General features: G+C 62.3%; 207 protein-coding genes, 4 tRNA genes, 1 pseudogene and 1 riboswitch (2 of these 213 running past the window's edge). Of the genes and pseudogenes, 117 read left to right on the forward strand and 95 right to left on the reverse strand.

The genetic code is table 11. The annotated features are described in order from the left end of the window. Positions 1-104 carry the 3' portion of an EamA family transporter RarD gene (gene rarD / locus V7S54_RS18030; protein WP_065376978.1) on the forward strand. Its footprint begins 832 nt before the window's first position, so 104 of the gene's 936 nt are visible here — the last part of the coding sequence; its start codon lies beyond the left edge, outside the window; the stop codon is at positions 102-104. A gap of 71 nt (positions 105-175) precedes the next feature. On the opposite strand, the gene V7S54_RS18035 is transcribed toward rarD, so the two are convergent. After that, entirely contained in the window at positions 176-796 is a 621-nt protein-coding gene (locus tag V7S54_RS18035; protein WP_058320243.1) for a TIGR00730 family Rossman fold protein, read from the reverse strand. A gap of 244 nt (positions 797-1040) precedes the next feature. Between V7S54_RS18035 and V7S54_RS18040 the strand changes: the two genes are divergently transcribed. From V7S54_RS18040 to pssA, 4 genes are all read left to right on the forward strand, one after another. Then, positions 1041-2834 (forward strand): LysM peptidoglycan-binding domain-containing protein, encoded by a 1794-nt coding sequence (locus V7S54_RS18040; protein ID WP_336408660.1) that lies wholly within the window; start codon positions 1041-1043, stop codon positions 2832-2834. A 181-nt stretch (positions 2835-3015) separates the two neighbouring features. Continuing rightward, entirely contained in the window at positions 3016-4902 is a 1887-nt protein-coding gene (locus V7S54_RS18045) for an ABCB family ABC transporter ATP-binding protein/permease (RefSeq protein WP_336408661.1), read from the forward strand. Between the two features lie 115 nt (positions 4903-5017). Further along, on the forward strand, positions 5018-5716 hold the full coding sequence (locus V7S54_RS18050; RefSeq protein WP_065374474.1) for a phosphatidylserine decarboxylase: 699 nt from the start codon (positions 5018-5020) through the stop codon (positions 5714-5716). A gap of 9 nt (positions 5717-5725) precedes the next feature. Next, positions 5726-6601 carry a CDP-diacylglycerol--serine O-phosphatidyltransferase gene (gene pssA / locus V7S54_RS18055; RefSeq protein ID WP_057252733.1) on the forward strand — a complete coding sequence of 292 codons (876 nt, stop codon included), beginning with the start codon at positions 5726-5728 and terminating at the stop codon, positions 6599-6601. 75 nt (positions 6602-6676) lie between these two features. On the opposite strand, the gene V7S54_RS18060 is transcribed toward pssA, so the two are convergent. The 5 genes from V7S54_RS18060 to alr all read right to left on the reverse strand — a co-directional run bounded on the left by V7S54_RS18060 (position 6677) and on the right by alr (position 12621). Next, on the reverse strand, positions 6677-7417 hold the full coding sequence (locus V7S54_RS18060) for an SDR family NAD(P)-dependent oxidoreductase (protein WP_065374475.1): 741 nt from the start codon (positions 7415-7417) through the stop codon (positions 6677-6679). Positions 7418-7429: 12 nt separating this feature from the next. Further along, entirely contained in the window at positions 7430-8920 is a 1491-nt protein-coding gene (gene purF / locus V7S54_RS18065; protein ID WP_065374476.1) for an amidophosphoribosyltransferase, read from the reverse strand. Between the two features lie 145 nt (positions 8921-9065). Then, positions 9066-9689 carry a CvpA family protein gene (locus V7S54_RS18070; RefSeq protein ID WP_057252728.1) on the reverse strand — a complete coding sequence of 208 codons (624 nt, stop codon included), beginning with the start codon at positions 9687-9689 and terminating at the stop codon, positions 9066-9068. A gap of 231 nt (positions 9690-9920) precedes the next feature. Next, positions 9921-11324, reverse strand: coding sequence for a DNA repair protein RadA (gene radA, locus V7S54_RS18075; protein WP_065374477.1), 1404 nt, complete (start codon positions 11322-11324; stop codon positions 9921-9923). 157 nt (positions 11325-11481) lie between these two features. Next, positions 11482-12621: an alanine racemase gene (gene alr / locus V7S54_RS18080; protein WP_065374478.1), complete on the reverse strand. Its 1140-nt coding sequence runs from the start codon at positions 12619-12621 to the stop codon at positions 11482-11484. A gap of 153 nt (positions 12622-12774) precedes the next feature. Here alr and V7S54_RS18085 point away from each other — a divergent pair, with 153 nt between their 5' ends. The 3 genes from V7S54_RS18085 (at position 12775) to V7S54_RS18095 (ending at position 14714) form a co-directional block, all read left to right on the forward strand. Beyond that, positions 12775-13632, forward strand: a complete 858-nt coding sequence (locus tag V7S54_RS18085) for an AraC family transcriptional regulator (protein WP_065374479.1) — start codon at positions 12775-12777, stop codon at positions 13630-13632. A gap of 120 nt (positions 13633-13752) precedes the next feature. After that, on the forward strand, positions 13753-14406 hold the full coding sequence (locus V7S54_RS18090; protein WP_065374645.1) for an AzlC family ABC transporter permease: 654 nt from the start codon (positions 13753-13755) through the stop codon (positions 14404-14406). Continuing rightward, positions 14403-14714: an AzlD family protein gene (locus V7S54_RS18095; RefSeq protein WP_065374480.1), complete on the forward strand. Its 312-nt coding sequence runs from the start codon at positions 14403-14405 to the stop codon at positions 14712-14714. The genes V7S54_RS18090 and V7S54_RS18095 overlap by 4 nt, the downstream gene beginning before the upstream one ends. Before the next feature lie 110 nt (positions 14715-14824). Here V7S54_RS18095 and V7S54_RS18100 read toward each other — a convergent pair whose 3' ends face one another. After that, the gene (locus V7S54_RS18100) at positions 14825-16327 is read right to left on the reverse strand and encodes a replicative DNA helicase (protein WP_065374481.1); all 1503 of its coding nucleotides are present in this window, start codon (positions 16325-16327) and stop codon (positions 14825-14827) included. 334 nt (positions 16328-16661) lie between these two features. On the opposite strand from V7S54_RS18100, the gene V7S54_RS18105 reads away from it, so the two are divergent. The 3 genes from V7S54_RS18105 (at position 16662) to V7S54_RS18115 (ending at position 19930) form a co-directional block, all read left to right on the forward strand. After that, a complete protein-coding gene (locus V7S54_RS18105) occupies positions 16662-17105 on the forward strand; it encodes a MarR family winged helix-turn-helix transcriptional regulator (RefSeq protein WP_065374482.1) in 444 nt (147 codons plus the stop codon). Between the two features lie 128 nt (positions 17106-17233). Next, complete coding sequence (locus V7S54_RS18110; protein WP_141679407.1) at positions 17234-18814, forward strand: MFS transporter; 1581 nt, start codon at positions 17234-17236, stop codon at positions 18812-18814. A gap of 18 nt (positions 18815-18832) precedes the next feature. Then, positions 18833-19930: an HlyD family secretion protein gene (locus V7S54_RS18115; protein WP_065374647.1), complete on the forward strand. Its 1098-nt coding sequence runs from the start codon at positions 18833-18835 to the stop codon at positions 19928-19930. Positions 19931-20032: 102 nt separating this feature from the next. Here V7S54_RS18115 and rplI read toward each other — a convergent pair whose 3' ends face one another. From rplI to V7S54_RS18145, 6 genes are all read right to left on the reverse strand, one after another. After that, positions 20033-20608 (reverse strand): 50S ribosomal protein L9, encoded by a 576-nt coding sequence (gene rplI / locus V7S54_RS18120; protein WP_057252717.1) that lies wholly within the window; start codon positions 20606-20608, stop codon positions 20033-20035. A gap of 33 nt (positions 20609-20641) precedes the next feature. Further along, a complete protein-coding gene (locus V7S54_RS18125; protein ID WP_065374483.1) occupies positions 20642-21595 on the reverse strand; it encodes a DUF2232 domain-containing protein in 954 nt (317 codons plus the stop codon). A gap of 191 nt (positions 21596-21786) precedes the next feature. After that, on the reverse strand, positions 21787-22035 hold the full coding sequence (gene rpsR / locus V7S54_RS18130) for a 30S ribosomal protein S18 (protein WP_025426448.1): 249 nt from the start codon (positions 22033-22035) through the stop codon (positions 21787-21789). 26 nt (positions 22036-22061) lie between these two features. After that, positions 22062-22508 (reverse strand): 30S ribosomal protein S6, encoded by a 447-nt coding sequence (rpsF, locus tag V7S54_RS18135; RefSeq protein ID WP_057252714.1) that lies wholly within the window; start codon positions 22506-22508, stop codon positions 22062-22064. 275 nt (positions 22509-22783) lie between these two features. Beyond that, complete coding sequence (locus V7S54_RS18140; protein ID WP_065374484.1) at positions 22784-23296, reverse strand: ClbS/DfsB family four-helix bundle protein; 513 nt, start codon at positions 23294-23296, stop codon at positions 22784-22786. Positions 23297-23315: 19 nt separating this feature from the next. After that, positions 23316-24359: an aldo/keto reductase gene (locus V7S54_RS18145; RefSeq protein WP_065374648.1), complete on the reverse strand. Its 1044-nt coding sequence runs from the start codon at positions 24357-24359 to the stop codon at positions 23316-23318. Positions 24360-24715: 356 nt separating this feature from the next. Here V7S54_RS18145 and fabD point away from each other — a divergent pair, with 356 nt between their 5' ends. From fabD to gmk, 7 genes are all read left to right on the forward strand, one after another. After that, entirely contained in the window at positions 24716-25660 is a 945-nt protein-coding gene (fabD, locus tag V7S54_RS18150) for an ACP S-malonyltransferase (protein WP_058329421.1), read from the forward strand. Positions 25661-25699: 39 nt separating this feature from the next. Next, positions 25700-26437, forward strand: coding sequence for a 3-oxoacyl-[acyl-carrier-protein] reductase (gene fabG / locus V7S54_RS18155; protein WP_065374485.1), 738 nt, complete (start codon positions 25700-25702; stop codon positions 26435-26437). Between the two features lie 333 nt (positions 26438-26770). Next, a complete protein-coding gene (locus V7S54_RS18160; RefSeq protein ID WP_003531676.1) occupies positions 26771-27007 on the forward strand; it encodes an acyl carrier protein in 237 nt (78 codons plus the stop codon). A 216-nt stretch (positions 27008-27223) separates the two neighbouring features. Further along, positions 27224-28489 carry a beta-ketoacyl-ACP synthase II gene (gene fabF, locus V7S54_RS18165; RefSeq protein WP_065374486.1) on the forward strand — a complete coding sequence of 422 codons (1266 nt, stop codon included), beginning with the start codon at positions 27224-27226 and terminating at the stop codon, positions 28487-28489. A 549-nt stretch (positions 28490-29038) separates the two neighbouring features. Further along, positions 29039-30244, forward strand: coding sequence for an endolytic transglycosylase MltG (mltG, locus tag V7S54_RS18170; RefSeq protein ID WP_065374487.1), 1206 nt, complete (start codon positions 29039-29041; stop codon positions 30242-30244). A 99-nt stretch (positions 30245-30343) separates the two neighbouring features. Next, positions 30344-31231, forward strand: coding sequence for a YicC/YloC family endoribonuclease (locus tag V7S54_RS18175; protein WP_065374488.1), 888 nt, complete (start codon positions 30344-30346; stop codon positions 31229-31231). Positions 31232-31234: 3 nt separating this feature from the next. After that, positions 31235-31894 carry a guanylate kinase gene (gmk, locus tag V7S54_RS18180; RefSeq protein ID WP_057252701.1) on the forward strand — a complete coding sequence of 220 codons (660 nt, stop codon included), beginning with the start codon at positions 31235-31237 and terminating at the stop codon, positions 31892-31894. A gap of 87 nt (positions 31895-31981) precedes the next feature. Here the strand turns inward: gmk and rsmA are convergent, their stop codons facing one another. The 6 genes from rsmA to lptF all read right to left on the reverse strand — a co-directional run bounded on the left by rsmA (position 31982) and on the right by lptF (position 39573). Then, positions 31982-32809 (reverse strand): 16S rRNA (adenine(1518)-N(6)/adenine(1519)-N(6))-dimethyltransferase RsmA, encoded by an 828-nt coding sequence (rsmA, locus tag V7S54_RS18185; RefSeq protein ID WP_065374489.1) that lies wholly within the window; start codon positions 32807-32809, stop codon positions 31982-31984. Continuing rightward, a complete protein-coding gene (gene pdxA, locus V7S54_RS18190; protein ID WP_336408662.1) occupies positions 32809-33837 on the reverse strand; it encodes a 4-hydroxythreonine-4-phosphate dehydrogenase PdxA in 1029 nt (342 codons plus the stop codon). Before pdxA ends, rsmA begins: the two co-directional genes overlap by 1 nt. A gap of 13 nt (positions 33838-33850) precedes the next feature. After that, on the reverse strand, positions 33851-34789 hold the full coding sequence (locus V7S54_RS18195; RefSeq protein ID WP_065374491.1) for a peptidylprolyl isomerase: 939 nt from the start codon (positions 34787-34789) through the stop codon (positions 33851-33853). 187 nt (positions 34790-34976) lie between these two features. After that, a complete protein-coding gene (locus V7S54_RS18200) occupies positions 34977-37328 on the reverse strand; it encodes an LPS-assembly protein LptD (protein WP_065374492.1) in 2352 nt (783 codons plus the stop codon). Next, a complete protein-coding gene (gene lptG, locus V7S54_RS18205; protein ID WP_065374493.1) occupies positions 37328-38407 on the reverse strand; it encodes an LPS export ABC transporter permease LptG in 1080 nt (359 codons plus the stop codon). Before lptG ends, V7S54_RS18200 begins: the two co-directional genes overlap by 1 nt. Continuing rightward, positions 38404-39573, reverse strand: a complete 1170-nt coding sequence (lptF, locus tag V7S54_RS18210; protein WP_065374649.1) for an LPS export ABC transporter permease LptF — start codon at positions 39571-39573, stop codon at positions 38404-38406. Before lptF ends, lptG begins: the two co-directional genes overlap by 4 nt. 416 nt (positions 39574-39989) lie before the next feature. Here lptF and V7S54_RS18215 point away from each other — a divergent pair, with 416 nt between their 5' ends. Continuing rightward, positions 39990-41483, forward strand: coding sequence for a leucyl aminopeptidase (locus tag V7S54_RS18215; RefSeq protein ID WP_065374495.1), 1494 nt, complete (start codon positions 39990-39992; stop codon positions 41481-41483). Between the two features lie 41 nt (positions 41484-41524). Further along, entirely contained in the window at positions 41525-41974 is a 450-nt protein-coding gene (locus tag V7S54_RS18220; RefSeq protein WP_065374496.1) for a DNA polymerase III subunit chi, read from the forward strand. Positions 41975-42039: 65 nt separating this feature from the next. Here the strand turns inward: V7S54_RS18220 and V7S54_RS18225 are convergent, their stop codons facing one another. Beyond that, positions 42040-42966 carry a Gfo/Idh/MocA family protein gene (locus V7S54_RS18225; protein WP_065374497.1) on the reverse strand — a complete coding sequence of 309 codons (927 nt, stop codon included), beginning with the start codon at positions 42964-42966 and terminating at the stop codon, positions 42040-42042. Positions 42967-43193: 227 nt separating this feature from the next. Here V7S54_RS18225 and V7S54_RS18230 point away from each other — a divergent pair, with 227 nt between their 5' ends. After that, a complete protein-coding gene (locus V7S54_RS18230) occupies positions 43194-44036 on the forward strand; it encodes a GNAT family N-acetyltransferase (protein WP_065374498.1) in 843 nt (280 codons plus the stop codon). Between the two features lie 18 nt (positions 44037-44054). On the opposite strand, the gene V7S54_RS18235 is transcribed toward V7S54_RS18230, so the two are convergent. Beyond that, positions 44055-45944 (reverse strand): ABC-F family ATP-binding cassette domain-containing protein, encoded by a 1890-nt coding sequence (locus tag V7S54_RS18235; protein ID WP_065374499.1) that lies wholly within the window; start codon positions 45942-45944, stop codon positions 44055-44057. Between the two features lie 325 nt (positions 45945-46269). Between V7S54_RS18235 and V7S54_RS18240 the strand changes: the two genes are divergently transcribed. The 3 genes from V7S54_RS18240 to V7S54_RS18250 all read left to right on the forward strand — a co-directional run bounded on the left by V7S54_RS18240 (position 46270) and on the right by V7S54_RS18250 (position 47523). Further along, positions 46270-46557 carry a hypothetical protein gene (locus V7S54_RS18240; RefSeq protein ID WP_057252679.1) on the forward strand — a complete coding sequence of 96 codons (288 nt, stop codon included), beginning with the start codon at positions 46270-46272 and terminating at the stop codon, positions 46555-46557. A 146-nt stretch (positions 46558-46703) separates the two neighbouring features. Continuing rightward, the gene (locus V7S54_RS18245) at positions 46704-46982 is read left to right on the forward strand and encodes a hypothetical protein (protein ID WP_065374500.1); all 279 of its coding nucleotides are present in this window, start codon (positions 46704-46706) and stop codon (positions 46980-46982) included. 88 nt (positions 46983-47070) lie between these two features. Next, the gene (locus V7S54_RS18250; protein ID WP_065374501.1) at positions 47071-47523 is read left to right on the forward strand and encodes a MarR family winged helix-turn-helix transcriptional regulator; all 453 of its coding nucleotides are present in this window, start codon (positions 47071-47073) and stop codon (positions 47521-47523) included. A gap of 10 nt (positions 47524-47533) precedes the next feature. Here the strand turns inward: V7S54_RS18250 and V7S54_RS18255 are convergent, their stop codons facing one another. Next, entirely contained in the window at positions 47534-48613 is a 1080-nt protein-coding gene (locus tag V7S54_RS18255; RefSeq protein WP_065374502.1) for a GGDEF domain-containing protein, read from the reverse strand. Positions 48614-48860: 247 nt separating this feature from the next. Between V7S54_RS18255 and V7S54_RS18260 the strand changes: the two genes are divergently transcribed. Next, positions 48861-51497, forward strand: a complete 2637-nt coding sequence (locus V7S54_RS18260) for a non-ribosomal peptide synthetase (RefSeq protein ID WP_065374503.1) — start codon at positions 48861-48863, stop codon at positions 51495-51497. Here V7S54_RS18260 and V7S54_RS18265 read toward each other — a convergent pair. Beyond that, entirely contained in the window at positions 51483-51992 is a 510-nt protein-coding gene (locus V7S54_RS18265) for a DinB family protein (protein WP_065374504.1), read from the reverse strand. The genes V7S54_RS18260 and V7S54_RS18265 overlap by 15 nt on opposite strands. A 136-nt stretch (positions 51993-52128) precedes the next feature. Between V7S54_RS18265 and V7S54_RS18270 the strand changes: the two genes are divergently transcribed. Together V7S54_RS18270 and ndk are read left to right on the forward strand one after the other, a co-directional pair. Beyond that, a complete protein-coding gene (locus V7S54_RS18270) occupies positions 52129-52818 on the forward strand; it encodes a glutathione S-transferase family protein (protein WP_065374505.1) in 690 nt (229 codons plus the stop codon). A gap of 102 nt (positions 52819-52920) precedes the next feature. After that, positions 52921-53343 carry a nucleoside-diphosphate kinase gene (gene ndk, locus V7S54_RS18275; RefSeq protein ID WP_034803877.1) on the forward strand — a complete coding sequence of 141 codons (423 nt, stop codon included), beginning with the start codon at positions 52921-52923 and terminating at the stop codon, positions 53341-53343. 77 nt (positions 53344-53420) lie between these two features. On the opposite strand, the gene V7S54_RS18280 is transcribed toward ndk, so the two are convergent. Together V7S54_RS18280 and V7S54_RS18285 are read right to left on the reverse strand one after the other, a co-directional pair. Then, positions 53421-53930, reverse strand: a complete 510-nt coding sequence (locus tag V7S54_RS18280) for a hypothetical protein (protein ID WP_058329408.1) — start codon at positions 53928-53930, stop codon at positions 53421-53423. After that, positions 53927-54487 carry a CGNR zinc finger domain-containing protein gene (locus V7S54_RS18285; RefSeq protein ID WP_065374506.1) on the reverse strand — a complete coding sequence of 187 codons (561 nt, stop codon included), beginning with the start codon at positions 54485-54487 and terminating at the stop codon, positions 53927-53929. The genes V7S54_RS18280 and V7S54_RS18285 overlap by 4 nt, the downstream gene beginning before the upstream one ends. A gap of 67 nt (positions 54488-54554) precedes the next feature. Between V7S54_RS18285 and V7S54_RS18290 the strand changes: the two genes are divergently transcribed. After that, positions 54555-55451 carry a branched-chain amino acid ABC transporter permease gene (locus tag V7S54_RS18290; protein WP_065374507.1) on the forward strand — a complete coding sequence of 299 codons (897 nt, stop codon included), beginning with the start codon at positions 54555-54557 and terminating at the stop codon, positions 55449-55451. Between the two features lie 32 nt (positions 55452-55483). Here the strand turns inward: V7S54_RS18290 and V7S54_RS18295 are convergent, their stop codons facing one another. From V7S54_RS18295 to V7S54_RS18315, 5 genes are all read right to left on the reverse strand, one after another. Then, entirely contained in the window at positions 55484-55951 is a 468-nt protein-coding gene (locus tag V7S54_RS18295) for a molybdenum cofactor biosynthesis protein MoaE (RefSeq protein ID WP_065374508.1), read from the reverse strand. Positions 55952-55955: 4 nt separating this feature from the next. After that, a complete protein-coding gene (gene moaD / locus V7S54_RS18300) occupies positions 55956-56216 on the reverse strand; it encodes a molybdopterin converting factor subunit 1 (RefSeq protein WP_065374509.1) in 261 nt (86 codons plus the stop codon). Further along, entirely contained in the window at positions 56213-56800 is a 588-nt protein-coding gene (gene pgsA / locus V7S54_RS18305) for a CDP-diacylglycerol--glycerol-3-phosphate 3-phosphatidyltransferase (protein WP_057252657.1), read from the reverse strand. The genes moaD and pgsA overlap by 4 nt, the downstream gene beginning before the upstream one ends. Before the next feature lie 129 nt (positions 56801-56929). Then, entirely contained in the window at positions 56930-58951 is a 2022-nt protein-coding gene (gene uvrC, locus V7S54_RS18310; protein ID WP_065374510.1) for an excinuclease ABC subunit UvrC, read from the reverse strand. Continuing rightward, positions 58948-59712 carry an SDR family oxidoreductase gene (locus tag V7S54_RS18315; protein ID WP_065374511.1) on the reverse strand — a complete coding sequence of 255 codons (765 nt, stop codon included), beginning with the start codon at positions 59710-59712 and terminating at the stop codon, positions 58948-58950. The genes uvrC and V7S54_RS18315 overlap by 4 nt, the downstream gene beginning before the upstream one ends. Before the next feature lie 367 nt (positions 59713-60079). On the opposite strand from V7S54_RS18315, the gene V7S54_RS18320 reads away from it, so the two are divergent. Next, a complete protein-coding gene (locus V7S54_RS18320) occupies positions 60080-60718 on the forward strand; it encodes an outer membrane protein (RefSeq protein WP_057252653.1) in 639 nt (212 codons plus the stop codon). A gap of 62 nt (positions 60719-60780) precedes the next feature. Here V7S54_RS18320 and V7S54_RS18325 read toward each other — a convergent pair whose 3' ends face one another. From V7S54_RS18325 to V7S54_RS18340, 4 genes are all read right to left on the reverse strand, one after another. Further along, the gene (locus V7S54_RS18325; RefSeq protein WP_336408663.1) at positions 60781-61371 is read right to left on the reverse strand and encodes a glutathione S-transferase; all 591 of its coding nucleotides are present in this window, start codon (positions 61369-61371) and stop codon (positions 60781-60783) included. 82 nt (positions 61372-61453) lie between these two features. Further along, positions 61454-62005, reverse strand: coding sequence for a ribonuclease T2 family protein (locus V7S54_RS18330; protein WP_419178163.1), 552 nt, complete (start codon positions 62003-62005; stop codon positions 61454-61456). 167 nt (positions 62006-62172) lie between these two features. Next, on the reverse strand, positions 62173-62613 hold the full coding sequence (locus V7S54_RS18335) for a hypothetical protein (protein WP_065374513.1): 441 nt from the start codon (positions 62611-62613) through the stop codon (positions 62173-62175). A gap of 51 nt (positions 62614-62664) precedes the next feature. Next, entirely contained in the window at positions 62665-63534 is an 870-nt protein-coding gene (locus V7S54_RS18340; protein WP_065374514.1) for a 23S rRNA (adenine(2030)-N(6))-methyltransferase RlmJ, read from the reverse strand. Between the two features lie 69 nt (positions 63535-63603). Here V7S54_RS18340 and V7S54_RS18345 point away from each other — a divergent pair, with 69 nt between their 5' ends. The 5 genes from V7S54_RS18345 (at position 63604) to V7S54_RS18365 (ending at position 71399) form a co-directional block, all read left to right on the forward strand. Beyond that, positions 63604-65739: a molybdopterin-containing oxidoreductase family protein gene (locus V7S54_RS18345; RefSeq protein ID WP_065374515.1), complete on the forward strand. Its 2136-nt coding sequence runs from the start codon at positions 63604-63606 to the stop codon at positions 65737-65739. Positions 65740-65771: 32 nt separating this feature from the next. After that, complete coding sequence (locus tag V7S54_RS18350; RefSeq protein WP_065374516.1) at positions 65772-66665, forward strand: cation diffusion facilitator family transporter; 894 nt, start codon at positions 65772-65774, stop codon at positions 66663-66665. 42 nt (positions 66666-66707) lie between these two features. Beyond that, entirely contained in the window at positions 66708-67304 is a 597-nt protein-coding gene (locus V7S54_RS18355) for an NUDIX domain-containing protein (protein ID WP_065374517.1), read from the forward strand. Between the two features lie 103 nt (positions 67305-67407). After that, complete coding sequence (gene mprF, locus V7S54_RS18360) at positions 67408-70017, forward strand: bifunctional lysylphosphatidylglycerol flippase/synthetase MprF (RefSeq protein WP_065374518.1); 2610 nt, start codon at positions 67408-67410, stop codon at positions 70015-70017. Further along, positions 70014-71399 (forward strand): virulence factor family protein, encoded by a 1386-nt coding sequence (locus tag V7S54_RS18365; RefSeq protein ID WP_065374519.1) that lies wholly within the window; start codon positions 70014-70016, stop codon positions 71397-71399. Before mprF ends, V7S54_RS18365 begins: the two co-directional genes overlap by 4 nt. Positions 71400-71453: 54 nt before the next feature. On the opposite strand, the gene purN is transcribed toward V7S54_RS18365, so the two are convergent. Together purN and purM are read right to left on the reverse strand one after the other, a co-directional pair. Further along, entirely contained in the window at positions 71454-72122 is a 669-nt protein-coding gene (purN, locus tag V7S54_RS18370; RefSeq protein ID WP_065374520.1) for a phosphoribosylglycinamide formyltransferase, read from the reverse strand. After that, positions 72119-73189, reverse strand: a complete 1071-nt coding sequence (purM, locus tag V7S54_RS18375; RefSeq protein WP_065374521.1) for a phosphoribosylformylglycinamidine cyclo-ligase — start codon at positions 73187-73189, stop codon at positions 72119-72121. The genes purN and purM overlap by 4 nt, the downstream gene beginning before the upstream one ends. Before the next feature lie 373 nt (positions 73190-73562). Here purM and V7S54_RS18380 point away from each other — a divergent pair, with 373 nt between their 5' ends. The 4 genes from V7S54_RS18380 to ppx all read left to right on the forward strand — a co-directional run bounded on the left by V7S54_RS18380 (position 73563) and on the right by ppx (position 79186). Next, entirely contained in the window at positions 73563-74684 is a 1122-nt protein-coding gene (locus tag V7S54_RS18380) for an AI-2E family transporter (protein ID WP_065374522.1), read from the forward strand. Between the two features lie 26 nt (positions 74685-74710). Further along, on the forward strand, positions 74711-75400 hold the full coding sequence (gene hdaA / locus V7S54_RS18385; protein ID WP_065374523.1) for a DnaA regulatory inactivator HdaA: 690 nt from the start codon (positions 74711-74713) through the stop codon (positions 75398-75400). Between the two features lie 64 nt (positions 75401-75464). Continuing rightward, the gene (locus V7S54_RS18390; RefSeq protein ID WP_065374650.1) at positions 75465-77651 is read left to right on the forward strand and encodes an RNA degradosome polyphosphate kinase; all 2187 of its coding nucleotides are present in this window, start codon (positions 75465-75467) and stop codon (positions 77649-77651) included. 11 nt (positions 77652-77662) lie between these two features. Continuing rightward, positions 77663-79186: an exopolyphosphatase gene (gene ppx / locus V7S54_RS18395; protein ID WP_065374524.1), complete on the forward strand. Its 1524-nt coding sequence runs from the start codon at positions 77663-77665 to the stop codon at positions 79184-79186. A gap of 65 nt (positions 79187-79251) precedes the next feature. Here the strand turns inward: ppx and V7S54_RS18400 are convergent, their stop codons facing one another. Then, positions 79252-80610 carry an esterase-like activity of phytase family protein gene (locus V7S54_RS18400; RefSeq protein WP_065374651.1) on the reverse strand — a complete coding sequence of 453 codons (1359 nt, stop codon included), beginning with the start codon at positions 80608-80610 and terminating at the stop codon, positions 79252-79254. Between the two features lie 125 nt (positions 80611-80735). After that, positions 80736-81632 carry an AraC family transcriptional regulator gene (locus V7S54_RS18405; protein WP_083203641.1) on the reverse strand — a complete coding sequence of 299 codons (897 nt, stop codon included), beginning with the start codon at positions 81630-81632 and terminating at the stop codon, positions 80736-80738. On the opposite strand from V7S54_RS18405, the gene V7S54_RS18410 reads away from it, so the two are divergent. Beyond that, complete coding sequence (locus V7S54_RS18410; protein ID WP_065374653.1) at positions 81631-82038, forward strand: DUF2000 family protein; 408 nt, start codon at positions 81631-81633, stop codon at positions 82036-82038. The genes V7S54_RS18405 and V7S54_RS18410 overlap by 2 nt on opposite strands. A 22-nt stretch (positions 82039-82060) precedes the next feature. Here the strand turns inward: V7S54_RS18410 and V7S54_RS18415 are convergent, their stop codons facing one another. The 4 genes from V7S54_RS18415 to V7S54_RS18430 all read right to left on the reverse strand — a co-directional run bounded on the left by V7S54_RS18415 (position 82061) and on the right by V7S54_RS18430 (position 87263). Next, positions 82061-83110, reverse strand: coding sequence for an adenylate/guanylate cyclase domain-containing protein (locus tag V7S54_RS18415; RefSeq protein ID WP_065374525.1), 1050 nt, complete (start codon positions 83108-83110; stop codon positions 82061-82063). 185 nt (positions 83111-83295) lie between these two features. Then, positions 83296-84447, reverse strand: a complete 1152-nt coding sequence (gene rnd, locus V7S54_RS18420; protein WP_065374526.1) for a ribonuclease D — start codon at positions 84445-84447, stop codon at positions 83296-83298. Positions 84448-84525: 78 nt separating this feature from the next. Further along, on the reverse strand, positions 84526-85926 hold the full coding sequence (locus tag V7S54_RS18425; RefSeq protein ID WP_065374527.1) for a multicopper oxidase family protein: 1401 nt from the start codon (positions 85924-85926) through the stop codon (positions 84526-84528). Between the two features lie 95 nt (positions 85927-86021). After that, on the reverse strand, positions 86022-87263 hold the full coding sequence (locus V7S54_RS18430) for an MFS transporter (RefSeq protein ID WP_065374528.1): 1242 nt from the start codon (positions 87261-87263) through the stop codon (positions 86022-86024). A gap of 323 nt (positions 87264-87586) precedes the next feature. Here V7S54_RS18430 and aspS point away from each other — a divergent pair, with 323 nt between their 5' ends. Next, entirely contained in the window at positions 87587-89374 is a 1788-nt protein-coding gene (aspS, locus tag V7S54_RS18435; RefSeq protein ID WP_065374529.1) for an aspartate--tRNA ligase, read from the forward strand. A 169-nt stretch (positions 89375-89543) separates the two neighbouring features. Here aspS and groL read toward each other — a convergent pair whose 3' ends face one another. The 4 genes from groL to V7S54_RS18455 all read right to left on the reverse strand — a co-directional run bounded on the left by groL (position 89544) and on the right by V7S54_RS18455 (position 94076). Further along, positions 89544-91169 (reverse strand): chaperonin GroEL, encoded by a 1626-nt coding sequence (groL, locus tag V7S54_RS18440; RefSeq protein WP_065374530.1) that lies wholly within the window; start codon positions 91167-91169, stop codon positions 89544-89546. Positions 91170-91280: 111 nt separating this feature from the next. Then, complete coding sequence (locus V7S54_RS18445) at positions 91281-91514, reverse strand: hypothetical protein (protein ID WP_057252607.1); 234 nt, start codon at positions 91512-91514, stop codon at positions 91281-91283. A 134-nt stretch (positions 91515-91648) separates the two neighbouring features. Further along, on the reverse strand, positions 91649-92656 hold the full coding sequence (locus V7S54_RS18450) for a lysophospholipid acyltransferase family protein (protein ID WP_065374531.1): 1008 nt from the start codon (positions 92654-92656) through the stop codon (positions 91649-91651). Further along, positions 92643-94076: a cytochrome P450 gene (locus V7S54_RS18455; protein ID WP_065374532.1), complete on the reverse strand. Its 1434-nt coding sequence runs from the start codon at positions 94074-94076 to the stop codon at positions 92643-92645. Before V7S54_RS18455 ends, V7S54_RS18450 begins: the two co-directional genes overlap by 14 nt. Positions 94077-94216: 140 nt before the next feature. Here V7S54_RS18455 and V7S54_RS18460 point away from each other — a divergent pair, with 140 nt between their 5' ends. Further along, complete coding sequence (locus tag V7S54_RS18460; RefSeq protein WP_336408664.1) at positions 94217-94363, forward strand: hypothetical protein; 147 nt, start codon at positions 94217-94219, stop codon at positions 94361-94363. Between the two features lie 208 nt (positions 94364-94571). On the opposite strand, the gene V7S54_RS18465 is transcribed toward V7S54_RS18460, so the two are convergent. Continuing rightward, the gene (locus V7S54_RS18465; protein ID WP_065374533.1) at positions 94572-95771 is read right to left on the reverse strand and encodes a hypothetical protein; all 1200 of its coding nucleotides are present in this window, start codon (positions 95769-95771) and stop codon (positions 94572-94574) included. A 425-nt stretch (positions 95772-96196) separates the two neighbouring features. Between V7S54_RS18465 and parC the strand changes: the two genes are divergently transcribed. Further along, positions 96197-98473 (forward strand): DNA topoisomerase IV subunit A, encoded by a 2277-nt coding sequence (parC, locus tag V7S54_RS18470; RefSeq protein ID WP_065374534.1) that lies wholly within the window; start codon positions 96197-96199, stop codon positions 98471-98473. A gap of 168 nt (positions 98474-98641) precedes the next feature. Continuing rightward, positions 98642-98968: pseudogene (locus V7S54_RS18475) on the forward strand (helix-turn-helix domain-containing protein); the annotation flags it as partial. 105 nt (positions 98969-99073) lie between these two features. On the opposite strand, the gene V7S54_RS18480 reads toward V7S54_RS18475, so the two are convergent. The 4 genes from V7S54_RS18480 to hemB form a co-directional block, all read right to left on the reverse strand. After that, positions 99074-99970, reverse strand: coding sequence for a DMT family transporter (locus V7S54_RS18480; RefSeq protein ID WP_065374536.1), 897 nt, complete (start codon positions 99968-99970; stop codon positions 99074-99076). A gap of 3 nt (positions 99971-99973) precedes the next feature. Beyond that, entirely contained in the window at positions 99974-100762 is a 789-nt protein-coding gene (locus tag V7S54_RS18485; RefSeq protein WP_065374537.1) for an arginyltransferase, read from the reverse strand. A gap of 140 nt (positions 100763-100902) precedes the next feature. Beyond that, entirely contained in the window at positions 100903-101367 is a 465-nt protein-coding gene (locus tag V7S54_RS18490; RefSeq protein WP_065374538.1) for an RDD family protein, read from the reverse strand. A 147-nt stretch (positions 101368-101514) separates the two neighbouring features. Beyond that, positions 101515-102531 carry a porphobilinogen synthase gene (gene hemB, locus V7S54_RS18495; protein WP_065374539.1) on the reverse strand — a complete coding sequence of 339 codons (1017 nt, stop codon included), beginning with the start codon at positions 102529-102531 and terminating at the stop codon, positions 101515-101517. 186 nt (positions 102532-102717) lie between these two features. Between hemB and V7S54_RS18500 the strand changes: the two genes are divergently transcribed. The 7 genes from V7S54_RS18500 to V7S54_RS18530 all read left to right on the forward strand — a co-directional run bounded on the left by V7S54_RS18500 (position 102718) and on the right by V7S54_RS18530 (position 109332). Then, positions 102718-103155, forward strand: coding sequence for a DUF6163 family protein (locus V7S54_RS18500; protein WP_065374540.1), 438 nt, complete (start codon positions 102718-102720; stop codon positions 103153-103155). 130 nt (positions 103156-103285) lie between these two features. Then, positions 103286-103798 carry a transcriptional regulator LdtR gene (ldtR, locus tag V7S54_RS18505; protein WP_065374541.1) on the forward strand — a complete coding sequence of 171 codons (513 nt, stop codon included), beginning with the start codon at positions 103286-103288 and terminating at the stop codon, positions 103796-103798. Between the two features lie 495 nt (positions 103799-104293). Continuing rightward, positions 104294-105619 (forward strand): L,D-transpeptidase family protein, encoded by a 1326-nt coding sequence (locus V7S54_RS18510; RefSeq protein WP_065374542.1) that lies wholly within the window; start codon positions 104294-104296, stop codon positions 105617-105619. 184 nt (positions 105620-105803) lie between these two features. Then, positions 105804-107099 carry a serine hydroxymethyltransferase gene (gene glyA / locus V7S54_RS18515; RefSeq protein WP_065374543.1) on the forward strand — a complete coding sequence of 432 codons (1296 nt, stop codon included), beginning with the start codon at positions 105804-105806 and terminating at the stop codon, positions 107097-107099. Between the two features lie 10 nt (positions 107100-107109). Continuing rightward, the gene (nrdR, locus tag V7S54_RS18520; RefSeq protein ID WP_034803756.1) at positions 107110-107583 is read left to right on the forward strand and encodes a transcriptional regulator NrdR; all 474 of its coding nucleotides are present in this window, start codon (positions 107110-107112) and stop codon (positions 107581-107583) included. Between the two features lie 19 nt (positions 107584-107602). Continuing rightward, the gene (ribD, locus tag V7S54_RS18525; protein WP_065374544.1) at positions 107603-108712 is read left to right on the forward strand and encodes a bifunctional diaminohydroxyphosphoribosylaminopyrimidine deaminase/5-amino-6-(5-phosphoribosylamino)uracil reductase RibD; all 1110 of its coding nucleotides are present in this window, start codon (positions 107603-107605) and stop codon (positions 108710-108712) included. Continuing rightward, positions 108712-109332 carry a riboflavin synthase gene (locus V7S54_RS18530; RefSeq protein WP_065374545.1) on the forward strand — a complete coding sequence of 207 codons (621 nt, stop codon included), beginning with the start codon at positions 108712-108714 and terminating at the stop codon, positions 109330-109332. The genes ribD and V7S54_RS18530 overlap by 1 nt, the downstream gene beginning before the upstream one ends. A gap of 91 nt (positions 109333-109423) precedes the next feature. Here the strand turns inward: V7S54_RS18530 and V7S54_RS18535 are convergent, their stop codons facing one another. The 4 genes from V7S54_RS18535 to V7S54_RS18550 form a co-directional block, all read right to left on the reverse strand. Continuing rightward, positions 109424-109774, reverse strand: a complete 351-nt coding sequence (locus tag V7S54_RS18535; RefSeq protein ID WP_065374546.1) for a hypothetical protein — start codon at positions 109772-109774, stop codon at positions 109424-109426. A 285-nt stretch (positions 109775-110059) separates the two neighbouring features. After that, a complete protein-coding gene (locus V7S54_RS18540; RefSeq protein ID WP_065374547.1) occupies positions 110060-110626 on the reverse strand; it encodes a GNAT family N-acetyltransferase in 567 nt (188 codons plus the stop codon). 24 nt (positions 110627-110650) lie between these two features. Then, positions 110651-111151 (reverse strand): cupin domain-containing protein, encoded by a 501-nt coding sequence (locus V7S54_RS18545; RefSeq protein WP_065374548.1) that lies wholly within the window; start codon positions 111149-111151, stop codon positions 110651-110653. Between the two features lie 170 nt (positions 111152-111321). Then, positions 111322-112029: an HAD family hydrolase gene (locus tag V7S54_RS18550; protein WP_336408665.1), complete on the reverse strand. Its 708-nt coding sequence runs from the start codon at positions 112027-112029 to the stop codon at positions 111322-111324. A gap of 248 nt (positions 112030-112277) precedes the next feature. Here V7S54_RS18550 and ribH point away from each other — a divergent pair, with 248 nt between their 5' ends. The 4 genes from ribH to V7S54_RS18570 all read left to right on the forward strand — a co-directional run bounded on the left by ribH (position 112278) and on the right by V7S54_RS18570 (position 116784). Continuing rightward, positions 112278-112739 (forward strand): 6,7-dimethyl-8-ribityllumazine synthase, encoded by a 462-nt coding sequence (ribH, locus tag V7S54_RS18555; protein WP_065374550.1) that lies wholly within the window; start codon positions 112278-112280, stop codon positions 112737-112739. Continuing rightward, positions 112736-113218 carry a transcription antitermination factor NusB gene (gene nusB / locus V7S54_RS18560; RefSeq protein ID WP_065374551.1) on the forward strand — a complete coding sequence of 161 codons (483 nt, stop codon included), beginning with the start codon at positions 112736-112738 and terminating at the stop codon, positions 113216-113218. Before ribH ends, nusB begins: the two co-directional genes overlap by 4 nt. 5 nt (positions 113219-113223) lie before the next feature. Continuing rightward, positions 113224-114453, forward strand: a complete 1230-nt coding sequence (locus V7S54_RS18565) for an MFS transporter (protein WP_065374552.1) — start codon at positions 113224-113226, stop codon at positions 114451-114453. A gap of 195 nt (positions 114454-114648) precedes the next feature. Further along, the gene (locus V7S54_RS18570) at positions 114649-116784 is read left to right on the forward strand and encodes a sodium-translocating pyrophosphatase (RefSeq protein WP_065374553.1); all 2136 of its coding nucleotides are present in this window, start codon (positions 114649-114651) and stop codon (positions 116782-116784) included. Positions 116785-116853: 69 nt separating this feature from the next. Here V7S54_RS18570 and V7S54_RS18575 read toward each other — a convergent pair whose 3' ends face one another. After that, positions 116854-117363, reverse strand: a complete 510-nt coding sequence (locus V7S54_RS18575; protein ID WP_057252891.1) for an outer membrane protein assembly factor BamE — start codon at positions 117361-117363, stop codon at positions 116854-116856. A 138-nt stretch (positions 117364-117501) separates the two neighbouring features. Between V7S54_RS18575 and V7S54_RS18580 the strand changes: the two genes are divergently transcribed. The 6 genes from V7S54_RS18580 to V7S54_RS18605 all read left to right on the forward strand — a co-directional run bounded on the left by V7S54_RS18580 (position 117502) and on the right by V7S54_RS18605 (position 122040). Then, positions 117502-118041 (forward strand): ubiquinol-cytochrome C chaperone family protein, encoded by a 540-nt coding sequence (locus V7S54_RS18580; protein WP_065374554.1) that lies wholly within the window; start codon positions 117502-117504, stop codon positions 118039-118041. Positions 118042-118145: 104 nt separating this feature from the next. Further along, the gene (locus tag V7S54_RS18585; RefSeq protein WP_065374555.1) at positions 118146-118697 is read left to right on the forward strand and encodes a YceD family protein; all 552 of its coding nucleotides are present in this window, start codon (positions 118146-118148) and stop codon (positions 118695-118697) included. Positions 118698-118898: 201 nt separating this feature from the next. Further along, on the forward strand, positions 118899-119957 hold the full coding sequence (gene plsX / locus V7S54_RS18590; RefSeq protein ID WP_065374654.1) for a phosphate acyltransferase PlsX: 1059 nt from the start codon (positions 118899-118901) through the stop codon (positions 119955-119957). A 4-nt stretch (positions 119958-119961) separates the two neighbouring features. Beyond that, the gene (locus V7S54_RS18595) at positions 119962-120933 is read left to right on the forward strand and encodes a beta-ketoacyl-ACP synthase III (protein WP_065374556.1); all 972 of its coding nucleotides are present in this window, start codon (positions 119962-119964) and stop codon (positions 120931-120933) included. Between the two features lie 92 nt (positions 120934-121025). Next, entirely contained in the window at positions 121026-121364 is a 339-nt protein-coding gene (locus V7S54_RS18600; RefSeq protein ID WP_057252557.1) for an integration host factor subunit alpha, read from the forward strand. A 139-nt stretch (positions 121365-121503) separates the two neighbouring features. Next, on the forward strand, positions 121504-122040 hold the full coding sequence (locus V7S54_RS18605; RefSeq protein WP_057252555.1) for a MerR family transcriptional regulator: 537 nt from the start codon (positions 121504-121506) through the stop codon (positions 122038-122040). Between the two features lie 305 nt (positions 122041-122345). Here the strand turns inward: V7S54_RS18605 and V7S54_RS18610 are convergent, their stop codons facing one another. Beyond that, the gene (locus tag V7S54_RS18610; protein ID WP_093232207.1) at positions 122346-122510 is read right to left on the reverse strand and encodes a hypothetical protein; all 165 of its coding nucleotides are present in this window, start codon (positions 122508-122510) and stop codon (positions 122346-122348) included. A gap of 412 nt (positions 122511-122922) precedes the next feature. On the opposite strand from V7S54_RS18610, the gene V7S54_RS18615 reads away from it, so the two are divergent. Continuing rightward, positions 122923-122999: transfer RNA gene (locus V7S54_RS18615), tRNA-Pro, on the forward strand. A gap of 63 nt (positions 123000-123062) precedes the next feature. On the opposite strand, the gene V7S54_RS18620 is transcribed toward V7S54_RS18615, so the two are convergent. Genes V7S54_RS18620 through V7S54_RS18640 form a run of 5 tightly spaced genes read right to left on the reverse strand, consistent with a single transcriptional unit; the run spans position 123063 to position 128875 of the window. Continuing rightward, positions 123063-124256 carry a glycosyltransferase gene (locus tag V7S54_RS18620; protein WP_065374557.1) on the reverse strand — a complete coding sequence of 398 codons (1194 nt, stop codon included), beginning with the start codon at positions 124254-124256 and terminating at the stop codon, positions 123063-123065. Between the two features lie 2 nt (positions 124257-124258). Beyond that, the gene (locus tag V7S54_RS18625) at positions 124259-125503 is read right to left on the reverse strand and encodes an O-antigen ligase family protein (RefSeq protein WP_065374558.1); all 1245 of its coding nucleotides are present in this window, start codon (positions 125501-125503) and stop codon (positions 124259-124261) included. Then, positions 125500-127062, reverse strand: coding sequence for an undecaprenyl-phosphate glucose phosphotransferase (locus V7S54_RS18630; RefSeq protein WP_065374559.1), 1563 nt, complete (start codon positions 127060-127062; stop codon positions 125500-125502). The genes V7S54_RS18625 and V7S54_RS18630 overlap by 4 nt, the downstream gene beginning before the upstream one ends. A gap of 59 nt (positions 127063-127121) precedes the next feature. Beyond that, complete coding sequence (locus V7S54_RS18635; RefSeq protein WP_065374560.1) at positions 127122-128294, reverse strand: glycosyltransferase family 4 protein; 1173 nt, start codon at positions 128292-128294, stop codon at positions 127122-127124. A 5-nt stretch (positions 128295-128299) separates the two neighbouring features. Further along, positions 128300-128875: a polysaccharide biosynthesis/export family protein gene (locus V7S54_RS18640; protein WP_057252881.1), complete on the reverse strand. Its 576-nt coding sequence runs from the start codon at positions 128873-128875 to the stop codon at positions 128300-128302. A 204-nt stretch (positions 128876-129079) separates the two neighbouring features. On the opposite strand from V7S54_RS18640, the gene V7S54_RS18645 reads away from it, so the two are divergent. Continuing rightward, a complete protein-coding gene (locus V7S54_RS18645; protein ID WP_065374561.1) occupies positions 129080-131272 on the forward strand; it encodes a GumC family protein in 2193 nt (730 codons plus the stop codon). Between the two features lie 51 nt (positions 131273-131323). On the opposite strand, the gene V7S54_RS18650 is transcribed toward V7S54_RS18645, so the two are convergent. From V7S54_RS18650 to V7S54_RS18660, 3 genes are all read right to left on the reverse strand, one after another. Then, entirely contained in the window at positions 131324-132514 is a 1191-nt protein-coding gene (locus tag V7S54_RS18650) for a GNAT family N-acetyltransferase (protein WP_327078028.1), read from the reverse strand. Between the two features lie 210 nt (positions 132515-132724). Beyond that, on the reverse strand, positions 132725-133465 hold the full coding sequence (locus tag V7S54_RS18655; RefSeq protein ID WP_065374562.1) for a metallophosphoesterase family protein: 741 nt from the start codon (positions 133463-133465) through the stop codon (positions 132725-132727). 35 nt (positions 133466-133500) lie between these two features. Next, on the reverse strand, positions 133501-133713 hold the full coding sequence (locus V7S54_RS18660; RefSeq protein ID WP_336408666.1) for a DUF2842 domain-containing protein: 213 nt from the start codon (positions 133711-133713) through the stop codon (positions 133501-133503). A 174-nt stretch (positions 133714-133887) separates the two neighbouring features. On the opposite strand from V7S54_RS18660, the gene V7S54_RS18665 reads away from it, so the two are divergent. Continuing rightward, positions 133888-134991, forward strand: coding sequence for a COX15/CtaA family protein (locus V7S54_RS18665; RefSeq protein ID WP_065374563.1), 1104 nt, complete (start codon positions 133888-133890; stop codon positions 134989-134991). Between the two features lie 78 nt (positions 134992-135069). Here the strand turns inward: V7S54_RS18665 and argC are convergent, their stop codons facing one another. From argC to V7S54_RS18680, 3 genes are all read right to left on the reverse strand, one after another. Next, positions 135070-136002 carry an N-acetyl-gamma-glutamyl-phosphate reductase gene (gene argC, locus V7S54_RS18670; RefSeq protein WP_065374564.1) on the reverse strand — a complete coding sequence of 311 codons (933 nt, stop codon included), beginning with the start codon at positions 136000-136002 and terminating at the stop codon, positions 135070-135072. Between the two features lie 151 nt (positions 136003-136153). Further along, positions 136154-137116: an agmatinase gene (gene speB, locus V7S54_RS18675; RefSeq protein ID WP_336408667.1), complete on the reverse strand. Its 963-nt coding sequence runs from the start codon at positions 137114-137116 to the stop codon at positions 136154-136156. 125 nt (positions 137117-137241) lie between these two features. Next, the gene (locus V7S54_RS18680; RefSeq protein ID WP_065374566.1) at positions 137242-138033 is read right to left on the reverse strand and encodes a phenylalanine 4-monooxygenase; all 792 of its coding nucleotides are present in this window, start codon (positions 138031-138033) and stop codon (positions 137242-137244) included. Positions 138034-138148: 115 nt separating this feature from the next. Between V7S54_RS18680 and V7S54_RS18685 the strand changes: the two genes are divergently transcribed. Further along, positions 138149-138622, forward strand: a complete 474-nt coding sequence (locus tag V7S54_RS18685) for an Lrp/AsnC family transcriptional regulator (RefSeq protein ID WP_065374567.1) — start codon at positions 138149-138151, stop codon at positions 138620-138622. Between the two features lie 29 nt (positions 138623-138651). Here V7S54_RS18685 and V7S54_RS18690 read toward each other — a convergent pair whose 3' ends face one another. From V7S54_RS18690 to V7S54_RS18705, 4 genes are all read right to left on the reverse strand, one after another. Beyond that, positions 138652-138990, reverse strand: a complete 339-nt coding sequence (locus V7S54_RS18690; RefSeq protein WP_065374568.1) for an antibiotic biosynthesis monooxygenase family protein — start codon at positions 138988-138990, stop codon at positions 138652-138654. Between the two features lie 102 nt (positions 138991-139092). Beyond that, complete coding sequence (gene rpsI / locus V7S54_RS18695) at positions 139093-139560, reverse strand: 30S ribosomal protein S9 (RefSeq protein ID WP_065374569.1); 468 nt, start codon at positions 139558-139560, stop codon at positions 139093-139095. Positions 139561-139562: 2 nt separating this feature from the next. Then, positions 139563-140027 carry a 50S ribosomal protein L13 gene (gene rplM / locus V7S54_RS18700; RefSeq protein WP_057252379.1) on the reverse strand — a complete coding sequence of 155 codons (465 nt, stop codon included), beginning with the start codon at positions 140025-140027 and terminating at the stop codon, positions 139563-139565. Positions 140028-140252: 225 nt separating this feature from the next. Continuing rightward, on the reverse strand, positions 140253-140684 hold the full coding sequence (locus tag V7S54_RS18705) for a PaaI family thioesterase (RefSeq protein ID WP_065374570.1): 432 nt from the start codon (positions 140682-140684) through the stop codon (positions 140253-140255). A gap of 169 nt (positions 140685-140853) precedes the next feature. Here V7S54_RS18705 and V7S54_RS18710 point away from each other — a divergent pair, with 169 nt between their 5' ends. Then, positions 140854-141675: an enoyl-CoA hydratase gene (locus V7S54_RS18710; RefSeq protein ID WP_065374571.1), complete on the forward strand. Its 822-nt coding sequence runs from the start codon at positions 140854-140856 to the stop codon at positions 141673-141675. A 12-nt stretch (positions 141676-141687) separates the two neighbouring features. Here V7S54_RS18710 and V7S54_RS18715 read toward each other — a convergent pair whose 3' ends face one another. Next, positions 141688-142524, reverse strand: a complete 837-nt coding sequence (locus tag V7S54_RS18715; RefSeq protein ID WP_065374572.1) for a DMT family transporter — start codon at positions 142522-142524, stop codon at positions 141688-141690. Between the two features lie 191 nt (positions 142525-142715). On the opposite strand from V7S54_RS18715, the gene V7S54_RS18720 reads away from it, so the two are divergent. From V7S54_RS18720 to V7S54_RS18750, 7 genes are all read left to right on the forward strand, one after another. Next, a complete protein-coding gene (locus V7S54_RS18720) occupies positions 142716-143144 on the forward strand; it encodes a CoA-binding protein (RefSeq protein ID WP_336408668.1) in 429 nt (142 codons plus the stop codon). Positions 143145-143346: 202 nt separating this feature from the next. Then, positions 143347-144630, forward strand: a complete 1284-nt coding sequence (locus V7S54_RS18725; protein ID WP_336408669.1) for an O-acetylhomoserine aminocarboxypropyltransferase — start codon at positions 143347-143349, stop codon at positions 144628-144630. A 58-nt stretch (positions 144631-144688) separates the two neighbouring features. Beyond that, positions 144689-145084: a hypothetical protein gene (locus V7S54_RS18730; protein ID WP_141679401.1), complete on the forward strand. Its 396-nt coding sequence runs from the start codon at positions 144689-144691 to the stop codon at positions 145082-145084. A gap of 110 nt (positions 145085-145194) precedes the next feature. Next, the gene (locus V7S54_RS18735) at positions 145195-145599 is read left to right on the forward strand and encodes a FixH family protein (protein ID WP_065374576.1); all 405 of its coding nucleotides are present in this window, start codon (positions 145195-145197) and stop codon (positions 145597-145599) included. Further along, positions 145596-147026 carry an efflux RND transporter periplasmic adaptor subunit gene (locus V7S54_RS18740; protein ID WP_336408670.1) on the forward strand — a complete coding sequence of 477 codons (1431 nt, stop codon included), beginning with the start codon at positions 145596-145598 and terminating at the stop codon, positions 147024-147026. Before V7S54_RS18735 ends, V7S54_RS18740 begins: the two co-directional genes overlap by 4 nt. After that, on the forward strand, positions 147023-150211 hold the full coding sequence (locus V7S54_RS18745) for an efflux RND transporter permease subunit (protein ID WP_065374578.1): 3189 nt from the start codon (positions 147023-147025) through the stop codon (positions 150209-150211). Before V7S54_RS18740 ends, V7S54_RS18745 begins: the two co-directional genes overlap by 4 nt. A 214-nt stretch (positions 150212-150425) precedes the next feature. Continuing rightward, positions 150426-150770, forward strand: a complete 345-nt coding sequence (locus V7S54_RS18750) for a cupin domain-containing protein (protein ID WP_057252366.1) — start codon at positions 150426-150428, stop codon at positions 150768-150770. Between the two features lie 41 nt (positions 150771-150811). Here the strand turns inward: V7S54_RS18750 and V7S54_RS18755 are convergent, their stop codons facing one another. Then, positions 150812-152050, reverse strand: coding sequence for a cytochrome P450 (locus V7S54_RS18755; protein ID WP_065374579.1), 1239 nt, complete (start codon positions 152048-152050; stop codon positions 150812-150814). A gap of 205 nt (positions 152051-152255) precedes the next feature. Between V7S54_RS18755 and V7S54_RS18760 the strand changes: the two genes are divergently transcribed. The 9 genes from V7S54_RS18760 to V7S54_RS18800 all read left to right on the forward strand — a co-directional run bounded on the left by V7S54_RS18760 (position 152256) and on the right by V7S54_RS18800 (position 164836). Then, on the forward strand, positions 152256-152903 hold the full coding sequence (locus V7S54_RS18760) for a VOC family protein (RefSeq protein ID WP_065374580.1): 648 nt from the start codon (positions 152256-152258) through the stop codon (positions 152901-152903). A gap of 162 nt (positions 152904-153065) precedes the next feature. Then, positions 153066-153923 carry an endonuclease/exonuclease/phosphatase family protein gene (locus tag V7S54_RS18765; RefSeq protein ID WP_065374581.1) on the forward strand — a complete coding sequence of 286 codons (858 nt, stop codon included), beginning with the start codon at positions 153066-153068 and terminating at the stop codon, positions 153921-153923. An 18-nt stretch (positions 153924-153941) separates the two neighbouring features. Further along, positions 153942-155501, forward strand: a complete 1560-nt coding sequence (locus V7S54_RS18770) for a phospholipase D family protein (RefSeq protein ID WP_065374582.1) — start codon at positions 153942-153944, stop codon at positions 155499-155501. A 291-nt stretch (positions 155502-155792) separates the two neighbouring features. Further along, a complete protein-coding gene (locus V7S54_RS18775) occupies positions 155793-156425 on the forward strand; it encodes an ATP-dependent Clp protease proteolytic subunit (protein WP_057252356.1) in 633 nt (210 codons plus the stop codon). A gap of 283 nt (positions 156426-156708) precedes the next feature. Continuing rightward, entirely contained in the window at positions 156709-157986 is a 1278-nt protein-coding gene (clpX, locus tag V7S54_RS18780) for an ATP-dependent Clp protease ATP-binding subunit ClpX (protein ID WP_034803621.1), read from the forward strand. Between the two features lie 374 nt (positions 157987-158360). Continuing rightward, on the forward strand, positions 158361-160781 hold the full coding sequence (gene lon, locus V7S54_RS18785; protein WP_065374583.1) for an endopeptidase La: 2421 nt from the start codon (positions 158361-158363) through the stop codon (positions 160779-160781). Between the two features lie 220 nt (positions 160782-161001). Next, positions 161002-161277 carry a DNA-binding protein HupB gene (gene hupB / locus V7S54_RS18790; RefSeq protein WP_057252351.1) on the forward strand — a complete coding sequence of 92 codons (276 nt, stop codon included), beginning with the start codon at positions 161002-161004 and terminating at the stop codon, positions 161275-161277. Between the two features lie 124 nt (positions 161278-161401). After that, positions 161402-161567, forward strand: a riboswitch (FMN riboswitch). 70 nt (positions 161568-161637) lie between these two features. Then, on the forward strand, positions 161638-162552 hold the full coding sequence (locus tag V7S54_RS18795) for a DMT family transporter (RefSeq protein ID WP_176707565.1): 915 nt from the start codon (positions 161638-161640) through the stop codon (positions 162550-162552). A gap of 88 nt (positions 162553-162640) precedes the next feature. Continuing rightward, entirely contained in the window at positions 162641-164836 is a 2196-nt protein-coding gene (locus V7S54_RS18800) for an esterase-like activity of phytase family protein (RefSeq protein ID WP_336408671.1), read from the forward strand. A 108-nt stretch (positions 164837-164944) separates the two neighbouring features. Here the strand turns inward: V7S54_RS18800 and V7S54_RS18805 are convergent, their stop codons facing one another. Continuing rightward, a complete protein-coding gene (locus tag V7S54_RS18805; RefSeq protein WP_057252345.1) occupies positions 164945-165421 on the reverse strand; it encodes a MarR family winged helix-turn-helix transcriptional regulator in 477 nt (158 codons plus the stop codon). Positions 165422-165693: 272 nt separating this feature from the next. Next, positions 165694-167532, reverse strand: coding sequence for a methyl-accepting chemotaxis protein (locus V7S54_RS18810; RefSeq protein ID WP_065374586.1), 1839 nt, complete (start codon positions 167530-167532; stop codon positions 165694-165696). A gap of 382 nt (positions 167533-167914) precedes the next feature. On the opposite strand from V7S54_RS18810, the gene V7S54_RS18815 reads away from it, so the two are divergent. From V7S54_RS18815 to V7S54_RS18825, 3 genes are all read left to right on the forward strand, one after another. Further along, positions 167915-169195: a metallophosphoesterase family protein gene (locus tag V7S54_RS18815; RefSeq protein WP_336408678.1), complete on the forward strand. Its 1281-nt coding sequence runs from the start codon at positions 167915-167917 to the stop codon at positions 169193-169195. Next, positions 169195-172653, forward strand: coding sequence for an AAA family ATPase (locus tag V7S54_RS18820; RefSeq protein ID WP_065374587.1), 3459 nt, complete (start codon positions 169195-169197; stop codon positions 172651-172653). Before V7S54_RS18815 ends, V7S54_RS18820 begins: the two co-directional genes overlap by 1 nt. Before the next feature lie 88 nt (positions 172654-172741). Then, positions 172742-173140, forward strand: coding sequence for a (R)-mandelonitrile lyase (locus V7S54_RS18825; protein WP_065374588.1), 399 nt, complete (start codon positions 172742-172744; stop codon positions 173138-173140). A 253-nt stretch (positions 173141-173393) separates the two neighbouring features. Here the strand turns inward: V7S54_RS18825 and V7S54_RS18830 are convergent. Beyond that, a tRNA-Val gene (locus tag V7S54_RS18830) sits at positions 173394-173469 on the reverse strand. A gap of 450 nt (positions 173470-173919) precedes the next feature. On the opposite strand from V7S54_RS18830, the gene V7S54_RS18835 reads away from it, so the two are divergent. The 25 genes from V7S54_RS18835 to V7S54_RS18955 all read left to right on the forward strand — a co-directional run bounded on the left by V7S54_RS18835 (position 173920) and on the right by V7S54_RS18955 (position 197943). Further along, a tRNA-Asp gene (locus V7S54_RS18835) sits at positions 173920-173996 on the forward strand. A 76-nt stretch (positions 173997-174072) separates the two neighbouring features. Beyond that, positions 174073-174149: transfer RNA gene (locus V7S54_RS18840), tRNA-Asp, on the forward strand. A gap of 298 nt (positions 174150-174447) precedes the next feature. Continuing rightward, complete coding sequence (locus tag V7S54_RS18845; protein ID WP_034803593.1) at positions 174448-174813, forward strand: NADH-quinone oxidoreductase subunit A; 366 nt, start codon at positions 174448-174450, stop codon at positions 174811-174813. After that, entirely contained in the window at positions 174804-175385 is a 582-nt protein-coding gene (locus V7S54_RS18850) for a NuoB/complex I 20 kDa subunit family protein (RefSeq protein WP_057252335.1), read from the forward strand. Before V7S54_RS18845 ends, V7S54_RS18850 begins: the two co-directional genes overlap by 10 nt. 18 nt (positions 175386-175403) lie before the next feature. Next, positions 175404-176009: an NADH-quinone oxidoreductase subunit C gene (locus V7S54_RS18855; RefSeq protein ID WP_057252333.1), complete on the forward strand. Its 606-nt coding sequence runs from the start codon at positions 175404-175406 to the stop codon at positions 176007-176009. Between the two features lie 57 nt (positions 176010-176066). After that, a complete protein-coding gene (locus V7S54_RS18860; RefSeq protein ID WP_065374589.1) occupies positions 176067-177257 on the forward strand; it encodes an NADH-quinone oxidoreductase subunit D in 1191 nt (396 codons plus the stop codon). Beyond that, entirely contained in the window at positions 177257-177514 is a 258-nt protein-coding gene (locus tag V7S54_RS18865) for a hypothetical protein (RefSeq protein ID WP_065374590.1), read from the forward strand. Before V7S54_RS18860 ends, V7S54_RS18865 begins: the two co-directional genes overlap by 1 nt. A 16-nt stretch (positions 177515-177530) precedes the next feature. Further along, positions 177531-178661, forward strand: a complete 1131-nt coding sequence (locus V7S54_RS18870; protein WP_065374591.1) for an NADH-quinone oxidoreductase subunit E — start codon at positions 177531-177533, stop codon at positions 178659-178661. An 11-nt stretch (positions 178662-178672) separates the two neighbouring features. Further along, positions 178673-179977: an NADH-quinone oxidoreductase subunit NuoF gene (gene nuoF, locus V7S54_RS18875; RefSeq protein WP_058321494.1), complete on the forward strand. Its 1305-nt coding sequence runs from the start codon at positions 178673-178675 to the stop codon at positions 179975-179977. Between the two features lie 6 nt (positions 179978-179983). Continuing rightward, entirely contained in the window at positions 179984-180634 is a 651-nt protein-coding gene (locus V7S54_RS18880; protein WP_065374592.1) for an NADH:ubiquinone oxidoreductase, read from the forward strand. A gap of 110 nt (positions 180635-180744) precedes the next feature. After that, on the forward strand, positions 180745-182826 hold the full coding sequence (gene nuoG / locus V7S54_RS18885; RefSeq protein WP_065374593.1) for an NADH-quinone oxidoreductase subunit NuoG: 2082 nt from the start codon (positions 180745-180747) through the stop codon (positions 182824-182826). A gap of 20 nt (positions 182827-182846) precedes the next feature. Further along, positions 182847-183890: an NADH-quinone oxidoreductase subunit NuoH gene (gene nuoH, locus V7S54_RS18890; protein ID WP_065374594.1), complete on the forward strand. Its 1044-nt coding sequence runs from the start codon at positions 182847-182849 to the stop codon at positions 183888-183890. A gap of 64 nt (positions 183891-183954) precedes the next feature. Further along, positions 183955-184446, forward strand: coding sequence for an NADH-quinone oxidoreductase subunit NuoI (nuoI, locus tag V7S54_RS18895; protein ID WP_025426590.1), 492 nt, complete (start codon positions 183955-183957; stop codon positions 184444-184446). A 138-nt stretch (positions 184447-184584) separates the two neighbouring features. Then, entirely contained in the window at positions 184585-185199 is a 615-nt protein-coding gene (locus tag V7S54_RS18900; RefSeq protein ID WP_065374657.1) for an NADH-quinone oxidoreductase subunit J, read from the forward strand. Between the two features lie 27 nt (positions 185200-185226). Then, entirely contained in the window at positions 185227-185535 is a 309-nt protein-coding gene (nuoK, locus tag V7S54_RS18905; RefSeq protein WP_034803568.1) for an NADH-quinone oxidoreductase subunit NuoK, read from the forward strand. A gap of 7 nt (positions 185536-185542) precedes the next feature. Further along, the gene (gene nuoL / locus V7S54_RS18910; RefSeq protein WP_065374595.1) at positions 185543-187537 is read left to right on the forward strand and encodes an NADH-quinone oxidoreductase subunit L; all 1995 of its coding nucleotides are present in this window, start codon (positions 185543-185545) and stop codon (positions 187535-187537) included. Further along, positions 187537-189048, forward strand: a complete 1512-nt coding sequence (locus tag V7S54_RS18915) for an NADH-quinone oxidoreductase subunit M (protein ID WP_065374596.1) — start codon at positions 187537-187539, stop codon at positions 189046-189048. Before nuoL ends, V7S54_RS18915 begins: the two co-directional genes overlap by 1 nt. Positions 189049-189067: 19 nt before the next feature. Then, on the forward strand, positions 189068-190510 hold the full coding sequence (gene nuoN, locus V7S54_RS18920; RefSeq protein WP_065374597.1) for an NADH-quinone oxidoreductase subunit NuoN: 1443 nt from the start codon (positions 189068-189070) through the stop codon (positions 190508-190510). Further along, positions 190510-191274: a biotin--[acetyl-CoA-carboxylase] ligase gene (locus V7S54_RS18925; protein ID WP_065374658.1), complete on the forward strand. Its 765-nt coding sequence runs from the start codon at positions 190510-190512 to the stop codon at positions 191272-191274. The genes nuoN and V7S54_RS18925 overlap by 1 nt, the downstream gene beginning before the upstream one ends. Before the next feature lie 26 nt (positions 191275-191300). Beyond that, complete coding sequence (locus tag V7S54_RS18930) at positions 191301-192968, forward strand: ribonuclease J (protein ID WP_057252310.1); 1668 nt, start codon at positions 191301-191303, stop codon at positions 192966-192968. A gap of 58 nt (positions 192969-193026) precedes the next feature. Continuing rightward, positions 193027-193431 (forward strand): methylmalonyl-CoA epimerase, encoded by a 405-nt coding sequence (mce, locus tag V7S54_RS18935; RefSeq protein ID WP_065374598.1) that lies wholly within the window; start codon positions 193027-193029, stop codon positions 193429-193431. Positions 193432-193558: 127 nt separating this feature from the next. Then, positions 193559-193828, forward strand: coding sequence for a DUF1467 family protein (locus V7S54_RS18940; protein ID WP_065374599.1), 270 nt, complete (start codon positions 193559-193561; stop codon positions 193826-193828). Positions 193829-194581: 753 nt separating this feature from the next. After that, positions 194582-195910: a proline--tRNA ligase gene (gene proS, locus V7S54_RS18945; protein WP_065374600.1), complete on the forward strand. Its 1329-nt coding sequence runs from the start codon at positions 194582-194584 to the stop codon at positions 195908-195910. A gap of 19 nt (positions 195911-195929) precedes the next feature. Then, entirely contained in the window at positions 195930-197240 is a 1311-nt protein-coding gene (locus tag V7S54_RS18950; protein ID WP_065374601.1) for a lipoprotein-releasing ABC transporter permease subunit, read from the forward strand. 16 nt (positions 197241-197256) lie between these two features. After that, positions 197257-197943 carry an ABC transporter ATP-binding protein gene (locus tag V7S54_RS18955; protein WP_057252300.1) on the forward strand — a complete coding sequence of 229 codons (687 nt, stop codon included), beginning with the start codon at positions 197257-197259 and terminating at the stop codon, positions 197941-197943. 135 nt (positions 197944-198078) lie between these two features. On the opposite strand, the gene V7S54_RS18960 is transcribed toward V7S54_RS18955, so the two are convergent. Both V7S54_RS18960 and V7S54_RS18965 read right to left on the reverse strand, forming a co-directional pair. After that, positions 198079-198546, reverse strand: coding sequence for a DUF5680 domain-containing protein (locus tag V7S54_RS18960; RefSeq protein WP_065374602.1), 468 nt, complete (start codon positions 198544-198546; stop codon positions 198079-198081). An 80-nt stretch (positions 198547-198626) separates the two neighbouring features. After that, positions 198627-199199 (reverse strand): FG-GAP repeat protein, encoded by a 573-nt coding sequence (locus V7S54_RS18965; RefSeq protein WP_065374659.1) that lies wholly within the window; start codon positions 199197-199199, stop codon positions 198627-198629. A 415-nt stretch (positions 199200-199614) separates the two neighbouring features. Here V7S54_RS18965 and dnaE point away from each other — a divergent pair, with 415 nt between their 5' ends. Further along, the gene (gene dnaE / locus V7S54_RS18970) at positions 199615-203112 is read left to right on the forward strand and encodes a DNA polymerase III subunit alpha (RefSeq protein WP_065374603.1); all 3498 of its coding nucleotides are present in this window, start codon (positions 199615-199617) and stop codon (positions 203110-203112) included. A gap of 108 nt (positions 203113-203220) precedes the next feature. Here the strand turns inward: dnaE and V7S54_RS18975 are convergent, their stop codons facing one another. After that, a complete protein-coding gene (locus tag V7S54_RS18975; protein WP_065374604.1) occupies positions 203221-204450 on the reverse strand; it encodes a L,D-transpeptidase family protein in 1230 nt (409 codons plus the stop codon). 113 nt (positions 204451-204563) lie between these two features. After that, positions 204564-205856 (reverse strand): DNA polymerase IV, encoded by a 1293-nt coding sequence (locus V7S54_RS18980; RefSeq protein WP_336408672.1) that lies wholly within the window; start codon positions 205854-205856, stop codon positions 204564-204566. A gap of 66 nt (positions 205857-205922) precedes the next feature. Here V7S54_RS18980 and V7S54_RS18985 point away from each other — a divergent pair, with 66 nt between their 5' ends. Beyond that, positions 205923-206507 (forward strand): GNAT family N-acetyltransferase, encoded by a 585-nt coding sequence (locus V7S54_RS18985; RefSeq protein WP_065374606.1) that lies wholly within the window; start codon positions 205923-205925, stop codon positions 206505-206507. A 17-nt stretch (positions 206508-206524) separates the two neighbouring features. Here the strand turns inward: V7S54_RS18985 and V7S54_RS18990 are convergent, their stop codons facing one another. Further along, positions 206525-207172, reverse strand: coding sequence for a hypothetical protein (locus V7S54_RS18990; protein ID WP_065374607.1), 648 nt, complete (start codon positions 207170-207172; stop codon positions 206525-206527). Continuing rightward, positions 207169-207438 carry a DUF3572 domain-containing protein gene (locus V7S54_RS18995; RefSeq protein ID WP_065374608.1) on the reverse strand — a complete coding sequence of 90 codons (270 nt, stop codon included), beginning with the start codon at positions 207436-207438 and terminating at the stop codon, positions 207169-207171. Before V7S54_RS18995 ends, V7S54_RS18990 begins: the two co-directional genes overlap by 4 nt. A 156-nt stretch (positions 207439-207594) precedes the next feature. Here V7S54_RS18995 and V7S54_RS19000 point away from each other — a divergent pair, with 156 nt between their 5' ends. Both V7S54_RS19000 and V7S54_RS19005 read left to right on the forward strand, forming a co-directional pair. Then, the gene (locus V7S54_RS19000) at positions 207595-207966 is read left to right on the forward strand and encodes a response regulator (protein ID WP_003537642.1); all 372 of its coding nucleotides are present in this window, start codon (positions 207595-207597) and stop codon (positions 207964-207966) included. A gap of 17 nt (positions 207967-207983) precedes the next feature. After that, positions 207984-209351: a PleD family two-component system response regulator gene (locus V7S54_RS19005; RefSeq protein ID WP_065374609.1), complete on the forward strand. Its 1368-nt coding sequence runs from the start codon at positions 207984-207986 to the stop codon at positions 209349-209351. Between the two features lie 580 nt (positions 209352-209931). Here the strand turns inward: V7S54_RS19005 and rpmG are convergent. The 10 genes from rpmG to V7S54_RS19055 form a co-directional block, all read right to left on the reverse strand. Further along, positions 209932-210099 carry a 50S ribosomal protein L33 gene (rpmG, locus tag V7S54_RS19010; RefSeq protein ID WP_034795357.1) on the reverse strand — a complete coding sequence of 56 codons (168 nt, stop codon included), beginning with the start codon at positions 210097-210099 and terminating at the stop codon, positions 209932-209934. Positions 210100-210192: 93 nt separating this feature from the next. After that, positions 210193-211377, reverse strand: a complete 1185-nt coding sequence (locus V7S54_RS19015) for an MFS transporter (protein WP_065374610.1) — start codon at positions 211375-211377, stop codon at positions 210193-210195. Between the two features lie 13 nt (positions 211378-211390). Next, entirely contained in the window at positions 211391-212095 is a 705-nt protein-coding gene (locus V7S54_RS19020; protein WP_065374611.1) for an NUDIX hydrolase, read from the reverse strand. Next, a complete protein-coding gene (locus V7S54_RS19025) occupies positions 212092-212547 on the reverse strand; it encodes a DUF983 domain-containing protein (protein WP_065374612.1) in 456 nt (151 codons plus the stop codon). Before V7S54_RS19025 ends, V7S54_RS19020 begins: the two co-directional genes overlap by 4 nt. A 26-nt stretch (positions 212548-212573) precedes the next feature. Next, on the reverse strand, positions 212574-214946 hold the full coding sequence (rnr, locus tag V7S54_RS19030; protein WP_065374613.1) for a ribonuclease R: 2373 nt from the start codon (positions 214944-214946) through the stop codon (positions 212574-212576). Between the two features lie 2 nt (positions 214947-214948). Then, positions 214949-217615 (reverse strand): type I DNA topoisomerase, encoded by a 2667-nt coding sequence (gene topA / locus V7S54_RS19035; protein ID WP_065374614.1) that lies wholly within the window; start codon positions 217613-217615, stop codon positions 214949-214951. 230 nt (positions 217616-217845) lie between these two features. Then, positions 217846-218994 (reverse strand): DNA-processing protein DprA, encoded by a 1149-nt coding sequence (dprA, locus tag V7S54_RS19040; RefSeq protein ID WP_065374615.1) that lies wholly within the window; start codon positions 218992-218994, stop codon positions 217846-217848. Next, positions 218994-219605: a glycerol-3-phosphate 1-O-acyltransferase PlsY gene (plsY, locus tag V7S54_RS19045; RefSeq protein ID WP_065374616.1), complete on the reverse strand. Its 612-nt coding sequence runs from the start codon at positions 219603-219605 to the stop codon at positions 218994-218996. The genes dprA and plsY overlap by 1 nt, the downstream gene beginning before the upstream one ends. Before the next feature lie 30 nt (positions 219606-219635). Further along, positions 219636-220928: a dihydroorotase gene (locus V7S54_RS19050; protein WP_065374617.1), complete on the reverse strand. Its 1293-nt coding sequence runs from the start codon at positions 220926-220928 to the stop codon at positions 219636-219638. Beyond that, positions 220925-221866 (reverse strand): aspartate carbamoyltransferase catalytic subunit, encoded by a 942-nt coding sequence (locus V7S54_RS19055; RefSeq protein ID WP_065374618.1) that lies wholly within the window; start codon positions 221864-221866, stop codon positions 220925-220927. Before V7S54_RS19055 ends, V7S54_RS19050 begins: the two co-directional genes overlap by 4 nt. 157 nt (positions 221867-222023) lie before the next feature. Here V7S54_RS19055 and V7S54_RS19060 point away from each other — a divergent pair, with 157 nt between their 5' ends. Then, complete coding sequence (locus V7S54_RS19060; protein WP_065374619.1) at positions 222024-223676, forward strand: acyl-CoA dehydrogenase family protein; 1653 nt, start codon at positions 222024-222026, stop codon at positions 223674-223676. On the opposite strand, the gene V7S54_RS19065 is transcribed toward V7S54_RS19060, so the two are convergent. Further along, a complete protein-coding gene (locus tag V7S54_RS19065; RefSeq protein WP_065374620.1) occupies positions 223658-224593 on the reverse strand; it encodes an AEC family transporter in 936 nt (311 codons plus the stop codon). The genes V7S54_RS19060 and V7S54_RS19065 overlap by 19 nt on opposite strands. A 373-nt stretch (positions 224594-224966) precedes the next feature. Between V7S54_RS19065 and V7S54_RS19070 the strand changes: the two genes are divergently transcribed. Continuing rightward, positions 224967-225308, forward strand: coding sequence for a DUF6105 family protein (locus tag V7S54_RS19070; protein ID WP_065374621.1), 342 nt, complete (start codon positions 224967-224969; stop codon positions 225306-225308). On the opposite strand, the gene ruvX is transcribed toward V7S54_RS19070, so the two are convergent. After that, on the reverse strand, positions 225254-225739 hold the full coding sequence (gene ruvX / locus V7S54_RS19075) for a Holliday junction resolvase RuvX (protein ID WP_065374622.1): 486 nt from the start codon (positions 225737-225739) through the stop codon (positions 225254-225256). The genes V7S54_RS19070 and ruvX overlap by 55 nt on opposite strands. Before the next feature lie 81 nt (positions 225740-225820). Between ruvX and V7S54_RS19080 the strand changes: the two genes are divergently transcribed. After that, entirely contained in the window at positions 225821-226525 is a 705-nt protein-coding gene (locus V7S54_RS19080; RefSeq protein WP_065374623.1) for a metal-dependent hydrolase, read from the forward strand. A 109-nt stretch (positions 226526-226634) separates the two neighbouring features. Beyond that, positions 226635-226752 carry the beginning of an Asp-tRNA(Asn)/Glu-tRNA(Gln) amidotransferase subunit GatC gene (gene gatC, locus V7S54_RS19085; protein ID WP_065374624.1) on the forward strand. Its footprint extends 170 nt past the window's final position, so only the first 118 of its 288 coding nucleotides appear in the window; its start codon is at positions 226635-226637; its stop codon lies off the right edge, out of view.

Here is a 226752-nt window from a genome sequence, read left to right on the forward strand (position 1 = left end):
TTGCCTTCGGCCTGATCTGGGCGGCGCTGGTGATCTACTCCGGCGCCATGCTGGCTGAAACCCGTGCGCGCCGCGCAGCATTGCAGGCAAGCCCGGCCGAGTAACGCAAGCGAATGGGACAAAAATGAAAAAGGCGCGCCGGTGAGCGCGCCTTTTTGTTGTCCGGGATCAAAGATCAAAGCCGGGAAATGATCTCAGCCTCGCCCTCGCGCCCGTTGCCACCACTGGCGGCAGCAAGAATGGTCGGGACGATGTCGACCGCATCATTGACGACGAGCGGCTGCACAAGGTGCGCCGTGTGTACGAAACCCTCCTCGCGCATGTGCTGCAGCAGGTCCAGCATCGGTCGCCAGAAATTGTTGATGTTGCCGAAGACCATCGGCTTGCGGTGACGACCAAGCTGCGCCCAGGTCATGATCTCGACGATCTCTTCCAGAGTGCCGATGCCGCCTGGCAACGCCACGAAAGCGTCGGCCCGTTCGAACATCGTGTGCTTGCGCTCGTGCATGTCGGCAGTGACGATCAGCTCGTTCAGCTGGCCAAGCGAATGGCGGGTGGCTTCCTTGTCCATTAGGAACTCCGGGATGATCCCGGTGACTTCGCCGCCGTTGGAAAGGACGCCGCTGGCGACGGCTCCCATGATGCCGCGCGTGCCGCCGCCATAGACGAGGCGAAGGCCGTGATCGGCAATCGAGCGGCCAAGTGCGCGGCCGGCTTCCATGTAGGCGTTGTCGCGTCCCGGCTGTGAACCGCAATAGACGCAGATGGATCGAATCGTGCTGTTCTCGGTGCTCATCCCCCCAAAAAACATTGCAGCGCAGCATGGGTCAAGAAAAATGAGGGGAAAGCCGGCTTTCTGAGGGTTGCGGCGTCGTCGACTGCTTGTATGCGGAATCGCGAATCGCTAGCAATTTCAGGGATTGATTGAAGAAATCGGACGAGTTGCTCGCTGTTGCGCTATAATGACTAGTGCAAGCCCGCACCGCAGGCCGATGAGAGGGCATGCGCGGAGCGTTGCTCCGCTCCGTGTGGAGAGTGGCATGATCAAAAATAAGGCCGGCTGGGTGGCCATTACTGTCCTCGTGGCAGCGACAGCGTTGATGGTATTCGTGGTGCAACCGAACCTGCGTGGTGACGGCAAGAAGCCGGCGGACGAACCGGCCGCAGGCAACGCGAGCCAATCAAACGAGACTGCTGCTGCCACCGGTGGCCCGCAGGCGACCGAAGGAGCCGCGAAGCCGCTGGACACCAAGGCCGGTGAGGCCGCCGGTACGGCGGCTCAGGCCGAACAGACAGCCAATGCTGCGCCGACGAACGCACCCGCCGACAATCCGGACGTGCCCGGGTTCGATGTGCTGCGCGTGGAGCCTGACGGATCGACCGTGATCGCTGGGCACGCGCAGCCCGGTTCGAAGCTCGAGATCCTGAGCGGCGACACCGTTGTCGGTACCGCCGACGTCGGCGCGACGGGTGACTTTGCCGCAGTCTTCGACAAGCCTCTGCCGGCCGGCGACTATCAGTTGACGCTGCGCAGCACCGGTGAAGACGGCTCGGTGAAGAGTTCCGAGGAAGTTGCGACCGTTTCGGTTCCCAAGGACCCCTCCGGGCAACTGCTCGCCATGGTTTCGAAGCCAGGTGAAGCAAGCCGACTGATCGCGACGCCGGAAGCTGCCAAGGCCGAAAGCGAGCAGGGGACCGACAACAAGCCGGCTGAGGTCGCATCGACGACGCAGACGCCGCTGGCGACCGGCGACGCGTCCTCGGCCCCGGCAAAGGCGGCCGGCGTTCCCGGCTTGCAGGTGAGTGCCGTCGAGATCGAGGGGAGCAAGATGTTCGTCGCGGGCAGCGCCAGGCCGCGTGCGCTGGTGCGCGTCTATGCGGATGACAAGCTGCTCGGAGAAATGAAGGCCGACGACAAGGGCAATTTCGTCGTCGACGGCGAGATCGAGTTGAGCGTGGGCAGCCACATCATCCGCGCCGATATGCTGAACGAGGATGGCACCAAGGTCGCCATGCGCGCTTCGGTTCCCTTCGACCGCCCCGCAGGCTCGCAGGTCGCCGCCGTGGCGCCGTCGGGTACGCCTTCGGCGACAGCCGGTCTTGATGGCGTACGCGCCGAGGCAGGAAAGGCGCTGGCTCTGCTGAAGGGACTCTATGCCAACGGCAAGGTCCCGACAGGCGAGCAGCTCGCCGCGGCGCGTTCCGCAACGGAAATCGCTCTGAAGTCGCTGGCCGACTTCCGGCTCGCCGACAGTTCCGATCAGGCGCTGGCAGCGGCCTCGGCACGGGCCTCCAAGGCGGCAGCCGATGCGCTGGCAGCCTTGAAGGCCGCGCCGCAGGATGCGCCGAGCGTTGCTTCGGCGCTTGCCAAGGTCGACGCGAGCGTCGGTCCGGTTCTGGCCGAGCGCGGCAGCGCGACGCCGGCGTCGGACGCGCGGGCCCAGCCGAAGGGCAATGCCCCGGCCCAGGGTGAGCTGGCGAAGGCGATGGGTGCAGGCAGCGCAGTGGCGAGCGACGCCACGACGACGCCGGCGCCAAGCACTGAAACCGCCGCGGCTGCTCCCCAGCAGGAAGAGCCTCAGACGGTGCAGCAGGAGCCGCTCAAGGAGAGCAAGTCCTCCGTGATCATTCGTCGCGGCGACACGCTGTGGCAGATTTCGCGTCGCGTCTACGGCGCCGGCTTGCGCTACACCACGATCTACCTGGCCAACCAGGACCAGATCGAAGACCCGGACCGCATTCGCCCGGGACAGATTTTCGGCGTGCCGGATAAGGCGTTGCCGGATGATGAATCGCGCGAGATTCACAGAAAGCACATGAAACACGAGCAATAGACGGTCGATCGCCCGCCAACAACATTGCGGCGGCGGCGATGGATGCCTATCTCTCGATCAAGGGCGGCGCCTTCAACGAGGCGCCGCTTTTCATTGAACGGTGATGGAAAGCACGGTGCGGCAAGGCTCGTGGGGCTTCCTAAGCCGTCAAGCAGCGCGAAACGTAAGAGCGGATCAGAACGTGGCACCCGAGAAAAAAACTGTTTCGGCCGATACGAGCAATCCGTTGCAGACGATCGCCAATCTCTGGCCCTACATGTGGCCGACGGACAGGGCCGACCTCAAGCTCCGGGTCATCTGGGCGACGGTCATTCTGATCATCGCCAAGGTCGTTCTGATCCTCGTTCCCTATTCCTTCAAGTGGGCAACCGATGCGCTGAACGGCAAGCCGGATGCCTTGGGCTTCCTGCCTCAGTTCCTCACCGGCGCGGTGATGCTGGTGCTCGCCTACAATCTCGCGCGCTTGCTTCAGGCCGGCTTGAACCAGCTTCGCGACGCGCTGTTTGCAAGCGTTGGCCAGCACGCGGTTCGCCAACTTGCCTACAGGACCTTCGTCCACATGCACCAGCTCTCGTTGCGCTTCCATCTGGAGCGGCGCACCGGCGGTCTTTCGCGCGTCATCGAGCGCGGCACCAAAGGCATCGAGACGATCGTCCGCTTTACGATCCTCAACAGCGTGCCGACCCTGATCGAGTTTCTGCTGACGGCGGTGATCTTCTGGTGGGGCTACGGTTTCAGTTATCTGTTCGTGACGGCCGTCACCGTCTGGCTGTACATCTGGTTCACGGTCAAGGCGAGCGACTGGCGTATCGCCATCCGCCGGTCGATGAACGACAGCGACACCGACGCCAACACCAAGGCGATCGACTCGCTGCTGAACTTCGAGACGGTCAAGTATTTCGGCAACGAGGAGATGGAGGCGCGCCGCTTCGACAAGTCGATGGAGCGTTACGAGGCAGCGGCGACTCAGGTCTGGACGTCGCTCGGCTGGCTCAACTTCGGCCAGGCGCTGATCTTCGGCGCCGGCACGGCTGTCATGATGGTCATGTCGGCGCTCGCCGTTCAGCGCGGTGAGCAGACGCTCGGTGATTTCGTCTTCATCAACGCAATGCTGATCCAGCTTGCAATTCCGCTCAATTTCATCGGCTTCGTCTACCGCGAAATCCGCCAGGGCCTGACCGATATCGAGCATATGTTCGACCTGCTTGATGTCCGGGCCGAGGTGGTGGACCGCCCCGATGCCACCGAACTCGCGATCGGCAAGGGGGCCATCGCCTTCAAGGACGTGCATTTCGCCTATGATCCGGCGCGACCGATCCTCAAGGGCATCAGTTTCGAAGTGCCCGCCGGCAAGACGGTCGCGGTCGTCGGTCCGTCGGGCGCCGGCAAGTCGACGCTCTCCCGGCTGCTTTATCGCTTCTACGACGTGCAGGAAGGGACAATCACCATCGACGGGCAGGACGTGCGGACGGTCACGCAAAAGAGCCTGCGCTCGGTCATCGGCATGGTGCCTCAGGATACCGTGCTCTTCAACGACACCATTGCCTATAACATCCGGTACGGCCGGGTCTCTGCCAGCGAGGCCGAGGTCGAAGCGGCCGCTGAGGCGGCACAAATCGCCGGCTTCATCCGGACGCTGCCGGAAGGCTTCCAGGCCACGGTCGGCGAGCGTGGCCTGAAGCTCTCCGGCGGCGAGAAGCAGCGCGTCGCGATCGCCCGCACCATCCTCAAGGCGCCGCCGATCCTGATCCTCGACGAGGCGACATCGGCGCTCGACACGCGCACGGAACAGGAAATCCAGTCGGCGCTCGACGTGGTCTCGCGCAACCGCACCACGCTCGTGATCGCCCACCGGCTTTCGACCGTGATCAACGCCGACGAGATCATCGTGCTGAAGGATGGTGTCATCGCCGAGCGCGGCACCCATGGCGAGCTGATCGACCGCGACGGCCTCTATGCGTCGATGTGGAGCCGCCAGCGCGAAGCAACGCAGGCCGAGGAGCAGCTGAAGCGCGTGCGCGAGAACGACGATCTCGGCATCGTCACGCGCGGCGAGCCGGCGATCTGATGGTGTTTCTTTCTTTGCTGAGCGCGACGCGTTTTGTCGCTGTCTGGCGGGTGACGTTGCCCGCCAGGGCATTTCGCGCTAGTTCACGTTCCACGGAAAATCTGGAGTAGAGTTTATGAGCCTGGTCAATACGATCCGCAACACGCTCGTACCGGTGCACAAGGAAGGATATCGCTTTGTCGCGATCTTCTTTGTCGTGTCGCTGGTGCTTGGCTTCCTGTGGGAGCCGTTGATGTGGATCGGCTTCGTGCTGACCGCCTGGTGCGCCTATTTCTTCCGCGACCCTGAGCGCATGACGCCGATCGACGACGATCTGGTGATCAGCCCGGCCGATGGTCGCGTCTCGTCGATCGCAACCGTGATGCCGCCCGAGGAACTGAACCTCGGCTCCGAGCCGATGCTGCGCATTTCGGTATTCATGAATGTCTTCAACTGCCACGTGAACCGCGCGCCGATGGCAGGTACCATCACCCGTGTCGCCTATCGCGCCGGCCAGTTCGTCAACGCCGAACTCGACAAGGCGAGCCACGAGAACGAGCGCAACGGCCTGGTGATCGAGACCAAGCACGGCGCCATCGGCGTCGTCCAGATCGCTGGTCTCGTTGCTCGCCGCATCCTCTGCTGGAAGTATGAGAACGGCTCGCTGGACGCAGGCGAGCGCTTCGGCCTGATCCGCTTCGGCTCGCGCCTCGACGTCTTCCTGCCCGCAGGAGCCGAGCCGCGCGTCAGCGTCGGCCAGACTGCCGTTGCCGGCGAGACCGTGCTTGCCGAGTTCGGCTCGGCCAAGGGCCCGGTCCTCAGCCGTCGCGCATAAGGAGTGTACATGGAAGGCTCTGAACAGGAAAACCCAGCCGAACCGCCGAAAGCTACCGGCGACGCGAGCGGTTCAAACGACACCGGTCGTGGTCCTCGGCTGCGCGAGATACCGCTGCGCCTGATGATCCCGAACCTGATCACGGTGCTGGCGATCTGTGCCGGTCTCTCGGGCATTCGGCTCGCCTTCGAAAACCGCATCGAGCTTGCCGTTGCCATGGTCTTGCTCGCGGCCTTCCTCGATGGCATCGACGGCCGCGTTGCACGCCTGCTGAAGGCGACGTCGAATTTTGGCGGCCAGATGGACTCGCTCGCCGATATCATCAATTTCGGCGTAGCACCGGCGCTCGTGCTCTACGTCTTCATCCTGGATCAGGCCCGCTCGATCGGCTGGATCGCGGCTCTGATCTACGCGATCGCCTGTGGCCTGCGGCTTGCGCGCTTCAACGTCATGGCCGAGCGCCAGTCCAAGGCGCCGTGGCAGTCGGAGTATTTCGTTGGCGTGCCGGCACCGGCGGGCGCCATGCTGGTCCTGCTTCCGGTCTATCTCGGCCTCTTGGGCTTGGCGCCTGAGCGCACCTTTGCGCTGATTGCATCGGGCTACACCGTGCTCATCGCCTTCCTGCTGGTCAGCCGTCTGCCGGTCTGGTCCGGCAAGTCGGAAAACAGCCGTGTGCGCCGCGATCTCGTCCTGCCGGCCATTCTCGGTGTCGTCTTCTATGTCGCGACGCTGATGACCTACACCTGGGAGACGATGGCAGTGACGGCCCTTGGCTACCTGATCACGCTGCCCTTCGGCGCGCGCTCCTGGCAGCGCAAGTACGGCGGCGACTGGCCGGCGCATCCGTCGACGGGTGGGGACGGCCTGCCGGGTGACAAGGACTGACTGAGGTTCAGCAAGGTACAAAAAAGGCCACCGTGGTGACACGGTGGCCTTTTTGTTTGGGAAGCGCCTCGAAACTTACTCCGGCATCCGGTAATCGACGATCTTGTCTTCGCGGACGATGTAGAGCTTGCCGGTCTCGGTCTGCTGCGGACCGACGAGCGGCAGAATCTTGGCGGCAACTTCGGAGGGATGCGGCACGGTCTCCGGATCCTCGCCGGGCATCGCCTGCGCGCGCATTGCCGTGCGGGTGGCGCCGGGATCGACACAGAGGATACGCAGCGGCAGGCGCTGCGTTTCGCCGGCCCAGGTGCGGGCCAGAGCCTCGACGGCGGCCTTCGACGCGGAATAGGGCCCCCAGAAGGGCCTGCACTTGTGGGCAGCGCTCGAAGACAGGATCAGCGCACGGCCGGCATCCGACTTGATCAGCAGCGGCTCCAGCGAGCGGATCAGCCGCCAGGTGGCGTTGACGTTGATGGTCATCACCTTGTCGAACACCTTGGCCTCGACATGACCAATCGGCGAGATCGTGCCGAGCACGCCGGCATTGGCGACCATGATATCGAGTTTGCCCCAGCGCTCGTTGATGGCGCCGCCGAGTTTGTCGATCGCTGCCATGTCGGCGAGGTCGAAGGGCACCAGCGTCGCCGAACCGCCCGCCGCCTTGATCGCGTCGTCGAGTTCTTCAAGCCCGCCGACGGTGCGCGCACAGGCGACGACATGGGCACCGGCCTTCGCCAGTTCGAGAGCGGTGAAATAGCCGATACCGCGTGATGCGCCGGTGACCACGGCCACCCGGCCTTTGAGATCGATCGTCATTTTATTGTCTGATTATCCGTTGCTGGCGAGAACCGAGAGTTTGCGGACATTGCTGGCGCCTTCCTGGTCGAGAAGGCGGGTCGGATAGTCCCCGGTGAAATAGTGGTCGGTGAACTGCGGTGCCTTCGGATCGCGCTTTTCGCCGCCGACCGCCTCATAGAGGCCGTCGATCGACAGGAACTCGAGCGAATCCGCGCCGATGTAGCGGCACATGGAAGCGAGGTCTGCATGCTGGTTGGCCAGCAGCTTGTCGCGATCCGGCGTGTCGATGCCGTAGAAGTCCGGATGGAAGATCATCGGGCTCGCGACCCGCACATGCACTTCGCGCGCACCGGCCTCCCGCATCATCTGCACGATCTTCACCGACGTCGTGCCGCGCACGATCGAATCGTCGACGAGGATGATGCGCTTGCCTTCGATCATCGCACGGTTGGCCGAATGCTTGAGCTTGACGCCGAAGGCACGGATCTGCTGAGTCGGCTCGATGAACGTGCGACCGACATAGTGGTTGCGGATGATGCCGTATTCGAAGGGAATGCCGCTTTCCTGGGCATAGCCAAGCGCTGCCGGCGTGCCGCCGTCCGGCACTGGAACCACCACGTCAGCCTCGACGGGCGCCTCCTTGGCGAGGTTGATGCCCATGTTCTTGCGCGACACGTAGATGCTGCGACCGCCGACGACCGAATCCGGGCGGGCGAAATAGACATATTCGAACAGGCAGAGGCGTTCCGGCTGCGATACCTCCGGCTTGCGAGAATCGATCGAGATCGAACCGTCGGGCTGGATCTCGCAGATGATCACCTCGCCGTTCTCGACATCGCGGACGTAAGTTGCGCCGATGATGTCGAGCGCGCAGGTCTCGGAGCAGAAGATCGGCTTGCCGTCGAGTTCGCCCATGACGAGCGGTCGGATGCCGATCGGATCACGCGCGGCGATCAGCTTGGTGCGCGTCATCGCCAGCATCGAGTAGCCGCCTTCCATCTGTCGGATGGCGTCGATGAAGCGGTCGGACGAGGAGGCCTGCTTGGAACGGGCGATCAGATGCAGCACGACTTCGGTGTCGGAGGTCGACTGACAGATGGCGCCATCGGCGATCAACTGACGGCGAACGGTGAGGCCGTTGGTGAAGTTGCCGTTGTGGGCGATCGCGATGCCGCCGACTTCAAGTTCGGCAAAGAGCGGCTGAACGTTGCGCAGCGCCACTTCGCCCGTTGTCGAGTAGCGGGTGTGGCCGATCGACATGAAGCCCGGGAGCTTCGCCAGCGTCGCCGGGTCGGTGTAGTGATCGCCGACGAGGCCCATGCGCTTTTCGGTGCAGAACTGCTTGCCGTCGAAGGTGACGATGCCGGCGGCTTCCTGGCCGCGATGCTGGAGCGCATGCAGGCCGAGCGCCGTCAGCGCCGCCGCGTCCGAGTGCCCCAATATGCCGAAGACGCCGCACTCTTCGTGCAATTCATCGCCTTCGAGTTCATCGTGGATTTCCATGGATCTCAGATCGGTCATCACTGTCGCCTTTGCTCCGTACCGGTGCGCATATCGTGATCAGGCCCGCCATCTTCAAGCGATCTTAGCTGAAAACGGCTGCAAGCGTTATTCCCCAAAAGGACAAAGCCCGCGGGGCGGGCTTTGTCGGCAAATCGTTCCTGTCTCAACCGTTGGTGGCCGGTGCGTCGTCGGCGGGCGCTTGCTCCGGCGTCGTCGACGGTGTCTGGCCGGGGGTCGCCGCCGGCGCTTCGCCTTCACCTTCGCCGGTGGTGTCCTTGCCGCGCAGGCGGTCGAGAATGGTGGCATCGGCTTCTTCAGGCAAAAGCGCGATCAGCTTGTTGCCGAGATTGTCGAGCAGCGGCTTCGATTTCGCCTGGGTTACCCAGGTCGGCTGCTGCTGCGGAGCGACGAGCCAGTTGAAGAACAGCATGGCGACGACGACCAGCAGGATGCCGCGGGCGGCACCGAACAGGAAGCCGAGGGTGCGGTCGAGCGCGCCGATGCGGCTGTCGATGATGAAATCGGCAATCCGCATGGTGATGAAGGAAATGATGATCAGCGCGACCAGGAAGATCACCGCCGCCGATCCGATCAGCGCGACGGTGTCGCTATTGGTGTACTGTTTGGCATAGGGCAGAAGCTGCGGGTAGAGGAAATAGGCAGCTGCGGCCGCACCCACCCAGCTCGCGACCGAGAGCACCTCGCGCGAGAAGCCTCGAACCATGGCCAGGATTGCGGAAAACAGAGCGACGCCGAGAACGATACCGTCGAGAATTGTAATGGGCATTTTGTCCTTACTCCGGACCCGGTTCGTCCGGGTCTCCTCAAGCCTATCCGCCATCGGCCCTGCTTGACGTTCAGGGCATTTTCAGCCTCTTCGCGGCCCCTACAGCGCCGCGCGTCCTTTCGGGCGCGCAAAGGTCGCTGTAGCGCTCAGACCTGCTGCATGATTTTGTCCTTAAATCGATCCCGATCTAAGGAATTATGCAGTAGTGGACGGTCTGCGACACCCGCATCCTCAATCTTCGTCCTCCACCGGTCTCAGCGCGTTTCGCGATCCCGCGATGCGCGCCACCAGATCCGGCAGGCTTTCCATTTCGCTCCATCGGCCATTGCCGTTTTTTGGCAATTCGGTGGACGCGGACGGCAAGACCGCCTGCGAGAACCCGAGTTTCTCGGCTTCCTTAAGGCGTTGTGCGGTATGCGCAACCGGCCGGATGGCGCCGGACAAGCTGACTTCGCCGAAATAGACGCAATCGGCAGGAAGGGCAAGCCCGGCAAGCGATGAAACCAGTGCGGAAGCCACAGCTAGATCGGCAGCAGGCTCCGAAATGCGATAGCCGCCGGCGATATTGAGATAGACGTCGTGCTGGCCGAGCCGTACGCCGCAATGGGCCTCGAGCACCGCAAGGATCATCGACAGGCGGGCCGAGTCCCAGCCGACGATAGCGCGCCGCGGCGTACCGAGTGAGGTCGGCGCGACGAGCGCCTGCACTTCGACAAGAATGGGGCGGGTGCCTTCCATGCCGGCAAAGACCGCGGCGCCCGGCGATTTTTCGTTGCGTTCTCCGAGGAACAGTTCCGACGGGTTGGCCACTTCGCGCAGACCCTTGTCCGACATTTCGAAAACGCCGATCTCGTCGGTCGGGCCGAAGCGGTTCTTGACGGTGCGCAGGATGCGGTAGTGGTGGCCGCGGTCGCCTTCGAAGTAAAGCACCGCATCGACCATGTGTTCGACAACGCGAGGGCCGGCGATCTGGCCCTCCTTGGTGACGTGGCCGACGAGCACGACGGCGGTGCCTGTCTGTTTGGCGAAGCGGATCATCGCCTGCACGCCGGTCCGAACCTGCGTCACCGTGCCGGGCGCCGAATCGACGAGGTCGCTCCAGAGCGTCTGGATCGAATCGATGATCACCAGATCGGGACGCTTGCCTTCCGAAAGCGTCGCCAGAATGTCCTCGACATTGGTTTCGGCGGCCAGTAGCACGTCGCTGTCGGCAGCACCCAGGCGCTGCGCACGCAGACGCACCTGCGCCACGGCCTCCTCGCCCGAGACATAGATGACGCGGTGCTTGCGGCGCGACAGCGCTGCGGCCGCCTGCATCAGCACGGTCGATTTGCCGATGCCGGGATCGCCGCCGACGAGCAGCGCGGAGCCCCTCACGAAGCCACCGCCGGTCACCCGGTCGAGTTCCGAAATCCCGGTCTGGATACGCGGCGCATCCTCGATCTCGCCGGAAAGCGTGGTGAGCGCCACCGGGCGACCCTTCTTCGGCGCGCGCGTCGGACCACCGCCGATACCGGCGGTCGGGTCGTCCTCGATGATCGTGTTCCACTCGCCGCAGCCTTCGCATTTGCCCGCCCAGCGGGTGTGGACGGTGCCGCAGTTCTGGCAGATGAATTGGGTACGGGCTTTCGCCATCAGGATCGGACTTTCGAAATCTGGGAGCCGCCGGCACACATGCGAGGCGGTGCCGCCGACGACAGGAGAATCACCTTTGTCGTCACATAATGCCGCGGAATGCGGAACAAAAGGTGAATTTTAGCGAAGGCCGCAAGGAAAATGCAGGAAAGCCACGTCAGACGGCGCCGACATAGTTCCTGATGTAACGATGCCCGAGGCTGGTCAGCAGCTCATAGCCGATGGTTCCGCCGGCGCGCGCCACGTCGTCAATGGCGATGTTTCGGCCGAAAAGCTCGATGTAATCGCCCGGCCGCGCTGCACCTGCCGGCAGGTCAGTGACGTCGAACAGGCTGAGGTCCATGGTGACGCGCCCCACATGCGGAACGCGCTTGCCGTGCAGGAAGCCGAACGCCCCTGACGGGGTTGCCTGCCGTAGAGTCACGCCGCCGCCGGAGACCGAACGATGGTAGCCATCGGCGTATCCGACAGCGACGGTGGCGATGCGGCTGTCCCTGTCGAAGCGGGCGGAGGCGCCGTAGCTCGCCGTGCCTCCGGCCGCGACCTCGCGGATCTGGATGATCCTGGCCTCGGCGGTTACCACTGGGGTCATCGGGTTGATGGCATCGTTGACCGCCTCGCCGCCATAGACGGCGATGCCCGGCCGGGTGAGCTCGAAATGATAGTCGGCGCCCAGGAACACACCGCCGGAATTGGCAAGGCTTGCATCAACGCCGTGATAGGCGGCTGTGGCTTCGCGGAAGCGCCCGAGCTGGTAGGCGTTCAACGGATGCTGCGGTTCGTCGGCACAGGCGAGGTGGCTCATGATCAGCACCGGCGAGAAGCTGGCGGGTCGCGCCGGGTCATTGGCAAGCGCCACGGCGGCCTCGACCGAGAGGCCCAACCGGTTCATGCCGGTATCGATATGCAGCACGCAGGGGTGGTCGCCGCGCTCGGAAAGAGCCGCCATGAACACCGCAAGCTGCTCGTCGGAATTGATGATCGGCACCAGGTCATTGTCGAAGAAGAGCTCTTCGTTGCCCGGCCACATGCCCGCGAGAATGTAGATGCGGCCCTCCGGAACGAGGGGGCGCAGTTCCGCACCTTCCTCGGCATTGGCGACGAAGAAGTCGCGCGCGCCGGCGGCATAGAGGGCAGGGGCTGCATCATCGATGCCGAGGCCATAGGCGTCCGCTTTCAGGACCGCTGCCGCCCGCGCCTTGCCGGAGCGGGCATTCATCGACCGCCAATTGTCGGCAAGCGCACCGAGATTGATCGTGAGGCGGTTGGAGGCGGAAAGAAATTCTGGGGGGAGCATGCCGGACACTCTTCGTGGACGATACGAAGAGCAATACAGCCAACGGCCCATGGTCGCAAATGCTCGCCGGTCGCATCGCGGTCACGCGGCCCTGAAGGAAGGATGAGCACTTTTGTGCAAGACGGGATCGCCTCGGGTCACTATGGTTGTCCAATGCAGACGATTTCGCAGGAAGAAGCCATAGAGGTCATGCCGATTGAGGGCGCCGAGCGCACGCGCTTCTGGCGCGATCCTCGGTTCATGGGCATGGAATGTCTGACGGCGACCTTCATTACCCATGAATTCGCGCCGCACGCGCATGAGACGTTCAGCATCGGCGCGATCGAGGCCGGCTCGCAGATCAGCAAGATCAAGGGCGAGCGCTCTGAAGCAGGCCCTGGGTTCTTCTACCTGATCAACCCTGACGAAATCCACGACGGCCACCCCGGCGGCAGCGGCTACCGCTATCGCATGGTCTATCCGAGCGCCGATCTGCTGGTGAACATCATCGAGGACGTGACCGGTCGCGCTTTCAAGGGAACGCCGTCCTTCTCGAGGCGGGTGCTGCAGGATCCGGACCTCGCCTTGTCCTTTCATCAAGCGCACCGAACGCTTGAGCTGGCAGGTGGCACGCTCGAGGCCGAGGAAAGAATGTTCGGCGTGCTTGCGGCGATGTTCGAGAGGCACGGCAGTACGATCATCACCCCGATCGAGACGCGCGAGCAGTCCGCCGTGCATCGGGCGCGGGACTATCTGATCGAGAATTATGCTGAAGAAGTCGGGCTCGAGGAACTCGCCAAGGTCGCAGGGCTCAGCCGCGCGCACCTGATCCGCGCCTTCCGCAAGGAATTCCATATCACTCCGCATGCCTTTCTGACCGACAAGCGCGTGCGCGCCGCCAAGACCTTGCTCAGGCATGGCTGGTCGGCGGTGGATGCGGCCTATCAGTGCGGCTTCGCCGATCAGGCGCATTTCAGCCGCCACTTCAAGGCGCGCACCGGCGTGACACCCGGCGCCTTCCGCGCCGGCTGATCACTTTCGTTCAATACAGGACCTGCTTCCGCCTATAGACGTTCTCCGTACGTGTGAATGGAGACAGGGACGTTGCAGGTAAGAGATGCGTTGCAGGAATTTCGGGCCGCGGCGATCGCGATGACGCCGCTGATCGTAGCCGTCATGCCGATCGGCCTGGTGTTCGGTGCAGTGGCGGCGGCCAAGGGGCTGACGCCGGCGGAGGTGACGCTGATGAGCGCACTGGTCTTTGCCGGTGGGTCGCAATTCGTCGCCATGGATATCTGGACGCATCCGGTGTCCTGGGCCGCACTCGGCTTCTCGGCCCTGCTCGTCAACATCCGCCATGTGCTGATGAGCGCCTCGATCGGCAGCAAGCTTGACGGGTTCTCCGGACCGGCGCGCTACGCGTCGATGCTGCTTCTCGCCGATGAAATCTGGGCCATGGCCGAGATGCGCGCGAGCAATGGCAAACTCACGCCCGCCTGGTATGCCGGCCTCGCCGTGCCCTTCTACTGCGCTTGGGTCCTGACGAGCCTGACGGGCGCGATGGTTGGCGCCCTGCTGGGCGATCCCAAGGTCATCGGCCTCGACTTCGCATTCCCTGCCGTTTTCATCATCCTGGTCATGGGTTTCTGGAAGGGGCGCGAAACGGGTGCCGTTCTCGCCGCGAGCGCTTGTGCGGCCGTGGTCACGCATCAATTGCTGCCGGGCGTCTGGTACATTGCGGCGGGTGCTGCAGCCGGCGTCGTCGTGGCTATGCTTTCAGGCGGACACAAGGAGGCCCACGCATGAGCGTCGATCTCAACACTTTGCTTGCGATCCTGGCCATGGCCGTCGCGACGATCGCGACCCGCATCGGCGGTCTCGTGCTGATCCGCTATGTGACGATCGGAGAAAACCAGAAGCGCGCCCTCGAGGCCATTCCGCCGGCGGTTCTGATGGCGGTCATCGCTCCGACGGCACTGGTCACCGGCCCGGCCGAAACGATTGCGGCTGCGGCGACTGCCGTTGCTGCAACCCGGCTGCCGCTCTTGGCATCCGTTGCCGTCGGCGTGATTTCGGTGGCGCTGTTACGTCAGGTTCTAGGCGCCGCCTGGTAAAAGGCGGTGCCGGTTGAGCCCATCACGCTTGGGCGGCTCGTTGTGAAGTAGAGCGGGATGGGAAACCGCAAACATTTTTCCCATCCCGCTCCGGCCGCCCCCACGGAACTCTAGTGTTCTTCGTACTGGGTGAAGGAGGGATCGGCGAGATCGGTGAAGCGCGTGAATTCCGACTGGAAGGCGAGCTTCACGGTGCCGGTCGGTCCGTGGCGCTGCTTGGCGATGATCACGTCGGCCGTGCCTTTCACCTGTTCCATCTTCATCTTCCACTCTTCGTACTTCGGGTCGAACTCGTCGCGCGGCTCCAGGTTCTTCACGTAGTATTCCTCACGGAACACGAAGAGCACGACGTCGGCGTCCTGCTCGATCGAGCCCGATTCACGAAGGTCGGAGAGCTGCGGGCGCTTGTCTTCGCGGCTCTCCACCTGACGGGAGAGCTGTGACAGGGCGATGATCGGAACGTTCAGTTCCTTGCCGAGCGCCTTCAGGCCCGTGGTGATCTGGGTGATTTCCTGAACGCGGTTGTCGCTCGATTTGCCCGAGCCGGTCATCAGCTGGATATAGTCCACCACCAGGCAATCGAGGCCACGCTGGCGCTTCAGGCGCCGGGCGCGGGCGGAAAGCTGGGCGATCGAGATACCACCGGTCTGGTCGATGTAGAGCGGCACCTTCTGCATCATCTGCGAGCAGGCGACGAGCTTCTCGAAATCGGCCTCGGAAATGTCACCGCGGCGGATCTTCGACGAGGAGACTTCGGTCTGCTCGGAGATGATACGGGTGGCGAGCTGTTCGGACGACATTTCGAGCGAATAGAAGCCGACGACGCCGCCGTTCCTGGCCTTGAACGAACCATCCGCCTGGACTTCCGGCTCGTAGGCGGCGGCGATGTTGTAGGCGATGTTGGTGGCAAGCGAGGTCTTGCCCATGCCGGGACGCCCTGCAAGCACGATCAAGTCCGAACGCTGCAGGCCGCCCATGCGGCCATCCAGCGACAGGATGCCGGTGGAAATGCCGGAGAGGCTGCCGTCGCGCTCGAAGGCCGCCCCCGCCATGTCGATCGCGAGTGCAACGGCATCGTTGAACGACTGGAAGCCGCCGTCGTAGCGGCCGGTCTCGGCGAGTTCGAACAGGCGGCGTTCGGCATCCTCGATCTGGCCCTGGGGCGGCATATCGAGCGGCGCGTCATAGGCGATGTTGACCATGTCCTCGCCGATCGTGATCAGCGAGCGGCGAAGCGCGAGGTCGTAGATCGCGCGGCCGTAGTCTTCCGCATTGATGATCGACACGGCTTCGGCGGCGAGACGCGCGAGGTACTGCGCGACGGTCAGGTCACCGACCTTCTCGTCTGCCTTGAGAAAGGTCTTGATGGTGACGGGGTTCGCGGTCTTGCCCATGCGGATGATGTCACCGGCAACCTCGAAGATCTTGCGGTGCAGCGGTTCGTGCAGGTGCACCGGCTTCAGGAAGTCGGAGACGCGGTAGAAGGCGTCGTTGTTGACGAGGATCGCGCCGAGCAAAGCCTGTTCGGCTTCAAGGTTGTTCGGCGCCTCGCGATAGTGCTGGTCCACCTGATCCTTGCCGATAGGGGATAGCTTTCGCGCCGCGTCATTCATGTCGTTTTATCTCTGCCTTTGTCTGGTGTGGCACCGGTTTGCGATCTACCGCGAGCCGGGTCAAGTGCAGGGGGGACACACTCGCAAAGCGTCTCATCGCAGCCTCGCGCTTTTCCCGTTGTTCGACTGATCCACAGGCCAGGTTCACAAAAGCGTAGAATCTCGCCTTGCCACAAAATTGGCCGTTGACGCGACGAATCACCCGAGCCTTCCGGGCATGGCGAAGTGTAGCGCCGTCCTCCCCCGCCTCAAAATCCTGATCTTGAAAATCCCCCGCATTTGGATTAGATAGAGCCAAAATAATTAGCATGCTAGTAATATGGAAAAGATATCAATGTATCAGCCCACCGTGAACCGCGAATTGTTCGATGCCCTGTCGCTGGTCAATCGCAAGCTGCGGGCCGTGTTCGACGCTCGGGTGAAGGAGAGGGGCCTGACGCTGTCGCGGGCCCGAGCGCTCTTCGCCTTGACCCGGAAGGATGGTTTGAACCAGCGCGAGCTGGCCGACGAGCTCGATATTGAAACGCCGACACTGGTGCGTCTGCTCGATGGCATGGAGAAGCAAGGTTTCATCGAGCGGCGGGTCGAGGCCTCCGACCGGCGCGCCAAGCAGATCCACATGACTGAGTTCGGTCGCTCGGTCGCTGACGAAATCCTGCGGCTTGCCGACCAGATCCGGGCGGAAGTGCTGCAAGGTATCGATGCCGCCGAGCTTGCGGTGACGCAGCGGGTGGTGTGGGCGATCGCCGACAATGTTCAGTCGCTGGCGCGGGAGTGACGGCGATGAGCGCAGTCGCGACTGCTGCTGCAAACGACAATCGCAATGCCGCTCCGCTGGAGACAGCCGCGGCCGGCGACGACCAGGAGGAAATGTCTCCTGCTACACCGGTCCCGGCGCCCGCCCCAATGCCGGCCGACAAAAGCCTGGCACTATCGGCGGTCTATGTCGTCGGGTCGGTTCTCCTGTTCCTGACGCAGGGCCTGGGCATGAACCTGGCGCTTGCCAATCTGACGCAGATCCAGGGTTCGCTCTCGGCGACCTCGGTCGAGGCCGGCTGGCTGTCGGCGGCCTACATGGCGCCCAATGTCAGCCTGTCGATCGCGCTGGTGAAGATTCGCGCTCAATACGGGCTGCGCCGCTTTGCCGAAATCAGCATCGTCGGCTTCGTCATCGTATCGCTGATGAACGTCTTCGTTTCCGACCTGCATTCGGCCATCGTCGTCCGCTTCATCAGCGGCATTGCTGCTGCACCGATGTCGACGCTCGGCTTCCTCTACATGCTCGAAGCCTTTCCGCCGGCGCGCAAGCTGACGGTCGGTCTGGCACTGGCGCTCACCTGCACGACGATTTCCGCGCCGATCACCCGGCTGATCTCGCCGACCCTGATCGAATATGGCCAGTGGCATGCGCTCTACACGCTCGAAATGGCGTTGGCACTGATCGCGCTGCCGATCATCTATCTGCTGCCGCTAACGCCGGTGCCGCATGCCAAGGTCATCCAGCGCATGGATATCCTGAGCTATCTGCTCGTCGCCGTTGCCTTCGGCTGCCTAGCCATCGTGTTGACCATGGGGCGTCTCTACTGGTGGTTCGAGGCACCCTGGCTCGGCGTTCTCCTGGTCGTTTCAATCGCAACACTGACGACCGTGGTGCTGATCGAGCTCCATCGCAAGGTGCCGTTGATCGACATACGCTGGATCGCCTCGAAGGAGATCGTGCACTTTGCTGCCGTTCTGCTCGTCTTCCGCCTGGTTGCCTCCGAGCAGTCCACGATCGCGACGAATTTTTATCAACAGCTCGGCCTCCAGTTCGAACAGGTCGCGACGCTCTATTCGATCATCCTCGTCGCGGCGATAGCCGGCGGCCTGCTCTGTGCCGTGCTGATGAATCCGCAGCATGCAGAGCGTGTGCACGTCCTGGCGCTCGGCCTGCTGGCGACCGGCGCCTACATGGACAGCCAGGCGACGAGCCTGACACGGCCCGAGCAGATGTATCTGAGCCAGGCGATGATTGCCTCGGGCACTGCGCTCTTCCTGCCGCCGGCCATGGCGTGCGGCTTCAAGGCTGCGCTTGCGAAGGGGCCGAGCTACATCTTGAGCTTCATCGTGATCTTCCTCTTCACCCAGAGCATCGGCAGCCTGATCGGCTCCGCAGCCTTCGGCACCTTCGTAACGATCCGTGAAAAATTCCATTCCAATATTCTCGCCGAACAGATCGTCTTGTCGAACCCACTGGTTGCCCAGCGCGTCAACCAGCTCTCCGCCGCCTACAGCAAAGTGATGGGCGACAAGACCTTGTTGGGCGGCGAGGGCACCGTGCTCCTGTCGCAGCAGGTCACCCGCGAAGCCTACATCCTCGCCTACAATGACGCATTCCTGCTTGCCGCCGTGCTCGCGCTTTTCGCGCTCGCCGGCCTGCTCCTGCACATGTCCTACAAATGGCTCACCCAGCGGCTGGCTGGCCCCGCGCCGGCGCCGGCCGCCTGAATAATCGAGTTGATGACCATGCTGAAGTTCCTACGTTCCCCGACCACCATCATTGTGCTTCTCGCCGGCATCGCCGGCGTGACTCTCGTGCTCTATGCCTGGCGGCTGCCACCGTTCCACAGCTCCGTGGAGATGACGGAGAATGCCTATGTGCGCGGCTACGTCACGATCATGAGCCCGCAGCTTTCGGGCTATGTCGCCGATGTTCCCGTGCACGACTACGAGGCGGTCAAGGCCGGGCAGTTGCTGGTGAAGATCGACGATCGCATCTACGCCCAGAAGTTGGCGCAGGCCGAAGCGACGCTTGCCGGGCAGAAGGCGGCGCTCGCCAACTCCCATCAGCAGGAACTGTCGGCCAAGGCCGGTATCGCCGCCAGCGAGGCACAGCTCGATAGCGCCAAGGCGGCATTCAATCGGGCGCGCGCCACCTGGGATCGCATTCGCCCGCTTGCCGAAAAGGGCGTGTCGACGCGCAGCGATGCCGATCAGGCGCGTGCCGGCTTCGAACAGGCGGACGCGGCTGTGAGCCAGGCCGAAGCCGGGCTGGAAGTGTCGAAGCAGGCATTGGCGACCACGCTTGGTGCGCGCGCCGGATTGGAAGCTGCCGTGACCGGTGCCGAGGCGGCCGTCGAACTGGCGCGCATCGATCTCGAAAATACCCGTATTGTTGCGCCGCGTGACGGCAGGCTGGGCGAGATCGGCGCACGGATCGGTCAATATGTGACGGCGGGATCGCAACTGCTCGCGCTGGTGCCGAACGAAGTGTGGGTCGTCGCCAATTTCAAGGAGACGCAACTCGACGGCATGAAGGCCGGCCAGCCCGTCACCATTGCGGTCGACGCCCTGCAGAAGAGCGAACTTACGGGACATATCGAGCGCTTCTCGCCGGCAGCCGGTTCGGAATTCAGCGTGATCCGCGCGGACAACGCCACCGGCAATTTCACCAAGGTGGCCCAGCGCGTCGGCGTGCGGATCGTGGTCGATCCCGGTCAGCCGCTGGCTGAGATGCTCTCGCCCGGCCTCTCGGTCGTCGTGCGCGTCGACAAGGACGCTCCGGCGCGGGCTGCAGCGGACCAGGTGAGCAGCGACGCCGCGCCCGTCGCTGCGCAGGGGTAATCTGCCGCCCCGCGACTTGCGATCTTAGTTCTACCCCCTGGGGCCAACAAAAAAGCCCGGATCGATGATCCGGGCTTTCGTATTTGGGATGGCCGCTAAGGCTTATTCTTCTTCGCCTTCGAATTCAGCTTCCGGGTTGAAGAAGTCTTCCGGCTTCAGAGCGTCTTCGTCAACGCCGTAGATGGCGTCGGCCGAGGTCAGGCTTTCGCCCTTGGACTGGCGCTCGGCTTCTTCAGCCGAACGGGCAACGTTGACTTCAACCGAGATCTCGACTTCCGAGTGCAGGTGCAGCGTGACCTTGTGCAGGCCGATCGACTTGATCGGGTGGTTGAGGTCGACCTGGTTGCGGCCGACGTTGAAGCCTTCGGCAGCGAGCACTTCGATGATGTCGCGAGCAGCAACCGAACCGTAGAGCTGGCCGGTTTCGCCAGCGGAGCGGACGATGACGAAGGTCTTGCCGTCGAGCTTTTCGGCAACCGACTGGGCTTCCGACTTGCGCTCGAGGTTGCGGGCTTCGAGCGTCGAACGCTCAGCTTCGAAACGGGCCTTGTTGGCGGCGTTGGCGCGCAGCGCCTTGCCGAGCGGCAGCAGATAGTTGCGAGCAAAGCCGTCGCGAACCTTTACGGTTTCGCCCATCTGGCCGAGCTTGGCGATACGTTCGAGAAGAATGACTTGCATGTTGGTTTTCCTTTCAGTGTTCCAATTCGTTGGTCAGTTTTTTCCAACCGGCGTGACCGCGATGGTGCGTCGCGTATCGATCAGGCCGGACAGGAGGAAGAAGAATGCCGGGATCGTGAACACGAGCACCGACAGGTATGCGATCCACAGCACGGGAAGCCGCCAGGACTTGCCGCGCGTGCGGAAATGGAAGGAGGCGAAGCCGGCGAGCAGAAAGCCTGCGCCGAAGGTTCCGCAGATCAACGCGCCGATCGTGGCAGGCGCGCCGCCGAGGAAGGTGAGGACCAGGCCGCCGAGGAAGATGAAGATCGCGTTGCGGTGCATGCGCAGCGTCGAGGGGATATCCTCGCGCGGGCGCAGCGACCGGCCCGACATCTGCACGATGCGGGTCGCGACATAATAGGCGGTAAAGAGCATCAGCACCCAGATCGCACCCTGGACGAGCGGCAAAGCGAGCGTGAAGAGCGACTTGATCTGGGCAACGGCAGTAACGTCCGGATTATAGCCCGGGTCCTGCGCCTTCACCGCCTGGATGACGATATCGACCATGCGGTCGGAGATGTCGGCGCCATAGCCGACGATGAAGCCGACGATGATCATGCCGATGGTCACGAGGCCGGCGAGGTGGCTGAGAATATCGGAGAGCGGATACCAGGCGAGCGCTTCATCCGGACCGCCGAGTTCCGAGGCCGGGCGGGCAAGATTGGCGAGGTGGCTGAGCCAACCGGCCGGGATCAGCGTGACGACGAGGATCAGCAGCGCGAAATAGGGCGAGATGAGCGCGGCAGCGGTGGCGCCTGCGCTGACGATCGCGGTGATCGCCGCTGCATTGCCCCAGCCAAGGCCGGCAATCAGGATCGGCAGTGCGGAGGCGGCATAGAGGACGATCGCAAGAGACGACTGCGTGTTCGCGCCCATCGACAAGAGGGCGGCGGTAAAGCCGGCGAGAACGCCGGTCAGCAGCGATGTCCTGTTCACATTCGTCACGTTCGCTGTCCTGCTTCGTGCAGTTAGGGGATGGCAAAGCCCGGCCCCAGCATGGGATTTTGGTGCTTTCGCACCGGTTCCGATCCGCGCCCACCGCGGAAGGGAGGGAAAGAGGCGCTCACCTAAGGGGAGCGCCTCTCCCTAGAGTCAATTTCCGTCGAGTCAGTCGACCAACGGAGAGTCAGCCGTTCTTAGGAAACGACGTAGGGCAGCAGGCCGAGGAAGCGTGCACGCTTGATCGCCTGGGCGAGCTCGCGCTGCTTCTTCTGGGAAACGGCCGTGATGCGGGAAGGAACGATCTTGCCGCGCTCGGAAATGTAGCGCTGCAGCAGACGGATGTCCTTGTAGTCGATCCGCGGAGCGTTTGCGCCCGAGAAGGGGCAGGTCTTGCGGCGACGGTGGAACGGGCGACGAACCGGAGCGGAAGAAACTTCAGCCATTGTCTTTATCTCCTAAAGCTTCTTGATTACGCGCGGTCTTCGCGCGGACGACGCGGGCGGTCTTCGCGGTCGCCACGGTCCGGACGCGGACCACGGTCGCCGAAGCTGCGCTCCGGACGGTCGCCATCGCGGCGCGGACGGTCGTCGCGGTCGCGCTTCTGCATCATGGCAGACGGGCCTTCCTCGTGCTTCTCGACGGCGATCGTCATGTAGCGCAGGACGTCTTCGTTGATGCGCATCTGACGCTCGATTTCGTGAACAGCCGCTGCCGGAGCGTCGATGTCCATCAGAACGTAGTGAGCCTTGCGGTTCTTCTTGATGCGGTAGGTGAGGGACTTCAGGCCCCAGTTCTCGACGCGACCGACCTTGCCGCCGTTTGCTTCGAGCACGCCCTTGTACTGCTCGACGAGACCGTCGACCTGCTGCGGCGTGATGTCCTGGCGGGCCAGGAATACGTGTTCATAAAGAGCCATTGTGGCTTGCCTTTCTTGCGTTAATCAGCCCGGACCTCGGCGGCTAAGCCTCAACGACTGTTCTTAGTGGCTGACAGGCAGCCGGCAAGAAAGTGTTGTATCGAGACGGTCGAGAGCGGAGACACGGGAGGCCGGAAAGACTTGCAATCCTAACGGCTCCCCTCGAGGAAGCCGGCCCTCCGTTCAGCCACCAGCCAGAAGACCGGGCATTTCGAACAGCGCGCTTATACGCATTTTTCGCCGGAAGGCAAGGCTTGGCGTGTCTTTTAGATAATCTAGCTCAGCTCTTTGGTCTTCTTCCACTTGCGCAAACGCCCTGAGGCGTTGGCGTAGGGAGAGGAGGTATTGAACTGAATCATGCGACCAAGCGTCCACTTGCCGTACCACGGCTTCCCGTAGAGCGCCTGGTCGTCCCGCGCATTGATCAGTGCTTCCAGCGTTTCCTTGCTGCGTCTCAGGCGGGCGATGAGTTCGGCCGGCGAAAGAGCCCGGAAGTCGGCATAGAACTTCTGTGCGAGCCTGCCGAGCTCGTTCCATTTATATCCGGTCTCGGGGAAGTCGACCGGTTCGCCGCGCTGATCGCGGTCGATCCACTTGATGACGAGTTCGCCCCAGCCGATGAGGTAGGCGACGAGATCGCCGACGCTCATCGTGGTGCCCTTGGCGTGCCCTTCGAGCGAATGCTCGCGAAATTGGTCGTCGGAGACCTGTTCCAGTTCGCGCATCAGCTTGGCGAACTGGACGTCGATCGCCTTGAGCAACTCCGCTTTTGTCTGAGGCACGGCCATCGGCGATCGATTCTCGCCTTTAGATCGGCATGGGGTAGAGACGGTGCAGCCGCCGAATGCCATTCACGACGTCCTGCGACAGGGTGAGGTCGACGGCGCCGAGATTGGTCTTCAACTGTACCATCGAGGTCGCGCCGATGATGACGGACGCCATGAACGGCCGCGTCAGGCAGAAGGCGATAGCCATCTGAGCGGGATCGAGGCCGTGCTCGCGTGCAAGCTGCACATACCCGGCAACCGCCGGCTCCTGGTGCGGCGTGAAGCGGCCGCCGAGGTCGCCGTTGATCGAGAGGCGGGAGCCCGTCGGCTTGGCGCCGTCCAAATACTTGCCGCTGAGCAGTCCGGCTGCGAGCGGCGAATAGGCAAGCAGGCCCACGTCCTCGTGATGCGATAGCTCGGAAAGGTCGAGATCATAGGCGCGGTAAAGCAGATTGTATTCGTTCTGGACCGAGGCGACTCGCGGCAGGCCGTGACGTTCGGCCATGTCGATGAACTTCATCGTTCCCCAGGCCGTTTCGTTGGAGAGACCGATGGCGCGGACCTTGCCGGCCTTCACGAGATCGCCGAGCTTGTCGAGGATCGCCCTGAGATCGCTGGCGACATGCGCCTTGTCCTGCTTGGCCGGGTCGTAGGACCAGGCATTGCGGAAATGGTAGTGACCGCGGTTCGGCCAATGGATCTGGTAGAGATCGATATAGTCGGTCTTCAAACGTTGAAGGCTGGCGTCGATTGCCAGTTCGATGCCTTCCGGCGTGGTGGGACCGCCATTGCGAATATAGGGCCGGCCGGGGCCGGCGACCTTGGTCGCGAGCACGACGTCGTCGCGGCGGCCGCGCTTTGCCAGCCACTCGCCGATGAAGCGCTCGGTATCGCCGTAGGTCTCGGACGAGAGCGGCGTCGTCGGGTAGAGTTCTGCCGTATCGATGAAATTCACGCCCTTGTCGAAGGCGTGGTCCAGCTGTTCATGCGCTTCGGCGACGGAATTCTGCGAGCCCCATGTCATCGTGCCCAGGCAGATTTCCGAGACCCTGATGTCGGTGCGGCCAAGCGTGTTGTAACGCATTGAATGGAGATCCTTGTGAAAGACGTGCATCGGCCCCGTGGGACAAGGGGTGCGCGCGCCGGAAATGGAGTGATAGCCTTCGCCCTTGGGAGTGTTGAAGGCAGGTCGACTTTGGGCGGCAAATTTACGCCTTGATTGGTGAAGATCAAGGGCAAAAGGCGGCTGCGGCCCGGTTCGGCGGGCCTTGCGCGCTTGACTCGCCGTTCAGGAATGTGAATGGAGAGGAACCAGAGCGGGGTAAGAAAAAGCGTGTGCAGTTATCCGCCCGCGTCCCGCTCTAACTCATAAGAACCGATCACTATGATTTTGTGTCGATTCGACCCAAAATCATAGTGATCTAGGGAAGGGACTATCCCATGAGCATTGCATTCACGTTTCCAGGCCAGGGCAGCCAGGCTGTCGGCATGGGCAAGGATCTGGCGGACGCTTTTCCGGAGGCCGCTGCCGTCTTCGCCGAGGTTGACGAGGCGCTCGGAGAGAAGCTGTCCGAGATCATGTGGAACGGCCCCGAGGAAACGCTGACGCTGACGGCGAACGCGCAGCCGGCGCTGATGGCCGTATCGATGGCCGTCATCCGGGTGCTCGAGGCCAAGGGCCTCGACATCAAGTCCAAGGTCTCCTTCGTCGCCGGCCATTCGCTGGGCGAATATTCGGCGCTCTGTGCTGCCGGCACCTTCTCGATCGCCGACACGGCGCGTCTCCTGCGCATTCGCGGCAACGCGATGCAGGCGGCCGTACCGGTCGGCAAGGGTGCGATGGCCGCGATCATCGGGTTGGAGCATGCCGATGTCGAAGCCGTCTGCCGCGAAGCTTCGGCACTCGGCTCCTGCCAGATCGCCAACGACAATGGCGGCGGCCAGCTGGTCATTTCCGGCGAGAAGTCTGCCGTCGAGAAGGCTGCCGCATTGGCATCCGAAAAGGGCGCGAAGCGCGCATTGATGCTGCCGGTCTCCGCACCCTTCCATTCGAGCCTGATGGCGCCGGCCGCCGACGCCATGCGCGAGGCCCTCGCCAAGGTCGAGAAGCACAATCCCGTCGTACCCGTGGTCGCCAACGTGCTCGCCGCACCGGTCAGCGATGCCGACGAAATCGCCCGATTGCTCGTCGAGCAGGTCACCGGCCAGGTCCGCTGGCGCGAGACAGTCGAATGGTTTGCCGCCAACAATGTCACGACGCTTTATGAACTCGGTTCCGGCAAGGTCCTGACGGGGCTTGCCCGCCGGATCGACAAGACTGTCAACGGTATCGCCGTCAATACGCCTGCCGATATCGACACGGCTCTTGCAGCACTGCTCGCGTAAGCCGTCGAACAAGCGCACCAGTTACAAGGAATCAATCAGATGTTCGATCTTTCCGGCCGCAAGGCTCTCGTCACCGGTGCATCCGGTGGTATCGGCGAAGAAATCGCCCGCATGCTGCACGCACAGGGCGCGACCGTCGGCCTGCACGGCACACGCGTCGAAAAGCTGGAAGCGCTCGCCAATGAACTCGGCGATCGCGTGCAGCTCTTCCCGGCGAACCTTTCGGACCGTGCCGAAGTCAAGGCGCTCGGCGAAAAGGCCGAATCCGAGCTTGGCGGCGTCGATATTCTCGTCAACAACGCCGGCATCACGAAGGACGGCCTCTTCGTGCGCATGAGCGACGAGGACTGGGATGCCGTTCTCGAGGTGAACCTGACCGCCGTCTTCCGCCTGACGCGCGAGCTGACCCACCCGATGATGCGCCGCCGTTTCGGCCGCATCGTCAATATCACCTCGATCGTCGGCGTCACCGGCAATCCCGGCCAGGCCAACTACTGTGCCTCCAAGGCCGGCATGATCGGCTTCTCCAAGTCGCTGGCCCAGGAGATCGCGACGCGCAACGTCACCGTCAACTGCGTCGCTCCGGGCTTCATCGAAAGTGCGATGACCGGCAAGCTCAACGACAAGCAGAAGGACGCGATCATGGGCGCGATCCCGATGAAGCGCATGGGCACCGGCGCGGAGATTGCGTCGGCCGTCGTCTATCTCGCGTCGAACGAGGCTGGCTACGTCACCGGCCAGACGATTCACGTCAACGGCGGCATGGCCATGATCTGATCCGGTTTCCGGGATGTGCCGCCCGTCGAGATTGTGCGACGGGTGATATTCAACGTCCCGGGACACCGCCTGCCAAATGCCTGAAATTCAATGTTGAGCAAGCGAATGTCAGGCATTTTCGGACTTTGCGACAGACTTAAACCGTGTTAATCGGGCCATGACTGTTAGCAGTCGACCGGTCCCGCCAGGTGTCCGGCAGCCTTGGCTGCCCTGGGTTTGCCGCAGTTCCGGTTGGATGGATTGCCGGGTAGGCCGTCTTGGTCTATCAGGCTTACATAAGAGTACCGGTGCCGGAATAGGCGCCTACAGAAACGAAGGTCGAGGAACTCCGACATGAGCGATATCGCAGAACGCGTAAAGAAAATTGTTATTGATCATCTTGGCGTCGACGCCGAAAAGGTCAGCGAAGGCGCAAGCTTCATCGATGACCTCGGCGCGGACTCGCTCGACACCGTCGAACTGGTCATGGCTTTCGAAGAAGAATTCGGCGTTGAAATCCCGGACGACGCTGCTGACTCGATCCTGACTGTCGGCGACGCCGTCAAGTTCATCGAAAAGGCTCAGGCCTAATATCTGAGCGGCTACGGCCGCAGACGGGCCGCCGAAAGCGGCCCGTTTCAGCCCAGGGAAGTGGGCTGTCCCGCAAGCGCGGGTGCCGATCAGCAAGCGTTCTCCGCTTTTCCCTCTGATCGTGAATGAGAACCTTAAAATGGATGCCCGGATCGGGTTCGTCACACGTGGTCCGATCCGGCTCTGAAATTGAAAAGTCAGGGTGGGTCGCGGACTATGAGACGTGTCGTTATCACCGGTACCGGCATGGTATCTCCCTTGGGTTGCGGAACTGAGGCGACGTGGGCGCGCCTTCTTGCCGGGCAGAATGCTGCACGCAAGGTAACCGAATTCGAGGTCGAGGACCTTCCTGCCAAGATTGCCTGCCGCATTCCCTTCGGTGACGGCACCGACGCAACCTTCAACGCCGACGACTGGATGGAGCCGAAGGAGCAGCGCAAGGTCGATCCGTTCATCGTCTACGCGATGGCGGCCGCCGACATGGCGCTTGCCGACGCCGGCTGGAAGCCGGAGACCGACGAAGATCAGATCGCGACCGGCGTTCTGATCGGATCGGGCATCGGCGGTCTCGAAGGCATCGTCGAAGGCGGCTATACGCTGCGCGACAAGGGCCCCCGCCGCATTTCGCCGTTCTTCATTCCCGGCCGGCTCATCAACCTTGCCTCCGGCCAGGTGTCGATCCGCCACAAGCTGCGCGGCCCGAACCACTCGGTCGTCACCGCCTGTTCGACCGGTGCGCATGCGATCGGCGACGCCAGCCGCCTGATCGCGCTCGGCGATGCCGACGTCATGGTCGCCGGCGGCGCGGAATCGCCGATCTGCCGGATTTCGCTCGCGGGCTTTGCCGCCTGCAAGGCGCTGTCCACCCAGCACAACGACAATCCGGAAAAGGCATCGCGCCCCTACGATGTCGACCGTGACGGCTTCGTCATGGGCGAGGGCGCCGGCGTCGTCATCCTCGAAGAGCTCGAGCACGCCAAGGCGCGCGGCGCGAAGATCTATGCGGAAGTGGTCGGTTACGGCCTTTCCGGCGATGCCTTCCACATCACCGCCCCGTCGGAAGATGGTGACGGCGCCTATCGCTGCATGCAGATGGCGCTGAAGCGCGCCGGCCTGACGGCGGCCGATATCGACTACATCAACGCCCACGGCACCTCGACCATGGCGGACACGATCGAGCTTGGCGCCGTCGAGCGCCTTGTCGGCGAGCATGCGTCGAAGATCTCCATGTCCTCGACCAAGTCGGCGATCGGTCACCTGCTCGGCGCTGCCGGTGCCGTCGAAGCGATCTTTTCGGTGCTCGCGATTCGCGACAACATTGCGCCGCCGACGCTCAACCTCGACAATCCGTCTGTGGAAACCAAGATCGACCTCGTGCCGCATGTCGCGCGCAAGCGCGAGATCAACGTGGCGCTGTCGAACTCCTTCGGCTTTGGCGGCACGAACGCCTCTCTGGTCCTGCGCCGTTACACGGGCGCCTGATCGGGGCCCACCACTCATCGGATCGATCCAACAAGTCGGTCCGATGATCCTGCTTTTGCCGCATTGCTCGCTACAAGCATGTTTTGGGAGGATGCGCCGCCATCGCGGCGGCGTTGCCGACCGCTATGTTCGCGCAAGGCATATCTGTCAGTTTGCCATTTAGCTATTGTCGGGAACATGTCGTTCGCCCCAGGGATAACCGAAGGCGGCGCGTTCCGAACGACTGCATGTCTCCTGTCCGGTTTAAGGATGAAGCAGGCAGCCATTTAGAGTGTTACAGCGACCTTAACGCGTCCTATAAGACGTGCGGTTCTGTAAAGTGTCAGGTCCCCGTTGCGTTCTCTTGAATGGACGGTGAACCGACACATTTCTGTGGTTCTTGGGTGCCAATGCACCGCGCCGCAGGTCTATTGTGTTGAAGACTGCGGAATGCCGCCCGCCAGGTCGGCGCCGTTTATGAAATTGACTTAAGCCTGCCATGGTCCAGTCCGAAATTCGCACCGGGGCAGGAAAGAGAATGAGGCTGCGAATTTCGGGTTCGGGATAATCGTGAGCGACTCAAACGATAACGGCGCGGCGCAATTCGGCCGCAATGAAAACGCGAGCAACGGGCCGATCATTCCGAAATCGGCAAACGAGGCACTGCGCCCGGAAAAAGTGCCGCAGCCCCCGAAACGGTCGCGCAAGGCGCGCAGCCAGGTGGTGATCTTCCTGAACTTCGTGATGACCATCATCGTCTTCGCGGCGCTCGCTGCGGCCGGCACGGTCTACTATGCGATGCATCAGTACGAGAGGCCGGGTCCGCTGCAGGCAAACCAGAACTTCATCGTCAGGGGCGGCGCCGGCATGAGCGAAATCGCCAGCGGCCTCGAGCGCAGCAACATCATCACCGATGCGCGCGTTTTCCGTTTCGTCTCGGAGGCCTATCTCGACAACGAGACGCTGAAGGCCGGCGAATACGAGATCAAGGCCGGCTCGTCGATGCAGGACGTGATGCAGCTTCTGAAGTCGGGCAAGTCGATCCTCTATTCGGTTTCTCTGCCCGAGGGCCTGACCGTCAAGCAGATGTTCCACAAGCTGTCCGACGATCCGGTTCTGGTTGGCGATCTGCCGGCCGAGCTTCCGCCGGAAGGTTCGCTGATGCCCGACACCTACAAGTTCACACGCGGTACCAAGCGCGGCGAGATCGTTCAGCAGATGGTTGCCGCCCAGAAGGTTCTGGTCGATCAGATCTGGGAGAAGCGTGATCCGAAGCTGCCGGTCTCGACGGTCGAGGAACTCGTCACGCTGGCTTCGATCGTGGAGAAGGAAACCGGCCGCGCTGACGAACGGCCACGGGTCGCCTCCGTTTTCATCAACCGGCTCGACAAGGGCATGCGGCTGCAGTCCGACCCGACGATCATCTATGGCATTTTCGGCGGCGACGGAAAGCCGGCGGACCGGCCGATCCTGAAGTCCGACATCGACAAGCAGACGCCCTACAACACCTATCTCATCAAGGGACTGCCGCCGACGCCGATCGCCAATCCGGGCCGTGCGGCGCTGGAGGCGGTCGCCAATCCTTCGCGCACGCCGGAGCTCTACTTCGTGGCCGACGGTACGGGCGGCCATGTCTTCGCCGAGACCCTGGACGAACACAACGCGAATGTAAGGCGTTGGCGCAAGGTGGAAGCCGAGAAGGCTGCGGAAGCCGCGAAGGCGGCCTCCGACGCTGGAGCGGCCGAACCGGCGGCGACAGCAGCGCAGCCGCAATAAACGCCTGCATTGTGGACGGATAGATCACGGCGCGGATATCCCTTGCGGGATGCCGCGCCGTCGCCTTATTGCTTCTGCTGAAACACAACGGAGGTGACGATGCCGCTCCAATCGATGACCGGCTTTGCCCGGAGGGAAGGCAGCAGTGGCCGCCGCCGTTGGGCCTGGGAACTGCGTTCCGTCAACGGCAAGGGTCTTGATCTCAGGTTGCGCCTGCCGCAGGGGCTCGAGCGCTTCGAGCCCGAAGTGCGCAGGCTCGCGGCCGATTATTTTTCGCGCGGCAATCTCCAGATCGGACTTTCCGTCAGCGGCGCGGAAGCGACCGTCGAGGCCGTGGTCAATCAGGGTGCGCTGACGGCGGTCTTGAACCTGCGCGAACAGCTCGGTGATCTCGTCGACCCGGCGCCGTTGAAATTCGACACGTTGCTTTCAATCCGCGGCATCGTCGATTTTCGCGAACCGGAAGAAAGCGAAGAGGAGCGCGCCGCCCTTGATACGGACATCCTCGACGGACTGAGACTGGCGCTTTCCGATCTGCGCGTCATGCGCGAGGACGAGGGAGCCGCGCTCTGTCAGATCCTGCTGGCGCAGGTTGAAGGCATCGAGACACTTACGGCAACGGTAGAGGCTGATCCATCGCGCAGCGCCGCGGCGATTGCCGATCGGCTCGCGCAGCAGGTGGCCCTGGTCATGGACAATGGCTCCTCGCTCGACCGGGAGCGCCTCTACGCCGAAGTGGCGCTGCTTGCCACCAAGGCGGATCTTCGGGAAGAAATCGATCGGCTCGGCTCGCACATCGTTGCTGCGCGCGATTTGCTGTCGAAGGGCGGCCCCGTTGGCCGCAAGCTTGATTTCCTGGCACAGGAATTTAACCGAGAATCGAATACGATCTGTTCCAAGTCGAATGCGGCCGCCGTATCGGCTGCCGGCATCGAACTCAAGGTCGTCATCGACCAGTTCCGCGAACAGGTCCAGAATCTGGAGTAAAGCATGACCCCGGCGACGCCTTCGCCCATCAAGATTGCCCGTCGTGGGCTGATGCTCGTCATTTCCTCACCGTCCGGTGCTGGAAAATCGACGATTGCGCGCAACCTCCTGGAAGCCGATCCGGAGATGAGCATCTCCGTAAGCGTGACGACGCGCCAGCGCCGCCCGAGCGAAATCGACGGACGGCATTATCATTTCAAGACGATTCGTGAATTCGAGGCGCTCAGGGCAACCGACTCGCTGCTCGAATGGGCCGAGGTGCACGGCAACTTCTACGGAACGCCGCGCGACGCCGTCGAAGCGGCGATGGCCGCCGGCCGCGACATGCTCTTCGATATCGATTGGCAGGGCGCTCAGCAGCTTCAGGAAAAGATGGCCGGCGACGTCGTGTCGATCTTCATTCTGCCGCCGTCGATGGCCGAACTGCAGTCACGCCTGCATCGCCGGGCGGAAGACAGCGAAGAGGTGATTGCCACGCGGCTTGCCAATTCGCGCGCCGAGATCGAGCACTGGCGGGAATACGACTACATCGTCCTCAACGACGACCTTGACCGCGCCTTTTCGGCTGTACGGGCGATCGTCGAGGCTGAGCGGCTTCGTCGCGACCGGCGCCCTGGTCTGTTTGACTTCGTCAACGGGCTCCTGACGGAGAACCCGTTCTGACAGCTGCAAAAGAATGGCTCCTTCGGGAGCCATTTTCGAATCGCGCCATATCCCCGATCGGCTGACCGGTCGCGATTGGTTGCTCGCCTAGAGGCAGTTGGCCAATCGGCAGAACTCTTCCACCGAAAGCGTCTCGGCCCGCCGTTGCGGATCGATATCGACCTTTGCCAACAGGGCCTCGCCGCCGAGCGGCTTCAGGCTCTGTCTCAGCATCTTGCGACGTTGGCCGAAGGCAGCGTGCGTTACCTTCTCCAATGCTGAAACGGAGCAGGGGATCGGATTTTCCACGGGCTCCAGATGGACCACCGATGACGTCACCTTGGGCGGCGGCGTGAAAGCTTGCGGCGGCACGTCGAAGGCCATCCTTGCCTCTGTACGCCAGCCGCAGAGCACGCCGAGGCGCCCGTAGTGATCGTCATCCGCCTCGGCGACGATCCTGAGGCCCACTTCACGCTGGAACATCAGCGTCAGCGATTGCCAGAAAGGCGGCCAGCGTTCGGGCAGCAGCCAGTTGACCAGCAATTGCGTGCCGACATTGTAGGGCAGGTTGGCGATGATCTTGACCGGCCCACCGTCGGCAAGCGTCTCGAACGGCGTCTTCAGGGCGTCGCCTTCGATCACCTGCAACCGGTCGGGATAATGCGCACCGATTTCGGCAAGCGCCGGCAGGCAGCGGGAGTCGCGTTCGATCGCGATGACCTTCTTGGCGCCGAGAGCCAGGATGGCGCGCGTCAGGCCGCCGGGACCAGGGCCGACCTCGATCACCGTCACGCCTTCGAGCGAACCGGCGGTCCGCGCGATCTTCTGTGTCAGGTTGAGGTCGAGCAGGAAATTCTGGCCGAGCGCCTTCTTGGCGTCGAGGCCGTGGCGCTGGATCACGTCGCGTAAGGGGGGGAGACCGTCGAGCGCGGCCATCAGCGGGTATCTCCTGGCATATTGGCCGCAAGCGTTGCGGCAAGGTCGAGCGCAGCTCTCAAGCTGTCGTCGCGGGCGACGCCCTTGCCAGCCAGACTGAAGGCCGTGCCGTGGTCGGGCGATGTGCGGATGAAGGGAAGGCCGAGCGTGACGTTGACGCTGTCGTCGAAGCCGAGGGCCTTCGCCGGGATCAGCGCCTGATCGTGATACATGCAGATCGCAACGTCGTAGGTCGCGCGCGCCCGATCGTGGAACATGGTATCCGCGGGCAGCGGTCCCACGGCATCGATGCCTTCAGCGCGCAACCGGTCGATGACGGGGCGGATGATCGCGTCATCCTCAAGGCCGAGCGCGCCGTTTTCGCCGGCGTGTGGATTGAGCCCGGCGATCGCGAGGCGCGGGCGCACAAGCCCGAAGCGGTTGCGCAGATCCGCCGCCGTTATCGCGCAGGTGCGATAGATGAGATCCGGCGTCAACTGGTCCGGCACATCCTTCAGCGGGATGTGGATCGTGACGGGGACAGCACGCAGCTTCGGCCCGGCAAGCATCATGACAGGCAGGACGGGTTGCCCTGTCGCTTTCTCCGCGAGATACGCCAGGTACTCGGTATGGCCCGGAAAGCGGAAGCCGGCATCGTAAAGGACCGCCTTGGCAATCGGGTTGGTTACGACTGCGGAGGCTTCGCCGGCGATGACGAGCCGCACTGCCGTGTCGATCGCATCAATGACGGTGCTGGCATTGGCAGTGTCGGGATCGCCTGCAGTGACCGGGGCAGGGCAGGCAAGCGGCAGCACCGGCAGTGCTGCATCGAACGCGGACACGGCGCCGGCACAATCGGTCTCCCGAAGGGGAACCGAATAGCCAAGCGTCGCCGCACGCGCGGCAAGCACCGAAGGATCGCCGATGAACAGGAAGGGTGCCGTCGCGTGTTCGCGGCGGCCAAGCCAGGCCGAAAGGCTGATGTCCGGCCCGATACCGGCCGGGTCGCCCATGGTCAGGGCGAGTGGTCCGCCGGTTGGTTCGCGCATGTTGCCGTTGTGCTTACTTGTTGACGATCTGCGCTTTCTTGCGCAGTTCCTCGAGGTATTTTTCGCTGTTCGGGTCTTCCCCGCCGTCCTTCTTCTTGCCGATGTCCTCGGCACGGAAGACGATTTCTGCGGCCGTGTCGTCGTTGACTTCACGCTTCTTGCAGATCGCCAGGTACTCTACGCCCTTTTCGGTGACGCGGGTTCCGGTCGTGCCGTTCTCCCCGGCCTTCTCGACCAACGGCTTCCACTCGTCCGGCAACTGCTGGGCAAGCATCCGGCCGAGACTGCGGATCGAAACGTCGCGATAGTTGGCGGCAAAGGTCTTCGACGTCTCGCAGCCCGGGAACTGTGAACGGGAGGCGTTCGCCTCGGCCTGCCGTTTTGCGGTGATGGCGCCGCGCTTCTTCTCGGGAATGACGAAGATCACCTGCTGCAGGAAGTATTCTGTCGTCACCGGCTTGTTGCCGCCGCCTTCCATCATCCGCTTGACGAGATCGGCACCCTGCAGCCGGTTCGAATTGCCAAAACGGAAGTTGACCGCGCGCGGCCAGCTCATCTGTACGGCGATGAATTGCTTGAAGTGATCGGCGCCGACACCGGCCTGGTCCAGGATCTTGCCGAGCTGTTCCGTCGAAAGCTTGTTGCCGGAAGCAAAACGGGCATAGGCGGCATCGACGTCCTGCGTGCTGACGGATTGACCGATACGAACGATTTCCGCGCGCTTCAGGACCTCGTCCACCAGTTGCTTCTTCGCTTCCTCGGGGCCGCCCTTCTGGCGCTGAAGACGCAGGAAGGCAACTCGTTTGGCAATATCGCCCGAGGTGATCACGGTGTTGTTGACCGTTACCTTGACCTGGCTTGCAGCCTGCGCACCGGCACATGCCGCGATGCTCAGGGCTCCGGCCACAGCCAATACCGAAAGCGTCCTCGAGATCGACATTTTCCCGCCCATTACCTTTTCCTGTTTGCCGAACGATCACCGCCGTCGGGCCTTGTCCGCCTACCGGCTTTGCGCCGTTGCCTTATCTTGTCGGAGGAAATGCATAATACATGCGGCCAAACGATGACAAGACCGTTTGAGCAGCCCAAAATAGCGCGAGGGGGCGAACTTCGCGTTCCGCCCCCTCGTTTCAATGATCTTAATAGTAATCCAGCTCTTCGAACTTGGTGTCGCCGACATTCACGTCACCGAGCGTACGGAAGCTGATTCTGGCGCCGATCGACCAATCGTTCGCCAGCGTGCTGCCGGTATCGCGTTCCTGCTTGTAGACAAGCGAGAACAGGGTGTCCTGATCGTCGTAGGTGATGCCGAAGCCGTTGCGCGTGATGACGTCCTGGTTGATGTCGTAAGTGATGGCACCAAAGACCGACCAGTAGTCATGGAACTTGTAGGCGGCCGCCGTCTGGATTTCGTCCTGGTCCACCTGCGAGCCATAAAGCGGCTGCGCTTCGATGCGCGTATAGGTCATCGCCGCCTGCCACGTCGTGCCGAGATACCCGACGGTCGCATCGGCACGGCGCAGTGCCAGATCCTTTTCGTCGAGGCGGCCCGAGAGGCTCGCCATCAGGCCGGACGGTGCGTCGATACCGAACATCGCAACATAGTCCGAGCTCTTGGTTTCCAGACCGGAATTCGCGCCGGCCTTCACCAGGTCGTCGGTTGCAAAGGAGTTCAGGCCTCCGAGATGGAAGGATTGGCCGACGATGCTGCGCAGGCCGTAGCCACTGTCGAAGGTACCGGTATAGCGGAAGCCGACATTGGCGCGCGTACCACCTTCGACCCGGTCGAAGCCAGAGAACTTGTCGCGGTCGAAAAGGTTGGTCGCATCGAACACAAAGCTCTGGGCGTCTTCGTTCGGCAGGCCACCGGCATCCTGTTCATCAGGGCGCGCGTACAGCTGAGCGATCGGCTCAAGCACGTGGCTGCTGTTTTCGCCGACGAACAGGATCGGGTAACGGGCTTCGAGACCGGCGGTCAACATGCGTCGCGTCGCCGCGTCGCTGTTGTCGTAGTCGCCGGTGTAGAGCGGTCCCGGCGCGTCCATGTTGAGGCCGAGGGCATCGCCGCGCGCCGCAAGGAGCGGCGTGAGCACGAGACCGCCGGGAGCAATGAACATGCGCTTCCATTCAAGCTCGCCGGTCAGGCGGTGGGTCGTGCCCTCAAGGCCGCGGAAACGATTGACGACACCGGGGACGGTTTCGAGGTCCAGCCGGTTTCGTTTGACGTTCGTGAAGTTGACAGTTGCCGAAAGCTCGCCGCCCAAGATGGGTTGCGGCGCCTTGTAGGAGTAATCGAGCACCTGAGCCGTAGGCTGCTGATTTTCCTTGATGCTGTTCGGGTCCGCGTCCTGAATGTCGAAGTAGAAGGCGCGCAGATCGAAGAAGTTTCGCTTGCCGAGCCCGGTCAGATAGGCCTGGTTGACGTAGGTCGTGCCATCGAAGTCCGACAGTTCGTAGGTCTTGGCGAAGTTGGCGTCCGACTGGACGAGGACGTTCCAGCCGAACGTCCAGCGCGGGTTGATCTCGAATTCAGCCCTCGACGCGATCATGCCGCGATTGGTCTTCATCGCGTCGACCGTGCCGGGCGTGAACTTTTCCTTGTCGAGCTGGCTGATGCCGGCAAAGTTCAGCGTATGGAAGCCGTTGTGGAACCGCTGACGGAACTCGCCCTCCAGCAGGAAGCCCTGCCGGGTCAGGCCCGTCACGGTTGCCGTTGCATCCATGTAGGGCGAGATCGCCCAATAGTAGGGGACGCCGACGCCGACGCCGAGCTTCTGGGCCGAGCGGAACGTCGGGAACAGAAAGCCGCTCTTGCGCTTGACCGTATGGTCGGGCAGCTCCATCACCGGGATATAGGCGATAGGCTTGCCGAAGAGCTCGAAGCGGGCGTTCTCAAGCCGAATCGTCCGCGTGCGCCCGTTCTGAATGACGCGCTGTGCCTTGATATGCCAAAGCGAGCGATGCTCCGGCTTGGTCGAGCAGGGCGTGCAGGCCGTGTAGACGGCCTCGTTCAGGATGAACTCTTCACCGTTCCGGCGCTCGCCGCTCGTTGCGGCAAGACGGGTCAGATCGGTGGTTTCGATGCGCATCTGTTCAAGGAAACCGTCGCCGAAATCGTCGGTGATGTCCATCTTGTCGGCATAGACGACATTGCCGCCCGGCTCGACGAACTGGATTTCCCCGGATGCATAGATGCGGCCATTCTTCTGGTCGTATTCGACCTGACGGGCCACCATCTTGTAGCCGCCGTAGTCGATCTGCACGTTGCCGCGCACGATGACCTTCTCGGCGTCCTTGTTGTAGACGAGCTCATTGGCGGACAGAAGCAGCTTGGCGTCTTCTGGCATGTTCGGACGCAGCTTATCGAGGCGGTCCGAAGTCTGCTGCGCCATCGCAGGCGCACTCATTCCCATGGCAAGTGTCTGCAGCGCCACGCCTGCAAGCAGGGTAGCGTTGATCAGCGTCATGCGTTTGCGGTTCACTACCGCCACTAGCCATCCTCCTGATTTAAAAGAATCGTCGAGCCCAGCGCCATCGCTACAACAACTGGCAACCAGGCTGCAACGAAAGGAGGCACAATGCCGCTGCTCCCGAATGCTTTGACAAGCACGGTGACGACATAAAGCACGAAGCCTGAAAGGATGCCACCGAGAATTACGGAGCGAGATTGGTTAAACCGGCTAAACTTGAGCGACACGCAAGCGGCTATCAGCGTCATGGCGACGAGAAGCAGCGGCAGCGAGAGCATCGAGTGGAATTGGGTTTCCATGCCATTGGTTGAAAAACCGAAGGAGCGAGCCACTTCGATCTTGCCCGGCAGGTCAAAAAACTGAATGGAATCAGCCTTTGCAAGCCGTTCCTGAACAAACTCAGCCTTCAGATTGGTGCTGAGTTGTGCTGTTTTCAAACGGCGCGGCAGCTGCCCGTTGCGCGTTTCCGTTACTTCGTTAAGAAGCCAGTAACCATCTTCGAGTTTCGCGGACGCCGCATCCTGTCTCAGAATGATCGTTCCCTGTGGATCGAAGTGGATGACGGTGACGTTGAGGAGCGTCGTACCGTTGTCCTGGACCGAGCGCGCGCCGATGATTGTATCGGTACCGTTGTAGATCTGCCGCAGCCACGGAATCGATCCGGCATCCGAGGATCGCGAGGCGCCCCATTCCGCCAGCAGTGCCTCCCCACGCTTCGTTCCCCAGGCCGCTAGCGGGTTGAGCGCAACGACAGCGAGCACCCCGAAGAGGAAGGCGCCAAGGACGAAGGGACGCAGGAACTGCCAGACGGAGATACCCGCGGCGCGGGTCACGACCAGCTCGTAGCGCCGGTTGAGGGAGATCAGCGCCGCCATTGCCGAAAACAGCGCCACGAACGGAATCGTCTGCTGCAGGATCAGCGGGATACGGAGGGCGGTCATCAGCAGAGCGCCGGTGATCGAATAGTGCGGCAGGTTCGCCAGGCGGCTCGCCTGCTCGCTGAAGTCGATGATGAAGATCAGCGAGAAGATGCCGACGAGGAACCAGAAAGTGGTGATCACATAGCGGATGAAGAAGTAGCGTCCGAGCGTGCCAGTCATGACGGCTGCCCTCCCTCGGCGTCACGCCGCACCAGGCGCAGGCGAACCAGGAGATCCTGCAGCTTTTCCTGCCCGGTCATCGGGATATCCAGACGTTTGTTGCTCACCAGCTGGTGGATGCAGAGCCCACCGGCTGCCAGCGGTACGATATACATCAGCGGCACGAACCAAATGGAATCCTCGGCGCTGTTGCCCGCATAGAAGGTCATCCAGCGGATGAGCAGCGCCGTTCCGAGCGCGCTCACCATTGGATGGACGCGCGCTTCCCGGTGCGATCGTGCATCGCTGCTGAACACCAGCGCGATCAGGCCGAACAGCAGCGGAAAGGTCCACTCGGTCAGGCGGCGGTTGATCTCGGCTGTGAAGGCAAGCGGATTGTTCTTGTAGACCTGATCGTCCGAGTCGGGATTGAGAAGCCCGGCCAGGTCGCGGTCCTTCGCCCGGATCGTCGCCTCGCGCGTCGTCCTGGTCATGTCGGCGAGGTCGAAGGCATAGGAATCGAACTTGATGATCGAGACGCTGCCGTCAGGCAGTTTGCGCTGCACCTCGCCGTCCTTCATCACCAGCGCGGAGCTCTTTTCATCCACCGCGCCTTCGCGGGCGTAATAGACGAGCTCGAAGGCGGGATTGCGTGAATCGGCAACGAAGATGCCCTGCAATACGCCGCCGCTGCGCCGCGCTCCAACCTGAACATAGAGCCCGTCGGCAACCTTGCGGAACGAATTCTCCTGAACGACCGACGACAGAAGATCGGCGTTTGCCGTCGCCAGCATCTTGCGTACCGAAACGCGCGAGTAGGGCTCGACGAAGTTATCGACCACGAAGGAAAGGACGCTCAGGGCCGCCGCCAGATAGATGACCGGCCGGATGATGGCCATGCGCGAACTGCCGGCGGCGTTGAGCACGGTCAGTTCCGAATCGGTGTTCATCGTGGTCAGGGTCTGGGTGACGCCGATGACCAGTGCGAAGGGCAGGATGATCGGGATGACCGAAGGCAGGATGAGGGTTGCCAGCTTGGCGAAGGCCAGAACCGACTGGCCGCTGTCGGTGACCAGGTTGACGTTGGCAAGCGCCTGCGTCGTCCACACAATGCCGAGCAATGGCAGGAGTGTCGCGAGGAACATGACCAAGGCACGCCGGAAGATGTAGCGTTCGATCAGCTTCATGCCCGTGTCCGGTCCAAAATCCTGCTCATGTTTCTGTCCGGCGGCGGCGTCGGACCGGGCATTGCCCGGGTCCAAACCGAAGCCCGGTTCTTACCCGCTATTTCGTGTCGCTCAAATTGTGAAGCAACAGGGATAATTTAAGGCGAAGAACCTCGGTTAACCGCATGTAAACATCTGGGGGCATCTTGCCAAGCGGTTGAAAAGCGAGAAGGGTGCCGGCCACAGCTTTGACGGTGGTGAATGTTGCGAATATTTTCCACTGTAACCGCCCGGTAACAGGGCGGATCGTCATAAGCCTCGCCGTGTCGTCCCGATGCGTCGCGGCCAGATCACCTTACCCTGGCGCCCGGCTCTCGGAAGCTACTTTCGATTCTCCGGCTGCGCACGGAAACAGGAAAATATCCCGGAGTTTTTCAATGCCGATGAAGTTCGAGTTCACCTTTGCCAAGTCCCACCGGCCGAGCGGCGGCGTTGCCGTGCTCCTCAAGACGTCGGGCGGCGGAGCCGCGGCCGGCGCGGATGTCGCCGATCCGGAAGACGTCGTGACAAAGGCAGCCAAGGTGAAGAAGTTCACCGGAAAGGCGTTCTCCAGCCTCGATATCGTTGCGCCGCATGGCTCGCCGGCTGACCGAATCATTGTGTGTGGCCTCGGAGAGGCGGAAGCGCTTTCGGACCACGATTGGCTGAAGGCCGGCGGCGCCGTTGCGGCGAAACTCGGCTCGGTCGACAAGGTGACCGTATTCGTCGACGCGCCTGGGGTCGACGTGACCGGCAGGGCGGCCGCAGATTTCGCGCTCGGCATGGAGATGAACGCCTACAGCTTCGACGGTTACAAGACCAAGAAGGCCGATGACGACGCCAAGTCCTCCGGCAAGCCGACCAAGGTCACGATCGTCACCGGTACCGTCATTGCCGCGAAGAAGGCTTTCGGCACAGCAGAGGCGGTGGCCGAAGGCGTGTTCCTGGCGCGCGACCTGGTGAACGAGCCGGCGAACGTGCTGGGACCGGTCGAGTTTGCCGCCAAGGCGAAGGAGCTGGAAAAGCTCGGTGTCGAGGTGGAGATCCTCACGGAAAAGGAAATGAAAAAGCTCGGCATGGGCGCGCTGCTCGGCGTCGCCCAAGGGTCGACCCGACCGCCGCGCCTCGTGATCATGCAGTGGAAGGGCGGCAAGGCCAAGGAGCGGCCGCTCGCCTTTGTCGGCAAGGGCGTCGTCTTCGACAGCGGCGGCATCTCGATCAAGCCGGCCGCCGGCATGGAGGAAATGAAGGGCGACATGGGCGGTGCGGCTGCCGTCACCGGCCTTATGCATGTGCTGGCCGCGCGTGAAGCGAAGGTCAACGCCATCGGCATCATCGGCCTTGTGGAAAACATGCCCGACGGCAGCGCTCAGCGCCCCGGCGATATCGTAACGTCGATGTCCGGCCAGACGATCGAAGTGATCAACACGGACGCCGAAGGCCGTCTCGTGCTCTGCGATGCGCTCTGGTATTGCAACGACCGCTTCAAGCCGCAGGCAATCATCGACCTTGCGACGCTGACCGGCGCCATCATGGTTGCGCTTGCGACCCATCACGCCGGCCTGTTCTCCAACGACGACCGTCTGGCCGGGCAGCTCCTTGCCGCAGGCATGGCGACGCAGGAGCGCCTGTGGCGCATGCCACTCGGCAAGGAATACGACAAGATGATCGACAGCAAGTTCGCCGACATGAAGAACACCGGCGGCCGCCACGGCGGCGCGGTGACGGCGGCGCAGTTCCTGAAGCGTTTCGTCAAGGATACGCCCTGGGCGCATCTCGATATCGCCGGTACCGCCATGGGCGCGCCGACGGATGAGGTCAACCAGTCCTGGGGCTCGGGCTTCGGCGTCAGGCTGCTCGATGAACTGGTGCGGGCGAGCTACGAATCCTGACCGGCCGTGCCGGACGTGACGAAAGTCGGGAAGAGATCGGCATGACCGAAATCCTGTTCTATCACCTGACGGAATCGAAGCTCGAAGACGCGCTGCCGCCGTTGCTCGACAAGAGTGTCGAGCGGGGCTGGCGGGTGGCCGTTCAGACGATCGACGCCGAGCGGCGCGACGCGCTGGACACGCATCTTTGGGTCTATCGCGACGAGAGCTTCCTGCCGCACGGCACGGATGCCGGCGATTTCGCTGCCGATCAGCCGGTGCTGTTGGTGGCCGACGAAGGCAATGCGAATGGGGCGACGGTGCGTTTCGTCATCGATGGCGCCAGCCCGCCTGATGTTTCGGCCTATGAGCGCATCGTCTTCATGTTCGACGGCTACGATCAGGATCAGCTTGAAGGCGCACGCGCCCATTGGAAGCGGCTGAAGGGGGAGGGACACAACCTCACCTACTGGCAGCAGAACCGCGACGGCCGGTGGGAAAAGAAGGCCTGAGTTTACAACGCGTTGCGACGAACAAAGCCCGCGGCCGATACCGCGGGCTTTGCCTGTCTGGAAAATCAGTCGTGGAACGCTTCGACGAACTTGCGCTTGCCGAGCATGAAGGCGTCGGCAACGTGGCGCAGCGGCGCGAGATCGACGTCCGACCGTCCGGCTTTGACGATCTCGGCGAAACGCCGATAGAGCATCGGGTATTCCTGTTCCGGTTCCTGATGCACGAGCTTGCCGTCGACGGCGAGCTTGGCACCGCCTTCGGACAGCACCATCTCGCCCGCCGCGGTGCGGGCGACGATGTCCCAGCTCTGCTTGCCGGTTTGGCGCCAGTCGAATTCGGCGGAGACCGGCAGTTTCTTGCCGTCCGTAAACGTGATGTTGGCAGCGATCGGCGCGTCGCGATTCTCGGGGAACTCGAGCACGGCCGAGGTCACGAACAGTGGGCGCGGCAGAATGTGGGTGACGATCGAAAGGGCGTTGATGCCGGGATCGAAGACGCCGAGGCCACCCGCCGCCCAGATCCATTCCTGGTTCGGGTGCCAGTGGCGCACGTCTTCCTTCCAGATGACCTGGACATCATTGATCGTCGTTGCGGCCAGGAAGGATTTTGCCGCTTCCACGGCCGGCGCGTAGCGTGAATGCCAGCTTGCAAACAGCGACAGCCCCTTCGATGCCGCCAGCGCCTCGAGGTCTGCCACCTCGCTGAGGGTGGCGCCCGGAGGCTTTTCCAGGAACACATGCTTGCCGGAGTCGAGTGCTGCGCGGGCCGCCTCATAGCGATACTGCGGCGGCATGCAGAGCGACACGGCCTCGATCGCAGGCACGGCTTCGAGCATCGCTTCGATCGATTTGAAGTTGTCGATGCCGTCGACCGTGCCATGCCGGCTTGCAGCGGCGATCAGGTGATAGTCGCTGTTCTTGGCGATCGCCGGCAGGTGCTGGTCGCGAACGATTTTGCCGACGCCGACAATCGCAATTTTGATGGGGGTCATAGTGTTCCGCTCGATTTGTATGACTTATTGTCGGCTCTTGTAGCAGATTGCGCAGGGGGGACAAGCGCCGCCGGTCCGTCGCCAGCATATGCCATCAATGCCGGGGAAATCGACAGGTTATCATTCCCTCTGAACGCCACTGCGCTAGCTCTACCACCGGACGTGCCGTTTCGTCTCGTCAACCGGGCTGACGATAGGGCGACCTGACCGCCCAAGAGGAGTGAACCATGCAGCAGCAAATCCGTCGTGCCAGCCGCGCCGAACTCGACATCATGATCGAGTGGGCGGCCGAGGAGGGGTGGAATCCCGGGCTCGGTGATGTCGGCCCCTTCTGGGCGGCCGATCCGGATGGCTACTGGATAGCGGATGGAGAGGACGGCCCGGTCGGAGCCATCTCGCTGGTGCGATACAACGAAAGCTACGCTTTTCTCGGCTTCTACATCACGCGACCGGAACACCGCGGCAAGGGGATCGGTCGGCAACTCTGGCAACAGGCGATTGCCGTCGCCGGGAACCGCATCGTCGGCCTCGACGGCGTGGTCGCGCAGCAGGAAAACTATCGCCGGTCCGGCTTCACTTATGCCCATGCGAACATCCGCTACGGCGGCACCATCGACGTTGTCGAGCCGCCCGGCGCCGATCTTTTGGACGTCGCGCCGATCCATATGCCGCTCCTCACTGAGTATGACCGCCGCTTCGTCCCGGCGCATCGCGAGGCGTTCCTTCGCGAATGGCTGAAGTCGAGCGATGGACGGAGCAGTGTCCTGCTGCTGCGCGACGGCGCGGTCGCGGCCTATGGAACGATCCGGGCTTGCCGAAACGGGTTCAAGATCGGACCGCTCTTCTCCGACACCGAGACCGGCGCCGATCTGGTCTTTCGCAAGCTCGCCGCCGGTGTCAACGGCAGCGAAATTTACATCGACATCCCCGAACCGAACGCCTCGGCCAAGGCGCTTTGCGATCGCTACAATCTGCGGCCGGTGTTCGAGACGGCGCGCATGTATCGCGGGCCCGACCCCGGGCTGCCGCTGGCACGGATCTACGGCATCACTACGTTCGAACTGGGCTGATCGGCGGGCAGGCTTCGGTCAGCCGGCCATTGCCTCTTCATACTCGGCAGAAAGCTCAAGCCATTGCTCTTCGGCGTGAGCGAGTTTCGCTGCCGCGTCGGAGCGATCCTTGGCCTTCTGGGCGGCTTTCGCAGGCGACTTTTCGTAGAGCACCGGATCGGCCAGTTCCACATCAAGTGCCTGAATCAGTTTCTCCAGTTTTCCGGTCAAGGATTCGATTTCATTGATCTTCTTGCGGAGCGGCGCCAGCGAAGCGCGCTTGTCGGCGTTGACCTTGCGCTGGTCTGCCTTTGAAAGACTGTCGTCGGCTCCGTTCGGCTTGGCCTTGTCGTCCTTAGGCTTCGGACCGCCGACGATCAGGCTGCGATAGTCTTCGAGATCGCCGTCGTAGCTCGTCACCGTTCCATCCCGCACCAGCCACAGCCGGTCGGCGGTCGCCTCGATCAGGTGGCGATCGTGCGAGATCAGGATCACGGCGCCGGAGTAGTCGTTGAGCGCGGTGATCAGCGCGTTGCGGCTGTCGATGTCGAGGTGGTTGGTCGGCTCGTCGAGGATCAAGAGGTTCGGAGCGTCGAAGGCGGCAAGGCCCATCAATAGGCGGGCCTTTTCGCCGCCCGAAAGATCCTTGGCGGGCGTTTCCATCTTTTCGGTCGCAAGCCCCATCTGTGCTACGCGTGAACGAACCTTCGCTTCGGGTGCTTCGGGCATGCGCCGGCGCACATGTTCGACGGCGCTCTGGCTGGGGATCAGATCGTCGAGCTGGTGCTGGGCGAAGAAACCGACCTTGAGGTTCGGCGCGATCTTCAATTCGCCCGCCTCCGGCGCCAGCCGTCCGGAGATGAACTTGGCGAAGGTGGATTTGCCGTTGCCGTTGGAGCCGAGCAGCGCGATGCGGTCGTCGGTATCGATCCTGAGGTTCAGCCGCTTGAGGATCGGCTTGCCGGGCTCGTAGCCAACGGTACCGCCGGTGACGGCGATGATCGGCGAAGCCGCTTCCTTCTCCGGATCGGGGAAGGAGAAGCCCTGGACGTGATCCTCGATCACCGCCGCAATCGTGCCCATGCGCTCAAGTGCCTTCACGCGGCTTTGCGCCTGGCGGGCCTTGGTGGCCTTGGCCTTGAAGCGGTCGATGAAGCTCTGCAGGTGTTTTCGCGCCGCATCGTTCTTGGCTTTCGCCTTCATCTGCAGCTCGTCGGCCTCCGCCTTCTGCCGCTCGAACTGGTCATAGGGTCCGCGATAGAAGGTAAGCTTCTTCTGGTCGAGATGCACGATGGCGTTGACCGCGGTGTTCAGCAGATCGCGGTCGTGGCTGATGATGATGACCGTGTGCGGATAGCGGCGAATGTAGTCCTCAAGCCAGAGCGTGCCTTCGAGGTCGAGATAGTTGGTCGGCTCGTCCAGCAGCAACAGGTCCGGCTCGGAGAAGAGCACGCCCGCGAGCGCAACGCGCATTCGCCAGCCGCCGGAGAAGGAGGAGGCTGGGCGCAATTGCGCTTCATGATCGAAACCGAGGCCGGCGAGAATGCTCGCGGCGCGCGCTTCGGCCGAGTGGGCGCCGATATCGGCAAGCCGTGTCTGGATCTCGGCGATGCGGTGCGGATCGGTTGCGGTCTCGGCTTCGGTGACCAGCGCGGTGCGTTCCTTGTCGGCCTTGAGCACGATCTCGATCAGCGGTTCCTCGGTGCCGGGCGCTTCCTGCGCCACCTGGCCGATGCGGGCGTTCTTCGGCAATGAGACGCTTCCGGCCTCGGACGCGAACTCGCCGGTGATGATGCGAAACAGCGTCGATTTGCCGGCACCGTTGCGGCCCACGAGCCCGGCCTTCGTGCCCGCCGGAAGCGTCACGGATGCATTTTCGATGAGGAGACGTCCCGCGATGCGGGCGGAAAGGCCGGAAATCTGGATCATTGCGGCCTTTTGCCCGGACTCGTCCGGGAAGGCAAGAGGCGCGGCCTCGACCGCATCCGCCTTGGCTACCCTCTTGTGACCGTTCGCGATTTCAAGGGGTCATTGTTATCGATTTTTGAACAAGGCGTTCCGTCAATCGATACTACACATCCTCATCGTGAGGGACCATCTCATAAACGGAAGGGCGGGGAACGCTCTTCTGACCGGCCTCGATCGACTGAACGCCATCGGCAAGGGCCCCGCGTTTAGAGGGACGACCGATCCGGCCACGGACAATTTAGCTGAAACCTCGTTCATGTGAACGAGCCTCCCAGGAGTGAAGATCATGAAAACTGCAATCCAGACCGCTCTTTCCGCCGCTCTCGTTGCAACCGCTATCCTCGGTGGCGCCTCCGCTGCCTTCGCCGGCGGCAGCTACTACGAAGGCGTCAGCCCGACGCCGCTGTACACCGAGCGCACGCCTGCCGTCACCGGCAAGACCTCCTTCACCATCGGCAATTCGGAAGCTGGCTATGTTGACAGCACACGCACCGGCTCGGTCGTCAACTACGGCGTTGCGCCGAAGAGCGTGATCGGCGGCGAAGGTGAATACTATCAGGGTATTTCGCGCTAACCGCGACGAAGAAGGGGTGCGGGTTTCTCCCCCCGCACCCTCTTTCGAGGGATTTGATTGATCATTGCCATGATCCTATGAGGCGACCTCCCAAGCGCCCAGGCGGGGCTTAGCCCCACCGTCTATCTCCACCAAGGAACCGATCTATGAAGAAGTCCATTGCCGCGATCCTCGTTGCGGCCGCCATGCTTGGCGGCGCGTCGGCCGCTGTGGCCGGCGGCAGCTACTATGAGGGTGTGAGCTCCACGCCGCTCTTCACCGGCCGCGCCGAAGCTTCCGCCGGCACCGGTGTCTCCGCGAGCACGACCAGCCGCGGCGACTATTATGCGGGCATCGAAGACAGATCCGTCGATACGACGGCAACCGGCGCGATCGCGAACAGCGGCGCCAAGGCTCTCGGCCAGGCCGACGAAAACAAGCAGTAAGTCACGCCAAACGGTTGACCGAACAGCCCGGTCCCGCCACGCGGGGCCGGGTTGTTTCGTTTGGCGTTGCCAAATGAGGTACATTGCCATGACAGAAAAAATCGAAGTCGCCGAGCGGCTCTTCGATCTCTATCAGTGCGTTCATCGCCTGGTGAACACATCGATGTCGGAGGAAGGCGTTTCGCTCGCGCGCAGCAAATTCCTGTTCTATCTCAACACGCTGGGGCCCTGTCGCTGCGCGGATATCGCTTCAGCGCTCGGTTTTGCGGCGAGAACCGTCACCGAAGCGATCGACGGGTTGGAACGCGACGGCATGGTCATCCGTGAAGCGGACCCGGAGGATCGCCGCGCGAAGATCATTTCGATAACCCATCGCGGCCGGTTGGCACTGGAAGCGGCGCTACAGCCACGGCATCGCACGATCGACGAATTGTTCTCGGCGCTCGATGATTGCGAGCGCACCGAACTCTTTCGCTTGCTTGGTTGTCTGCGGGAGAAGGCGACGGAGATCGACGAAAACCGCCAGCCGGTCGCCGCCTGACGCGCGACACTCAGGCGGCGTTCTGACCGTAGGTCCTGCCGCGGTCGCGGCCGAGTGCCGCCGAATAGCTGAGGATGCCGGCGCCATCGCGCGCGCCGGCCAGTGCCAGCTCGGCCTGGGTCAGGAGATCGGCGCTCGTCGATGCCGGTTGCGCTATGGTGATGCCGGCCGCAAGCGAGAGCGTCTCGGCGGTGTGCGCGCGCCCGGGAAGGGTGACCTTCAGTTCCTCCACGGATTGGCACAGGCGCCGAACAATGGCTTCGGCGTTTTCGACGCTGACGTCCCGGCAGACGAAGGCGAAGTCCTGCTGACCCACGCGGGCGACGAAGTCGTTCTTCTTGATCGACTTGCGAAACAGCGTCGACAGCTTGGTGAGCGCCTTGCTCGCCACCGTGCCACCGTGTTGCTCGGCCATCTCGCGAAGTCCTTCGACAGAGACGAGAAGCAGGGCAACCGGCTGGTCGGTTCGCTCCGTTTCGAGAATGGAGTCGAGCTTCGCTGTCAGCGCCAGACGGTTCGGCAAGCCGGTAGCGGGGTCGCGGGTCAGCGACCGGCGGCTTTCGGCGAGATCCCCCTCGAGCTCGGCCATGCGCTGCGCACTGGTTTCCAGGACATGCTGCAGGGCATTCTCTTCGTTCATCAAACGGCCTGCCGCTTCGCGCAGCCGCGCGGCGTCGTCCGCGAACTCCGACAGGCCGGCGACGGGGTCAGCTGCCAGCCGACTGGCGAAATGATCGAGTTCGGTCTTGAATGATTGCTTCTGCGCCAGCGCAAGCTTGAGCGTGCTGGCCATTTCGGCGAGGGCTTCCTGGGCTGCGGCTCTCGCCCGGTCCGCGGCGAGGGCTGCGTGGGAGACGAGGTGATGCTTGAGGCCCAAGGCGTCCAGCGAGTCCTGTTGCGAGTTGTGCCCGAGCGCGGCAAGCTCCCGGGAAAGCTGGGGCAGACGACCGGACAACGCCTCGTAGAAAAGCTCGTAGTTGCGGGGCAGGGCAGCGACCCCGTGCGCGGACATTGCGTGCGCCACTTTCAGAATGATCGCCGCCTGCCTCGCCTGCGATCGGCTGGCGTCCGCTGGAACTTGCCTGGTCATTCTGTCGTGTTCCCCAATGCGTGTCGGATGGTGATGTCCGGATCGAACAGCAATATGGGAGGCTGCATTTAAGGGAGTCTGAAGATTTCAGGCAGTTGCCTATTCCCGCCCGGTATGGTTGCTGAATTCCATCTGCCAGGGCTCGGCACAACCGAGAATCGCATGCCAACTGACAGTCGTCAGTCCGGGCAATCTTTATACTTGACGCCTTTAGTCACCAATTATATTCGGCGCTGCTAAATCGGGCATGGGGGCCCGAGGCAAACAGCGACGGTCAAGGATGTCCCTCTCGTTCATTGCGGATCTGGCGAAATGGGGCGACCGGCCGGCGCTGGTCTTTTCCGGGCAGCGGGTCGTCACTTATCGGGAACTCGGCGAGCGGGTCGCCCGCCAGGCGCTCTCCTTCCGCGGCCCGCGTGGGCTGGTGGCGATCGAGGCCGAGCTTTCCGAACATGCGATCGTCGCTTATCTGGCAGCGCTGACAGCTGGACATGCCGTGGCGATGCAAGCCCCGAAGAACGGGGCTGCCGGATCCTGGGTCGATGCCTTCGATCCCGATTATGCCTTTCGCCGGATCGAGGGCCGCTGGCGCACGGAACAGCCGCTGCGGCAAAATGACAGTGCGCCGCATTCCGAGCTGGCGGTGATGCTCTCGACATCGGGCAGCACCGGTTGCGGCAAGGCCGTCCGCTTGTCCCGGGAAAACATCTTCGCAAACGCCGCGTCCATTGCCGACTATCTCGGCCTGACGGCGGATGACCGCGGTTGCCTCATTCTGCCGCTCCATTATTCCTACGGCCTGTCGGTGCTGAATTCTCATCTGACAGTCGGCGCCAGCCTCTATATTCCCGGTGGATCGATCCTCGATGCCGGTTTTCTCGATGGCCTGGCCGAAAGCGGCAGCACGAACCTTGCGGGCGTTCCCTATTCCTACGAGTTGCTGGAGAAGGTGGGCTTCCGCGATCGCCGGTTCCCGCGCTTGCGCTTCATGACCGTCGCCGGCGGCCGCCTGGGCCCGGACGTCATCCGTCTGTACAACGACCACCTCAAAGCCCAAGGCGCGGCCTTTTTCGCCATGTACGGCCAGACCGAGGCCACCGCGCGGATTGCCTATGTGCCGCCCGCCCTGCTTGCTGGCAACGAGGACAGGATCGGCGTCGCGATCCCCGGTGGGCGCCTTCTGATCGAAAACGAGAGCGGAGCGCCGATTGAAAACGACGGTGTGGCCGGCGAACTCGTCTATCACGGCCCGAACGTCATGATGGGCTATGCCACATCGCGTGACGGTCTCTGCCGCGGCGCCGAACTCACCGAACTGCGCACCGGCGACCTCGCGATGCGCCATGCCGACGGCCTGTTCCAGATCGTCGGCCGCATGAAGCGGATTTCCAAGATCGCCGGCCTCAGGATCGCTCACGATGTGTTGGAAGCGGCGCTTGAAAGGCGCGGTATCACTGCTTCAGTCGTCGGTGACGATACCGGCCTTCACGCCTTTTATGCCGGCAGCCGCGGTGCGGAAGAGATCAGACGGTTCCTCGCGCAAGCGAGCGGACTGACGCTTTCGCATCTCAAGGCCACCCCTCTTTCCGAAATGCCGCGGCTTGCCAGCGGCAAGGTCGACTACAACGCGCTCAACATGGCGGCCCGCCAGGCGGCGGCGAGCGTTGACGACGAGAACGGCGGCATCGAAGAGCTTTTTGCGCAGGTCTTCTATCCGAAAAGGGTGAAGCGCTCCGACAGTTTTGTGTCGCTGGGCGGCGATTCCCTGCGCTTCGTTCAGCTCTCGATCGGTCTGGAAAAGGCGCTGGGACAGATTCCCGACACCTGGGAGACCTTGTCTATCGCCGAGTTATCGGCCGAGGAGCGCCGCGAGACCGCCACGCGGCGGATCGGGATGGATCTGGTGATCCGCGCACTGGCCATCCTGCTGGTCGTGCTGCACCACGAACTGCTTTGGCCCATCCCCGGCGGATCGGCAGCCATGGTCGTTCTCGCGGGCTTCAGCCTCGCCCGCTTCCAGATGGGCCCACTTCTGGCGGGAGACGGCCTGGCCATCCTGCGCCCGCTCGCCCAGGTGCTCGTACCATACTATCTGATCGTCGCCGCCTATGCGGTCGCCTGGGGCGAGGTGCCCTGGGCCTCGGTCTTCCTCGTCGGCAATTTCGGTGTGGCCCTGCCGGAGACGCACGGCATGGTGCCGTATCTCTACTGGTTCATCGAAGCCTATTGCCAGATGATGCTCGTCTTCGTCGGGCTCTTCGCCATCCCACAGTTCCGGCGGTTCGTGTCGGCAAGGCCTTTCGCCGCCGGTATGAGCCTGCTCCTGGCGGCGCTCGCCGCCAGGCTGGCGCTGCCGCTCCTGTGGCCGATCGGCAATCGCCAGATTTTTACCCTGCCGTGGATCTTCTATCTCGCGGTCATCGGCTGGTGCGCCGCTGTCGCCGAAACGGGCAAACAACGGCTGCTGCTGATGATGGCCGGCACAGGGGCGTTCCTGTTCTTCGGTCTATACGAGGGGGTCTGGATCGGGACGAAGGTCAAGTACCTCCTGCAAATCGCCGTCCTCGCGGCGCTGCTTTATCTCCCGCGCATCAGCGTGCCGCGCTCTGCGGCACAGCTCATCCTGCCTTTGTCGGCGGCGGGCTTCCACATCTACATCTTGCACCGCTTCGTTCCCGAACTTCTGTTGGCGCCGCTGCAACCGGCATTGCCAACCGTGGCGTTTTCGGTCCTGTCGATCGTCGGCGGTGTGGTTCTCGGCCTGGTCGCCTGGCTCGGCCAGCGTCAGGTGCTCAAGAAGCTTGCGGAGTGGCGGGAGCGTGAGCTCCGGCCACTGCGGTCGCTTGGGTTGGGGGCGCTCCGGTCTCCGCTACGCCCACTTTGACCCTTCGGTTCTCAGGAAATACGCGAGATCCAGCGTTATGGATGGGCGGCCGAGTGCGGTCAGCGTTGCATGCGCCTGGCCGCGATGATGGGTCTGATGGTTGAAGAAATGCCCGAGCGTCGGCGCCAGCTTCTGCGTGATGACCGTGGGGTTGGTGAGCGGTGTATAGGTGAGGTCGGCGCTGAGGCGTGCATCACTCAGGCCGTCGATCCAGGCAATGATGCGTTCGTCCTCAGCAGTTCGCGCGGCGGCGAGCGCCGAGAGGTCGTCGTGGAGGATCGTGTCGAGCGAGGCCGGGGTGTCGCCCTCGTGCGTAAAGCGCTTCATCCAGACCCGATCGGCAACGAGGATATGGTTGAGGGTCGAAAGCAGCGAGCCGAAGAAGGCGCCGCGGCTTTCCCGCAATTCGGCATCGGTCAGTTCTGCCGCAGCGGCATAGATCAGGCGGTTCGCCCAGCGGTTATAGTCGGCGAACATCCGAAAGTGATCGAGCATAGGGTATCTCCTTTGAAGGGGCGGCGACGCTAACTCGAAACCGCATTTCTGTGGCTGATATCACTCATGAAATTTACTGATTTGATGACGTGGCCGATTTGTCGTTCAACGGGACGCCAACCGACCGGGAGTTCGCATGACGAGAAAACTCTATTCGCTTTGCGGGGCCGACAGGACGCGTCCGTTCTCGCCGCATGTGTGGAAGACGAAGATGTCGCTCGCGCACAAGGGGCTCGATTTCGACGTCGTGCCGATCGCCTTCACCGAGATCCCCGCGGTCGAGGATGGGGCGACGAGCCTGGTGCCGCTGCTGCGGGACGGAGAACGTCTGGTGAAGGACAGCTTCGAGATCGCGCTTTATCTCGAACAAACCTATCCGGATCGCCCGCCGCTCTTCGCCGGTGAGGGGGCGATGGCGATCTCCCGCTTCGTCGAGGGCTGGTCGCAGACGACGCTGCATCCCGCCATCACCCGCATCATCATCAGGGATATTCACGATCGCCTCGATCCGATCGATCAGGCCTACTTCCGGCAGAGCCGGGAGAAGCGTTTTGGCACGTCGCTTGAAGCGGTAGCCGAAAGCGGTGGCGCCGTGCTCGAAACCCTCGCAGAGAAACTTGAGCCTTTGCGCCATATGTTGAAGTTTCAGGGTTTCCTGGGCGGCGCGTCGCCGCTTTTCGCCGACTACATCGTCTTCGGCGCGTTTCAGTGGGCGCGCATCGTTTCGCCGCAGCGCCTGCTTCGGCCAGGCGATCCCGTCACCGATTGGTTCGAGCGGTGCCTCGATCTGCACGGTGGGCTCGGACGTAGTGTGACGGCTGCGTGAAACCCGCTTGGCCCGAGCCGAATCATCGGTGAACCCCCTTGTTTTGCGCGGGATTGGCGGCTAATGAACCGCCACTTCTCAAGAAACAAGGGATTTGAGCCAATGGCTATTGAACGTACCTTCTCGATGATCAAGCCGGATGCCACCAAGCGCAACCTGACCGGTGCCATCACCAAGATGCTCGAAGATGCCGGCCTGCGCGTCGTCGCTTCCAAGCGCGTCTGGATGAGCCGCCGCGAAGCCGAAGGCTTCTACGCCGTTCACAAGGAGCGTCCGTTCTTCGGCGAACTGGTCGAGTTCATGTCCTCCGGCCCGACGATCGTTCAGGTTCTCGAAGGCGAAAACGCAATCGCCAAGAACCGCGAAGTCATGGGCGCCACCAACCCGGCAAACGCCGACGAAGGCACCATCCGCAAGGTTCACGCCCTGTCGATCGGCGAAAACTCGGTTCACGGTTCGGATGCTCCGGAAACCGCTGCTGAAGAAATCGCCTACTGGTTCTCGGGCACCGAGATCGTCGGCTGATTCAAAATCTTCGGTTCGAGCCGCAAAGGCTTGAATTGTTTCAGGATTTGAGCCGGAGCGGAAACGCTCCGGCTTTTTCATATCGGGCAAGTCGCCGTCTCGAAACGTTCGGGCGCCTTGCCGTCCCTGAAGACCTCGGGGTTCTTGTCGTAAGCGGGGCCTTCGACCAGCGGCTTGGCCGGCAGGATATCCTGGTCGACGTCAGAGGTGACCGTCGTTTCCAGCTTTTGCAGCGTTTCGCCGGCAGGCCCTTTCACCTCGATCGTCACCGCATAGGGCCTATCCTTTTTGACGCACGTCAGATCGGGGCTTTCCAGCACCACTCTGTCGAGTTTTGGAAAGAGCTTGCGCGTCACCGTGAGCGACGCGCCGCCCACCGGGTTCTCGAAGGTTGCGATGACGACGCTTCCTTCGGGCACCGGCTCCGTTTTCTGAAGCGTGATCGTGTAGACCGCATAGGCGAGGCGGTAGTTGAAGATGAACATCTTGCCCGTCAGCTTCAGCGGATCCGGACCGGTCTCACGCTGGCACCCGGCGGCGAGCAGTGTGATGGCGGCCGCCGCAAGCGTAGCGATCATCCTCGTCATAAGCCGGTTTCCTCCCTGTTGCGATGGTAGTGGCGTTTGGCCTTGGTGCGATTGCCGCAGACGGCCATGTCGCACCAGGTCCGGCTGCGGTTGCGGCTGCGGTCGAGAAACAGCCATCCGCAGTTCGGACAGATCTTCAGCCGGTCGGGCTCGGTGCTGGCGGCAAGGCTGAGGGCGGATTGCGCGGTTGCGGTGTCGAGCGAAAGTGCGCCGCCGTGAGGCAGGGATCCGCGCAGAACCGCAGCGATGGCTTCGAGGAGGTCCGCCAGAAACTCTGGGCGACCCGCCGCCGAGACCTCGGCGCGAAAGTGCCGGTCGGTCGCTTCGCGCAGCTGCAGCAGCCGGCCGCGGTTCTCCGCTGCGACCGGCGCCAGCGGGCCGAAACGAGCGCTCTCCGCCCCGAAACGGTTGGCCGCTTCAGCAAAGGAATCGATCGCCGCAATGTCGGCGAAGCGGTCGGTCCGGCGCGCCGGATCGAAGCGCAGGATGATGGAATTGGCCACATCCAGCGCCAGCGCGCCGCCGGCAAATCGATGGGCTGTCCAGGTGAAGGTCATGCGAAAATCCTAACTGGCAAAAATGATTTTACCAGTTATATTGATCTTGTCACGCTCCGGATGCGCCATGCTCTATTTTCTGCAGCAGCTCGCCAATGCCGTCCCTATCGCTGCCCTCTATGCGGCGCTCGCCTTTGGCTATGCCATCGCCTTCGCGGTGACGCGCCGGGCGGATCTCACCTATGGCGCGCTCTTTGCCTTCTCGGGCCAGATGTTCGTGCTGTTTGCTGATTTCGGCTGGAACCGGCTGTGGCTGGTGTTGCCGGCGGCCCTTGGCCTCGGCGCGGCCGCGGCGCTGAGCTTCAGCGTTGGCGCCGGGCTCGTCGCCGGGCGCTATGTCATGCGACCGCTCGCCTTTTCGTCAGCCAACACCGTCGTCGTCGCTTCGCTCGGCTGCCTGCTGCTGCTGATGGAAACGGCGCGGCTCGCCTCTGAGACACGCAGCCTGTGGCTGCCGCCGTTCCTGAACGGGAATATCGTCTTCTGGGACGATCCTCGCTTTCCGGTGACCTTGACGGTCATCCAGCTCGGCAACACCGTGCTCATGGCCGCGCTCGTGGCAGCCGGGCACTGGTATCTTACGCATTCCCGGGCAGGGCGGTTCTGGCGCGCCGTATCGGAGGACAGGGGGGCTGCAGCGCTCTGCGGTGTCGATGCCGCGACCGTTTACATCGCCGCCTATGGCGCGGCATCTTTGATCGCCGCCGTCTGCGGCATTCTCGCTGCCTCCTACTACGGCAACATGGATTTCGGCACAGGGCTCACCTTCGGCGTCAAGGTGCTGTTCATCGCCGCAATCGGCGGCCAGGCTTCGCCGCTTTTTGCAGCCCTTGGCGCCGCCGGGGTCGGTTTCCTCGAAACGCTCTGGAGTGCCTATGGCCCCATCCTCTGGCGCGATTTCGTGATCTTCGGTTTCCTGGTGATCGTGCTGGTCGTGACGCGCCAGGAGAAAGTCATTCCCTAGTCAAACGGGAGGGGAAGTCCCCGCATGTAGCACTATTTCGTCGACCAGCGGTCCCGCGCCGTGTCGTCGGCATCCTTGGCGCTGACCCAGCCGCCGGTGGTCCCGTCGCCGAGGTGTTCCTTTTTCCAGAAAGGCGCTGAGGTCTTCAGGAAATCCATGATGAAGTTGGCGCCGTCGAAGGCGGCCTGCCGGTGCCGCGACGCGGCGACGACCAGCACGATATTGTCGCCGGGCATGATCTTGCCGTAGCGGTGGATGGCGGTGGCGGCCTGCAGCGAGAAGCGCTCGACCGCCTCGTGGCAGATGCGCTCGATCTCCGCTTCGGCCATGCCGGGGTAGTGCTCGAGCTCGAGGGCAGCGAGCGTGCCCGCCTCATCTCTGCAAAGCCCGGAAAAAGTGACGACCGCGCCGACGTCGGCCCGTCCGGCAGAGAGCCTCGCGACCTCTATATTGAGGTCGAAGTCCTCGCGCTGAACGCGCACGTTCACCGGCGCGTTCATGGGGTCAGCCGCCTGTCATCGGCGGAAACAGGGCGATCTCGCGGGCGCCGGCGATCGGCTCCCTGTAGTCGACATGTTCCTGGTTGATGGCCGCGCGGATGACGTTTTCATGTTCGAGCGCCGCTTCGTATTCGTCGCCCAGCGTCTTCAGATGCTGGAGCAGGTCGGCAATGGTGACGACGCTGGCGGGAACGTCCAGGGTCTCTTCGCCCTTGCCGATGCGCTCGCGCACCCAGGAGAAATAGACGAGATTGACGGTGCTCATTCGTTGACCACGTGCTTGAGGCCGGCGCGGAAATAGTCGTAGCCCGTGTAGAGCGTGATGGCGGCGGCGATCCACAGGAGCACGATACCCGCTTCCGTCGTATAGGGCAAAATCTTGTCGCCAGCAGGACCGGCGAGCAGGAAGGCGATGGCGACCATCTGGATCGTCGTCTTCCACTTGGCGATGCGTGTCACGGGCACGCTGACCTTCAGTGCCGCCAGATATTCGCGCAGGCCGGACACAAGGATTTCGCGGCAGAGGATGATGATCGCAGCCCAGATCGACCAGCCGGCGATCGTGCCGTCAGCGGCGACCAGCAGCAGGATAGAGGCGACAAGCAACTTGTCGGCGATCGGATCCAGCATCTTGCCGATGTTCGACGTCTGCTTCCAGATGCGGGCGAGATAGCCATCGAAGAAGTCGGTGATCGACGCAATCGCGAAGAGCGTGACCGCCGTCCAGCGCGCGAAATCCGAACTGTGCAGCCGCCCTTCGATGAAGAAGCAAAGGACGATCAGCGGCACGATCAGGATTCGGAAATAGGTGAGCAGGTTCGGGATGCTGTAGGCGACGGGCGTGGGCATGGATTCGTGTTCTCTGGTTCGTCAGGTACAGAATGACTTTGCTGACCGGAGGTCAACAGGTCATCACGCGGCAATTGTCATATTTGCCTGATTCCATGTGAACGCCCGGTGAATTGTGACACCCGGTTGTCATTTGGCACCATCGTCGTGGAAATGTTCGTAGACCAGCCGGGCCACCGTCTCGGAAATCCCGGCGACGGCCATCAGGTCGTTGATGCCCGCGCGTGAGACGGCCTTCGCGGTGCCGAAATGCGTCAGCAGCGCGCGCTTGCGCGTCGGCCCGATGCCGGCGATTTCGTCGAGCGGGTTCTTGACCATCTCCTTCTTGCGGCGCGCACGGTGCGAACCGATCGCAAAGCGGTGCGCCTCGTCGCGCAGCCGCTGAATGAAATAGAGCACCGGATCGCGCGGCGGCAGCGTGAAGCTGTCGCGGCCAAGCGCGAAGAAGCGCTCGCGTCCGGCGTCGCGGTCGACACCCTTGGCGACGCCGATCGCGGTGACGCAGTCCTCGACGTCGAGCTCCTTGAGGATGGCCCGCACTGCGGTCATCTGGCCCTGGCCGCCGTCGATGAGGATGACATCGGGCCAGGCGGGGAAAGCGCCGTCTTCAGACTCCACGCTCCGGTCCGGTTTGCCCTCTTCCTTCAGCAGCCGCGAAAACCGCCGCGTCATCACCTCGCGCATCATGCCGAAGTCGTCGCCCGGGGTGATGTCGGTCGATTTGATGTTGAACTTGCGGTACTGGCCTTTGACGAAGCCTTCCGGCCCCGCCACCACCATGCCGCCGACGGCATTGGTGCCCATGATGTGCGAGTTGTCGTAGATCTCGATGCGGCGCGGCGTGCGCTCCAACTTGAAGGTTTCCGAGAAGCCTTCGAGCAGGCGCGACTGCGAGGCCGTTTCTGCCAGCTTGCGGCCGTGCGCCTCGCGCGCATTGGCGAGCGCGTGATCGACGAGATCCTTCTTTTCGCCGCGCTGCGGCACCTGGATCGCGACCTTGTATCCGGATTTTTCGCTGAGCGCCTGGCCGAGCAGTTCCTGCTCTTCCACCGCTTCGCAAAGCAGGATCTGCCGGGGACAGGGCTTGTCGTCGTAGAACTGGGCGAGGAATTGCGAGAGCACCTCGGCCGTCGGCAGCGACGGGTCGGCCTTCGGGAAATAGGCGCGGTTGCCCCAGTTCTGCCCGGTGCGGAAGAAGAACACCTGGATGCAGGAGATGCCACCCTCGTGGTGGATCGCAAAGACGTCGGCTTCCTCGACGCCAGAGGGGTTGATGCCCTGGTGGCTCTGGACGTGGCTGAGTGCGGCGAGGCGGTCGCGGTAAAGCGCTGCCCTTTCGAAGTCGAGGTTCTCGGCTGCCTCGCCCATGGCGGCAGCGATCGTCGCTTTCACCGCCTGGCTCTTGCCCGAGAGGAAGTCCTTGGCCTCCTGCACCAGTTCCGCATAGCCCTGATCGCTGATTTCGCCCGTGCAGGGCGCCGAACAGCGCTTGATCTGGTAGAGCAGACAGGGCCGCGTGCGCGTCTCGAAGACGCTGTCGGTGCAGGTCCGAAGCAAAAAGGCGCGCTGCAGCGAATTGATCGTGCGGCCGACCGCGCCGGCGGACGCGAAGGGACCGAAAAAGTCGCCCTTGCGGCTGCGTGCGCCGCGATGCTTGTAGAGCGCCGGCGCACGGCTATCGCCGGTCACCAGGATATAGGGAAACGACTTGTCGTCGCGCAAAAGCACGTTGAATCGCGGCCTGAGGCGCTTGATCAGGTTCGCTTCGAGCAGCAGCGCCTCGATCTCGGTGCGCGTCGTCACGAACTCCATATTGGCGGTCTCGCGCACCATGCGCGCGATGCGGTTTGAATGGCCGCGCCCCTGGGCATAGTTGCTGACGCGCTTCTTCAGGCTGCGCGCCTTGCCGACATAGAGAACGTCGCCGGTCTCGTTGAACATGCGGTAGACGCCAGGCCCGTTTGGCAGGCGCTTGACGAAGGCCTGGATCAGCTCCGCGCCCTTCAAGCCTTCCATTTCGGCGCGATTCTCGTTCCACTCGACGGGTGGCGTGGCACTCGTGCTTTCTGCGACCTCGATCAGATCGTCGTCGTCTTCCGCTTCGCTGCCGTCATAGAGGATGCCGCCGTCTGTCGGCACGCGTCCGTTCATTCCACTATCTCCCTGATGTCGGGCGTTTCCCAGGCGAGGTGCTGGCCCCCGTCGAGCGCGATCATCTGTCCGGTAATCGACGGCGTGTCGAACAGGAAGCGGATCGTCCGTCCGAATTCGTCGAGCGTCGGCCCGCGTCTGAGAATCAGGGCTTCGACCTGCGCCTCAAAATCCTTCGGGTCCTGCCGCTCGTTTGGCAATGTCGGCCCGGGGCCGATTCCGTTGACGCGGATGCGCGGGGCGAGCGCCTGCGCCATCGTCCGGGTAGCGGTCCAAAGCGCCGACTTCGACAACATATAGGAATAAAAGCGCGGATTGGGAGCCCAGACGCGCTGGTCGATCACGTTGACAATGAGTCCATTGGCGTTCGCCGGAAGCAGTTCAGCGAAATCGCGCGCCAACAGGGAAGGGGCCTTCACATGCAGGGCGAAGTGCTGATTCCAGATTGATTCGTCGAAAGCGTCGAGGCTGTCCTTCTTGAAGACCGAGGCATTGTTGACGAGCAGATTCAGCGGGCCAAGCGCCTCTGCGGCGCGTGCGATGAGCGTCGAAGTCTCCGCCGTATCGGTGAGGTCGGCGCGAAGCGCGACGGCCTTCGTTCCACCTTTCAAGAGTGCTTCGACGAGAGCTTCCGCTTCGTCAAATGAGGCGTCGGCATGAATGGCGACCGAAAAGCCATGGGCCGCGAGGTCCTCAACTATAGCCTTGCCGATCCGCTTGGCGCCCCCGGTCACGAGGGCGGCCTTCAGTGCTTTCTTCAACGTTTCATCCCGCTTTTTCGAATCTTCGCGTCAGCCGACCAAGATATAGGCAAGAAACGTGAGCCTGAAACACTCCCTGACAGTTCCTTGCCGAAAAATTAATGGAATTGGCGTAAATTGTATTATTTTGTATGTGTATAGTATATCTTCGGTTAATCTTGAATCATGGTTAACAAATCCCCTGTGGCCTCAAAGCAACATCAAATTTCGGGCGCGTTTGTGCCACCAAAATTTCACATTTTGGCTCTTGTGAATCCTCATTTGCTGGCCAATTTCAGCTCAACCGGGCGGGTTAATTGAAAGTTGTCCGATGTTTCACTGTGGGACCCCAAGCCCAAGGGGCATCGGTACGAAAAGGAGAATATTTATGCGTACGCTCACCACCACCCTCATGGCTTCGGCTATGACCCTCATCGCCTTCCAGGCCGCCCAGGCTGCTGATGCCATCGACGAAGTTCCGGCTGCTCCGCAGGCCGAATACACCGAGCCGGCGCAGAAGAACTGGTCGGGCGCCTATGTCGGTGGTACCGCCGATTGGCACCATGGTCAGTTTGACGCGACCGGCAGCAACACCGCAGCCGGCTTCGGCGGCGGTCTCTACGGCGGCTACAACATGCAGAGCGGCCAGATCGTATACGGCGGCGAAGCCGATGTCGGCTACTCCGGTCAGGATTCGAGCAAGGGCAACCTGCGCATGAAGCAGGGCGTCAACGGCTCGCTGCGCGCTCGCGTCGGCGTCGATCTGAACCCGGTTCTGCTTTACGGCACCGCCGGTCTCGCTGTCGGCCAGGCCAAGGGCACCGTTGGTGGCGCTTCCGACAAGAACACCATGGTCGGCTGGACCGCAGGTGCCGGCGCGGAAACCTTCGTCACCGACAACATCACCGCACGCGTCGAGTACCGTTACACGGACTACGGCTCGAAGGACTTCCGGATGGGCGGCACCAACGTCTCCTCCGGTTACGACGAGCACAGCGTTCGCGTCGGTATGGGCGTGAAGTTCTGATCGGCTTCTGCCGGATCAAAAGGAAAGGCCGGGGTGACCCGGCCTTTTTTGTGCCCGCTATTTTAAGCCTTGAACTTGGAATAGTCGGGGAAGTGCTTTTCGAACTTTGCCGGCCAGTTCTTGAGCTTGGCGTGACCCTTCTGCCATTCGCCGGCAAAGCGCAACTCGATGTATCGCAGCATCGCCGCAAGGGCGAAATGGCCGCCATGGAGCTTGGCTCCGGTCTTCGGCAGGTTGGCGTTCAGGTGGTCGAGGCTGCGTTCGACCTTTTCCCATTGCCGGTCGATCCAGGGCTGATGCACCTTTTCCGGCGGGTGTGAACGTTTCTCGTAGACGATCGCGAGCAGGCTGTCGCAGACGCCGTCGCACAGGGCTTCGAGGATCTCGACATCGGTCCGCTTGCCCGCGTTCTTCGGGTAAAGCTTGCCCTTCGTTTCCCGATCGATGAAGTGCATGATCGCGCGGCTGTCATAGACCGAACGCCCATCGTTAAGGATGAGTGTCGGTATCTTGCCGAGTGGATTGTTGCCGATCAGTTCGGGTGGATTGGCTCCGGTGTCGGTCAGCACGCTATCGGCCGAGAACCCGGCATAATGCGCCGCCATCCGAACCTTGTTCGAATAGGGCGAGGCAGGAGAGTACAGTATCTTCATCGAGCGTCTTTCTTCTGGTCCAGAGCAATTCCGACAAGAGTGCGAAGCGGAATTGCGTCCGGAATTGACTAAGAACAAATACCTATGGAGCCGGAGGCAGTGAAATGCTGTCTTTCCTGCATGCCTGGCGATCGACCGCCGGGCAGGATCGGAAATTCAGCGACTTGTCGAAGCAGATCCGGATTTCTTCGAGCATGTTGCCTTCGCACGTAACCGCGACCGCGTCTTTTGTCATGCCAGGGTTTTTGGCGACGAGCGCGCTTTCGATCGCGTTGACGGACATGTTCGTTTGTCGTCGGGGAGGCGAGAGCTCTGGTGGCAGGGAGAGACTATTCCAGGCCGCGCGCGTGACGGCGAAGTAGTCCACCTGACTGAGCCCGGAACAGGTGCCGTGCTTGCGCCACTGATGGCCGATCAGGCCCATCGACGGAATGAGATCGAGATACTGCTTGCCAAGCGACGAGGGCACGCGGTCCGATTGCCGCGTCGGGCAGAAATCCGGATACCCCTTTTCGTTCTGAGGCCATAGGCCGTGCACAATCAGGCCGCGGTTGCTGCCGATTTCGCATTGGCTGGATTTGCCGTTGGGATCGTTGTCGCCGCACCAGGTCGGCGACCAGGAGAGCGAAAGCACATAGAAATCGAATCCGCTGCCGATCGGAACCGCGACGGCCGCTTTTGCAGGTTTCGTCTCGGCGGCCGGCGGCGCCTTCTCGGTGTTCTGATCGCTACAGCCGGCCAGGCTAGCCGCAACGAGAAGCGCCGGCAGAAGCCGGCGCAAAGTTCGGAGTGGAGCCATGTTTATTGAAGCGACGCGCAGTAGGCGCCGTAAACATACCAGGGATCAAGCCCGCCGACGCAGAACTCGATGCTGCGGCCGACACCGGCAAAGCCCCAGGGACGTTCGATGACATAAAACAGCGAGCGCTGATAACCGTCGGTCATCACAGCGGTGGCGCGGCAATACTCACGCTCGACCAGATGCGTCTCGTCGCGAAGCTCCTGCCGGCTCTGGCCCGTGTTGCGGATTTCGGTGATCGAGAGATTGGCGTGCAGGTAGTTCGCGTCGCGGTATTCGAAGCGCGAGGTGATGAAGCCGAGCACGGAGGCTTCGCTGCAAACCCCGGCGTCGTAAGATTGCGCTTGGCCGCTGCCGATATAGTCGGCAGCCGATGCACTTGGCGCTGCCGCGCCGGCGAGGGAAAGCGAAATGAGAAGCTTGGCGGCGAGCGTGCGAGTCATGGGCGTCTCCCTATGTCGTCACAGGAGATTGCGGTGCGTCGCGCCCGTCCGTCAAGCCCCTCGGCTCGCCTGTTCTTCTCCGCGCAGCCAGAAGCAGCGGGCGGAGGCGAAGCGATCCTGCGCCAGCCGTGTTTTCAGGAACGGCAGCAGCAGATCGAGTTCGCCCTTCAGCGTGAAGGGTGGGTTGACGATGATGAGGCCGGAGCCCGAAAGGCCGGTGGTTTCGCGGTCACTGCGGACCGACAGTTCGGCGCAGAGCATCTTCGGAATTTCGAGCGCCTTCAGTGCTTCGTGGAAAGCCTTGATCGGCGCGCCCTGCTTCAAAGGATACCAGAGGCAATAGGTGCCGCCGGCAAAGCGCCGGTAGGCGCGCGCCAGGCCATCGGCGAGGCGCTCGTATTCGCCTTCCTTTTCGAAGGGCGGATCGACGAGGATCAGTCCACGCTTCTCTTTCGGCGGCAGATGCGCGCCGAGCGCCAGCCAGCCGTCGAGTTCGGTGATCCGGCTCTGGAAGTCGCCGTCGAACAGTCGATGCAGGGTTTCGTAGTCGTCCGGGTGCAGCTCCATGGCAGACAGCCGGTCCTGCGGACGGAAGAGCATGCGGGCGAGCTTCGGCGAGCCGGGATAGAGCGTCAGCTCGGCGCCGGGATTAAGCGTGCGGACGGACTCCAGGTAGGGGGCGAGGATGGCAGCGATTTCTGTGGGCAAATCGCCCTCGAGAAGCCGACCGATGCCGTCGCGCCATTCCCCGGTCTTCTGCGCTTCTTCGCTGGAGAGGTCGTAAAGCCCGATGCCGGCATGGGTGTCGAGCACGCGAAACGCCTTCTCCTTCTGCTGAAGATAGGTGACGAGCCGCGCCAGCACCGCGTGCTTCAGCACGTCGGCGAAATTGCCCGCGTGGTAGATGTGCCGATAGTTCATGAGCGCCGCCGATGGCCCCGATCAATTGTTTCGATGGGTGAACGATTGGCTCTTTGAGCCCGTTTGTCGATGCCATATAGAAAAGCTATGAACGTTGCGACCCCCATCAAAGCAGAAAAATCGATCGGCCATTCGGTCTGTCCGCACGACTGTCCCTCCGCTTGCGCGCTGGAAGTGGACCTGACTGCTGAAGGGCGGATCGGCCGGGTGCGCGGCGCTTCCGCTAACACCTACACCGCCGGTGTGATCTGCGCCAAGGTGGCGCGCTATTCCGAGCGCATCTACCATCCCGGCCGTCTCATGGTGCCGCAGCGGCGCAAGGGCGACAAGGGCGAGGGGAACTGGCAGGACGTGAGCTGGGAGGCGGCGCTCGACGAGATCGCCGACCAGTTCATCCGCGCCGAGCAAAAGCATGGCGCGGAAGCTGTCTGGCCCTATTTCTACGCCGGGACCATGGGCCAGGTGCAGCGCGATTCCATCGAGCGGCTACGCCACGCCAAGCGCTATTCCGGTTTCTTCGGCTCGATCTGCACCAACATGGCTTGGACCGGCTTCGCCATGGCGACCGGCGCCTTGCGCGGACCCGATCCGCGCGAGATGGCCAAGGCCGATTGCGTGGTGATCTGGGGGACGAACGCGGTCGCGACCCAGGTCAATGTGATGACGCACGCGGTCATGGCCCGCAAGGATCGCGGCGCAAAGATCGTCGTCATCGACATCTACGACAACCCGACGGTCAAACAGGCGGATATGGGCCTGGTGCTGAAGCCCGGCACCGATGCAGCCCTTGCCTGCGCCGTCATGCACATCGCCTTTCGCGACGGCTATGCCGATCGGGCCTACATGGCGGAGTTCGCCGACGATCCGGCGGGACTTGAAGCGCATCTCAAGTCGCGTGGGCCTGAATGGGCATCCGCCATCACCGGGCTTGCTGTCGACGAAATCGAAGCATTCGCCAAACTCGTCGGCACGACGCCGCGCACCTATTTCCGGCTCGGCTACGGCTTTACCCGCCAGCGCAACGGCTCGGTCGCCATTCATGCCGCAGCGTCCGTGGCGACGGTTCTCGGTTCCTGGAAGCACGAGGGCGGCGGCGCCTTCCACTCCAACAACGACATCTTCAAGCTCGACAAACGCGAACTGCTCGGCTCGGCCTTTCACGATCCGGATGTCCGCATGCTCGACCAGTCGCAGATCGGCCGGGTGCTCACCGGTGACGCCGAGGCGCTTCGCCATCGCGGCCCCGTGACGGCGATGCTCATTCAGAACACCAATCCGGTGAACGTCGCGCCGGAACAGCGGCTGGTGAAGCGTGGCTTCCTGCGCGATGATCTCTTCGTCGCCGTGCATGAGCAGTTCATGACCGATACGGCGGCCGTTGCCGATATCGTGCTGCCGGCCACCATGTTCCTCGAACATGACGATCTCTATCGTGGCGGCGGTCATCAGCACATACTGATCGGTCCGAAGGTGGTGGAGCCGCCGTCGACCGTGCGCACCAACCTCTTCGTCATCGAGGAACTGGCCAAGCGCCTGGGCGTTGCCGAACATGCCGGCTTCGGCCTGACGGAGCGCCAGCATATCGACCGGCTGCTTGCCAATTACGGCATCGGTTATGAGGAGATGAGACAAGAGAAGTGGCTGGACTGCCAACCGGCATTCGAAGACGCGCACTACCTTAGAGGATTCGGCCATCCCGACGGCAAGTTCCGCTTCAAGCCGGACTGGACGGGAACGCCGGCGGCGAACCGGCCGCCGAAGTCCATGGGCATTCAGGGGCCGCATGCAGCGCTACCGGAGTTTCCTGACCATGTCGACCTGATCGAGGTTGCGGACGCCGAACATCCCTTCCGCCTCGCGACCTCGCCGGCCCGTTCCTTCCTCAATTCGACCTTTGCCGAGACGCCGTCCTCGATCCAGAAGGAAGTGCGCCCGGAAGTGATGCTCCATGCAGAGGATGCTGAGGCGCTCGGCATCGCCGATGGCGATATCGTTCAGCTCGGCAACGCGCGTGGTGAGATCCGCTTGCATGCGAAGATCGGTGGGGGAACGCGTCGCGGCGTTGTGATCGCCGAGGGGCTCTGGCCGAACGGCGCCCATCTCGACGGGGAAGGGATCAACGTGCTGACCGGTGCCGATGCGGTGGCGCCCTATGGCGGTGCCGCCTTCCACGACAACCGGGTCTGGGTCAGGATGGCCCGCTAAATCAGGTTGTTCAACGGCAGACGGAATCCTCCATGAGCGGCGACCACCACCATGCAGATGTCAGCAGCACGCCGGTTTCGAGGCTCTGGGCGTCGCTTGGCCTGACCGGCGGCTTCATGCTGGCGGAGGTCGTCGGCGGGGTACTGACCGGCAGCCTGGCGTTGATCTCCGACGCCATGCACATGTTGACCGATACGGCGGCCCTTGCGATCGCGCTCGTCGCCATCCATGTGGGCCGGCGCCCGTCCGACCTGCTGCGCACCTATGGTTATGCGCGGTTCGAAATCCTGGCGGCCGCCTTCAACGCGCTGCTCTTGCTCGCCGTTGCCTTCTACATTCTCTACGAAGCCTGGAAGCGCCTGTCGGAGCCGCAGGAAATCCAGTCGGGCGGGATGCTGGTGATCGCCGTCATCGGCCTGCTCGTCAATCTCGCCTCGATGCGGCTCCTGACCAGCCACAAGGATGAAAGCCTCAACGTCAAGGGCGCCTATCTCGAGGTCTGGTCGGATATGCTCGGCTCGCTCGCCGTCATCGTCGGTGCCGCGGTCATCTGGTTCACCGGCTGGCAATGGGTGGACTCCCTGCTCGCCGTCGGTATCGGCTTCATGGTCTTCCCGCGCACCTGGGTGCTGCTGAAGGAGTGCATCAATATCCTGCTCGAGGGTGTGCCGCCGGGCATGCGGCTCGCCGATGTCCATGCGACGATCGCCGCCGTGCCTGGTGTCGCCTCGGTGCATGACCTTCACCTCTGGGCAATCACCCAAAGCCAGCCGTCGCTGACCGCCCATGCGGTGCTCGCCGAGGGCGCCGATGGCGAAACGGTGCGCCGGGCGATCGAAGAGCGGCTGCGCGAAGAGTTCGACCTGCACCACACGACCTTGCAGATGGAGCGCGAAGACCGCGCGGCAACGGAACACGTTCACTGATCACCGGCGCTGCCGGAATATTGCCACCTTGAAGGACCTTGCATGAGCACACATCACGATCCGCGCGTCAGGATTATCGGTCGCCGCACGCTTTGGGACGGGTTCATCCATCTTGAGGAAGTGACGCTCGAACAGGACATGTCGAACGGCGTGACCGCGACCTTGAAGCGCGAGGTTCACGATCATGGCAGTGCCGCGACCATCCTGCTCGTCGACAGCAAACGGCAATGCGTGGTGCTCGTGCGGCAGTTGCGCGTTCCCGTGCTCTTGCAGGGGGACCAGGCCTATATGATCGAAGCGGTGGCCGGGTTGCTGGACGACGACACCCCGGAAGTTGCGATCACCCGCGAGGCATTGGAAGAGACCGGCTACCATGTCGAAGGCGCCACCCATCTTTTCGATGCCTATATGAGCCCAGGCGCGCTCACCGAACGCACGAGCTTTTTCGTCGGCCACATCGACGTCACGGAAAAGCGTGGGGATGGCGGCGGGCTTGCGCATGAGGGGGAGGACATCGAAGTTCTCGAAATACCGCTTGATCAGGCCTTCGCCATGATCGCCACCGGCGAGATTTGCGACGCCAAGACGATCATGCTTCTGCAATGGGCAAGGCTCAACCGCAACGAACTCGCTAGCTAAATCATTGTTTTATAAGAAGATAATTTATTACGGATATTTCACTTTTTGATCGGTATCGGGTAAGCTAAAGCGCTGATGTTCTCATCATTGACATGGGCGCCCCATGACATCCTCCCTTTCGGAAAGCGCAACTGACGACGAGCAGCAGGCGGAGGGGGGCTGGATTTCCTTCCTGCGCCGCAACCGTCGTTATCTTTCGGCCGCCGGTACGCTATTTGTGATCGCTCTCTTCGGCTTTGCGATCTTTCACCTGACATCCGAAGTTCAGTACGATGAAGTCGTCCAAGCCTTGGCAGATACGCCCTGGGCGTCGCTTGCGGCGGCGGTGTTCTTCACGGCGCTGAGCTTCCTGGCGCTGACCTTCTATGACGTCGGCGCGCTCGATTATGTCCGGCGCAAATTGCCCTATGCGGATGTGGCGCTGACGGCCGCTTGCGCCTATGCGGTCGGCAATACCGCGGGTTTCGGCGCCTTGAGCGGTGGCGCGATCCGCTACCGGTCCTATTCCCGCCTCGGCATCGAGCCGGAAAACATTGGCCGGATCATTGCCTTCGTGACGCTTGCCTTCGGGCTCGGCCTTCTGACGGTAACCTGCCTCAGCCTGCTTGCGGTCGGCGAATATGTGGCGCCGATGACCGGGCTCGATCCGCTGCTCCTGCGCCTGATCGCCGTCGTCATCCTCGGCGGCTTGTTCACCGTGTTCTTCCTTGCGCGCGACGGCCGCGAGGTCAGCCTCGGACGCCTGACATTGCGGCTGCCGGATTCGCGCACGGTCTCGCGCCAGTTCCTGGTGACGGCACTCGATCTCGCCGCTTCGGCGACCGTCCTCTATGTGCTCCTGCCGGCCGGCACCATCGGCTGGCCGGCTTTCCTCGCCGTCTACTCGCTCGCCGTCGGCGTCGGTGTCCTCAGCCACGTTCCGGCCGGTCTCGGGGTCTTCGAGACGATCATCATCGCGACGCTCGGCCACAATACCGATGTCGATACCATTCTCGGCGCACTGGTCCTCTATCGCGTCATCTATCACGTGCTGCCGCTGGTGATTGCGATTGCCGTCGTTATCGGCATCGAGCTTCGCCAGCTCTCCGGCCATCCGGTTGCCTCAAGTGTGCGGCGCGTTGGCGGCCGGATGACGCCGCTGCTGCTGGCGACGCTCGGCATCGTGCTCGCGATCATGCTGGTGCTTTCGAGCGTGACGCCGACGCCGGACGAAAATCTGGCCTTTCTTGAAAGCCTGCTGCCCCTGCCGATCGTCGAGGGTGCCCATTTCCTCGCAAGCCTGCTCGGCCTTGCGCTCGTCGTCGTCTCCCGCGGCCTGGCGCTGCGCCTGGATGGTGCCTGGTGGGCGTCGATCGTGATTGCGATCGCCGCACTCCTGCTGTCGCTGATCAAGGCGATCGCGGTGGTGGAAGCGGGCATGCTCGCCTTCTTCCTCCTGGGGCTGCTCGTCAGCCGACGCCTGTTCGTTCGGCCGGCATCTCTCTTCGGCCAGGCGCTCACCATACCGTGGCTGACGGCGCTTGGGGTCATCTGCCTCGGCGGACTGGTCGTCCTGCTCTTCGTCTACCGCGATGTCGAATACAGCCACGAGCTCTGGTGGCAGTTCGAGTTCTCCGCCGAGGCGCCGCGTGGGCTGCGGGCGCTTCTGGGCGTCACCATCGGCGCCAGCATGCTTTCCATCTGGAGCCTGATGCGCCCGGCAACCGGGGCGGCGGAGCCCGCCTCGGACAATGCGATGGAGCGGGCCTTGGCAATCGTCGAGGCGCAGAACATGTCCGACGCCAATCTGGTGCGCATGGGCGACAAGAGCATCCTGTTCTCGGCCGACCAGCGGGCCTTCATCATGTACGGCCAGCGGGCCCGTTCCTGGATCGCGCTCTTCGATCCGGTCGGCCCGATCGACGCCTGGCCGGAACTGATCTGGCATTTCATCGAGAAGGCGCGCGCCGCCGGCTGCCGGGCGGTCTTCTACCAGGTTTCGCCCGAAGGGCTCTCCTACTATGCCGATGCGGGGCTGCGCGCCTTCCGGCTTGGTGAACTGGCGCGCGTCGATCTCGCCCGTTTCGAGATGAAGGGCGGCAAGTGGGCAAACCTGCGCCAGCAGGTCAGCCGCGCCCAGCGCGACGGGCTGGAGTTCCAGGTCGTACCGCCGGCGGACGTTCCTGAAATCATGGCCGACCTGACGGCTGTTTCCGATGCCTGGCTCGCCCATCACAACGCCAAGGAAAAGGGCTTCTCGCTCGGCGCCTTCGATCCGGACTATCTGACCGAGCAGCCGGTTGCGATCCTTACATGCAACGGACGCATTGTCGCTTTCGCCAACCTCCTCGTGACCGGGACGAAGGAGGAGGGCACCGTCGATCTGATGCGTTTCTCGCCGGACGCGCCGAAAGGTGCCATGGATTTCCTCTTCGCCCAGGTGATGGAATATCTGAAGGCGGAAGGCTTTCGCGCCTTCAATCTCGGCATGGCGCCGCTTTCCGGCATGTCGACGCGTCAGATCGCGCCGGTGTGGGACAGAGCCGGCCGCACCTTCTTCGAGCACGGCGAGCGCTTCTACAATTTCAAGGGTCTGCGCGCCTTCAAGTCGAAGTTTCATCCACAGTGGCAACCGCGCTATCTTGTCGCCAGCGGCGGCATCAATCCGATCCTCGCCTTGATGGATGCGACATTCCTGATCGGCGGCGGTCTCAAGGGAGTGGTGAAGAAATGATCCGTGTCGCGAACGCCTGGAAATGCCTCACCTCGGCGGCGCTGCTGCTTTCGGCTTCCATTCTTCCTGCTGCCGCGGAAGACGCGCCGAAGAGCTACGATACCGGGATGATCCCGTCGCCGCACATCATGCTGCCCAAGGAAAAGGCGACCGCACTGGTCGTGCTGCTTTCGGATGCTTCCGGCTGGATGGACAAGGAGCAGGCGGTCGCCGATACGCTCACCGGTGACAAGACCGTCGTCATCGGTATCGACCTCAAGGCTTATCTCGCGTCGCTCGCCAAGGACGACGGCGATTGCATCTACATGGTCGCCGATATCGAATCGCTCAGCCAGCAGGTACAGCGCGCCATCGGCAGCGACACCTACCAGCTGCCCATCGTCGCCGGCGTCGGCGCCGGTGGCGCCATGGCGCTCGCGATTGCCGCCCAGACACCTCCGGCCACGATCGGCCAGACGCTGGCGGTCGACCCGGAAGAGGGGATCGCGCTCAAGAAGCAGCTCTGCACGCCGGCCGATAAGGTGAAGAAAGGCGACCGCATGGTCTATGGCTTGACCGACGGCGCCTTGCCGGACCCGGTCTCTGTCGTCTTCTCGCCGGCAGCCTCCGCGGATGGTCGTTCGCATGTGGCCGCGCTCATCGCCAAGCATCCGGATGTCGATCAGGAAGACAGCGACGATGACGCCTTCACGGCATTGTCCGACCACCTCTCGGATATCATCGACAGCGAGAGCGACGCCGGCAACCCATTCGGTCTGCCGCTGACCGTTCTCGACGCCAAGCCGACGCGCGATACGATGGCGGTGATCTATTCGGGTGACGGCGGCTGGCGCGACATCGACAAGGAGGTCGGGGACGTCCTCCAGCAACAGGGCGTTCCCGTCGTCGGCTTCGATTCCCTGCATTACTTCTGGTCCGAGCGCGATCCCCAGGCGACCGCGGACGACCTCGCCAAGGTGATGAGCTACTATCGCAAGCATTGGAACGTCCGCAATGTGCTCCTGATCGGCTATTCCTTCGGTGCCGACGTCTTGCCGCGAACCTTCAATCTGTTGCCATCAGGCGAAAAGGCGCATGTGCGCCAGGTGACGCTGATGGCGCTGTCGCACATGGTCGATTACAAGGTCTCGGTGCTCGGCTGGCTGGGTGCGGAAGGCGATGGCAAGGGCGGCGATCCGCTCGACGACATCAAGCGCATCGATCCAGCGCTCGTGCAATGCATCTACGGCACCGACGAAGAGGATGATGCCTGCCCTGAATTGAAGGGCACCGGCGTTGACGTCATCGGCATCGACGGTGGCCACCACTTCGACGAGGACTATCCAGCACTGACAAGGCGCGTGCTCGACGCACTCGACCGCAGGCTGGCGTCGGCGAAGTGATGAATTGGTCCAGCTTCCGCTTCTAGTAATTTCACTGAAAGCGGGGTGCTCTAATCAGGCGGCAGGCGAGATCAGCGTGGCGTTCGCTTCGGCAGCACTCTGGCTCACGGCGCGGCCGCCTTCCATGCGCACCTTGCCCTCGGCCATCAGCCGGAGCGCCATCGGATAGGTGCGGTGCTCGACGGTCAGCACCCGCGCTGCAAGGCTATCCGACGTATCGCCGGGGAGAACCGGCACCACTGCCTGCGCGAGGATCGGGCCTTCGTCCATGCCTTCGGTCACGAAGTGCACCGTGCAGCCGGCGACCTTCATGCCGGCGTCGATCGCCCGCTGATGGGTGTGCAAGCCGGGGAAGAGCGGCAGCAGCGAGGGGTGGATGTTGAGGATCCGCCCTTGATGGCGCTGGATGAAGGTTGCCGAAAGCAGTCGCATGTAACCGGCCAGGCAGATGATGTCGGGCGACAGGCGGTCGAGTTCGGCAAGGATTGCCGCCTCGTGGGCGTCTTTGCTGTCGAAATCCTTGCGCAGGAAACTACGTGTGGCAATGCCGAGTGCTGCCGCCTTGACGAGGCCGCCGGCATCCGCCTTGTCGGCGATGACCGCAACGATTTCGGCCGGGAAGCCCGGCTCGGCAGCAGCCTTCGCGAGCGCCAGCATGTTGGAGCCGCCGCCCGAAATGAAGACGACGACCCGCTTCTTGCCCGTCGAGACCTCAGTCGTCATAGGGCGAGGGTGCCCTTGTAGATCGTGCCGGCAGCACCTTCGTCGCGCGCGACCATCCGGCCGAGGGTGAAGACGGTCTCGCCTTCGCCGGTCAGCACAGAGGCGATCTCCGCAGCCCTGTCGGCCGGAACGACGACGATCATGCCGACGCCGCAGTTGAAGGTGCGCAGCATTTCATTGGCAGCAACGCCGCCGGTCTGTGCAAGCCACGAGAACACCTTCGGCGCCTGGATCGCATCGAGATCGATCTCGGCGGCGAGATGCTTCGGCAGCACGCGCGGAATGTTCTCGGGGAAGCCGCCGCCGGTGATGTGGGCGAGCGCCTTGATCGCGCCGGTCTCGCGGATCGCCTTCAAGAGCGGCTTCACATAGATGCGCGTCGGCGTCATCAGGAGATCGGCGAGCGTGCCTTCGCCGAAGGGTGCCGGCGCGTCCCAGGCGAGGCCCGAGAGCGCGACGATCTTGCGTACCAGCGAATAGCCGTTGGAGTGAACGCCCGACGATGCGAGGCCGAGGATGACGTCGCCTTCGCCGATGTCGCCGGCGGGAAGCAGTTGGCCGCGTTCGGCAGCGCCGACGGCAAAGCCTGCGAGATCATAGTCGCCGCCCGAATACATGCCCGGCATTTCGGCCGTCTCGCCGCCGATCAGCGCACAGCCCGCTTCGCGGCAGCCGCTGGCAATGCCGGCGACGATTGCGGCACCCTGGTCCGGATCGAGTTTGCCGGTCGCGAAATAGTCGAGGAAGAACAGCGGCTCGGCGCCCTGAACCACCAGGTCGTTGACGCACATGGCGACGAGATCGATGCCGACGGTGTCGTGCTTGTTGGCGTCGATGGCGATCTTGAGCTTGGTGCCGACGCCGTCATTGGCCGCGACCAGAACCGGGTCGGTGAAGCCTGCCGCCTTCAGGTCGAAGAGACCGCCGAAGCCGCCGATCTCGCCGTCGGCACCCGGACGCCTAGTCGAGCGCACATGTGGCTTGATCTTCTCGACCATCAGGTTGCCGGCGTCGATGTCCACGCCCGCGTCGCTATAGGTGAGGCCGTTCTTTCCCGACTGGCTCATGCTCGTTCTCCAAGGCTCGTCGTGCGACAGGTATTTTGCGGATGCGATTGGCACGGCAGGCAAGGGAGTGCAAGCCGAGACCACGGATTGGCGGCGTTTTTTCAACATTTTGCCCATATCCCACGATAGAAGCGAAGCAGCATGGCTCCAAACCGTGCGGCCTCGCCCGGTTGGACTTGACCGGCGCCCGCGCCGCCCCCTATCTCCTTTAAAGGGTTGTGATACGCGATCGGCGCATGCGGCGCGCCAGAGCGGGATGGGCAAAAGGGTGTGCGGTTTTCCGCCCGCATCCGGCTCTCGCTTGTGAGAAGCGACCACGGTTATGATTTCAGGTCGATCCGACCTAAAATCATCGCGATCTAAAGGGAGTGTCATGGATATCAAGGTCAGCGGTTCCGGATTGCAGCGCCAGGTTATTTTCTGGCTGCTGGTGCTTGCCGCCTTCATTGCCTTCCTCATGGTTTTCAGCTCGATCCTGCTGCCGTTCCTTGCAGGCATGGCGCTTGCCTATTTCCTCGATCCGGTCGCCGACCGTCTCGAGCGGCTGGGCCTCAGCCGGTTGATGGCGACGGTCGTCATCCTGATCGGCTTCGTTGTGGTCTTCGTGCTGGCGCTCATGGTCATCATTCCTGTGGTCGTCAGCCAGGCGGCCGATTTCATCGCGAATATCCCCGGCTACGCCGCCAAGCTGCAAGTGCTGGTCAACGAAGCGCAGACGCGGCTGATCCCCGATTGGCTGGCGAGCCAGATGCCGTCGCTCAAGCAGAGTTCCGGCAAGCTGCTGGAGCAGGGGGCGGCATTCGTCGGTACGCTCTTCCAGCAGATCTGGAACTCCGGCGTGGCGTTGCTTGACGTCATCTCGCTGCTCGTCGTTACCCCCGTCGTCGCCTTCTATATTCTGCTCGACTGGGACCGGATGGTGGAGAAGGTCGACAGCTGGGTTCCGCGCGACTACGTCTCGGATGTGCGCCAGATCGCCCGCGACATGAACACGACGATCGCCGGCTTCGTCCGCGGGCAGGGCTCGCTCTGCGTCATCCTTGGCCTTTATTACGGTATCGGCCTGTCACTGGTCGGCCTCAATTTCGGCCTGCTGATCGGCCTCTTCGCCGGCATGATCAGCTTCATTCCCTATGTCGGATCCATGGTCGGCCTCGTGCTCGCCGTTGGCGTCGCCCTGGTGCAGTTCTGGCCGGACTATCTTTGGATCGGCCTCGTGCTTGCAGTTTTCTTCAGCGGCCAGTTCATGGAGGGCAACATCCTCCAGCCGAAGCTGGTGGGTAAAAGTGTCGGCCTGCATCCGGTCTGGCTGATGTTTGCGCTCCTTGCCTTCGGCGCGCTCTTCGGCTTCGTCGGTCTGCTGGTGGCGGTGCCGGCAGCGGCGGCCATCGGCGTGCTTGTCCGCTTCGGCATCCAGCGGTACCTTGATAGCGACCTCTATCATGGGCACGGCAAGGCCGTGGAAAAGAAGGCGAAGAGCGACAAGGCCGCCTGATTTCCGACGATTGTCCCGAGTACAGCATGACAAAACGCCCATTCGAACAACTACCCCTGGCCTTCGGCCACGACCCGGCGACGGGTCGTGAGGATCTGCTCGTCTCCGACAGGCTGAGCGCTGCGATCGCCATCGTCGACCATTGGCCCGACTGGCCGTCGCCGGTCGTCATCATCGCCGGGCCGGTCGGCTCCGGAAAATCGCATCTGGCCAGCATCTGGAAAGAGCGGGCAGGGGCTGAAACGATCCATCCGCTCGCCGGCTCCGATGCCGCGCTGATTGCGGCGGAGAAGCCTGTTCTCTTCGAAGACGCCGACCGCAGCGGCTTTGACGACACGACGCTGTTCCACGTCATCAACAACGTGCGCCAACATGGCACCGGCCTCCTGATGACGACGCGGCTCTGGCCGATGTCCTGGCCTGTGACGCTGCCGGATCTGCGCTCGCGCCTGAAGGCGGCGACCGTCGTCGAGATCGGCGAGCCGGATGACGACTTGTTGACGCAGGTGCTGATCAAGCTTTTCGCCGACCGCCAGCTCTTCGTCGACGAGCGGCTCGTGGGCTATATCGTTCAGCGCATGGAGCGGTCGCTGGAGGCGGCGCAGACGATCGTCGAGCGCATCGACCATCTGGCGCTCTCGCGCGGCACGAAGCTCAGCCGGGCACTTGCTTCCGAAGTTCTCGAAGAACTGGGGAATCAGCGGCGGTCCGATTGACTGTCACAGAACCGTCGTCAAACTGAGATAGCCGGTGCAACCGGAGCAATGGGATCGAATGAGCATGGATAACGCGGTATCGGCGGTGAACGAAAACCAGGCGGCAGTGGAGGACATCGATCTGCTGACCAGCCCGCAGCGCTTCATCAACCGCGAATTCTCCTGGCTGCAGTTCAATCGTCGCGTGCTCGAAGAAACGCTGAATACGGCACATCCGCTGCTGGAGCGGATTCGCTTCCTGTCGATCTCCGCTGCCAACCTCGACGAGTTCTTCATGGTGCGCGTTGCGGGCCTGGAAGGGCAGGTGCGCCAGGGCCTTTCCATGCGCTCGCCCGATGGCAAGACGCCGGTCGAACAGCTCGAAGACATCCTCAAGGAAATCGACAATCTGCAGATGGAGCAGCAGGCCTCGCTTGCGGTGCTGCAGCAGTATCTCGCCAAGGAAGACATCCTGATCGTACGCCCGGCGTCGCTGTCGGCGCAGGACAGGAGCTGGCTTGCCAACGAGTTCGACCAGTCGATCTTCCCGGTGCTGACGCCGCTCTCGATCGACCCGGCCCATCCGTTCCCGTTCATTCCGAACCTCGGCTTTTCGATGGGCCTGCAGCTCGTCAGCAAGACCGGCCGCGAGCCGATGACCGCGCTCTTGCGCCTTCCGGTCGCGCTCGATCGCTTTATCCGACTGCCTGATGTCAAGAACGTCATCCGCTATATTACGCTCGAAGATATGGTCAGCCAGTTCATCGACCGGCTGTTCCCCGGCTACGAGGTCAAGGGTTCCGGTACCTTCCGCATCATCCGCGACAGCGATATCGAAGTGGAGGAAGAGGCCGAAGACCTGGTGCGCTTCTTCGAAACCGCGTTGAAGCGCCGTCGCCGCGGTTCGGTGATCCGCATCGAGACCGACTCGGAAATGCCGGCGTCGCTGCGCCAGTTCGTGGTGCAGGAGCTCGGCGTTCCGGAAAACCGGATCGCGGTCCTGCCCGGACTGCTGGCGCTCAACACTTTGTCCGAAATTACCAAGGCTCCACGCGACGATCTGCGCTTCGAGCCGTACAATCCGCGTTTTCCAGAGCGCGTGCGCGAACATGCCGGCGATTGCCTGGCCGCGATCCGCGAGAAGGACATGGTGGTTCACCACCCCTATGAATCCTTCGATGTCGTCGTGCAGTTCCTGTTGCAGGCGGCACACGATCCTGAAGTGGTCGCCATCAAGCAGACGCTTTACCGCACCTCGAACGACAGCCCGATCGTGCGCGCACTGATCGATGCGGCCGAAGCCGGCAAGTCGGTGACGGCGCTGGTCGAGCTCAAGGCCCGTTTCGACGAGGAGGCCAATATCCGCTGGGCGCGCGATCTCGAGCGCGCCGGCGTGCAGGTCGTCTTCGGTTTCATCGAACTCAAGACCCACGCCAAGATGTCGATGGTGGTGCGGCGCGAGGAGGGCAAGCTCAGGACCTACTGCCACCTCGGCACCGGCAACTACCACCCGGTGACGGCGAAGATCTATACCGACCTGTCGTTCTTCACCTGCAACCCGGTGATCGCCCACGACATGGCGAACATCTTCAACTTCATCACCGGCTATGGCGAGCCGGAGGCCGGCATGAAGCTCGCGGTTTCGCCGCACACGTTGCGCCCGCGCATCCTCAAGCACGTCGACGAAGAGATCGAGCATGCCAAGGCCGGGCGCCCGGCCTCGATCTGGATGAAGATGAACTCGCTCGTCGATCCGGAAATCATCGACGCGCTCTACAAGGCGAGCCGCGCCGGCGTCGAGATCGACCTCGTGGTGCGCGGCATCTGCTGCCTTCGGCCGCAGGTCCCTGGGCTCTCCGACAACATCCGTGTCAAGTCCATCGTCGGCCGTTTCCTCGAACATTCCCGCATATTCTGCTTCGGCAACGGCCATGGGCTTCCATCGGAAAATGCCCTTGTCTATATCGGCTCGGCGGATATGATGCCGCGCAATCTGGATCGGCGGGTCGAGACGCTCGTGCCTCTCATCAACCGGACTGTGCACGAACAGGTTCTGTCGCAGATCATGCTGGGCAATCTCATCGACAACCAGCAGAGCTACGAAATTCTTCCTGATGGCACCTCTCGCCGGATGGAAGTCGGCAAAGACGCCGAGCCTTTCAACGCACAGCACTATTTCATGACCAATCCCAGCCTCTCCGGCCGGGGTGAAGCCCTGAAGTCCAGCGCACCGAAGCTCATAGCTGGCTGGAAGAGCGGCTGGCACAAATAAACTGGAATTGCATGGTCGAATCAGAAGCGCAGGGGCGTCTGCCCGGCATCCGCCCGGTTTCCGTTATCGATATCGGTTCGAACTCCATCCGCCTTGTCGTCTATGAAGGCCTGAGCCGCTCGCCGGCCATGCTGTTCAACGAAAAGGTGATGTGCGGTCTCGGCAAGGGCATCGACGCTACCGGACGCATGGACGAAGAAAGCGTCGAGCGTGCGCTCAAGGCGCTGCATCGCTTCCATGCGCTCTCGAAGCAGGCGCGTGCCATATCGGTGTATGTGCTCGCCACGGCGGCAGCACGCGAGGCAAGCAACGGCCCGGCCTTCATCGAGAAGGCGGAGGCGATCCTCGGCCATAAGGTCCGTATCCTCACTGGCGAGGAGGAGGCCTATTATTCCGCGATGGGTATCGTCAGCGGCTATCACGATCCTGATGGCGTCGTCGGCGACCTTGGCGGCGGCTCCCTTGAGCTCGTCGACGTCTCGGGCACGAAGATCGGCAAGGGTATCACCCTGCCGCTCGGCGGCATCCGGCTGTTCGAACACAGCAATGGCTCACTCACGAAAGCGCGCACCTGGGTGCGCAAGTTCATGAAAAGCTCGGCCGTGCTGAAGACCGGTACAGGCCGCACCTTCTATGCTGTCGGCGGCACCTGGCGCTCGATTGCCAAGCTGCACATGGAGACTCGGGATTATCCGCTGCACATGATGCAGGGCTACGAGATTTCCTACGGCGAGGCGATGGCGCTGCTGCCTGAAGTGATCGAGCCGAAGAACATCAAGCCGTCGGCCTATGCGACGATCTCGAAAAGCCGGCGCACGCTGTTGCCGTTCGGGGCGATCGCCATGCAGGAAGCCCTGTCGATCATGGAGCCGGAACGGATATCGTTCTCGGCGCTCGGTGTACGCGAAGGCTATCTGTTCTCCTTGCTGAAGGACGAGGAACGCGCCCAGGATCCGCTGCTGACGGCGGCGAACGAAATCGCCATCCTGCGTGCGCGCTCCCCGGAGCACGCCCGCGAACTGGCGGACTGGACGGGCCGCATGGTGCCGTTCTTCGGTATCGAGGAGACGGAAGAGGAAAGCCGCTACCGTCAGGCCGCGTGCCTGCTCGCCGACATCAGTTGGCGCGCGCATCCCGACTATCGCGGCCTGCAGGCGCTGAACATCATCGCCCACTCGACCTTCTCCGGTATCACCCATGCGGGCCGCGCCTATATCGCGCTTGCCAACTATTACCGCTTCGAAGGGCTGAACGATGACGGCGCCACGAACGCGCTGGCCGGTATCACCACGCCGCGCCTGCTGGAACTGGCGAAGCTGCTCGGCGGCCTGCTGCGTGTCGCCTACCTGTTCTCGGCGTCGATGCCGGGGATTACGCAGAACCTGACGTTCCGCAAGTCGTCCCAGCCGGACGTGGATCTCGAAATCGTCGTTCCGGCCGCCTATTCGGAGTTTGCCGGCGAGCGGCTGGATGGGCGCCTGCAGCAACTCGGCAAGCTCACCGGCAAGAGGCTCGCTTTCCACTTCGAAAGCTGAGGCTGAGGAAAATCTTGTTTCTTGCGGAAAGGGCGCGCCAACTTTGGCTGGCGCGCCCTTTTTGATTATTCGGCCTTCAGGAAGTCGCCGACTTCGAGCAGCACGAATTCATTGTCGTCGGCCTTGTCGAGCGCGCGACCGGCCGAGAACGGCAGGTTGTTGTCGTTGCCGACGATGATGTGGGTCTCATCGACGCGGTCGACGTTCTCGATGGTGACGAAGGGCATGTCGTAGAAGCCTTCGCCGCCGCCCTGGCGCTTCTTGTTATCCGGGTCGGCGATCTTGAGCAGGTCGATGTAGCCGATCTTGCGGACGGCCTTGCCGACATTGCTGTCGTCGAAGGCGATCTTGTAGATGCGCTTGACCTTGGAGCCGGTGGCGAAGCAGTCCGGCTTCGGGTCCTTCGGGTCGGCGCAGGCCTTGTCGACCGTGCCGGCGCCGTTGTCGCGTTCGATCACCAGCGCGGTCTTGTCGTCGAGCATGTTGAAATCGCCGATCGCCTCGCCGCCTTCAGCCAGCGGATAGAGCCAGCTACGACCGGTCCAGGCCTTGCTCGCGACATCGAGTTCGATGATGCGCAGCGCCGGGCGGCCATCGGCCTGCTCGACCGTTTCGCCGTCCGTCCAGAGGGGGCCTTCGAGCAGGCCGTAAAGCTTGCTGCCATCCTTGGAAAGAGCCATGCCTTCATAGCCGCCGGAGCGCTTCAGGTTGAAAGCGGGCGTCTTCTTCGACGGATCGGCCTGCAGCGTCAGCGTCGGATTGTCGGGCGACAGGACCGGCTTGCCGTCGACCGTGGTCGGGATCACGTCCGTCAGCTTGCCATCGAGATCGAACTTGAGGATGTAGGGTCCGAATTCTTCGCCAACCCAGAAGCCGTCGGCGACCGGCTGGATCGATTCGACGTCGAAATCCGCCCCGGTGAGATAGCGCTTGTCAGAACCTTCCATCACGATCGGGAAGGGTGCCTTCTTGTCCGGGTCGGTGAGGAACAGGGTCTTCAGCGCTTCGACCTTGCCGCCATCCCAGTCCATCTTGACGTGATGCAGCATCAGCATGGCGTCGGTGGAGTTCAGCTTGTTGCCGAAGCCATTGTCGGAGAGGCTCCAGAAGGTGCCGTCTTCCATCGCCTTGATGCCGGAAAAGCCCTGCATCGGCTGGCCGTCGAAGGGGAGCGAAAGACCGGTCGGGCGAACGCCGTCCTTGCCCGGCACGGTGTCGAGCGCTTCTGCGCGCTTGCGGTCAGGTGTGGTGAACTTGCCCGAGGTTTTCAGGTATTCAGGCGCGTCGGAAGGGGCCGCAATGATCGTGTTCGCCGGCAGGATCGCGTGACCCTTCAGCGTTGCGGTAAAGGACTTTTCCTCGGCCGAGGCGGCCATCGTCATCAAAAGGGAGAGTGCCGCGGTGGCGAGAAGCGTTTTCGTCATGAAAGTCACCATGGGTTGGCGCGTCTGGTGAGACGCGCGGCGCTGTAGACGGCCATCCGATAGGCGGCTTTGATGACGGTTGGGTGATGCTTACCTGACAGGGGGATGAAGCTTTGGTGACAGGCTCAACCCGTAGCTGCGAGGGTCGCCCAGCGTCCAGGCGTGATGCCATAGGCGCGCTTGAAATGGCGGGTGAAGTGCGCCTGGTCGGCAAAGCCGGTTTCGAGCGCGGCACCTGCAAGATTTTCTCCCCTGGCAATCATCTGCCGGGCGCGCTCCAACCGGCGCATCAGGAGATAGCGGTGCGGGCTTGTGCCGAGAACTTTGCGGAACTGCCTCGCCAGCGTGAAGCGATCGAGCCCGCTGACGGCCTCGAGTTCCTGCGAACCGACGGACCGTTCGAGATTGGCGCGAAGGTATTCGGTTGCCTCCAGAACGGCTTGCTTGTCGGCCTTTCCGGGCTTGATGTCCTTGGCGCCGGCATGCCGGTAGAGGCCCTCCGCGATCCGAACGAGGATGTCGTCAAGCGCCAACTCGTCGATGCCATTGTCGAGATCCATGACGGCTTCTCCGACCGCCTGCCGCAGAGCCTCGTCACCCACGACAGGTGCTGCGACGAAGGGCAGGGCGCGCGCCGTTTCGCCGAGCGCGGCGAGCAAGCGTTCCGGCTGCAGATACATCATCCTGTAGCGTAGTCCCATCTCCGTTCCCGCGCCGCCATCGTGGACCTCGTCCGGGTGGAGGATGATGATGCTTCCGGGCCTGCTGAAACGGCTTTCACCGCGGTACTGGAACGTCTGGACGCCACCCAGCGTCACGCCGATCGCATAGGTGTCGTGGCGGTGCGGCTCGAAGAATTTCCCGTGCAGCCGTGCCTCTATGCGTTCGATGCCATCGACTGCGGGAGCGACCCGGATGCCATCGCCGGGCGAGCCGCACAATCGTTCAAGATCAAGCACGGCATCGTCCGATAATGCGTCTTCCGGCACGCCCTGTCGGGCTGAAATGGAGATGACCGTCATGTTCGATACCAAATTTGCGATCGTATTGCGCGAAGACCTGGCAACCTGGCAGAAGCTGAACGTCACCGCTTTCCTCGCCACCGGTATTGCCGGGCAGAACCCCGACATCATCGGTGAAGATTATCGCGATGGCGCCGGCAACGTCTACAACGCCCTGAGCGTCCAGCCGATCATCGTGCTCGCCGCAGATGGGAAGACGCTCGGCAACATTCAACGGCGTGCGATCGAAAGAGAAGTACGAGCCTCGATCTATGTCGACGCCATGTTCGCCACAGGCCACGACAGCGCCAATCGCGCGGTTTTCGCCGAGACCAGCCCGGATGATGCGGCGGTCGCCGGCATCGCCATCCATGCGGACAAGAAGGTGGTCGACAAGATCACCAAGGGCGCAAAACTGCACGGCTGAGGCGGTTATCGTCCGACGATGACTATTCCGCCGCACTGGGCGCAAGGGCAGGTGTCGAGCCTCCGACACGCAGCGCCAGAACACCGAGCTTCTGCCCACGGCCCTTGACAGCGTGCTCGCCGAGATCCTCGACCCGGACATAGTGCGGCAGACGCATCTTGCGGGCGAGGTCGGTGGAGATCAGCACCTGGTGGCCGAGTGTCTTGCAAAAGCCTTCCAGCCGGGCGGTGGTGTTCACCGTATCGCCGAAATAGGTAATCTTGTGCCTGTCGAGGCCGATTTCGGCAGCGACGATGGTGCCGCCATGAAGGGCTGCGCGCAGGCGCGGGACCTCGCCGAAGTCCTTCTGCCAGCGGTGCGCCTCCGCATCGATAATTTCCAGGATGTCGAAGACGCAATGAACGCAGGCCGCATTGTTGGTGGCGCGGTCGAAGGGCCAGGTGATGACGGCAGCATCGCCCACATAGTCGTCTATCGACCCGCGATAGCGCAGCACCGGGTCGGCAATCGTTGCGAACAGCCGGCCGAGATATTCCTGCATCCTAAGGTCACCGTGTTTCTCGGCGTAGCTGGTCGAGCCGGCGAGGTCGACGAACAGGAAGACGCGCTCTTCCTGGACCGGATTGCGGTAACGGCCCGTCAGCAGGCTCAGAAAGACATCGCGGCCCAATAGCTCGCGAACCCTAAGGATGAAGACGAGCGAACCCGAGATGCCCAGCGCGAAGAGCAGGACCGTCTTGGATGGCGTCATCGCCTCCATCCAGTTGTCCTCCATAACGCCGCTCGCCTGCATGATGAGGCCGGCCGCCGCGTAGCCGACATCGAGAAGCACGAAGTAGATCACAAGCGAGGCGACAAAGAAGACAGGCGTCGAGAAGGCGTGGATCCGCCGATTGAGGCGGCGGAAGATGATGCGCCTCTCGAAAGCAATGATCGGCAGGCACATAAAGAGCGCATAGGTGGCGCCGATCAGGGCGCCCTTTCCATAGAAAACCCATGCGTAAACTGCCCCTGCGCCCGCGATGACGAGCAGCAGCAGAAGTCCTTCGAAAGTGGAGAAGCGCCAACGCATAGGAAGCCCCGGTACGGAAGAAGCGGCATACGTGTCAGTCGGCACGTAACGTTGCCGCGCTGCCACGCCTGGTCACCTTCGTTCGAGACGATGGTGATTCTGTTCCGCCCGGCTTTCAGCTAGAGCCGGATTCGGGCGGAAACTTGACTCCGCCCGATACCATTGCCACCTGTCGCAAAGGTGATCTAGCTGCCGAGCTCCACCGTCTCGATCTTCTTGTCGACGAAACGAAGAGCCACTTCGCCGTTGATGAGCTTCAGCGCGGTTTCACCGAAGAGTTCGCGCCGCCAGCCCTTGAGCGCGCCGACATCGGCCTTCTCGCCCTCGGCGGCGATCCTGTCGAGATCGTCGCTGTTGGCGATGATCTTCGCGGCCACGCCCTGCTTTTCGGCGATGAGCTTCAAAAGAACCTTGAGCATTTCGCCTGCGGCAGCGGCGCCTTCCGGCGTATGGTTTTGGCGCGGTAGCTTCGGCAGATCGGCCTTCGGGATCGCGAGCGCCTCGTTGACCGCCTCGATGACCGCAGTTCCGGCGCTGGAGCGTTCCCAGCCCTTGGGAACGGTCCTAAGCCGTGCCAGGGCTTCCGCGTCCTTCGGCTGCTGCTGGGCAATCTCGTAGATGGCGTCGTCTTTCAGGATGCGGCCGCGCGGCACGTTGCGGGCGCGCGCCTCGCGTTCGCGCCAGGCAGCGACGGTCTTGAGGACGGCGAGTTCGATCGGCTTCTTGACGCGCATCTTGAGACGCTGCCAGGCGTCGTCCGGATGCAGGTCATAGGTGTCGCGCGCCTCGAGGATCGCCATCTCCTCGGTCAGCCACAACGAGCGCCCCTCGCGTTCCAGCTCTGCGGCCAGGTACTTGTAGATGTCGCGCAGATGCGTGACGTCGGCGAGCGCATAGTCGAGCTGCTTGTCGGTCAGCGGCCGGCGGCTCCAGTCGGTAAAGCGTGAGGACTTGTCGATCTGCGTGCCGGTCACGCGGTTGACGAGCTGGTCATAGGAGACGCTATCGCCGAAGCCGCAAACCATGGCCGCGACCTGTGTGTCGAAGATCGGGTGCGGAATGAGGTTGCCGAGATGGAAGATGATCTCGATGTCCTGACGCGCGGCATGGAATACCTTGATGACTTCAGGATTGGCCATCAGCGCGAAGAAGGGCGAAAGGTCGATGCCTTTGGCCATCGGGTCGACAATGACGGCGAGATCCGGACTCGCCATCTGGATCAGGCAGAGCTCCGGCCAGAAGGTCGTCTCGCGCAGGAATTCGGTGTCAATCGTAATATAATTTGAACGGGCCAGCTGCTCGCAGGCGGCCTCAAGGTCTGTGGTTGTTTCAATCATCAGATTTAAATCACTGTGGCAAAAATGCGGCTTAGATTTTCGTGTAGCTCTTCGCGGCATCTGTCACAATCGAAATTCTCAGACGATCTTGAAATAACCCGTCATGCCGGTCTTCTGATGCTCGATGATGTGGCAATGGATGACCCAGTCGCCCGGATTGTCCGCGACTAGCGCCACTTCCGCCTGTTCGTCGGGCAAAAGCAGGATCGTATCGGTGGGCGGCGGCAGGAAGGTCCGTTTGTTGGAATTGAGGATGCGGAAGCTCAAGCCATGCAGATGGATCGGATGCGCATGCGGCGTCCGGTTGGCAATCTGCAGCACATAGCTCTTGCCGAGCTTCATTTCCTCGATCGGCGCGATCGGATCGGGCGTGTCGCCCGGCCACGGCACCTTGTTGATCGCCCAGAACGTATAACCGAGAGAGCCGCAGATCGAAGGCGCCGCCTTGTGCTCGGCCGTCGCCGTCAGCTCGATCGGCACACGGGTCGCGACGGAGAGATCCGCCTCGGCGATCGGGTTGGCGGGCAGGGGGGCGACATCCCTAAGGTCGCGTTTCAGCGACGCGCCGATCGCCCGGAAGCGTGCGATGGTCCAGGGATGCGATCCGCGGAAATTGCCGAGGGAAACGGTCTGGCCCTCGCCATCGGGCATGCGCAACGTTAGGTCGACACGCTGGCCTGGGCCGAAGTCGTAGCGATCGAGGGAAAAGGGTTTGTCGACCGGGTTGCCGTCGAGCGCGATCACCATCGCCTCAGCGCCATCGAGGCCGATCGTGTAGATGCGGGTAACGTCGGTCGCGGCGATGCGCACGCGAATGAGCCCGCCGGCCGGTGCGTCGTAAGTCGGTTCCTGCTGCCAGTTGGCGGTGCGCACCGTGCCATAGGTCCCGCCGCGCGCGGCATCACGCGGCTTGAACGGATCGATGAAGGCGCCGCCCGTGCCAAGCCGCCAGTCGCGGAGGTTGAGCACGATCTCGGCATCGAACACCGGATCCTCGGGGTTCTCGACGACGATCACGCCGGTGAGACCGGCGCCCATTTGGGTCAGCGTGTTGCAGTGCGGATGGTACCAGAAGGTACCGGCGTCCGGCGGCGTGAAGAGATAGTCGAATTGGTCGCCGGGATAGACATAGGGCTGCGTCAGCTCGGGAACGCCATCCATGGCGTTGGCGATCCTGAGGCCGTGCCAGTGCACCGTCGTCGGCTCGTCGAGCCGGTTGATGAGGCGTGCGGCGTAAGGCTCACCCTTGCGCATGCGCAGGACGGGCGGCACGCCGCTGTTCTCAGCCCCGCCCAAACCGTAGGTCATCACCTTCGGCGTCACGCCATCCCTGGCGATCTGCGCTTCGGTGAGGCGTGCCGTCAGGATCTGCGGATCCGGCGCGGCCCCGGCGCGGGCCGCCATGCCGGCGCCGAGCGCAAAGGCACCTCCCAGAGCAGCGGAGCCTTGAAGAAAAGTGCGGCGGCTGATGACAGGCATTTCGGCAATCTCGGCTGCTGTTCAAGTTGCCGCCGGTTCTAAACCTGATTGTGGGGTTCAGCAATTATCCGAACTGCGCGCATCTTGCCGCAGGCTCAGCCATCCTTGCGCTTGTGGTTGTTGCCGGCGGCGAGCTTGTTGAAGAAGGACGAGGTGCGCAAAAGGTTGCGGAACGGCATCGCCCGCTCTCCGGCGGGCACTGGCCCACGCGCCGTCATGCGCTGCAGGGTGTAGAGCATGAACAGGAAGAGGATCGCCGCCGTGTAGATGAACAGCGCCTGCGGCCCGAAGATGTCGAGCAGGAAGGACGCAAAAAGAGGCCCGATGATCGCGCCGAGCGACCAGAAGAACAGCATGCCGGCGGAAACGAGCGCGTGCTGACCTTCGGCGGCATGGTCGTTGGCATGGGCCGAACAGAGCGAATAGAGCGGCATCGCGAAGGCGCCGAAGAGGAAGATGCCGGCAAAGTTCAGCCATTCGTCGTTGCCGGCGCCGAAGGCCAGGAACAGGCCGGCGAGCAGCGAGCCAAAGGTGGCGATCAGGATGATCAGCCGGCGGTCGATCCGGTCCGAGTAATGGCCGAGCGGATATTGCAGCACGACGCCGCCGATGATGCCGGCGCTCATGAAGGTGGCGATCGCCGTCACCGAAAGGCCGATGCCCTGGGCATAGATGGGCCCGAGCGAGCGGAAGGCGGCGTTGGTAAGGCCGACGACGATGCAGCCCACGGTCGCGAGCGGCGAAATGTTCCAGAGCGCCTTGACGTCGAAGCGGATCGCTTCGGGCGCTACCGGGCTCGACCGGTCGGCAAAAGAGATCGGCACGAGCGACAGTGTCAGTGCCATGGAGATGATGGCGAAGAGTTCGAAGCCCTCGAGGCCGATGCCGGGGATGACATATTGCGCCGCCGTCACCGACCCAAGGTCGACGAGGCGATAGACGGAAAGCGTACGCGCCCGGTTGGCGTTGGTGACGCTGGCGTTCAGCCAGCTTTCGACGGTCGCAAACAGGCAGGCGAAGCAGATGCCGGCAAGCAGCCGCATCAGAAACCACATCAGCGGATTGATGACGAGCACCATCGAAATGGCCGCAGCGGAGGCAATTGCCGCCATGGCTGAGAAGGTGCGGATGTGGCCGATGGCGCGCAGCATGCGGGTGACATAGACGCAGCCGAGCGCGAAACCGATATTGTAGCCGGCCCCGACGACGCCGATCAGGGATGTCGAGAAACCTTCCTCCAACGCACGAAGCGAGATGAAGGTGCCCTGCAGGCCATTGCCGCCGATGAGGATGCCTGCGGTGACGAGGAGGGGGATGAGCGGGCGAATCTGAGACATGGGGCAGGCGATATCCGGGAAAGCGGCCGCGACTCGGGGGATCACTGTGGGCCTTCCAATGTGTAGCCCCGCATTCCGTGGCCGGACAGCCCCGAATTGTGACGATTGCCGTTCTTTTCGCGGCATTTCGGCCTGCTTCTGTCTCAAGCGGCCTTGGACTGGCCGTTTCCTTGGTTTAGAACGCATCTCCATCTGGGGCGGCGGCGGGTCGCGCGGCTTGACAAAGCCGGCGCATCATGCGCTTTTCCGCCCGATTTTGACCATGTGCCGCGCGCCGTGTCCCACGAGCCTGCGCGGCTCTTTCGCAATTCCGGGATAAAACGATGCATCGTTACCGCAGCCACACCTGTGCCGCCCTCCGCAAGTCGGACGTCGGCTCCACCGTTCGCCTTTCGGGCTGGGTCCACCGTGTCCGTGACCATGGCGGCGTGCTCTTCATCGACCTGCGCGATCACTACGGCCTGACCCAGGTGGTCGCCGACCCGGACAGCCCGGCCTTCAAGGTCGCGGAAACCGTTCGTGGCGAATGGGTGATCCGCATCGATGGTCTCGTCAAGGCACGCACCGACGACACCGTCAACAAGGGCATGCCAACAGGCGAAATCGAGCTCTACGCCCAGGAAATCGAGGTTCTCTCGGCTGCCAAGGAACTGCCGCTGCCGGTCTTCGGCGAGCCTGACTATCCGGAAGACGTGCGTCTCAAGTACCGCTTCCTCGATCTGCGCCGCGACACGCTGCACAAAAACATCGTCAAGCGCACCCAGATCATCTCGTCGATGCGCCGCCACATGGGCGAAGTCGGCTTTACCGAGTACACGACCCCGATCCTGACCGCGTCGTCGCCGGAAGGCGCGCGCGACTTCCTGGTTCCGTCGCGTATCCACCCCGGCAGCTTCTATGCCCTGCCGCAGGCGCCGCAGCAGTACAAGCAGCTCCTGATGGTTGCTGGCTTTGACCGTTACTTCCAGATCGCGCCGTGCTTCCGCGACGAAGACCCGCGCGCCGACCGCCTGCCGGGCGAATTCTACCAGCTCGACCTGGAAATGAGTTTCGTCGAGCAGGAAGACGTGTGGTCGACGATGGAGCCGGTGATCCGGGACATCTTCGTCGAGTTTGCCGGCGGCAAGCCGGTGACGGAAAAGTTCCCGCGCATTCCTTACGACACGGCGATCCGCAAGTATGGTTCCGACAAGCCGGATTTGCGCAACCCGATCGAGATGCAGGCGGTCACCGAACACTTCGCTGGCTCCGGCTTCAAGGTTTTCGCGAACATGATCGCCTCGAACCCGAAGGTTGAAGTCTGGGCGATCCCGGCCAAGACCGGTGGCTCGCGTGCCTTCTGCGACCGCATGAACGCCTGGGCGCAGAGCCAGGGTCAGCCGGGTCTCGGCTACATCTTCTGGCGCAAGGAAGGCGAGAAGCTCGAAGGCGCCGGTCCGCTTGCCAAGAACATCGGCGAGGAGCGCACCGATGCGATCCGCACGCAGCTTGGCCTTGATGACGGCGACGCCTGCTTCTTTGTCGCCGGCGATCCCGCCAAGTTCTACAAGTTCGCTGGCGAAGCCCGTACCCGCGCCGGCGAGGAACTGAACCTCGTCGACCGCGACCGCTACGAATTCTGCTGGATCGTCGACTTCCCGTTCTACGAATGGCTGGAAGACGAGAAGAAGATCGATTTCGCCCACAACCCCTTCTCGATGCCGCAGGGCGGCCTTGAAGCGCTCAACGGCGAAGATCCGCTGTCGATCAAGGCCTACCAGTACGACATGGTCTGCAACGGCTTCGAAATCGCCTCCGGCTCGATCCGTAACCAGCTTCCGGAAGTCATGGTCAAGGCGTTCGAGTTGACCGGCAAATCGCAGCAGGAGGTCGAAGACCAGTTCGGCGGCCTCTACCGCGCCTTCCAGTATGGCGCACCGCCGCATGGCGGCATGGCCTTCGGCATCGACCGCATCGTCATGCTGCTCGTCGGCGCCAAGAACCTGCGCGAGATCTCGATTTTCCCGATGAACCAGCAGGCGGTCGACCTCCTGATGGGGGCGCCCTCCGAGGCGACGCCGGCCCAGCTGCGTGAACTGGCGCTTCGCCCGATCCCGCAGAAGAAGGATTGAGGTCGAAGAGACCTGTCAAAAACGAAAGCCCGGCGATCGTCTCGCCGGGCTTTTTTCATGGTCTGCCTGTGATCTGGGTTCAGTGCTTGCCGTAGAACGGCGCGGCTGAACTGGCCCCAATGCCCTCGACGGTCACGTTCGCCATGCGAGAATGAGCGTCTGGCGGCCGTCAGAAGTCCATTCCAGCACCAGACGGCGGCGTCGGTCCGTCCTTTTTCGGTTTTTCGGCGATCATGGCCTCGGTCGTCACCAGCAGGCCGGCGACGGAAGCCGCATCCTGCAGCGCCGCGCGCACCACCTTTGCGGGGTCGATGACACCCATGCGGAACAGATCGCCGTACTCTCCGGTCTGGGCGTTCCAGCCGTGGGCAAAGTCACTGTTCTCCCGCAGCTTTCCAACGATCACCGAACCTTCAGCGCCAGCATTCTCGGCGATCTGGCGCGCCGGCGCCTCGAGCGCCCGCCGAACGATCTCGATGCCGACGCGCTGATCGTCATTGGCGGCCTTGAGCCCGTCGAGCGCGTGGACGACCCTCAGCAGCGCGACGCCGCCGCCGGGCAGAATGCCTTCCTCTACCGCGGCTCGCGTCGCATGCAGGGCATCGTCGACCCGGTCCTTCTTTTCCTTCACTTCGACTTCGGTCGAGCCGCCAACCCGGATCACCGCAACGCCGCCGGCGAGTTTGGCGAGCCGTTCCTGAAGCTTTTCCCGATCATAGTCGGAGGTCGTTTCCTCGATCTGTGCCTTGATCTGGCTGACACGTCCGCCGATATCCGCCTTCGTTCCGGCGCCATCGACGATCGTGGTGTTTTCCTTCTCGACCATCACCCGCTTGGCGTGCCCGAGCGTGTCGAGCGTCACGTTTTCAAGCTTGATGCCGAGATCCTCGGAAATGACCGTGCCGCCCGTCAGGATGGCGATGTCCTCGAGGATGGCCTTGCGCCGATCTCCAAAGCCGGGGGCCTTGACGGCTGCGATCTTGAGACCGCCGCGCAGCTTGTTGACGACGAGCGTGGCAAGCGCTTCGCCCTCCACATCCTCGGCGATGATCAGCAAGGGACGGCTCGCCTGGATGACCGATTCGAGAATCGGGATCATGGCCTGGAGGTTGGAGAGTTTCTTCTCGTGGATGAGAATGTACGGGTCCTCAAATTCGACGCGCATCTTCTCCTGGTCGGTAATGAAATAGGGGGAGAGATAGCCGCGGTCGAACTGCATGCCCTCGACGATCTCAAGTTCGATCTCGGCGGTCTTGGCCTCCTCGACGGTGATCACACCCTCGTTGCCGACGCGCTCCATCGCCTGTGCCAGATAGTTGCCGATTTCCTTGTCGCCGTTGGCGGAGATCGTGCCGACCTGGGCGATTTCCTCGTTGTTGGAAATCTTGCGGGCATGGATCTTCAGTTGTGCCACGATCGCCTCGACGGCGAGGTCGATGCCGCGCTTGAGGTCCATCGGGTTCATACCCGAGGCGATTGCCTTGACGCCTTCCCGGACTATCGCTTGAGCAAGCACCGTGGCCGTCGTCGTTCCGTCGCCGGCAACATCGCTGGTGCGTGACGCCACCATGCGCAGCATCTGCGCCCCCATGTTCTCGAACTTGTCTTCGAGCTCGATCTCCTTGGCAACCGAGACGCCATCCTTGGTGACACGCGGCGCACCGAAGGCCTTGTCGATCACCACGTTCCGCCCCTTCGGGCCGAGCGTCACCTTCACGGCATCGGCGAGGATATCGACGCCACGCAGCATACGGTCGCGGGCATCGCTACTGAACTTGACTTCCTTGGCTGCCATCGTTGACCTCCCTCAACACAAAACACGTGGCCTGATGCTCCCGCCGCCCGCCGCGCGGGGGCAACCTTGCATGCAATCGAAAACACTAGCGCAGCCTCGCCGCCTGATCGGCTAGGTCGCGAAGTCCCGTTCCTCGTCATTGTCCGGCGTCAGGATATCGATCAACGCCGCAACCCGGCCGGCCGGCAGGTGGCGGCCTTCGCCGATCAGCGCCTCGTCGTTGTTGACCCAGGCAATAGCCTCGGCGAGTTCGCCGGCCGTGGCGCCCGTCGCAAGCAACTCGGCCATCAGTGTCTCGTCGACCGGGCCAAGGATAGCGGTGATATCCGCATGCTTCAGTCCCATGGGCTCCTCCTTCCGTTTTATCGGTCAGGAATGCGGGGACCTCGGATCCCCGCCCAATGTAAATAGGCCGGGGTCTGAAGGCATCAAGCGCTGATCATATCATGGAAGCCAAGAGGGCGGAAAACCGTGAGGCGTCATTCCGGCCGAAGCGCGTTGTCCAGGAAATACCATTGGTCGAGATGCGCACGAACGACGGGCTCGATCGCGTCGTTCAACAGCAGCATATCGTCCACGAGGCGGGCGTTCGGATCGTCTGAAACCGGAAGCCGGATGGGCTCCAGCGCCTGGCATTCGAAACGGAAACCGTCGGCGCGCAAGCCGTACCAGGGACAGATCGTGGCACCCGTCATGCGCGCCAGGCGAATGGCAAGCGCGAGATTGCCTTCCTGATGCGGCTTGCGATCGAACAACGGTCCGCGGATCATGCCGCCAAAGCCTTCGTCGCAGAACATACTGACGACGCCGCCGCTCCTCAGGATCTTGATCGCCGGTCGAATTCCTTCCATGCCCGGCGGCAGAAACCGCAATCCGGCCTTGCTGCGGACGCGCTCGGCGATCCATGCTTTGGCACGGCTCTTGGGTGGAACGTAGAAGGCATGAGGCTGGAGACCGAGACTGCGGAGCGCGATCGTCCCGACTTCCCAATTTCCGAGATGAAGCCCGACGAGGATGACGGGGCCGTCTTTCGCCACGTCGCGGATCGGAGCAAGGCCGTCGGTCCGCAACCTCTCGCCATGTCGCTGCAATCTGTTGATAACGGAAAACTCCGTCATCAGCTGTCCCTGGGCCTGGCAGTTTTCGAGAAACAAGGCTTCCTGTTCCTCGGAGCTCAGGTCCGGACGCAGATGTTTGATCGTATCCCGGGCGCGCTGCGTGGCGACCTTATGAAAGCGCGGCACCACGAAAAGACCGAGCGCGGCGCCCAGGCGTGAGCATGCATCCATCGGCAGGAGTTTCATGCCGAAATGGGCAGTGAGATTGGCAAGGTTCCACAGATTGTCGGAGATCCAATAGCGCCGGAAGGCCCGGGACCGGTCACCGCCTGCAAATGCGTCGGCAAGACGCGGCGCATGCTCTTCCGCGAAAGTCCAGGCTTTGCGCTTGGCAATCGGTCCCCTGCGGCCAGGATTATCCGGCGCCATGCGGCTTGCCTTCTCGCCTGTGTAAAGTGACCGGAAGCCCGCCCTTCGGTCTGAGCGTCAGCCGGCAGATCGGCTCGACCGCGTGGCGTTCGCGCAGGCGAACCCGGTAGCGCTGAGCGATGATCGCCAGGCAGAGGATCGCTTCCGTCAGACCGAAATGCAGGCCCGGGCAGACGCGCGGACCACTGGCGAAGGGAATGAAGCTGTAGGGCGTCGGGCGACGGCCTTCGGTGAACCGCTCCGGATGGAAGTGGTGTGGGTCTTCGAACAGACTTTCCGTGCGGTGCAAGAGCCATGGCACGATCAGGACGAGCGAGCCCGGCTCGGCGGCAACGTCGCCGATCATGTCCGCCTCGCGCGTCTGTCGCGCCAGGATCGGAACCGGCGGGTAAAGGCGAAGCGTTTCTTCGATGACGGCGCGGCACCATTCGAGCTGGGGTACGTCGTCGATCGTCGGCGTCCGGTCGCCGCAGACCCTGGCGATCTCGTCGTGCACGGCCTTCTCGATCCAGCCTGCTTTCGAAAGCAGATACCAGGTCCAGGTAAGTGTGGCTGCCGTCGTCTCGTGACCGGCCATGAAGATGGTCGCGGCCTCGTTGCGCAAGGCGACGAGGTCGAGCTTCAGCTCCGGATTTCGCTGCTGCCGCCGGATGAGCAGTTCGACCATCGAATTGTGGTCGCCGCGCCCGGCTAGGTGATCCTCCACCACCTTGTCGATGGTCCCATGGATGCGCTTGACCGAGCGGCGCAGGCTCGGGGTGCGCAGGACAGGAAGCCCGTCGTCGAAGCCGAGAAAATAGCCGATGTTGATGGAATCGACCAACGATTGGTAGCTGGTGAAGCCCTCGGTCACAGCGGCCGCACTGTCGTCTCCGAGCTGGTTGCCGAAGACGCTGCGTGCAATGATCTCGGCGGTCAGGCCCGCCATTTCGTGCAGTGCGTTGACCTCGGCCCCGTCGGGCATCTGGTTCCAGCGCTCGACGAGTTCGCTGGTCGTCTTCTCCATGACAGGACCGAAGGACGGCACTCTCTTGGCGTGGACGATGTCGGCCACCAGCGGCCGGCGCTGCTTCCAGGTGTCTCCATCCGAGATGAACAACCCGTCTCCGAGCAGAAACTCGAGCGCCCGGCGCATCTGCGGGCTCTTGCGCTCAAAGTTCTCGTGTCGCTTGACGACCACCTGTCGGATCAGATCGGGCGAGTTGACGACGATGATCTGCCGGCCGAGGATCCGGGTCTGCGAGACGTTTTCGGTATAGTCGCTGGCGCGCCAGATCGACAGGAAATCCGTCCGCGCCTGAAGCAGGAGCCTTAGCGGCTTACCTGGCGGACCCGAATAGTAATCGGCACGGACGGGGGCAAATTTCCCCTCCAGCAATTCTTCCCTGAAATTTACAGATTGCTGGAGCCAGGCGAGCATTTACGTCCGATCTGCCGTAACGTGAAGATGATATTCAGGCGTATATTTGTATTTCTTACACAGAGTCCGAGAATTCCCCTTCGAGGCTTAAATGCTCTCAAGTTCGCTGGACGTCGGATTCTCGGTCGCCTGAGTGTGGCATGCACGATTTTGATGAAAAACGCTATCGCCCGGCGGCGAAATTTTCTTGCCGCCATGAACAACGTGCTCCGAAAGTAACGGCCACTGCAACCGATGCGCGCGCCTTCAAGAAGCACGGTGCCGACCGTTCGCATGGCCGCAAGTAGAAACGGCCCTTGTTCTGTGGAGGGCCGGCGGATGCAAAATACAGATCTGCTTGAATGAAGCTGGACCGGAGGTCCTGCGGGCCACGGCAAATCGGGTAGGCTCAGCCGCGGGAGCCGCTAAAGTTTGCGCGCCCGGTGGGCGCGCAAAGCTCGTGGTAAGGTCGGTTGCCCCTAGCGGTCGGCTGATGCCGCGAGCAAGCGGCGACGATCAGTCGTTCGCGGTCACCTTGACGCCGAGCACCGACGGAATGGTGTTCGGTGCGCCCATGGCAGCGCCCATGATCATCGGGAACGGAACCGGCTTTTCCGGTGCGGCGCTGATCGTCAGGCTCTTGGGTCCATCGAGATAGGCGTTGACGGCGGCCGACACCTGGTTCTGCAGTTCCGGTACATTGAGCTGCGCCATCATGATCGGCACCAGGCCCTTCAGCGACTGAGCCATCTGCTCACCCGAAACGCCCTGCTGCGAACCGGCATAGTCGAGCGCCTTCTTGGTGATCGAGGCATCGTCGAAGCGGACTTCGGCGCTGTTGAAGGTCAGCTGCTGCATCAGGCCCATCATGGCAAGGCCCATGGCCTGGTTCGCCTCTTCCTTGTTCGGATTGGCTTCGGCGGCCTTCATCGCTTCCTGCATCGATTTGACGAAGGCGAGCGTGTAGCCGGAGATGTCGAGGGCGAAGTTCAGCCGACCGACGTTCTTGAAGTCGAGGGCATATTCTTCGAGTGCGACATTGCCGCTTTCGACCTCCCAGCTGCCTTTCATCGTCAAGGCGCCGTCGATCGTGGTGAGGCCGAGCTTTTCGATCGCCTCCTTGGTCTTGGCGTCCTCGACGGTCGACAGGTCGGCCTTGATGCCGGAGGCGGTCGCGTCGAAGTCGAAGCCGGCGTCATTTTCCTGGCGTGCCAGGTTCGCTTCGGTGCTTTCGAGCGAGAAGACTTCCTTGCCCTTGGCGTTGAGGGCGATCGGGCCGGTGCTGGCGCTTTCGTAGAGGAGAATGTCGTTGATCGTTCCACCGTTGGCATTGGCGGGGATCGTCAGGCCGGAAAGCAGGATGTCCTTGACCGAAATGCTTCCTTCGTCCTGGCTGACATTGACGTCAGGGAACGAAACGGTTTCGGCGTAGTAGCCGCCACCTTCAGTTTCCTCGACGCCTTCGAAGGTCAGATCACCGATCTTCAGGTTCGTCGGTTCGCCCGGCTGGCTGGCGACTTTCAACTGCACGCCGGTCACCGTCACCTTGTCGCCGTCCACTTCGGCCTTGTCATAGGTGATGGAAGTGCCGTTCGCGTTCGTTGCCGCGTCGAGCTTCTTCATCAGATCTGCGCCGTCGAGTGCGAAGGCCGGGCTGGCAAGCGTGAGGAGCGCGGCGCTCGCCATCATCAGGCGGATCTTGCGCGTGTGCATCATTGTCGAGTTCCTTCGTAAAATCTTTGATTGTGTAGCTGTTTCGAAGATGAGGCGTGGCTAATCTGGTTTGTCTCCGCAGAGGGCGTCAACTGGGAGCGAACGGCGACATCCGGAAGTTTTCGGCGGCCAGTTCGTGTCTTGCAATCCCCCTCACAAATCGTCCAAATCAACTGCAGCCGAAGCTATTACGAAACAGGGCGAAATTATATTCGCTTGGCCAAACCGCGCATGTTCCTGGTCGGGCATGCTTTCCGGGATGTTACCAAGTGCTCGCCTCCGACGCATAGCCGCCCGACCGTTACACGAACATTGCGCCGGAGCAAGCGGATCGCTTCACGTGCCAACTGTTGGCGGGCAAGGGGTTCTCCACAATCGCATCCCCTGAAAACCTTGCTGTTCCGGGTTTGTTGCGCTAGCAAGGACCTATGGGACAAAGCCTTAATCCCCCGTCAGGCGGGGACGACAATATTCAGCCGGTTGACCTCAAGGCGGCGCTGGAAGAGCGTTATCTTGCCTATGCCTTGTCGACCATCATGCACCGCGCGCTTCCGGACGTCCGCGACGGGTTGAAGCCCGTGCATCGCCGTATCGTGCATGCGATGAGCGAAATGGGCCTCAGACCCAACTCGTCGTTCAAGAAATGCGCCCGCATCGTCGGCGACGTCATGGGTAAGTTCCACCCGCACGGCGACGCCTCGATCTATGATGCGCTGGTGCGCCTGTCCCAGGAATTTGCAATCCGCTACCCGCTCGTCGACGGCCAGGGCAACTTCGGCAACATCGATGGCGATAACGCCGCGGCGATGCGCTACACCGAAGCGAAGATGACGGACGTCTGTTCGCTCCTTCTCGACGGGATCGACCAGGACGCGGTGGATTTCCGCCCCACCTACAACGAGGAGGACCAGGAGCCGACCGTGCTTCCCGGGGCCTTCCCGAACCTGCTCGCAAACGGCGCAACCGGCATCGCGGTCGGCATGGCGACCTCGATCCCGCCACACAACGCGCATGAACTGTGCGATGCTGCGCTGCACCTCATCCGCCATCCGGAAGCGACCGTCGAGGATCTGCTTTACGATCCGGCCAATCCGCAGAAGGGCGGCATTGAAGGTCCCGATTTCCCGACCGGCGGCGTGATCGTCGAAAGCCGCGAAAGCATGGCCGAATCCTACCGCACCGGCCGAGGCGGTTTCCGTGTCCGCGCCCGCTGGGCCCAGGAGGATCTCGGCCGTGGCGGTTACCAGATCGTCGTCACCGAGATTCCCTATCAGGTTCAGAAGTCGCGCCTGATCGAAAAGATTGCCGAGCTTCTGGTTGCGCGCAAGCTGCCTCTGCTCGAAGACATTCGCGACGAATCCGCGGAAGACGTTCGCATCGTTCTCGTGCCGAAGAGCCGCTCGGTCGATGCCGGCATCCTGATGGAGTCGCTGTTCAAGCTGACCGAGCTTGAGAGCCGCATCTCGCTGAACATGAACGTGCTGTCCATGGGGCGCGTGCCGCGGGTCATGGCGCTCAACGAGGTGCTCTCGGAGTGGCTGGCGCATCGCCGCGAGGTGTTGCAGCGCCGGTCCCGCCATCGCCTGGCGGCCATTGACCGCCGGCTCGAAATCCTCGGCGGCTATCTCGTCGCCTATCTGAATATCGACGAAGTCATTCGCATCATCCGCGAAGAAGACGAGCCGAAGCCGGTCATGATGGAGCGGTTCTCGCTCACCGACCTGCAGGCCGAGTCGATCCTCAACATGCGCCTGCGCTCCTTGCGCCGGCTCGAAGAGTTCGAGATCCGCACCGAATTCGACGCCCTGTCGAAGGAGAAGGCCGAGATCGAAGCGCTGCTCGCGTCGGAAGAGAAGCAGTGGCAGACCGTCGCCTGGGAGATCGGCGAGGTCAAAAAGAAGTTTGCCAAGGCAACCGAAATCGGCAAGCGCCGCAGCACCTTCGCGGATGCACCGGAGGCTGACGTCGAGGCGATCCAGCAAGCGATGATCGAGAAGGAACCGATCACCGTCGTCATCTCGGAAAAGGGCTGGATCCGGGCGCTGAAGGGCCACATCTCCGACACGTCGTCACTCCAGTTCAAGGAGGGCGACGCGCTCAAGGTGGCGTTCCCGGCGCAGACGACCGACAAGATCCTGGTGTTCACGACCGGCGGAAAGGTCTACACGCTCGGCGGCGACAAGCTGCCTGGCGGTCGCGGCCATGGCGAGCCGCTGCGCATCATCGTCGACATGGAGAACGACCAGGACGTCCTCACCGCCTTCGTCCACGATCCGGCGCGCAAGCTCATTGTCTCGTCGGCTGCCGGCAACGGTTTCGTCGTGACGGAAAGCGATATCGTCGCCAACACCCGCAAGGGCAAGCAGGTGATGAACGTCTCGATGCCGGACGAAACCAAGCTGGTCGTGCCGGTCAAGGGTGATCACGTTGCCGTCGTTGGCGAGAACCGCAAGATGCTCGTCTTCCCGCTCGTCCAGATCCCCGAGATGGCGCGTGGCAAGGGCGTCCGGCTGCAGCGTTACAAGGATGGCGGCATCTCCGATATTCGTTGCTTCACGATCGCAGAAGGGCTCATCTGGGAAGACAGCGCCGGCCGCGTCTTTACCAAGACGAAGGATGAGCTGATCGAATGGCAGGCCGATCGCGCATCGGCCGGCCGCGTCGTTCCGAAGGGCTTCCCGCGCAGCGGAAAGTTCAGCGGCTGACCACAAAATACCAGCCGTGCGGCCGATGAGCCGCATGGCTGGTGTCCCAATCCGGGGCATTGAATTCGCGCGTTAAGGTATTGGAAATACAGTCGAACCCGAGCGAAAAGCGGCGCTTGTATGTGCCGGCGTATCGTGGATGACTGCCCATCCAACAGGATGGATACGATGCCGAACGCCAATGCCCTCGACGAAATTCTCCTGGCGCTCGCCAGCCCGGTACGCCGGCGGATCTTCGAGATCCTCTTTGCCGGTGAGGCGCGTGTCGCCGATATCGCCTCGGCCGTTGCGGTGCGAGGCGAAGAATTGGAGAAGCACATCGCACTCCTTGAGGCAGCGGGCCTCATCACGCGCCTGCGGCGCCGCGAAGGCGAATCCTTAAGCGGAAATCCGGCGCCTTTGAGCGAGGCGGCGACCTGGATCAACACCAATCGCGAGCTTTGGGCGATGCGTGTGCAGATGCCGGAAACCCGGCTGGCCTCCGCTGCGCCGGAGCCTGTACCCGAGCGGACGCCGATTCGCGACCGCCGCAGCGAAACCGAGCAGAAGTCGCGCCGTCCCCGGCCGACCGGTCCTCGCCGTGAAAATTGATCGGTAGGGCTACTCGGCGCAGGCCACCGCGGCCCTCAGCGCTCTGCTGCGCATCTGCCAGAGCGAATGGCCAATGAGCGCGAAGATCAGGATCGCGCCACCCATCAAGGTCTGCGTTGTCGGGGTTTCGGCAAAGACCAGCCAGACCCAGATCGGGGCGAGGATCGTTTCCAGCAGGTAGAACATGCCCACTTCCGGCGCCGAGAGGTAACGCGGTCCCGTTGCTAGGCAGAAGAAGGCGAGTGGGATCATCACCAGACCGTTGAAGAAGATATAGCCGGGTTCCGCAATCGTGAATCCCGAAGGGGACAGCATCAACAGGGCGACCGCTGCCGGGAAGATCGCCGTGACCAGCGGCACCAACGCCATGTCGCGCTTGCTTGCGCGGCTGATCGTGATCGCGCTGGCAAGCAGGAAGGCGGAGGATGCTGCCATCACATCGCCGAAGAGGTGGCCGCTTTCCAACCCGTCCTGGACGATCAATCCGACGCCGAATACCATGACCAGCATCGTCACGAGCGTGGCGTTCGATGGTCGTTCCTTCAGGAAGATCCAGGATAAAATGGCGGCAAACATCGAGGTGAAGGCGAGGATGAAGACCACATTCGCCGTCGATGTGTTGAAGACGGCGAGCAGGAACGTGCAGGAATTGATGCCGTAGAACAGGCCGACGACGAGCCCGGTCTTGCCCGGCATCAGAGAAATCTTCCGGCCGAACACGCGGTTGATCACGAACCAGGCGCCGAGCGCGATGACGAACGTCGACAGGCTGCGCACCGCCAGCAGCGACCAGACGTCGCCACCGGCGGAGCGGATGAGCGGGATGTCGAAGGAAAGGGCAAGGCCACCGAGGCCGGTGATGGCAAGGCCGCGCCGGTGCATCGCGGCATCAGAAGATGAACTCAATGTCTAACCCGTTTTCGTAGGAGCGGCTTCCAAGGTGGTGTCTCCGCCTTCATAGCGTTCCCAGCCACGGGCCATAAGGTGTTCTTGCGGCAAAAACTTTGTTTTGTACCCCATCTTCCGCGATCCCTTGACCCAATAGCCAAGATAGACGTGGGGAAGGCCGCGCTCGCGGGCGCGACGAATGTGGTCGAGAATCATGAAAGTGCCCAGCGAGCGGTCCTCACGCGCCGGGTCGAAGTAGGAGTAGACCATCGAAAGACCGTCGCCCATGCGATCGGTCAGCGCTGCTGCGATGAGCGGCCCGCGTGCTTTCGCGCTGATGCCGTCGCCTTCGACCCGCAGGCGGTACTCGATGATCTTCGTGTGCACGTGCGTATCTTCGACCATCATTGCGTAGTCGAGCACCGACATGTCCGACATCCCGCCCTTCTGATGCCGGCGGTCGAGATAGCGGCGGAAGAGGTTGTACTGTTCGCTGGAAGGCTCAGCCGGATACTCTGCCGAGATCACATCCTGATTGGTGGCAAGCACCCGGCGCATGGAGCGCGTGGGCTTGAACTCGTTGGCAAGAATGCGCACCGAAATGCAGGCGCGACAGGTCTCGCAGGCTGGGCGGTAGGCGATGTTCTGCGACCGGCGGAAGCCGCCCTGTGTCAGGAGATCGTTGAGTTCCGGCGCACGTTCGCCCACCATGTGGGTGAAGACTTTTCGCTCCATCTCGTTCGGCAGATAAGGGCAGGCTGCCGGCGCAGTCAGGTAGAATTGCGGAGACGGTGTGGTCTGTGTGTTCATCGAGTGCGGAGGTCACTCTGCGCGCGGTTGTTCATGACAATAGCATGGCGGAAGAATGGAAAACGTCAACTCACTCGTTTGCAGCTTCCGCCTCCGCCGCCCAGTTATTTTAGCGTTGCCGACAATGGGCTGCGCTCTGGTCAGTACATGTCACGGCGGACCGTGACGGTGCCAATCAGGAGGTCGTGCAGCAGGCGGCTGCGGTCGGTAAAGAGGCCGATCAGCAGGATCAGAGGCGTCAGCAGAGCGTTGGCGATCCAGAAGATGACGAGGTGGACGATGGCGGTCAGGAAGTCCATCGGCCGCCCGTCGGTGCGGGCAATTGCCAGCCCCATCATGCGCATGCCGGGGGAGGCTTGCTCGCGGCCGCCGACCGTGAGGCCGAAATAGAGCATGGCGACAATCGCAAAGAGCGCCGGGTAAAGCATGAAGCCGAGGCCGAGCGTCAGGATGCCCAGGAAGAAGACGACGACCGCCGCCGGGATCCACAGAAGCGCGATGATGGCGTAATCGAGCAGGAAGGCAAAGATGCGCCGCGACAGCACGCCCTGATAGGCGCGCCAGTCATTGCTCGGCAGCCTCAGTTCATCGTTGTGCATGGTCATCCGTCTAAGCCTCGCTTGGTTGCATGCAGGATATGGGATGGTGATGCCCGCAAAACAAGGATTGGAGGCTCACGACAGCGCCGCGCGTCCTATCAGACGCGCAAAGGTCGCTGTAGAAGTTTGCCTTGCTGCAGCAGACGCTTGCGCTTAACGGCCCTTGGCAAGGATGCGGGCTACTTCGACGGCGAAATAGCTGAGGATGCCGTCGCAGCCGGCGCGCTTGAAGGCTAGCAGCGTTTCCAACATCACCTTCTCACCGTCGATCCAGCCGTTGGCGGCGGCGGCTTTGACTTGCGAGTATTCGCCGGAGACTTGGTAGGCGAAGACGGGCAGTCCGAAGGCCTCCTTCATGCGCCAGCAGATGTCGAGATAGGGCAGGCCGGGCTTCACCATCAGCATGTCGGCGCCTTCCTCGACGTCGAGGGCAGCATCGCGCATCGCTTCGGTGCCGTTGGCCGGGTCGATGTAATAAGTCTTCTTGTCGCCCTTCAGCAGTCCGCCGGTGCCGATCGCCTCGCGATAGGGGCCGTAGAATCCGGACGCGAACTTTGTCGCATAGGACATGATGCCGACATTCTGGTGCCCGGCGGCATCAAGCGCCTGGCGGATTGCGCCGATGCGGCCGTCCATCATGTCCGAGGGGGCGATGATGTCGGAGCCGGCATCCGCCTGCGCGACCGCTGCCCTTGCGATCATCTCGACGGTTTCGTCGTTGACGATCTCGCCGTCGCGAAGGATGCCGTCATGGCCGTGGCTGGTGAAGGGATCGAGAGCGACGTCGGTGATGATGCCGATCTCGGGCACCGCTTTCTTGAAGGCACGCGTCGCCTGATTGATCAGGTTGTCGGCGGCAAGGCTGTTGGAGCCGGTCTCGTCGCGCAGCCCCATATCGATGTTCGGGAAGGTCGCAATCGCCGGAATGCCGAGATCGGCCGCTTCCTTGACCGCTTCGACCGCCTTGTCGATGCTCATGCGGTTGACGCCGGGCATCGCATCTATCGGCTGCACGATGTTGTTGCCCGGTACGATGAAGATCGGCCAGATCAGATCGTCGACGGTCAGGCGGTTTTCCTGCACCAGTCGCCGCGTCCAGTCGGCCTTGCGGTTGCGGCGCATGCGGCGGTGGCCGGTGATCCTGTCCACAAGATTTGTCCTGTCGTTCATCGCGCCCACGCCTTTCCAGTCAAAATCGTCGTTAGCCAAGCGCTTTATCATGGGGCGGCGGCAATTGGGAACCGTGCGCCCGGCGAACGGGCTGCGGCATTTCTTCTGTTCAAAAAGAGAGCGGCAGGGGAGGGGAAACTGCGATCCCGCTGGCGGATGAGGAAGACCCGCCCTATCTTGCCGGCCATGCTTCATGATTCTGCCCATGTGCTGAAACCATCGCTGACCGAGATCCTCTTCGGTATCTTCCTGCGTCTGGTCTCTGCCTCGTGCATCTGGTTCGCACTTAACTACTGGGCCATGCTGATCGGCTTTTCCCATAGTGGCGCCGGACGCTTCGATCTGTTGTCGCCGGAGTGGCGCGCGGCTGCGACGGCGCTCGCCGTCGTCTATCCCGTTGCGGCGCTCGGCCTCTGGTTGCTCGTCTCCTGGGGGCCTGTGGTCTGGGTGGTCGCAGCGGCGATCGAGATTGCCATGTATGAGTTCTATCCGGCCAGTTTCGGCGCCCGTCCGCTGCTGGTCGTGCTGCATGTGGCGGTTGCCGTAACCTTCGTTCTTTTCCGGGCGGCACTCCTCTTTCAGCGCTGGCGGCAGGCCAAGCAGGTAAGAGTTGATTCACCCTGAGACAGGCTCGTCAAATGGCAAGCTCTTGTTAAGGCTGCGGTTTAAGTAGAATTTTAGACGTATTCGATAGGGTCTCACTCAAGGCGGGAAGACAAACAGACACCGCCAAACAAAACAGTGAGGCAGTCAAATGAACACGAAGATGAAGCCGCAGGCGGCTCAGCCCCGAGACCCTCAGGAAGAAACCATCCGCGGTCTCTACATGGAATCCCTCCACCTCGTCGAGCGTCTGCACCGCCGTCTGCTCGACGTCATCAAGGACGAATTCGACCGTGAAGGTCGCAGCGACGTCAACGCCGTCCAGGCCCTGTTGCTCTTCAATATCGGCAACTCGGAACTGACCGCCGGCGAACTTCGCTCCCGCGGCTACTACCTCGGCTCGAACGTCTCCTACAACGTCAAGAAGCTCGTCGACCTTGGCCTGATCAACCACCAGCGCTCCCGCGTCGACCGCCGCTCGGTTCGTATCAGCCTGACGGAAGACGGCCAGGAAATCGCCGAAACCGTCGCCAAGCTCTACGAGCGCCACGTCGGCTCGATCCAGAAAGTCGGCGGTATCGGCTCGGACGAGTTCACCCAGATGAACAAGCTCCTGCAGCGCCTCGATCGCTTCTGGAACGACTCGATCATGTACCGCCTGTAATCCGGGCCAAAACCTCCAGTTCAAGGGTCGGGCGCAATCCCTGCGTGTCCGACCTTTGCCATTTGCCGGCTTCTCATCCTGTTGCGGAAAAGCCGCACCGCTTCGGCACGCCATTCTTGCGTTCGGACGGCTTTCCAAACGGAAAATATTAGAAAATCAAAATGTTGCCGTCTGTCGCTCGTCCGCCGACTTGTCCGTTGCGGCGAAAAGCAAAAGGCGTGCCATGTCGCCGTTCAACCTGTCCGAGACACGAATTGGCCATATTGCTGTGACAGCGACGACGACATGCGGTAGGTGCGGCCACGTGTTTTCTTGAGCGTGGATTCGTTTCGCGTTTCGCCTGCCGGATGAGGGTCCTCACTCGCGGTATCGTGAAATCTTGTGAGGGCAGGGTGGCTCGTTGGTTGACCTTTGTTAACCACGATCGTGTTAGGGCTCCGGCAACGTGCGTGTCAGCGCATAGGGCGCGTGCCAACGCATTGGGATGGTAGGAATATGTCGAAAAAGAATGGAATTGATGCATTCTCGCGCCGCGCCTTTCTGCGCTCGGCAGCAACCTTCGGCGCCGTTGCAGTCGCCGGCGCGGCAAGCGCACAGGACGCCCTGAACGAGATCATCAATTCGCCACGCCGCGGCTCCTGGGACGACCAGTACGACGCCAAGGCATCGCGTACGGCGACCGCGGTCGTTTCGAATACGCCGGTCTTCGGCCCGGAAACGATCGCCCACGTACAGCAGGCAATCTTCGACTACCAGAATATCGTTTCGCAAGGCGGCTGGCCGATGGTCCAGACCAGCGTCAAGCTCGAGCTCGGCGTCACAGATCCGTCGGTGCAGCAGCTCCGCCAGCGCCTGATGGTCTCCGGTGACCTGCCGCAGTCGGCCGGTGTTTCCTCGTCCTTCGATTCCTACGTCGAGGGCGCGGTCAAGCGCTTCCAGGCCCGCCATGGCCTCCCGGCCGATGGCGTTATCGGCGAATACACGCTGAAGGCGATCAACGTCGACGCCAACACCCGCCTCGGCCAGCTCCAGACCAACCTGGTGCGCCTGCAGTCGATGTCCGGCGATCTTGGCCGCCGCTACGTGATGGTCAACATTCCGGCCGCCTATATCGAAGCGGTCGAGAACGGCCGCGTGGCGCTGCGCCATACGGCGATCGTCGGCAAGATCGACCGCCAGTCGCCGATCCTCAACTCGAAGATCTACGAGGTCATCCTCAACCCCTATTGGACCGCGCCGCGCTCGATCATCCAGAAGGATATCATGCCGCTGATGCGCAAGGACCCGACCTATCTCGCACGCAACTCGATCCGCCTGTTCGATGGTAGTGGCGGCGAAGTGTCGCCGGAAACGGTCGATTGGAACGCCGAGAAGGCGCCGAACCTGATGTTCCGTCAGGACCCGGGCAAGATCAACGCGATGTCGTCGACGAAGATCAACTTCCATAACGAGCATCAGGTCTACATGCACGACACCCCCCAGCAGGGTCTGTTCAACAAGCTGATGCGTTTCGAGTCTTCCGGCTGCGTTCGCGTGCAGAACGTGCGCGATCTTTCGACCTGGTTGCTGAAGGATACGCCCGGCTGGTCGCGCCAGCAGATCGAGGCGACCATCAAGACCGGCGTCAACACGCCGATCACGCTTGCCGAGGAAGTGCCTGTGTTCTTCACCTACATCACCGCCTGGTCCGCCAAGGATGGCGTGGTGCAGTTCCGCGATGATATCTACCAGCGCGACGGTGCCACCGAGCTGGCGCTGCAGTCGCCTTATGGCGTTGAGCAGTCGGCCGGCTCGGTCGATCAGGACGCGCTGCCGCAGTAAGCGAATTTGCGACACGGAATTCCTAAAGCCGCGCTTCCCCTGGGAGCGCGGCTTTTTCATGCGCCAGCCGCCGCGATATTTCGGCGCGGCAGATGGGGGAAATGACGCAAACCGCACAGCAGATATTGCTCTCGCCGTGCGAGGAAGCTAAAGAACTGCCACCCTTGAGAGGAGCCTCGCGCCGATGCCTGACCAGACCAATGACGCCTTCTTCACCCGCTCTCTGGCCGACAGCGATCCGGACATCTTTGGTGCGATCGAGAAGGAGCTGGGTCGTCAGCGCCACGAGATCGAGCTGATCGCCTCCGAGAACATCGTTTCCCGCGCCGTGCTCGAAGCCCAGGGCTCGATCATGACCAACAAGTATGCCGAGGGTTACCCGGGCAAGCGCTACTACGGCGGCTGCCAGTTCGTCGATATCGCCGAGGAACTGGCGATCGACCGCGCCAAGAAGCTCTTCGGCGTCAACTTCGCCAACGTTCAGCCGAACTCCGGTTCGCAGATGAACCAGGCCGTGTTCCTCGCGCTCCTGCAGCCGGGTGACACCTTCATGGGCCTCGACCTCAACTCGGGCGGCCACCTGACGCACGGTTCGCCGGTCAACATGTCCGGCAAGTGGTTCAACGTCGTCTCCTACGGCGTGCGTGAAGACGATCACCTGCTCGACATGGACAACGTTGCCGAACAGGCGCGCAAGCACAAGCCGAAGCTGATCATTGCCGGTGGCACTGCCTATTCGCGCATCTGGGACTGGAAGCGCTTCCGCGAGATCGCCGACGAAGTCGGCGCCTGGCTGATGGTCGACATGGCGCACATCGCCGGTCTCGTTGCCGGCGGCCAGCATCCGTCGCCGTTCCCGCATTGCCACGTTGCCACCACGACCACGCACAAGTCGCTGCGCGGCCCGCGCGGCGGCATGATCCTGACCAACGACGAGGACATCGCCAAGAAGATCAACTCGGCCGTCTTCCCGGGTCTCCAGGGCGGCCCGCTGATGCATGTCATCGCCGCCAAGGCTGTTGCTCTCGGCGAAGCGCTGCACCCGTCGTTCAAGGACTATGCGGCCCAGATCGTCAAGAATGCCCGTACGCTCGCCGAAACGCTGAAGGCCAACGGCCTCGACATCGTCTCCGGCGGCACCGACAACCACCTGATGCTCGTCGACTTGCGCAAGAAGAACGCGACCGGCAAGCGTGCAGAAGCTGCTCTCGGCCGCGCGTTCATCACCTGCAACAAGAACGGCATCCCGTTCGACCCTGAAAAGCCGTTCGTCACCTCGGGCGTCCGTCTCGGCACGCCGGCCGGTACGACCCGCGGCTTCAAGGAAGCCGAGTTCAAGGAAATCGGCGAGTTGATCGTCGAGGTCCTCGACGGCCTGAAGGTCGCCAACTCCGACGAAGGCAATGCCGCCGTCGAAGCCGGCGTTCGTGACAAGGTCCTCAAGCTGACCGATCGCTTCCCGATGTACGGCTACATGTGATCGATCGCTCATGCGCTGCCCCTACTGCGGTTCTGAAGACAGTCAGGTGAAGGATTCCCGTCCTGCAGAGGACGGGAATGCTATTCGCCGCCGCCGGATTTGTCCGGATTGCGGAGGTCGTTTCACGACCTTCGAGCGGGTGCAGTTGCGTGAACTGATGATCATCAAGAAAACCGGTCGGAAGGTTCCTTTCGACCGGGATAAGCTTTTGCGCTCCTTCGAGATTGCGCTGCGCAAGCGCCCCGTCGATCGCGACCGCATCGAGCGGGCGGTTTCCGGCATCGTACGGCGCCTCGAAAGCTCCGGCGAAACCGAAATCCCCTCGGAGGAAATCGGCCTCCAGGTGCTCGAAGCCCTGAAGAGCCTCGATGACGTTGCCTTCGTGCGCTACGCTTCGGTCTATCGCGATTTCTCGCATGCCGAGGATTTTGAGAAGGTCATCACCGAGATCAGCGCCAAGATCGCGCGCGATCCGGGCGAATAGGCGAAAGCTGGATAGAGCCATGGCAGGACCCACCCGTGAAGACGAGAGGTTCATGGCCGCGGCGCTGAGGCTGGCCCGCCATCATCTCGGACAGACATCCACCAATCCTTCCGTCGCCTGCCTGATCGTCAAGGACGGCGTCATTGTCGGTCGGGCCGTGACGGCGCGAAGCGGCCGACCGCATGCGGAAACCCAGGCGCTGGCAGAGGCCGGAGAGACAGCGAGGGGCGCGACCGCCTATGTGACGCTGGAGCCCTGCTCGCATCACGGCAAGACGCCGCCTTGCGCCGACGCCCTTGTCGCATCCGGCGTTGCCCGCGTGGTGATCTCGATCCTCGATCCGGACGAGCGCGTCGCCGGGCGCGGCGTCGTGCGCCTGCGCGATGCCGGCATCACTGTCGATATCGGCGTTCTCGCCGAAGAAGGGCAGCACGCACTCGAAGCCTATCTCATGCGCCAGGTAAGCCGGCGGCCCTATGTGATTCTCAAGCTTGCTGTTTCCGCCGACGGCATGATCGGCCGTAAGGGGGCAGGGCAGGTCCGTATCACCGGTCCCATTTCCCGCGGACAGGTGCAAATGCTGAGAGCCGAGACGGACGCGATCCTGGTCGGGATCGGCACGGCGACGGCCGACGACCCGGAATTGACGGTGCGGCTACCGGGGCTCGAAAATCGCTCGCCGCTGCGCATCGTCCTCGACCGCCGGCTCGATCTGCCGATTTCCTCGAAGCTGGTGCGAACGGCGCGGGATGTTCCTGTTATCGTGGTCTCCAGTGACGGATCCGGTGATGCGGACGCGGAGGTTGATGACGGTCGGGCCACACGCAAGGCAGCCCTGGAGGCCGCCGGCGTGGAGGTGCTCGAAGCCGGTTCAATTGCGGACCTTCTGACGGCGCTGGCGTCGCGCGGCATCTCCTCGCTGATGGTCGAAGGCGGAGCCGTCGCGGCGCGTGCCTTTCTCGATGCGGATCTTGTCGACCGTATTCAGCTTTACACCGGGCCTGGAACGATTGGCGAAAACGGCATTCCATCCCCATTTGACCGTAAATCCGTACCATCTGGCTTCCGGCGCGTCGCTGAAGCACGGTATGGCGACGATCTGTTCGAGGAATACGAAAGAGAGAACTGATGTTCACAGGCATTGTTACCGATATCGGCACCGTCGATGCCGTCACCCCGCTCAAGGAAGGCATCAAGCTGCGTGTCGCCACGAGCTATGATCCGAAGACCATCGACATGGGCGCCTCCATTGCCCATTCCGGCGTGTGCCTGACGGTGACCGCCCTGCCTGAAGCCGGCAGCAACGAGCGTTGGTTCGAGGTTGAGGCCTGGGAAGAAGCGCTGCGGCTGACGACGATTGCGGGCTGGACAAGGGGCACGCGGATCAACCTCGAGCGGTCGCTGAAGATTGGCGACGAGCTCGGCGGCCACCTGGTCTCCGGTCATATCGATGACAAGGCGGAAATCCTATCGGTGGAGCCGGAGGGCGACGCGGTGCGCTTTCGCCTGCGGGCACCGGAACATCTGGCGCGGTTTGTCGCGCCGAAGGGGTCGGTTGCGCTCGACGGTACGTCGCTGACGGTCAATAAGGTCGATGGCGCCGAATTCGACGTGCTCTTGATCCGCCATTCCCTGGAGGTCACGACCTGGGGCGAACGCAAGGCGGGTGATTTCGTCAACTTCGAGGTCGACACCATGGCTCGTTACGCGGCGCGCCTCGCGGAGTTCCCGGCGCCGAGGCCGGCATGAACGAAGTCTGAGGTTCTTTGCCGAATATATCCTAGGAAAGCGAACCGCCCCCGACTGGGGGCGGTGGCGTTTTGGGAGGGCGGTTTTCGGCTTAGCGCAGATAGAAGGTCAGGCTGCCATCGGCCGCCTGTTCAGCGCCGGCGATGTTGTTCATCTCGACGTTCTGGCCCTTCAGCTTGGCTGCAAGCGGCTTGTTGGCGTTGACCGCTGCGTGCAGGGACGAGAGTTGTCGCGGCGTGGCTTCGTTGATCCACACGCGCGTCTGGCTCGATTGCTTGAGCGTGTCGACGTCAACGACTGTGAAGTGGTCACCCTTGAAGTCGCGCACTGTCCGGTCAATTTCAGCCGGCCAGTTCATCGCGGCGCCTGCCGCGTAGGAAACGCCGCCGAAGGACAGGGCGGAGAGGGCAGCGATGACGGAAAGCTTGGCTATGCGGTTCATGGTCATGCTCCTTTGTTTGCTTGCGACATCGCGACCGCCGGCCTCCTACCCGAACGCGGGACCCTTATGGGCCTCGGACACCGGTCACCATCTCGTGCCGCAGCGGCCAGCAAACGTCGATTGCGGGTGGCGTCACCCGCATTGAGACGTGCTGGACTGTTTCGACTGATTGGGGCGGCGTTTCCTCGGCTTGGGGCGGGGACGCGCCGTGCCAACGCCTAGAAAGCTGGCCCGGAATCTGGCCGTTTCCGTGGCGTAAAGGTCTGGAAAACAATTAAAAATTGTTCATGTTTCGGCGTGAGCACGCAACTTGTGCGTCGTCGTTGCCTTCTGATGGCGCTCGAACATGATCACGTGGTTGCCATGGTAGGTCGTCCGCCAGAATTCCTTGAAGCCATGCTTCTCCGCAACCCGGATCGAGGCACGGTTGCCGACATCGATGATGCAGGTTTTGCGGAGCGTGGGAAACTGGCGATCGGCCCATTTCAGCGCCGCACTGACCGCTTCTGTCGCAAGCCCCTGGCCATGGGCCATTGGCGAAAGCGCCCATCCGGTCTCCATCGTGCCTTCAAGCGAGGGCGTGATGGCGCGGTGTACATCGTGAAACCCGGCCTCGCCAAGAAAGGCGCCTGTTTCCCGATCCTGGATGGCAAAGAAGCCAAAGCCGAAATAGTGCCACATGCCCACCTGGCGCAGGAACCGCGTCCAGGATTGTTCACGCGTAAAAGGAACCCCACCGACATAGCGGATAACCTCGGCATCGCCGAACAGCGCTGCGTAGGAGGGGAAGTCGTCACGGCGATAGGGGCGCAGGATGAGGCGGTCTGTCTCGATGATAGGCACGCTATGCATGTTCGATCCTATGCTGTGGTGAACTCAGGCGCCGGGCTCGCCGTCCCAATAGTCGACAGTGTCTTCCGGTCTGCCGATGAAGCGGAATCGCCTCTGGCCATCAGCACTGCGCGTCTTGGCGAGGAACTTGCCCGAGTCCGGGTACTCGCAGATCTCGGTGGCCGCCATGGTCGAAATGGACAAGTATTTGAGCGCCACGCTGCCAGTGTTGATCAGGTGATGCGCCGTTTCCGGCCCGCCCGCAGGTGCGCCAAGTATGTCGCCCGGCCCAACCGCATGGCGCTCGTTGCCGAAGCGATACGTGCCTTCGCCTTCGAGGATGATGAAAAGCTCCTCCTCGACATGGTGATTGTGGAACGGGCAGCCGGACTTGCCCGGCGGCACTTCACCGTAGCCGATACCGAGATCCTTAAGGCCCAGCAACGCGCCGAAGGAGGCGTCGCTCGATTCGAACCCTTCGCCTTTCGTCCAATGGTCGAGGGTGAGGGTCTTCGGATTGACGATCGGTTTTCGCGTTTCCGTCATGTCTATCTCCCTGATGCCGTGCATTTCGCAAGAAGCATCCACTGTCCGCTCCTATCCGTGTCGCGCGATCGAGGGAACGTCAACCGACAAGCGTCGAAATTGATAAACGTTACGTTGATTGTGCCTCGATTTTGCAATCCTATGACGGTAACTGCGGCGGAGCGCGCGGATCAAATTGGATCGCGTGCTTGCCGCGCCGTCTCCTTGAGTGCATCACCAACGTCGTGGAGGCTATTGGCAATGCCAACGCAGATGGCCCTGACGTCCTGCGTCGCGGGCAACAGGTCGGGAACCATCACCGTCATCATGCCGGCCGACGCTGCCGACCGCACGCCGTTGTGGCTGTCCTCCAGGGCGAGGCAGAATTCCGGTGCTACGGCGAGCCGTTTTGCTGCCGTCAGGAACGGATCCGGATGCGGCTTTCCATGGGCATAGTCGCCATAGGCAACGACGGTTGGGAAGCGGTCCATCAAGGCGAGTGCCCCGAGATTGCGCTGGACGTCGTCGTGTCGCGACGATGTGGCGATCGCAAAGCGCAATCCCATTTCTTCCAGCAGGTCGATGAGTTCGGTGACCCCCGCCTTCAAACGGAGTTCCGTGGCCACCATCATTTCGAAATGCGCCGCTGCACGGTCCCAGAATTTGTCGGCATCGAACGCTTCGCCGAAATGCTGTCTCAGCACGGACCGCGTCGCGTCGCCCGGAAGGCCGATCGTGTCGAGATAGAGTGAGACGGGCATCTCGTAGCCGAAATCCGGTGCGGTCAGTATCATGGCGTCGCGGGCAAGCGCCTCGGTGTCGAAGAGCAGCCCATCCATATCGAAGACGACCGCTTGAGGGGCGCGGGGGAGGCGGATCGTTGATGGGGTCTCAAGCATGCGGATGCCTCGTTCAATTCCTGTCTGGTACCTGAACTTGCTGTTCTGACCTGCAAACCGCAAGCACCCATGCGATTGTGTTCGAAGCCCGAACGGCAAGGATGGTCCTTCGGGCTTGGTATTCTGGCGCTGTTCGGCGCGGCAAAAGGCCGTTTGCGGCGGAATTTGCTTGCCATTCGGCGCCGGGCATGGTTTGACCGCCGCCTGCCGGTCGCAACCGGCGACGAACTCTCAAAGACAGGTGATCCATGGCAGAGACCACGGCAGCCCACATACTGATTGTGGAAGCGCGTTTCTATGACGATATGGCCGATGCATTGCTCGATGGCGCCAAACATGCGCTGGACGCAGCCGGGGCCACCTATGATATCGTGACGGTTCCGGGTGCGCTCGAAATCCCGCCGGCGATCGCCATGGCGCTCGACGGTGCCGATGAAGGCGGTACGGAATATGACGGCTTCGTCGCGCTCGGCATGGTCATTCGCGGCGAGACCTATCATTTCGATATCGTCGCGAACGAATCTTCGCGGGCCATTATGGATCTCGCCGTGAGCGAAAGCCTCGCCATCGGCAACGGCATCCTGACGGTCGAGAATGACGACCAGGCCTGGGCACGCGCCCGCCGGTCGGAAGGCGACAAGGGTGGTTTTGCCGCGCGTGCGGCGCTCACCATGATTGAATTGAAGAAGAAACTGGGCACGGAACAGTGACGAAGACACCCTCGGATCAGCCGCAGAAGCAGGTCAACCAGCGCGGCGCCGCGCGCCTTGCCGCGGTGCAGGCGCTCTATCAGATGGACATTGGCGGCACCGGCGTGCTCGAAGTGGTTGCCGAGTACGAAGCCCATCGCCTCGGCCAGGATGTCGACGGCGACACCTATCTGAAGGCTGACGCCTCCTGGTTCCGCTCGATCGTCGCCGGCGTCGTGCGCGACCAGCGCAAGCTCGATCCGTTGATCGGTTCGGCGCTTCAGGACGACTGGGCACTGTCGCGGCTCGATTCTACCGTGCGCGCCATCCTGCGTGCCGGCACCTTCGAAATGCTGGAACGCAAGGACGTGCCGGTTCCGGTGATCGTCACCGAGTATGTCGAGATCGCCAAGGCCTTCTTCGAGGATGACGAGCCGAAGCTGGTCAATGCCGTTCTCGATCGTATTGCCAAGCAGGTTCGTAGCGAGTTCAGGAAGTAGAGTTTATGGTTGCGGTTGCTGCGGATGACATGGGGGCCACCCTTCGCGAAGCACGCCGCAACGTTTTCCATCTGACTGCCGCGCAGGCCATTCTCGGCGTCGTCGGACCGATCTGCTTCTCGATCGGCGGTGTCGCCGGCTACCAGTTGCTGGCGCAAGACAAGTCGCTGGCAACAGCACCTCTCACCGCCTTCAACGTCGGCATGGCGCTTGGCGTCGTGCTGGTCGCGATGCTCTCGCGCCTGATCGGCCGCCGGTTTGCCTTCATGACCGGGACCGGGATCGCTGCCGCAGGCGCGGCGCTCGCCGCGGTCGCGCTCTTCCGCGAAAGCTTCTGGCTCTTCGCCTTTGCGCTGGCGATGCTCGGCTCGTCGAACGGTTTCACCCAAAAGCTGCGTTTCGCCGCCGCCGATGCCTCCCCGTCGTTCTACAAACCCAAGGCGATCTCGCTGATCCTTGGCGGCGGCATTGTTTCGGCCGTGCTCGGTCCCCAGATCGTCATCTTTGCCGGCGACCTGTTCGCGCCCGTCGCTTTTGCCGGCGCCTTCGTCGTGCTGCTGCCGATCTGTCTGCTTGCTGCGTTCTTTTTCGCCCCCCTGCGGCTGCCCGAACCGGGCACGATGGTGAAAGATCACCACCATGAGGCCGTGCGTCCTCTCGGCGCGATCGTACGCAGCCAGCGCTTCGCCACCGGCATGGTCTGCGGCATCTCCAGCTATGCGCTGATGACCTTCATGATGACCGGTGCTCCTGTCGAGATGGTGGTGGGCTGCGGGTTTTCGACCGAACTCGCGACGCTCGGCATCCAGTGGCACGTGCTGGCGATGTTCGCCCCAAGCTTCTTCACCGGCTGGCTGATCAGCCGCTTCGGCGCCGAGCGCATCGTCGGCTGCGGCCTGCTTCTCCTGATGGCATGCGCCGCGGTTGCGCACATGGGTATCGAACTCTGGAACTTCTGGGGCGCGCTGGTGCTGCTCGGCCTCGGCTGGAATTTCGGCTTCATCGGCTCGACGGCGATCGTCGCCAGCAGTTACCGTCCGCAGGAAGCCGACAAGGTCCAGGCCTTCCACGACATCATCCTGTTCACCACCGTGGCGCTGTCGTCCTTTGCCTCGGGCAAGGTGCTATCCGCCTATGGATGGGACATGCTGAACGCGGTCGTGTGGCCGGTCACCATCGTCTGCGTGGTGCTTCTGCTGCTCCTGAAGCGCACACCGCGGAACGCCGCCGCCTAACTCCATTCTCCCGACATTCAAAGTCGCCGGAGCGCCTTCTCACTGGCGTTTTCCGGGGCTTGACGATCTCCCGTTGCAACCGCACTCTGGCCGCGCCGTGGGGGGTGCTGCTTGAGGAGGTGGCGCGTGATTCGCGGTTTTGAGGGGCCCGTGGCCGGGAGTGAGTCCGCGGGTTGTAACGGAGGGTAATGCGAAATGACCATTTTATTGGGCGTTATCGCATGCGGGTTGCTCGCGGTGGTCTACGCCATCTGGGCAACACAGTCGGTGATGGCCGCCGACCAGGGGAATGCCCGCATGCAAGAAATCGCAGGCTACATTCGTGAAGGGGCGCAGGCCTATCTCACGCGTCAGTACAAGACCATTGCCATCGTCGGTGTTGTCGTTTTCATCGCCGCTTGGGTTCTTCTTTCTCCCGCCGCCGCTTTCGGCTTTCTGGTCGGTGCGATCCTTTCGGGCGCTGCGGGCTTCATCGGCATGCATGTTTCCGTTCGGGCAAACGTCCGCACTGCCCAGGCGGCTTCCGTCAGCCTTGCCTCCGGCCTCGACATCGCTTTCAAGTCAGGCGCGATTACCGGCCTTCTCGTAGCGGGCCTGGCGCTTCTCGGCGTCTCCGTCTACTACGTCGTCCTCACGGCCGGCCTCGGGCATGAGCCTGCCTCGCGCGAAGTCATCGACGCGCTGGTCGCGCTCGGTTTCGGCGCTTCTCTGATCTCCATCTTCGCCCGTCTCGGCGGCGGCATTTTCACCAAGGGTGCCGACGTTGGCGGCGATCTCGTCGGCAAGGTGGAAGCCGGCATCCCCGAGGATGATCCGCGCAATCCGGCGACGATTGCCGACAACGTCGGCGACAATGTCGGCGATTGCGCCGGCATGGCGGCCGACCTGTTCGAGACCTACGCCGTCTCGGTCGTCGCAACCATGGTGCTCGCCGCGATCTTCTTCGCCGGCACGCCCGTGCTGGCGACGGTCATGGTCTATCCGCTGGCGATCTGCGCAGCCTGCATCATCACCTCGATCATCGGTACCTTCTTCGTGAAGCTCGGTGCCAACAACTCGATCATGGGTGCGCTCTACAGGGGCCTGATCGTGACCGGCGTGCTGTCGATCCTCGGTCTCGGTGCGGCCACGTCCTTCACGATCGGATGGGGCACCATTGGTACGGTTGACGGCAAGGACATTACCGGTTGGAACCTGTTCCTTTGCGGTATTATCGGTCTGGTCGTCACGGCCCTGATCGTGGTGATCACGGAGTACTATACCGGCACCAACAAGCGGCCCGTGAATTCGATCGCCCAGGCGTCCGTCACCGGCCACGGAACCAACGTGATCCAGGGCCTCGCCGTATCGTTGGAATCGACGGCTCTGCCGGCGATCGTCATCGTCGGCGGCATCATCGCCACCTACCAGTTTGCCGGCCTCTTCGGCACGGGCATCGCCGTCACCGCCATGCTCGGCCTTGCCGGCATGATCGTGGCCCTCGACGCATTCGGCCCCGTGACGGACAATGCCGGCGGCATCGCGGAGATGTCGCATCTGCCACCGGAGGTGCGCAAATCCACCGACGCACTCGACGCCGTCGGTAACACCACCAAGGCTGTCACCAAGGGCTATGCGATCGGCTCTGCCGGTCTCGGCGCGCTGGTGCTCTTTGCGGCCTATTCGAATGACCTACGTTACTTTGCCGCCAACGGTGACAAGTATCCGTACTTCGCCGATGTCGGGCAGATCTCCTTCGATCTCTCCAACCCCTACGTTGTGGCAGGCCTGATCTTCGGCGGTCTCATCCCCTACCTCTTCGGCGGTATCGCGATGACGGCGGTCGGCCGTGCGGCCGGATCTATCGTCGAGGAGGTTCGTCGACAGTTCCGCGAAAAACCAGGCATCATGGAAGGCACGGAGCGGCCGGACTACGGCCGCGCCGTCGACCTTCTGACGAAGGCGGCGATCCGAGAAATGGTCGTTCCCTCGCTGCTGCCGGTGCTCGCACCTATCGTCGTCTACTTTGGCGTGCTGCTTCTGTCGGGCTCGAAGGCCTCGGCCTTCGCAGCACTCGGCGCATCGCTTCTCGGTGTCATCGTCAACGGCCTCTTCGTGGCGATCTCGATGACGTCGGGCGGCGGCGCCTGGGACAATGCCAAGAAGAGCTTCGAGGATGGCTTCGTCGACAAGAACGGCGAGCGTCATCTCAAGGGCTCGGAGGCGCACAAGGCATCCGTCACCGGCGACACGGTGGGCGATCCCTACAAGGATACGGCCGGTCCGGCAGTGAACCCGGCGATCAAGATCACCAACATCGTGGCACTGCTGCTTCTGGCCGTCCTCGCCTGATCGCATCGCTGAAACGAAAAAGGCCCGCGGAAGCGACTTCCGCGGGCCTTTTGTTTTGTAATCGGTGAACTACTTGCTGCCGAAGTCCTTGAACAGGCTCTTTGCGGCAGCCTGTCCGGCACCTGGTCCGCTCAGCAGCTGGCCGAGGAAGCTCGTTTCCTTGCCGCCGGTCGGCGTCGTGCGCGACAGCATGTCGAACACCTTGCCATCCTTCAGCGTATAGTGTGCGAGCTGGCTGACGGTGCCTTCCTTGTCGAAGTAAACGGCGAGGATCGACTGGTCGACCAGTTGAGGCTTCATGAAGGCGACGGGACGCTTGCGGGTCTGCGAAATGTAGTAGAACACTTCGTTGTCGAAGGTCGCGGTCGTCGACGGGGTGCCGAGCGACAGGAGCACCTGCTCGCGGCTGGAGCCGACCGGAACGAGGTTTAGCGTTTCCTGGTCAACCACATAACCCTGATGAAGGACTTCACCGACATTGGCGGACTGGCAGGCTGAAAGGGTGAGACCGGCGATGGTAGCTACGGCCGCCACGCGGCCGAGGGTTTTAAAGTTTTTTCTCAAATACCGCTTCGTCAACGACAGCTCCCCTTGGAGAAACGATGGCAGATCCGCCATTGCAATTCGTGCCTGCTTCGGTAAACCAGCTTCGGCTGTCATGCAACAACGGGATGGGCGCTTGCGCGCATTTCGAGAAAGCCAAGCCCGAGCTTTGTGATGATTTTTGGACTGTTCAAAAGAAAAAGCGGCAATGCCGCGATTGTCGAGCGTCAGTATGCACTGCTGACGTCGGCCGCGCGCCAACCTTATCTCTACACCGATCTCGATGTGCCGGACACGGTCATGGGGCGGTTCGAGATGCTGTCGGCTATGCTGATCCTCTACTTCCGCCGCACACGTGCTTCGGCAAGGCCCGGCCAGGAAATCGCCCAGGAGATCATCGACGCTTTCTTCGAGGACGTCGATCACTCGATCCGCGAACTCGGCGTGGGCGATGCCGGCGTTCCGAAGAAGATGAAGAAGCTGGCCGGCATGTATTACGGTCGCCTCGAATCCTACGCGGCAGCGCTGGAAGCGAAGGATACGGCCGCCTTGGCAGCGGCACTCAAGCGCAACTTCCATCCGGAAGGCGGCGATGCAACACCCTCGATGGAGGCGCTTGCAGCCTATCTGCTGACTGTCGAGGCGCAACTCGCCGACATCGCCGAAGAGGTTGTCGAGACCGGTCAGTTGCAGATTCCATCCGCTGGCGTTTAATAGAGCGGTTATTAAGAGATATCAGCGCCGCGAGCCGGAACCCGGGCGGCAGCTGCATTCGCGACTGGGCGGCATCAATCGCCCTGGCGAGGAAGGATCCGATCATGAAAGACGATAGCCAGCCGGCCTTCTCCTATCCGGTGAAGGTGGGGCATATCTCGGCGAACGCTGTCAGCGTGCAGCTTTCCGCAAACGAGCGGGAAAGGGCGGCACTGGCGAAGCTCTGGGGCGTCAGGGATGTGCTGTCGCTCAGCGCAGAGCTGCAGATCGCGCGCTGGAAGAAGGATGGCGTCAAGATCAAGGGCGATGTCACGGCCCGCATCGTGCAAAGCTGCGTGGTGACGCTCGAGCCCGTCGAGGCCGACATCCATGAACCGGTCGAAGCGATCCTGGTGCCCGAAGGATCGCGGCTCGCCCGCCAGGCGAGCAACGATGGCGGCGAGATGATTCTCGACCCGGATGGTCCCGACATCCCAGACACGTTCACGGGCGATACGATCGATGCCGGCGTCGTCGTCAGCGAGCAGGTGGCGCTTGCCATCGACCCCTATCCGCGCAAGCCGGGTGCGGCTTTCGGCGAGCGAATCGAGAGCACTGCGGCGGACGACAAGAAGCCGAACCCGTTTGCTGTTCTGAAGGACTGGAAAAAGGACTGAGGCCGCGAAAGCCTCTTCTACAATTCGGTTGTCACGCAAAGGAAAAGCAGTATTTTGGCCCCAAACCGGCCAAAAGAGCCGCGAAGCGATCTGCCGCGTGCTTGGCTCAAGCGTCAGAAGCAATATGTTTCGTCAATGCGTCCCAGGTGAGTGCGCCACGACGGCACGTGTTGTGTGGCAGAAATGAAGGATAAGACACGCGTGGTCAGAATTTCACTTGACGTGATGGGTGGCGACTATGGTCCAGAAGTCGTCATCCCGGGTGCCGCAAGAGCGCTCGAACGTCATCCGGACATCAAGTTCGTGTTGTTCGGTATCGAAGCGCAATGCGCGGAACTTCTGGAAAAATATCCGAAGCTCAAGGCCAGCAGCACCTTTTACGATTGTGAAATCGCCGTGGCGATGGACGAGAAGCCGAGCCAGGCGCTTCGCCGCGGCCGCGGCAAATCGAGCATGTGGAAGGCGATCGACGCGATCAATGCCGGCGAGGCCGATGTTGTCGTTTCGGCCGGCAATACCGGCGCGCTCATGGCCATGTCGGTCTTCTGTCTGCGCACGATGCAGGGGATCCAGCGTCCGGCGATCGCTGCCATCTGGCCGACGCTGAAGGGCGAGAGCATCGTGCTCGACGTCGGCGCAACGATCGGTGCGGATGCGCAGCAACTCATGGACTTCGCGCTGATGGGCGGCGCCATGGCGCGGGCCCTCTTCGAGATCGAACGACCGATGGTTGGGCTTCTCAACGTCGGTGTCGAGGAAATCAAGGGACAGGAAGAGGTCAAGGAAGCTGGCCGCCTGATCCGTGAAGCCAACATCGATGGCTTTGACTATTACGGTTTCGTCGAAGGCGACGACATCGGCCGTGGCACGGTCGACGTCGTCGTGACCGAAGGCTTTTCCGGCAATATCGCGCTGAAGGCAGCCGAAGGCACCGCGCGCCAGATTGCCGAATATCTGCGCGCTGCAATGTCGCGCACCCTGCTTGCCAAGATCGGTTATATCCTGGCCAAGGGTGCGTTCGATCGCCTGCGCGAGAAGATGGATCCCAGGAAGGTCAACGGCGGTGTATTCCTTGGCCTCAATGGTGTCGTGATCAAGAGCCATGGTAGTGCGGATGCCGAAGGTTTCGCAGCCGCGATCGATGTCGGCTACGACATGGTGAAGAATGGCCTGAAGTCGAAGATCGAGCTCGATCTGGCGAAGTACCATGGCGCAGAACCGTCCCAGGCCCTTTCCGCCGGCATGAATGATGAGGTTTGAATAGATGATCCGTTCCGTCGTTCGCGGCTTCGGCGCAGCATTGCCGAAGCGCGTTGTCACCAATCAGGAGCTGGAATCCAAGGTCGATACGTCCGATGAGTGGATTGTGCAGCGCACCGGCATCCGGCAGCGCTACATCGCCGGCGACGGCGAAACGACCGCGTCGCTCGGCGAAGGCGCCGCCCGCGCCGCACTCGCCAATGCCGGGCTTACGCCAGATGACATCGACCTCGTCATCCTGGCGACCTCGACGCCGGACAACACGTTTCCGGCAACCGCAGTCAATATCCAGGATCGCCTTGGCATGCGCCATGGCGCAGCGTTCGACATGCAGGCCGTTTGTTCCGGCTTCGTCTATGCGGTGACGACGGCCGACGCCTACATCCGCGGCGGGCTTGCCAAGCGCGTGCTGGTGATCGGCTCGGAGACGTTCTCGCGCATCCTCGACTGGACCGACCGGACGACCTGCGTACTCTTCGGCGACGGCGCCGGTGCCATCATCCTGGAAGCCCAGGAAGGCGAGGGTACGAATGCCGACCGTGGCGTGCTGACGGCGAAGCTTCGCTCGGACGGCGCGCATCGCGACAAGCTTTATGTCGATGGCGGCCCTTCGACCACGGGAACGGTGGGCCATCTCAAGATGGAAGGCCGCGAAGTCTTCAAGCACGCGGTCGGCATGATTACCGACGTGATCGAGGCAGCCTTCGAGGCGACCGGAACGACTGCGGAAGATCTGGACTGGCTGGTGCCACACCAGGCCAACCGTCGCATCATCGATGGCTCGGCCAAGAAGCTCGGCATCCCGCTCGATAAGGTTGTGGTGACAGTCGATCTCCATGGCAACACGTCTGCGGCGTCCATTCCGCTGGCCCTGAACACCGCGGCGGCCGATGGCCGGATCAAAAAGGGTGATCTCGTTCTGCTCGAAGCCATGGGTGGAGGCTTCACTTGGGGCTCCGTTCTGATACGCTGGTAAAAAATGCTGAGGCAACGCAGGCGCTTGACCACAATAGGCAAGGGCAATAGTCTTCGGTCGCTGATCGGCGTGCCAGACGTTGGTGGGGGAAGATGAGCGGAAAAACAGTAACACGAGCAGACTTGGCTGAGTCGGTTTTTCGCAAGGTAGGTCTGTCACGCACAGAGTCTGCCGAGTTGGTGGAAACCGTCATTGACGAAATATGCAACGCAATCGTGCGTGGCGAGAGCGTGAAGCTGTCTTCTTTCGCGACCTTCCAGGTCCGCGACAAGAACGAACGCATCGGGCGAAACCCGAAGACCGGCGAGGAAGTGCCGATCTCGCCGCGCCGTGTGATGACCTTCAAGGCGTCCAACGTGCTCAAGCAGCGCGTGCTGAAGGCCCATCTCAGCCGTAGGGCGAAGCAGAAGCCGGCATCTCCCGCGGCGTGAAGTCATGGCTTCAGCCACAAATGTGGTTGAAAACCCATCCATAAGCCGTTGAAATGGACCCGATTCGTGCCATCATCGGTATGATATCGGTTCATTGCGGCCCGCGAGCGTGAGTCGCGTGACATGGATTGGGAACCACATGGAAAAGAGCCCGGACGCTTTCCGCACCATCAGCGAGGTCGCCGACGACCTCGATCTGCCGCAGCATGTTCTGCGCTTCTGGGAAACCCGTTTCCAGCAGATCAAGCCGATGAAGCGCGGCGGCGGTCGTCGCTATTATCGGCCGGAGGATGTCGATCTCCTGAAGGGTATCCGGCATCTGCTCTATGATCACGGCTACACCATCAAGGGCGTGCAGAAGCTGTTGAAAACCAACGGCAACAAGTTCGTTGCCGCCATTGCCAGCGGCGATCTCGCAACCGTCGAAGCGCTTGCGGCGTCGAGCAACGAGGAGCCGGCACCGCCCAAGGCCGGCGTTTCGGAAGAAGATCAGATCGTCGGCCGCGCCAAGGCACCGGCGAGCCGCCGCTTCTTCTCGTTCGGCGGCGGCAGCGACGACGTGCCGGAAATCTCGCTCGGCAAATCGTCGTCCGTCGGCAAGGAAGACCGGGCGCTGCTGCAGGAGGCGCTCTACGATCTCCTGGAATGCAAACGCCTGCTCGATCAGGTGCGCTGAGAGTACCGCGGTCGCCTACCAAGCGCGTGCTCGTCCGACGAGGCGCCCCGCCTTCAAGACCATAGGAAAATTGACCGACGACGCAGGCGTGACGCTTGCGCGGTCGTGGGTCGCATAACAGTCAGCCGACGGTTCCGGCCGAGCAATCGGCGAATACTCGTTCGATCGTCAGTTTGTGAGATTGGCGGCTCGCATTCAAATGCTGCAGGCCTAAGGGAAGGGGCAAACCACGCATGCATTGACGTGAGCGACTGAGGGATGCCCACAGGGCCCGTGTTCTGCCGCTCACACTAAAGTTGCCGCGTTTAGTAGGACATACGGAAACCACCGGGGCTGGATGCGGAAACATCAGGCTGCGGATAGGGGCCGTTCCACTGCGCGTAGGTTGTGTTGGTCGAACCGGACGTCGCGCATCCGGACAGCGTCAGGACGACAAGTGCGGTTACGGCCATCAGAGATTTAAGAGGCATGGTCTACTCCTGAAAGGGAGGCTCCAGGCCTCAAGGGCCAGTACCAAACTGTCCCTCAAATCGGTTGTGATGGCAAGCTCACGTTACGTCAGGGGCAGCGTTTCCAACGATGTGATTTCAGGTTTGGTGAAGGTTCCATTGCGATCGAGGATCGCCGATCGCTACAGCGCCGCGCGTCTTATCAGACGCGCAAAGGTCGCTGTAGCACTTAGAAGTGCTGCATGTTTTTGTCCTTTAACCGGCTACGATTAAAGGAAACGTGCAGTAGGCGATCTTCCGACAAAATGGACTTTTCTTCTGATCGACTCGCCGAGTGCCCGCAGCTTTTCCACGCCGGAGATTTCTTTTTCACGCCGAGTTCGAAATTCCCGCTTGCGCTCTAAGCGCTGGTTATATAGGGGTTTCCTCGGTTCGGAGCGTAGCGCAGCCCGGTAGCGCACTTGACTGGGGGTCAAGGGGTCGTGGGTTCGAATCCCGCCGCTCCGACCATTTTTCTCAATCCTCAATCCCCCATAGAGCGATTGATCTACTTTCATTTCCCTCTTTGCAGCGCTACTCCGCCGGCTGAAGGATCGCCTGTACGCGGCGTTTGGCGGCCGCCTTCTGATAGAGCATTTCCGTTTGATCGAGCATCACGTCGAGGGTGAAGCGGTCTTTCAGGCTTTGCGCGATAGCGGACAGTTTTCCGAACGTTTCCGGTGCGGCGGCTTTGACCATGGTCTTGGCGAGCAGGGACGTGTCGTCACTGTTCGGCAGGATGAAGCCGTTCTGGCCATCTTCGATGACCGTGCGGGCGCCGCCGATATCGGTGGCGATAATGGGCTTGCCTGCGGCCGCGCCTTCCAGCATCACGTAGGACATGGCCTCGTATCGGCTCGGCATGACCAGAAGATCGAATGCCGGTGCGGCCTGCGGTCCGGTGAAGGCCGAGGTCAGGTGCATGCGGTTCTGCAATCCACTCTCGGCCATTGCCTTGCGCAGGCTCCCTTCGAGTTCGCCGGCGCCGACCATCACCAGATGGCTGTTTTTCACGGATGCGGCGACGCTCTGGAAAGCAGCGATCAGCCGCTCCGGCGCCTTTTGCGCCGAGAGGCGGCCAATGAAGCCGAAGACAAAGGCATCCGGCGCGATCCCGAAGCTGGCGCGAATCGTTTGCGCCATCTCGCATGAGGGCGGGGCAACGCCGTTGACGATCACCGACATCCGCTTTTCCGGCATGTTCAGCGACAGGGCGTGACGATACTCATCCTCCGAAACACAGATCAGATGGTCGGTGAGGAAGCTGGCGAGGCCCCATTCGATCGTGCCGTAGATCAGGCGACCGGCGCGGCCGAGTGTCGGGTCGAGGGTCCGGAAGGCGTGCGGGGTATAGACACGCGGAACATGGGGGCCGGGCAGCCGCAGCCGCGTCAGCGCGCCGGCCTTCGAACTGTGGCCGTGGATCATGTCGAAGTTGCCGCGGCGAATGAGGCGGTGCAATTCAAGAAAGCGGCCGATATCAGAAGGTCCCGGCGCGCGCTTCATATCGACGGCGTGGACGGCCGGCAGGCCGATTGCCTTCAATTCGCGCACGAAACCTTCCTCGGCGCGCACTGGCGAATAAACTGCCTCCACATGGTGCCCGCGCTCGTGCATGCCGCGGCAGAGGTCGAGGAAGTGTCGGCCCGAGCCGCCGCCGCTCGGCTCCAGCACTTGGAGCAGGCGCAGGGGAAGGGCCGGGCGCCGGCCCGCAACGATGTGTTCCATGATCAGGAGCTCCAGCCGGCGCGTGCCTGCCGGCGATGGCGGTATTCGAGAGCGGCACATCCCCAGATGATGCCGAGGAGCAGGTAGAGATGGCGCCAGTGGTCGGTATCGATGACATTGCCGACGCCGACATGGCCGAGAACAGCGACCCAGGCGATCATCAGGTAGCTTTGCCAGGGGCGGTTGAGCAGCAGGAAGCGGAAGCCGAGCGAGAGCGTCCAGATGATCAGCGTGACATAGCTGATGAAGCCGAGCCAGCCGTAGGAGGTCAGCGACTTCAGCCAGACATTGTGCTCGTCCTCCGGGAAGATCGTGCTGAAGACCATCGGCCCGATCCCGAGCGGCTTCTCCATCGACATCAGAAAGCCCAGGCGATGGCGGTCGAAACGGCCGAGATGCCCGCCGTCATAATCCTGCACGAGCTGCGACCGGCTGGAAAAGAGGGTTGCGACTTGCTCGGATTGAAGGGCGACGAGAAGAGCGCCGACGACCATAAGCCCGCCGACGAGCGCCAGCACGAGGATCCTGAGGCGGAAGAGGCCGCTGCGTTCCTTGAGTAGCATGACGAAGACGAAGGCGACGACGCAGAAGAGGTTGAGCGCCCAGGCCGCACGCGAAAACGACAGGAAGACACCGAGCGCGAGGATCATCAATGCGGCGATCTTCGGTGGGGCCTTCTGGATCGGCTGCGTCAGGATGCCATGGATCAGATACATGGCCGGCACCGAGAGGAACGGCCCGAATACGTTGGGGTCCTGAAAGGCGCCCTTGGCACGGCCATAGAGCGTGAAATTCTCCGCACCCGGAACGGCGCCGAAATAGCCGAGAATGCCGAGCAGCGCGGTAATGATGGCCGCTGCCACCCAGGCATTGAAGATCAGGCGCAGGCGCTCGTGGCGGTCTTCGATGATCGCGGCGTAGAACACCGACGATAGCGCAAGAAAGCCGGAGACCGCCATGTACATCGGACCCTTGGTCAGGTCGACCATCACCGTCAAGGACAGGATGCCGCCCACCATGAACAGCGTCAGGAGCGTGAGCAGGGGAGCGACGCTGCGGGAAATCTTGAGACCGAAGAGCGCCCACAGGCCAATGAGCGCGACCAGGAACAATTCATAGGGCGCGGGCTCGAAGATGACAAAACCGGAGAGAAACACGGCGAACGCCACGAGCCCGGAGCCAAGCAGCGCGAGCGCCGCAAGCTGGGGACGAGCGATCGGGAACCGGCCTGTCTCGACGGTGCTCAATAGGCGTTCTCGGTGTTGAGAAGCCGGAACGGTGTCAGGAACAGGATCTTGAGATCGAAGAGCAGCGACCAGTTTTCGATGTAGTAGAGATCGAAGGCCGTGCGCAGGCGGATCTTCTCGTCATTGTCGATCTCGCCGCGCCAGCCATTGATCTGCGCCCAGCCGGTAACGCCTGGCTTGACGCGATGGCGAGCGAAATAACCTTCGACGACGTCGGAATAGGTCCGGTTCTGGGTCTGCGCCGCGACGGCGTGCGGACGTGGCCCAACGAGCGACAGTTCGCCTTTCAGCACGTTGAAAATCTGCGGCAGTTCATCGATCGACGACTTGCGGATGAAGCGGCCGACCGGCGTGACGCGAGGGTCGCCCTTGGTCACGGCGTTGCGTGCCGAAGGGTCGCTCATATGCGTATACATCGAGCGGAACTTGTAGACCTCGATCGTCTCGTTGTTGAAGCCGTGCCGCTTCTGCTTGAAGATGATCGGGCCGGAAGAGGTGGCTTTGACCGCGATGGCGGCGCCCAGCATGATCGGCCATAGGAGCACCAGGGCAACCAGGCTGAAGAAGATGTCGAAGCCGCGCTTGGCGACCGAGTCCCAATCGGCGATCGGCTTGTCGAAGATGTCGAGCATGGGCACATCGCCGACATGGGAATAGCTGCGCGGACGGAAACGCAGATTGTTGGCGTGGGCCGCGAGCCGGATGTCGACCGGCAGAATCCAGAGCTTCTTGAGGAGCTCGAGGATGCGCTTTTCCGCCGTAAGCGGCAGCGAGATGATCAGCATGTCGATGCGCGCCAGGCGCGCGAACTCCACGAGCTCGTTGACCGTTCCAAGTTTCGGATAGCCGGCGATGACATTCGGCGAGCGGCGCTCGTCGCGGTCGTCGAAAATGCCGCAGATACGGATGTCGTTGTCGGGCTGATCCTCAAGCGTGCGGATCAGGTCCTTCGCCGGCAGGCCGCCGCCGACGACGACGGCGCGGCGTTCCATCGTGCCGTTGCGGGCCCAGTGGCGAATGGAGTAGGCGATGAAGGCGCGTTCGGCGACGAGAAAGAGCGCGCCACCGACGAACCAGCCGCCGAACCAGACGCGGGAATATTGGTGGCCGGATTTCAGGAAGAAGAGGGCGATGGCAATCCCACCGAAGGCGACCGCCCAGGCTGCGAGAATGCGCGGCATCACGCGCAGCAAGGCACGCAGTGCAGGGATCTGGTAGGTATCGGCGATCTGCATCGCGGCAACCGCCAAGGCAGAGCCTCCGATCAGGATCGCCAGATAGAGCGGCAATTGCTCGAAGCCCGGTTGAACGTAGAGCGCGTTGATCGCGTAGCCGATGGCGAACAGCGCGCTGAACTCGAAGAGCCGCATCAGCCCCATGATCATGGCCGGCGAATAGGTGTCGGCCCGGAACTGTTCGGCGATTTGCCGCGCCAGCGGATTGAGTTCTGCAGACGGCTCGCCGCTCGGCATCTCGCCCGGCGCACGGGCGCGGATTTCCGAAATCTTCTTGCGAAGCGCTTCGGGATCGAATGAATCCGGTCGGTCAAACTTGTTCATGGCTGTCTTCCGGCGCTGAAGTCCCTCAGTCCGGATAGCAGAAAGCCACTAAGAAACGCTTACGTTGTAGGCGACACGCTATCCGTGGACGGCTGGTAACGGCACAATTCCCGATAGAGATCTAGCATATCGGACGACATTACCGAAGCGGCGAAACGCGATTTGAACGTGTTCGGCTCAGGCATGACCTGTACCGCCCAGTCCTTCTCGCTGATCGAGCGCGCCATGATGGCGGCCAGTGACTGAACGTCGGCCGGTTCGGCGAGCGCGGCGCTGTCGGCCCCCAGTATTTCCGGGATGCCGCCGACACGGCTGGCAATGACCGGCTTTCTCGCCGCAAGCGCCTCGAGGACGATGTAGGGCATGGACTCGGCCCGCGAGGGAACGACGACGTTGCGCGCCAGCGTAAACGCCTCGCGGGTCTTCATCGCCGGTTGCATCTTGATGCGGCGGCTCAGACCCTGCTGCAGCATCAGTTCGCTATATTCCTGCTGCTGCGGGCCGTCGCCGATCATCAACGCCGAAAGCGGTCGTCCGACCAGGCGCTCGGTGCGCGCGAACGCCTCCACAAACAAATCGGGACCCTTCAGGTCCCGCATCATGCCAATATAGAGAAAATCGACAGCATCCGGCCGGGGGGCGATCACCTCGAACTCTCCGTCGTCTATCCCGTTGTAGATCAGTTCGTGCCGTACACGCGGCGCACCGACCTTGGAGAAATAGGTCTGGCGCTCGAAGTCGCAGACGAAAACGAGCGCATCCGCGAGCCGCTCCTGAACCCGTTCCAGCGGGAAGACAAGCCGCCCGATCAGGGAGCGGCGGCGATAGTGGAGGCTCCCCCCGTGCGGGGAATAGAGGCGGGCTACGCGATACCTGTTGACCCGCAAGACTGAACCGATGAGGCGGGCAATGGCGCCACCCTTGGCGCCGTGCCCATGCAACACATCCGGTCGCAAACTTCTGATTTCCTTGTAGCCGCGCCACAGCGCGGCAAAATCCGACGGCCCGACCGAGCGGTGAATCGGCATGCGAACGAGGCCGAGCGCCAGATAGGGCCGGATCTCGTCGAACAGTGAATCCTCGTGGCTACCCCCGGTGGTACTGTCGCAGAGAATGCCGACCTCATGGCCGGCGCGGGCGTGCGCCTCGGCAAGATCGCGCACATGGCGGAAAATTCCGCCGACGGGCGATCTGAAACAATGGATGATGCGCAAGGGACGCTGTTGCTGCATCGAGATCAGAACAGACGTTCGCGGACGTAGATCGTATCGCCGGCGAGAACCGCGTCGGTGATCGGAACGCGGCCTGTGATGATGCGGCCGTTGATCTTGCGGGTAATGTCGGCGTTGGATTGGTTGGCGCGCGGCGAAAAACCGCCGGCGACGGCGATCGCATTCTGCACGGTCATCCCGGGTACGTAGGCATATTGTCCGGCCTGGCCGACCTCACCCATGATGAAGACCGAGCGGTAGCGATCGACCTCGATCGTCACGTCGGGGTCGCGCAGATAGCCCTGGCGCAACTTGGCGGCGATCATGCCTTCGAGCTCCGGCAGGGTCTTGCCGCGCGAGGCGACCGTGCCGATCAGCGGAAACGCGACGTAACCGGCCTGGTCGACCGTATAGGTGCCGCTGAGGCCGGCCTGTTCGAAGACGTTGATGCGCAGGCGATCGCCGCTGTCGAGGCGGTAGGGCTGGATCGTGGCTTCGCTGAAGGCCTTCGGGGCCGGCTGGTAGCTTGTGCAACCGCTGAGCAACATCGACAGCACTGCCGCCGTGATCGCCAGACCTGTCTTGATAGCTGCGGTTGACATGCGGTTCATAGGCTCCGGAAACGACCCACCTTTTCAGACGTTATCGATCCGTTAGGGTTAATAGCCGGTAAACTCGCGGTAGAATTTTTGCGCCGTATCGCTGCAACGGGTAAGGGTTTATCACCCGGAGGTTGATCGCATTAACCCTTGCGTTACCATGTTCATTTACCCTCCGGCAAAATTTGAGGGTTCGGAGCCAGTAGCATGTCGGGAAGCGGCAGCGGTCAACAGGATGTGGATATCGACCTCGGCGGCCTGTTTCGCGCTGTCTGGGATCGGCGCGTCAAGGTGTTGCTCGCAACAGCCTGTGTGACAGCACTCGCCTTCGGTGCGGCGAAGATGATTGCGCCGGACTATCAGAGCGAAACCCGCGTGCTGATCGAATCGCGCGAACCGGAGTTCAGCGGCCCAAATCAGTCTTCGCAGGCCGGCGCCGATCGTGTCTTCGACGAATCCGGGATCCTCAGCCAGGTGCAGGTGCTGCGTTCGGCCGACCTCATCAAGCAGGTCGCGCGCAATATGAAGCTCTATGAGCTGAAGGAATTCGATCCATCGGCGGCGCCCTCGGCGCTTTCGGATCTTCTCGTCATGCTCGGCCTCAAGAAGAACCCCTTGGAGATGCCGCCTGAGGAGAGGGTGCTCAAGGAATTCAACGACAAGCTCCAAGTCTATCAGGTCGAGAAGTCCCGCGTGATCGCGATCGCCTTCACCTCGAAGGACCGCCAGCTCGCGGCCGCCATTCCAAACGAAATGGCGAAGGTCTTCCTTACGTTGCAAAGCGGCGCCAAGCTCGACACCAATTCCGAGGCGACCCGCTGGCTGGAACCGGAGATCGCCAATCTGCGTGAGAAGGTGCGGGATGCGGAAGCGAAGGTTGCCGCCTACCGCTCTTCGTCCGATCTGTTGCCGACCGGCGAGACCGAGAATTTCGCGACGCGGCAATTGACCGATATTTCGACCGAGCTTACCCGGGTGCGCGGCGAGCGCGCCAATGCGGAGGCACGCGCTGCCGGCGTGCGCTCAGCCCTTGCAAGCGGCCGGGCGGCGGACACGATCACCGACGTCGTCGGCTCGCAGATGATCCAGCGGCTGAAGGAGACCGAAGCGAATCTGCAGGGGCAGGTTGCCGACCTTTCGACGACATTGCTGGATGGCCACCCACGCCTGAAGGCACTGAAATCGCAACTCGAAGGCATACGCGGACAGATTCGCAGCGAGACGCGCAAGATCCTGGCGAGCCTGGAAAACGAGGCCAAGGTCGGCGAACTGCGCGAGCAGCAGCTCGTCCAGCAGTTGAACGCGCTGAAGGCTCAGTCCGCACAGGCCGGCGAGGAAGAGGTGGGACTGCGTGCGCTGGAGCGCGAAGCGACCGCGCAACGTCAGTTGCTTGAGACCTATCTCGCACGCTACCGCGAGGCGACGTCGCGCACGGTGGAAAATGCGACACCCGCCGATGCACGTGTGATTTCAAGCGCGGTGGTTCCGACGAGCGCGAGCTTCCCGAAAGTGCTGCCGATCACGATCGTTGCCGCCCTGGCGACGTTCCTGTTGAGCTGCGTCGTGATCATGCTTGGCGAACTGTTCAGCGGCCGGGCGCTGCGTCCGGTTTCGGCAACCGGCGGGCGGCTTGCACCGGTTCGCCCGCGGCCGGCCTTGGTCGCAAACGCCACCGATATCCCGATCGTGGCAGCGGACACGAAGCCTGAAGTGGCGCCTGTCACCGAGGATGATGATGATGCAGTCGACCTGCTGCCGGCGGCGCAAGTTCCGGCTGCAGACACGGACACCGTGGAGGCTGCCGCCGAACCGGACTTCTCGATCGAGGCGGTGGCTGAACATCTTCGCGCCACCGGCGTGCGTGTTGCGATTTCGGTGTCGCCGGGCGGAGACGAAGGGTCGACCGCAACCGTGATGCTGGCGCGCCTGCTGGCTGAGGACGATATCAAAGTGGTGCTGATCGACCTGACCGGTTCGGCTTGCCCGACGCGCCTGATGGCGCGCTCGCCGCAGCTTCCCGGCATCACCAACCTGCTGGCCGGTGAGGTGCCCTTCACGGATACGATCCACGCCGACCGCTTCTCCGATGCCCACGTCATTCCTCAGGGCGATGCCGATCCGCGGCAGGCGATGCGGGGCATCGAACGGCTGAAGATGATCATCGACGCCCTGACCAACGCCTACGATCTCGTACTGGTCGAGTGCGGCCCGGCGGACGAAATGGCTGTCGAGAAGATTGCCGGCCGCGATGGAGCAGAGATCATCCTCTCTGCGCCGTCGGTCAGTGATGAGCGGATCGTCGAGGTTCTGACCGGTTTCGGTGCGGCCGGCTATCGCGACATCGTTCTCATGACCGGGCAGGCAGCCGATCCGGACTATCCTGACCGGGATGCCGCCTAACCGATGACGGCGTGCCGACTGCGAGAAGTCAACGCGCTGCTGTTCAGCCCTTCAGTCCGCGGTGCTTTGTGAATCGACTTTGCCTTGTCTGAACCGCCTCGCTCGCTGCAGCCGAGCGTAAACGGCCTTGTTCGACTTCGCCGCTGCCTTTGCGCGCACGACAAGGTGATGGCGCAAGGCGGCAAGGCGCCCCGGAAGGGTCACCGGTAATGTGATGTCACGCAACGGCGTCTCGATGGTGCACCAGGACCGCTTGTAGGGTTGGTCGCCGACGCCGAAATCGAACAGGCGCACGCCTTGCGTCGAGAGGCGCTCGATCATCCGATAGAACAGCAATTCACCCGGACTTGCTTCGCCTGCCAGCGCCTCGTCGATCGAGCCGAATTGGCAGATGACATGGTCGCCTTTGAGCGAAATCCCGGCGACGGCAACGACCTGCCCGTCACTTTCTCCTCTAAGCCGGATGGCGTTGAGCTGCATGAGCTGTGGGTTGCCGTCCTGATAGGAGGCAAGCGCATGGAAGAAGGCTTGTGTCTCGGCGTCGTGAAAGACGTCGGGGAGGCCGAGTGTTGCGAAGCGTGTCGCCTTCTGCCGGAAGAAGGTATCGAGCAACGTCTGCGCCTCGCCGGGGGTGCGGGCGATCACATAGTCGTAGCCGCCCATCTCCGTCAGTCGTCGTTCGGAGATGCGCATCTTCTTGCGGCGGCGCTTGGCGTTGATCTGCGCCAGTGTGAGCTGAATGCTGCCGAGGAGGGGCAGCTGGAATGACGAATTGGGGTTTGCGACGCCTGGAAGTGCGGCAAAGGGGCTGACGCCACCACGCCACTCGCTCGGCATCCGTTCGAGCATGACGACATCGGCGAAGCCGCGGAGCGCCGTTCGAATATCCCGGGCCAAGGCATGGGCCAGTGCCGGAGTGATGACTGCGCAGGCGCCGTCGACAAAGAGCCCCGTGTTGAGGTTGCTGTGTTCCGTTCCGATCAGGCGGGCTGTTCGAAACAGGCGCCCGTGCCTGAGTTCCAGCGGCAGAATGAGGAAAAGCGCGCCATCGAACGCAACGCGCAGCAGCAAGAGATCGCTGTTGTGGGTTTCCGCCCAGGCACGGCACCAGTCATAGGCGTGATGCAGCGAATTGCCAGCGAGGCTGTCGAGTGCACGCCATTCGGCCTCCAGCGGCTCCATGGCGCGATGGATCGTAACATCGAAGCGGCGCGTCGTGGTATCGGACGGACCGACACGCATGGACACGCGCGGGCAACGGTCGCCAGAGCCTTCCATGGTCAGATCGGAGTTCGTCATCGAAGGTGCCATCCGGTCCCTGTTGCCGAGCGATTGAACCTCAAGGCAGCTACGATCCGTTTAATGCAGCAACTCTTATGAACGGCAGTGAAGAATAACCGGAGAACGCAGTTAGCAAAGCGTGAAGCGTTGCGGATATCTCACGGCGCGGCTTCAATCGATAAAGCCTGTGGCCAGTGCCCTTGCCCATTCCAGCCGGTTGCGGCTGGCCGCGAGCCGGGACATCGCCATCCAGTCGTAGGGAACACTGCGGAAGGTGACGCTCCACCCTGACGGCGTCTGCTCGACGACGGCGTAGCGTGCATCCGGCGAGCCCGCCTCGACCTTGTGCGGCACGGGCTGGTCGTCGTCATAACCGGGGCAGCCGACGCTGCCGGGGTTGACCACGAGGCGGCCGTCTGAAAGGCGGATGGCGCGCTGGATATGCGTGTGTCCGCAAAGGATGACCGGATAATTGATGCCGGCGGCTTCAGCCTCGATTGCCGAGCGCGCCGCCATGTGGACGGTGCCGTCGGTCGTCAGAGCCTCTAGCCAGTAGGTCTCATCGTTCGTCGGCGTCGCGTGGCACAGGAAGAACGTTTCCCTGTGGACGTGCGCGACGGGCAGGGTGGCCAGCCATTCGCGGTGCTCCGGCTGCAATTCATCGTAGGCAGAGCGATCCGATAACCCCAGGTCCCGGGGGGCGACTGTCAACAGATAGCGATCGTGATTGCCTCGGATCGAGGGGATCGCGCGCTTCATGAGGATGTCGGCAGTGCGCGCTGCATTGAGCGGGCCGCTCACGTGATCGCCGAGGTTGACGATGTCGGTGATACCGAGCGCATCGATGTCGGCGAGAACGGCCTCGAGCGCGAGATCGTTGCCATGGATATCGGCGATGACCGCAAGTCTCATTTTTGCGTCTCCTCAAATGGCCGCTGCGCTTTGGCTCAGCGATCGCGAGCCGGCTTTTCCATCCATTTGATAATCAGCATGGCTGGCAATATCCAGAGCAGGCCGGTGAAGAAGAAGTAGGCCAGATGCACCCACCCGGGTGCGGCGCCGAGCAGCAGCGAGGCAAAGGTGACGGCAGCCAGTGCGTAAACGACGACGAGGATGATGATCAGGATCGTGCCGATCAGCTTTCTGAGGCGTACGGGCATTTCACTTCTTTCAGATGGCTTGCATGGGCGCGGACCGACCGCGACGGCATGCCGCAAAGGTTTCGGTCTTGTTTTGCATGCCGCTCTGGTGCAAATCAACGGCTTTCCGAAAGGTGCGACCGTTGATCCGTCCGGTCGCGCCGCCGACAACCCTGCGATACCAGAGGGAAAATAATGGCCGGCGTCGAAATGGCGACAGAACAGATGCTTCGAAACGAGATCGGCAAGACCGAGCGCAACCGCCGGCAGATCCGCGGCTGGCTCGCCGTCGTTATTTTCACGCTCTTTGCGCTCGTGCTTGTCGGTGGTGCAACACGCCTCACGGAATCGGGGTTGTCGATCACTGAATGGAAGCCGATCCATGGTGTGATCCCGCCGCTTTCGGCCGCTGAGTGGGAGGAAGAGTTCCAGCTCTATCAGCGCATTCCGCAGTATCAGCAGATGAACAACGGCATGACGGTTGACGAGTTCAAGACGATCTTCTGGTGGGAATGGGCGCATCGCCTGCTGGCCCGCACCATCGGGATCATCTTCGCTCTGCCGCTCGCGTTCTTCTGGCTGACTGGCCGGGTCGAGCGCAAGCTCCGGATGCCGCTTCTCGGCATCCTCGCCCTTGGCGGCTTTCAGGGTTTCATCGGCTGGTGGATGGTTTCCTCCGGCCTCGTCGAGCGCACCGAGGTCAGCCAGTACCGGCTGGCGACGCACCTCGTCATTGCCTGTCTGATCTTCGCCTCTTGTATGTGGATCTTCCGGGGGCTCAGTCCGCATTCGAACGACGCAGCGCCCACGGATCGTTCGCGCAAGATGGCAATGATCATCGCCATCTTCAGCCTGTTCCAGATCTATCTCGGCGCGCTCGTCGCCGGCCTCGACGCCGGCTTCAGCTACAACACCTGGCCGCTGATGGATGGGGCGATCGTTCCGCAGGACCTGTTCCTACAGCAGCCCTGGTGGATCAACCTGTTCGAGAACCCGAAGACGGTGCAGTTTGTTCACCGGATAGGCGCCTATGTGCTGTTTGCCTTCGCGCTGATGCATATGGTTGCCTCTCTGAGGGCAGCGCCCGAAACCACCCATGCGCGGCGCTCGGTACTTCTGTTTCTGCTCGTCAGCGTCCAGGCGGTCATCGGCATCACCACGCTGGTGCTGCAGGTGCCGATCGGCTGGGGTGTACTGCACCAGGGCGGCGCCCTCGTGGTTCTCGGTTTCGCCATAGCCCATTGGCGCGGCTTCGTCGGCGAGTATCCGCGCCCGACAGCGATAGAGTTACGCGACTGACATCCAACAGATGCATAAATGAAAAAGACCCCGGTGAGCGGCTCGCCGGGGTCTTTTCTTTTCAGCCGACGTTGCCGGTCAGGCCGACAGCATCAAGTCCATGTTCTGGACGGCAGCACCCGATGCGCCCTTGCCGAGATTGTCGAGCAGGGCGACGAGGTTGACGTGATTGCCGCCGGCGGTGCCGAAGACGAAGAGCTTCATCGTGTCCTTGCCGGCAAGCTCGGTCGCGTCGATGCGCCCGAGCTTCTCGCTTTCCGCAAGCGGCACGACCTCGACGATCGATTGATCGGCATAATGCGCGACAAGGGCGGCGTGGATCGTTTCCAGCGTGGTGCCGGCGACGAGATCCTCGAGGTAAAGCGGAACCTGAACGATCATGCCCTGCGCGAAGTTACCCACAGAGGGAGCGAAAACTGGCGCTCGGTCGAGCAAGCCGTGCATTTTCATCTCGGGCACGTGCTTGTGCTTGAGCGGCAGGCCGTAGAGGAAGTGCGGCGCGCTGATGTGGTCCGGATTGGTCTCGTCTTCCATCTGCGCGATCATCTGCTTGCCACCGCCGGTGTAGCCGGAGACCGCATTGACGGTGACCGGATAGCCATCCGGCAGGATGCCGGCCTGTCGCAGCGGCCGGATCACGCCGATCGCGCCGGTCGGATAGCAGCCGGGATTGGCGACGTGGCGGGCGTCACGGATCTTTTCCGGCTGCGCCTTGTCCATCTCGGCAAAGCCATAGGCCCAATCGGGCGCGATGCGGTGTGCCGTCGAGGTGTCGATGATGCGCACCTTGTTGTTGCCGGAAACCATCGAAACCGCTTCGCGCGACGCATCGTCCGGCAAGCACAGAATGGCGATGTCGGCGTCGTTCAGGAGATCTTCGCGCATCGCGGCGTTGCGTCGCTCCGCTTCCGGGATGGAAAGCAGTTTGAGATCGCTACGACCGGCCATGCGCGTGCGGATCTGCAGGCCCGTGGTGCCGTGTTCGCCATCGATGAAGATCTTCGGTTTCATGATTTTCCCGTTCTGTCAGCGATTTACGGATAGTTCCGGAATCAGTCTGGCATAGAATTGAATCAATTTCTCAACAGGCCGGCGGACCGCCGCCAGCCCTGTCAGTTCCTATACAAGCAGCCGCCCTTGGTCGCAACGGCGATACGGTTCTTCAGCGCAGCGGCGCGCGCTCCGCAAGCTTCTCCGCATGCAGGCCGAGCATGTACATGGCGACGGTCGCGCCTGCGATTGCGGTGATATCGGCATGATCGTAGGCGGGCGCCACTTCGACGACATCGCTGCCGACGACCGTCAGGGCGCCGAGCTTGCGCAGCACCGAGAGCATCTTGGCGGTCGACGGGCCGCCGGCAACCGGCGTGCCGGTGCCGGGGGCGTAGGCCGGGTCGAGGCAGTCGATGTCGAAGGTGAGATACGCCTGGCGCTCGCCCACCTGCCGGATGATCGTTTCGGCAATCTCGGCAGCACTCATTTCCTCGACGTCATAGGCATAGAGAATGCGAATGCCGCAGTCTTCGGGTGCGTGGGTGCGGATGCCGATCTGGATCGAGGCGTCGGTATCGATCAGCCCTTCGCGTACAGCACGGCCAACGAAGGAGCCATGGTCGATCCGCCCCCTTTCGTCCGGCCAGGTATCCTGGTGTGCGTCGAACTGCACGAGGGCGAGGGGACCGTGGATGGCCGCCTGCGCCTTCAGGATCGGATAGGTAACGAAGTGGTCGCCGCCGAGCGTCTGCAGGTAAGCGCCGCTTCTGATGATTTTCGCCGCTTCGCGCTCGATCGTCGCCGGCGTCTTCGAATGGTTGCCGTAGTCGAGCAGGCAGTCGCCGTAGTCGATCGTCGCCATCGCTGCAAAAAGGTCGCGCTCGAAGGGGTATTGCGGGTCGTTGTCGAAGATGGCGGAGGCGCGACGGATCGCCTGCGGTCCGAAGCGGGCACCGGGGCGATTGGACGTGGCCGCGTCGAAGGGAATGCCCCAGACGACGGCTTCGACATCCTTCAACTGCTTCGAATATTTGCGGCGCATGAAGGAGAGGATGCCGGCATGCGTCGGATCGGATGCCGCCGATGTGAGTGAGCGCGCCGTCAGCGCATGATCGATTGTCCTGTTGGCCATGTCCCGCCTCTGCTCCAGGGCGGAACGTCGGCGCGATGTCCCGTCATTCCGCTCTACTTCTCGTGGCGAGACGTTGGACAATCGTCGCCGGCAAGGCAAGGCCCTGCCGGCCGATTCTTCCGCGATTACGAAGCCTTGGCTTCGTAGGTCGGGGCGAAGTCGCCAAGCGCCTTCGCTTCAGTGATGCGCGCGGCGATGTCTTCTTCGATGATCGTTTCGAGCTGGGCGAAGCTGTCGATCACGTAATAGATAGGCTGCACGATATCGATGCGATAGGGCGTGCGCAGCACGGTCATCAGGTCGAACGGCCGGAACTCGACGCCTCGTGTCTCCATGGCGTTGCGCGTCTCGTTCGGCGAAGAGACGATGCCTGCGCCGTAGCAGCGGCGGCCCTTCGACGTGTTGATCAGGCCGAACTCGACGGTGAACCAGAAGATCCGGAACAGGTGCCAGGAGTAGCCTTTGCCGAGCGAAACGGCCTTCTCGCCGAAGCGACGGACGAAGTGGGCGTAGCTCTGGTTGGTGAGCAGCGGGCAGTGCCCGAAGACTTCGTGAAAGATGTCGGGCTCTTCGATGTAGTCGATATGCTCACGCCGGCGGATGAAGGTCGCCAGCGGAAACTTGCCCTGGGACAGAAGCTCGTAGAAACGGGACGGCGGAATGAGCGCCGGCACGCCTTCGACGCCGAAGCCGGTGGTTTCCGCAAGACGGAGGTTCACGTCCTTCAGCTGCGGCACATGATGTGGCCCCAGGTCGAGCGTCTTTGCGCCTTCCAGATATTCGTCGCAGGCCTTGTCGGCGAGAAGCTTCATCTGCCGCTGATAGAGTTCGCCCCAGATCGCATCTTCTTCCGGGGTGTAAAGATATGTGCCGTCAGGCTCCGGTAGCTTGGCGGTGTATGTGCTTTCCTTGGTCATGACGTCTCCTCATGTCGTCAGAACAACTCTTTCTGTTGCAATTGTATCGCCGATGGAGCGAGTATTTGTTTCAGAGTTGTCAGGTTGCCGCCTGTTGGCGAGAGGAAATTTCGCTATGCCGTCCGATGTGAAGGAAAATTTCCAGCCGTTGCGCAAATTGTTGCGGCTGATTCAAGCCGATAGCGGCCAGTCGCTGTCGGAGTTAGCGGAAAAGGCGGGCATGTCGCAGAGCTCGGCCTGGCGGCGGCTGCAGGAACTGGAGACGGATGGCGTCATCCGCAAGCGTGTGGCGCTTCTCGACCCGGCTAAGCTCGATCTGAAACTCTGCATCATCGCTCACGTGACGCTGGAGGATCACCATGACGAGGCCATCGCAGCCTTCTCGGCGTTGGTGCGCGATCGGCCGGAGATCATGGAATGCTACGCTCTATCCGGCACCTTCGATTACATGCTGAAGATCCGCGCCACCGACGTCGAAAGCTACGACGCCTTCATGACGCGCTACCTGATGCGCAACCCCCATGTGCGCACGGTCGTGTCGAGCTTCGTGTTGCGTGAACTCAAGTCGACGACGGAACTGCCGATCTGAAGCGGTTCGGTTATGACGACTGCCGGGCCCTATGAGCGCTCGAACCCGTATTGCCGCTCGATCTTGCCGACGCGCACCTGGTAGTCCTCGTACCAGCGCTCGCGGCCGAGCCGCTGGGCGGCCAAATGCCGGACGTTGCTTTTCCACGCCGCGATGCTCTCCTCATCCGCCCAATAGGAATTGGTGATGCCGAAGCCATCGGTGCCGCGCACGCTTTCGAGCCCGAGAAAACCTGGCTGTTCGCGCGCCAGCCTCTCCATCTCCGTGCCCATATTGTCGTAGCCGTGATCGCCGGCCGTCCGTCGCGAGGAGAAGGTCACGATGTAGTAGGGCGGCTCTGGGGTCTTGGCGACGGGGGAACTTGCCATGTTGTGCCTCGGAGGATCGATACTGCGGGATATGGTGGGGGCGATGATAACAAAAAAAGGCGGAGCAAAGCCCCGCCTTTCCAAGTCGCAGTTTGGAAGCGATTAACGCTTCGAGAACTGGAACGAACGACGTGCCTTCGCACGGCCGTACTTCTTACGCTCGACCACGCGGCTGTCGCGGGTGAGGAAGCCACCGCGCTTCAGAACGGAGCGCAGGCCCGGTTCGAAGTAGGTGAGGGCCTTGGAAATGCCGTGACGAACGGCACCGGCCTGGCCGGAGAGGCCACCGCCAGCAACGGTCGCGTCGATGTCGAACTGGCCGTCACGGGCAGCTGCGACGATCGGCTGCTGCAGGATCATCTGCAGAACCGGACGGGCGAAATAAGCCGAGTAGGGCTTGCCGTTGATGGTGATCTTGCCGGAGCCCGGCTTGACCCATACGCGGGCGACAGCGTCCTTACGCTTGCCGGTCGCGTAGGAGCGACCCTGGGCGTCGACCTTCTTGACGTGAACCGGAGCAGCCGGTTCCGCGGTCGTGGCGATATCCTTGAGAGCGGAAAGGTCGGCCATTATTAGGCGCTCCTTGTGTTCTTGCTGTTCAGCTTGGCGACGTCAAGGACGGCCGGCTGCTGTGCTTCATGCGGGTGGTTGGCGCCTGCGTAAACGCGCAGGTTCTTCATCTGGCGACGGCCGAGCGGACCGCGCGGAACCATGCGCTCGACGGCCTTCTCGATGACGCGCTCCGGGAAGCGGCCTTCGATGATCTGGCGCGCAGTGCGCTCCTTGATGCCGCCGGGGTAGCCGGTGTGCCAGTAGTACTTCTTGTCGGTGTACTTCTTGCCCGTCAGAACTGCCTTCTCGGCGTTGATGACGATGACGTTGTCGCCGTCGTCAACATGCGGGGTGAAGGTAGCTTTGTGCTTGCCGCGCAGGCGGTTTGCGATGAGGGAAGCGAGGCGACCAACAACGAGGCCTTCGGCGTCGATGATGATCCACTTCTTCTCCACCTCTGCAGGCTTCTGAACGAAGGTTGCCATATCTAAACTCTTTCTTTGGACCCGGGCGGCGAGCCGCCGGGCGTTTCTTGTTGCTTGGTTTTGCCCGGTTTCCCGGACAAAAGAAGAAAGCGGCCCTTGAGGACCGCGATCTGCGGCAGCTTATACGCAAGTGCGAAACAAGCGTCAAGAACGTGAAATCTGCTAGATGGAAATAAATGCTAGTAAAAACAATGAGTTACATATATGGTATTTTGATACCACACTTTAACTTGGTGGAATCGAATAGGTCGCCGTTGCATGCGCGACGAGATCGTCGTCACCGACCTTGACGATCGATGCGTCGAGAACAGCGAGCCGCTTGCCGAGTTTGAGGATGCGGCAGGTGCATTCGAGCGGTTCCGGCTCGGGCTTGCGCAGGAAGTTGATGTTGAGGTTGGTGGTAACCGCAAGTGCTACCGGCCCGATATGGGCGATCAGCGCGACATAGGCGGAAACGTCCGCAAGCGCGAAGAGGGTAGGGCCGGAGACGGTGCCCCCCGGGCGGATATGCCTTTCGTTCGGATCGAGCCGCATGGTGGCAAAGCCGGGGCCTGCCGCCGTCACATGAAAGACCTTGCCATCGGTGTGGACCTGCGGAAAATCCGTGTCGAGAAACCGGTTGAGGTCGTCGACGGTCATGATCGGCTCGATGGTCATGCATTGCATCCTTCAATATATCTGCCCGTCACCTGAAACCGACCGCGGGGCCGGACGCAAGGCGGAAAAAGGTCTTAGACGGAACGCGCCGCCTGGTTCTGCGCTCAGCTTGCACCGCGCGCGCGTCCGGCGTACCACCAAGCCCGAGTTCAAGTTTCGGGAGAAAGAGATGGCCGAAGTGGTATCGTTCAAGAAGGAAGAGCAGAACGGCCTGCTGCTGCGCGAACGCTCCGGGCCGGTGTTGCGGCTGACGCTCAACAACCCGCCGGCCAATGTATTGTCGATCGCCATGATGGAAGCGCTGCACGCCGAGTTCGATGCGGTCGCCGCCTCCAAGGAAATCAGAGTTGTTGTGCTTTCCGCGTCGGGCAAGCTGTTTTCGGCGGGGCACGACCTCAAGGAGATGACGGCACACCGCGAAGACGACGACCGGGGCAGGGCTTTTTTCGAAAGAACGATCCGCCTTTGCGCAGACTTGATGCTGAAGATCACCCGGCTGCCGCAGGCCGTCATCGCGGAGATCGACGGGCTCGCGACCGCGGCTGGCTGCCAGCTTGTCGCAAGCTGCGACCTCGCGATCTGTACCGACAGCTCCACCTTCTGCACGCCGGGCGTCAATATTGGCCTCTTCTGCTCGACGCCGATGGTCGCGCTCACGCGCGCCGCGCACCGCAAGCAGGCAATGGAGATGTTGCTCACCGGTGAGACCATCGACGCCTCGACCGCCAAGGACTTCGGCCTCGTCAATCGCATCGTGCCGCAGCAGTATCTGCGCCAGGTGGTCGACAAATATGCGGCTGTGATCGCCTCGAAGTCGCCGCAGGCGCTGAAGATCGGCAAGGAAGCCTTCTATCGCCAGGCGGAAATGGACCTGCCGCAGGCCTATGACTACGCCGTCGGCGTGATGGTCGAGAATATGCTGGCTCGCGATGCCGAGGATGGCATCGGCGCGTTCCTCGGCAAGCGCATGCCGGAGTGGAAGGAAGACTGATCTGCGGCGTCGTCAGGCCAGCTTCAGCAGCAGCGCGCCAAGCGCGATGACGCAGGCAGCCGCGATGCGCCAGACGCTGACCGGTTCCTTGAGGAACACGACCGAGATCACCACCGCAAACAGGATCGACGTCTCGCGAAGGGCGGCGACGGTGGCCACCGGTGCCTTGGTCATCGCCCAGAGCGCCAGGCCATAGGCGCCAATCGATCCGGCGCCGCCGATGAGGCCCCGCCACCAGTTCTTGTAGACATGGCGGGCGACTGGCTTGATGCCGCGGCGGGCAAAGGCCCAGGCGAAGAGCAGCACCGGCGGCAAGAGCGCCATCCACAGCGTGTAGGAAATCGCATTGCCCGATACGCGTGCGCCGATGCCGTCGACAAAGGTGTAGCTGGCGATGACGCAGGCGTTGAGGAGGGCGAGCACGATCGCGTGTTTGCCGCCCTTTCTGGACTCGAAGGCGAGCGTCAGCACGCCGACAGAGATTGTCAGAATGCCGAGCATCGTGCCGAAGGTGAGCTCTTCGCCGATCAGCGCGCCGCTGGTGGCCGCAACGATCAAGGGCGCGGTACCGCGCATCAGCGGATAGACGAGACCGATATCGCCTGCGCGATAGGAGGCGGCGACAAGCTGGAAGTAGGCGAACTGGAACAGCGCCGAAACCAGGATGTAGGGCCACGCTTCCGGCTTGGGCAGCGGCAGGAAGGGCAGGAACGGGATTGCGACTGCGGCGGCCCCGAGCGCGATCATTGCTGCGTCGAGCGATTTTTCCGAGCCTGCCTTGACCAGGGCATTCCAGGTCGCGTGCAACAACGCCCCGAACAGGACGAGCGCAATGACTTCAAGGGGCAAGATGGAACCTCGGAAAACGATGTGGCAGGCCTTGTGACGCTTGTCGCGCCGCTCGGCCGCAAAAGCAATCGGAAAGTCTCATATAGACGTGCGTCCGAAGCTTCACGCAGCAGGCATGGAACGCACAGTTGACTTGCCTGGTCCCGGCATCATTATACGGCCGTTCAATTGCAATGGATCCGAAGCCTTAAATGAATCACGACGCCTATCCGGACTACTATCTCGCCGACATCCTGCGCGAGACCAAGACGATCGCGCTTGTCGGTGCCTCGCCGAATGCGGAGCGACCGAGCCATCGGGTCATGGCGTTTCTGCTGCGCAAGGGCTATCGGGTGATCCCGATCAACCCCGGCCATGTCGGCAAGGCGATCCACGGACAGACCGTCGTCGGCCGGCTCGCAGACGTGAAGGAACCGATCGACATGGTCGATGTTTTCCGTGCCGCCGATGCCTTGCCGGTGCTCGTCGACGAGATCCTGGCGCTGGACACGCTGCCGAAGGTGATCTGGGGGCAGCTGTCCGTGCGCCACGACGGCGCAGCGGCGAAGGCGGAAGCCGCCGGGATCAAGGTGGTCATGGATCGCTGTCCGGCAATAGAATATCCGCGCCTGATCGGCTGACCTCGGCCCGCAGAACGGCTGCAGCTTGCGCAACCGTCAGTTTCGTAAAAATCCTCTTTGACCGCACACGTAGGCTCTGGAATAGTGCCGCCACCTCCGCGCTGAGCCGCGGAGGTTCGATAGCGGATCACACGCAGATTCAAGGTGATAGAGCGTCCTCGGCGCCGGCTGGTGGCCGCGCTCTGGTCATGGGAGGTACGAAATGACGAAAGACAATCCTGGTTTCAACACGCTCGCCATCCACGCGGGGGCGCAGCCCGATCCGACCACGGGCGCGCGGGCGACGCCGATCTACCAGACGACGAGCTTCGTCTTCAACGACACCGACCATGCCGCGGCACTCTTCGGCCTCCAGCAGTTCGGCAACATCTACACCCGGATCATGAACCCGACCCAGGCGGTGCTGGAGGAGCGCATCGCAGCGCTCGAAGGCGGCACGGCTGCGCTGGCCGTTGCCTCCGGCCACGCGGCTCAGCTGCTCGTCTTCCACACGATCATGAACCCCGGCGACAATTTCGTTGCCGCCAACCGGCTCTATGGCGGCTCGGTCAACCAGTTCGGCCACGCCTTCAAGTCCTTCGACTGGCAAGTCCGCTGGGCCGATCCTGCTGACCCCGCCTCATTCGAGGCGAAGATCGACCGGCGCACCAAGGCGATCTTCATCGAGAGCCTCGCCAATCCCGGCGGCACCTTCGTGGATATCGCCGCCATCGCCGAGGTCGCCCGCAAGCACGACCTGCCGCTGATCGTCGACAACACCATGGCGACACCCTATCTGCTGCGGCCGCTGGAGCACGGTGCCGATATCATCGTGCATTCGCTGACGAAGTTCATCGGCGGCCATGGCAATTCGATGGGCGGCGTCATCGTCGACGGCGGTACCTTCGACTGGTCGAAGTCGGGCAAGTATCCGATGCTTTCGGAGCCGCGTCCGGAATATGCCGGGGTCGTGTTGCACCAAACCTTCGGCAACATCGCTTTCGCCATTGCCGCGCGCGTCCTGGGACTGCGCGATTTCGGTCCGGCAATCTCTCCGTTCAATGCCTTCATGCTCGTGACCGGTGCCGAGACCCTGCCGCTGCGCATGCAGCGCCATTGCGACAACGCGCTTGCGGTCGCCAAATGGCTGAAGACGCACGACAAGATTTCGTGGGTCAACTATGCCGGGCTTGAGGATGACCCCAACCACGCGCTGCAGCAGCGCTATTCGCCGAAGGGGGCCGGTGCAGTCTTCACCTTCGGCCTCAAGGGAGGCTACGAGGCGGGCAAACGCTTCGTCGAGGGGCTGGAAATGTTCTCGCATCTGGCGAACATTGGCGACACGCGCTCGCTCGTCATTCACCCGGCTTCGACCACCCATCGGCAGTTGACGCCCGAGCAACAGGTGGCGGCCGGCGCCGGCCCCGATGTCGTGCGTCTGTCGGTCGGCATCGAGGATGTCTCCGATATCATCGCCGACCTCGAACAGGCGCTGGCGAAACTCTGATGAGGTGCACACGTGATGGATGCGCCGGTCGGTCGCAACTTTCCGTGACCGGCTTCCAATGAACGTCGCGCCATGCAAGCATAGCTGCGTGTTCGCTGTCGTTGCGCTCCGGCGCTTTCTCTGTGTGTTGGCGTTGCTCGGGATCGTAGTCGGTCCCGTGAGCGTCAGCACGGCTGCGAGCGCCATGGCCCTTTCATCCGACATGCAGATGGATGCCATGACAGGCATGGACGACATGTCCTGCTGCCCGGAGCAACAACCCGTTCAGAAGAACGATTGCGGCAATACGTGTCCTCTCGCGCTCGTCTGTTCGTCCATTATCCTCGCGCACGGCAGCAAGGCCAATAGCTGGCGCATCGATCTGTCGGCACGCGAACTGTCGCATCCGATCCTCCAGGAAACCCGCCTGCCGTCCGCTCTCGTCGAACCGCCGGCGCGACCTCCCAAGGCCTGACCTCACCCCTTGATCCGCTGGATTTGCTCTGCCCGAGATGGCGGAGGGCATCCGACTATCATGATTTTTCAAGGACGCGGCCGACGTGCCCGTCTTGGGTGAGATTTCGTATGACTGCAATCAAATCATCTGCCAGAGCACTCCTCGCTTCGCTGGCTGTTGCGCTGGCCTCGACTACCCCATCCCACGCCGCCGCGACGGACTACGAGTTCCAACTCGTTCAATCGGAGGTCGCGCAAGGCCCCGAGGCGACGGTCGCCGTCCGTCTCGTCGACAAGAGAACCGAAAAACCCGTCTCCGACGCCGTGATCTTCACCACGCGGATGGACATGGCACCGGAGGGCATGGAGGCGATGACCACTCCGGTCGAGGCGCTTCCGTCGACGGAGCCTGGTATCTACCGCTTCAAGACGAACCTGAGCATGGAAGGCGGCTGGCGTTTCAAGCTGGCGGCCAAGGTCCAGGGCGAGACCGAGACCGTCCAAGGCGAACTGGTTCTGCAGGCACAGCCGTGAATATGTTCAAATTCCTGCTCCTTGTTAGCTCCCTCGCCGTTGCCGGCGGGGGAGGCTACGTGGCGGGCACGCGCGGCCTTGCCACCCACATCAACAAGGTCTTCGCCGAGCAAGCGCTCGGGGAAACCTCGCCCCCTGCAGCCATGCCGACTGGCAAGGTCATCTACTACAGGCACCCGGACGGCCTGCCGCAATACGCCGCGACGCCCAAGAAAACCGCGGACGGTCGTGATTTCGTCGCCGTGCGCGCGAGCGAGGACGTCGCCTTCGATACGGTGAAGAAGGTCGAGGTCGAAAAGGCGGAAGCCACGCCGAGCACTGACCAGCGGAAGGTACTTTATTACCGTAACCCCATGGGCCTGCCCGACACCTCCAGGGTGCCGAAGAAGGACAGCATGGGCATGGACTACCTTCCGGTCTTCGAGGGCGACGAGACGGACAGTTCCGTCGTAAAGGTCTCGCTCGGCAAGCTCCAGCGAACCGGGGTGAAGACGGCGACGGCAGAGAACGCCGTCGTCTGCCGCCAGGTGCGGGTGCCTGGAACGGTCACGTTCGACGAGCGCCTGGTGCGGATCGTCTCGATGCGCGCGAACGCCTTCATTGAGGGCGTCGCCGATGTGACGACTGGCGACCGGGTGCTGAAGGGCGACGAACTCTTCCACTTCTTCTCGAAGGACATCGCCAAGGCCGGGGCCGAATACGCCACGGAACTGCGCGGTGGTGGCAAGCCGGACCTCGACGTCGGCGGTGCGCTGCAACTGCGCAATCTCGGCGTGCCGGAAGAGACCGTCAAAGCGATTGCCCGGACCCGGACGGTGCCCAGGAGCATCGCTTATCTCTCTCCGAGCGATGGCGTCGTCCTCGAACGCAGCGCGACAACGGGCATGATGGCCGAGGCCGGCGACGTCCTCTTCCGGATTGCCGACATGTCGAAGGTATGGGTGATTGCCGACGTACCCGAATTCGATGCCGCGACCATCCGGCAAGGCGCGCACGCGACGGTCAGGGTGCGGAATCTGCCCGGCAAGGCGTTCGAGGGCACAGTCGATCTGATCTATCCCGAGCTTCAGTCGCAGACGCGGACGGCCAAGGTGAGGATCGAGCTTCCCAATACAGGCGGACTGTTGCTCGCGAACATGTACGCCGAGGTCGAGATCGCAACTGGGCAACCAAGCCCGGTGGTTGCTGTCCCGAACAGCGCCGTGATCGACACCGGCGACCGACAGGTGGTGTTCGTCGACAAGGGCGAGGGCCGCTTCGAACCGCGAGACGTCGCGCTCGGGATGCGTGGCGACGACCGGACGGAAATCAGGAAAGGGGTTGAAGCCGGAGAGAAGATCGTCGTCTCCGCGAACTTCCTGCTCGACGCCGAGAGCAATCTCAATGCGGCGCTAAGTGCGCTCGTTGCGGACGAGGTGCAGCCATGATCTCGAATGTCATCGCCTGGTCCGCCCGCAATCTGGTGCTGATCATCGTCGGGGCCGCGCTCTCGATCGCCGCGGGCGTGTACTCCCTGCGCTCGCTTCCGCTCGATGCCATTCCCGACCTCTCGGACGTGCAGGTCATCGTCTTCACCGACTATCCCGGCCAGGCACCGCAGGTGGTCGAGGACCAAGTCACCTATCCGCTGACGACGTCGATGCTGACTGTACCGCGGTCGAAGGTCGTGCGCGGCTTCTCCTTCTTCGGCATCTCTTTCGTCTACGTCATCTTCGAGGACGGGACCGATCCCTACTGGGCGCGAAGCCGCGTGCTCGAATACCTCAACTCCGCCGCAAGCCGGCTTCCCGAAGGCGTCTCGCCGAGCCTCGGCCCGGACGCGACGGGTGTTGGCTGGGTCTACCAGTACGCCCTTGTCGCCAAGGAGCTGTCTCTGGCTGAGCTGCGCTCCTTGCAGGACTGGGTCGTGCGCTTCGCCGCCTCGAAGTCCGACGGCGTCGCGGAGGTCGCGAGCGTCGGTGGCTTCGTCAAGCAGTACTCCGTCGTCGTCGATCCGGCGCGCCTGCGCGCCCAGAACGTGACGCTGAAACAGATCGCCGACGCGGTGCGGGCCAGCAATCGCGACGTCGGCGGGCGGACCGTCGAAATCTCCGAATTCGAGTTCATGGTCCGCGGCCGCGGTTATCTGCAGGGTATCAAGGACATCGAGAACATCGTGCTGATGACCGAAGGCGGTGCGCCGCTGCGCCTCGGCGATGTCGCGCGGGTGGAGACGGTTCCCGATGAGCGGCGCGGCATCACCGAGTTGAACGGGGAGGGCGAGGTCGCAAGCGGCATCGTGCTGCAGCGGGTCGGCGAGAACGCCCTCAACGTCATCGACAGTGCCAAGAAGAGCCTGTCGGCGGTCAAGGACAGCCTGCCAGCGGGCACCGAGATCGTTCCCGTCTACGATCGCTCGGAACTGATCAAGGCCGCGATCGAGACGCTCAAGGGTACGCTGGTGGAGGAGTCGATCATCGTCGCCCTGGTGACGATCGCCTTCCTCCTGCATGTGAGGAGCGCGCTCGTTGCCATCATCATGCTGCCGATCGGTATCCTGATCTCCTTCATCGCGATGCGGGCGCTGGGCATTGGGGCGAACATCATGAGCCTTGGTGGCATTGCGATCGCCATCGGCGCGATGATCGATGCGGCGATCGTCATGATCGAGAACGCCCACAAGCACCTGGAGCGCGCGCCGCCCGACAAACCCCGAACCGAAGTCCTGATCGAAGCGGCAAGCGAGGTCGGCCCGGCGCTGTTCTTCAGCCTGCTGATCATTACCGTGTCCTTCCTGCCGATCTTCACGCTGGAATCGCAGGAGGGGCGACTGTTCGGGCCGCTTGCCTTCACGAAGACCTTCGCGATGGCGGCAGCCGCACTGCTATCGGTGACGCTCGTTCCGGCACTGATGGTTCTGTTCGTGCGCGGCCGGATCGTGCCGGAGCACAAGAACCCGCTCAACCGCTTCCTGATCTGGACCTACCGCCCGATCATTCACGGCGTGCTGCGCGCGAAGACGATCACGATCCTGCTCGCGGTCGCCGCCCTCGCCGCAACGGTGTGGCCGGCGCGCCAGATCGGCAGCGAGTTCATGCCGACCCTCAACGAAGGCACGCTCATGTACATGCCGACGACGTTGCCCGGCCTGTCGGTGACCAAGGCAGCCGAGCTGATGCAAACCCAGGACCGCATCATCAAGTCGTTCCCGGAAGTGGAGACGGTCTTCGGCAAGGCGGGCAGGGCGCTGACTGCCACCGATCCCGCGCCGACGGAGATGTTCGAGACAATCATCACCCTGAAGCCGAAGTCGCAATGGCGACCTGACGTGACCATCGACAGCCTCAAGCGGGAGATGGACGCAGCGCTTCAGTTCCCCGGCGTCTCCAACGCCTGGACCATGCCGATCCGCGCCCGCATCGACATGCTGTCGACCGGCATCCGCACGCCCGTCGGCGTCAAGGTCTATGGCACCGATCTCAAGGAGATGGAGCGGGTGGCGCGCGACATCGAGACGGTGCTGAAGGCGATCCCCGGCACGTCCAGCGCCTACGCCGAGCGTGTCATAGGCGGATACTTCCTCGACATCGTGCCCGACCGCACCGCGCTCGGGCGCTACGGCCTCAGCATCGGTGACGTGCAGGATGTCATCGCCACGGCGCTCGGGTCCGAGGTGGTCACCTTGACCGTCGAGGGAAGGGAGCGCTACGGCGTCGCCGTCCGTTATCCGCGGGCGTTCAGAAGCGATCCGCAGTCGATCGCGCGCGACATCGAGGTCGCGCTTCCCGGCGGCGGCACGGTGCCCCTTGGCGCAGTCGCGGACGTCAAGCTCGAACGCGGTGCGGCGACGATCCGGACCGAAAACGGCCAGCTCGCGGTCTACATCTTCGTCGACATCGCCGACCGCGATCTTGGCAGCTATGTCTCCGAAGCTCAGGAAGCCGTTGCGAAGAGCGTATCGCTTCCATCAGGCTATTCGGTCGCCTGGAGCGGGCAGTACGAATATCTGGAACGAGCAAAAGCGCGCCTCGCAATCGTCGTGCCGCTGACCCTCGCGCTGATCTTCCTGCTGCTCTACTTGAACTTCAAGGCGCTGACGGAGACCCTCATCGTCATGCTGTCGCTGCCCTTCGCGCTGGTTGGCGGCATCTGGCTGATGTGGTGGCTGGGCTTCAACGCCTCGGTGGCGGTGGTCGTCGGCTTCATCGCGCTTGCTGGCGTAGCGGCAGAGACGGGTGTGATCATGCTGATCTATCTGGACCAAGCGCTTCGCGAACGCCGTGAGGAATGCACCAGCGAAAAGCGCCCCTTCACGCGGGACGACCTGCATCACGCGATCATGGTCGGAGCGGTGGAACGGGTGCGACCGAAGATGATGACAGTCGTGGCGATCATCGCGGGGCTGGTGCCGATCCTCTGGAGCACCGGGGCCGGATCGGAAATCATGCAGCGCATCGCCGTGCCGATGATCGGCGGCTTGATCTCGTCGACGGTGCTGACGCTGGTGGTCATCCCGGCAATCTACGGACTGGTAAAGGGCTGGCGCTTGCCAGCCCTAGCCGACACCCGGTCGCCGACGAGAGCGGCCAGCGCCGGGCTTCTGACGCCGATGGACGGCAGGGTCCAGCGGTAGACGAGATGGTGAAGGTTCAAGGCCGGGTGGGGCGGGAGCCGAGCTGCTTCGAAATGCCGGTCCACGTCCGCCCCGATCGAGGAACGGCAGCACCAGCAGAATGGAGGCGGGAATACCTCGAAAAAACAATGGACGTTGCCCCGGAGGTGTGTGACGAAACCAAATCTGAAACCCATGACGGGGGAGGTTGCAGTGCCTCCAGCAAAGGTGCCCAATGGCGAATATGCAGAAGTTCGATCTGTCTTCCGTCGAGCCGGAAACCGGCACGCCCGCTGCCGACCGGCTGATCTCCGGGGCGCCGCAATTCAGTACCTGGAACCTGGAGGAGGCCGATGGCGGCCTCTATGCCGGAGTCTGGGAATCCACGCCCGGCAAATGGCGGATCGTCTATGAGGAGTGGGAGTATTTCCACATCATCTCCGGCTATTCGATCGTCACGCAGGATGGCGGCGAGGCGGCGCATTTGCGCGCCGGCGACAGCATGATCCTGCGTCCCGGCTTCGAAGGCACCTGGGAGGTCGTCGAGACAACCCGCAAAGATTACGTCATCCGCCTTTGATGCGTAGGCGCCGAGATCAAGGATTTTCGGCGCCGTCCAGCTCACCAGACGAGGTCGAGGCGCTCCAGGCCGTGGAAATGAAATGCGTCCTTCACCTCGGGCTCGTTCTTCAGCCGCATGTCCGGCAGCCGCCGAAACAGGATCGGCAGCGATAGATTGAGCTCAAGCCGGGCCAACGGCGCCCCGATGCAGAAATGCAGGCCGGCCCCGAAGGAGACGTTGGCGCCTTCATCGCGCGTCGGCCGGAACGCATTTGGGTCCGTGAACTTCTTGGGGTCGACATTCGCCGCCCCAAGCAACAGGCCGATCTTGTCGCCCTTGCGAAGGGTGATGCCGTCTTCGAGTTCGACATCCGACAGAGCGTAACGCTGGAAAACATGCAGCGGTGCCGCAAAACGCAGGCACTCCTCGATCGCCAGCCCCGTTGATGCCTCCGTGGCAAACAGGTCCTCGGCGGAAAGCCCCGATTGCAGGATGGCCCGAACGGCGTTGCCGATCTGATGCACCGTCGCTTCGTGACCCGCATTGAGGAGCAGGGCCGTGGTCGAGACCAGCTCTGCCTCGGAAAGTCGTTCGCCATCCTTTTCCGAGGTGATCATGTGCGTCAGCAGGTCATCGGCGGGACTGCGGTGTTTCTCGGCGATGATCTCTCGCAGATAGCCGGCAAAGTCGGCGGACGCCTGGTTGGCGTCGAGTTCGGTCTCGTGGCTCGGGTTGAAGACATACATTCGGACCATGCGGTGCGACCAGTCGAGAAGATCGGGCGCCGCCTCGACGGGTATGCCGAGCATGCGGGCGATGATCGTCACGGGGATCGTTTCGGCGTACGTCTTGAGCAACTCCACTTTGCCGTCGCCTTCGAAGCCATCGATCAGCGCGTGCGACAGTTGCTCGATATCCGGTCTCAGCTGTTCGATCTGCCTTGAGACGAAGGCCCGGTTGACGAGGGTGCGCAGCCGCGTGTGTGCCGGCGGCTCGAGCTCCAGCAGCGAATGTTCCTCCAGCGCGTCGAAATCCCTCAGATGTGGCTTCGGCGCCGGTAGGCCGACCTCTTCGCGCGTCGCCACATGCAGGATCTGCCGACCGAAACGCCGGTCGCGGAGCAGCGCGTTTACCTGGTCATAGCCTGCGAAATACCATTGTTGCCGCTCCTCCCAGAAAAAGGCCGGACATTGCGCGTGGATCCCGGCGTAGGCGGTGAGCGGCTCACGGTAGAAAGCGGGATTGCGCGCATCGATGGAAACGCGCCGTTGGGCGCCGTCAATGGTTATGGCATGCATGCAACGGGCTCTTTACAGAATTTGACCGACGTCTATTTCTACGGGAACCGGCGTTCAGCCGGCAAGTGCAGATATCCCTGCGGGCGTCGGCATGGCGTTGACAGTGTCGGTAATGGCGGTCAATCTCCTGGCGCTGCGTAGGGCGCATCGGCAAGAGGCTGAAAGGGCAACGCCCGCCTACGGGAGACAGACCGTAGTTGCGCCCATGCCAAACCTTGAAAACCTGAAGAAGCAGGCGAAGCAGTACCTCAAATGGCATCGCGAACGGTACCATCCGGTCGCAGCGGAGATCAGGGCGGCCTTGCCCCGTTACCGTGACCTTGATGACGACGCCATTCTAAAAGCGGAGTTCAAGCTCGCCGACGCGCAGGAGCTGATCGCGCGCCAATCGGGATTCGACAGTTGGCAGGCGCTCAAATCAGGAGCCCTGACAATGCCCCCGCACTCAAAACCCACCACATCGCAGCCGGTGCTGCAGTCGATCGCCGCTCAGCTCTTCGTTGCCGATATCAAGGCTTCGTGCGCCTTCTTCACGGAGAAGCTCGGCTTTGCCGTCGATTTCGTCTACGGCGATCCGCCATTCTATGGGCAAGTGATCCGCGACCATGCCAGGCTCGCTCTACGCCTTGTCTGCGAGCCGGTCTTCGTCGGCGACATCCGCCAACGCGAGGACCTGCTTTCGGCTGCCATCACGCTCGAAACCGTCAATGACATCAAGCAATTGTTCCTAACCTATCAGGCTGCTGGCGTACACTTTCACCAGCCATTGCGGACAGAACCCTGGGGCGCCCGCACCTTCATCGTGCTCGATCCGGACGGAAATCTGATCCTGTTCGCAGGGCCGGCCGACTGATAGAGAGCGGCGAAAATGGATGCCGGCGCTGCTCCTGCTGTCCCGGCATCCATCCGTTCGCTCCCATATCGCAGTTGCGAAACAACTTCTGCTCTCCACCCTTTTTCAGTGGCGCCCGGTGACCTATTTGCGCAATGATGCGGGCAGCAGGCAGGGAGCGGCATGGCAAAAAACCAGTCCAGTCTATCGGCGGGGATCGTGGCGGCGATCCGCAAGCGGCGTCCCACGGTCGTTCATCGCGAAGCTGCGGTGAACCGCGGCGACATCGTCATCGCCTCCTACAACATCCACAAATGTGTCGGTACCGACGGGCGTTTCGATCCCGGGCGGACTGCCAATGTGATCGGTGAACTGGGCGCCGATATCGTTGCGCTTCAGGAAGCGGACCAGCGGTTCGGCGAGCGTGCCGGTCTTCTCGATCTCGAACATCTCCGCCGCGAGGCCCACCTCGTTTCGGTGCCGATCTCCGGCTTTTCGGCGAAGGGGCATGGATGGCACGGCAATGTGCTGTTGCTACGCGAAGGCGCCGTTTCCGATGTCAGGCAGCTGAAACTCCCAGGTGTCGAGCCGCGTGGCGCGCTCGTCGTCGATCTCGACCTGAAGGTCGGCCCCTTGCGCATCATCGCCGCCCATCTCGGTCTTCTCCGGCATTCCCGCGCCCAGCAGGCCGAAGCGATCCTTGAGGCGGCAGCCGGCGCGAACGGGCGGCCGACGCTGCTGATCGGCGATCTTAACGAGTGGCGCATGGGCCGAAGGTCGTCGTTGTCGTTCCTCAGTCCTGTTTTCGATCCGTCGCACGCCACGGTCGCGAGCTTTCCGTCGCGTTTTCCGCTGCTGCCGCTCGATCGCGTGCTTGGCAATCCGCACCATCTGGTAACGTCGGTCGCCGTGCATGACTCACCGCTTGCGCGGATCGCCTCGGACCATCTGCCCGTGAAAGCCTCCATCGCCTTGAAGGGCGCCCAGCAGGATCACCGAGACGGAAATCGGGTCGAGGCCGGCCGTGCGGGGTCGGGCTGACGGCGAGGTGCGCTTTCGATGTTATCCTCCGTTCTGATCACCGTCGCCGCGATCGTTGGTGTGGTCGTGGCGGCCATCTTCTACATCTATGGCCGGTTCGGACGGCGCCCGCACGGGCCGCCGTCAACGGCACTTCCGGTGGCTGAGGCGGGTTCGGACCTCGATCGGCTTATCATGCCGCTTCTTGCCGGCCGTCCGAACGCAAATGGCGTGGCGCTCGTGTCAGACAATATCGAGGCCCTGGTGGTGCGCGCGCATGCGGCGCGGCGCGCCGGGCGCAGCCTTGATCTGCAGTATTATTACTGGAAGGATGATCTGACCGGTCTTCTGCTGGCCCGAGAGATTTTGGCGGCGGCCGATAGAGGCGTATGTGTCCGGTTGCTGCTCGATGATATCAACGCCGGCATTCACGATCGCATGTGCATCGCGCTCGACGCTCACCCCAATATCGATGTGCGCTTGTTCAACCCCAGCCGGGCGCGGACCGACCGCTTTCGCCGCGGCTTCGAGATGGCGATCCGCGCCTTCAGCGCCACCCGCCGCATGCACAACAAGCTGTGGGTGGCGGATGGCCGTGTCGCGATCGCCGGTGGGCGCAACATCGGCGACGCCTACTTCGATGCCGCCGAACTTTCCAACTTCCGTGACCTCGACGTCTGGATGGTGGGGCCGGTGCTGGACCAGGCGTCCGCCATGTTCGACCGGTACTGGAACAGCGACTCCGTCCTCCCGATCGCTGCACTGCGCACGCCACGCAAGCAATATTTGCCGGCGCTCCGTGAGGCCGTCGACGGGCTTGCCCGGACACCCGCGGGCCGGTTTTACATCGAGCGCGTCGACAGGGCTGCCCAGGAAACCGACATCTATCACGGTACGCGGCGGCTTCACTGGAGTTCGCAGATCCGCCTGGCATCCGACCCGCCGGAAAAGGCGCTGATGCAGCGGCGCCAGAACTGGTTGCTGCGCGAACTCTTCCCGTTGATCGAGGCGGCGACGCGGGATTTGCGGATCATCTCTCCCTATTTCATCCCCGGCGTTGCCGGCACGCGAGAGCTTGCGGCCATCGTTTCGCGCGGAGCTCGGGTCGCGGTGCTGACCAACTCTCTCGCTGCGACCGATGTCGCAGCCGTTCACGGCGGTTACATCAAGTATCGCCGGAAGCTCATCCGGGCCGGCATCGCTCTCTTCGAATTGAAGGAGCAGGGCGACGTTGCCGAAGGGCACCGCATGACGTTGTTCGGGCGCCGCAATGCGAGCCTGCACAGCAAGGCTTTCGTGGTCGATGGCTTGAACGGGTTCGTCGGCTCGATGAACTTCGACCCCCGCTCCGCGTCCCTCAATACGGAAATGGGCGTCGTGTTTGCCGACGCGGCTCTTGCCGGCGAGCTGGCCAGCATGTTCGAGGAGGAGACCTCGCCGTCGATCAGCTATCGGCTCGGGATGGACGGTTCACGGCTTGTCTGGTGTGATCGCGCCAACGGCTCCGAGCGGCTGTTGCGGCGCGAGCCGGATGCCAGCCTTGCCAGGCGGATGATTGCCAACCTGATCCGTATTCTGCCGATCGAGTCACAGCTCTAGGAGGGCGGCGGCGCCGATACACGATTTGCCGTTCGTTTACCGACGTCATCGAACCCTGTGTGAAATGCCCGGTCGCGGCGGCTTGCGCCGCGCATGTCGGCGAAAAAAGGCTCTATTGACAACCATGTGTGGAGGAGCGCCGAACTTCGCAGCAAAGGGGGCTTCGATTAAGCTTATCGAAGCTTCGCGACTTGAAGTGAAGGGTGTTGACACTCTATGTAGGGGCAGAAGGCAAATTCCGTGATTCCCGGTTCGCAAAGGTTTTGCGAGCCCGATTGATGAAGGTTCGATATGAGAAATCCCGTTGATACCGCCCTGGCACTGGTGCCGATGGTTGTTGAGCAGACCAACCGCGGTGAACGTTCCTACGATATCTTTTCGCGCCTTCTGAAGGAGCGCATCATCTTCGTCACTGGTCCGGTCGAAGATCAGATGGCGACGCTCGTCTGCGCCCAGCTCCTTTTCCTCGAGGCGGAAAACCCGAAGAAGGAAATTGCGCTCTACATCAATTCCCCGGGTGGCGTCGTCACCTCCGGTATGGCGATCTACGACACGATGCAGTTCATCAAGCCGGCGGTCTCGACGCTTTGCGTCGGCCAGGCGGCCTCGATGGGTTCGCTGCTCCTGGCGGCCGGCCACAAGGACATGCGCTTCGCCACGCCGAATGCGCGCATCATGGTTCATCAGCCCTCGGGCGGGTTCCAGGGCCAGGCTTCCGATATCGAGCGCCATGCCCGTGATATCCTCAAGATGAAGCGCCGCCTCAACGAGGTCTATGTCAAGCATTGCGGCCGCACCTACGAGGAAGTCGAGCAGACGCTCGATCGCGACCATTTCATGAGCGCGGACGAAGCTCTGGAGTGGGGTATCGTCGACAAGGTACTGACCTCGCGCGAAGAGATCGAAGGCACCGAGCAGGCCTGATAACGCGCTTTTGTGTCGCGATAGATGTAATTGTGACACAATTGTAATGGCTCAAGGGCTTTATCGTCAGGGTAAAGCCGGTAATATGGACCGTTAATGCTATGTTGGATTCTGAGGGCATAGTGTTCGGATGAGTTGGGAGAGTCGTTGCAGCCGCATCGGGCATGGTCGCCCAGGTGCGGTAAGTACTCCCGGAAGCCCTGCGTGAGGATAGGCTACAGGGCGAATTGAGTGGTCCGCGATACTTTGCTTGAAGTGTCCGGCGTGCTGGAAGGAAGTGGAAATGAGCAAGGTCAGCGGAAGCAACGGCGGTGACTCGAAGAATACGCTTTATTGTTCGTTCTGCGGCAAAAGCCAGCACGAAGTCCGTAAGCTGATTGCCGGACCGACCGTCTTCATCTGCGATGAATGCGTCGAACTGTGCATGGACATCATTCGCGAAGAGAACAAGACCTCGATGGTCAAGTCCCGCGACGGTGTGCCGACCCCTCAGGAAATCATCAAGGTCCTCGACGAATACGTCATCGGCCAGCAGCAGGCCAAGCGCATCCTCTCGGTGGCCGTGCACAACCACTACAAGCGCCTGGCGCATGCCGCCAAGGGCAGCGACGTCGAACTGGCGAAGTCCAACATCATGCTCGTCGGCCCGACCGGCTGCGGCAAGACCTATCTCGCCCAGACGCTCGCCCGCATCATCGACGTGCCGTTTACCATGGCCGACGCCACGACACTGACCGAAGCCGGTTATGTCGGTGAAGACGTCGAAAACATCATCCTCAAGCTGCTCCAGGCCGCCGACTACAACGTCGAGCGCGCGCAGCGCGGCATCGTCTACATCGACGAAGTCGACAAGATTTCCCGCAAGTCCGACAACCCGTCGATCACCCGTGACGTTTCGGGTGAGGGCGTGCAGCAGGCTCTGCTGAAGATCATGGAAGGCACTGTTGCTTCGGTTCCGCCACAGGGTGGCCGCAAGCATCCGCAGCAGGAATTCCTGCAGGTCGACACCACCAACATCCTGTTCATCTGCGGTGGCGCATTCGCCGGCCTCGACAAGATCATCTCCGCCCGCGGCGAGAAGACCTCGATCGGTTTCGGTGCAACGGTCCGCTCGCCGGAAGATCGCCGCGTCGGCGAGGTTCTGCGCGAACTCGAGCCTGAAGATCTGGTCAAGTTCGGTCTGATTCCGGAATTCATTGGCCGTCTGCCGGTTCTGGCGACGCTCGAAGATCTCGATGAAGATGCGCTGATCCAGATCCTGTCCGAGCCGAAGAACGCTCTGATCAAGCAGTACCAGCGCCTGTTCGAGATGGAAGACGTGGAGCTCACCTTCCACGAGGACGCGCTGCGCGAGATTGCCCGCCGGGCGATCGTGCGCAAGACCGGCGCCCGCGGCCTCCGTTCGATCATGGAGAAGATTCTGCTCGACACGATGTTCGAGCTGCCGACGCTCGAAGGCGTGCGCGAAGTGGTCATCTCAGACGAGGTGGTCAAAGGCGCGGCGCGGCCGCTCTACATCTACTCCGAGCGGTCGGACGAAAAGACCAACGTTTCGGCCTGATAACGCCGAATTATCGTTTGAGAAGCCCGCCTTGTGCGGGCTTTTTCATGTTCGCGCACTTAGCTGTTGAGACAAAGGCGCCCGAGCGCAGATTTCACAATTCGATTGTTGCTAAAGTGTCTCAAACAACGCAATGATGTGACGATTCAATGAAGGACCTTTATCGTTGCGCGTCCTTGAGCCTCGTTCTCCGTCGCAAGGCCCGCAACAGAAATGATGCGTAGTCAGAAGGACCCGGCCACGGTTGGTGGATGTCGCGTCCAGCCTTGAAATGGACGCGGTGGCACTCCACTTTCATGTGGAAAATATGACAACCGGGAGTGCCTGCGGGGCTCCCGGGAACGGGCCCGAAATCGGGACGGAAAGGAAATGACATGACGAACAAAACGTCACCGGCGACTGAAAGCGCGACCTACCCGGTCCTGCCGCTCCGCGACATCGTAGTCTTCCCGCACATGATCGTGCCGCTCTTCGTCGGCCGCGAAAAGTCGATCCGTGCGCTTGAGGAAGTCATGGGCACCGACAAGCAGATCATGCTTGCCACCCAGATCAACGCCACCGACGACGATCCGGAACCGTCCGCGATCTATGAAGTCGGCACCATCGCCAATGTCCTGCAATTGCTGAAGCTGCCTGACGGCACCGTCAAGGTGCTGGTCGAAGGCCGCGCGCGCGCCAAGATCGACGGCTACACGCCGCGCGACGAATTCTATGAGGCATCCGCGCATACGCTGAGCGAGCCGGAAGAAGATCCGGTCGAAATCGAAGCGCTGAGCCGCTCGGTCGTTTCCGAGTTCGAGAGCTATGTGAAGCTCAACAAGAAGATCTCCCCCGAGGTCGTCGGCGTCGCCAGCCAGATCGAAGATTATTCGAAGCTGGCCGATACGGTCGCCTCGCACCTGTCGATCAAGATCGTCGAGAAGCAGGAAATGCTGGAGACCACCAGCGTGAAGATGCGTCTGGAAAAGGCGCTCGGCTTCATGGAAGGTGAGATTTCCGTCCTGCAGGTCGAAAAGCGCATCCGCTCGCGCGTCAAGCGCCAGATGGAAAAGACCCAGCGCGAGTACTACCTCAACGAACAGATGAAGGCGATCCAGAAGGAGCTCGGCGACGGCGAAGATGGCCGCGACGAGATGGCCGAGATCGAGGAGCGCATTGCCAAGACGAAGCTTTCCAAGGAAGCGCGCGAAAAGGCTGACGCTGAACTCAAGAAACTGCGCCAGATGAGCCCGATGTCCGCGGAAGCGACCGTCGTTCGCAATTATCTGGATTGGCTGCTGGGCCTGCCCTGGGGCAAGAAGTCGAAGATCAAGACCGACCTCAACCATGCCGAAGACGTGCTCAACACGGATCACTTCGGCCTCGACAAGGTCAAGGAACGCATCGTCGAGTATCTCGCCGTGCAGGCGCGTTCGTCGAAGATCAAGGGGCCGATCCTGTGCCTCGTCGGTCCTCCGGGCGTCGGCAAGACCTCGCTCGCCAAGTCGATCGCCAAGGCGACCGGCCGCGAATACGTGCGCATGGCGCTCGGCGGCGTTCGTGACGAAGCCGAGATCCGCGGTCACCGCCGTACCTATATCGGCTCGATGCCGGGCAAGGTCGTGCAGTCGATGAAGAAGGCGAAGCGGTCCAACCCGCTGTTCCTGCTCGACGAAATCGACAAGATGGGCCAGGACTTCCGCGGCGATCCGTCGTCGGCTCTGCTCGAGGTGCTGGATCCGGAACAGAACTCGACCTTCATGGACCACTACCTGGAAGTCGAATACGACCTGTCCAACGTGATGTTCATCACCACCGCCAACACGCTGAACATTCCGGCGCCGTTGATGGATCGTATGGAAGTGATCCGCATCGCCGGCTACACCGAAGAGGAAAAGCTGGAGATCGCCAAGCGGCACCTGCTGCCAAAGGCGATCCGCGACCACGCGCTGCAGCCGAAGGAGTTCTCCGTGACCGACGGGGCCCTGATGGCGGTTATCCAGACCTACACGCGGGAAGCCGGTGTTCGTAACTTCGAGCGCGAATTGATGAAGCTCGCCCGCAAGGCGGTGACCGAGATCATCAAGGGCAAGACCAAGACGGTCGAAGTCACGGCGGACAACATCAACGACTACCTTGGTGTTCCGCGCTTCCGCCACGGCGAAGCCGAACGCGACGATCAGATCGGCGTGGTCACGGGTCTTGCCTGGACCGAGGTCGGCGGCGAACTGCTGACGATCGAAGGCGTCATGATGCCCGGCAAGGGCCGCATGACGGTCACCGGCAACCTGCGTGACGTGATGAAGGAATCGATTTCGGCGGCGGCGTCCTATGTCCGCTCGCGGGCGATCGATTTCGGCATCGAGCCTCCAATGTTCGACAAGAGCGACATCCACGTGCACGTGCCGGAAGGTGCGACGCCGAAGGATGGTCCGTCGGCCGGTGTCGCCATGGCAACCGCGATCGTGTCGATCATGACCGGCATCCCGATTTCCAAGGATGTCGCGATGACCGGCGAGATCACGCTGCGCGGCCGCGTGCTGCCGATCGGCGGTCTCAAGGAGAAGCTGCTGGCAGCGCTCCGGGGTGGCATCAAGAAGGTGCTGATCCCCGAGGAGAACGCCAAGGATCTCGCCGAGATCCCGGATAACGTGAAGAACGCGCTCGAAATCATCCCGGTTTCGCGGATGGGCGAGGTGCTCGTACACGCTCTTGTGCGCATGCCGGAGCCGATCGAATGGGACCCGGCAAGCGTGCCGGCAACCGTCGCAGCGGTTGATTCGCAGGACGAAGCGGGCTCCTCGATCGCCCACTAAAAAGTGCCGGTGAATGGGCGCAGCGACCTCACGCGGCGCCCATTTTGCAGAAAAATTGGGAAGACCGGCCTCTGGCCGGTCTTTTTTGTTGTAAAAGCGCCCTGCAAGCCTTGCATTCCAAGGGATTAGGCGCAATTGGGAAAGGCAAGACGCGGGCGATGCGCAAGCCACCGCGGCTTAAAACACAGTCGTTTCGAACCAATCTGAAAGGGGTGGAAACATGAACAAAAATGAGCTCGTGTCTGCCGTTGCTGAGAAGGCCGGACTTTCCAAGACCGACGCATCTTCTGCAGTTGATGCAGTTTTCGAGACCATCCAGGGCGAGCTGAAGAGCGGCGGCGACATTCGCCTGGTCGGCTTCGGCAACTTCTCGGTTTCGCGCCGCGAAGCCTCGAAGGGCCGCAACCCGTCCACGGGTGCGGAAGTTGACATCCCGGCCCGCAACGTGCCGAAGTTCACGGCCGGCAAGGGCCTGAAGGACGCCGTCAACGGCTGATCAGATTTGCTTGGCGGCCGGACACGAGGCCGGCAGTCCAGGTATTCGAGGGTTCGGCGAAAGCCGGACCCTTTCGCATTTCGGGGGCTGCCCTTGCGGCCTCCTGCCATTTGCTCTACGGCTTGCCCATTCTCAGGGCGGGGTGAAAGTCCCCACCGGCGGTAAGGGCGCTGCAACACCATGCGGTGGCCCAAGCCCGCGAGCGCCTTTCTCCGGAAACGGAGAAGGGGTCAGCAGATCCGGTGCAATTCCGGAGCCGACGGTCATAGTCCGGATGAAAGAGAATGGTCGTCGGCACGAAGGGGCAGGCCCGCCCGGCGTCGTGCCGTGCGCTCATGCGTCCTGATTTGTGTTCTCAGGATGCGTGACATGAATCAGAATTCCCTCGGTTTGTCCTCCTCGCGCGCCATGGCCGGTGCCGGCTTCATGGTACTGGCCGGTATTGCCTTCGCCGGGCTCAATGTCGTTACCCAATGGCTGACGATGAAACTCGGCTTTCCCGCTGCCGCCACGGCCTTCTGGCAATATGCCTTCGCCCTTCTCTTTTCTTTGCCGTTCCTGCGGCGCGTCGGACTTCCGGCGATGCGCACCGATTACCCGTGGCGCCACGTGGTGCGCGTGGCGCTTGCGGCCTTCGGCGTCGGGGCCTGGGTCTCCAGCCTTGCGCATGTGCCGATCTGGCAGGCGATTGCCCTGGTGATGACCTCGCCGTTCTTCATCATCCTTGGCGCTCGCTTGTTTCTCGGCGAACGCGTCGGTCCGGCCCGCTGGACCGCGACCGCGGTCGGATTTGCCGGTGCGATGATCATTCTTGAACCCTGGTCGGACAGCTTCACCTGGGCAGCGCTGCTGCCGATCCTCTCCGCCTTGCTCTGGGGCGCCTCGTCGCTCATCACCAAGAGCCTGACGAGCAGCGAGCGTCCCGAAACCATCACCATCTGGCTGCTTGTCCTTCTGACCCCGATCAATGGCGCCATTGCGCTCATGGCCGGTTTCGCGGTGCCGCAGGGCGTGGCGCTCGGCCTTCTCGTGCTCGCCGGGGTCATGACTGTGTTCGCGCAATATTTGCTGACGCTCGCCTATACGGTTGCCGACGCCGCCTATGTGCAGCCCTTCGATGATTTGAAGCTGCCGCTCAATGTCTTCGCCGGCTGGCTGGTCTTCGGTTACGCACCGACAGGCTATCTCTGGTTCGGTGCGGTCCTGATCCTTGGCGCGTCGCTGTTCATCATGCGCAACGAGATTCGGCGCGAACGGGAGGCTGTTGCAACCTGAACGGTGTAAAACCCGGCCGGTGTCATTCGGCTGTCATCGCAGTCGCGCAGAACCCCCATGTTTTCAGTATTCTCCATGGGGGATTTCAATGATCATTACTTCGCGCGTGACCGCGCTCGCGGCCGTCCTTCTTGCTTCCGCGGCATTTCCTGCGGCGGCTGATCCTGTATTCAATCGTATTGCGTCCTTTGCCGTTGCCGACAATCTGCCTGATGGTGACGCGCGCAAGGCGCCGACGTCCGCCGAGATCATCACGGCCAGCGAAGACGGCAATACGCTGATCTACTCCGACAGCCCGGGCAAGCGCGTCGGCCTCATCGACATCACCGATGCCAAGGCGCCGAAGGCAGCCGGCACGATCTCGTTCGACGGTGAGCCGACCTCCGTTACCGTTGCCGGCGCCAAGGCGCTCGTTGCGGTCAACACGCGCGAAAGCTTCGTCAAGCCTTCCGGCCTTCTGGCAGTCGTCGACCTGGCATCGAAAAAGGTGGATGCGACCTGCGATCTCGGCGGTCAGCCGGATTCGGTTGCCGTCAACAAGGACCGCACGCTTGCAGCCATCGCCATTGAAAACGAGCGCGACGAGGAAGTGAACGACGGCAAGATCCCGCAGATGCCGGCTGGCGATCTGGTGATCCTGTCTCTGAAGGACGGCGTTGCCGATTGCGGCTCGCTGAAGCGTGTGACGCTGACCGGTCTTGCCGAAATCGCCGGCGACGATCCAGAGCCTGAATTCGTCTCCTTCAACGGCAACGACGAGATTGCGCTGACGCTGCAGGAGAACAACCACATCGTCATCATCGACGGCAAGACCGCGACGGTGAAGACGCATTTCTCCGCCGGCACGGTCGACCTCAAGGACATCGACACGAAGCGCAACGGCGCCATCGCTTTCAAGGACGAGCAGCCTGGCCGCAAGCGCGAGCCCGATGCAGTGAAGTGGCTCGATGACAACCGCATAGTCGTTGCCAACGAAGGTGACTACGAAGGCGGCTCGCGCGGCTTCACCATCTTCGACACGGCCGGCAAGGTGCTCTACGAATCGGGTGCGAGCTTCGAGCATGCTGTTGCCGCGATCGGCCACTACCCGGAAAAGCGTTCGTCGGCCAAGGGTGTCGAGCCCGAGGGTCTGGAAGCCGCCAAGTTCGGCGACGACAACCTGTTCTTCCTGCTCGCCGAGCGGGCTTCCGTCGTCGGCGTTTACAAGGACACGGGTGCGGAACCCGAACTGCTGCAGCTGCTGCCGTCGGGCATCTCGCCCGAAGGCGCCGTCGCAGTCCCGTCGCGCAACCTGCTTGCAACCGCCAATGAAGTCGACCTCGGCGAGGACGGCGGCGCACGTTCGCATGTGATGATCTACGAGCGCGGTGAGGGCGAAGCTGCCTATCCGCAGATCCGCTCGGCCGAGAAGGACGGACTGCCGATCGGCTTCGGCGCACTCTCCGGTCTTGCTGCCGTCTCGGACAAGCCGGGCTTCCTGCGCGCCGTCAACGACTCGGTCTTCTCGTCGCTGCCGACGATCTTCACCATCGACGCCACTCAGAAGCCGGCGCTGATCACCGAGACGCTCGCCATCACCCGTGACGGCGCACCTGCTCAGAAGCTCGACATCGAAGGCATCGCCAATGACGGGGAAGGGGGCTTCTGGCTCGCATCCGAAGGCAATTCGGACAAGCTCTACAGCCACGCGCTCTTCCACGTGAACAAGAAGGGCGAGATCAAGAAGGAAATCGCTTTGCCTGAGGCACTGCGTGCCGGTGAAACGCGCTTCGGCTTCGAAGGCATCACCGTCGTTGGCGAAGGCGACGACCAGACGCTGTGGATGGCTGTTCAGCGCGAATGGAAGGACGACGAGAAGGGCTTCGTCAAACTCGTCTCCTACAAGCCGAAGAGCGAAGAGTGGGGCGCGGTGCGCTACCCGCTGGAAAAGGCCGGTGACGGCTGGGTCGGCCTGTCGGAAATCTCCGTTCATGGTGACTACGCCTACATCATCGAGCGCGACAACCTGATCGGCCAGGCAGCCAAGCTCAAGAAGATCTATCGCGTCGCGCTGACGGAACTGAAGCCGGCAGCACTCGGTGGCGAACTGGCTGTCGCCAAGAAGGAAGAGGTTCGTGATCTCATTCCGGATCTGAAGGCGCTCAACGGCTATGTCGTCGACAAGGTCGAGGGCTTCACCGTCGATGCAGCCGGCAATGGCTACGTCGTGACCGACAATGACGGTGTCGACGACTCCTCCGGCGAAACCCTGTTCTTCTCCATTGGCGCCATCAACGCGATGTAAGCGTTAACGCCCGGAGAAAACGGAAGAGGCCGGGACATGATGTCCCGGCCTCTTTCTGTTTCGGACTGGCAGGAAATAAATAGCACGATCCCGAATAGCGGGCGCCGACTAGCGGGCGACAGCGACCTGCGCTGCCTCTTCGGCCTCATCCTTGCGCTTGCGGATCTCGTCCGTCCTGTCGACCAGCTTGCCGACGATGCCGTAGAGGGCATCGAGTTCCTCGTCGTCGAGCGCCGAGAAAATCTCCTCGAGCAGCTGCTTGCGTGGATGCTCTGCGGCTTCAAGCACGACGCGACCCGTTTCGGTAATCGAGACGATCTTGGCGCGCCGGTCCTCGGGATCGGGCTTGCGCATCACCAGGCGGTCGCGTTCCAGACCGTCGATGGCCTCGGTGACCGTGCGCGGCGCGAAGTTCAGCGCACAGGCGATATCTGTCGAGCGACAGGGACCGAGCTTGCTCAGGAAGAAGAGGAACTTGCTGCGTGCCAGCGACACGCCTTCTTCGGTCATCGATTCGTTCACCAGCCGGTGGACCCGGTGGTAGAGCTCGAACAGTCTATCGGAAACTTCAAATGTCTTCTTCATGATCGTCGCTGGAATTTCATGAGGTGCCATGTGAAATGGCAGTAACATTAGTGATAGTTACAATTGCCACCTTTGTCGACAGAAACCTCTGGGACTTCACGGTAAGCACTTGGCAGACAAAGAAACGGCCGCCGCTTCCGGCGGCCGTTTCTGTTGGTTTGTCAAGAATTTCGTGTCCCGAACGCAGGCTATGATTGTTCATACACTTCAAGGTCGGTTGCGAGATCTCCGGCGCCCGCCCGCGAAAAACCAAGCACGGGCGTGCGTCGTGGTTATGCCGCCCGGCGTGTCGAGCCGGCCGACGGCGCGTAGCCGTAGGCCTGAGCCTCTTCCAGCGTGAAGCGGGCGATCAGCTCGCGCAGGCGGCCGGCTTCCTGGGCAAGCGTGGCGCTTGCGGCATTGGCTTCCTCGACCATGGCTGCGTTCTGCTGCGTCACCTGATCCATCTGGTTCATGGCGGTGTTGACCTCCGACAGTCCGGCGGACTGCTCCTGCGCCGAGATGGCGATCGCATCCATGTGCTGGTTGATCGTGACGATGAAGCCTTCGATGGTGCGCAGAGCCTCGCCGGTTTCGCGCACGAGCCGGACACCGCTTTCGACTTCGACGGCGGAGTTGCGGATCAGGTCCTTGATCTCCTTGGCCGCATTGGCCGAGCGCTGGGCAAGTTCGCGGACTTCCTGAGCGACGACGGCGAAACCCTTGCCGGCATCACCGGCGCGGGCTGCTTCGACGCCGGCGTTCAGCGCCAGAAGGTTCGTCTGGAAGGCAATTTCATCGATGACGCCGATGATGTTCGAGATCTGGCTCGACGAATGCTCGATGCGGCCCATGGCATCGACGGCGCCCGAGACGATGGCGCCGGATTTGCGGGCGCTTTCGTTTGCCTGGCTGGCGACGGCACGGGCCTCGTTGGTGCGCTTCGACGAATTGCCGACATTGACGGTGATCTGGTCGAGTGCTGCTGCGGTTTCTTCCAGTGAGGCCGCCTGCTGCTCGGTTCGGCGCGACAGGTCGTCGGCACTCTGGCTGACTTCGCGCGCACCGCTGTCGATGCTGCCGGAGCTGGCCGAAACGGCAGCAAGCGTATCGGCCAACTGAGCGACGGCCTGGTTCAGGTCGTGGCGGAGCTGCTCGAAGTCCGGCGCAAAGGGTTCGTCGAGCTGGAAGGCGAGATCGCCGGAGGCAAGCCTGCGCAGGCCGCCGGCAAGACCGGCCGTCGCTTCCTGGAGGCGGCGCTGTGCCGCAGTTTCGGCTTCCTCGGTCAGACGCAGGCGATCGGCCTCAGCCCGGGCGCGCTGTGTCTGGGCATCCGCTTCGAGCTGCTGGTTGGTGATTGCCGCCTGACGGAAGACTTCGACGGCACGGGCCATCTCGCCGATTTCGTCCTTGCGGGCGCCGTAGGGGATGCTGCTGTCCGTGTCGCCTTCCGCAAGGCGCGCCATCGAACGGGTGATGATCTGGATCGGGCGGGCGATACCGCGCACGGCATAGAGAATGGCGCCGAGCACGATGATCGCCGCGACGGCGATGACGGCCATTTCGATCATGCGGATCTGGTCGTGCGTCGCCGAGCTTGCTGCAACCGCGGCGTCGGCGCCGGCGACGTTGAGCGCGCGCACTTCCTTGATCGCCTCGTCGACCTTCTGCTCGGTCTCCCGCATCTCGACCTTGAAGACACTCTGCGCCTTCATGTTCTCGAGGTTGTTGGAGAGCTTGACCATGCCATCGGCAATGGAGAGATAGGCCTGATAGGCAGCGCGTACCTTTTCCAGCGCGGCCTTGTCGGCGTCCGTTACCATCAGCGCCGCATAGTCGTCGGCGAGCTTGTTGAAGCCTTCGACGGTCTGGCCGATGACTTTTTCTGCGGCCTTCTTTTCGAAGGGCGTCAGCGAGATCAGGTGGCGCGCAAAGGCCATGCGGGTATCGGAAAGCTGGGTTTCGAGCGCGCGGGAAAGCGAGACACGCGGCAGCCAGGTGGTGGCGATCTCGTTGTTGCGCTCGTTCATCATCTTGATGCCGCCGAGCGAGGAAACGGCAAGCGCCGTGACGATGGCGGCGACCACGAGGAAAAGGGCAATGAGCGTGTGTGAAATCTTGAGCCGTGACATAGGTTCCCCCCGGAAGGACGGCCGTCCATAAAAGCTGTACTTGATGAAGTCGTTCCGGCTCTTGATCGTCATGACGGAGCGGATGCCAAAGCAGGAATCATTCCGGTGCCTGGATGCGCAGGGAGCGCAGCCGGCGGAAACCTAGCGAACAAGATGTTACAAAAGCCCTAATCGATTGAAGTGAGTATAATCTGATATTTGCAGGTACTCCGGCTGTGCTGTTGACCATTCGTTTTCGGCAATCTCTGCGGAGATGTTCTGTATTAGTCTTGGCTTTACTTGGATGGTCTGAAGAATGCTCGTCTGCAGCCGGCCAATCTCCCACGTGGATGAAGGGTCCACGCTGATTGACGGGCGCCGGCCTGCCGGGCCATGGTCGGCCATGCCCTTCCGCTTCGTCCATACCGCAGATCTTCATCTCGATTCGCCCCTCCGCAGCCTCGCCCTTAGAAACGCCGACCTCGCGGAGATCGTGCGCGGCGCGTCCAGGCGCGCCTTCGTCAAGATCGTCGATCTCTGCATTGCCGAGAAGGTCCATGCGCTGCTGATTGCAGGCGACCTCTATGATGGCAGCCAGACGTCGATGAACACGGCGCTGTTTCTCGGGAGGGAGTTGCGCCGGCTGGATGAGGCGGGGATCCGGGCGTTCATCATCCGTGGCAACCACGATGCCCAGTCGCAGGTCACCAACGAGCTCACTTTGCCGCCTTCGGCGCATGTGTTCAAAGGCAGAGCGAAGGCCGTTCTTGCCAAGACCTTGGCAAGCGGGCGCGACGTCTATGTGCACGGGGTGAGTTTCGCCAGCCCGCACGCGCCGGAAAGCCTGCTGCCGGCCTTTCAGCCGCCGATGTCGGGGGCGCTCAACATCGGCATGCTGCACACAAGCCTTGCCGGTGCGGCCGGCCATGATCTCTACGCGCCCTGCAGCGCCGCCGACCTCGTGGCACATGGTTTTGACTACTGGGCTCTCGGCCACATCCATCAACGCCAGATCCATGCAACGGCCCCCTTCGTCGTCATGCCCGGCATACCGCAGGGCCGCGATGTCAACGAAGCCGGTGTGAAGAGCGTGACGCTGGTGGCGATCGATGACGACGGCCGGATCGAGATTAACGAGCTGCCGATCGGCATCGCCAGTTTCGAGCGCCTGTCAGTCGATATTGCCGGCCTCTCCGAGTGGCGCGACGTGCTCGATGCGGTCAGGCAGGCGCTGGTGCGGACATCTGTGGATACGCCGGCGGAAAATGTGATCCTGCGCGTAACGCTGACGGGCGCAACACCGCTGGCCTGGCGCCTTCGCCGCGACACGGATTTGCTGCGCGCCGAGATCGACAACATCGCGGCCGGCATCGTCGGTTGCTGGATCGAGAAGCTGGAACTCGCCTGCGGCAATCCCCTGGTGGAAAAAGCGGGTGCAATGCTGGATCCGGTCGATGAGCTGGTGGCCCTCGTCGAGGCCGATGTTCTGCCGGCTCACGGATTTCGCCAGGAAGTCCGGGCAGCCGTGGAAGATCTGCTGCAACAACTGCCTCCTGAGCTGCGCCAGGCGTTGGCACCCGATGAAGACGCGATCGAGCGCCTCGCTTTCGAGGCCAGCGCGTCGGGAGGCACGGAAGTGCTTGCCCATCTTCATGGCAGCGGTTCCGGCGAGGGCATCCACTGATGCGGCTCAGCGCGCTCGATCTCGTCCGCTATGGCAAATTCACCGATCGCCGCCTCGACTTCGGTGAGAGCGTGGCCGGCGTGCCCGACCTGCACATCGTCTACGGGCCGAACGAGGCGGGCAAGTCAACGATGTTCTCGGGCTTCCTCGATCTGCTCTTCGGGATCGAGCACTCGAGCCCCTATGGGTTCCTGCATCCCTATCCGACAATGCGGGTCGGTGGCACCATCGAGGCGGCTGATCGGACGCACCGCGTGTTCCGGGTCAAACGCAAGTCGAACTCGCTGGTCGGCCCCGACGATCAACCCTTGCCCGACAATCTCTTCTCCGGTGTGCTGGGCGCGATCGACCGCGACACCTATCAGACGATGTTTTCGCTCGATGACGAGAGCATCGAGAAGGGCGGCGAGGCGATCCTGAAGAGCGAGGGAGAGCTTGGGTCGCTGTTGTTTTCTGCAAGCTCCGGCCTGCCGGACAGTACGGCGATCCTTGCCGCCTTGCGCGGCCAGGCCGACGCCTTCTACCGGCCACAGGCGCGCAAGCATCAGCTTGCAGAGCTGAAGGCGCAGCTTGACGCCCTGAGGGCGGAGCGAAATGCCCTCGACATCAACGCACGCGAATATGCGGCGCTGCGCAAGACGCTGGCGCAAGCACGCGACCGGCATGAGGAAGCGATCACACGTCGCGCCGAACTTCGGGTCGCGCAGTCTCGCCTGAAGGCGGAGATCGAGGCCCTGCCGCACTTTGGCCGGCTGCGTGCGCTTCGCATGGAACTGGCGAGCGCGCCGGTACTGCCGGTCCCGCCGGCCGAGTGGGCAGCCGAGCTGCCGGCGCTTCGCCGCCGGGAGGCGGAGATCGAAGTCAGGCTCCGCCAGAACGAAAGCGAGATGCAGCACCGCCGCGACGCGCTGGAAGAATTTCCGCTAGACAAGGAAGGGCTCTGCCTGGCCGAACGGCTGACGGCGCTGCAGGAGACTGCCCTCGATGCGCGCTATGCCACGGCCGCGCGCGATATGCCGTCACGATTGGAAGAATTGGCGAGAACGTCGACGGAGATCGTCGGTTGCCTGCTGCGGCTCGGTGAACCGGCAGACCGCGACCCTTTCGATCTGCTGCTGCCGGCAGGGGTTGGTGCGCGACTGCAGGATCTGGCGCGCCGGCATTCTGCACTGGCCGAACGGTGCGCTTCGGCTCACCACGAAGTGCAAGCCGCGGCCGAGGAAAAACGGATCGCTGAATGTGAGCTGGTGCGGATTGATGGAGAAGGGGGGCTGGCGGATACCTCCGGTCTTTCCGGGCGACTGACGCTGCTGCGGCGCAGTGACTGCCTGCTTAGGAAACAGGCCGCCGCGCAATCTCTGGACCGGCTGGAACCGGAACTTGCCGACAAGCTGCTGCAGCTGAAGCCTTTCGCTGGAAGCGCCGACGATCTGCTGGCGCTCGGCGTTCCAGCGCCCGGAGCGCTTGAGGCGTTGCGCAGGGCCGCAGCCACTTTGGAAGAGCGGCAAGCGCGCGTATCCGATCGCATTGCCGGCGAGCAGGAGCTGCTTGTGGGCGAGGAGGCGCGGCTGGCCGCGCAGTCCGCCGTTGGCGGCACTCTGGACGATGTTTCGGCCGCGGCACTGCGTCGCCGTCGTGACGAGGCCTGGGAGCGGCACAAGGGCCGGCTTCTTCAGGAAACGGCTGTCGCTTTCGAAGAGGCGATGGGTAGGGATGACGAAGTTACCGCGCTGCGCCTCGCCGAAACGGCACGGCTTGCCGATATGCGCGGCCTGTCTCTTTCGATCGCCGAGCGACGTGCCCGCCTAGCGGCGCTGCGCGAACAGCAGCAGCGATGCAGCGAGGAGGTGGCGGCCGAGGCGCAGTCTCTGGAAGCCGTCGCTACGTCCTGTGGGGTGCCCAGCGTCATGAGCTTGCCGCAACTGGAAGCCTGGCTCGCTATCCGGGGTTCGGCGCTCGAACTTCGCGCGCAATTGCGCTCTATCCGTCTGGAGTTCGAGCGGGCGCATGCCGAGGAGGCCGAAGCGGTTCGCGGGCTCAGCGACGAACTCGCCGGCATCGGCATGGAAGAAGGGCTGTCGGAGCGGCTCGACGATCTCCTGCAGATCGCAGAGCGGGTCGTATCGCAGGCACAGACCGCAGCCGCCGCCCGCAACACGGCCCGCGAGGCGGCAAAGCGCAGCGCGATGGTTCTTGAAAGCCGACGCTCGACCCTTGATCGTGCTGAAACCGAAATGACCACCTGGCAGGAGCAGTGGAATACGCTTCTTGCCAAGAGCTGGCTTGCCGAACGCAGCGAACAGCTTGTTCCGGAGCAGATTGGTGCGATGCTTGCGGTCCTGCAGGACCTGGACAAGCTCGCTCAGCGCAAGGCCGATCTCGAGTATCGTGTCGCCGGGATGCGCAAGGATCAGGCGGCTTTCGAACGCGCCATCGCCGACCTCGCCGGCGGACCGCTGACAGACGATACGTTCGCAACGTTTACGGCGTTCAAGGCACGTGCCGCCGAGGCCCAGCGGCTTTCAGACCGCCGGGCGACATTCCTGTCGGAGCTGGCCCGCTTGGACGACGAGCGACGCGCAATCTGTGCCGAGCAAGAGCTCCACATAGCGCGCCGGCGCCTCGTCCTCGAGTTTTTCGACTGTGAAACGGTCGACGATGCCATGCAGCAGTTCGAAGCTGCGCGCGAGCAGGAGCGCCTGCGCCAGCGAATCGCCGAACTGGAAGCGGATATCGCCTCCCGATTGGGCGTCGCCACGTGCGAGCAGGCCGAGGTGTTGCTCGCGGAACTCGATGACGCGGCAGTCCGGTTGGAATTGGCGCGGCTCGATGCGGCGCTCGAAGACAGCGACCGCGAAGTCAGCGAGTTGCACACGGATATGCGCGGCAAGGAGAAGGCGCTCGCCGATGTCGAAGGCGGGGACACGGTTGCCGAACTCGATCAGAAGCGGCGAACGCTGCTGCTCGACATCGAGAGCAAGGCGCTTGCCTATCTGCGGCTCCGGGCCGGTGTCATTGCCGCGGAGACGGCGCTTCGGCTCTTCCGCGAGCGCCACCGCAGCGCGATGATGCGCCGCGCCTCGGAAACCTTCAGCCGGATCAGTGGCGGAGAATATTCCGGGCTGTCGGCGCAGTCCGACAAGGGGCAGGAATTCCTGATCGCCAATGCCGCTGGCGGCGGATCGAAACTTGCCAAGGATCTCTCCAAAGGCACCCGATTCCAACTCTATCTGGCGCTCAGGATCGCCGGCTATCACGAAATCGCGGCAGCACGCGAATCGCTACCCTTTATCGCCGACGACATCATGGAGACCTTCGACGACGGGCGTGCCGGCCGCGCCTTCGAGCAGATGGCCGAAATGGCGCGCGTGGGCCAGGTGATCTACCTGACGCACCACGAACATCTTTGCGAGATCGCTCGCAGTGCCTGCCAGACTGTGACAATCCACAGGTTATGATAGGCTCGCGGGCCAGGCGGTGCCTGTTGGCCGTGACGCGCTTTCGCTGAAAAGAAGCGCCGCAAACGAAAACCCGGAGGAACGAGAGATGGACATCATACCCGGTGGGTCGAGACCTTCGATGCGCGCGCCGGCCGAGTATTTCACCGGTACGGTGCGGCAGGATCCGGTGATCGAGACCGCCGATCCGGCGCGGGTCCGCGCCGTCAGCGTTACCTTCGAACCGGGCGCCCGCACCGCCTGGCACACGCACCCGCTTGGCCAGACGCTGATCGTGACCGCCGGCCGCGGCCTCGCGCAAAGCTGGGGCGGCCCGGTACGCGAGATTCGCGTTGGCGACGTCGTCTGGTTCCCGCCGGGCGAAAAACACTGGCACGGTGCCGCGCCCGATACCGCGATGGTGCACCTGGCCATTCAGGAGGCGCTCGACGGCAAGGCTGTGGACTGGCTGGAGCAGGTCAGCGACGAGCAGTATCGCGGCGCGTAGGGCCACGCGACAGAATCAGCTGACCGACAGGAACGGCCGGTCACGTCGATGATGGGGAGCGCACGGCTGACGGCGGCTGTCAGGCACAGCGGCTCCTGTCCCCGACAGGCGCCGCTCAACATAAGCGCTATCGTGGCACAAATGGCGGCCGCCGGAGCGAACGCATTCTCGGCCTATGAACAGTCACGAACGCAGCAAGGTTCTAACGCCGTGAGGTCGCTGTCTTATGCGATGAATTGGGAAGAGAGGAAAATGGTGGGCGATGAGAGACTCGAACTCCCGACATCCTCGGTGTAAACGAGGCGCTCTACCAACTGAGCTAATCGCCCTTCAGCGTCCGGACCGGATCAGTCCGCCGCGTCGGTGGCCGTGATCTAGGCGTAACCGAAAAAAACCGCAAGAGCATTTGTATCGTTTTTATGATTTTTTTTGTTGCTGGTCGCGCGACACCCTGAATCGTCGGGGTTCCTGGTTGTGGACAAGAAAGCGCGTCTTCGGCCGTCACCCGCGGCAGGGGAGGGTGAGAGATAAAGATTCGCCGTTCGGTATCATCGTAGAGTATGTAAGAGGCAATCGGAGTGGGCGTATGGCTGCGTCGAGCATGATCCGGCCTCCTGAACTTTGTCGTCACCTTACCCTGTGGATCATTTTTCGCTCCTTCATGGATTTGTCTTGAAACACGCTTGACACCCAAATGCGAACCGCTTAGTTAGCCGCTCATCGAACGGGCAAGCCCGCTCGGTGCCGGGGCGGAAACGCTCCAACCAAGTCAAGATGATGCGGGTGTAGCTCAGTCGGTTAGAGTGCCGGCCTGTCACGCCGGAGGTCGCGGGTTCGAGCCCCGTCACTCGCGCCACTCTTGATCTGGATTTGCCTAGGCATTCTCAGGAAGCGCCGATGGTGGTAATAATGATCGTTCGCGGTCATCATGCGCGGGTGTAGCTCAGTCGGTTAGAGTGCCGGCCTGTCACGCCGGAGGTCGCGGGTTCGAGCCCCGTCACTCGCGCCATTTCTTCTTCTCAGCCTCCTCCTGTTTTCGTGTGCGCTGGCGCTGATTTGTGCACTGCGGCAATCTGTCTCTGCTTGCCTCTGTTTACGGTAAAGTCGGTCACGGCTTGCGATTCCGAGCTTTGTCGTCTCCACCCATTCGATCCTGTGTCGCGAACCGGTTTAATTGACCCTTGAAGGCTTGCGCACGGGCGCGGGCTGCGCTAACCACTCTGGCGTTGCAACATATTTTTCGGCCTGCGAGATCTGTTGTTCTGGCGCTCTCCCATGCGCCCTCCCGCAGGCAGGGACGGATAACAATGACTGAACTTCTCGGTTCCTACGTTCCGATCGCGATTTTCATTGGAATCGCATTGGTGATCGGTGTGGCGCTTCTAATTGCTCCCTTCGCCGTCGCCTTCAAGGCTCCTGATTCGGAAAAACTGTCGGCCTACGAGTGCGGCTTCAATGCGTTCGATGACGCCCGCATGAAGTTCGACATCCGCTTCTATCTCGTGTCGATCCTCTTCATCATCTTCGACCTCGAAGTGGCCTTCCTCTTCCCCTGGGCGGTTTCGTTCCATGAACTGGGCTGGTTCGGCTTCTGGTCGATGATGGTCTTCCTCGGTGTGCTGACGATCGGCTTTATCTATGAATGGAAGAAGGGAGCGCTGGAATGGAACTAGCAGCATCCGGCACTACGCTCGTTGCGCCCAAGCCGAAGGGGATCATCGATCCCTCCACCGGCAAGCCGATTGGCAGCAATGATGCATTCTTCGGCGAGATCAACAACGAACTCGCCGACAAGGGTTTTCTCGTCACCTCAACGGATGAGCTCATCAACTGGGCCCGTACCGGCTCGCTGATGTGGATGACCTTCGGTCTCGCCTGCTGCGCGGTCGAGATGATGCAGATGTCGATGCCGCGTTATGACGCCGAGCGTTTCGGTTTCGCGCCGCGCGCCTCACCGCGTCAGTCCGACGTCATGATCGTCGCTGGTACGCTGACCAACAAGATGGCGCCTGCGCTCCGCAAGGTCTATGACCAGATGCCGGAGCCGCGCTACGTCATCTCGATGGGCTCCTGCGCCAACGGTGGCGGTTACTACCATTATTCCTATTCGGTTGTCCGCGGCTGCGACCGCGTCGTTCCCGTCGATATCTATGTGCCAGGCTGTCCTCCCACGGCAGAAGCGCTGCTTTACGGCGTGCTCCTGCTGCAGAAGAAGATCCGCCGGACCGGCACGATCGAGCGCTAAGGGCAGGGGGTCTTTGATATGAGTGAAGCCCTGAACGAGCTTGCGTCCTACCTGCGCGAAACGCGCGGTGCGCTGATCTCCGATGCGTCGCTGAACTATGGCGAGCTGACGCTGACGACGACGTCGGCGAACCTCATCGCGCTGCTCACCTTCCTGCGCGACGACGTGCACTGTGCATTTATCAACTTCGTCGATGTCTGCGGCGTCGACTGGCCGCAGCGGCCGGACCGTTTCGATGTCGTCTATCACCTGCTGTCGCCGCGCCAGAACCTGCGCGTGCGCATCAAGGTCCAGACCGGCGAGAACGAGCCTGTGCCGTCGGCGACGCCGGTCTATCCCGGCGCCGACTGGTTCGAGCGTGAAGCCTACGACATGTACGGCATCCTGTTTACCGGCCATCCGGACCTGCGCCGCATCCTGACGGACTACGGTTTCGAAGGACATCCGCTGCGCAAGGACTTTCCGGTCACCGGTTTTGTCGAGGTCCGTTACGACGACGAAGCCAAGCGCGTCGTCTACGAACCCGTCGAGCTGAAGCAGGAATTCCGCAACTTCGACTTCCTCTCTCCCTGGGAAGGCACGGATTACGTCCTGCCCGGCGACGAGAAAGCGAAAGCACGGTGAGACTAAATGGCCCGCGGTAGCCGTTGAACGGCTACCGTCCGGCCTGGAGCAATCGGTATGACCGAACATAACGTCCGCAATTTCAACATCAACTTTGGTCCGCAGCATCCGGCGGCGCACGGCGTTCTTCGTCTGGTGCTCGAGCTTGATGGCGAAATCGTCGAGCGCGTCGATCCGCATATCGGCCTGCTGCATCGCGGCACCGAGAAGCTGATCGAGACCAAGACCTATCTGCAGGCCGTGCCCTATTTCGACCGCCTCGACTACGTGGCGCCGATGAACCAGGAGCACGCCTTTGCGCTGGCGATCGAGAAGCTGACGGCCACGGAAGTGCCGATCCGCGGCCAACTCATCCGCGTCCTCTACTCGGAAATCGGCCGCATTCTCTCGCACCTCTTGAACGTGACCACGCAGGCCATGGACGTCGGCGCGCTGACGCCGCCGCTCTGGGGCTTCGAAGAGCGCGAAAAGCTGATGGTGTTCTATGAGCGTGCCTGCGGCGCGCGCATGCACTCCGCCTATTTCCGTCCGGGCGGCGTCCACCAGGATCTGCCGCACGAGCTGGTCGAAGACATCGGCAAGTGGATCGATCCGTTCCTGAAGACCGTCGACGACATCGACGAGCTCCTGACTGGCAACCGCATCTTCAAGCAGCGCAACGTCGATATCGGCGTCGTCAAGCTCGATGACGCCTGGGCCTGGGGCTTCTCGGGCGTAATGGTGCGTGGCTCGGGTGCTGCCTGGGACCTGCGCCGCTCGCAGCCCTACGAATGCTATTCCGACATGGAATTCGACATTCCGATCGGCAAGAACGGCGACTGCTTCGACCGTTACCTGATCCGCATGATCGAAATGCGCCAGTCGGCACGCATCATGCGCCAGTGCGTCGATCGCCTGCTCGGCGATGCCAAGGTCGGCCCGGTTTCGTCGCTCGACGGCAAGATCGTTCCGCCGAAGCGCGGCGAGATGAAGCGCTCGATGGAAGCGCTGATCCACCACTTCAAGCTCTACACCGAAGGCTATCACGTGCCGGCCGGCGAAGTTTACACCGCCGTCGAAGCGCCGAAGGGCGAGTTCGGCGTCTATCTCGTCTCCGACGGCACCAACAAGCCCTATCGCTGCAAGATCCGTGCGCCGGGTTACGCGCATCTCCAGGCGATGGATTTCCTCTGTCGGGGACACCAGCTTGCCGACGTTTCGGCCGTGCTGGGCTCCCTCGATATCGTGTTCGGTGAGGTGGACCGCTGATGCGTCTCGTGCCCCTGGCCACGCTTGCTCTTCTCGCGCTTGCATCGACCGCTTCCGCACAGGAGTCGGTCGATAGCGGTGCGACGTCGGGCGGCATGCGCGGGGGCTCGATGGCCGATCTCGTGGCCAAGGGCTACGAGATCAAGGCCGCGGTCGCCAATGGCACGCGCTACATCGTATTTTTGCAGAAAGACCAGTCAGCCTATGCCTGCGAATTCGTCTCGGTGACGAAATCGCGGTGCGGTTCGATTAACTGATAAGGTGTCCACTAGAATGTCCGTTCGTCGACTAGCCGAAGACACCGTCCAGCCAGCGAGCTTTGCCTTCAGCAAGGAGAACGCCGCCTGGGCGAAGGAAACGATCAAGAAATACCCCAAGGGTCGTGAGCAGTCCGCCGTCATCCCGTTGTTGATGCGCGCTCAGGACCAGGACGGCTGGGTCACGAAGGCCGCCATCGAGTCGATCGCCGACATGCTCGGCATGGCCTATATCCGCGTGCTCGAAGTCGCGACCTTCTACACCCAGTTCCAGCTGAAGCCTGTCGGTACGCGTGCGCACGTTCAGGTTTGCGGCACGACGCCGTGCATGCTGCGTGGCGCCGAAGACCTGATCAAGGTCTGCAAGAGCAAGATCGCCCACGATCCCTTCACGCTCAACGAGAGCGGCACGCTCTCCTGGGAAGAAGTCGAATGTCAGGGTGCCTGCGTCAACGCGCCGATGGTCATGATCTTCAAGGATACCTTCGAAGACCTGACGCCCGAGCAACTCGAGCAGATCATCGACCGTTTCGAAGCAGGCAAGGGTGCCGAAGTCACCCCCGGTCCGCAGATCGACCGCATTTACTCGGCTCCGGAAGGCGGCCCGACGACCCTGATGCTTGCGGATGCGGCTCCGGCCAAGGCCGCGACCAGCGCGAAGAAGGTGGCGAGCGATGCCCCGGCCGTTTCCGTGCCGCCGTCCAACGCCGGCCGTGTCAAGACGGCTGCCAGCGAGACCAATGCTTCCCTGAAGACGCCGGCTACGGCAAAGGCCGAGGCTGCTGCCAACGCCAAGGTCGAAGGCGACACCGTCGACAAGTCGAAGCCCGCCAAGGCGGCCGCCGCTCCCGGCAAGCCGTCGCTCGAGGACAAGAACCGTCCGGCTGGCATCGAAAAACCGGCTGCCGTCGATGACCTCAAGCTGATCTCGGGCGTTGGTCCGAAGATCGAGGGCACGCTGAACGAACTGGGCATCTACACCTATACGCAAGTTGCTTCGTGGAAGAAGGCGGAGCGCGAGTGGGTCGATGGATACCTGAATTTCAAGGGCCGCATCGAACGCGACGACTGGGTCAAGCAGGCCAAGGCGCTCGCCAAGGGCGGCGAAGCCGAATACATCAAGGTCTTCGGCAAGAAGCCGCGGTAAAGAGGTGAATTATGCTCAGAGATGAAGACCGCATCTTTACCAACATCTACGGCCTCAAGGACAAGTCCCTGAAGGGCGCCATGGCGCGCGGCCACTGGGACGGCACCAAGCAGCTGCTCGAAAAGGGCCGCGACTGGATCGTCAACGAAGTGAAGGCCTCCGGCCTTCGCGGTCGTGGCGGCGCCGGCTTCCCCACCGGCCTCAAGTGGTCCTTCATGCCGAAGGAAAGCGACGGCCGTCCGCACTATCTCGTCGTCAATGCCGACGAGTCCGAGCCCGGCACCTGCAAGGACCGTGACATCATGCGTCACGATCCGCACACGCTGATCGAAGGCTGCGTCATCGCCAGCTTCGCCATGGGCGCACATGTCGCCTACATCTACGTGCGCGGCGAGTTCATCCGCGAGCGCGAGGCGCTGCAGGCGGCGATCGACGAGTGCTACGCCTACGGCCTGCTCGGCAAGAACAACAAGCTCGGCTACGACATCGACATCTACGTGCACCACGGCGCCGGCGCCTATATCTGTGGCGAAGAGACGGCCCTGCTCGAAAGCCTTGAAGGCAAGAAGGGCCAGCCGCGCCTGAAGCCGCCGTTCCCGGCCAACATGGGTCTCTACGGCTGCCCGACGACCGTCAACAACGTCGAGTCGATCGCCGTCACTCCGACCATCCTGCGCCGCGGCGCCGGCTGGTACACGAGCTTCGGTCGCCCGAACAACCACGGCACCAAGCTCTATTCGGTCTCCGGCCACGTCAATCGCCCGTGCACGGTCGAAGACGCGATGTCGATCCCGTTCCACGAGCTGATCGAAAAGCACTGTGGCGGCATCCGCGGCGGCTGGGACAACCTGCTCGCCGTCATCCCCGGTGGTTCGTCCGTTCCTTGCGTGCCTGGCGCGCAGATGAAGGACGCGATCATGGATTTCGACGGGCTGCGCGAAGTCGGTTCCAGTCTTGGAACCGCCGCCGTCATCGTCATGGACAGGTCGACAGACATCATCAAGGCGATCTGGCGTCTCTCGGCCTTCTACAAGCACGAGAGCTGCGGCCAGTGCACGCCGTGCCGCGAAGGCACCGGCTGGATGATGCGCGTGATGGAACGCATGGTTCAGGGCCGCGCCCAGAAGCGCGAGATCGATATGCTGTTCGACGTCACCAAGCAGGTGGAAGGCCACACGATCTGCGCGCTTGGCGACGCAGCCGCCTGGCCGATCCAGGGCCTGATCAAGCACTTCCGTCCGGAAATGGAAAAGCGCATCGACGAATACACGCGCAATGCCTCGTCGCATGGCGCGGTTCTGGAAGCGGCGGAGTAACAGGCGATGGCCGGCGCACGCGAGGAGGGACAGATGAAAGGGCAGGCCGAAACAGGCATTCCATTCGCACGTCCGCTCGGCGGCGATCCGGCCGATCCGTTCGGCATGGCCGAATGGATGAAGGGCCTGCCGCAAATGCCGCTACATCCGCTGATGGTTCATCCAGCTGCGGCAGTTGCCGCAGCTACCGCAATCGGCTTCGGCCTTACGAGCCATTTTGCTGGCGCGATGTTCGGCGCGATGCGGGGTGCGGTCGAGGCAGCGCAGAAGCGGGTGGAACCGGCAGAGCAGGACGCAACCACCGTTGTCGCCGAGACGGTGCTCCCGGCAGAAGCGGAAGCGAAAACGGTCGTGAAGCCCGCCGCTTCGCCAAAACGTGTTGCGGCAATGCCGGCCGTTGAGAATGTTGCCGTCGAGAAGGTGGTCAAGGCTCGCGCCACGCGCGTCAAGCAGAAAGCCGCCGACGACCTCAAGCGGATTTCCGGCATCGGTCCGAAGCTCGAGCAGGTGCTGAACGCAAAAGGCATTCGCGGTTTTGCCGATATCGCCGGCTGGAGCGAGGCGGACATTGTTCGCTTTGACGACGAGCTCGGTTTCGGTGGGCGGATCAAGCGGGACGATTGGGTTGGACAGGCCAAGGCGCTGAAGGGCGCGTGAGACAATAGGGGCGGGGACCTGAGACGGTCATCGCCCGCAAGCAGCAAGGCTGTGTTGGAATTGTCCGTCGCCGGAAGGCCGATGGACGGAAGACAGGATTGAGTACGAAGATGGCAAAGCTGAAAGTCGACGGAAAAGAGATCGAGGTACCGGATCATTTCACGCTGCTTCAGGCGTGCGAAGAGGCCGGAGCCGAAGTTCCGCGCTTCTGTTTCCATGAGCGGCTGTCGGTCGCCGGTAACTGCCGCATGTGTCTTATCGAGGTGAAGGGAGGGCCGCCAAAGCCCGCCGCTTCCTGCGCCATGGGCGTGCGCGACCTGCGTCCGGGCCCGAACGGCGAAACGCCGGAAGTCTTCACGACCACGCCGATGGTCAAGAAGGCGCGCGAAGGCGTGATGGAATTCCTGCTGATCAACCACCCGCTCGACTGCCCGATCTGCGACCAGGGCGGCGAATGCGACCTGCAGGACCAGGCGATGGCCTTCGGCATCGATAGCTCGCGCTATCAGGAAAACAAGCGCGCCGTCGAAGACAAGTATATCGGCCCGCTCGTCAAGACCGTGATGAACCGCTGCATTCACTGCACGCGCTGCGTTCGCTTCACCACTGAGGTTGCCGGCATCGCCGAACTCGGCCTGATCGGCCGCGGCGAAGACGCCGAGATCACCACCTATCTCGAGCAGGCCATGACGTCCGAGCTGCAGGGCAACGTTGTCGACCTCTGCCCGGTCGGCGCGCTGACCTCGAAGCCATTCGCCTTCACCGCCCGTCCGTGGGAACTGAACAAGACCGAATCCATCGACGTGATGGACGCGCTCGGTTCGGCGATCCGCGTCGACACCCGCGGTCGCGAAGTCATGCGCATCATGCCGCGCGTCAACGAAGACATCAACGAAGAGTGGATCTCCGACAAGAGCCGCTTCATCTGGGACGGCCTGAAGACGCAGCGCCTCGATCGTCCTTACGTCAAGAAGGACGGCCGACTGCAGTCGGCGACCTGGGGCGAAGCCTTCCAGGCGGTCAAGGCGGCCGTTGCCAATACCTCCAGCGACAAGATCGGCGCCATTGCCGGCGACCTCGCTTCGGTCGAAGAAATGTACGCACTGAAGCAGCTGATTGCTGCGCTCGGCTCCGAGAGTGTCGACTGCCGCCAGGACGGCGCAGCGCTCGATCCGTCGCTTGGCCGCGCCAGCTACCTCTTCAACCCGACCATTGCCGGCATCGAAAGCGCTGATGCGCTGCTGATCATCGGCTCCAACCCGCGCTTCGAAGCTTCGGTCCTCAACGCCCGTATCCGCAAGCGCTACCGCATGGGCAACTTCCCCATCGCCGTCATCGGCGAGCCGGGTGAGCTGCGCTACGAATACGAATATCTCGGCGCCGGCACCGAAACGCTCGCCGAGCTCGTCTCCGGCAAGGGCAAGTTTGCCGCGACGCTCAAGAAGGCGCAGCGCCCGATGATCCTCATCGGCCAGGGCGCGATTGCAGGGGAGGGCGGTGCTACCGTTCTTGCTGCCGCTGCCAAGCTCGCGGGTGCCGTCGGTGCGGTTACTGCCGAATGGAACGGCTTTGCCGTTCTGCACTCGGCTGCTTCCCGCGTCGGTGGTCTCGATCTCGGCTTCGTTCCGGGTGCGAACGGCAAGTCGGCGGCCGAAATGGTCACCGCTTCCGACGTTCTCTTCCTGCTCGGCGCCGACGAGATCGACCTTGCCGGTCGCAAGTCCGGCTTCACCGTCTATATCGGTTCGCACGGCGACAACGGCGCACATGCCGCCGACGTCATCCTGCCGGGTGCGACCTACACCGAAAAGTCCGGCACCTGGGTCAACACCGAGGGCCGTGTTCAGGTCGGCAACCGCGCCGGCTTCGCACCGGGCGATGCGCGTGAGGACTGGGCGATCATTCGCGCACTCTCCGACGTTCTCGGCAAGAAGCTGCCCTTTGATTCGCTTGCCGAATTGCGCTCGAAGCTTTATGCGGCCCACCCGCATTTCGCTGATGTCGACGCGATCGCGACCGGCAACGGCGACGAAATTGCCGCACTCGGCCAAAAAGCCGGTGAGATGGGCAAATCCGTGTTTGCGTCTCCGGTCAAAGACTTCTATTTGACGAACCCGATAGCGCGCGCATCCGCCGTCATGGCCGAATGCTCGGCTTTGGCACGCAACAACTTCAAAGCTGCGGCGGAATGAGCGCGAGGGAATAGAGTATCATGGACGCTTTCGTTTCGACCTATGTCTGGCCCACGCTCATCATGGTCGCCCAGTCGCTGCTGCTCCTGGTCGCGCTGCTGCTTTTCATCGCCTACATTCTGCTCGCCGACCGTAAGATCTGGGCTGCAGTTCAGCTCCGCCGTGGTCCGAATGTGGTGGGCCCGTGGGGGCTTTTCCAGTCCTTCGCCGACCTTTTGAAGTTCGTCTTCAAGGAGCCGGTGATTCCGGCTGGCGCCAACAAGGCGATCTTCCTGCTCGCACCGCTCGTCTCCGTGACGCTAGCGCTTGCCGCCTGGGCGGTGATCCCGCTCAACGCCGGCTGGGTGATCGCGAACATCAACGTCGGCATCCTCTTCGTGTTCGCCATATCTTCTCTTGAAGTTTATGGCATCATCATGGGCGGCTGGGCGTCGAACTCCAAATATCCCTTCCTCGGCGCGCTTCGCTCCGCGGCTCAGATGGTCTCCTACGAAGTCTCTATCGGCTTCGTCATCGTTACCGTCCTGCTCTGCGTCGGCTCGCTGAACCTGACGGACATCGTCAACGCGCAGTCCACCGGGATCGGCACGAACCTCGGCCTGCCGGCATCCTTCCTCGACTGGCACTGGCTGGCGCTGTTCCCGATGTTCATCGTGTTCTTCATTTCGGCGCTTGCCGAAACGAACCGCCCGCCCTTCGACCTGCCTGAAGCCGAATCCGAACTCGTCGCCGGCTTCATGGTCGAATACGGCTCCACTCCGTACATGATGTTCATGCTCGGCGAATATGCCGCCATCTGCCTGATGTGCGCGCTGACGACGATCCTGTTCCTCGGCGGCTGGCTGCCTCCGGTCGACGTCTGGTTCTTGAACTGGGTTCCCGGCATCATCTGGTTCGTTCTGAAGGCATCCTTCGTGTTCTTCATGTTCGCGATGGTGAAGGCTTTCGTTCCGCGCTACCGCTACGACCAACTGATGCGCCTCGGCTGGAAGGTCTTTCTGCCGATCTCTCTTGCAATGGTCGTGATCACTGCATTCGTTCTCAAGCTGACGGGAGCCGCATGACGATGGCTCACGTTTGGCAGCATACCGCCGGTCGCTCCCAGGCCGGCAATTCTGGAGGTAAATGATGGCCGGTCTTTCGCAAGCCGTCAGCTCGCTGTTCCTGAAGGAATTCGTCGGCGCGTTCTTTCTGTCGATGCGCTATTTCTTCAAGCCGAAGGCGACGTTGAACTACCCCTTTGAAAAGGGACCGGTCAGCCCGCGCTTCCGTGGCGAACATGCGCTGCGCCGCTACCCGAATGGTGAAGAGCGTTGCATCGCCTGCAAGCTGTGCGAGGCGATCTGTCCTGCACAGGCCATCACCATCGAAGCCGGCCCGCGCCGCAACGACGGCACCCGCCGTACGGTGCGCTACGACATCGACATGGTGAAGTGCATCTATTGCGGTTTCTGCCAGGAAGCCTGTCCGGTTGATGCCATCGTCGAGGGCCCGAACTTCGAGTTCGCCACCGAGACGCGCGAAGAGCTTTACTACGACAAGGACAAGCTCCTCGCCAACGGCGACCGTTGGGAGCGCGAAATCGCCCGCAACATCGCAATGGACTCGCCCTATCGCTGAGGCCAGAGCGTAGCGCCGCCCCGGGGAGGGCGGTGCATGTGACATAGGTTTGGGCAACGGCCGGACGCGTGTCCGGCTTTGCCTGTGGAGTGGGGCCCGAAGCGCCTCACGCCGTGCAAGACGAAGAAGGCACCGATCATGGGTCTGCAGGTTCTTTTTTTCTATCTCTTTGCCTTCATCGCGGTGGCGTCGGCATTTATGGTCATTGCGGCCAGGAACCCGGTTTATTCGGTTCTGTTCCTGATCCTGACCTTCTTTAACTCGGCAGGCCTGTTCCTGCTGACCGGCGCCGAATTCCTCGCGATGATCCTGCTGGTCGTCTATGTCGGTGCGGTCGCGGTGCTCTTCCTGTTCGTCGTCATGATGCTCGACATCGACTTCGCGGAATTGCGGGCGGGCGTGCTCGAATACGCGCCGATCGGCGCGCTGATCGGCCTGATCCTCGCCGCCGAACTCATCATCGTGGTTGGCGGCGCAACGTTCTCGCCTGAGATCGCCAAGGCGATTTCGATGCCGATCCCGGCCGTGACGGAGCGGACGAACACGGCAGCCCTCGGCGACGTGCTCTATACGCACTACGTCTATTTCTTCCAGATCGCTGGCCTTGTGCTGCTCGTCGCCATGATCGGCGCGATCGTGCTGACCCTGCGCCACCGCGAAAACATCAAGCGCCAGAATATCCCGCAGCAGGTTGCCCGTACGCCTGAGACCGCCGTCGAAGTGGTCTCGGTCAAGCCGGGCCAGGGCATCTAAGTCGGACGCGAGATCGAGGAACATAAAATGGAAATCGGAATTTCCCACTATCTCACCGTCAGCGCCATCCTGTTCACGCTGGGCGTCTTCGGCATTTTCCTGAACCGGAAGAACGTCATCGTTATCCTGATGTCGGTCGAACTCATTCTTCTTGCGGTCAACATCAACATGGTCGCCTTCTCGGCGTTCCTGAATGACATCACTGGCCAGGTCTTCGCCCTGTTCATCCTGACCGTCGCGGCTGCGGAAGCGGCCATCGGACTTGCAATTCTCGTCGTCTTCTACCGCAACCGCGGCTCGATCGCTGTTGAAGACGTCAACATGATGAAGGGCTGATTGGGCTATGGATACCATCATCAAGGCTATCGTCTTCCTGCCTTTGATCGGCTTTCTGATCGCCGGCCTCTTCGGTACTTCGATCGGCGCCAAGGCATCGGAATATGTCACCTGCGGTCTGATGATCATCGCCGCTGCGCTGTCCTGGTACGTCTTCTTCGACGTCGCCCTGGGCCACCAGGAGATGATCAAGGTTTCGGTGCTGCGCTGGATCCAGTCCGGCAGCTTCGATGTCGAATGGGCGTTCCGCGTCGATACGCTGACGTCGGTCATGTTCGTCGTCGTCAACACGGTGTCGACGCTCGTGCATGTCTATTCGATCGGCTACATGCACCATGATCCGCATCGTCCCCGCTTCTTTGCCTATCTGTCGCTCTTCACCTTCGCGATGCTCATGCTCATCACGTCGGACAACCTGGTGCAGATGTTCTTCGGCTGGGAAGGTGTGGGTCTCGCGTCCTACCTGCTCATCGGCTTCTGGTACAAGAAGCCGTCGGCCAATGCTGCCGCGATGAAGGCCTTCATCGTCAACCGCGTCGGCGACTTCGGCTTCTCGCTCGGCATCTTCCTCGTCTTCGTGCTGTTCGGCTCGGTCAACTTCGAGACGATCTTCGCCGCCGCCCAGACCTATCTGCCGGCCGAAGGCGCTGCAGCAGGGGAGGCGGTTGTCACCCTGTTCGGTATGCATCTCGACAAGGCTGACGCGATCACCGCTGCCTGCCTGCTGCTCTTCATGGGCGCGATGGGTAAGTCGGCGCAGTTCCTGCTGCACACCTGGCTGCCGGACGCGATGGAGGGCCCGACCCCGGTTTCGGCTCTTATCCATGCCGCAACCATGGTTACCGCCGGCGTCTTCCTCGTCGCCCGCATGTCGCCGCTCTTCGAACTGTCGCCGGACGCACTGACCGTCGTGACGATCATCGGTGCCATCACCGCCTTCTTCGCAGCGACCGTCGGTCTCGTCCAGAACGACATCAAGCGCGTCATCGCCTATTCGACCTGCTCGCAGCTTGGCTACATGTTCGTGGCGCTCGGCGTCGGCGCCTATGGCGCAGCGATCTTCCACCTGTTCACGCACGCCTTCTTCAAGGCCCTCCTGTTCTTGGGTGCCGGTTCGGTCATCCACGCCGTCGATGGCGAGCAGGACATGCGCTACATGGGTGGCCTTAGGAAGCATATCCCGGTCACCTACTGGATGATGTTCATCGGTACGATCGCGCTGACCGGTGTCGGTATTCCTGGTACGCTCTTCGGTACGGCAGGCTTCTTCTCGAAGGACGCGATCATCGAGTCGACCTTTGCTGCGCATAGCTCGGTATCCGGTTTCGCCTTCGCCCTGCTGGTGGTCGCCGCGCTCTTCACGAGCTTCTATTCGTGGCGCCTGGCCTTCATGACGTTCCACGGCAAACCCCGTGCGTCGTCGGATGTCATGCATCACGTGCACGAGTCGCCGCAGGTCATGCTGGTGCCGCTCTACATTCTCGCCGCCGGCGCACTGGTCGCGGGCTTCCTGTTCCACGACTACTTCTTCGGCCATCACTACGCCGAGTTCTGGAAGGGTGCGCTGTTCACCTCGGCGGAGAACGAGATCCTCGAGGAGTACCACCACGTACCGCTGTGGGTTAAGTGGAGCCCGTTCTGCGCCATGGCGCTCGGCCTCTTCACCGCCTGGTACATGTATATCCGCCGGCCGGAACTGCCGAAGTATCTGGCGGACCAGCACCGTGGCCTCTACCAGTTCCTGCTCAACAAGTGGTACTTCGACGAGCTCTACGATCTGCTGTTCGTGCGCTCGGCCAAGTGGCTCGGCACCTTCCTCTGGAAGGAAGGCGACGGCCGCGTGATCGATGGCTACGGCCCGAACGGCATTGCCGCGCGTGTGCTCAACGTCACAGACCGCGTTGTCCGCCTGCAGACTGGTTACCTCTATCACTACGCGTTCGCGATGCTGATCGGCATTGCCGCGCTTGTTACTTGGATGATGTTCAGGAGTTCCTTCTGATGACCGATTGGCCCGTACTTTCCGCGGTCACCTTCATGCCGCTCGTCGGCGTACTGCTTCTCTTGCTCACAAGGGAAGACAGCGCCTACGGCCGCCGGAACATCCTGAACGTTTCGCTGCTGACGACGATCTTCACCTTCGCGGTGTCGGTCTACATCTGGTACCAGTTCGATGCCTCGAACCCCGGCTTCCAGATGCTCGAAAAGCACGAGTGGCTCGGCACCGGCATTTCCTACCATCTCGGAGTCGATGGCATCTCGGTGCTCTTCGTCGTGCTCTCGGCCTTCCTCATGCCGTTCTGCGTGCTCGCAAGCTGGCTGTCGATCGAGAAACGTCTCAAGGCGTACATGATCGCGTTCCTGGTCTTGGAAACGTTCATGATCGGCGTCTTCGTGTCGCTCGATATCGTGCTGTTCTACGTGTTCTTCGAAGCCGGCCTGATCCCGATGTTCCTCATCATCGGTGTCTGGGGTGGCAAGGACCGCGTCTACGCTAGCTACAAGTTCTTCCTTTATACGCTGCTCGGCTCGGTGCTGATGCTGCTCGCGATCATGGCGATGTACTGGCAGGCCGGTACCACCGACATCACGCAGCTGCTCGCCTATAACTTCCCGCGCCAGATGCAGACGTGGCTGTGGCTTGCCTTCTTCGCTTCCTTCGCCGTGAAGATGCCGATGTGGCCGGTTCACACCTGGCTTCCGGACGCGCACGTTCAGGCGCCGACGGCGGGCTCGGTCATCCTGGCCGGCATCCTCCTGAAGCTCGGCGGTTACGGCTTCCTGCGCTTCTCGCTGCCGATGTTCCCGTTGGCATCCGACTACTTCGCGCCGTTTGTCTTCACGCTCTCGGTCGTCGCCATCATATACACCTCGCTGGTCGCGATGATGCAGACGGACATCAAGAAGCTGATCGCCTATTCGTCGGTTGCGCACATGGGCTATGTGACGATGGGTATCTTCGCCGCCAATGTTCAGGGCGTTCAGGGCGCGATCTTCCAGATGCTCTCGCACGGCATCGTCTCCGGCGCACTCTTCCTTTGCGTCGGCGTCGTCTATGACCGTCTGCATACCCGCGAGATCGCGGCCTATGGTGGCCTCGTCAACAACATGCCGAAGTATGCTGTCGCCTTCATGGTGTTCACCATGGCCAACGTTGGCTTGCCGGGCACGTCTAGCTTCGTTGGTGAAGTGCTGACCCTCGTCGGCGCCTTTCGTGTCAACACCTGGGTTGCGCTCTTCGCTACTTCGGGCGTCATTCTCTCGGCCGCCTACGCCCTCTGGCTTTATCGCCGGGTCGTCTTCGGTGCCCTGGAGAAGGAAAGTCTGAAGTCTTTGCTCGACCTTTCCGGTCGTGAAAAGGCGATCCTCTATCCGCTGGTGATCCTGACGATCTTTTTCGGCGTCTATCCGGCACCGATCTTCGATGCGACCGCGGCTTCCGTGGATCTGCTCGTCAACAACTACTCCGCAGCCCTGCAGGCAGCGCAAAACGTTGCGCTTTCGGTGCAATGACCACAGGACGTGATTGGACATGACTGCTGAAACCCTCCTTGCAAGCCTGCAACTCTCGATCCCCGAGTTGATCCTCGCGGTCGGCGCGATGGCATTGCTGATGATCGGCGTGTTTGCCGGCGAAAAATCGGCGTCGACGGTCACCGGCCTTGCGGTTGCCGTTCTGATCATCGCCGGTCTCTGGCTCGTGCTAAAGACCGGCGAAGGCTCGGCCTATGGCGGCGCCTTCCTCTCGGATCCCTTCGCCAAGTTCATGAAGGTGTTGGCGTTGATCGGTTCGATCACGGCACTGGTGATGACAGTCGGTCACGCGCGTTCCGCCCAGATTGATCGCTTCGAGTTCCCGGTGCTTCTGGTGCTGGCAACGCTCGGCATGCTGTTGATGATCTCGGCCAACGACCTGATGTCGCTGTACCTGTCGCTGGAACTGCAGTCGCTGGCGCTCTACGTCGTCGCTGCGATCAACCGCGACAGCATCCGCTCGACCGAAGCTGGCCTCAAGTACTTCGTGCTCGGTGCGCTTTCCTCGGGCATGCTGCTCTATGGCATGTCGCTGATCTACGGCTTCACCGGTCACACCGGCTTTACCCAGATCGCCGCTGCGCTGACCGCAGAGGGACGTTCGCTCGGCCTTATCTTCGGTCTCGTTTTCGTGCTCGCCGGTCTCGCCTTCAAGATCTCGGCCGTGCCGTTCCACATGTGGACGCCGGATGTTTACGAAGGCGCGCCGACGCCGGTCACCGCCTTCTTCGCGGCGGCGCCGAAGGTTGCGGCCATGGCGATCCTCGTGCGTATCGTCATCAATGCCTTTGAACCCGTTGTTGCCGACTGGCAGCAGATCATCGTCTTCATCTCGATCGCTTCGATGCTGCTCGGTTCCTTCGCGGCGATCGGTCAAAAGAACATCAAGCGCCTGATGGCCTATTCCTCGATCGGCCACATGGGCTATGCGCTGGTCGGCCTTGCCGCCGGCTCGATGGCGGGCGTTCGCGGCGTGCTGCTCTACATGCTCATTTACATGGTCATGACGCTCGGCACCTTCGCCTGCATCCTGGCGATGCGGCGCAAGGAAGGCGAAAACGTTGAAAACGTCGACGACCTCGCTGGTCTCTCGCAGACGAACCCCTTCATGGCGACCGTACTGACCATCCTGATGTTCTCGCTCGCCGGCATTCCGCCGATGGCAGGCTTCTTCGGGAAGTACTTCGTTTTCATGGCCGCGATCGAAGCGCAGCTCTATGCACTCGCCATCATCGGTGTCCTCGCATCCGTTGTCGGCGCCTATTATTATCTGCGCGTCATCAAGGTGATGTGGTTCGACGACGCCAAGGGCGAGTTCGCCCGCACGGCTGGCGAACTGAAACTGGTGTTCGGTCTCTCGGGTCTGTTCGTCCTTGGATACGTCCTGATCGGCGGTCCGCTTGGAAGCGCTGCCGAGGCCGCGGCGCGGACCTTCTTTTGATCGCCCTTGAAAGCGGCGGCCGGATATCGCCCGACGATTTCCGGCACGTCGCTCTCGATGCGGTCGGATCGACAAACAGCGAATGCCTGGCGCGCGCGCGCCAGGGCGATCCGGGCAATCTCTGGGTCACGGCTGTCAGGCAGACCGGTGGCCGGGGACGCCGCGGTCGCGCTTGGTTTTCAGAACCTGGCAATCTCTACGCATCGCTTCTCCTGATTGATCCGGCGCCGATCGAGCATCTGCATTCCCTGCCGCTCGCCGTTGCTGTTGCCGTGCACCGGGCAATCCGCCAGGTGATGCCGCCGGGCGCTGCACCGGTCGAGATCAAATGGCCGAACGATATTCTCATCGACGGCAAGAAGACCTGCGGCATCCTGCTCGAAGGTGAGGCGCTTGCAGATGGGCGCCAGGCACTGGTCATTGGCTGTGGCATCAACATTGCCGTCCAGCCGGATGAGGCCCTCTATCCCGTGACCTCGTTGAAGAGCGAAGGCGCTACGGTTTCTCCGGACGAACTTTTCGCGCGGCTGTTCATGACGATGGCGGAGACGTTGTCGCTGTGGGAGCGCGGCGCAGGTATTGCAAAGACCATAGAACAGTGGCGATCCGCCGCCCGCGGCATCGGTGAGACGATAACTGTGAACCTGCCGGACCGGTCGCTTTCGGGTCGCTTTGCCGGTATTGATGAGACCGGGCGGTTGATGCTCGATACCGGGTCAGGCACGATGCACGCGATTGCCGCCGGCGACGTATTTTTCGGATAATTCCTAGAACAAGGGCGCATTACAATATGGCGCAAGAAGAAGAACTGGTGTTCTTGCCGCTCGGCGGCGTCGGCGAAATCGGCATGAATCTTGGCCTATACGGCTACGGACGGCCTGGAAGCCGCCAGTGGATCATGGTCGATTGCGGCGTCACCTTTCCGGGGCCGGACCTTCCGGGCGTGGATCTGGTTCTCGCAGATATCAGCTTCCTGGCGGAAGAGCGCCGCAATCTCAAGGGCATCATCATTACCCATGCCCACGAGGACCACTACGGTGGCCTGAACGATCTGTGGCCGGGCCTCAACGTTCCGGTCTATGCCTCGCCGTTCACGGCAGGCATGCTGGAAGCCAAGCGCGATTTCGAGAGAAGCCGCAGTGAGATCCCGGTGACGATCTTCAAGCAGGGCGACCGCATCAATGTCGGCCCGTTCGAGATCGAGGCGGTCGGCGTCAACCATTCGATCCCCGAGCCGATGTCGCTGATCATTCGCACGCCGGTCGGCACTGTCGTTCACACCGGCGACTGGAAAATAGACCTGCATCCGTCGCTCGGGCCCCTGACCGACGAGACGCGTTTCCGCCAGATTGGCGACGAAGGCGTGCTGGCGCTCATCTGCGATTCCACCAATGCGATGCGCGATGGTGTTTCGCCGTCGGAACAGGAAGTCTCCGAGAGCCTGACGAAGATTATCGCCAACGCCGAAGGCCGGGTCGCGATAACGACTTTCTCCTCGAATGTCGGGCGCATCCGCTCGATCGCCGAGGCGGCGGAAGAGGCGGGCAGGGACGTGCTGCTGCTCGGCAGTTCGATGAAGCGGGTCGTCGCCGTGGCTGCGGATCTCGGCCTCATGGAAGGCATCAAGCCTTTCCTTGCCGAAGACGAGTTCGGCTACGTGCCGCGCGACAAGGTCGTGGTCATCCTGACCGGTAGCCAGGGTGAGCCTCGGGCAGCACTCGCCAAGATTGCCCGCGACGAGATGCGCAACGTGGCCTTTTCCGCCGGCGATACGGTCGTTTTCTCCTCGCGCACCATCCCCGGCAACGAGAAGGCGATCAACGACATCAAGAATGGTCTGGTCGAACAGGGCATACACATCATCACCGACAGTGAAGCGCTGGTGCATGTGTCCGGTCATCCCCGCCGCACCGAACTGCAGCAGATGTATCAATGGCTGCGCCCGCAGATTCTCGTTCCGGTTCATGGCGAAGCCGCGCATCTGACGGCCCATGCCGAACTCGGTCAGCAGTCGGGCATCGCCAGCGTTCCGCGCCTTCGAAACGGTGAAATGCTGCGTCTTGCACCAGGCCCGGCCGAGGTCATCGACGAAGCGCCGCATGGCCGCATCTACAAGGACGGCAACCTCATCGGCGATTTCGAAGAGATGGGCATCGGCGAACGCCGCAAGCTCTCCTTCGCAGGGCACGTCGCCGTCAACGTCGTTCTCGACGGCCGCTACGATTTCCTTGGTGACCCGGACATCGTGGCGATCGGTCTGCCGGAATTCGATGACGAGGGCGAAGACATGGAGGATACGCTCTATGACGCGATCCTCGGTGCGGTCGAGAGCATTCCGCGAGCAAAGCGAAAGGATCTGGCCATGCTGCAGGAGGCGGTTCGCCGCGCCGTTCGCAGCACAGCCAACCAGACGTGGGGCAAGAAGCCGATTGTAACGGTGTTCGTCACCAAAGTCTGATTGGCGGTCGCCCCGCGGCAGTGTAAGCGGGGCCGGTACAGGACGCGGGAGGATCGCAATGCTCGGAAGAGTAAACCATATCGCCATCGCCGTGCCGGATCTTGCCGCCGCCGCCGAAAGCTACCGCTCGACGCTTGGTGCATCCGTCACCGAGCCGCAGACGTTGCCGGAACACGGCGTAACCGTTGTGTTCGTCACGCTGGCCAACACCAAGGTCGAGCTGTTGGAGCCGATCGGCGAGACCTCACCGATCGCCGCTTTCCTGGCGAAGAACCCTTCGGGCGGGATGCATCACATCTGCTACGAGGTGGACAATATCCTCGCTGCACGCGACGCGCTGCGTGCGGCCGGAGCTCGCGTTCTGGGGGACGGCGAGCCGAAAATCGGTGCGCATGGCAAGCCGGTGCTTTTCCTGCACCCCAAGGATTTCCAGGGTACGTTGATCGAACTTGAAGAGGTGTGACAGTTGACCGCGCGATGCGCGTTTGTCTGATCGGGCAGGCGGCGCTATAAGGCGGACAGAATGTCGCGGAAGTCGCGGCGAAACGGCCTGCGGTCGTTACGTCGATCGCCTTCACCGGGAGCCGGAAATGCCACTGTTTTCAACTTTTGCTATTTACTTCATCATCTGGTGGATCACGCTGTTTGCCGTTCTTCCCTTGGGAGTGCGCACGCAAGCGGAAGAAAACAGCGTCGTCCCGGGAAGCGTCGAAAGCGCGCCGGCCAAGTTCAATGCGAAACGGGTCGTGTTTTTGACCACGGCGATTGCGGCTGTCATCCAGCTCGCCTGGTATATCGTCTCCGTCAAACTTGGCTACGGGATCGATTCCATTCCGCGGTTTTATCCGAAATTCTATTGATAATTTCGGCAAGGCGGATGGGCTGAGCCCAATCGCAAGGCGACCGAAGAGTTTTCAGGATGCAGAGCGCTGGATTTCTGCGTCATGATGACGCCGCGCGCGATGCTGTGGGTGGAACCAGCGCAATTGCAGGGTTGACCGCCGCCGAATTGACATAGTTCAATTTTTACATCTGCTTCGTGCTCGCGACGAGGTCGAGAAAAGCAAAAAAAAACAAGGCTAAAAGCCTTGTTTTTCAAGTTTCGCGTGATCCTAATCCGTTTCCGGCGGCAGCGACGAAGCGCGCCTAAGATCTTATCCTCCCAAGACTTGACCGCGAAAGTCGGCAAGAATTTAGTCTTCATGCCTGTTTTGTGAGCCGAAATTAGCCCAAACATTAAGCTGTGTCATCCTGTTTTTTTGCATTTTTGCTACAGTTGGGTAAAATATTCCCGTTGACAACTCCTGTCGTAATCTTGTTACTAGCGTGCTCTTTTGACGCAGGCTTTTCCGGTCTTTTCCCCTCAAAATCAGTGGCTCCGAACTTTCCGGCGATGGCCAGAGAGTAGGGTTTTCTTCCGCCTGCGAAGCAGATATGAACGCAAGGCTCATAAAGGTTCACGCTGGCTTTGCCGGCGATGGATAATGGAGAGCTCGACCCCGAGAAGCAACGGTCGCCCTTGCCAGTCTACCGGCGAAGAAGGCACCCGAGCTCAACGTCATTTCGCCCGAATCCGCCGATAGTGCGACGTTCATCAAGTTCTGGAACCCGTCATGCGCCTGTCCCGCTTTTTCATGCCCATCCTGAAGGAAAATCCTAAGGAAGCGGAAATCGTTTCCCACCGCCTCATGCTCCGTACCGGCATGATCCGGCAGCAGTCCTCGGGCATCTATACCTGGCTGCCACTGGGCAAGCGGGTTCTCGACAAGGTCAATGCGATCATCCGCGAAGAGCAGAACCGCTCAGGCGCAATCGAACTCTTGATGCCGACGCTGCAGTCCGCAGAGCTCTGGCAGGAAAGCGGCCGCTACGACGCCTACGGCAAGGAGATGCTGCGCATCAAGGATCGCCAGGACCGGCCGATGCTCTATGGCCCGACGAACGAGGAAATGATCACGGACGTCTTCCGGTCCTACGTGAAGTCCTATCGTGACCTGCCGCTCAACCTCTACCATATCCAGCTGAAGTTCCGCGACGAGATCCGTCCGCGTTTCGGCACCATGCGCTCGCGCGAGTTCCTGATGAAGGACGCCTATTCCTTCGATCTCGATCGCGAAGGGGCAGAACACGCCTATAACCGCATGTTCGCGGCTTACCTGCGCACGTTTGCGCGCATGGGTCTTCGCGCCATTCCGATGCGTGCCGACACCGGCCCGATCGGCGGCAACCTCAGCCACGAATTCATCATTCTCGCCGACACCGGCGAATCCGAGGTCTATTGCCACAAGGACTTCCTCGGCTTCGATATTCCGGGCGAGGAAACCAACTTCGAGGATGTCGCCGGCCTGAAGGCGATCTTCGACAAGTGGACCTCGCGTTACGCCGCGACATCGGAAATGCACGACGAGGCCGCCTTCAATGCGGTTGCTGAAGGCGACCGCCTGTCGGCCCGCGGCATCGAGGTCGGCCACATCTTCTACTTCGGCACCAAGTATTCCGAAGCCATGGGCGCCAAGGTTCTCGGCCCAGACGGCAAGGAGCATGCCGTGCACATGGGCTCCTACGGCATCGGCCCGACCCGCCTCGTGCCGGCGATCATCGAAGCGTCGCATGACGACAACGGCATCATCTGGCCGAAGTCGATCTCGCCGTTCGATGGCGTCATCATCAACATGAAAGCGGGCGATGCCGCTTGCGACGGCGCCTGCGAGACGCTCTACTCCGAACTCGGCAAGGCGGGATTCGAAGCACTGCTCGACGACACGGACGACCGCGCCGGTGCGAAGTTCGCAACTGCGGACCTGATCGGCGTGCCGGTCCAGATCATCGTCGGCCCGCGTTCGATCGCCAACGGCGAAGTCGAGGTCAAGGACCGCAAGACTGGCGAGCGCGAGACGATGACCGTCGAAGCGGCGATCAACAAGCTGATCGCAACGAAGTGATGAGGCGAGGGAAGGCAGGATGACCGCCGTGACTGAAGATCAGGTGCAGGCTGCGACGCAGCCTGAAAAGTCCTCCAGCCGTCCCTTTTCCGCCTTCGAGCGCATGGTAGCCTGGCGCTATCTGCGTTCCAGGCGCAAGGAAGCCTTCATCTCGGTGATCGCCGGCTTCTCCTTCATCGGCATCATGCTCGGCGTCGCGACGCTGATCATCGTCATGGCCGTGATGAACGGGTTCCGCACCGAGCTCATTTCCCGCATTCTGGGCATCAACGGTCACATGATCGTGCAGCCGATCGACGGGCCGCTCAACAACTATGCGGAGCTGGCGACCAAATTCTCGGGCGTCAAGGGCGTCACCATGGCAATCCCATTGGTCGAGGGCCAGGTTCTGGCCCAGGGCGTGGGCGACAGCTCGACCGGCGCTCTGGTGCGCGGCATCCGCGCCGACGATCTCGGCAAGATGAAGTCGGTCTCCGACCATATCCAGTCCGGCGACATGGTCGGCTTTGCCTCCGGCTCCGGTGTCGCGATCGGTTCGCGCATGGCCGAGCAACTCGGCATCCGCGTCGGCGGAACAATCACGCTGACCTCGCCCAATGGCGACGTGACGCCGCTTGGCATGAATCCGCGCGTCAAAGCCTACACCGTCTCGGCGATCTACGAGATCGGCATGTCGGAATACGACTCGACGATCATCTTCATGCCGCTTGAAGAGGCGCAGCTTTTCTTCAACGCGGAGGGGCTTGCGCAGTCGATCGAGATCTTCGTCGAGCACCCTGATGTCGTCGACGAACTGCGCCAGCCGATCGAGGATGCCGCGGGACGACAGATCTTCATTACCGACTGGCGCGACCGCAACAAGACCTTCTTCTCGGCGCTCGAAGTCGAGCGCAACGTCATGTTCATGATCCTGACGCTGATCGTGCTGGTCGCGGCGCTGAACATCATTTCCGGCCTGATCATGCTGGTGAAGGACAAGGGCAGCGACATCGCGATCCTCAGAACGATGGGCGCGACTTCCGGGTCGGTGATGCGTATCTTCTTCATGACGGGTGCGGCGATCGGCGTGGCAGGAACGGTCGCCGGCGTGGCGCTCGGCGTCGTCGTCTGCCTCAACATCGAATCCATTCGGCAGTTCTTCTCCTGGATCTCTGGAACCACACTTTTCAGCCCAGAGCTCTACTTCCTGAGCCAGCTTCCCGCCGACATGAATGCCGATGAGACCGCGCTCGTCATCGTCATGGCACTCACCCTTTCCTTCCTCGCCACAATCTTCCCGGCCTGGCGTGCTTCGCGCCTCGATCCGGTGCAGGCCCTGCGTTACGAATGACAAGGACATCAACTGAATGAATGCGCGCGTGGCACTGCAGCTTTCCGGCGTCGAGCGACACTACGGGGAGGGCGAAACGTTCCTGTCCATCCTCAAGGGGGCGGATTTTACGCTGAGAAGTGGTGAGACGGTTGCGCTGGTCGCGCCTTCGGGTACCGGCAAGTCGACGCTCCTGCATGTCGCCGGACTGCTGGAGCGCCCGGATGGCGGCGAAGTGCTGGTCAACGGCGTCTCCTGTGGTGGCCTCAATGACGATCGGCGCACGGCGATCCGCCGCAACGAGATCGGCTTCGTCTACCAGTTTCACCATCTGCTTCCCGAGTTCTCGGCACTTGAGAACATCATGATGCCTCAGCTGATCGCCGGCTTGCCCAAGGCTGAGGCCGCCGATCGGGCAAGGGCGCTGCTCGACTACATGCGCATCGGTCACCGTGCCGATCATCGCCCGACGGAGCTCTCCGGCGGCGAGCAGCAGCGCGTCGCAATCGCGCGCGCCGTCGCCAACGCGCCGCTCGTGCTTCTTGCGGACGAGCCGACAGGCAATCTCGATCCGGAAACCGCCGGCTATGTCTTTGAAGCGCTGGAGGCGCTCGCGCGCCAGTCGGGCCTCGCGGCCCTGATCGCCACGCACAATCATGAACTCGCCGGGCTGATGGATCGGCGCGTGACGATCGAGGACGGGAAGGTCGTCGAGATGAACTGATGGCACCGGCCGAGCGGGCGCGTTGATCGCCCAGCGCCGTTGCCTCCAACTGTCTTTGGCCAGCGCGGAAGAAACGTCTCACAGTTCAGTCCCAGACCGCCCTGGGCATGGCGTACGTGTCTTCTGGCGTCGCTCCTAACGCCGGATCAGGCCGCCGCGATAGTCGAGTTCGTAAGCTTCCTCGCCATCGACGAAGATGACCTCATGACCGGAAAAATGTTCGGTGTCGCCGCGGCTGCTATCGATGTAGTAGCCATGCGCATGCCGAAACTCCATACCGCCGAGGAAGTGCCGCTTCTCACGATACATCGCCTGTAGCGCAGCCTTGATGACCAGACCTGCCTTCTCTCCAGTTATGAGCTCGGGGCGCATAATCCGGCCGAAGTAGTTCATCGCCCAATGCGGTTCGCCATCCTGCCAGACCGTTTCCTGTCCTGCAAAATCGGTTCCGCCGAAATAGCTGTCGAGATAGCGCCAACTGCCCGTTTCGTAGCCGATGTCATGGGAGCCTTGGCGAGAGGAAGGCCGCGGCACGCCTCCGCCGACATAGGTTTTCGATTTGGCTTCGACGATAAAGTCCTTCAGGTCTTCGAGCGCGGTCATGATCGTCCCTCGTATGTTCCATGTCGAGGATGTCTTGATCCGCGAAAGTTGTAAAGAACAGATAGAGAACAGGTGCCCGATTATTGAACGCCGCAAGCCTTCTGCCCGCGATCGTCGTTCCAGTCCTTGAGCAGGACGAGTTCGCCCTTGGTGGCTATGGCCTTGTCGTTGGATTTGCCCTTGCCTGTCAGAACGTTGAGGTCGCACTTCAAGGTGTTGTCTAGATCGAGCGTATCATAGGATGAGTAGGTATAGCCGGCGACCACGAACTCGAAATTGCGGTAGGCGACCGTCAGTTTCTGTTCCCAGCGGTCACGTCCGATGGAATCGTTGTGGCTGGAGATGAGCAAAGAACCGCTCGGCAGCGCCTCGACCCACGGCGCCTGTCCGGCAAAGTCAAAGTCGCCCCAAATCTTGTTCGGGATCGCCGACTTCAGCTCAAGAGCGCCATTCTCACCGGTCAGATAGAGATAGACACCGTTGTCATCGTCGCTTCCATCTGCGGGGCGCACGATCAGGGCGAGGTCCGCGTCACCGTCCTTGTTCCAGTCGCCGGTCGCCGCGGAGACGATGCGGGCAGGGTCGATCGTTTCGGCCGCGGAGGCGACGGCCGGAACCAGAAACAGCAATGGCAGAATCAGCCGTGCATGCATGTCGGAACGCTCCGCTTGGTTGTTCTTCTTGATATGCGGGCGCGGCGCTTTCCTCAAGCGGCTTCCTCACCAGTTAACCTGCTTTCGACTGCCGTGTTAACCATCGTGAACAGAACGTCTGTGCTCGGCTTGACGAGTGAACAAAAATAGAACAAAGTGAAAACATAACGGAAAAGGAGCCATGTTATGACTGATTTTGTTCGTGACCTCGCCGCCTTCGCTTCGATGAGCCTGTTCATCGCAAGCATCTCTTTCATCGCGCTCGGCCTCTGAGGAGCGTCGATATTTCCTCTCAAGCACTTCCCGAAATTCGCCCCCTGGACTGAATAAGGGGGACGGCGTGTCAGGTGAAACTGGACATGTCGGGTGATAAACGGGATATCCTGCCGAACGGACAGGAATCAGGGTGCGAATAATGGCAGACGACGGCAAAGCAGCATCGAGCGAGGCGCTTGGTTCGGACCCGCAGTTTGTGCATCTGCGCGTCCACTCGGCCTTCTCCCTGCTCGAAGGCGCGCTGCCGCTGAAGAAGGTCATCGGCAAGGCGGTTGCCGATAATCAGCCGGCGATCGGGATCGCCGACACCAACAATCTCTTTGCCGCGCTCGAGTTTTCGCAGAAAGCAGCCGACGACGGACTGCAACCGATTACCGGCTGCCAGCTTTCCATCGACATGGAAGACGAGGCGGATGGCGAACGGCGCGGCCACGTGCAACATCTCGCGAAGCTGCCCGCGATCGTCCTGATCGCCGCGACCGATGATGGTTACACCCGGCTCGTGGATCTGGTGAGCCGTGCCTATCTCAGCGGCGAGGGCAGCCAGGCGACTCGGATCACGCGCTCCTGGCTTGCCGAAAACGGTACGGACGGATTGATCGCGCTGACCGGTGCGTCGGGCGGCCCGGTGGACCTGGCCCTGAAGGCGGGCTCGACGGCACTGGCCGAAGCGCGTCTCGAGGCGCTGCATGATCTCTTCGGCGACCGGCTCTATATCGAGCTGCAGCGGCACGGCGGATTTGACCGCCGCCATGAGAGCCGGATTATCGACCTTGCATACAAGTTCGACATTCCGCTGGTTGCCACCAACGAAGCGTTCTTTCCGTCGCCGTCCGATTACGATGCCCACGACGCCCTGATGGCCGTGGCGCACAACGCCATGGTCTCGGATGACAGCCGTTTCCGCCTGACGCCCGATCATTATTTGAAGAGCCGCAAGGAAATGGCGGCACTCTTTGCCGATCTGCCCGAGGCGCTGGAAAACACCCTCGAGGTCGCCCGGCGCTGCTCCTTCATGCTGAAGACCCGTGGACCGATCCTGCCGCGCTTTACCGGCGCCACTGCAGATCCGGAGGAGGCCGAGCGCGCCGAGGCGGACGAACTGCGTCGCCAGGCGGAGGAGGGCCTCGAAGACCGTCTCGCCAGGCTTGGCATGGCGCCCGGCTATAGCGAAGAGGAGTATCGCGAGCGCCTGGCCTTCGAACTCAGCGTTATCGAGCGCATGAAGTTCCCCGGCTACTTCCTGATCGTTGCCGACTTCATCAAATGGGCGAAGCAGCACGATATTCCCGTTGGGCCGGGCCGTGGTTCGGGTGCAGGGTCGCTCGTTGCCTATGCGCTGACGATCACCGACGTCGATCCGATGCGCTTCTCGCTGCTGTTCGAGCGCTTCCTCAATCCTGAGCGCGTCTCGATGCCCGACTTCGATATCGACTTCTGCCAGGACCGGCGCGAAGAGGTGATCCGCTACGTGCAGCGCAAGTATGGTCGCGAGCAGGTGGCGCAGATCATTACCTTCGGTTCGCTGCAGGCGCGCGCCGCACTGCGCGACGTCGGCCGCGTGCTCGAAATGCCCTACGGCCAGGTCGACAAGATCTGCAAGCTCGTGCCGAACAACCCGGCCAATCCGACGCCGCTCTCCAAGGCGATCGAGGAGGAGCCGCGCCTTCAGGAGGAGGCCGAGAAGGAGCCGGTGGTCGCGCGGCTTCTCGATATCGCCCAGAAGATCGAAGGCCTCTATCGCCACGCCTCGACCCACGCCGCCGGTATCGTGATCGGCGACCGTCCGCTGTCTCAGCTCGTGCCGATGTATCGCGATCCGCGCTCCGACATGCCGGTCACCCAGTTCAACATGAAATGGGTGGAGCAGGCGGGCCTCGTCAAGTTCGACTTCCTCGGCCTGAAGACCCTGACCGTATTGAAGGTCGCGGTCGATTTCGTGAAGCAGCGCGGCATCGAGGTTGATCTGGCGAGCATCCCGCTCGACGACCCGAAGACCTATGAGATGCTCTCGCGCGGCGAAACGGTTGGCGTGTTCCAGGTGGAAAGCGCCGGCATGCGCAAGGCGCTGATCGGCATGCGGCCGGACTGCATCGAGGATATCATCGCGCTGGTGGCGCTCTATCGCCCGGGCCCGATGGAGAACATCCCGGTCTACAATGCTCGCAAACATGGCGAGGAAGAGGTCGAATCGATCCATCCGAAGATCGACCATCTGCTCAAGGAAACGCAGGGCGTTATCGTCTACCAGGAGCAGGTGATGCAGATCGCCCAGGTGCTCTCGGGCTACTCGCTCGGCGAGGCCGATCTTCTGCGGCGCGCCATGGGTAAGAAGATCAAGGAGGAGATGGACAAGCAGCGCGCCCGCTTCGTCGACGGCGCCGTGAAGAACGAGGTGTCGAAGCCGCAGGCGGACCTGATCTTCGACCTGCTCGCCAAGTTCGCCAATTACGGCTTCAACAAGTCGCACGCAGCGGCTTACGCCATCGTCTCCTACCAGACCGCCTATATGAAGGCGCACTATCCGGTGGAGTTCCTGGCGGCGTCGATGACGCTCGACATGTCCAACACGGAAAAGGTCAACGACTTCCGCCAGGACGCAAAGCGCCTGGGCATCGAGGTGATTGCACCGTCGGTGCAGTCCTCATTCCGACATTTCCAGACGGGCGAAAACCGCATCTATTATTCGCTTGCCGCAATCAAGGGCGTGGGCGAATCCGCGGTTGAGCATATCGTCGAGGTGCGCGGCGACCGGACGTTCGCGAGCCTTGAGGACTTCTGCCTCAGGATCGACCCCAAGCTTCTCAATCGTCGCGTCTTCGAAAGCCTGATCGCTGCCGGCGCGTTCGAATGCTTCGGCTATGACCGTGCGGAACTGGTCGGCGGGCTCGACCGCATCCTCGGCTTCGCCCAGCGTGCGCAGGAGAACAAGACGAGCGGCCAGAGCGATATGTTCGGGGCAGGGGCGGCAACCGGGCCGGAGCGTATCGCGCTCCCGACCTATACGCCTTGGCTCGCTTCGGAGAAGCTGCACCGCGAATTCCAGGTGCTGGGTTTCTACCTCTCCGCCCACCCGCTCGACACCTACAATGCGTTGCTCGCCAAGATGCGTGTGCAGACCTTCGGCGATTTCGCCGGCGCGGTGAAGAAGGGGGCAACCGCCGGCCGGCTTGCGGGCACGGTGACCTCGAAGCAGGAGCGCAAGACGCGCACCGGCAACAAGATGGGAATCGTCGCCTTCTCGGACTCCTCGGGCCAATTCGAGGCCGTGCTGTTCTCCGAAATGCTGCACCAGTATCGCGACCTCTTGGAGCCGGGCAAATCACTGGTGATGACGGTTGCCGCCGAGGAGCGGCCGGAAGGCATCGGGCTGCGCATCCAGACCCTGCGCTCGCTCGAGGAAGAATCGCTGCAACTTCAGAAGGCGCTGCGCGTCTATGTGCGCGATTCCGGCCCACTGAAATCGATCGCCTCGCACCTCAACACCAGGGGCGACGGCCTCGTCTCCTTCGTCGTCATCAAGGACAATGGTCAGCGCGAGATCGAGGTGGAACTGAGCGAGAAGTTCCGGATCTCGCCGGAGATCGCTGCGGCGCTGCGCTCGGCGCCGGGCGTGGTCGACGTCGAGTTGGTTTGATCGGCGGATTTCTCCGTTTCGTTCGAAGCGAAGAAATCACACCGATCACCTTGAGGGTGGGCAGCTGGGACAGAAAGCGCACATGTGCTTTCCTGCGGTTGCTCGGGATCAGTCACCGGGACGCGATCGGGTGACGGTGATGAAATCGGTGCCCTGGCCGGTTTCCAGCCCGCTTTCCGTGTCGGCGATCGAGAGCGAAGAGCCCTCGGCCAGCAGTCCTTCAACCCGCTTGCGAACGTCGTCGGATATCGTCATTCGCGCCAGCGTGCGCTGTATGCCGTTATAAGCGAAGGGATCGGCCTCCATGGAAATGCCGAGCCGCTTCTTCATCGAGGCGGGCAGGTGGTTTTCAAGTGAAACGCCGAACCATTTGCCTTCGGCGCCTTCTTCTTCATTGTGCCGGAACTGGAGGAAATGCGTCCCAAGGGCCTCTTCCGGTTTGTCGATGGTGAGGCCGGCTTCGAAAAGCGGCTTGAAACCTTGCCGCACGAGGATCTTGCCGTTCTGCGGCGGCGTTCGGCCGGCCTTGCGCAGGAGCCTGTCGGTCAGTTCCGGCGTCAGCTTGCCATCACTCTCGAGACCTTCGCCCGTCTGGAAGGCGCGGAGCGCCGCAATGGTTGCCGTGCCCGCATGGCCGTCGATCGAGCCGGGCGCGTATCCGAGGAATTCCAACGAGGTTTGAACCTCGCGCATGGTGTCGCGTGCGTCGCTGCGCGTGATCAGGATGCGGATCGGTTCTTCCATCGATCTGGACGTGCCGGCACCGCCGGTCGGCTCTCTCATCGCCACTTCCACCGGCGTATCTCCGGCCTGGCTGATCGCCGGTCTGAGCGGAACGTCGGAAAGCGGCGGTTGGATATCTACCGGAACCGGACGGAAGAGGAGGGCGCTTTTAACCTCTACGGGCGATATCTGCCGGTCCGAGATCAGCACATGCACGCCGCGCTCGGTCATCTTGTAGAGCGAGGCGGCGAAAGCACTCGGCAGGCGCACGCAGCCATGCGACGCGGGGTAGTCGGGCACGTGGTTGGAGCCGTGCAGTGCAATACCCGACCAGGTGAGCCGCTGCATGAACGGCATCGGCGCGTTCGAATAGATGTTGGACTTATGATGGCGTCGCTTTTCCAGGATAGAGAAGATTCCGGTCGGCGTCGCATGGCCGGCCTTGCCGGTCGACACCGGTGACGTCGCAATCACGGCGTCGCCGTCATAGACGACGAGCGATTGCTGGTCTTTAGAGACGATGATTTGCAGCGGCCCGCGACTGCCTGCAAAGCCGGTGGCCGGCGACAAAAGCAGAGCGACGAAGCTGGCGGTGAGAGCGAAACGCGATACCATACACTCAACCCAACACGTGACTTGGCGAACGAGCCTAGCCGGCAATCTTTAAGGAATTCATCCAGTCCGTGTGTCGGCCACATCAAGGTTGCGTGATCGCCGTGTATCTACGTTCAGTGATCGCGTTTGCGGGTACCGAAGGTATAGCCGGTCTCGACGCTCTCCTTGCCGAACTTGTCGCGCAGCTTGTTCATGGCGTCTTCGGCCGCTGCCCGGCGGGTTGCCGCCGGATCGACAAGGTCCGGAGGGTCGGCCAGATCCGGGGCGGAGAGATCGCTGACGCCAATCCCGATCAGGCGATACTTCGTGCCATCCGCCTCTTTCTCCAAAAGCTGAAGCCCGGTGCGGAAAATGCGGTCGGCAAGCCGGGTGGGGCTGTCGAGCCGCCGGTTGCGGGTGCGAAGCTTGAAGTCGGTGGTTTTGAGCTTCAGAACGACGGTCTGACCCGCGAGTTCGGACTTTCGCAGCCGGTGGGCCACCTGCTCGCTCAGGCGCCTAAGGTGTGTGACCAGGTCGTCGTAGCGTGCGATGTCGTCATTGAACGTCGTCTCCGCGGAAACGCTCTTCGCCTCGCCGTCGATTTCGACCGCCCTCTCGTCGAGCCCGCGCGACAGGCGATAGAGCCGCTGCCCCATGGTGCCATAGCGGCGCATCAGGTCGGCTTCCTCCATGGTCTGCAATTGCCCGATCGTGCGCACGCCATCGCGTTCCAGGGTGGCGGCGAAGGCCTTGCCGACGCCCCAGATCAGCGTGACCGGTTTTTCCCTCAGGAACTCCAGCGCCTCGGCCTGACCGATGACGGAAAAGCCGCGCGGCTTTTGCAGATCGGAAGCCACCTTGGCGAGGAACTTGCAGTAGGAGAGGCCAACCGAAACGGTGATGCCGATCTCCTGCTCGACACGGCGGGCGAAGCGCGCGAGCGTGCGCGCCGGCGGATCGTGATGCAGTCGCTCGGTGCCTTTGAGCTCAAGAAAAGCTTCGTCGATCGACAGTGGCTGCACCAGCGGCGTCAACTCCTGCATCAGCGTCCGCACCTCGCGGCCGACGCGCGCATATTTCTCCATGTTGGGTTTGATGACCACGGCCTGCGGGCAGGCCTCCAGCGCCTTGAACATCGGCATTGCCGAGCGCACGCCGTGAATGCGGGCGATGTAGCAGGCCGTAGACACCACGCCACGCTTGCCGCCGCCGATGATCACCGGCTTGTCGGCAAGCTCCGGATCATCGCGTTTCTCGATCGACGCATAGAAGGCGTCACAATCGATATGCGCCAAGGTGAGATCGTAGAGCTCGCTATGGCGCAGCAGGCGCGGACTGCCGCAGGCCGTGCAGCGCCGCGCGCTAGCGGCCTGTTCCTTGAGGCAGTCGCGGCAGAAGCCTGGAGATTGAGCAGTGCTGTCGAGCATATCAGGAACAAATATTGAACATCGCGACCTTACGCTCTACGCTAGTGAGTCTCAAGGGAGGCTCTGTTGGAAATCACACTCCAGTTCTCACCTGTCACGGCGGATAGTTGGGCGGATTTCGAGCAGCTTTTTGGGCCGAACGGTGCCTATGGCGGTTGCTGGTGCACCGCGTTGCGCCTGCCGCATTCCGTTCGAACGGCAATGCCGGCAAGGGAGCGCAAGGCCTTTATCAAGGCTCGTATCGATACCGCGCCGTCGCCCGGTATCCTCGGCTATTTCGAGGGAACGCCGGTGGCCTGGGTTCAGGTTGGTCCGCGCCAGGATGTTCCGCAGTTCAATTCGCCGCGCACGGTCGCGCGACCGCTGGAGGACCGCGAGGCGACCGATCCGACGATCTGGGCGCTGAGCTGTCTGTTCATGCAGTCGAAGCTACGGGGCAGGGGCTTGAGCCATCAACTCGTGCGCGCCGCGATCGACCACGCCAGGGCGGGCGGCGCGCACTATCTCGATGCTTGTCCGATCGATCGTGCCAAACAGTCCAAGTCAGTCGCCATTTGGGTCGGCGCGACGACGGTCTTCGAGGCTGCAGGATTCGACATCGTGGCGCGCCGCAAGGATGGTAGACCGCTGATGCGATTGGATTTGCACTGATGGGAACCGGCGCTGAACTAGCCCTCGAAATGCGCGCGAATGGTCGCCGCCGCTTCTGGCCAGTCGGCCACAGCGCGGATGCCGGCGTCCGGCTTTGGTGCAAACGCGCGAAACTCCGCGTTAACCATCAGGTTGATCAGCAGGCAGGACGGCGCGTGATGCTGGACCGACTGCAGGTTGCGAAGAATATCATCCACGAAGACCAGCGGGACCGGGCGTCCGCCGTGCAAATTTTGGACGATCGGTCCCTTCGGTTCCTCGGAGGCAAGCAGCGGGTAGGGAAGGCCAAGCCGGTCGAGCAAGGCACGGCGGACCGCGGCGTGATGCGGTGGCATAGCCGTGAGGAAAACGATGTCCGCATCCTTCGACAGCGCGGCCAAGGTCTCGACCACCTGTGCAGCCGGCGTCTGCCAGCGATCCTGCGTCCCGTAGAAGGAATCGAGCAGGGCTTTGACCTCCGCCTCCGTCAGCGGTTGTTCGTTCGCGCGATCTACAATGTTGCCGGTCAGGCGGAACGACCGGGGCAGCAGAACGTGGCCGCAGCTATCGAGAAAGGCTTTGAACGGATTGATGAATTCGAGCACGACCTCATCGATGTCGCTGACGATCAGCGGGCGCTCTCGAAGCTGGATGCGGTCGTCTATAGACGTGCCTGGCACGCTCAATCCTCAAAACCCGAATGGCCCGAAAGTGCCGCATGGGCGCGCACGACATCTTCCGGTGCCGTGCCGGTCGCCTGGCAGAATGCCATCAGCGTCGGCTCGTGGTCCATGAGAAAGGCAATGAGGCCGCCCATGAAACCGGGTTCGGCGATGGCATTGCGCAACGCCGTGGGATCCGTGCCCGTCAGTGCCAGGAAACGGGACAGAAGCTCAGGCTCGCCGGCGAGCCAGGCAAGGATGTCGATGGCGATTTCTTCGGCGCTCTTCAATGCTTCGTCCCCGTATGGTTTTTACGCGCGGAGTTACCTATTTTTCAACCAAATAGGCCTATCTCTGAAGTTGAGGAAATGGGTCGAGTCGTCGGTTCTGCAAGTTAAATGTCCTGAGGATACTTGCAAGACGACGATGGACAGCAAGGGATCGACATGCCCAAACAGGTAATGATTGTTGAGGACAACGAGCTGAACATGAAGCTGTTCCGCGACCTGATTGAGGCTTCCGGCTACGCCACGATCCAGACGCGCAACGGCATGGAGGCGCTCGAGCTCGCGCGCAAGCACCGGCCCGATCTCATTCTCATGGACATCCAGTTGCCGGAAGTATCCGGTCTGGAAGTGACGAAATGGCTGAAGGAAGACGACGAATTGCACGTCATTCCGGTCATTGCGGTCACCGCATTTGCGATGAAGGGCGACGAGGAACGGATCCGCCAGGGTGGATGCGAAGCCTATGTTTCCAAGCCGATTTCCGTACCGAAGTTCATAGAAACGATCAAAACCTACCTGGGCGATGCCTGAGCGGCGGGAAAATTGATATGACTGCGCGTATTCTTGTCGTTGATGATGTTCCAGCCAATGTGAAGTTGCTCGAGGCCCGGCTGCTCGCCGAGTATTTCGACGTACTGACGGCCAATGACGGCTATTCGGCGCTGGCGCTTTGCGAGAAGACGCCCATTGATCTCGTGCTTCTCGACATCATGATGCCCGGCCTCGACGGCTTCGAGGTCTGCGAACGTCTGAAGGCCAATCCGCGCACGGCGCATATTCCGGTCGTCATGGTGACGGCGCTCGACCAGCCGTCGGATCGCGTGCGCGGCCTGAAGGCCGGCGCCGACGACTTCCTGACCAAGCCCGTCAACGATCTTCAGCTAATGTCGCGCGTGAAGAGCCTGGTACGGTTGAAGAATGTCAGCGACGAATTGCGCCTGCGCGCCCAGACTGCGCAGACCATCGGCCTCGAAGACCCCGGCCGTGCGGACCGTCCGGACGAGCCGGGCAATGTTCTGCTCGTCGACGGCCGTGGCTCTTCGCAGGAGCGGCTGCAGCGCGCGCTCAAGCCGATCGCCGATGTCTCGGTGATTTCCGATCCGCAGGCTGCGCTCTTCGAAGCGGCCGAGAACAATTTCGACCTGGTCATCGTCAACGCGAATTTCGACGATTACGATCCGCTGCGCCTTTGCTCGCAGTTGCGCTCGCTGGAGCGCACCCGTTTCATCCCGATCCTCTTGATCGCGGAGCAGGGCAGCGACGAGATGGTGGTGCGTGCGCTCGATCTCGGCGTGACGGACTATCTGATGCGGCCGGTCGATCCCAATGAGCTGATTGCCCGCTCGATGACCCAGATCCGGCGCAAGCATTGCAATGACAGGCTGCGCTCGAGCGTACAGCAGACCATCGAACTTGCCGTCACCGATGGCCTGACCGGCTTGCACAACCGCCGCTATTTCGACACCCACCTGAAACTGCTGATGGATCGGGCTGCGGCGCGCGGCCGGCCGCTCTCCATCTGCATGACCGACATCGACCGTTTCAAACAGGTCAACGATACCTACGGCCATGATGCCGGTGACGAAGTGCTGCGGGAGTTCGCCAACCGCATTCGCACCACCGTACGCGGCGCCGATCTTGCCTGCCGTTTCGGCGGAGAGGAATTCGTCGTCGTGATGCCGGATACGTCGGCTGAAATGGCGGCGGGTGTCGCCGAGCGCTTGCGCATGATTATCGAAAGCCTGCCGTTCCCGGTTCCGCAGGCGGATGGCGTTTTGAAGGTAACGGCGTCGATGGGAATAGCGACGCTCAGGCCGGGTGCTGACACGGCCGAAGCTCTGCTGAAGCGCGCGGATACGGCGCTCTACCAAGCCAAGCACGAGGGCCGCAACCGAGTGGTGGCGGCGGCCGCCTGAGCGTTTGTCCGTCCAATCCGGGCGCTCCGCGACCCAGTGATTTTCTTGGGTCACCTCTTGCGGGTCGCATTTAAAGTTGTATTCTCGCCACAGCTGATGCTACCGGGGAGTTTGGGTAGCCGCGGCGCCCATGCGCGTGCCTGTCTTACTCTGATACAGAATTAACCATGCGCTTAGCGGCACCGCTTCGCGCATTAAGAATTCGTTGATTTTTTTCCATTTTCAGGTGATGCTGATGAACAAGTAGGCATCGCCTACCAACATTTTGCTTACCCCATGATGCTCAGGTCCGCCGCATCTCCTGGGTCGTGGGGTCGGTCGGTTGGCTTTTGACGTCAGCGGAATCCTCGTGCCGCAGTCAGACGCCAGCCGGCCCCCTTTTCCGAAGCGCCGTCCCATCTTGGGGCGGCGTTTTTGCTTTCTCGGTGCCGGGCGAGGGGGCGCCGAGTCGGCATGTCTTTCGAGCATCCTTTGACCTCACCGGGCCAGTGGTGCCTTGCGCGCCGTTTCCCGGACGTCCAAAAGGAAAGGGCGCCTGACCTTGTGGTCGGCGCCCTGAATTCCCGAGAAACGGTCGATCTTACTTGATCTTGGTTTCCTTGAACTCGACGTGCTTCTTGACGACCGGGTCGTACTTGGTCTTCGTCATCTTTTCCGTCATCGTACGGCTGTTCTTGGTCGTGACGTAGAAGAAACCCGTGTCGGCTGTCGAAAGCAGCTTGATCTTGATGGTGGTGGCTTTTGCCATGGTCGTCCTGCCTTTGTAACAATGAAAGCCGTGGACAACCGGTTGCGGGCCACGGGCAAGGTTGGCGCGAAACTACAAATCGCGGCCGAAAAGTCAAGGCCGTTTTGGTTTCAAAACGATCCTGACCACCGAAAGCGCGACATAGAGGCCGAAAAACCCGGCGATCGCCCAGGCAAAGCCATTGTTGCCGGTGGCATCCATTGCCGCACCGATGGCCTGCGGCCCCGCAACCGTGCCGACGGCATAGGAGAACACGAAAGCGGCGTTGGCGGCGGCAAGATCGGCGCCCTGCAGCCGCGAGCCAAGGTGGCTGAGACCGACCGTGTAGAGCCCGGAGACACAGCCGCCCCAGAACAGCAATACGATCGCCATCAGGAACCAGCTTTCGACCAGAAGCGGCAGGAACAGCGCGCCAACAAGGCCGATAACAGTCATGGCCGAGAGCAGGGTGCGCCGGTCTTTGACGCGGTCGGACAACATGCCGACCGGGATCTGGAAGATGAAATTTCCGACCCCCATGACCGTCAGCAGGAGGGCCGCCTGCGATTCGCTGAAACCGGCTCTCGTTCCGAAGATGAGGAACAGCGAAAGACCGCCTGATTCGACCGCGCCGAAGATGAACACGGCGGCGGTTGCGGTGGGCACGAGGAAGACGTAGCGCAGGAAATGCCGCTCCGGCTTCTCGTCGATGACGGGGCTTTCGTCGCGGGCGAGGAAGATCGGCACCGAGGCAAGCAGGATGACGCCGGCGCCAACCATGAAAGGCAGGATGCCTTCACTGCCGAGGATTGAAAACAACAGCGGCCCGGTCAGGAAGCCCAGCGACAGGAACGTGCCATAGATGCCGAGCACGAAGCCACGCTTTGCCGGCGGCGCCGTGGCGTTGATCCAGAACTCGGAGAGAATGAAGAGGACGGTGATCGCCCCATGGAAAACGATCCGCAGCGGGAACCAGAGCCAGAAGTTGGTTATGTAGTAAAAGCCGAGCGAACTCGTTGCTGCGATCAGCACGGCCCACAGCATTGTCGGCGCGACGCCGTGTCTATGAGCGAACTTGGTCGTGAACGGGGCGGCAACCATCGATGCCAGGCCAGCCATGGCGGAGTTCAAGCCGATCAGCGTCGAGGAGATCCCCCGCTTCTCCATGATGATCGACAGGAGCGGCAGACCAAGGCCAATTGCGATGCCGACCGCACTGATGGCGGCAACGGCCGCTATCAGCGACCGCCAGTGAATTTCCTCAACCGGTGCAACTGTACCGGGCGACGGCTGTGACATGCGACGAGGGTCCTTAGAGCAACGTGCGGACGAGGCGCCCACGGCGCGCGGCATAAAGTGGCACCGCTCGTTCACAGGGGAGCGACGGATCGATGTCGAGACTGCTTCTGAGGTCCGCAAGTATGATGGCGGTGATGTCCGGTATCCGCAGAGACGGAGAATCGTTCACATCGATCCACTGCAAATCCTGAAGCTCCCGGCTGTCCAGGAAGCGTGTCGGATCGATCTCGGCCTCGTCCGCAAACAATGCGAAGAAGCGCGTATCGAACCGCCGCGCGTGGCCCGGAGGAGTAATGGCCCGAGCCATATAGCGCAACTTTGCAAGATCGGGAAGAAATGGAACCGCTGCGGTGGCCGAAGCAGACGGTTGACCGACGGCGATGCCGGCCTCTTCGTAAAGTTCGCGCAGCGCGGCAAGGGCGAGCGCGCGTGCGCGTGCATCCGTCAACTCGCGCGTGCCGGCCGCTTTCAGCGCATGCAGGACGGAAGGGTGCAGGTCGGAGCCGAAGCCGATGCGGTGATCGCCGGCATCGCGCCGCCCACCGGGGAAGACATAGAGATCCGGCATGAAGACATGTGCGCTGTGCCGTTTACCCATCAGGACGCGCACGCACCCCCCTTGGCGGTCAAGCAGCATGACGGAGGCCGCATCGCGTGGCCTGACGGCAGCGGAACGCTGGCGCTCGACCTCGCCGCCCGGGCTCCGCGCAGACGTCATGTCCTGTCGTCTCGCGGCGGCAGGACATCTTCCGGTGCATCTTCGTGACCGCCGAAACCGTGCATCCTGAGCGCCCATTGCAGGCCGATGACGGCACCCTTGACCGGCTGCAGCAGCGCCAGCGAACTGATCACGGTGATCGGTGCCCAGATCGCCAGATGCTGCCACGTTGTCAACGGCAGGATGAGATCGGTCATCATGTAGCCCGCCAGCACGACGTGGCCGACGATCGTCACGACGATATAGGGCGGGAAGTCATCGGCGCGGTGATGGTCCATGCGCTCGCCGCAGGCGGCGCAGGCATCGACGGACTTGACGTAGCTGCGAAACAGCTTGCCGCTGCCACAGGCCGGGCAACGGCCGAGAAAACCGCGCTTCATAGAAAGGCCAACGGAGCGCTTGTCGCTTTCGCTACTGCCCAGTTGAAGTGTTTCGCCTGCCGCCGCTTTCATGCCTATTCCTCTGCCTTACGGGAATTCTAACGCCTGCCTCGCGGCGGCCGCGTTCCCGGCGTCTTACGTGCTCCGGTGCGATCGCGCCGGCCGGACTTGTGGAAGGAGCGCGTTGCCGTCGGCATCTTGCGCCCCTCGCTTTGCATCTCGAACCTGAGCGCACCCGCAAGCGGCACAGCTTCAACGAGCTTGACGCGCACGGGATCGCCGAGGCGATAGCCAAGCCCGGTCTTTTCGCCGGAAAGCGCCTGGTGCGCCTCATCGTAGATGAAGTAGTCGCGTCCGAGCGTAGATATCGGAACGAAGCCATCGGCGCCATAGGCGGGCAGGGTGACAAAGAGTCCCGCCTTGGTGACGCCCGAAACACGGCCTTCGAACTCCTCGCCGACGCGGCCATTCAGATGGTGCGCGATTAGCCGGTCGACGGTGTCGCGCTCCGCCGCCATGGCGCGACGCTCGAAGGTCGAGATCTCGGCGGCGATATCGTCGAGCACGCCCTCTTCCTGCGGCGTCAGTCCGCCTTCGCCGAGACCGAGCGAGGCAACCAGCGCCCGATGCACGATCAGGTCGGCATAGCGTCGGATCGGCGAGGTGAAATGCGCGTACTTCAAGAGGTTCAGACCGAAGTGCCCGATGTTCTCGGGGCTGTAGATCGCCTGGCTCTGCGACCGCAGCACCATCTCGTTGACCATCGTCTCGAAGGGTTTTCCCTCGGCCTTGGCGAGAACGCCGTTGAAATGGTTCGAGCGCATGTTGCCGCCCTTGACGAGCGAGATGTCGAGCGTCGCCAGGAACTCGCGCAGGCTTTCCTGCTTGGCGAGCGACGGCTGGTCGTGCACGCGGTAGATCAGCACCTGGCGCTTCTGCTCCAGCGTCTCGGCGGCCGCGACGTTTGCCTGGATCATCATCTCCTCGATCAGCTTGTGGGCATCGAGGCGTTCGGGAACGAAGACACGGTCGACCGTGCCGTCGGGCTTCAGGATGATCTTGCGCTCGGGCATGTTGAGCTCGAGCGGCTGGCGCCGGTCGCGCCCGCGCGTCAGGATGCGATAGGCCTCCCAGAGCGGCTTCAGGATCGTGTCGAGGATCGGCCCGGTCTTGTCGTCCGGGTTGCCGTCGATCGCTGCCTGCGCCTGCTGGTAGGAGAGCTTCGCAGCACTCTTCATCATGATGCGGTGGAAGGTGTGGCCGGCCTTGCGGCCCTCCTTGGAAAAGCGCATGCGCACGGCAAGCGCCGGGCGGTCGACGCCTTCCTTCAGCGAGCAGAGGTCGTTCGAAATCTGTTCGGGCAGCATCGGCACCACCCGGTCGGGGAAGTAGACCGAGTTGCCGCGCTTCAACGCTTCCAGGTCCAGCGCCGATTTCGGCCGGACATAATAGGAAACGTCGGCGATCGCGACCGTGACGATGACGCCGCCTGGATTGTCCTCGGACGGGTCGGGTTCGGCGTAAACCGCATCGTCGTGATCCTTGGCATCGGCCGGGTCGATGGTGATCAGCGGCAGCGTGCGCCAATCCTCGCGATGCGCCATCGTGGCGGGACCGGCGGCGTTCGCCTCGTCGATAACCCGCTCCGGGAAGATGTGGGGGATGCCATGCGCGTGGATGGCAATCATCGAGATTGCCTTCTCCGAGGCCACGGAGCCGATGACGTTTTGGACCTGGGCACGTGGCAGACCGTAGCGACCGAGACGCGAGAGCTGCACTTCGACCAGATCGCCGTCCTGCGCATTGCCGGTGAACTCCGGATCAACGAGCACTTCGTCGCCGCGCTTCTCGATCGGCATCAGCCGGCCGCCGCCGCCTGGCGTGGCGCGGAAGACGCCGAGCACGGCGTCCTTGCGCTTGTCGAGAACCTTGATGATGCGCGCCGTATAGGCAGGACCGCCACGCTCCTTTGCGGGGAAGATCTTCGCGAGCACCCGATCGCCGAGACCGCCGACCGGTATCTTGCCCTTGGCCTTGCCGACTGCCGACTGCTTGATCAGCACCGCCGGCGCGACGCCGTCATCGTCCAGCCACTCGGCGGGACGGCCGATCAATTCGCCGTCGACATCACGGATGGTGATGTCGAGCACGGTCACAGGGGGCAGGGCGCCGGGACGTACCAGCGACTTGCGCTTCTTTTCGACGAAGCCGTCCACTTCCAGCGACTTCAGCAGCGCCTTGAGCTCGACACGGGTATCGCCCTTCAGCCCGAAGGCCTTGGCGATCTCGCGCTTGGAGGCGCGGTCCGGGTTTTCGGCAATGAAACGCATCAGCACGTCACGCGGAGGAACCGCACCGTGGATGATGGGCTCGCTTGCCGGAGCCGGTCCTCCCTTGGCCGCGCGAGCAGGCTTCTTGCCCAGGCTTCTCTTGCCGGACTGTTCGGTCGGATCGCGCGGTATTCTGGTCAAAATCAGCCCTTCTTGGCCTTCGTGGCCGTCTTGGATTTGCTTTTTGCGGGCGCCTTGGCCTTGGTCGTCTTGGCTGCACCGTCCTCGGACTTCGCCGCCGCCTTGGTCGTCTTGGCCTTCGCGGCCTTGCCCTTGGTCGTTCCGCCCTTGGCGGCACGCTCGGAAATCAGCTGAAGCGCCTCCTCGACGGTCACCGACTGCGGATCCTTGCCCTTGGGCAGGGTAGCGTTGACCTTACCCCAGTTGACATAGGGACCGTAGCGCCCGTCGCGCACGGTGATTGCGCCGCCTTCCGGATGGTCGCCGAGTTCCTTGAGCGATGCGGCAGCGGTGCGACCGCGGCCGGCACCGGCCTTCGATTGCTTGTCGGCGAGAACCGACACGGCGCGATTGAGGCCGATCGAGAAGACGTCCTCGATCGATTCAAGGTTGGCGTAGGTCCCGTCGTGCAGCACGAACGGTCCGTAGCGGCCAAGGCCGGTCGAGATCATCTTGCCGCTCTCGGGGTGCGCGCCGATATCGCGCGGCAGCGAAAGCAGCGCGACCGCCTTCTCATGGTCGATCGTCGACGGTGTCCAGCCCTTCGGCAAGCTCGAGCGCTTCGCTTCCTTGCCGTCGCCGCGCTGGACATAGGGGCCGAAACGGCCGCTGCGCAGCGTGATTTCCTCGCCGGTGTGCGGGTCCTTACCGAGCGCCTGCGGTTCATTGGAGACCGCCGCTTCCTGGTCGCCGTTGCTGTCGGAGGAAAGCTGGCGGGTGAAGTTGCACTCCGGATAGTTCGAGCAACCGACGAAGGCGCCATACTTGCCGAGCTTCAACGACAGCTTGCCGGTGCCGCAGACCTGGCAGATGCGTGGATCACCGCCGTCATCGCGCTTCGGGAAGACCAGCGGCGCCAGTTCCTCGTTCAGCGCATCGAGCACGTTGGTAACGCGCAGCTCCTTGGTTTCTTCGATCTGCGCGAAGAAATCCTTCCAGAAGTCGCGAAGAACATCCTTCCAGTTGACCTCGCCGGCGGAGACCTGGTCGAGCTTTTCTTCGAGAGACGCGGTGAAGTCGTAGCCGACATAGCGCGTGAAGAAGCTTTCCAGGAACGCCGTCACCAGACGGCCTTTGGCCTGGGGGATGAGCTTGCGCTTGTCGTTGGTGATGTAGTCGCGGTCAAGCAGGGTCGTGACCGTCGCAGCGTAGGTGGACGGGCGGCCGATGCCGAGCTCTTCCATCTTCTTGATCAGGCTCGCTTCCGAATAGCGCGGCGGCGGTTCGGTGAAGTGCTGCGAGGCGTTGATCTTCTGCTTGGCGAGGTTCTCGCGCGCGTTGATCTCCGGCAGGCGGCCATCCTCGTCGCCGTCGTCAGTCTGCTCGCCGTCTTCCTTGGCATCCGTATAGGCGGCGATGAAGCCGTCGAAGCGGATGACCGAGCCGACGGCGCGCAGGCCGGCCTTCTGGCCGCCGTTGTCGGCAGTGATTTCCGCGGTCGTGCGTTCGATCTCGGCGGACGCCATCTGGCTGGCGATGCCGCGCTTCCAGACGAGGTCGTAGAGCCGCAGCATGTCGCCGTCGAGGAAGCGGCGGACCTGGTCGGGCGTCCGGTTGAAGTCGGTCGGGCGGATGGCTTCGTGCGCTTCCTGGGCGTTCTTCGCCTTGGTCGAATAGAAACGCGGCTTTTCCGGGAGATAACGGTCGCCGAACTGGCTGGCGATCGCCTTGCGCGAGGCCTCGATCGCTTCCGGCGCCATCTGCACGCCGTCGGTACGCATATAGGTGATCAGACCGACTGTCTCTCCACCGATGTCGACGCCTTCATAAAGCTTCTGCGCGACCTGCATGGTGCGCGAAGCGGAGAAGCCGAGCTTGGAGGACGCAGCCTGCTGCAGCGTCGAGGTGGTGAAAGGTGGCGAGGGGTTACGCTTGACCGGTTTCGCCTCGATGCTGTCCACGACATAGGCGGCACCGTCGAGCAAGGTCTTCAGCCGGTTGGCCTCTTCGCCGTTGCCGACAGCCCTCGGCGCGAGGCGTTTGCCATCGGCCGAAACGAGGCGGGCCTCGAATTCGTCGCCGCGCGGGGTCTTCAGCAGCGCCGAGATGTTCCAGTATTCCTCGGAGATGAAGCGCTCGATCTCGGATTCGCGGTCGCAGACAAGGCGCAGCGTAACGGACTGCACGCGGCCGGCCGAGCGGGCGCCCGGCAGCTTGCGCCAGAGTACCGGCGAGAGGTTGAAGCCGACGAGATAGTCGAGTGCGCGGCGTGCCAGATAGGCGTCGACCAGTGCGATGTCGATGTCGCGCGGGTGGGCGATCGCCTCGAGAACCGCCTTCTTGGTGATGGCGTTGAAGGCGACGCGCTTCACCGGCTTGTCGCCGAGCACCTTCTTCTTCTTCAGAAGATCGAGCACGTGCCAGGAAATCGCTTCGCCTTCGCGATCCGGGTCGGTTGCCAGAATGAGGCCGTCGGAGGCTTTCACCGCATCGGCGATATCCTTCATGCGCTTGGCCGAAGCGCCATCGACCTCCCAGGACATTTCGAAGTCTTCATCCGGACGGACCGAGCCGTCCTTCGCCGGCAGATCGCGCACATGGCCAAACGAAGCCAGCACCTTGTAGCCAGGCCCGAGGTACTTGTTGATCGTCTTTGCCTTGGAAGGCGACTCCACCACTACAACATTCATCGTCATTTTCTGAGACAACCGGTTCTGGTTCGGGCGTCAGCGCTGTCAGCGCCGTGTGTCGCCTTGTATCGATGCCCCGAAATGGACAGGGATTCGTGCGGGGTCAAGAGGGTTCACCCAAAATAACGATGAGAGGAGGTGATGCAACTCATGCAAGATTGCATCGTATCTGCAATCTGGAATGGGTGTTGGTTGCTTCCTCACGGCCGCGGGGTCGCCATCGAAGGCGTTCATTCGCTTGTCGTGAGAGACACGAGCCCGCCGGCGTGGCGCTCGAGCCGCCCGGCGAGATCGAGTTCCAGGAGAAGAAGGTAGACCTGCGCTGGCGAAAGCTCGGTGTGCCTGACGATGTCGTCGGTTTCGACCGGCGTCGGGCCAAGCGCATTGATGATGGCCGCACGGTCGTTGTCGCTGGTCGCGGCAGGGGTGCTCGATTGCGCATGCCCCTCCGGTTCCCTGACACTTGGCAAGCGTAGCTCGAATTGGCTGAGCGGCGCCAGTGCCTCAAGGACATCGTCCGGTGACGTCGTGACGATCGCGCCCTGTTTCAAAAGGTCGTTCGTGCCATGGCACCGGGGATCGAGTGGGGATCCTGGAACCGCAAAGACCAGCCGGCCGAAATCGGCGGCATAACGGGCGGTGATCAACGAGCCGGAGCGATTGGCCGCCTCGACGACGGTCACGCCGAGGCTGACGCCGGCAATCAGGCGGTTGCGCCGGGGGAAATCGCGGGCGCGTGGCTCCCAGCCAAAGGGCATCTCGCTGATTGCCAGACCCCGGCCCGACGTGATCTCGTCAAGCAAGCCGATGTTTTCGGGCGGGTAGGGCCGATCCAAGCCGCCGGCAAGTGCGGCGATCGTGCCGCTTTCGAGGCTTGCGCGATGGGCGGCGGTATCGATACCGCGCGCGAGACCCGACGTGACGACATAGCCTGCGCGACCGGCATCACGGGCAATCATCGCCGCGAACTTGGCGCCGCTGACCGACGCGTTGCGCGAGCCGACGATGCCGAGCGACGGGCGGGTTGCAGCTTTGAGATCGCCCTTCATGGCGAGGAGAGGGGGAGCGCCGTCGATCTGCCGAAGCGCTGAAGGATAACCTAGCTCGCCGATGCCGACAAAGACCGCGCCGCAACGTCGCGCCGCTTCCAGCTCCCGTTCGGCCTCGCTTACCGTTGCCACGCGATAGGCCTGTTTGGTCCCTCCGCGCCGGGATAGTTCTGGAAGCGCGTCGAGAGCATTTTCTGCGGTGCCGAAATGGTTGATCAGGTCCCTGAAGGCGATGGGGCCGACATTGTCGCTGCGGATCAGCCGCAGCCAGGATATTTTCTGTCGTTCAGTCAGCGCCACCCCGGTTCGTCCTGCGCTGTCCTCAGACATTATCCCTTGTCTCCGATCTTGCTTTCCGTGCCGGCGATCAGCCGTTGAATATTGGCGCGGTGCTTCACCCAGCTAATGATGGTCATCACTGCGAAGAGCAGGGCGACTTTTCCGTTCCCTACCGCGTAAAGTAGTACCGGGATGATAGCCGTTGCAACCAGGGCGGACAATGAGGAGTAACGGCTGATTTTCGCCATGGCGAGCCAGATCACCGCAAAGGCAAGCACCATGACGGGAGCGAGGCCGAGCAGGACGCCGATATAGGTGGCAACGCCCTTGCCGCCCTTGAAACCGAGCCAGACCGGATAGAGGTGGCCGATGAAGGCGGCGAAGCCTGCGGCGATCCCCGCTTCCACGCCCCAGTAGGAGGCGATGAAGGCCGCGGCGGTGCCCTTCAGGGCATCCAGAAGCAATGTTGCTGCCGCAAGTTTCCTGTTGCCGGTTCTCAGCACATTGGTTGCGCCGATATTGCCCGAGCCGATCTTTCGCACGTCGCCCAGCCCGGCCATGCGGGTCAGGATCAGTCCGAATGGGATCGAGCCGAGCAGATAGCCGAAGCCCAGGCTCAACAACGTCAAGGGCAGCCCAAGCTGCCAAGAAAATAGATCCACCGGTTCCCCTCCCGCGCGACCGCTTTGGGCTTATGCGGAATGCACAAGCTTGCCGGCAACATAGGTTTGCACAACCCGGCCGGTAAAGCGTGCATTTTCAAACGGCGTGTTCTTGGAGCGCGAGACGATCGCTTCCTTGTAGAGCACCCACGGCTCGTCGAGGTCGAGGACCGCGATATCGGCCTTGGCGCCCGGCTTCAGCGTACCGGCGTTGAGACCGAAGATCGCCGCCGGGCGGGTCGACATGGCGTCGATCAGGCGCATCAGCGGAACCTGGCCGCTGTGGTACAGGCGAAGAGCGGCCGCTGCCAGCGTTTCAAGGCCGATCGCACCGTCGGCGGCGTCGGCAAACGGCAGGCGTTTGGTGTCGACGTCCTGCGGATCATGCGAGGAGACGATGATGTCGATCGTGCCATCGGCCAATGCCTCGGCCATGGCGACCCGGTCGTCTTCGCTGCGAAGCGGCGGCGAAAGCTTGAAGAAGGTGCGGTACTCGCCGATGTCGTTTTCGTTGAGCGCCAGATTGTTGATCGAGATGCCGCAGGTGACGTTGGCGCCGCGCTGGCGCGCGGTGCGGATGGCCTCAGCCGATTCGGGAACCGAGATTTGGGCGGCGTGGTAGGCAGCCTTCGTCAGGCCGGCGATGCGCAGGTCGCGCTCGAGCGGGATGATCTCCGATTCGCGCGGGATCCCGGCAAGGCCGAGCCAGCTTGCGAGCAGGCCCTCGTGCATGACGCCGTTCGCGCCGAGATACTTGTCGCGGGTCTCAAGGGAAATGACGGCGCCGAATTCGCGCGCATAGGTCATGGCCCGGCGCAGAACCAGCGTGTCGTGGATCGACCGCCGGCCATTGGTAAAGCACACGGCGCCGGCTTCGCGCAGCAGGCCGAATTCGGTCATCTCTTCCCCGGCCAGCCCCTTAGTGAGGGCGGCTGCAGGGTGGACATTGACGAGCGCCTTGTCGTGTGCGGTCTTTTTTACGTATTCGACGAGCGCAATATCGTCGATGACGGGATCGGTATCCGGCATGGCGATGAAGGTGGTGACACCGCCGGCAGCCGCTGCCCGCGACGCCGACTCGAAGGTCTCGCGGTGTTCGCTGCCCGGCTCGCCGACGAATACGCGGGCATCGACGAGGCCGGGAACGGCGGTCAGGCCATCGCAGTCCTTGACGAAGGCGCCATCGGGCGCGCCCTGGTTCTGTGCATCCGCGCCGGCGGCCAGGATGCGGCCGTCGTTTCCGACGATGACGGTGCCGACCTCATCAAGGTTGCGCGAGGGATCGATGATGCGGAGGTTCTTCAGAACGAGTGGTCTGGTCATAGGCGCGGCCCCTGGTTCTGCGAGAGAAGCAGCGTTTCCATCACCGCCATGCGCACGGCAACGCCCATCTCGACCTGCTGTTCGATCACGCTCTGCGGCCCGTCGGCGATTTCCGAGGCGATCTCGACGCCGCGGTTCATCGGCCCGGGATGCATGACGAGCGCATTGTCCTTGGCCGCCTTCAGCTTCTCCGCATCGAGCCCGTAGTAGTGGAAGTATTCGCGCACCGAAGGCACAAAGGAGCCGGCCATACGCTCGCGCTGGAGGCGCAGCATCATGACGACATCCGCGTCCTTCAGGCCCTCGGCCATCGAGTGGTAGACCTCAACGCCCATGTCGGCGATCCCCGAGGGCAGCAGCGTTGCCGGAGCGACGACGCGGACGCGGGCGCCCATCTGGTTCAGAAGCAGGATATTGGAGCGCGCCACGCGCGAGTGTAGCACGTCGCCGCAGATCGCCACGATGATGCGCGAGAGCTTACCCTTGGCGCGGCGGATCGTCAGCGCGTCCAGCAGCGCCTGCGTCGGATGCTCGTGCTGGCCGTCGCCGGCATTGACGACGGAGCAGGAGACTTTCTGGGCAAGCAGTGCTGCGGCACCGGCCGAGGAATGGCGCACCACCAGTACATCCGGGTGCATGGCGTTCAGCGTCATCGCCGTATCGATCAGCGTTTCGCCCTTTTTCACCGAGGAGTTGCCGACCGACATGTTCATGACGTCGGCGCCAAGCCGCTTGCCGGCGAGCTCGAACGAAGACTGCGTACGGGTCGAAGCTTCGAAGAAGAGGTTGATCTGCGTCAGCCCCCGCAGCGTCGAGGTCTTTTTCTCTCTTTGACGGGAGATTTGGACGGCTTCATCGGCGCGATCGAGCAGATAGGTGATATCCTGCTCCGTGAGCCCCTTGATGCCGAGCAGGTGGCGATGCGGGAAAGTGATCATGGGCCGCCCTTGCGCTCTGGAAATGTGGTCGCTCTATAAGACCTGGTCCCCGGCACGGCAAGGCTTGGGCGTCACCGTCCGCAGAAAACTTGCAACGGCCATCCTATCTTTTTCGCGCCCCGTTCCGTGGTGGTGAAACTTGCGCTAGAACCGGCCCATGAATCAGATGAACCGGACTGAACAGAAACTCGCCGAGCTGAACCAGCCCAAGCCCTGGTCCGGTGTCAACGCCTATCGCTCCGATCCGCTGGTGGTGGACATCACCTCGTCGATGAGCAAGACGCTGCGCGACGAATTCGACGTGCTCGGCCGTTACGTCACCTCGCCGGAAGCGCAGGAACTGGCGCGCATGGCGAATGAAGGTCCGCCGAAGCTGAAGACGCATGGTCCGCGCGGCGAGCGTCTCGATGTTGTCGAGTTCCACCCCGCCTGGCATGCGCTGATGCGCCGCTCGATGTCGTCGGGCCTGCATGCGTCGGCCTGGGAAAACTTGGCCGACGAGCGTAACCAGTCGCACAAGACTCGCGCTATCCGCTTCTACCTGACGGCGCAGCTCGAATGCGGTCATCTCTGCCCGTTGACGATGACCAGCGCGTCGCTTGCCGCGATCACCGCGTCGCCGGCGGTCCAAAAGGAATGGGCGCCGAAGATCCTCTCGCGCAAATACGATTCCACCAACCGTCCCTGGATGCAGAAGTCGGCGGTCACCGTCGGCATGGGCATGACCGAGAAGCAGGGCGGCACCGACGTGCGCGCCAACACCTCGACCGCCGAGCGCGTCGGCGAGGGCATTTATCGGTTGAACGGCCACAAGTGGTTCATGTCGGCGCCGATGAGCGACGCCTTCGTCATGCTGGCACAGACCCGCGAGGGCCTTGCCTGTTTCCTCGTGCCGCGGCTTCTGGAGGACGGCAGCGCCAACGGGCTGCGTTTCCAGCGACTAAAGGACAAGCTCGGCAACCGTTCGAACGCTTCGTCGGAGGTCGAGTTCTCCGACACGTTCGGCTTCATCCTCGGCGCGCCGGATGCCGGCATCCGGACGATCCTCGACATGGTCACGCTGACGCGGCTCGACTGCGCGCTGGCATCCGCCGGCATGATGCGGGCCTCGCTCGCCGAAGCCGTGCACCACACCCGCGGCCGCAAGGTCTTCGGCAAGCCGCTCGTGAGCCAGCCGATGATGACGCGCGTGCTTGCCGACATGGCGCTCGACGTCGCTGCGGCAAGCGCCCTTTCGTTCCGTCTGGCCGAGGCGTTCGACAAGGCCCGCAACAGCCCGGAAGACGCAGCCTATGCGCGGATCATGACGCCTGTTGCCAAGTACTGGGCCTGCAAGATCGCCCCGGCACTGATTTACGAGGCGATGGAGTGCCTTGGCGGCAACGGTTATGTGGAAGAGCGCGCGCTGGCGCGCCATTACCGCGAAGCACCTGTCAACGCCATCTGGGAAGGGTCCGGCAACGTCATGGCGCTGGACGTGCTGCGCGTGCTCGCCAAGGGCAAGGATCTCTTCGAGCAGCTCTTCGTCGTTTTGGCTCGCGATCTCGGACCAGCCGGCCGCAAGACGATCGACGTGCTGCGGGCCGCCATGTCGCTCTGCGAACGGGACGAGGGTGCTGCGCGCATGCTGGTCGAGCAATTGGCGCTCGCCGCCGCCGCCGCCGAACTCTACCGTCTCGGTGCCGGCCGCATTGCCGACGCTTTCCTCGAATCGCGACTGGCTGCCGGATGGCGCTCCACCTACGGCATGCTCGATTCGCGCTTCGATTCTGCCTACATCCTCGATCTCCTCTATCCCCCTGCGACGTAAGTCGTCAGGTAGAGGACGAGTGGTATCGTGAAGAACGAGACAACCGTCTGGACGGTTGCGACCGCCGCATAGAGTTCGGCGTCGCCATCCATCTGCTTGGCGAGCAGATAGCCGTTCATCGCCGTCGGCACGGCCGCGCCAAGCGCGATGACCAGCAGGGCGTCGCCGCGAATGCCGAGCAGATAGCTCGCGCTCACCATGAAGACCGGCATCACGATCAGCTTGAGGAAAACTGCGAGCAGCGCCGTCGCGCTCGGCTTCAGCGCATCGGAAGCGCGCAGGCCCGCGCCGACCATCACCAGCCCGAGGCTGAGCGAGGCGCTTGCCAGCATCTCGATCGTGGTCATCACGGGGCCGTAGATCTTCAGTCCCACCAGGTTGACGAGAATGCCGAGCACCGAGGCGACGATCAGCGGATTGGTGGCGATCTTTGCGAAGAAGCGCCTGAAGTCACGATTGCCCCCGCCGAACCAGACCAGCACGCCGATATTGTAGAGATTGATAGGGATGATCACGAGCGTCATCACCAGCGCGGTCAACGTCAGGCCGATCGGGCCGTAAAGCTTCTGCGCAATTGCCAGTGCCATGAAGCCGTTCCAACGTGTTGCCGTCTGGAAGACTGAGGTGAACGAGGCGCCGGACACGTGCCGGTCTCGCAATACTGGCCAGAGGAGCAGCACGAAGGCCGACATCAGGCTGACGCTGCCGATCGTCGCGATGGCCGTCGCGTCGGCTTTCAACCCGACAAAGTCTGCCTGGGCGAGCGTCGAGAACAGCAGGGCAGGGAACAGGATGAAGTAGCCAAATTGCTCGAGCCCGAGCCAGAGGCTCTGGTCCACGAATGTCGAGCGTTTGAGCCAGACGCCGAGCAGAACCAGCAGGAAGATCGGAAGGATGCTTTCAAAGACGACGGTCATGGAGGAGGACCTGCGAGGGGGAGGGATATCGCTACCCGAATTTTGCTGAGGCCGGAATGGGCTTGCAGCTATGTGGTGAAAGATCGGGCGCGACCGCAAGCGTGAGCGCAAGAAGACCTAGCCTGTGAAAATTAACCTTAACAAATGGTTTACGTTGCACGCCTTGCCTGTAGGCGCGAAATTGACCAGGAATTTCAACAGATCCGGAATGGAGCGGTTCGGTGAGAACTGGTCTTTTGATCATCATGATGATGTTTTTCGCCGGACTGGCGCTGGATATTGCGGTCCCAACAATGGTCCTGCTTGCCTTGTTGCTGGCAGACCGCGCCATATATCCGCTAGTCTACCGCCGCATCTCGGAAAGGGGAGCCGCATGAAGTGGTTTCTAATCCTTTGGGCCTGCCCGGTCATGTTCCTCACGTCGTGGTATGGTCTCTCCTACTACGACATGAGCTTCGGCTTCTTCATGCTGACGCGGCAGACCCATGACCTCGTGTTCCAGGTCTACGGCAATGTCCTTGGCATCCCGCCAGAGACGATCCCGCCGCTCGTCGCCCGTGCGATCATCTTCGATAGTTTTGTGGTCTTTGCCATTATCGGCTTTCGCAAGCGCCGTGAGATCGCGGCCTGGTATCGCCGTCGTTTCGGTGCCGGCGTAGCTCAGTCCGAAAGGCCGTCCCTCGCAAGCGAAGCCAGCCTGTCGAGCGCGCCCTGAAGAATGAAGGAGGCGGCGGCCGAATCGATGCGTTCGGCCCGCTTCCGTCGCGACACATCCATCTCGATCAGCACACGCTCGGCCGCAACGGTCGAAAGCCTTTCATCCCAGAAGATGAAAGGCAGTGGCGTCTTTTGCTCCATGTTGCGTACGAAGGCGCGGGTCGCCTGACAACGCGGTCCCTCGCTGCCGTCCATGTTGACGGGTAGGCCGATGACGAAGGCTGCGATCTTTTCTTTTCCTGCCACTGACAACAGGGCTTCGGCGTCCACCCCGAACTTGACCCGGCGGATCACCTCGCGGGGTGTCGCGAAACGGCGACCGAGATCGGAGACCGAAAGACCGATCGTCTTGGTGCCGAGGTCGAGCCCGGCGATCGCCTGGTTCTGTTGAAGCTGGGATGCCAGCTCTTCGATGGTGAGAATTGCCATGTCGGTGTCGATTCGATCTTTGCGCGGAGGGCTGTCTGTTCCATATGCTGTTCCGACACGCAAATCATCAGGGAGATCGTCATGAAGATCAAATGGCTCGGTCATGCCGCCTTTCACATCGAAACGGCAAAGTCCAAAATCCTCATCGACCCCTTCTTCACCGGCAACCCCGCCTTCCGGGACGAGGATCGCAGGGACGCGACCGCCGGGCTCACCCACATCCTCCTGACCCATGGTCATGGCGACCATGTCGGCGATACGATCGCGATCGCCAAGGAGACCGGGGCGACTGTCGTTGCCAATGCCGATCTCGCCGCCTGGCTCGGGCGGCATGGCGTCAAGGCGCTCGAAATGGGAAATACCGGCGGCACGATCAACCTCGGTGCGTTTTCAACGACCTTCGTCAACGCGCTCCATTCCTCGGCGCAACTCACCGAGGACGGCGTTTCCCATTCGCTTGGCAATGCCAATGGGTTGGTACTGCATTTCGAGGATGAGCCGACGCTCTACCACATGGGCGACACCGATATCTTTTCCGACATGGCGCTGATCAACGAATTGCACCAGCCGGAGATCGGCATCGTGCCGATCGGCGACCGTTTCACCATGGGCGGCGCGGTGGCGGCACTCGCCTGCCAGCGCTTTTTCAAGTTCTCGACGGCGATCCCCTGCCACTACGGATCGTTCCCGATCATCGACCAGACGCCCGAGACCTTCGTTGCCGGCATGGAAAGTGCATCCACCAAGGCGCAGACGCCTTACGTTGGCGGCGTCGTCGAGGTCTGATGTTGCGCCGGGCCTTTTGACGAGAGGTCCGGTACTCCGGCAATTCCCCCGTTGCGTGGCTCGCCGTGCGCCATTATAGCGGGGGAAGTTCCAGTTACCGGAGACGATCATGTCCGTAGACCTTGCCACCGTGAAGCGCGTTGCGCGCCTTGCCCGTATCGCCGTCAGCGAAGAGGAAGCCGAACGGATGATGGGCGAGCTCAATGGCATCCTCGGTTTTGTCGAAC

It is taken from the genome of Ensifer sp. CCNWLY38 (assembly GCF_037120565.1).
GTDB classification, from domain to species: Bacteria; Pseudomonadota; Alphaproteobacteria; order Rhizobiales; family Rhizobiaceae; genus Ensifer; species Ensifer adhaerens_H.

What these genes read in the sequence shown, in the direction of transcription:
- V7S54_RS18565 (WP_065374552.1), top strand. Translation starts at nt 113,224, where the DNA reads ATGGTTGCGGTTGCTGCGGATGACATGGGGGCCACCCTTCGCGAAGCA.
- V7S54_RS18145 (WP_065374648.1), bottom strand. Translation starts at nt 24,359, where the DNA reads ATGCGTTACAACACGCTTGGCCGCACCGACATCAGGGTCTCGGAAATC.
- ldtR (WP_065374541.1), top strand. Translation starts at nt 103,286, where the DNA reads ATGAACACGAAGATGAAGCCGCAGGCGGCTCAGCCCCGAGACCCTCAG.
- V7S54_RS18425 (WP_065374527.1), bottom strand. Translation starts at nt 85,926, where the DNA reads ATGCCTGTCATCAGCCGCCGCACTTTTCTTCAAGGCTCCGCTGCTCTG.
- V7S54_RS18645 (WP_065374561.1), top strand. Translation starts at nt 129,080, where the DNA reads ATGTCGGGAAGCGGCAGCGGTCAACAGGATGTGGATATCGACCTCGGC.
- V7S54_RS18630 (WP_065374559.1), bottom strand. Translation starts at nt 127,062, where the DNA reads ATGAACAAGTTTGACCGACCGGATTCATTCGATCCCGAAGCGCTTCGC.
- mprF (WP_065374518.1), top strand. Translation starts at nt 67,408, where the DNA reads ATGACATCCTCCCTTTCGGAAAGCGCAACTGACGACGAGCAGCAGGCG.
- V7S54_RS18250 (WP_065374501.1), top strand. Translation starts at nt 47,071, where the DNA reads ATGACAGAAAAAATCGAAGTCGCCGAGCGGCTCTTCGATCTCTATCAG.
- V7S54_RS18585 (WP_065374555.1), top strand. Translation starts at nt 118,146, where the DNA reads ATGAAAGACGATAGCCAGCCGGCCTTCTCCTATCCGGTGAAGGTGGGG.
- V7S54_RS18750 (WP_057252366.1), top strand. Translation starts at nt 150,426, where the DNA reads ATGGCGAATATGCAGAAGTTCGATCTGTCTTCCGTCGAGCCGGAAACC.
- rpsF (WP_057252714.1), bottom strand. Translation starts at nt 22,508, where the DNA reads ATGGCTCTTTATGAACACGTATTCCTGGCCCGCCAGGACATCACGCCG.
- V7S54_RS18450 (WP_065374531.1), bottom strand. Translation starts at nt 92,656, where the DNA reads ATGGCGCCGGATAATCCTGGCCGCAGGGGACCGATTGCCAAGCGCAAA.
- speB (WP_336408667.1), bottom strand. Translation starts at nt 137,116, where the DNA reads ATGGCCAACAGGACAATCGATCATGCGCTGACGGCGCGCTCACTCACA.
- V7S54_RS18760 (WP_065374580.1), top strand. Translation starts at nt 152,256, where the DNA reads ATGCCAAACCTTGAAAACCTGAAGAAGCAGGCGAAGCAGTACCTCAAA.
- V7S54_RS18195 (WP_065374491.1), bottom strand. Translation starts at nt 34,789, where the DNA reads ATGGGCGGGAAAATGTCGATCTCGAGGACGCTTTCGGTATTGGCTGTG.
- parC (WP_065374534.1), top strand. Translation starts at nt 96,197, where the DNA reads ATGGGACAAAGCCTTAATCCCCCGTCAGGCGGGGACGACAATATTCAG.
- ndk (WP_034803877.1), top strand. Translation starts at nt 52,921, where the DNA reads ATGGCTATTGAACGTACCTTCTCGATGATCAAGCCGGATGCCACCAAG.
- fabD (WP_058329421.1), top strand. Translation starts at nt 24,716, where the DNA reads ATGAGCATTGCATTCACGTTTCCAGGCCAGGGCAGCCAGGCTGTCGGC.
- V7S54_RS18660 (WP_336408666.1), bottom strand. Translation starts at nt 133,713, where the DNA reads ATGCCCGTACGCCTCAGAAAGCTGATCGGCACGATCCTGATCATCATC.
- argC (WP_065374564.1), bottom strand. Translation starts at nt 136,002, where the DNA reads ATGAAACCGAAGATCTTCATCGATGGCGAACACGGCACCACGGGCCTG.
- V7S54_RS19065 (WP_065374620.1), bottom strand. Translation starts at nt 224,593, where the DNA reads ATGACCGTCGTCTTTGAAAGCATCCTTCCGATCTTCCTGCTGGTTCTG.
- V7S54_RS19000 (WP_003537642.1), top strand. Translation starts at nt 207,595, where the DNA reads ATGCCCAAACAGGTAATGATTGTTGAGGACAACGAGCTGAACATGAAG.
- V7S54_RS18870 (WP_065374591.1), top strand. Translation starts at nt 177,531, where the DNA reads ATGTCCGTTCGTCGACTAGCCGAAGACACCGTCCAGCCAGCGAGCTTT.
- V7S54_RS18280 (WP_058329408.1), bottom strand. Translation starts at nt 53,930, where the DNA reads ATGACGAGGATGATCGCTACGCTTGCGGCGGCCGCCATCACACTGCTC.
- V7S54_RS18975 (WP_065374604.1), bottom strand. Translation starts at nt 204,450, where the DNA reads ATGGTATCGCGTTTCGCTCTCACCGCCAGCTTCGTCGCTCTGCTTTTG.
- V7S54_RS18845 (WP_034803593.1), top strand. Translation starts at nt 174,448, where the DNA reads ATGACTGAACTTCTCGGTTCCTACGTTCCGATCGCGATTTTCATTGGA.
- V7S54_RS18960 (WP_065374602.1), bottom strand. Translation starts at nt 198,546, where the DNA reads ATGACCGCGCTCGAAGACCTGAAGGACTTTATCGTCGAAGCCAAATCG.
- ruvX (WP_065374622.1), bottom strand. Translation starts at nt 225,739, where the DNA reads ATGGCAATTCTCACCATCGAAGAGCTGGCATCCCAGCTTCAACAGAAC.
- hupB (WP_057252351.1), top strand. Translation starts at nt 161,002, where the DNA reads ATGAACAAAAATGAGCTCGTGTCTGCCGTTGCTGAGAAGGCCGGACTT.
- V7S54_RS19020 (WP_065374611.1), bottom strand. Translation starts at nt 212,095, where the DNA reads ATGACGTCTGCGCGGAGCCCGGGCGGCGAGGTCGAGCGCCAGCGTTCC.
- V7S54_RS18115 (WP_065374647.1), top strand. Translation starts at nt 18,833, where the DNA reads ATGCTGAAGTTCCTACGTTCCCCGACCACCATCATTGTGCTTCTCGCC.
- V7S54_RS18320 (WP_057252653.1), top strand. Translation starts at nt 60,080, where the DNA reads ATGCGTACGCTCACCACCACCCTCATGGCTTCGGCTATGACCCTCATC.
- hdaA (WP_065374523.1), top strand. Translation starts at nt 74,711, where the DNA reads ATGACAAAACGCCCATTCGAACAACTACCCCTGGCCTTCGGCCACGAC.
- fabF (WP_065374486.1), top strand. Translation starts at nt 27,224, where the DNA reads ATGAGACGTGTCGTTATCACCGGTACCGGCATGGTATCTCCCTTGGGT.
- rpsI (WP_065374569.1), bottom strand. Translation starts at nt 139,560, where the DNA reads ATGGCCGACCTTTCCGCTCTCAAGGATATCGCCACGACCGCGGAACCG.
- V7S54_RS18725 (WP_336408669.1), top strand. Translation starts at nt 143,347, where the DNA reads ATGACGAAAGACAATCCTGGTTTCAACACGCTCGCCATCCACGCGGGG.
- V7S54_RS18855 (WP_057252333.1), top strand. Translation starts at nt 175,404, where the DNA reads ATGAGTGAAGCCCTGAACGAGCTTGCGTCCTACCTGCGCGAAACGCGC.
- V7S54_RS18500 (WP_065374540.1), top strand. Translation starts at nt 102,718, where the DNA reads ATGCTTCATGATTCTGCCCATGTGCTGAAACCATCGCTGACCGAGATC.
- ppx (WP_065374524.1), top strand. Translation starts at nt 77,663, where the DNA reads ATGGTCGAATCAGAAGCGCAGGGGCGTCTGCCCGGCATCCGCCCGGTT.
- V7S54_RS18850 (WP_057252335.1), top strand. Translation starts at nt 174,804, where the DNA reads ATGGAACTAGCAGCATCCGGCACTACGCTCGTTGCGCCCAAGCCGAAG.
- purM (WP_065374521.1), bottom strand. Translation starts at nt 73,189, where the DNA reads ATGAGCCAGTCGGGAAAGAACGGCCTCACCTATAGCGACGCGGGCGTG.
- V7S54_RS18655 (WP_065374562.1), bottom strand. Translation starts at nt 133,465, where the DNA reads ATGAGACTTGCGGTCATCGCCGATATCCATGGCAACGATCTCGCGCTC.
- V7S54_RS18665 (WP_065374563.1), top strand. Translation starts at nt 133,888, where the DNA reads ATGGCCGGCGTCGAAATGGCGACAGAACAGATGCTTCGAAACGAGATC.
- V7S54_RS18285 (WP_065374506.1), bottom strand. Translation starts at nt 54,487, where the DNA reads ATGACCTTCACCTGGACAGCCCATCGATTTGCCGGCGGCGCGCTGGCG.
- V7S54_RS18820 (WP_065374587.1), top strand. Translation starts at nt 169,195, where the DNA reads ATGCGGCTCAGCGCGCTCGATCTCGTCCGCTATGGCAAATTCACCGAT.
- V7S54_RS18825 (WP_065374588.1), top strand. Translation starts at nt 172,742, where the DNA reads ATGGACATCATACCCGGTGGGTCGAGACCTTCGATGCGCGCGCCGGCC.
- V7S54_RS19025 (WP_065374612.1), bottom strand. Translation starts at nt 212,547, where the DNA reads ATGAAAGCGGCGGCAGGCGAAACACTTCAACTGGGCAGTAGCGAAAGC.
- V7S54_RS18940 (WP_065374599.1), top strand. Translation starts at nt 193,559, where the DNA reads ATGCCACTGTTTTCAACTTTTGCTATTTACTTCATCATCTGGTGGATC.
- V7S54_RS18175 (WP_065374488.1), top strand. Translation starts at nt 30,344, where the DNA reads ATGCCGCTCCAATCGATGACCGGCTTTGCCCGGAGGGAAGGCAGCAGT.
- gmk (WP_057252701.1), top strand. Translation starts at nt 31,235, where the DNA reads ATGACCCCGGCGACGCCTTCGCCCATCAAGATTGCCCGTCGTGGGCTG.
- V7S54_RS18465 (WP_065374533.1), bottom strand. Translation starts at nt 95,771, where the DNA reads ATGATGCACACGCGCAAGATCCGCCTGATGATGGCGAGCGCCGCGCTC.
- rplI (WP_057252717.1), bottom strand. Translation starts at nt 20,608, where the DNA reads ATGCAAGTCATTCTTCTCGAACGTATCGCCAAGCTCGGCCAGATGGGC.
- V7S54_RS18240 (WP_057252679.1), top strand. Translation starts at nt 46,270, where the DNA reads ATGAAAACTGCAATCCAGACCGCTCTTTCCGCCGCTCTCGTTGCAACC.
- V7S54_RS18965 (WP_065374659.1), bottom strand. Translation starts at nt 199,199, where the DNA reads ATGCATGCACGGCTGATTCTGCCATTGCTGTTTCTGGTTCCGGCCGTC.
- nuoH (WP_065374594.1), top strand. Translation starts at nt 182,847, where the DNA reads ATGGACGCTTTCGTTTCGACCTATGTCTGGCCCACGCTCATCATGGTC.
- V7S54_RS18770 (WP_065374582.1), top strand. Translation starts at nt 153,942, where the DNA reads ATGTTATCCTCCGTTCTGATCACCGTCGCCGCGATCGTTGGTGTGGTC.
- V7S54_RS18335 (WP_065374513.1), bottom strand. Translation starts at nt 62,613, where the DNA reads ATGACTCGCACGCTCGCCGCCAAGCTTCTCATTTCGCTTTCCCTCGCC.
- V7S54_RS18220 (WP_065374496.1), top strand. Translation starts at nt 41,525, where the DNA reads ATGACCGAAATCCTGTTCTATCACCTGACGGAATCGAAGCTCGAAGAC.
- V7S54_RS18260 (WP_065374503.1), top strand. Translation starts at nt 48,861, where the DNA reads ATGGGGGCCCGAGGCAAACAGCGACGGTCAAGGATGTCCCTCTCGTTC.
- V7S54_RS18635 (WP_065374560.1), bottom strand. Translation starts at nt 128,294, where the DNA reads ATGCAGCAACAGCGTCCCTTGCGCATCATCCATTGTTTCAGATCGCCC.
- V7S54_RS18930 (WP_057252310.1), top strand. Translation starts at nt 191,301, where the DNA reads ATGGCGCAAGAAGAAGAACTGGTGTTCTTGCCGCTCGGCGGCGTCGGC.
- aspS (WP_065374529.1), top strand. Translation starts at nt 87,587, where the DNA reads ATGCATCGTTACCGCAGCCACACCTGTGCCGCCCTCCGCAAGTCGGAC.
- V7S54_RS18800 (WP_336408671.1), top strand. Translation starts at nt 162,641, where the DNA reads ATGATCATTACTTCGCGCGTGACCGCGCTCGCGGCCGTCCTTCTTGCT.
- V7S54_RS18980 (WP_336408672.1), bottom strand. Translation starts at nt 205,856, where the DNA reads ATGCTCGACAGCACTGCTCAATCTCCAGGCTTCTGCCGCGACTGCCTC.
- moaD (WP_065374509.1), bottom strand. Translation starts at nt 56,216, where the DNA reads ATGAGCACCGTCAATCTCGTCTATTTCTCCTGGGTGCGCGAGCGCATC.
- V7S54_RS18110 (WP_141679407.1), top strand. Translation starts at nt 17,234, where the DNA reads ATGCCGGCCGACAAAAGCCTGGCACTATCGGCGGTCTATGTCGTCGGG.
- lptG (WP_065374493.1), bottom strand. Translation starts at nt 38,407, where the DNA reads ATGACTGGCACGCTCGGACGCTACTTCTTCATCCGCTATGTGATCACC.
- V7S54_RS18900 (WP_065374657.1), top strand. Translation starts at nt 184,585, where the DNA reads ATGGGTCTGCAGGTTCTTTTTTTCTATCTCTTTGCCTTCATCGCGGTG.
- V7S54_RS18345 (WP_065374515.1), top strand. Translation starts at nt 63,604, where the DNA reads ATGCCATATAGAAAAGCTATGAACGTTGCGACCCCCATCAAAGCAGAA.
- V7S54_RS18950 (WP_065374601.1), top strand. Translation starts at nt 195,930, where the DNA reads ATGACCGCCGTGACTGAAGATCAGGTGCAGGCTGCGACGCAGCCTGAA.
- V7S54_RS18510 (WP_065374542.1), top strand. Translation starts at nt 104,294, where the DNA reads ATGTCGAAAAAGAATGGAATTGATGCATTCTCGCGCCGCGCCTTTCTG.
- V7S54_RS18570 (WP_065374553.1), top strand. Translation starts at nt 114,649, where the DNA reads ATGACCATTTTATTGGGCGTTATCGCATGCGGGTTGCTCGCGGTGGTC.
- V7S54_RS19055 (WP_065374618.1), bottom strand. Translation starts at nt 221,866, where the DNA reads ATGATCACTTTCCCGCATCGCCACCTGCTCGGCATCAAGGGGCTCACG.
- V7S54_RS18340 (WP_065374514.1), bottom strand. Translation starts at nt 63,534, where the DNA reads ATGAACTATCGGCACATCTACCACGCGGGCAATTTCGCCGACGTGCTG.
- dnaE (WP_065374603.1), top strand. Translation starts at nt 199,615, where the DNA reads ATGGCAGACGACGGCAAAGCAGCATCGAGCGAGGCGCTTGGTTCGGAC.
- rpmG (WP_034795357.1), bottom strand. Translation starts at nt 210,099, where the DNA reads ATGGCAAAAGCCACCACCATCAAGATCAAGCTGCTTTCGACAGCCGAC.
- nrdR (WP_034803756.1), top strand. Translation starts at nt 107,110, where the DNA reads ATGCGCTGCCCCTACTGCGGTTCTGAAGACAGTCAGGTGAAGGATTCC.
- V7S54_RS18955 (WP_057252300.1), top strand. Translation starts at nt 197,257, where the DNA reads ATGAATGCGCGCGTGGCACTGCAGCTTTCCGGCGTCGAGCGACACTAC.
- V7S54_RS18090 (WP_065374645.1), top strand. Translation starts at nt 13,753, where the DNA reads ATGACGCCGCTGATCGTAGCCGTCATGCCGATCGGCCTGGTGTTCGGT.
- V7S54_RS18815 (WP_336408678.1), top strand. Translation starts at nt 167,915, where the DNA reads ATGCCCTTCCGCTTCGTCCATACCGCAGATCTTCATCTCGATTCGCCC.
- V7S54_RS18050 (WP_065374474.1), top strand. Translation starts at nt 5,018, where the DNA reads ATGAGCCTGGTCAATACGATCCGCAACACGCTCGTACCGGTGCACAAG.
- proS (WP_065374600.1), top strand. Translation starts at nt 194,582, where the DNA reads ATGCGCCTGTCCCGCTTTTTCATGCCCATCCTGAAGGAAAATCCTAAG.
- V7S54_RS18720 (WP_336408668.1), top strand. Translation starts at nt 142,716, where the DNA reads ATGAATCACGACGCCTATCCGGACTACTATCTCGCCGACATCCTGCGC.
- nuoI (WP_025426590.1), top strand. Translation starts at nt 183,955, where the DNA reads ATGGCCGGTCTTTCGCAAGCCGTCAGCTCGCTGTTCCTGAAGGAATTC.
- V7S54_RS18095 (WP_065374480.1), top strand. Translation starts at nt 14,403, where the DNA reads ATGAGCGTCGATCTCAACACTTTGCTTGCGATCCTGGCCATGGCCGTC.
- hemB (WP_065374539.1), bottom strand. Translation starts at nt 102,531, where the DNA reads ATGAACGACAGGACAAATCTTGTGGACAGGATCACCGGCCACCGCCGC.
- V7S54_RS18365 (WP_065374519.1), top strand. Translation starts at nt 70,014, where the DNA reads ATGATCCGTGTCGCGAACGCCTGGAAATGCCTCACCTCGGCGGCGCTG.
- rplM (WP_057252379.1), bottom strand. Translation starts at nt 140,027, where the DNA reads ATGGCAACCTTCGTTCAGAAGCCTGCAGAGGTGGAGAAGAAGTGGATC.
- V7S54_RS18265 (WP_065374504.1), bottom strand. Translation starts at nt 51,992, where the DNA reads ATGCTCGATCACTTTCGGATGTTCGCCGACTATAACCGCTGGGCGAAC.
- V7S54_RS18730 (WP_141679401.1), top strand. Translation starts at nt 144,689, where the DNA reads ATGAACGTCGCGCCATGCAAGCATAGCTGCGTGTTCGCTGTCGTTGCG.
- V7S54_RS18880 (WP_065374592.1), top strand. Translation starts at nt 179,984, where the DNA reads ATGGCCGGCGCACGCGAGGAGGGACAGATGAAAGGGCAGGCCGAAACA.
- V7S54_RS18640 (WP_057252881.1), bottom strand. Translation starts at nt 128,875, where the DNA reads ATGTCAACCGCAGCTATCAAGACAGGTCTGGCGATCACGGCGGCAGTG.
- V7S54_RS18290 (WP_065374507.1), top strand. Translation starts at nt 54,555, where the DNA reads ATGCTCTATTTTCTGCAGCAGCTCGCCAATGCCGTCCCTATCGCTGCC.
- lon (WP_065374583.1), top strand. Translation starts at nt 158,361, where the DNA reads ATGACGAACAAAACGTCACCGGCGACTGAAAGCGCGACCTACCCGGTC.
- rpsR (WP_025426448.1), bottom strand. Translation starts at nt 22,035, where the DNA reads ATGGCTGAAGTTTCTTCCGCTCCGGTTCGTCGCCCGTTCCACCGTCGC.
- purN (WP_065374520.1), bottom strand. Translation starts at nt 72,122, where the DNA reads ATGACGACTGAGGTCTCGACGGGCAAGAAGCGGGTCGTCGTCTTCATT.
- V7S54_RS18415 (WP_065374525.1), bottom strand. Translation starts at nt 83,110, where the DNA reads ATGCGTTGGCGCTTCTCCACTTTCGAAGGACTTCTGCTGCTGCTCGTC.
- V7S54_RS18745 (WP_065374578.1), top strand. Translation starts at nt 147,023, where the DNA reads ATGATCTCGAATGTCATCGCCTGGTCCGCCCGCAATCTGGTGCTGATC.
- V7S54_RS18535 (WP_065374546.1), bottom strand. Translation starts at nt 109,774, where the DNA reads ATGAACCGCATAGCCAAGCTTTCCGTCATCGCTGCCCTCTCCGCCCTG.
- V7S54_RS18070 (WP_057252728.1), bottom strand. Translation starts at nt 9,689, where the DNA reads ATGCCCATTACAATTCTCGACGGTATCGTTCTCGGCGTCGCTCTGTTT.
- V7S54_RS18705 (WP_065374570.1), bottom strand. Translation starts at nt 140,684, where the DNA reads ATGACCATCGAGCCGATCATGACCGTCGACGACCTCAACCGGTTTCTC.
- V7S54_RS18100 (WP_065374481.1), bottom strand. Translation starts at nt 16,327, where the DNA reads ATGAATGACGCGGCGCGAAAGCTATCCCCTATCGGCAAGGATCAGGTG.
- V7S54_RS18735 (WP_065374576.1), top strand. Translation starts at nt 145,195, where the DNA reads ATGACTGCAATCAAATCATCTGCCAGAGCACTCCTCGCTTCGCTGGCT.
- V7S54_RS19070 (WP_065374621.1), top strand. Translation starts at nt 224,967, where the DNA reads ATGAAGTGGTTTCTAATCCTTTGGGCCTGCCCGGTCATGTTCCTCACG.
- V7S54_RS18580 (WP_065374554.1), top strand. Translation starts at nt 117,502, where the DNA reads ATGATTTTTGGACTGTTCAAAAGAAAAAGCGGCAATGCCGCGATTGTC.
- V7S54_RS18540 (WP_065374547.1), bottom strand. Translation starts at nt 110,626, where the DNA reads ATGCATAGCGTGCCTATCATCGAGACAGACCGCCTCATCCTGCGCCCC.
- V7S54_RS19005 (WP_065374609.1), top strand. Translation starts at nt 207,984, where the DNA reads ATGACTGCGCGTATTCTTGTCGTTGATGATGTTCCAGCCAATGTGAAG.
- nuoG (WP_065374593.1), top strand. Translation starts at nt 180,745, where the DNA reads ATGGCAAAGCTGAAAGTCGACGGAAAAGAGATCGAGGTACCGGATCAT.
- V7S54_RS18245 (WP_065374500.1), top strand. Translation starts at nt 46,704, where the DNA reads ATGAAGAAGTCCATTGCCGCGATCCTCGTTGCGGCCGCCATGCTTGGC.
- V7S54_RS18595 (WP_065374556.1), top strand. Translation starts at nt 119,962, where the DNA reads ATGATCCGTTCCGTCGTTCGCGGCTTCGGCGCAGCATTGCCGAAGCGC.
- ribD (WP_065374544.1), top strand. Translation starts at nt 107,603, where the DNA reads ATGGCAGGACCCACCCGTGAAGACGAGAGGTTCATGGCCGCGGCGCTG.
- V7S54_RS18805 (WP_057252345.1), bottom strand. Translation starts at nt 165,421, where the DNA reads ATGAAGAAGACATTTGAAGTTTCCGATAGACTGTTCGAGCTCTACCAC.
- mce (WP_065374598.1), top strand. Translation starts at nt 193,027, where the DNA reads ATGCTCGGAAGAGTAAACCATATCGCCATCGCCGTGCCGGATCTTGCC.
- V7S54_RS18460 (WP_336408664.1), top strand. Translation starts at nt 94,217, where the DNA reads ATGCACGATTTTGATGAAAAACGCTATCGCCCGGCGGCGAAATTTTCT.
- pdxA (WP_336408662.1), bottom strand. Translation starts at nt 33,837, where the DNA reads ATGCGCGAACCAACCGGCGGACCACTCGCCCTGACCATGGGCGACCCG.
- lptF (WP_065374649.1), bottom strand. Translation starts at nt 39,573, where the DNA reads ATGAAGCTGATCGAACGCTACATCTTCCGGCGTGCCTTGGTCATGTTC.
- V7S54_RS18680 (WP_065374566.1), bottom strand. Translation starts at nt 138,033, where the DNA reads ATGACCAAGGAAAGCACATACACCGCCAAGCTACCGGAGCCTGACGGC.
- V7S54_RS18710 (WP_065374571.1), top strand. Translation starts at nt 140,854, where the DNA reads ATGGCCGAAGTGGTATCGTTCAAGAAGGAAGAGCAGAACGGCCTGCTG.
- groL (WP_065374530.1), bottom strand. Translation starts at nt 91,169, where the DNA reads ATGGCAGCCAAGGAAGTCAAGTTCAGTAGCGATGCCCGCGACCGTATG.
- rsmA (WP_065374489.1), bottom strand. Translation starts at nt 32,809, where the DNA reads ATGGCCGCGCTCGACGGTCTCCCCCCCTTACGCGACGTGATCCAGCGC.
- uvrC (WP_065374510.1), bottom strand. Translation starts at nt 58,951, where the DNA reads ATGAACGGACGCGTGCCGACAGACGGCGGCATCCTCTATGACGGCAGC.
- V7S54_RS18140 (WP_065374484.1), bottom strand. Translation starts at nt 23,296, where the DNA reads ATGGCCGTGCCTCAGACAAAAGCGGAGTTGCTCAAGGCGATCGACGTC.
- V7S54_RS18430 (WP_065374528.1), bottom strand. Translation starts at nt 87,263, where the DNA reads ATGTCTCAGATTCGCCCGCTCATCCCCCTCCTCGTCACCGCAGGCATC.
- nuoF (WP_058321494.1), top strand. Translation starts at nt 178,673, where the DNA reads ATGCTCAGAGATGAAGACCGCATCTTTACCAACATCTACGGCCTCAAG.
- purF (WP_065374476.1), bottom strand. Translation starts at nt 8,920, where the DNA reads ATGACCGATCTGAGATCCATGGAAATCCACGATGAACTCGAAGGCGAT.
- V7S54_RS18765 (WP_065374581.1), top strand. Translation starts at nt 153,066, where the DNA reads ATGGCAAAAAACCAGTCCAGTCTATCGGCGGGGATCGTGGCGGCGATC.
- V7S54_RS18230 (WP_065374498.1), top strand. Translation starts at nt 43,194, where the DNA reads ATGCAGCAGCAAATCCGTCGTGCCAGCCGCGCCGAACTCGACATCATG.
- V7S54_RS18380 (WP_065374522.1), top strand. Translation starts at nt 73,563, where the DNA reads ATGGATATCAAGGTCAGCGGTTCCGGATTGCAGCGCCAGGTTATTTTC.
- V7S54_RS18225 (WP_065374497.1), bottom strand. Translation starts at nt 42,966, where the DNA reads ATGACCCCCATCAAAATTGCGATTGTCGGCGTCGGCAAAATCGTTCGC.
- V7S54_RS18040 (WP_336408660.1), top strand. Translation starts at nt 1,041, where the DNA reads ATGATCAAAAATAAGGCCGGCTGGGTGGCCATTACTGTCCTCGTGGCA.
- ribH (WP_065374550.1), top strand. Translation starts at nt 112,278, where the DNA reads ATGGCAGAGACCACGGCAGCCCACATACTGATTGTGGAAGCGCGTTTC.
- V7S54_RS18270 (WP_065374505.1), top strand. Translation starts at nt 52,129, where the DNA reads ATGACGAGAAAACTCTATTCGCTTTGCGGGGCCGACAGGACGCGTCCG.
- fabG (WP_065374485.1), top strand. Translation starts at nt 25,700, where the DNA reads ATGTTCGATCTTTCCGGCCGCAAGGCTCTCGTCACCGGTGCATCCGGT.
- rnd (WP_065374526.1), bottom strand. Translation starts at nt 84,447, where the DNA reads ATGATTGAAACAACCACAGACCTTGAGGCCGCCTGCGAGCAGCTGGCC.
- V7S54_RS18650 (WP_327078028.1), bottom strand. Translation starts at nt 132,514, where the DNA reads ATGCGTGTCGGTCCGTCCGATACCACGACGCGCCGCTTCGATGTTACG.
- V7S54_RS18105 (WP_065374482.1), top strand. Translation starts at nt 16,662, where the DNA reads ATGTATCAGCCCACCGTGAACCGCGAATTGTTCGATGCCCTGTCGCTG.
- V7S54_RS18490 (WP_065374538.1), bottom strand. Translation starts at nt 101,367, where the DNA reads ATGACCATGCACAACGATGAACTGAGGCTGCCGAGCAATGACTGGCGC.
- V7S54_RS18035 (WP_058320243.1), bottom strand. Translation starts at nt 796, where the DNA reads ATGAGCACCGAGAACAGCACGATTCGATCCATCTGCGTCTATTGCGGT.
- V7S54_RS18690 (WP_065374568.1), bottom strand. Translation starts at nt 138,990, where the DNA reads ATGGCAAGTTCCCCCGTCGCCAAGACCCCAGAGCCGCCCTACTACATC.
- V7S54_RS18350 (WP_065374516.1), top strand. Translation starts at nt 65,772, where the DNA reads ATGAGCGGCGACCACCACCATGCAGATGTCAGCAGCACGCCGGTTTCG.
- V7S54_RS18810 (WP_065374586.1), bottom strand. Translation starts at nt 167,532, where the DNA reads ATGTCACGGCTCAAGATTTCACACACGCTCATTGCCCTTTTCCTCGTG.
- V7S54_RS18865 (WP_065374590.1), top strand. Translation starts at nt 177,257, where the DNA reads ATGCGTCTCGTGCCCCTGGCCACGCTTGCTCTTCTCGCGCTTGCATCG.
- V7S54_RS18530 (WP_065374545.1), top strand. Translation starts at nt 108,712, where the DNA reads ATGTTCACAGGCATTGTTACCGATATCGGCACCGTCGATGCCGTCACC.
- V7S54_RS18860 (WP_065374589.1), top strand. Translation starts at nt 176,067, where the DNA reads ATGACCGAACATAACGTCCGCAATTTCAACATCAACTTTGGTCCGCAG.
- V7S54_RS18605 (WP_057252555.1), top strand. Translation starts at nt 121,504, where the DNA reads ATGGAAAAGAGCCCGGACGCTTTCCGCACCATCAGCGAGGTCGCCGAC.
- radA (WP_065374477.1), bottom strand. Translation starts at nt 11,324, where the DNA reads ATGGCGAAAGCCCGTACCCAATTCATCTGCCAGAACTGCGGCACCGTC.
- V7S54_RS18685 (WP_065374567.1), top strand. Translation starts at nt 138,149, where the DNA reads ATGCCGTCCGATGTGAAGGAAAATTTCCAGCCGTTGCGCAAATTGTTG.
- V7S54_RS18485 (WP_065374537.1), bottom strand. Translation starts at nt 100,762, where the DNA reads ATGAACACACAGACCACACCGTCTCCGCAATTCTACCTGACTGCGCCG.
- V7S54_RS18445 (WP_057252607.1), bottom strand. Translation starts at nt 91,514, where the DNA reads ATGGGACTGAAGCATGCGGATATCACCGCTATCCTTGGCCCGGTCGAC.
- pssA (WP_057252733.1), top strand. Translation starts at nt 5,726, where the DNA reads ATGGAAGGCTCTGAACAGGAAAACCCAGCCGAACCGCCGAAAGCTACC.
- pgsA (WP_057252657.1), bottom strand. Translation starts at nt 56,800, where the DNA reads ATGCCCACGCCCGTCGCCTACAGCATCCCGAACCTGCTCACCTATTTC.
- clpX (WP_034803621.1), top strand. Translation starts at nt 156,709, where the DNA reads ATGAGCAAGGTCAGCGGAAGCAACGGCGGTGACTCGAAGAATACGCTT.
- nuoL (WP_065374595.1), top strand. Translation starts at nt 185,543, where the DNA reads ATGGATACCATCATCAAGGCTATCGTCTTCCTGCCTTTGATCGGCTTT.
- glyA (WP_065374543.1), top strand. Translation starts at nt 105,804, where the DNA reads ATGCCTGACCAGACCAATGACGCCTTCTTCACCCGCTCTCTGGCCGAC.
- V7S54_RS18410 (WP_065374653.1), top strand. Translation starts at nt 81,631, where the DNA reads ATGTTCGATACCAAATTTGCGATCGTATTGCGCGAAGACCTGGCAACC.
- V7S54_RS18405 (WP_083203641.1), bottom strand. Translation starts at nt 81,632, where the DNA reads ATGACGGTCATCTCCATTTCAGCCCGACAGGGCGTGCCGGAAGACGCA.
- V7S54_RS18545 (WP_065374548.1), bottom strand. Translation starts at nt 111,151, where the DNA reads ATGACGGAAACGCGAAAACCGATCGTCAATCCGAAGACCCTCACCCTC.
- alr (WP_065374478.1), bottom strand. Translation starts at nt 12,621, where the DNA reads ATGCTCCCCCCAGAATTTCTTTCCGCCTCCAACCGCCTCACGATCAAT.
- V7S54_RS18295 (WP_065374508.1), bottom strand. Translation starts at nt 55,951, where the DNA reads ATGAACGCGCCGGTGAACGTGCGCGTTCAGCGCGAGGACTTCGACCTC.
- nuoK (WP_034803568.1), top strand. Translation starts at nt 185,227, where the DNA reads ATGGAAATCGGAATTTCCCACTATCTCACCGTCAGCGCCATCCTGTTC.
- V7S54_RS18600 (WP_057252557.1), top strand. Translation starts at nt 121,026, where the DNA reads ATGAGCGGAAAAACAGTAACACGAGCAGACTTGGCTGAGTCGGTTTTT.
- V7S54_RS18160 (WP_003531676.1), top strand. Translation starts at nt 26,771, where the DNA reads ATGAGCGATATCGCAGAACGCGTAAAGAAAATTGTTATTGATCATCTT.
- dprA (WP_065374615.1), bottom strand. Translation starts at nt 218,994, where the DNA reads ATGTCTGAGGACAGCGCAGGACGAACCGGGGTGGCGCTGACTGAACGA.
- V7S54_RS18775 (WP_057252356.1), top strand. Translation starts at nt 155,793, where the DNA reads ATGAGAAATCCCGTTGATACCGCCCTGGCACTGGTGCCGATGGTTGTT.
- V7S54_RS18255 (WP_065374502.1), bottom strand. Translation starts at nt 48,613, where the DNA reads ATGACCAGGCAAGTTCCAGCGGACGCCAGCCGATCGCAGGCGAGGCAG.
- V7S54_RS18795 (WP_176707565.1), top strand. Translation starts at nt 161,638, where the DNA reads ATGCGTGACATGAATCAGAATTCCCTCGGTTTGTCCTCCTCGCGCGCC.
- V7S54_RS18355 (WP_065374517.1), top strand. Translation starts at nt 66,708, where the DNA reads ATGAGCACACATCACGATCCGCGCGTCAGGATTATCGGTCGCCGCACG.
- V7S54_RS18060 (WP_065374475.1), bottom strand. Translation starts at nt 7,417, where the DNA reads ATGACGATCGATCTCAAAGGCCGGGTGGCCGTGGTCACCGGCGCATCA.
- V7S54_RS18755 (WP_065374579.1), bottom strand. Translation starts at nt 152,050, where the DNA reads ATGCATGCCATAACCATTGACGGCGCCCAACGGCGCGTTTCCATCGAT.
- V7S54_RS18915 (WP_065374596.1), top strand. Translation starts at nt 187,537, where the DNA reads ATGACCGATTGGCCCGTACTTTCCGCGGTCACCTTCATGCCGCTCGTC.
- V7S54_RS18400 (WP_065374651.1), bottom strand. Translation starts at nt 80,610, where the DNA reads ATGACGAAAACGCTTCTCGCCACCGCGGCACTCTCCCTTTTGATGACG.
- V7S54_RS19050 (WP_065374617.1), bottom strand. Translation starts at nt 220,928, where the DNA reads ATGACCAGACCACTCGTTCTGAAGAACCTCCGCATCATCGATCCCTCG.
- V7S54_RS18235 (WP_065374499.1), bottom strand. Translation starts at nt 45,944, where the DNA reads ATGATCCAGATTTCCGGCCTTTCCGCCCGCATCGCGGGACGTCTCCTC.
- V7S54_RS18620 (WP_065374557.1), bottom strand. Translation starts at nt 124,256, where the DNA reads ATGGAACACATCGTTGCGGGCCGGCGCCCGGCCCTTCCCCTGCGCCTG.
- topA (WP_065374614.1), bottom strand. Translation starts at nt 217,615, where the DNA reads ATGAATGTTGTAGTGGTGGAGTCGCCTTCCAAGGCAAAGACGATCAAC.
- V7S54_RS18325 (WP_336408663.1), bottom strand. Translation starts at nt 61,371, where the DNA reads ATGAAGATACTGTACTCTCCTGCCTCGCCCTATTCGAACAAGGTTCGG.
- V7S54_RS18550 (WP_336408665.1), bottom strand. Translation starts at nt 112,029, where the DNA reads ATGCTTGAGACCCCATCAACGATCCGCCTCCCCCGCGCCCCTCAAGCG.
- V7S54_RS19060 (WP_065374619.1), top strand. Translation starts at nt 222,024, where the DNA reads ATGAATCAGATGAACCGGACTGAACAGAAACTCGCCGAGCTGAACCAG.
- V7S54_RS19080 (WP_065374623.1), top strand. Translation starts at nt 225,821, where the DNA reads ATGAAGATCAAATGGCTCGGTCATGCCGCCTTTCACATCGAAACGGCA.
- V7S54_RS18610 (WP_093232207.1), bottom strand. Translation starts at nt 122,510, where the DNA reads ATGCCTCTTAAATCTCTGATGGCCGTAACCGCACTTGTCGTCCTGACG.
- V7S54_RS18215 (WP_065374495.1), top strand. Translation starts at nt 39,990, where the DNA reads ATGCCGATGAAGTTCGAGTTCACCTTTGCCAAGTCCCACCGGCCGAGC.
- V7S54_RS18085 (WP_065374479.1), top strand. Translation starts at nt 12,775, where the DNA reads ATGCAGACGATTTCGCAGGAAGAAGCCATAGAGGTCATGCCGATTGAG.
- V7S54_RS19015 (WP_065374610.1), bottom strand. Translation starts at nt 211,377, where the DNA reads ATGTCACAGCCGTCGCCCGGTACAGTTGCACCGGTTGAGGAAATTCAC.
- nuoN (WP_065374597.1), top strand. Translation starts at nt 189,068, where the DNA reads ATGACTGCTGAAACCCTCCTTGCAAGCCTGCAACTCTCGATCCCCGAG.
- V7S54_RS18390 (WP_065374650.1), top strand. Translation starts at nt 75,465, where the DNA reads ATGGATAACGCGGTATCGGCGGTGAACGAAAACCAGGCGGCAGTGGAG.
- V7S54_RS18455 (WP_065374532.1), bottom strand. Translation starts at nt 94,076, where the DNA reads ATGCTCGCCTGGCTCCAGCAATCTGTAAATTTCAGGGAAGAATTGCTG.